General features: G+C 72.4%; 212 protein-coding genes and 3 pseudogenes (1 of these 215 cut by a window edge). 110 read left to right on the forward strand and 105 right to left on the reverse strand.

The features are described from left to right. Positions 1–202: 202 nt before the first annotated feature. From AB0K67_RS00535 to AB0K67_RS00555, 5 genes are all read left to right on the forward strand, one after another. A complete protein-coding gene (locus AB0K67_RS00535) occupies positions 203–1,780 on the forward strand; it encodes an ATP-binding protein (protein ID WP_364050515.1) in 1,578 nt (525 codons plus the stop codon). A gap of 79 nt (positions 1,781–1,859) precedes the next feature. Beyond that, positions 1,860–2,306, forward strand: a complete 447-nt coding sequence (locus AB0K67_RS00540) for a roadblock/LC7 domain-containing protein (protein WP_364050518.1) — start codon at positions 1,860–1,862, stop codon at positions 2,304–2,306. Between the two features lie 161 nt (positions 2,307–2,467). Continuing rightward, the gene (locus tag AB0K67_RS00545) at positions 2,468–2,773 is read left to right on the forward strand and encodes a DUF742 domain-containing protein (RefSeq protein WP_364057364.1); all 306 of its coding nucleotides are present in this window, start codon (positions 2,468–2,470) and stop codon (positions 2,771–2,773) included. Continuing rightward, complete coding sequence (locus AB0K67_RS00550; protein ID WP_364050521.1) at positions 2,754–3,365, forward strand: ATP/GTP-binding protein; 612 nt, start codon at positions 2,754–2,756, stop codon at positions 3,363–3,365. Before AB0K67_RS00545 ends, AB0K67_RS00550 begins: the two co-directional genes overlap by 20 nt. Positions 3,366–3,421: 56 nt before the next feature. Beyond that, complete coding sequence (locus tag AB0K67_RS00555) at positions 3,422–4,756, forward strand: cytochrome P450 (protein WP_364057367.1); 1,335 nt, start codon at positions 3,422–3,424, stop codon at positions 4,754–4,756. Here the strand turns inward: AB0K67_RS00555 and AB0K67_RS00560 are convergent. Continuing rightward, a complete protein-coding gene (locus AB0K67_RS00560) occupies positions 4,740–5,957 on the reverse strand; it encodes a cytochrome P450 (RefSeq protein WP_364050524.1) in 1,218 nt (405 codons plus the stop codon). The two genes, AB0K67_RS00555 and AB0K67_RS00560, sit on opposite strands and share 17 nt — an antisense overlap. 96 nt (positions 5,958–6,053) lie before the next feature. Continuing rightward, positions 6,054–8,528, reverse strand: a complete 2,475-nt coding sequence (locus AB0K67_RS00565; RefSeq protein ID WP_364050527.1) for a tetratricopeptide repeat protein — start codon at positions 8,526–8,528, stop codon at positions 6,054–6,056. A gap of 178 nt (positions 8,529–8,706) precedes the next feature. Between AB0K67_RS00565 and AB0K67_RS00570 the strand changes: the two genes are divergently transcribed. Together AB0K67_RS00570 and AB0K67_RS00575 are read left to right on the forward strand one after the other, a co-directional pair. After that, positions 8,707–9,162: a carboxymuconolactone decarboxylase family protein gene (locus AB0K67_RS00570; RefSeq protein WP_364050530.1), complete on the forward strand. Its 456-nt coding sequence runs from the start codon at positions 8,707–8,709 to the stop codon at positions 9,160–9,162. Positions 9,163–9,227: 65 nt separating this feature from the next. Continuing rightward, on the forward strand, positions 9,228–9,674 hold the full coding sequence (locus AB0K67_RS00575; RefSeq protein ID WP_364050533.1) for a DUF1801 domain-containing protein: 447 nt from the start codon (positions 9,228–9,230) through the stop codon (positions 9,672–9,674). 58 nt (positions 9,675–9,732) lie between these two features. On the opposite strand, the gene AB0K67_RS00580 is transcribed toward AB0K67_RS00575, so the two are convergent. After that, a complete protein-coding gene (locus AB0K67_RS00580; RefSeq protein ID WP_364050536.1) occupies positions 9,733–10,278 on the reverse strand; it encodes a helix-turn-helix domain-containing protein in 546 nt (181 codons plus the stop codon). Positions 10,279–10,369: 91 nt separating this feature from the next. On the opposite strand from AB0K67_RS00580, the gene AB0K67_RS00585 reads away from it, so the two are divergent. Beyond that, a complete protein-coding gene (locus AB0K67_RS00585; RefSeq protein WP_364050539.1) occupies positions 10,370–11,263 on the forward strand; it encodes a TIGR03564 family F420-dependent LLM class oxidoreductase in 894 nt (297 codons plus the stop codon). 138 nt (positions 11,264–11,401) lie between these two features. Here the strand turns inward: AB0K67_RS00585 and AB0K67_RS00590 are convergent, their stop codons facing one another. Further along, positions 11,402–12,064 (reverse strand): glycosyltransferase family 2 protein, encoded by a 663-nt coding sequence (locus tag AB0K67_RS00590; protein WP_364050542.1) that lies wholly within the window; start codon positions 12,062–12,064, stop codon positions 11,402–11,404. After that, positions 12,061–13,041: an NAD-dependent epimerase/dehydratase family protein gene (locus AB0K67_RS00595; protein WP_364050545.1), complete on the reverse strand. Its 981-nt coding sequence runs from the start codon at positions 13,039–13,041 to the stop codon at positions 12,061–12,063. Before AB0K67_RS00595 ends, AB0K67_RS00590 begins: the two co-directional genes overlap by 4 nt. Before the next feature lie 129 nt (positions 13,042–13,170). Here AB0K67_RS00595 and AB0K67_RS00600 point away from each other — a divergent pair, with 129 nt between their 5' ends. The 3 genes from AB0K67_RS00600 to AB0K67_RS00610 are packed head-to-tail and all read left to right on the forward strand — an operon-like array spanning position 13,171 to position 15,709. Further along, entirely contained in the window at positions 13,171–14,466 is a 1,296-nt protein-coding gene (locus AB0K67_RS00600; RefSeq protein ID WP_364050548.1) for a glycosyltransferase 87 family protein, read from the forward strand. Further along, positions 14,463–15,101: a TIGR04282 family arsenosugar biosynthesis glycosyltransferase gene (locus AB0K67_RS00605; protein ID WP_364050551.1), complete on the forward strand. Its 639-nt coding sequence runs from the start codon at positions 14,463–14,465 to the stop codon at positions 15,099–15,101. The genes AB0K67_RS00600 and AB0K67_RS00605 overlap by 4 nt, the downstream gene beginning before the upstream one ends. Next, positions 15,098–15,709, forward strand: a complete 612-nt coding sequence (locus tag AB0K67_RS00610) for a methyltransferase domain-containing protein (RefSeq protein ID WP_364050554.1) — start codon at positions 15,098–15,100, stop codon at positions 15,707–15,709. The genes AB0K67_RS00605 and AB0K67_RS00610 overlap by 4 nt, the downstream gene beginning before the upstream one ends. Here AB0K67_RS00610 and AB0K67_RS00615 read toward each other — a convergent pair whose 3' ends face one another. From AB0K67_RS00615 to AB0K67_RS00625, 3 genes are all read right to left on the reverse strand, one after another. Continuing rightward, the gene (locus AB0K67_RS00615) at positions 15,710–16,603 is read right to left on the reverse strand and encodes a sulfotransferase (RefSeq protein ID WP_364050557.1); all 894 of its coding nucleotides are present in this window, start codon (positions 16,601–16,603) and stop codon (positions 15,710–15,712) included. It lies immediately after the preceding gene. Positions 16,604–16,754: 151 nt separating this feature from the next. After that, positions 16,755–19,157 (reverse strand): FHA domain-containing protein, encoded by a 2,403-nt coding sequence (locus tag AB0K67_RS00620; RefSeq protein WP_364050560.1) that lies wholly within the window; start codon positions 19,155–19,157, stop codon positions 16,755–16,757. A 183-nt stretch (positions 19,158–19,340) separates the two neighbouring features. Beyond that, positions 19,341–19,835, reverse strand: coding sequence for a MarR family transcriptional regulator (locus tag AB0K67_RS00625; protein WP_364050563.1), 495 nt, complete (start codon positions 19,833–19,835; stop codon positions 19,341–19,343). Positions 19,836–20,006: 171 nt separating this feature from the next. On the opposite strand from AB0K67_RS00625, the gene AB0K67_RS00630 reads away from it, so the two are divergent. Further along, on the forward strand, positions 20,007–21,224 hold the full coding sequence (locus AB0K67_RS00630) for a cytochrome P450 (RefSeq protein ID WP_364050566.1): 1,218 nt from the start codon (positions 20,007–20,009) through the stop codon (positions 21,222–21,224). 130 nt (positions 21,225–21,354) lie between these two features. On the opposite strand, the gene AB0K67_RS00635 is transcribed toward AB0K67_RS00630, so the two are convergent. The 3 genes from AB0K67_RS00635 to AB0K67_RS00645 all read right to left on the reverse strand — a co-directional run bounded on the left by AB0K67_RS00635 (position 21,355) and on the right by AB0K67_RS00645 (position 25,215). Further along, positions 21,355–22,617 carry an MFS transporter gene (locus AB0K67_RS00635; protein WP_364050569.1) on the reverse strand — a complete coding sequence of 421 codons (1,263 nt, stop codon included), beginning with the start codon at positions 22,615–22,617 and terminating at the stop codon, positions 21,355–21,357. Beyond that, positions 22,614–23,039 (reverse strand): MarR family transcriptional regulator, encoded by a 426-nt coding sequence (locus tag AB0K67_RS00640; protein WP_364050572.1) that lies wholly within the window; start codon positions 23,037–23,039, stop codon positions 22,614–22,616. The genes AB0K67_RS00635 and AB0K67_RS00640 overlap by 4 nt, the downstream gene beginning before the upstream one ends. A gap of 94 nt (positions 23,040–23,133) precedes the next feature. Next, positions 23,134–25,215 (reverse strand): serine/threonine-protein kinase, encoded by a 2,082-nt coding sequence (locus tag AB0K67_RS00645; RefSeq protein ID WP_364050575.1) that lies wholly within the window; start codon positions 25,213–25,215, stop codon positions 23,134–23,136. Positions 25,216–25,333: 118 nt separating this feature from the next. Here AB0K67_RS00645 and AB0K67_RS00650 point away from each other — a divergent pair, with 118 nt between their 5' ends. Further along, on the forward strand, positions 25,334–26,260 hold the full coding sequence (locus AB0K67_RS00650) for an aminoglycoside phosphotransferase family protein (RefSeq protein ID WP_364050578.1): 927 nt from the start codon (positions 25,334–25,336) through the stop codon (positions 26,258–26,260). Positions 26,261–26,267: 7 nt separating this feature from the next. On the opposite strand, the gene AB0K67_RS00655 is transcribed toward AB0K67_RS00650, so the two are convergent. The 9 genes and pseudogenes from AB0K67_RS00655 to AB0K67_RS00695 form a co-directional block, all read right to left on the reverse strand. Beyond that, complete coding sequence (locus AB0K67_RS00655) at positions 26,268–27,701, reverse strand: RICIN domain-containing protein (RefSeq protein WP_364050581.1); 1,434 nt, start codon at positions 27,699–27,701, stop codon at positions 26,268–26,270. 10 nt (positions 27,702–27,711) lie between these two features. Continuing rightward, positions 27,712–28,461: an AbfB domain-containing protein gene (locus AB0K67_RS00660; protein ID WP_364050584.1), complete on the reverse strand. Its 750-nt coding sequence runs from the start codon at positions 28,459–28,461 to the stop codon at positions 27,712–27,714. A gap of 216 nt (positions 28,462–28,677) precedes the next feature. Then, positions 28,678–30,333, reverse strand: a complete 1,656-nt coding sequence (locus AB0K67_RS00665; protein WP_364050587.1) for a SpoIIE family protein phosphatase — start codon at positions 30,331–30,333, stop codon at positions 28,678–28,680. Continuing rightward, the gene (locus AB0K67_RS00670; protein ID WP_364050590.1) at positions 30,326–31,411 is read right to left on the reverse strand and encodes a hybrid sensor histidine kinase/response regulator; all 1,086 of its coding nucleotides are present in this window, start codon (positions 31,409–31,411) and stop codon (positions 30,326–30,328) included. The genes AB0K67_RS00665 and AB0K67_RS00670 overlap by 8 nt, the downstream gene beginning before the upstream one ends. Before the next feature lie 49 nt (positions 31,412–31,460). After that, positions 31,461–31,760 (reverse strand): annotated as a pseudogene (locus tag AB0K67_RS00675) (ATP-binding protein); the annotation flags it as partial. After that, a complete protein-coding gene (locus AB0K67_RS00680; RefSeq protein ID WP_364050592.1) occupies positions 31,757–32,149 on the reverse strand; it encodes an STAS domain-containing protein in 393 nt (130 codons plus the stop codon). The gene AB0K67_RS00680 and the pseudogene AB0K67_RS00675, both read right to left, overlap by 4 nt. Further along, entirely contained in the window at positions 32,149–33,012 is an 864-nt protein-coding gene (locus tag AB0K67_RS00685) for an STAS domain-containing protein (RefSeq protein ID WP_364050595.1), read from the reverse strand. The genes AB0K67_RS00680 and AB0K67_RS00685 overlap by 1 nt, the downstream gene beginning before the upstream one ends. Positions 33,013–33,138: 126 nt before the next feature. Continuing rightward, entirely contained in the window at positions 33,139–33,495 is a 357-nt protein-coding gene (locus AB0K67_RS00690) for an STAS domain-containing protein (protein WP_364050598.1), read from the reverse strand. A gap of 194 nt (positions 33,496–33,689) precedes the next feature. Beyond that, entirely contained in the window at positions 33,690–34,592 is a 903-nt protein-coding gene (locus AB0K67_RS00695; RefSeq protein ID WP_364050601.1) for a neutral zinc metallopeptidase, read from the reverse strand. 284 nt (positions 34,593–34,876) lie between these two features. Here AB0K67_RS00695 and AB0K67_RS00700 point away from each other — a divergent pair, with 284 nt between their 5' ends. Beyond that, entirely contained in the window at positions 34,877–35,251 is a 375-nt protein-coding gene (locus AB0K67_RS00700) for a hypothetical protein (protein WP_364050604.1), read from the forward strand. 13 nt (positions 35,252–35,264) lie between these two features. Here the strand turns inward: AB0K67_RS00700 and AB0K67_RS00705 are convergent, their stop codons facing one another. The 5 genes from AB0K67_RS00705 to AB0K67_RS00725 all read right to left on the reverse strand — a co-directional run bounded on the left by AB0K67_RS00705 (position 35,265) and on the right by AB0K67_RS00725 (position 40,300). Then, entirely contained in the window at positions 35,265–35,480 is a 216-nt protein-coding gene (locus AB0K67_RS00705; protein WP_364050607.1) for a hypothetical protein, read from the reverse strand. A 95-nt stretch (positions 35,481–35,575) separates the two neighbouring features. Further along, on the reverse strand, positions 35,576–36,136 hold the full coding sequence (locus AB0K67_RS00710; RefSeq protein WP_364050610.1) for a hypothetical protein: 561 nt from the start codon (positions 36,134–36,136) through the stop codon (positions 35,576–35,578). A 180-nt stretch (positions 36,137–36,316) separates the two neighbouring features. After that, positions 36,317–37,849: a PQQ-dependent sugar dehydrogenase gene (locus AB0K67_RS00715; RefSeq protein WP_364050613.1), complete on the reverse strand. Its 1,533-nt coding sequence runs from the start codon at positions 37,847–37,849 to the stop codon at positions 36,317–36,319. A gap of 288 nt (positions 37,850–38,137) precedes the next feature. Continuing rightward, positions 38,138–39,406: an NAD(P)/FAD-dependent oxidoreductase gene (locus AB0K67_RS00720; protein WP_364050616.1), complete on the reverse strand. Its 1,269-nt coding sequence runs from the start codon at positions 39,404–39,406 to the stop codon at positions 38,138–38,140. 456 nt (positions 39,407–39,862) lie between these two features. Beyond that, positions 39,863–40,300, reverse strand: coding sequence for a MerR family transcriptional regulator (locus AB0K67_RS00725; protein WP_364050619.1), 438 nt, complete (start codon positions 40,298–40,300; stop codon positions 39,863–39,865). Between the two features lie 38 nt (positions 40,301–40,338). Between AB0K67_RS00725 and AB0K67_RS00730 the strand changes: the two genes are divergently transcribed. After that, the gene (locus AB0K67_RS00730) at positions 40,339–40,992 is read left to right on the forward strand and encodes a class I SAM-dependent methyltransferase (protein ID WP_364050622.1); all 654 of its coding nucleotides are present in this window, start codon (positions 40,339–40,341) and stop codon (positions 40,990–40,992) included. A 74-nt stretch (positions 40,993–41,066) separates the two neighbouring features. Here the strand turns inward: AB0K67_RS00730 and AB0K67_RS00735 are convergent, their stop codons facing one another. Next, complete coding sequence (locus AB0K67_RS00735) at positions 41,067–41,822, reverse strand: DUF998 domain-containing protein (protein ID WP_364050625.1); 756 nt, start codon at positions 41,820–41,822, stop codon at positions 41,067–41,069. A gap of 171 nt (positions 41,823–41,993) precedes the next feature. On the opposite strand from AB0K67_RS00735, the gene AB0K67_RS00740 reads away from it, so the two are divergent. Beyond that, positions 41,994–42,599, forward strand: a complete 606-nt coding sequence (locus tag AB0K67_RS00740; protein ID WP_364050628.1) for a helix-turn-helix domain-containing protein — start codon at positions 41,994–41,996, stop codon at positions 42,597–42,599. Between the two features lie 334 nt (positions 42,600–42,933). On the opposite strand, the gene AB0K67_RS00745 is transcribed toward AB0K67_RS00740, so the two are convergent. Then, on the reverse strand, positions 42,934–43,968 hold the full coding sequence (locus AB0K67_RS00745) for a helix-turn-helix domain-containing protein (RefSeq protein ID WP_364050631.1): 1,035 nt from the start codon (positions 43,966–43,968) through the stop codon (positions 42,934–42,936). A 97-nt stretch (positions 43,969–44,065) separates the two neighbouring features. Between AB0K67_RS00745 and AB0K67_RS00750 the strand changes: the two genes are divergently transcribed. Then, positions 44,066–44,962 carry an alpha/beta hydrolase gene (locus tag AB0K67_RS00750; protein WP_364050634.1) on the forward strand — a complete coding sequence of 299 codons (897 nt, stop codon included), beginning with the start codon at positions 44,066–44,068 and terminating at the stop codon, positions 44,960–44,962. A gap of 104 nt (positions 44,963–45,066) precedes the next feature. On the opposite strand, the gene AB0K67_RS00755 is transcribed toward AB0K67_RS00750, so the two are convergent. Further along, positions 45,067–46,068: a helix-turn-helix domain-containing protein gene (locus tag AB0K67_RS00755; protein ID WP_364050637.1), complete on the reverse strand. Its 1,002-nt coding sequence runs from the start codon at positions 46,066–46,068 to the stop codon at positions 45,067–45,069. Positions 46,069–46,122: 54 nt separating this feature from the next. Here AB0K67_RS00755 and AB0K67_RS00760 point away from each other — a divergent pair, with 54 nt between their 5' ends. The 10 genes and pseudogenes from AB0K67_RS00760 (at position 46,123) to AB0K67_RS00805 (ending at position 55,134) form a co-directional block, all read left to right on the forward strand. Beyond that, on the forward strand, positions 46,123–46,455 hold the full coding sequence (locus tag AB0K67_RS00760; RefSeq protein ID WP_364050640.1) for a cupin domain-containing protein: 333 nt from the start codon (positions 46,123–46,125) through the stop codon (positions 46,453–46,455). A 25-nt stretch (positions 46,456–46,480) separates the two neighbouring features. Then, positions 46,481–46,627, forward strand: a pseudogene (locus tag AB0K67_RS00765) (hypothetical protein); the annotation flags it as partial. Positions 46,628–46,742: 115 nt separating this feature from the next. Next, positions 46,743–46,922: a hypothetical protein gene (locus tag AB0K67_RS00770; RefSeq protein ID WP_364057573.1), complete on the forward strand. Its 180-nt coding sequence runs from the start codon at positions 46,743–46,745 to the stop codon at positions 46,920–46,922. After that, positions 46,919–47,140, forward strand: a complete 222-nt coding sequence (locus AB0K67_RS00775; protein ID WP_364057576.1) for a hypothetical protein — start codon at positions 46,919–46,921, stop codon at positions 47,138–47,140. Before AB0K67_RS00770 ends, AB0K67_RS00775 begins: the two co-directional genes overlap by 4 nt. A 124-nt stretch (positions 47,141–47,264) precedes the next feature. Then, complete coding sequence (locus AB0K67_RS00780) at positions 47,265–48,593, forward strand: cytosine permease (protein WP_364050643.1); 1,329 nt, start codon at positions 47,265–47,267, stop codon at positions 48,591–48,593. Between the two features lie 93 nt (positions 48,594–48,686). Beyond that, positions 48,687–50,246 (forward strand): hydantoinase/oxoprolinase family protein, encoded by a 1,560-nt coding sequence (locus AB0K67_RS00785; RefSeq protein ID WP_364057370.1) that lies wholly within the window; start codon positions 48,687–48,689, stop codon positions 50,244–50,246. 7 nt (positions 50,247–50,253) lie between these two features. Beyond that, on the forward strand, positions 50,254–51,327 hold the full coding sequence (locus AB0K67_RS00790) for a DUF917 domain-containing protein (RefSeq protein ID WP_364050645.1): 1,074 nt from the start codon (positions 50,254–50,256) through the stop codon (positions 51,325–51,327). After that, positions 51,324–52,439 carry a DUF917 domain-containing protein gene (locus AB0K67_RS00795; RefSeq protein WP_364050647.1) on the forward strand — a complete coding sequence of 372 codons (1,116 nt, stop codon included), beginning with the start codon at positions 51,324–51,326 and terminating at the stop codon, positions 52,437–52,439. Before AB0K67_RS00790 ends, AB0K67_RS00795 begins: the two co-directional genes overlap by 4 nt. 86 nt (positions 52,440–52,525) lie before the next feature. Next, a complete protein-coding gene (locus AB0K67_RS00800) occupies positions 52,526–53,599 on the forward strand; it encodes a DUF917 domain-containing protein (protein ID WP_364050649.1) in 1,074 nt (357 codons plus the stop codon). Then, positions 53,596–55,134 (forward strand): helix-turn-helix domain-containing protein, encoded by a 1,539-nt coding sequence (locus tag AB0K67_RS00805; RefSeq protein ID WP_364050651.1) that lies wholly within the window; start codon positions 53,596–53,598, stop codon positions 55,132–55,134. Before AB0K67_RS00800 ends, AB0K67_RS00805 begins: the two co-directional genes overlap by 4 nt. A 221-nt stretch (positions 55,135–55,355) precedes the next feature. Here AB0K67_RS00805 and AB0K67_RS00810 read toward each other — a convergent pair. The 3 genes and pseudogenes from AB0K67_RS00810 to AB0K67_RS00820 all read right to left on the reverse strand — a co-directional run. Then, positions 55,356–55,613, reverse strand: a pseudogene (locus tag AB0K67_RS00810) (hemerythrin domain-containing protein); the annotation flags it as partial. Between the two features lie 61 nt (positions 55,614–55,674). After that, positions 55,675–55,989 (reverse strand): hypothetical protein, encoded by a 315-nt coding sequence (locus AB0K67_RS00815; RefSeq protein ID WP_364050653.1) that lies wholly within the window; start codon positions 55,987–55,989, stop codon positions 55,675–55,677. A 125-nt stretch (positions 55,990–56,114) separates the two neighbouring features. Beyond that, positions 56,115–56,543 carry a MarR family transcriptional regulator gene (locus AB0K67_RS00820; protein ID WP_364050656.1) on the reverse strand — a complete coding sequence of 143 codons (429 nt, stop codon included), beginning with the start codon at positions 56,541–56,543 and terminating at the stop codon, positions 56,115–56,117. A gap of 169 nt (positions 56,544–56,712) precedes the next feature. Here AB0K67_RS00820 and AB0K67_RS00825 point away from each other — a divergent pair, with 169 nt between their 5' ends. Further along, the gene (locus tag AB0K67_RS00825; RefSeq protein WP_364050659.1) at positions 56,713–57,576 is read left to right on the forward strand and encodes an MBL fold metallo-hydrolase; all 864 of its coding nucleotides are present in this window, start codon (positions 56,713–56,715) and stop codon (positions 57,574–57,576) included. Positions 57,577–57,674: 98 nt separating this feature from the next. Here AB0K67_RS00825 and AB0K67_RS00830 read toward each other — a convergent pair whose 3' ends face one another. Beyond that, the gene (locus tag AB0K67_RS00830) at positions 57,675–58,268 is read right to left on the reverse strand and encodes a TetR family transcriptional regulator (RefSeq protein ID WP_364050662.1); all 594 of its coding nucleotides are present in this window, start codon (positions 58,266–58,268) and stop codon (positions 57,675–57,677) included. A 109-nt stretch (positions 58,269–58,377) separates the two neighbouring features. Between AB0K67_RS00830 and AB0K67_RS00835 the strand changes: the two genes are divergently transcribed. Next, entirely contained in the window at positions 58,378–59,091 is a 714-nt protein-coding gene (locus tag AB0K67_RS00835) for an SDR family NAD(P)-dependent oxidoreductase (RefSeq protein WP_364050665.1), read from the forward strand. Here AB0K67_RS00835 and AB0K67_RS00840 read toward each other — a convergent pair. From AB0K67_RS00840 to AB0K67_RS00855, 4 genes are read right to left on the reverse strand one after another with little or no spacing between them, the layout of a single operon-like run. Beyond that, on the reverse strand, positions 59,060–59,629 hold the full coding sequence (locus AB0K67_RS00840) for a glycoside hydrolase N-terminal domain-containing protein (protein ID WP_364050668.1): 570 nt from the start codon (positions 59,627–59,629) through the stop codon (positions 59,060–59,062). The genes AB0K67_RS00835 and AB0K67_RS00840 overlap by 32 nt on opposite strands. Before the next feature lie 8 nt (positions 59,630–59,637). After that, positions 59,638–61,143 (reverse strand): tripartite tricarboxylate transporter permease, encoded by a 1,506-nt coding sequence (locus AB0K67_RS00845; RefSeq protein ID WP_364050671.1) that lies wholly within the window; start codon positions 61,141–61,143, stop codon positions 59,638–59,640. Between the two features lie 21 nt (positions 61,144–61,164). Further along, a complete protein-coding gene (locus AB0K67_RS00850; RefSeq protein ID WP_364050674.1) occupies positions 61,165–61,623 on the reverse strand; it encodes a tripartite tricarboxylate transporter TctB family protein in 459 nt (152 codons plus the stop codon). 2 nt (positions 61,624–61,625) lie between these two features. Then, positions 61,626–62,654: a tripartite tricarboxylate transporter substrate-binding protein gene (locus AB0K67_RS00855; RefSeq protein WP_364050677.1), complete on the reverse strand. Its 1,029-nt coding sequence runs from the start codon at positions 62,652–62,654 to the stop codon at positions 61,626–61,628. 417 nt (positions 62,655–63,071) lie between these two features. Between AB0K67_RS00855 and AB0K67_RS00860 the strand changes: the two genes are divergently transcribed. After that, the gene (locus AB0K67_RS00860) at positions 63,072–64,334 is read left to right on the forward strand and encodes an MFS transporter (protein ID WP_364050680.1); all 1,263 of its coding nucleotides are present in this window, start codon (positions 63,072–63,074) and stop codon (positions 64,332–64,334) included. A gap of 36 nt (positions 64,335–64,370) precedes the next feature. On the opposite strand, the gene AB0K67_RS00865 is transcribed toward AB0K67_RS00860, so the two are convergent. The 3 genes from AB0K67_RS00865 to AB0K67_RS00875 form a co-directional block, all read right to left on the reverse strand. Beyond that, positions 64,371–65,105 (reverse strand): rRNA methyltransferase, encoded by a 735-nt coding sequence (locus AB0K67_RS00865; protein ID WP_364050683.1) that lies wholly within the window; start codon positions 65,103–65,105, stop codon positions 64,371–64,373. Then, positions 65,102–65,926, reverse strand: coding sequence for a TrmH family RNA methyltransferase (locus AB0K67_RS00870; RefSeq protein ID WP_364050686.1), 825 nt, complete (start codon positions 65,924–65,926; stop codon positions 65,102–65,104). The genes AB0K67_RS00865 and AB0K67_RS00870 overlap by 4 nt, the downstream gene beginning before the upstream one ends. Before the next feature lie 85 nt (positions 65,927–66,011). Then, positions 66,012–66,575, reverse strand: a complete 564-nt coding sequence (locus AB0K67_RS00875) for a helix-turn-helix domain-containing protein (protein WP_364050689.1) — start codon at positions 66,573–66,575, stop codon at positions 66,012–66,014. Positions 66,576–66,694: 119 nt separating this feature from the next. On the opposite strand from AB0K67_RS00875, the gene AB0K67_RS00880 reads away from it, so the two are divergent. Beyond that, entirely contained in the window at positions 66,695–67,588 is an 894-nt protein-coding gene (locus AB0K67_RS00880) for an SDR family oxidoreductase (protein ID WP_364050692.1), read from the forward strand. Positions 67,589–68,351: 763 nt separating this feature from the next. Here AB0K67_RS00880 and AB0K67_RS00885 read toward each other — a convergent pair. Further along, complete coding sequence (locus tag AB0K67_RS00885; protein ID WP_364050695.1) at positions 68,352–70,178, reverse strand: hypothetical protein; 1,827 nt, start codon at positions 70,176–70,178, stop codon at positions 68,352–68,354. Further along, positions 70,163–70,918, reverse strand: a complete 756-nt coding sequence (locus AB0K67_RS00890) for an ABC transporter ATP-binding protein (RefSeq protein ID WP_364050698.1) — start codon at positions 70,916–70,918, stop codon at positions 70,163–70,165. Before AB0K67_RS00890 ends, AB0K67_RS00885 begins: the two co-directional genes overlap by 16 nt. A gap of 428 nt (positions 70,919–71,346) precedes the next feature. Between AB0K67_RS00890 and AB0K67_RS00895 the strand changes: the two genes are divergently transcribed. Then, the gene (locus tag AB0K67_RS00895) at positions 71,347–72,312 is read left to right on the forward strand and encodes a DUF418 domain-containing protein (RefSeq protein ID WP_364050701.1); all 966 of its coding nucleotides are present in this window, start codon (positions 71,347–71,349) and stop codon (positions 72,310–72,312) included. A 71-nt stretch (positions 72,313–72,383) separates the two neighbouring features. Here AB0K67_RS00895 and AB0K67_RS00900 read toward each other — a convergent pair whose 3' ends face one another. Together AB0K67_RS00900 and AB0K67_RS00905 are read right to left on the reverse strand one after the other, a co-directional pair. Further along, complete coding sequence (locus AB0K67_RS00900; RefSeq protein ID WP_364050704.1) at positions 72,384–73,022, reverse strand: restriction endonuclease; 639 nt, start codon at positions 73,020–73,022, stop codon at positions 72,384–72,386. A 67-nt stretch (positions 73,023–73,089) separates the two neighbouring features. Then, positions 73,090–74,112, reverse strand: a complete 1,023-nt coding sequence (locus AB0K67_RS00905) for an LLM class flavin-dependent oxidoreductase (protein ID WP_364050706.1) — start codon at positions 74,110–74,112, stop codon at positions 73,090–73,092. Between the two features lie 100 nt (positions 74,113–74,212). Here AB0K67_RS00905 and AB0K67_RS00910 point away from each other — a divergent pair, with 100 nt between their 5' ends. Both AB0K67_RS00910 and AB0K67_RS00915 read left to right on the forward strand, forming a co-directional pair. Then, a complete protein-coding gene (locus AB0K67_RS00910) occupies positions 74,213–74,788 on the forward strand; it encodes a TetR family transcriptional regulator (protein WP_364050708.1) in 576 nt (191 codons plus the stop codon). A 63-nt stretch (positions 74,789–74,851) separates the two neighbouring features. Beyond that, positions 74,852–75,760, forward strand: coding sequence for an alpha/beta fold hydrolase (locus AB0K67_RS00915; RefSeq protein WP_364050711.1), 909 nt, complete (start codon positions 74,852–74,854; stop codon positions 75,758–75,760). A gap of 25 nt (positions 75,761–75,785) precedes the next feature. Here AB0K67_RS00915 and AB0K67_RS00920 read toward each other — a convergent pair whose 3' ends face one another. Further along, positions 75,786–76,337 (reverse strand): helix-turn-helix domain-containing protein, encoded by a 552-nt coding sequence (locus AB0K67_RS00920; RefSeq protein WP_364050714.1) that lies wholly within the window; start codon positions 76,335–76,337, stop codon positions 75,786–75,788. A gap of 80 nt (positions 76,338–76,417) precedes the next feature. Here AB0K67_RS00920 and AB0K67_RS00925 point away from each other — a divergent pair, with 80 nt between their 5' ends. Both AB0K67_RS00925 and AB0K67_RS00930 read left to right on the forward strand, forming a co-directional pair. Then, positions 76,418–77,056, forward strand: coding sequence for an NAD(P)H-dependent oxidoreductase (locus AB0K67_RS00925; RefSeq protein ID WP_364050717.1), 639 nt, complete (start codon positions 76,418–76,420; stop codon positions 77,054–77,056). Then, positions 77,053–77,367 carry a multidrug efflux SMR transporter gene (locus tag AB0K67_RS00930; protein ID WP_364050720.1) on the forward strand — a complete coding sequence of 105 codons (315 nt, stop codon included), beginning with the start codon at positions 77,053–77,055 and terminating at the stop codon, positions 77,365–77,367. The genes AB0K67_RS00925 and AB0K67_RS00930 overlap by 4 nt, the downstream gene beginning before the upstream one ends. A gap of 98 nt (positions 77,368–77,465) precedes the next feature. Here the strand turns inward: AB0K67_RS00930 and AB0K67_RS00935 are convergent, their stop codons facing one another. Genes AB0K67_RS00935 through AB0K67_RS00955 form a run of 5 tightly spaced genes read right to left on the reverse strand, consistent with a single transcriptional unit; the run spans position 77,466 to position 81,685 of the window. Next, positions 77,466–78,254 (reverse strand): SDR family oxidoreductase, encoded by a 789-nt coding sequence (locus AB0K67_RS00935; protein WP_364050723.1) that lies wholly within the window; start codon positions 78,252–78,254, stop codon positions 77,466–77,468. Continuing rightward, on the reverse strand, positions 78,251–78,856 hold the full coding sequence (locus AB0K67_RS00940; protein ID WP_364050726.1) for a TetR/AcrR family transcriptional regulator: 606 nt from the start codon (positions 78,854–78,856) through the stop codon (positions 78,251–78,253). The genes AB0K67_RS00935 and AB0K67_RS00940 overlap by 4 nt, the downstream gene beginning before the upstream one ends. Positions 78,857–78,912: 56 nt before the next feature. Next, positions 78,913–79,398, reverse strand: a complete 486-nt coding sequence (locus AB0K67_RS00945; protein ID WP_364050729.1) for a hypothetical protein — start codon at positions 79,396–79,398, stop codon at positions 78,913–78,915. Next, positions 79,395–81,023, reverse strand: a complete 1,629-nt coding sequence (locus AB0K67_RS00950) for a HAMP domain-containing sensor histidine kinase (protein WP_364050732.1) — start codon at positions 81,021–81,023, stop codon at positions 79,395–79,397. Before AB0K67_RS00950 ends, AB0K67_RS00945 begins: the two co-directional genes overlap by 4 nt. Beyond that, complete coding sequence (locus AB0K67_RS00955) at positions 81,020–81,685, reverse strand: response regulator transcription factor (RefSeq protein WP_364050735.1); 666 nt, start codon at positions 81,683–81,685, stop codon at positions 81,020–81,022. The genes AB0K67_RS00950 and AB0K67_RS00955 overlap by 4 nt, the downstream gene beginning before the upstream one ends. A 190-nt stretch (positions 81,686–81,875) precedes the next feature. Here AB0K67_RS00955 and vanY-N point away from each other — a divergent pair, with 190 nt between their 5' ends. Together vanY-N and AB0K67_RS00965 are read left to right on the forward strand one after the other, a co-directional pair. Continuing rightward, a complete protein-coding gene (gene vanY-N, locus AB0K67_RS00960; RefSeq protein ID WP_364050738.1) occupies positions 81,876–82,457 on the forward strand; it encodes a D,D-peptidase/D,D-carboxypeptidase VanY-N in 582 nt (193 codons plus the stop codon). Between the two features lie 10 nt (positions 82,458–82,467). Then, positions 82,468–83,211, forward strand: coding sequence for a VOC family protein (locus tag AB0K67_RS00965; protein ID WP_364050741.1), 744 nt, complete (start codon positions 82,468–82,470; stop codon positions 83,209–83,211). 5 nt (positions 83,212–83,216) lie between these two features. Here AB0K67_RS00965 and AB0K67_RS00970 read toward each other — a convergent pair whose 3' ends face one another. From AB0K67_RS00970 to AB0K67_RS00995, 6 genes are all read right to left on the reverse strand, one after another. Then, positions 83,217–84,353 (reverse strand): DUF6596 domain-containing protein, encoded by a 1,137-nt coding sequence (locus AB0K67_RS00970; RefSeq protein WP_364057373.1) that lies wholly within the window; start codon positions 84,351–84,353, stop codon positions 83,217–83,219. 7 nt (positions 84,354–84,360) lie between these two features. Beyond that, positions 84,361–84,768, reverse strand: coding sequence for a YciI family protein (locus AB0K67_RS00975; RefSeq protein WP_364057376.1), 408 nt, complete (start codon positions 84,766–84,768; stop codon positions 84,361–84,363). Positions 84,769–84,873: 105 nt separating this feature from the next. Continuing rightward, positions 84,874–85,365: a hypothetical protein gene (locus tag AB0K67_RS00980; RefSeq protein WP_364050744.1), complete on the reverse strand. Its 492-nt coding sequence runs from the start codon at positions 85,363–85,365 to the stop codon at positions 84,874–84,876. Then, the gene (locus AB0K67_RS00985) at positions 85,362–85,697 is read right to left on the reverse strand and encodes a hypothetical protein (protein WP_364050747.1); all 336 of its coding nucleotides are present in this window, start codon (positions 85,695–85,697) and stop codon (positions 85,362–85,364) included. The genes AB0K67_RS00980 and AB0K67_RS00985 overlap by 4 nt, the downstream gene beginning before the upstream one ends. A 139-nt stretch (positions 85,698–85,836) precedes the next feature. Further along, positions 85,837–86,001 carry a hypothetical protein gene (locus AB0K67_RS00990; protein WP_364050750.1) on the reverse strand — a complete coding sequence of 55 codons (165 nt, stop codon included), beginning with the start codon at positions 85,999–86,001 and terminating at the stop codon, positions 85,837–85,839. Beyond that, positions 85,988–86,410: a hypothetical protein gene (locus AB0K67_RS00995; protein WP_364050753.1), complete on the reverse strand. Its 423-nt coding sequence runs from the start codon at positions 86,408–86,410 to the stop codon at positions 85,988–85,990. Before AB0K67_RS00995 ends, AB0K67_RS00990 begins: the two co-directional genes overlap by 14 nt. Before the next feature lie 36 nt (positions 86,411–86,446). On the opposite strand from AB0K67_RS00995, the gene AB0K67_RS01000 reads away from it, so the two are divergent. Next, positions 86,447–86,650: a hypothetical protein gene (locus tag AB0K67_RS01000; RefSeq protein WP_364050756.1), complete on the forward strand. Its 204-nt coding sequence runs from the start codon at positions 86,447–86,449 to the stop codon at positions 86,648–86,650. Here AB0K67_RS01000 and AB0K67_RS01005 read toward each other — a convergent pair. Next, positions 86,644–87,270: a GNAT family N-acetyltransferase gene (locus tag AB0K67_RS01005; protein WP_364050759.1), complete on the reverse strand. Its 627-nt coding sequence runs from the start codon at positions 87,268–87,270 to the stop codon at positions 86,644–86,646. The two genes, AB0K67_RS01000 and AB0K67_RS01005, sit on opposite strands and share 7 nt — an antisense overlap. A 180-nt stretch (positions 87,271–87,450) precedes the next feature. Between AB0K67_RS01005 and AB0K67_RS01010 the strand changes: the two genes are divergently transcribed. The 3 genes from AB0K67_RS01010 to AB0K67_RS01020 all read left to right on the forward strand — a co-directional run bounded on the left by AB0K67_RS01010 (position 87,451) and on the right by AB0K67_RS01020 (position 91,193). Beyond that, a complete protein-coding gene (locus tag AB0K67_RS01010; RefSeq protein ID WP_364050762.1) occupies positions 87,451–88,374 on the forward strand; it encodes a GntR family transcriptional regulator in 924 nt (307 codons plus the stop codon). A gap of 95 nt (positions 88,375–88,469) precedes the next feature. Next, complete coding sequence (locus tag AB0K67_RS01015; RefSeq protein WP_364050765.1) at positions 88,470–89,999, forward strand: phosphodiester glycosidase family protein; 1,530 nt, start codon at positions 88,470–88,472, stop codon at positions 89,997–89,999. Positions 90,000–90,065: 66 nt separating this feature from the next. After that, positions 90,066–91,193, forward strand: coding sequence for a winged helix DNA-binding domain-containing protein (locus tag AB0K67_RS01020; RefSeq protein WP_364050768.1), 1,128 nt, complete (start codon positions 90,066–90,068; stop codon positions 91,191–91,193). Positions 91,194–91,204: 11 nt separating this feature from the next. Here the strand turns inward: AB0K67_RS01020 and AB0K67_RS01025 are convergent, their stop codons facing one another. From AB0K67_RS01025 to AB0K67_RS01040, 4 genes are read right to left on the reverse strand one after another with little or no spacing between them, the layout of a single operon-like run. Next, entirely contained in the window at positions 91,205–92,443 is a 1,239-nt protein-coding gene (locus AB0K67_RS01025; RefSeq protein ID WP_364057379.1) for an FAD-dependent monooxygenase, read from the reverse strand. Between the two features lie 28 nt (positions 92,444–92,471). Next, positions 92,472–95,084 carry an NACHT domain-containing protein gene (locus AB0K67_RS01030; protein WP_364050771.1) on the reverse strand — a complete coding sequence of 871 codons (2,613 nt, stop codon included), beginning with the start codon at positions 95,082–95,084 and terminating at the stop codon, positions 92,472–92,474. After that, complete coding sequence (locus tag AB0K67_RS01035) at positions 95,081–95,773, reverse strand: hypothetical protein (protein ID WP_364050774.1); 693 nt, start codon at positions 95,771–95,773, stop codon at positions 95,081–95,083. The genes AB0K67_RS01030 and AB0K67_RS01035 overlap by 4 nt, the downstream gene beginning before the upstream one ends. Beyond that, on the reverse strand, positions 95,764–99,294 hold the full coding sequence (locus AB0K67_RS01040; RefSeq protein ID WP_364050777.1) for a WD40 repeat domain-containing protein: 3,531 nt from the start codon (positions 99,292–99,294) through the stop codon (positions 95,764–95,766). Before AB0K67_RS01040 ends, AB0K67_RS01035 begins: the two co-directional genes overlap by 10 nt. 201 nt (positions 99,295–99,495) lie before the next feature. Between AB0K67_RS01040 and AB0K67_RS01045 the strand changes: the two genes are divergently transcribed. After that, entirely contained in the window at positions 99,496–100,809 is a 1,314-nt protein-coding gene (locus tag AB0K67_RS01045; protein ID WP_364050780.1) for an NB-ARC domain-containing protein, read from the forward strand. Positions 100,810–100,859: 50 nt separating this feature from the next. Here the strand turns inward: AB0K67_RS01045 and AB0K67_RS01050 are convergent, their stop codons facing one another. Next, entirely contained in the window at positions 100,860–103,208 is a 2,349-nt protein-coding gene (locus AB0K67_RS01050; protein ID WP_364050783.1) for a glycosyl hydrolase family 65 protein, read from the reverse strand. Then, positions 103,205–103,957 (reverse strand): beta-phosphoglucomutase family hydrolase, encoded by a 753-nt coding sequence (locus AB0K67_RS01055; protein WP_364050786.1) that lies wholly within the window; start codon positions 103,955–103,957, stop codon positions 103,205–103,207. The genes AB0K67_RS01050 and AB0K67_RS01055 overlap by 4 nt, the downstream gene beginning before the upstream one ends. A 429-nt stretch (positions 103,958–104,386) precedes the next feature. Here AB0K67_RS01055 and AB0K67_RS01060 point away from each other — a divergent pair, with 429 nt between their 5' ends. Further along, a complete protein-coding gene (locus AB0K67_RS01060; protein WP_364050789.1) occupies positions 104,387–104,893 on the forward strand; it encodes an AAA family ATPase in 507 nt (168 codons plus the stop codon). On the opposite strand, the gene AB0K67_RS01065 is transcribed toward AB0K67_RS01060, so the two are convergent. Continuing rightward, positions 104,890–105,255, reverse strand: coding sequence for a MerR family transcriptional regulator (locus AB0K67_RS01065; RefSeq protein ID WP_364050792.1), 366 nt, complete (start codon positions 105,253–105,255; stop codon positions 104,890–104,892). The genes AB0K67_RS01060 and AB0K67_RS01065 overlap by 4 nt on opposite strands. A 93-nt stretch (positions 105,256–105,348) precedes the next feature. On the opposite strand from AB0K67_RS01065, the gene AB0K67_RS01070 reads away from it, so the two are divergent. Next, positions 105,349–106,245, forward strand: a complete 897-nt coding sequence (locus tag AB0K67_RS01070) for an NAD(P)-binding domain-containing protein (RefSeq protein WP_364050795.1) — start codon at positions 105,349–105,351, stop codon at positions 106,243–106,245. 238 nt (positions 106,246–106,483) lie between these two features. Then, complete coding sequence (locus AB0K67_RS01075; protein WP_364050798.1) at positions 106,484–107,797, forward strand: MATE family efflux transporter; 1,314 nt, start codon at positions 106,484–106,486, stop codon at positions 107,795–107,797. Between the two features lie 57 nt (positions 107,798–107,854). Here the strand turns inward: AB0K67_RS01075 and AB0K67_RS01080 are convergent, their stop codons facing one another. Further along, on the reverse strand, positions 107,855–108,241 hold the full coding sequence (locus tag AB0K67_RS01080) for a hypothetical protein (RefSeq protein WP_364050801.1): 387 nt from the start codon (positions 108,239–108,241) through the stop codon (positions 107,855–107,857). Between the two features lie 77 nt (positions 108,242–108,318). Here AB0K67_RS01080 and AB0K67_RS01085 point away from each other — a divergent pair, with 77 nt between their 5' ends. Next, complete coding sequence (locus AB0K67_RS01085) at positions 108,319–108,936, forward strand: maleylpyruvate isomerase family mycothiol-dependent enzyme (protein ID WP_364050804.1); 618 nt, start codon at positions 108,319–108,321, stop codon at positions 108,934–108,936. An 18-nt stretch (positions 108,937–108,954) separates the two neighbouring features. Here AB0K67_RS01085 and AB0K67_RS01090 read toward each other — a convergent pair whose 3' ends face one another. After that, positions 108,955–109,401, reverse strand: a complete 447-nt coding sequence (locus AB0K67_RS01090; RefSeq protein WP_364050807.1) for a MarR family winged helix-turn-helix transcriptional regulator — start codon at positions 109,399–109,401, stop codon at positions 108,955–108,957. A 93-nt stretch (positions 109,402–109,494) separates the two neighbouring features. Between AB0K67_RS01090 and AB0K67_RS01095 the strand changes: the two genes are divergently transcribed. Further along, positions 109,495–109,932, forward strand: a complete 438-nt coding sequence (locus AB0K67_RS01095) for a hypothetical protein (protein WP_364050810.1) — start codon at positions 109,495–109,497, stop codon at positions 109,930–109,932. Positions 109,933–109,977: 45 nt separating this feature from the next. After that, positions 109,978–110,751, forward strand: coding sequence for a MerR family transcriptional regulator (locus tag AB0K67_RS01100; protein ID WP_364050813.1), 774 nt, complete (start codon positions 109,978–109,980; stop codon positions 110,749–110,751). 9 nt (positions 110,752–110,760) lie between these two features. Here the strand turns inward: AB0K67_RS01100 and AB0K67_RS01105 are convergent, their stop codons facing one another. Continuing rightward, the gene (locus AB0K67_RS01105) at positions 110,761–111,195 is read right to left on the reverse strand and encodes a MarR family winged helix-turn-helix transcriptional regulator (protein WP_364057382.1); all 435 of its coding nucleotides are present in this window, start codon (positions 111,193–111,195) and stop codon (positions 110,761–110,763) included. A 5-nt stretch (positions 111,196–111,200) separates the two neighbouring features. Next, positions 111,201–111,581 carry a hypothetical protein gene (locus AB0K67_RS01110; RefSeq protein WP_364050816.1) on the reverse strand — a complete coding sequence of 127 codons (381 nt, stop codon included), beginning with the start codon at positions 111,579–111,581 and terminating at the stop codon, positions 111,201–111,203. Between the two features lie 149 nt (positions 111,582–111,730). Here AB0K67_RS01110 and AB0K67_RS01115 point away from each other — a divergent pair, with 149 nt between their 5' ends. The 7 genes from AB0K67_RS01115 (at position 111,731) to AB0K67_RS01145 (ending at position 123,981) form a co-directional block, all read left to right on the forward strand. Continuing rightward, entirely contained in the window at positions 111,731–112,795 is a 1,065-nt protein-coding gene (locus tag AB0K67_RS01115; RefSeq protein WP_364050819.1) for a sugar ABC transporter substrate-binding protein, read from the forward strand. Further along, positions 112,795–114,330: a sugar ABC transporter ATP-binding protein gene (locus tag AB0K67_RS01120; RefSeq protein ID WP_364050822.1), complete on the forward strand. Its 1,536-nt coding sequence runs from the start codon at positions 112,795–112,797 to the stop codon at positions 114,328–114,330. Before AB0K67_RS01115 ends, AB0K67_RS01120 begins: the two co-directional genes overlap by 1 nt. Next, positions 114,327–115,295, forward strand: a complete 969-nt coding sequence (locus tag AB0K67_RS01125; protein ID WP_364050825.1) for an ABC transporter permease — start codon at positions 114,327–114,329, stop codon at positions 115,293–115,295. The genes AB0K67_RS01120 and AB0K67_RS01125 overlap by 4 nt, the downstream gene beginning before the upstream one ends. 58 nt (positions 115,296–115,353) lie before the next feature. Next, a complete protein-coding gene (locus tag AB0K67_RS01130; RefSeq protein WP_364050828.1) occupies positions 115,354–117,396 on the forward strand; it encodes a hydantoinase/oxoprolinase family protein in 2,043 nt (680 codons plus the stop codon). After that, the gene (locus AB0K67_RS01135; protein WP_364050831.1) at positions 117,396–119,123 is read left to right on the forward strand and encodes a hydantoinase B/oxoprolinase family protein; all 1,728 of its coding nucleotides are present in this window, start codon (positions 117,396–117,398) and stop codon (positions 119,121–119,123) included. Before AB0K67_RS01130 ends, AB0K67_RS01135 begins: the two co-directional genes overlap by 1 nt. Before the next feature lie 147 nt (positions 119,124–119,270). Next, positions 119,271–120,515, forward strand: coding sequence for a hypothetical protein (locus tag AB0K67_RS01140; RefSeq protein ID WP_364050834.1), 1,245 nt, complete (start codon positions 119,271–119,273; stop codon positions 120,513–120,515). A 343-nt stretch (positions 120,516–120,858) separates the two neighbouring features. After that, positions 120,859–123,981, forward strand: a complete 3,123-nt coding sequence (locus AB0K67_RS01145; RefSeq protein ID WP_364050837.1) for a Tn3 family transposase — start codon at positions 120,859–120,861, stop codon at positions 123,979–123,981. Between the two features lie 25 nt (positions 123,982–124,006). Here AB0K67_RS01145 and AB0K67_RS01150 read toward each other — a convergent pair whose 3' ends face one another. The 4 genes from AB0K67_RS01150 to AB0K67_RS01165 all read right to left on the reverse strand — a co-directional run bounded on the left by AB0K67_RS01150 (position 124,007) and on the right by AB0K67_RS01165 (position 127,621). Continuing rightward, positions 124,007–125,293, reverse strand: coding sequence for a PP2C family protein-serine/threonine phosphatase (locus AB0K67_RS01150; protein ID WP_364050840.1), 1,287 nt, complete (start codon positions 125,291–125,293; stop codon positions 124,007–124,009). An 87-nt stretch (positions 125,294–125,380) separates the two neighbouring features. After that, positions 125,381–126,412 (reverse strand): acyl-CoA desaturase, encoded by a 1,032-nt coding sequence (locus tag AB0K67_RS01155; RefSeq protein WP_364050843.1) that lies wholly within the window; start codon positions 126,410–126,412, stop codon positions 125,381–125,383. Beyond that, the gene (locus AB0K67_RS01160; protein ID WP_364050846.1) at positions 126,409–126,732 is read right to left on the reverse strand and encodes an STAS domain-containing protein; all 324 of its coding nucleotides are present in this window, start codon (positions 126,730–126,732) and stop codon (positions 126,409–126,411) included. The genes AB0K67_RS01155 and AB0K67_RS01160 overlap by 4 nt, the downstream gene beginning before the upstream one ends. 118 nt (positions 126,733–126,850) lie before the next feature. Next, complete coding sequence (locus AB0K67_RS01165; protein WP_364050849.1) at positions 126,851–127,621, reverse strand: DUF5994 family protein; 771 nt, start codon at positions 127,619–127,621, stop codon at positions 126,851–126,853. Between the two features lie 46 nt (positions 127,622–127,667). Here AB0K67_RS01165 and AB0K67_RS01170 point away from each other — a divergent pair, with 46 nt between their 5' ends. Together AB0K67_RS01170 and AB0K67_RS01175 are read left to right on the forward strand one after the other, a co-directional pair. Beyond that, complete coding sequence (locus AB0K67_RS01170; protein WP_364050852.1) at positions 127,668–128,594, forward strand: tyrosine-type recombinase/integrase; 927 nt, start codon at positions 127,668–127,670, stop codon at positions 128,592–128,594. 170 nt (positions 128,595–128,764) lie between these two features. Then, on the forward strand, positions 128,765–129,025 hold the full coding sequence (locus AB0K67_RS01175) for a hypothetical protein (protein ID WP_364050855.1): 261 nt from the start codon (positions 128,765–128,767) through the stop codon (positions 129,023–129,025). A 294-nt stretch (positions 129,026–129,319) separates the two neighbouring features. Here AB0K67_RS01175 and AB0K67_RS01180 read toward each other — a convergent pair whose 3' ends face one another. After that, on the reverse strand, positions 129,320–130,234 hold the full coding sequence (locus AB0K67_RS01180; RefSeq protein ID WP_364050858.1) for an SDR family oxidoreductase: 915 nt from the start codon (positions 130,232–130,234) through the stop codon (positions 129,320–129,322). 120 nt (positions 130,235–130,354) lie between these two features. Here AB0K67_RS01180 and AB0K67_RS01185 point away from each other — a divergent pair, with 120 nt between their 5' ends. Beyond that, positions 130,355–130,924 (forward strand): TetR family transcriptional regulator, encoded by a 570-nt coding sequence (locus AB0K67_RS01185; RefSeq protein ID WP_364050861.1) that lies wholly within the window; start codon positions 130,355–130,357, stop codon positions 130,922–130,924. A gap of 154 nt (positions 130,925–131,078) precedes the next feature. On the opposite strand, the gene AB0K67_RS01190 is transcribed toward AB0K67_RS01185, so the two are convergent. Beyond that, the gene (locus tag AB0K67_RS01190) at positions 131,079–132,680 is read right to left on the reverse strand and encodes an OmpA family protein (RefSeq protein WP_364050864.1); all 1,602 of its coding nucleotides are present in this window, start codon (positions 132,678–132,680) and stop codon (positions 131,079–131,081) included. A gap of 260 nt (positions 132,681–132,940) precedes the next feature. Here AB0K67_RS01190 and AB0K67_RS01195 point away from each other — a divergent pair, with 260 nt between their 5' ends. Continuing rightward, positions 132,941–133,405, forward strand: coding sequence for a hypothetical protein (locus AB0K67_RS01195; RefSeq protein ID WP_364050867.1), 465 nt, complete (start codon positions 132,941–132,943; stop codon positions 133,403–133,405). A 58-nt stretch (positions 133,406–133,463) separates the two neighbouring features. Here the strand turns inward: AB0K67_RS01195 and AB0K67_RS01200 are convergent, their stop codons facing one another. From AB0K67_RS01200 to AB0K67_RS01210, 3 genes are all read right to left on the reverse strand, one after another. Beyond that, positions 133,464–134,834 (reverse strand): hypothetical protein, encoded by a 1,371-nt coding sequence (locus tag AB0K67_RS01200; protein WP_364050869.1) that lies wholly within the window; start codon positions 134,832–134,834, stop codon positions 133,464–133,466. Positions 134,835–135,052: 218 nt separating this feature from the next. Continuing rightward, complete coding sequence (locus tag AB0K67_RS01205) at positions 135,053–135,928, reverse strand: hypothetical protein (RefSeq protein WP_364050872.1); 876 nt, start codon at positions 135,926–135,928, stop codon at positions 135,053–135,055. Beyond that, the gene (locus AB0K67_RS01210; protein WP_364050875.1) at positions 135,925–136,482 is read right to left on the reverse strand and encodes a sigma-70 family RNA polymerase sigma factor; all 558 of its coding nucleotides are present in this window, start codon (positions 136,480–136,482) and stop codon (positions 135,925–135,927) included. The genes AB0K67_RS01205 and AB0K67_RS01210 overlap by 4 nt, the downstream gene beginning before the upstream one ends. 275 nt (positions 136,483–136,757) lie before the next feature. Here AB0K67_RS01210 and AB0K67_RS01215 point away from each other — a divergent pair, with 275 nt between their 5' ends. After that, complete coding sequence (locus AB0K67_RS01215) at positions 136,758–137,756, forward strand: putative FMN-dependent luciferase-like monooxygenase (protein WP_364050878.1); 999 nt, start codon at positions 136,758–136,760, stop codon at positions 137,754–137,756. A gap of 19 nt (positions 137,757–137,775) precedes the next feature. On the opposite strand, the gene AB0K67_RS01220 is transcribed toward AB0K67_RS01215, so the two are convergent. Further along, positions 137,776–138,402: a lactate utilization protein gene (locus AB0K67_RS01220; RefSeq protein ID WP_364050881.1), complete on the reverse strand. Its 627-nt coding sequence runs from the start codon at positions 138,400–138,402 to the stop codon at positions 137,776–137,778. Positions 138,403–138,555: 153 nt separating this feature from the next. Here AB0K67_RS01220 and AB0K67_RS01225 point away from each other — a divergent pair, with 153 nt between their 5' ends. Further along, on the forward strand, positions 138,556–138,942 hold the full coding sequence (locus AB0K67_RS01225) for a helix-turn-helix domain-containing protein (RefSeq protein ID WP_364050884.1): 387 nt from the start codon (positions 138,556–138,558) through the stop codon (positions 138,940–138,942). A 4-nt stretch (positions 138,943–138,946) separates the two neighbouring features. Here the strand turns inward: AB0K67_RS01225 and AB0K67_RS01230 are convergent, their stop codons facing one another. Continuing rightward, complete coding sequence (locus AB0K67_RS01230) at positions 138,947–140,410, reverse strand: multicopper oxidase family protein (RefSeq protein WP_364050887.1); 1,464 nt, start codon at positions 140,408–140,410, stop codon at positions 138,947–138,949. Between the two features lie 255 nt (positions 140,411–140,665). On the opposite strand from AB0K67_RS01230, the gene AB0K67_RS01235 reads away from it, so the two are divergent. Next, positions 140,666–141,283 carry a class I SAM-dependent methyltransferase gene (locus tag AB0K67_RS01235; RefSeq protein ID WP_364050890.1) on the forward strand — a complete coding sequence of 206 codons (618 nt, stop codon included), beginning with the start codon at positions 140,666–140,668 and terminating at the stop codon, positions 141,281–141,283. A 30-nt stretch (positions 141,284–141,313) separates the two neighbouring features. Here AB0K67_RS01235 and AB0K67_RS01240 read toward each other — a convergent pair whose 3' ends face one another. The 4 genes from AB0K67_RS01240 to AB0K67_RS01255 all read right to left on the reverse strand — a co-directional run bounded on the left by AB0K67_RS01240 (position 141,314) and on the right by AB0K67_RS01255 (position 146,275). Beyond that, entirely contained in the window at positions 141,314–142,240 is a 927-nt protein-coding gene (locus AB0K67_RS01240) for an AfsR/SARP family transcriptional regulator (protein WP_364050893.1), read from the reverse strand. A gap of 250 nt (positions 142,241–142,490) precedes the next feature. Next, positions 142,491–143,429, reverse strand: a complete 939-nt coding sequence (locus AB0K67_RS01245; protein ID WP_364050896.1) for an aromatase/cyclase — start codon at positions 143,427–143,429, stop codon at positions 142,491–142,493. A 69-nt stretch (positions 143,430–143,498) separates the two neighbouring features. Further along, complete coding sequence (locus tag AB0K67_RS01250) at positions 143,499–144,665, reverse strand: MsnO8 family LLM class oxidoreductase (protein WP_364050899.1); 1,167 nt, start codon at positions 144,663–144,665, stop codon at positions 143,499–143,501. Beyond that, entirely contained in the window at positions 144,662–146,275 is a 1,614-nt protein-coding gene (locus tag AB0K67_RS01255; protein ID WP_364050902.1) for an ABC transporter substrate-binding protein, read from the reverse strand. The genes AB0K67_RS01250 and AB0K67_RS01255 overlap by 4 nt, the downstream gene beginning before the upstream one ends. A gap of 277 nt (positions 146,276–146,552) precedes the next feature. Between AB0K67_RS01255 and AB0K67_RS01260 the strand changes: the two genes are divergently transcribed. The 4 genes from AB0K67_RS01260 to AB0K67_RS01275 all read left to right on the forward strand — a co-directional run bounded on the left by AB0K67_RS01260 (position 146,553) and on the right by AB0K67_RS01275 (position 150,267). Continuing rightward, entirely contained in the window at positions 146,553–147,209 is a 657-nt protein-coding gene (locus tag AB0K67_RS01260) for a TetR family transcriptional regulator (RefSeq protein ID WP_364050904.1), read from the forward strand. 121 nt (positions 147,210–147,330) lie between these two features. After that, the gene (locus AB0K67_RS01265; protein ID WP_364050907.1) at positions 147,331–148,245 is read left to right on the forward strand and encodes an NADP-dependent oxidoreductase; all 915 of its coding nucleotides are present in this window, start codon (positions 147,331–147,333) and stop codon (positions 148,243–148,245) included. Between the two features lie 104 nt (positions 148,246–148,349). Next, a complete protein-coding gene (locus AB0K67_RS01270) occupies positions 148,350–149,375 on the forward strand; it encodes a DUF6081 family protein (RefSeq protein ID WP_364050910.1) in 1,026 nt (341 codons plus the stop codon). Positions 149,376–149,385: 10 nt separating this feature from the next. Then, a complete protein-coding gene (locus AB0K67_RS01275; protein WP_364050913.1) occupies positions 149,386–150,267 on the forward strand; it encodes an SRPBCC family protein in 882 nt (293 codons plus the stop codon). Positions 150,268–150,420: 153 nt separating this feature from the next. Here the strand turns inward: AB0K67_RS01275 and AB0K67_RS01280 are convergent, their stop codons facing one another. Genes AB0K67_RS01280 through AB0K67_RS01295 form a run of 4 tightly spaced genes read right to left on the reverse strand, consistent with a single transcriptional unit; the run spans position 150,421 to position 154,653 of the window. Continuing rightward, entirely contained in the window at positions 150,421–151,299 is an 879-nt protein-coding gene (locus AB0K67_RS01280) for a glutathione S-transferase C-terminal domain-containing protein (protein WP_364050915.1), read from the reverse strand. Next, the gene (locus AB0K67_RS01285) at positions 151,296–152,885 is read right to left on the reverse strand and encodes an ABC transporter ATP-binding protein (protein WP_364050918.1); all 1,590 of its coding nucleotides are present in this window, start codon (positions 152,883–152,885) and stop codon (positions 151,296–151,298) included. The genes AB0K67_RS01280 and AB0K67_RS01285 overlap by 4 nt, the downstream gene beginning before the upstream one ends. Further along, positions 152,882–153,697, reverse strand: a complete 816-nt coding sequence (locus AB0K67_RS01290) for an ABC transporter permease (protein WP_364050921.1) — start codon at positions 153,695–153,697, stop codon at positions 152,882–152,884. Before AB0K67_RS01290 ends, AB0K67_RS01285 begins: the two co-directional genes overlap by 4 nt. Then, positions 153,697–154,653: an ABC transporter permease gene (locus tag AB0K67_RS01295; protein WP_364050924.1), complete on the reverse strand. Its 957-nt coding sequence runs from the start codon at positions 154,651–154,653 to the stop codon at positions 153,697–153,699. Before AB0K67_RS01295 ends, AB0K67_RS01290 begins: the two co-directional genes overlap by 1 nt. A gap of 168 nt (positions 154,654–154,821) precedes the next feature. On the opposite strand from AB0K67_RS01295, the gene AB0K67_RS01300 reads away from it, so the two are divergent. Then, entirely contained in the window at positions 154,822–155,580 is a 759-nt protein-coding gene (locus AB0K67_RS01300) for a TylF/MycF family methyltransferase (protein ID WP_364050927.1), read from the forward strand. A 181-nt stretch (positions 155,581–155,761) separates the two neighbouring features. Here AB0K67_RS01300 and AB0K67_RS01305 read toward each other — a convergent pair whose 3' ends face one another. Beyond that, positions 155,762–156,355, reverse strand: a complete 594-nt coding sequence (locus AB0K67_RS01305; protein WP_364050929.1) for an NAD(P)H-dependent oxidoreductase — start codon at positions 156,353–156,355, stop codon at positions 155,762–155,764. Between the two features lie 298 nt (positions 156,356–156,653). Between AB0K67_RS01305 and AB0K67_RS01310 the strand changes: the two genes are divergently transcribed. Together AB0K67_RS01310 and AB0K67_RS01315 are read left to right on the forward strand one after the other, a co-directional pair. Then, positions 156,654–157,505 (forward strand): oxidoreductase, encoded by an 852-nt coding sequence (locus tag AB0K67_RS01310; RefSeq protein ID WP_364050932.1) that lies wholly within the window; start codon positions 156,654–156,656, stop codon positions 157,503–157,505. Between the two features lie 27 nt (positions 157,506–157,532). Then, a complete protein-coding gene (locus AB0K67_RS01315) occupies positions 157,533–158,699 on the forward strand; it encodes a nucleotide disphospho-sugar-binding domain-containing protein (protein WP_364050935.1) in 1,167 nt (388 codons plus the stop codon). A 95-nt stretch (positions 158,700–158,794) separates the two neighbouring features. On the opposite strand, the gene AB0K67_RS01320 is transcribed toward AB0K67_RS01315, so the two are convergent. Beyond that, positions 158,795–159,919 (reverse strand): class I SAM-dependent methyltransferase, encoded by a 1,125-nt coding sequence (locus AB0K67_RS01320; RefSeq protein WP_364050937.1) that lies wholly within the window; start codon positions 159,917–159,919, stop codon positions 158,795–158,797. A 285-nt stretch (positions 159,920–160,204) separates the two neighbouring features. Between AB0K67_RS01320 and AB0K67_RS01325 the strand changes: the two genes are divergently transcribed. The 28 genes from AB0K67_RS01325 (at position 160,205) to AB0K67_RS01460 (ending at position 192,100) form a co-directional block, all read left to right on the forward strand. Continuing rightward, positions 160,205–161,416 (forward strand): acyl-CoA dehydrogenase family protein, encoded by a 1,212-nt coding sequence (locus AB0K67_RS01325; RefSeq protein ID WP_364050939.1) that lies wholly within the window; start codon positions 160,205–160,207, stop codon positions 161,414–161,416. A gap of 37 nt (positions 161,417–161,453) precedes the next feature. Continuing rightward, positions 161,454–162,272 carry a 3-oxoacyl-ACP reductase FabG gene (gene fabG / locus AB0K67_RS01330; protein ID WP_364050941.1) on the forward strand — a complete coding sequence of 273 codons (819 nt, stop codon included), beginning with the start codon at positions 161,454–161,456 and terminating at the stop codon, positions 162,270–162,272. Positions 162,273–162,284: 12 nt separating this feature from the next. Further along, entirely contained in the window at positions 162,285–163,265 is a 981-nt protein-coding gene (locus AB0K67_RS01335; protein ID WP_364050944.1) for an aromatase/cyclase, read from the forward strand. Further along, entirely contained in the window at positions 163,262–163,723 is a 462-nt protein-coding gene (locus tag AB0K67_RS01340) for a nuclear transport factor 2 family protein (protein ID WP_364050947.1), read from the forward strand. The genes AB0K67_RS01335 and AB0K67_RS01340 overlap by 4 nt, the downstream gene beginning before the upstream one ends. Continuing rightward, positions 163,708–164,769, forward strand: coding sequence for an LLM class flavin-dependent oxidoreductase (locus AB0K67_RS01345; RefSeq protein ID WP_364050950.1), 1,062 nt, complete (start codon positions 163,708–163,710; stop codon positions 164,767–164,769). Before AB0K67_RS01340 ends, AB0K67_RS01345 begins: the two co-directional genes overlap by 16 nt. Further along, the gene (locus tag AB0K67_RS01350) at positions 164,762–166,165 is read left to right on the forward strand and encodes an MDR family MFS transporter (protein WP_364050953.1); all 1,404 of its coding nucleotides are present in this window, start codon (positions 164,762–164,764) and stop codon (positions 166,163–166,165) included. The genes AB0K67_RS01345 and AB0K67_RS01350 overlap by 8 nt, the downstream gene beginning before the upstream one ends. Positions 166,166–166,264: 99 nt before the next feature. Continuing rightward, positions 166,265–167,206: a 3-hydroxyacyl-CoA dehydrogenase NAD-binding domain-containing protein gene (locus AB0K67_RS01355; RefSeq protein ID WP_364050956.1), complete on the forward strand. Its 942-nt coding sequence runs from the start codon at positions 166,265–166,267 to the stop codon at positions 167,204–167,206. Continuing rightward, entirely contained in the window at positions 167,203–168,477 is a 1,275-nt protein-coding gene (locus tag AB0K67_RS01360) for a beta-ketoacyl-[acyl-carrier-protein] synthase family protein (RefSeq protein ID WP_364050959.1), read from the forward strand. Before AB0K67_RS01355 ends, AB0K67_RS01360 begins: the two co-directional genes overlap by 4 nt. After that, entirely contained in the window at positions 168,474–169,772 is a 1,299-nt protein-coding gene (locus tag AB0K67_RS01365; protein WP_364050962.1) for a ketosynthase chain-length factor, read from the forward strand. The genes AB0K67_RS01360 and AB0K67_RS01365 overlap by 4 nt, the downstream gene beginning before the upstream one ends. A gap of 36 nt (positions 169,773–169,808) precedes the next feature. Further along, on the forward strand, positions 169,809–170,066 hold the full coding sequence (locus AB0K67_RS01370; RefSeq protein WP_364050965.1) for an acyl carrier protein: 258 nt from the start codon (positions 169,809–169,811) through the stop codon (positions 170,064–170,066). Next, complete coding sequence (accD, locus tag AB0K67_RS01375) at positions 170,063–171,835, forward strand: acetyl-CoA carboxylase, carboxyltransferase subunit beta (RefSeq protein ID WP_364050968.1); 1,773 nt, start codon at positions 170,063–170,065, stop codon at positions 171,833–171,835. The genes AB0K67_RS01370 and accD overlap by 4 nt, the downstream gene beginning before the upstream one ends. A gap of 203 nt (positions 171,836–172,038) precedes the next feature. Further along, positions 172,039–172,524 carry a biotin/lipoyl-containing protein gene (locus AB0K67_RS01380; RefSeq protein ID WP_364050971.1) on the forward strand — a complete coding sequence of 162 codons (486 nt, stop codon included), beginning with the start codon at positions 172,039–172,041 and terminating at the stop codon, positions 172,522–172,524. Next, on the forward strand, positions 172,521–173,888 hold the full coding sequence (locus AB0K67_RS01385) for a biotin carboxylase N-terminal domain-containing protein (protein WP_364050974.1): 1,368 nt from the start codon (positions 172,521–172,523) through the stop codon (positions 173,886–173,888). The genes AB0K67_RS01380 and AB0K67_RS01385 overlap by 4 nt, the downstream gene beginning before the upstream one ends. Next, positions 173,885–174,952: a glucose-1-phosphate thymidylyltransferase gene (locus tag AB0K67_RS01390; protein WP_364050977.1), complete on the forward strand. Its 1,068-nt coding sequence runs from the start codon at positions 173,885–173,887 to the stop codon at positions 174,950–174,952. The genes AB0K67_RS01385 and AB0K67_RS01390 overlap by 4 nt, the downstream gene beginning before the upstream one ends. Before the next feature lie 86 nt (positions 174,953–175,038). Continuing rightward, a complete protein-coding gene (gene rfbD, locus AB0K67_RS01395; protein ID WP_364050980.1) occupies positions 175,039–175,896 on the forward strand; it encodes a dTDP-4-dehydrorhamnose reductase in 858 nt (285 codons plus the stop codon). A gap of 11 nt (positions 175,897–175,907) precedes the next feature. Beyond that, positions 175,908–176,825, forward strand: a complete 918-nt coding sequence (locus tag AB0K67_RS01400; protein WP_364050983.1) for an MBL fold metallo-hydrolase — start codon at positions 175,908–175,910, stop codon at positions 176,823–176,825. Between the two features lie 258 nt (positions 176,826–177,083). Continuing rightward, the gene (locus AB0K67_RS01405; protein WP_364050986.1) at positions 177,084–177,707 is read left to right on the forward strand and encodes a DsbA family oxidoreductase; all 624 of its coding nucleotides are present in this window, start codon (positions 177,084–177,086) and stop codon (positions 177,705–177,707) included. 28 nt (positions 177,708–177,735) lie between these two features. Next, on the forward strand, positions 177,736–178,593 hold the full coding sequence (locus AB0K67_RS01410) for an LLM class flavin-dependent oxidoreductase (RefSeq protein WP_364050989.1): 858 nt from the start codon (positions 177,736–177,738) through the stop codon (positions 178,591–178,593). Between the two features lie 56 nt (positions 178,594–178,649). After that, positions 178,650–179,117, forward strand: coding sequence for a multicopper oxidase domain-containing protein (locus AB0K67_RS01415; protein ID WP_364050992.1), 468 nt, complete (start codon positions 178,650–178,652; stop codon positions 179,115–179,117). Between the two features lie 142 nt (positions 179,118–179,259). Continuing rightward, complete coding sequence (locus AB0K67_RS01420; RefSeq protein ID WP_364050995.1) at positions 179,260–181,329, forward strand: hypothetical protein; 2,070 nt, start codon at positions 179,260–179,262, stop codon at positions 181,327–181,329. Then, complete coding sequence (locus AB0K67_RS01425) at positions 181,322–183,283, forward strand: TOMM precursor leader peptide-binding protein (RefSeq protein ID WP_364050998.1); 1,962 nt, start codon at positions 181,322–181,324, stop codon at positions 183,281–183,283. The genes AB0K67_RS01420 and AB0K67_RS01425 overlap by 8 nt, the downstream gene beginning before the upstream one ends. Positions 183,284–183,315: 32 nt before the next feature. Beyond that, positions 183,316–184,893 (forward strand): SagB family peptide dehydrogenase, encoded by a 1,578-nt coding sequence (locus AB0K67_RS01430; protein ID WP_364051001.1) that lies wholly within the window; start codon positions 183,316–183,318, stop codon positions 184,891–184,893. A 42-nt stretch (positions 184,894–184,935) separates the two neighbouring features. Next, positions 184,936–185,112 (forward strand): thiomuracin/GE37468 family thiazolyl RiPP peptide, encoded by a 177-nt coding sequence (locus AB0K67_RS01435; RefSeq protein ID WP_364051004.1) that lies wholly within the window; start codon positions 184,936–184,938, stop codon positions 185,110–185,112. Positions 185,113–185,351: 239 nt separating this feature from the next. Next, positions 185,352–185,528, forward strand: coding sequence for a hypothetical protein (locus AB0K67_RS01440; RefSeq protein WP_364051007.1), 177 nt, complete (start codon positions 185,352–185,354; stop codon positions 185,526–185,528). A gap of 122 nt (positions 185,529–185,650) precedes the next feature. Beyond that, positions 185,651–188,254, forward strand: a complete 2,604-nt coding sequence (locus AB0K67_RS01445) for a lantibiotic dehydratase (protein WP_364051010.1) — start codon at positions 185,651–185,653, stop codon at positions 188,252–188,254. Next, complete coding sequence (locus AB0K67_RS01450; RefSeq protein ID WP_364051013.1) at positions 188,251–189,339, forward strand: lantibiotic dehydratase C-terminal domain-containing protein; 1,089 nt, start codon at positions 188,251–188,253, stop codon at positions 189,337–189,339. Before AB0K67_RS01445 ends, AB0K67_RS01450 begins: the two co-directional genes overlap by 4 nt. Beyond that, on the forward strand, positions 189,327–190,451 hold the full coding sequence (locus AB0K67_RS01455; protein WP_364051016.1) for a thiopeptide maturation pyridine synthase: 1,125 nt from the start codon (positions 189,327–189,329) through the stop codon (positions 190,449–190,451). The genes AB0K67_RS01450 and AB0K67_RS01455 overlap by 13 nt, the downstream gene beginning before the upstream one ends. A gap of 344 nt (positions 190,452–190,795) precedes the next feature. Further along, a complete protein-coding gene (locus AB0K67_RS01460; protein WP_364051019.1) occupies positions 190,796–192,100 on the forward strand; it encodes an MMPL family transporter in 1,305 nt (434 codons plus the stop codon). Between the two features lie 12 nt (positions 192,101–192,112). On the opposite strand, the gene AB0K67_RS01465 is transcribed toward AB0K67_RS01460, so the two are convergent. Together AB0K67_RS01465 and dnaE are read right to left on the reverse strand one after the other, a co-directional pair. Beyond that, positions 192,113–194,206 carry a prolyl oligopeptidase family serine peptidase gene (locus AB0K67_RS01465; protein WP_364051022.1) on the reverse strand — a complete coding sequence of 698 codons (2,094 nt, stop codon included), beginning with the start codon at positions 194,204–194,206 and terminating at the stop codon, positions 192,113–192,115. A gap of 45 nt (positions 194,207–194,251) precedes the next feature. Next, entirely contained in the window at positions 194,252–197,806 is a 3,555-nt protein-coding gene (gene dnaE / locus AB0K67_RS01470) for a DNA polymerase III subunit alpha (RefSeq protein WP_364051025.1), read from the reverse strand. On the opposite strand from dnaE, the gene AB0K67_RS01475 reads away from it, so the two are divergent. Beyond that, positions 197,789–198,865, forward strand: coding sequence for a LysR family transcriptional regulator (locus AB0K67_RS01475; RefSeq protein WP_364057385.1), 1,077 nt, complete (start codon positions 197,789–197,791; stop codon positions 198,863–198,865). The two genes, dnaE and AB0K67_RS01475, sit on opposite strands and share 18 nt — an antisense overlap. A gap of 483 nt (positions 198,866–199,348) precedes the next feature. Here the strand turns inward: AB0K67_RS01475 and AB0K67_RS01480 are convergent, their stop codons facing one another. Further along, positions 199,349–199,576 carry a hypothetical protein gene (locus AB0K67_RS01480; RefSeq protein WP_364051028.1) on the reverse strand — a complete coding sequence of 76 codons (228 nt, stop codon included), beginning with the start codon at positions 199,574–199,576 and terminating at the stop codon, positions 199,349–199,351. A gap of 724 nt (positions 199,577–200,300) precedes the next feature. On the opposite strand from AB0K67_RS01480, the gene AB0K67_RS01485 reads away from it, so the two are divergent. The 3 genes from AB0K67_RS01485 to AB0K67_RS01495 all read left to right on the forward strand — a co-directional run bounded on the left by AB0K67_RS01485 (position 200,301) and on the right by AB0K67_RS01495 (position 204,221). Continuing rightward, positions 200,301–200,888 carry a uroporphyrinogen decarboxylase family protein gene (locus tag AB0K67_RS01485; protein ID WP_364051031.1) on the forward strand — a complete coding sequence of 196 codons (588 nt, stop codon included), beginning with the start codon at positions 200,301–200,303 and terminating at the stop codon, positions 200,886–200,888. A gap of 1,371 nt (positions 200,889–202,259) precedes the next feature. After that, positions 202,260–202,682 carry a VOC family protein gene (locus tag AB0K67_RS01490; RefSeq protein ID WP_364051034.1) on the forward strand — a complete coding sequence of 141 codons (423 nt, stop codon included), beginning with the start codon at positions 202,260–202,262 and terminating at the stop codon, positions 202,680–202,682. Positions 202,683–202,769: 87 nt separating this feature from the next. After that, positions 202,770–204,221 (forward strand): hypothetical protein, encoded by a 1,452-nt coding sequence (locus AB0K67_RS01495; RefSeq protein ID WP_364051037.1) that lies wholly within the window; start codon positions 202,770–202,772, stop codon positions 204,219–204,221. A 105-nt stretch (positions 204,222–204,326) separates the two neighbouring features. Here the strand turns inward: AB0K67_RS01495 and AB0K67_RS01500 are convergent, their stop codons facing one another. Then, the gene (locus AB0K67_RS01500; RefSeq protein WP_364057388.1) at positions 204,327–204,479 is read right to left on the reverse strand and encodes a LuxR C-terminal-related transcriptional regulator; all 153 of its coding nucleotides are present in this window, start codon (positions 204,477–204,479) and stop codon (positions 204,327–204,329) included. Positions 204,480–204,522: 43 nt separating this feature from the next. Next, positions 204,523–205,083: a hypothetical protein gene (locus tag AB0K67_RS01505; RefSeq protein ID WP_364051040.1), complete on the reverse strand. Its 561-nt coding sequence runs from the start codon at positions 205,081–205,083 to the stop codon at positions 204,523–204,525. Positions 205,084–205,311: 228 nt separating this feature from the next. Here AB0K67_RS01505 and AB0K67_RS01510 point away from each other — a divergent pair, with 228 nt between their 5' ends. The 3 genes from AB0K67_RS01510 (at position 205,312) to AB0K67_RS01520 (ending at position 207,708) form a co-directional block, all read left to right on the forward strand. Then, positions 205,312–205,857, forward strand: coding sequence for a hypothetical protein (locus AB0K67_RS01510; RefSeq protein ID WP_364051042.1), 546 nt, complete (start codon positions 205,312–205,314; stop codon positions 205,855–205,857). A gap of 277 nt (positions 205,858–206,134) precedes the next feature. Then, positions 206,135–207,046, forward strand: a complete 912-nt coding sequence (locus AB0K67_RS01515) for a histidine kinase (RefSeq protein ID WP_364051045.1) — start codon at positions 206,135–206,137, stop codon at positions 207,044–207,046. Beyond that, complete coding sequence (locus AB0K67_RS01520) at positions 207,043–207,708, forward strand: response regulator transcription factor (RefSeq protein ID WP_364051048.1); 666 nt, start codon at positions 207,043–207,045, stop codon at positions 207,706–207,708. The genes AB0K67_RS01515 and AB0K67_RS01520 overlap by 4 nt, the downstream gene beginning before the upstream one ends. Positions 207,709–207,777: 69 nt before the next feature. Here the strand turns inward: AB0K67_RS01520 and AB0K67_RS01525 are convergent, their stop codons facing one another. The 7 genes from AB0K67_RS01525 to AB0K67_RS01555 form a co-directional block, all read right to left on the reverse strand. Continuing rightward, positions 207,778–208,074 carry a hypothetical protein gene (locus AB0K67_RS01525; protein WP_364051051.1) on the reverse strand — a complete coding sequence of 99 codons (297 nt, stop codon included), beginning with the start codon at positions 208,072–208,074 and terminating at the stop codon, positions 207,778–207,780. A gap of 176 nt (positions 208,075–208,250) precedes the next feature. Beyond that, positions 208,251–208,388: a hypothetical protein gene (locus AB0K67_RS01530; protein ID WP_364051054.1), complete on the reverse strand. Its 138-nt coding sequence runs from the start codon at positions 208,386–208,388 to the stop codon at positions 208,251–208,253. A gap of 178 nt (positions 208,389–208,566) precedes the next feature. Beyond that, a complete protein-coding gene (locus AB0K67_RS01535) occupies positions 208,567–210,456 on the reverse strand; it encodes a glycoside hydrolase family 76 protein (protein ID WP_364051057.1) in 1,890 nt (629 codons plus the stop codon). Between the two features lie 12 nt (positions 210,457–210,468). After that, positions 210,469–211,749: an ABC transporter substrate-binding protein gene (locus tag AB0K67_RS01540; protein WP_364051060.1), complete on the reverse strand. Its 1,281-nt coding sequence runs from the start codon at positions 211,747–211,749 to the stop codon at positions 210,469–210,471. A 43-nt stretch (positions 211,750–211,792) separates the two neighbouring features. Continuing rightward, positions 211,793–212,665, reverse strand: coding sequence for a carbohydrate ABC transporter permease (locus AB0K67_RS01545; RefSeq protein ID WP_364051063.1), 873 nt, complete (start codon positions 212,663–212,665; stop codon positions 211,793–211,795). After that, positions 212,662–213,612 carry a sugar ABC transporter permease gene (locus AB0K67_RS01550; protein WP_364051066.1) on the reverse strand — a complete coding sequence of 317 codons (951 nt, stop codon included), beginning with the start codon at positions 213,610–213,612 and terminating at the stop codon, positions 212,662–212,664. The genes AB0K67_RS01545 and AB0K67_RS01550 overlap by 4 nt, the downstream gene beginning before the upstream one ends. Further along, positions 213,609–214,883 carry a glycoside hydrolase family 125 protein gene (locus AB0K67_RS01555; protein WP_364051069.1) on the reverse strand — a complete coding sequence of 425 codons (1,275 nt, stop codon included), beginning with the start codon at positions 214,881–214,883 and terminating at the stop codon, positions 213,609–213,611. The genes AB0K67_RS01550 and AB0K67_RS01555 overlap by 4 nt, the downstream gene beginning before the upstream one ends. 144 nt (positions 214,884–215,027) lie before the next feature. Between AB0K67_RS01555 and AB0K67_RS01560 the strand changes: the two genes are divergently transcribed. Then, a complete protein-coding gene (locus tag AB0K67_RS01560; RefSeq protein ID WP_364051072.1) occupies positions 215,028–216,155 on the forward strand; it encodes a GntR family transcriptional regulator in 1,128 nt (375 codons plus the stop codon). Positions 216,156–216,169: 14 nt separating this feature from the next. Continuing rightward, entirely contained in the window at positions 216,170–217,204 is a 1,035-nt protein-coding gene (locus tag AB0K67_RS01565) for a glycoside hydrolase family 76 protein (RefSeq protein WP_364051075.1), read from the forward strand. On the opposite strand, the gene AB0K67_RS01570 is transcribed toward AB0K67_RS01565, so the two are convergent. Continuing rightward, positions 217,196–217,585: a VOC family protein gene (locus AB0K67_RS01570; RefSeq protein WP_364051078.1), complete on the reverse strand. Its 390-nt coding sequence runs from the start codon at positions 217,583–217,585 to the stop codon at positions 217,196–217,198. The two genes, AB0K67_RS01565 and AB0K67_RS01570, sit on opposite strands and share 9 nt — an antisense overlap. A 219-nt stretch (positions 217,586–217,804) precedes the next feature. Next, positions 217,805–218,572 (reverse strand): helix-turn-helix domain-containing protein, encoded by a 768-nt coding sequence (locus tag AB0K67_RS01575; protein ID WP_364051081.1) that lies wholly within the window; start codon positions 218,570–218,572, stop codon positions 217,805–217,807. 74 nt (positions 218,573–218,646) lie between these two features. On the opposite strand from AB0K67_RS01575, the gene AB0K67_RS01580 reads away from it, so the two are divergent. Beyond that, positions 218,647–219,276: an alpha/beta hydrolase gene (locus AB0K67_RS01580; protein ID WP_364051084.1), complete on the forward strand. Its 630-nt coding sequence runs from the start codon at positions 218,647–218,649 to the stop codon at positions 219,274–219,276. Here AB0K67_RS01580 and AB0K67_RS01585 read toward each other — a convergent pair. Beyond that, a complete protein-coding gene (locus AB0K67_RS01585) occupies positions 219,200–219,670 on the reverse strand; it encodes a hypothetical protein (protein ID WP_364051087.1) in 471 nt (156 codons plus the stop codon). The genes AB0K67_RS01580 and AB0K67_RS01585 overlap by 77 nt on opposite strands. A gap of 62 nt (positions 219,671–219,732) precedes the next feature. On the opposite strand from AB0K67_RS01585, the gene AB0K67_RS01590 reads away from it, so the two are divergent. After that, positions 219,733–220,668, forward strand: coding sequence for a sensor histidine kinase (locus AB0K67_RS01590; protein ID WP_364051090.1), 936 nt, complete (start codon positions 219,733–219,735; stop codon positions 220,666–220,668). 564 nt (positions 220,669–221,232) lie between these two features. After that, positions 221,233–221,925: a response regulator transcription factor gene (locus AB0K67_RS01595; protein WP_364057391.1), complete on the forward strand. Its 693-nt coding sequence runs from the start codon at positions 221,233–221,235 to the stop codon at positions 221,923–221,925. 174 nt (positions 221,926–222,099) lie between these two features. Here AB0K67_RS01595 and AB0K67_RS01600 read toward each other — a convergent pair whose 3' ends face one another. Further along, positions 222,100–222,240, reverse strand: a complete 141-nt coding sequence (locus tag AB0K67_RS01600; RefSeq protein ID WP_364051093.1) for a hypothetical protein — start codon at positions 222,238–222,240, stop codon at positions 222,100–222,102. 407 nt (positions 222,241–222,647) lie between these two features. Then, on the reverse strand, positions 222,648–223,000 hold the final stretch of the coding sequence (locus tag AB0K67_RS01605; protein ID WP_364051096.1) for a glucose 1-dehydrogenase. Its footprint extends 397 nt past the window's final position; the window shows 353 of its 750 coding nt (coding positions 398–750); its start codon lies off the right edge, out of view; it ends in the stop codon at positions 222,648–222,650.

The raw sequence follows: 223,000 nt of genomic DNA on the forward strand, positions 1-223,000 counted from the left end.
CGTCGATAGCGCATTCTCTGGGATTGGCGATGAAGAAATGCCGTTAAGGGGTCCAAGGCATTTGCAGGGATGCTACGGTTTGTACCTGATCCCGTGCGGACAGTACCGCACGGGACACCACGAAACTGCTTGCCGTCTCCCGCATCGGCAGGTTGATGCGCCTGCGGTGCCTGGCCGTCATCACCCCACGAGGACCTGATCGATGTCAGTACACGCCTCCAAACGCCCGCGGTTCCAGACCTCGCCCATGGGGCGCGCCCTGCTGTTCTTTCTGGGTGCCGCGCTCATTTCCAGCGCCGCCTGCGGATGGCTCATCACCCGGATCCCCGCGGAAGGAAAGACGCTGGTCGGGGTGGGCAGCGGCGGCGCGGTCGCGCTGTTCTCGATCGCCGTGGCCGTCGCCGCCTATTGCTCGACGAACGCCCGGGAGGTGCGCGAGCGGCTGCGCCGTACCGACGCCTCCACAAGCTTGCTGCAGGAAGAGCTGAAGCGCCTGACGCACGAGATCCTGCCCGCGCTCGGCCACCGCATCAGGAACGGCGCCACCGTCCCCGGCGTGCTCGCCGAGCTGGGCCAGCCGTCGCACCCGGCCACGCAGGCGCTGGTGCAGTCGCTGGCGCAGACCGTGGAGGGCGAGCGGCAGCGGCGGGCCGCCGCCGTGGCCGCCTGCACCGCCATGGAGACCGAGCTGGGCAGGCTGGCCGACGAGCAGCTGCCCGCCCTGCTCGCCCGGCTCCACGCGGGCAAGGGCGTGGGCGAGCCCACGCTGCCCGACGAGCTGCAGCCCAGCCAGAAGGCCGTGCAACGGCTATGGGAGGAGATCGCCCGCGAGCTGGAGGAGGGCAACCGCCAGGGCGCCGCCGCGATGGCCTCCTGCGCCGAGGCCGCCGCCCGCATCCAGGCGCAGGTGACGAGCCTGCTCGGCAGGCTGCGCGAGCTGGAGGACGAGTACGGCGACAACGAGGCCGTCTTCGCCCACCTGCTGGAGATGGACCACCGCATCTCCCAGATGGGCCGCCTGGCCGACAACATCGCGCTGCTGAGCGGCGGGCGTTCGGGACGCCGCTGGACCAAGCCCATCCCCATGGAGAGCGTGCTGCGCGGCGCGGCCGGTCGCATCGGCGCCTTCCGCCGCGTCCAGCTCCACTCCACCGGCACCGCCGCCGTCGTCGGCTACGCCGCGGAAGGCGTCATCCACGCGCTCGCCGAGCTGATCGACAACGCCGCCAAGTTCTCGCCGCCCGGCACCGCCGTGCACGTTTACGTCGAGGAAGAGGACGCGGGCGTGGTGGTCACCATCGAGGACAGCGGCCTCGGCATGCGCACCCGCGAGCGCCGCCTGGCCGAAAGCCTGATCAGCCGCCCGCTCGACCTGACCACGCTGTCGGGCACCCGGCTCGGCCTGGCCGTGGTGGGCCGCCTGGCCGGCAAGTACGGCCTCACGGTCAGCTTCCGGCCGTCCGCCAGGGGCGGCATCGGCGTGGTCGTCCTGATCCCCCGCCAGCTCGTCGTCTACCCGCCGGTCGAGGACGAGCAGGCGGCACGCCCAGCCGAGCGCGCCGAGGACCCGGCGCCGGTCGCCCGCCACGCGGCCCCGCCGCCCTCCACCGACGGGCCGGACGCATACCTGCCGAAACGGCCGCGCGGAGGCACGCTCGCCGCCGCGCAGCCGCTGCCCGCCCAGCCGCCGGCGCGGGTCCGCGACCCGCAGGCCGCCGCGAACCGGCTGGCCGCCTTCCGCAGGCAGCGCACCTCGACGGCGGACGACGACCTTACGTGACGCGATGACCGACACCTCTTTCCGCAGCCGCGATCACCGATGGGAGGCAAGGGGCACGCCCGCGAGCCCCGTCGCACCTATGAGCTCGAGCAATTCCTTGAGTGCCGCCGAGCGCGACCTCGGCTGGTTCCTCGGCGACCTGCGTGACAACACCCCGGGGATCAGGCACGTGCTGGTGCTGTCGCGCGACGGGCTGGCCATGTCCGGCGCGCCCGGCCTCCACCCCGACCAGGCCGACCAGCTCGCCGCCATCGCCGCCGGCATCCAGAGCCTCGGCCTCGCCGCCTCGGGCGAGTTCGGCGACCGCAGCGGGTTCGGGCAGGCGCTGCTGGAGTTCGGCGGCGGCATGCTGGTCGTGGTGCCGGCCGGTGAGGGCGCGCACCTCGCGGTGGTGGCGAGCGAGGACGCCGACGTCGGCGTCGTCGCGCACAACATGAACGAGGTGGTGGAACAGATCGGGCGGCTGCTCACCGCCCCGCCGCGCGAGCCCGTGCACGAGCCCGTGCATAGGGGCGGGCACCCATGACCGAGCGCCGCGCGCCCGAGCCCGGCGGCCCCGGCCCGTACCAGCGCCGGGGCTCCGAGCACGAGGGTGCGGTGCCCTACCAGCGCCGCCCCCCGGGCCCCGCCGGACGCGCCGAGCGCGGGCGTGCGCTCGACAGGGAGAACCCCGACCGGCTCTACACCATCACCGGCGGCCGCGCGCACGCCGGCTCCGCCGCGTTCGACACGGTCACCCTCATCGTCGCCGAGGCCGACCCCCGGCCGGGGATGCAGTCGGAGCACGTGAAGATCCTGCGCATGGCCCGGCGCCCGGTGGCCGTGGTGGAGATCTCCGCCCGGCTCGGCCTGCCGGTCAGCGTGGTGAAGATCCTGCTGTGCGACCTGCTGGGCAGCGGCCGCATCACCGCCCGCCACCCGGTCGCCACGCGGACCCAAGTCCCCGACATCGCAACCCTGGAGCAGGTGCTCATTGGACTCCGCAACCTTTGACGAGCCGGCCGGCACGTCGCTGCCGGCCACCGCCACCGACGCGTTCAAGATCGTGATCGTCGGCGGGTTCGGCGTGGGCAAGACCACCATGGTCGGCGCCGTCAGCGAGATCAGGCCGCTGAGCACCGAGGAGATCATGACGCAGGCCGCGGCCGGCATCGACGACATCAGCCGGGTGGCCGGCAAGCGCTCCACCACCGTGGCCTTCGACTTCGGCCGCATCACGCTGGACGCCCACCGGGTGCTCTACCTGTTCGGCGCGCCCGGCCAGCAGCGCTTCTGGTTCCTGTGGGACCAGCTGTTCAGCGGCAGCCTCGGCGCGGTCGTGCTGGCCGACACCCGCCGCCTGGAGGACTCCTGGTACTCCATCGATCGTCTGGAGGCCCACCGCGCGCCGTTCGTGGTGGCCGTCAACCGGTTCGGGCCTGGCCCCGGGCTCGACCGCATCCGCGACGCGCTGACGCTGCCCGCCGAGGTGCCGCTGCTCGACTGCGACGCCCGCGACCGGGAATCCTGCAAGAACGTCCTGATCACCCTCGTCCGGCACCTGTTGTGCCTGCATAGCCCATCGTCGAGAAAGAGCACGCCGTGACCGACCTTTCCTCCGCCTCCGAGCGTCACCCGTCCAGCGGACACGGAGCCGACCCCGTGCTCGCCGCCGGCTACCCCGAGCACGCCGACGCCGTGCGGCTGTACGGGCCGGCCATCGCCGAGGACCCCGGCACGCTCTACCAGCAGCTACGCCAGCGGGGCAGCGTCGTGCCCGTGCTGCTCGACGGCGACATGCCCGCCTGGTTCGTGCTGGGCTACCGGGAGGTGCACCACATCACGGCCAACCCGCAGTGGTTCGGCCGCGACTGCCGCCGCTGGAACATCTACGACCGGCTGCCGGCCGACTGGCCGCTCATGCCGTACGTCGGCTGGACCCCCTCGGTCATGTACGCCGAGGGCGGCGAGCACCAGCGCCGGGCCGGCGCCATCGGCGACGCGCTCGACGCCGTCAACCGCATCGACCTGATCGCCACCTGCGAGCAGGTCGCCGACCGGCTCATCGACGCCTTCGCCGGCGACGGCCGCGCCGACCTGATCACCCAGTACGCCTACCAGATCCCCGCCCGCATCGTGGCCCGTCTGTACGGCCTGCCGGAAGGCGACATCCCCGCCCTCGTGCAGGACGTGTTCGACTCGCTCGACGTCGGCGACAACGCCGTCTCCGCGCACCAGCGGCTGCACGCCAGGATGGCGCAGCTCGTCGCCGACAAGCACGCCCGCCCCGGCAACGACGTGCCGTCGGCGCTGCTCGCCCACCCGGCCAGGCTGACCGACGACGAGATCATCATCGACCTGCTGGTGGTGATGGCCGCCGCTCAGGCGCCCACCAGCAACTGGATCGGCAACACCCTGCGCCTGATGCTGGTCGACGACGGCTTCTCGGTCACGCTGCAGGGCGGCCGCAGCAGCGCCGCGCAGGCGCTCAACGAGGTGCTGTGGAAGGACACCCCCACACAGAACTTCATCGGCCGCTGGGCCGTGCAGGACTGCCACCTCGGCGGGCGCCGCATCCGCAAGGGCGACCTGCTGGTGCTGGGCTTCTCCGCGGCCAACAACGACCCGAACGTCCAGCCGGGCACCCACAGCGACTCCAGCACCAACCGGGCGCACATGTCGTTCGGGCACGGCGAGCACGGCTGCCCGTTCCCCGCGCCCGAGCTGGCCGAGATCATCGCGCGGACGGCCGTGGAGGTGCTGCTCGACCGGCTGCCCGACGTGACGCTCGCGGTCGCGCCGAAGGACCTGCGGTGGCGGCCGTCGGTGTGGATGCGCGGCCTGTACGGGCTGCCGGTGGTGTTCACGCCCACCCTGCCGCTCATGCCCGCGGCGGCCGGGCGGGCGCGGCGCATAGAACCGCAGAGAACGCCGGCCGGGCGGCGTGGCGCATCGAAGTCGCCGCCCGGCGGGGAAGCGGTCAGGCCACCGGGGTGAAGCGCACCGGCAGCGAGGCCGGTCCCCGGGTGAAGACGCCCTGTTCGACCACCTCGGCCCCGTCGGCGAGCCGCAGGTCCGGCATGGCGTCGAGGAGCTGGTTGGTCGCCACCTCGACCTCGGTCTTGGCCAGCAGCGCGCCCACGCAGAAGTGCCGGCCCAGCGCGAACGCCAGGTGCGTGGCCGCCGCCGAGAACGCGGTCGACTCCTCCAGCTCCGAGCGGAAGATGTCGAACGTGTCGGGGTCGGCGTAGCGCTCCTCGTCGCGGTTGGCCGCGCCGATCAGGCACGTGACCGTGCTGCCCGCGGGCACCACGCCACCGCTCAGCTTCACGTCCTGGGCCGGCTGCCGCATGATCATGTGCACCGGCGGGGTGTAGCGCAGGGTCTCGGCGAACGCGCGCGCGATCAGGCCGCGGTCGCGGCGTACGGCGTCGAGCTGGTCGGGGTGGCGCAGCAGGTTCGTGAACAGGCTGGCGATCCCCTTGTCGGTGGTCTCCCCGCCGGCGGTCAGCAGCAGGCTGCAGAACGCCTTGATGTCCTCATCGCTCATCCGGGTGCCGTCGATCTCCGCCCGGCACAGCGTGGACAGCAGGTCGTCGCCTAACTCGGCGCGCCGCCGCCGCACAATGGGGATCATGTACGCGGCGAACTCCTCGCGCGTGCGCAGCCCCCGCTCGGTGACCTCGGGGTCCTGGCTGAGGTTGCCGAGGAAGGCGATGATCGAGGTGTACCAGGCGTGGAAGCGGTCGTGGTCGGCCTTGTCGAGGCCGAGCATGTCGACGATGACGTTGATGGGGAAGCGGGTGGCGAACTGCGCCACCAGGTCGGCTTCGCCGTCGTGCCGGAAGCCGTCGATGAGCTCGCGGCTGTTGCGCTCGATGACCGGCATGAAGGTGCGCCGCAGCTCCGCGCCGCGGAACGCGGGCACCACCAGCGCCCGGCGCACGGCGTGCTCGCGCCCGCTCATCTGCAGGAACGTGCGCCCGTGCACGGGCTCCAGCTGCCAGTCGTAGTTGGCGGTGGTGAACACCTCGTCCTTGAAGGCACGCTCGACGTCCTCGTACCGCGAGATGATGTAGCTCTGAGTGCCCTCGTGCCACAGCAGTGGCGCCTCGTTCCGCAGGACGCGGTAGGCGGAGTACGGATCGGCCATGAACTCCGGGGAGAGGATGTCGGGCGTGTTGCCAGGCGCGGTCATGACGCTCCCTCGCTACGCGGTCGTTTTACCGGAAGGCCCGACTTCACCCTAAGTCGCCACATCCGTACGATCCATAGTCCCTGAGCTGGGCGGGAGTCAGGCGCCCAGCTCGAGGTCCTGCCGGATCGCCTGCCCGGCGGCGCGATGCTCGGCCGCGGCGGCCGGGTCGGTGGCCTCAAGCACGGCCGCGATGCCCTCGTGGGCCAGCGCCTCCTTGTGCCGGTGTCCCATCCTGGTGGCCAGGTCGAGCGCCTGGCGGTGCAGCCGCAGCGCCTCGCCGGTCAGCCCGGCCTGGCGGCAGGTCTCGCCGTACGCGTCGAGGAAGTGCACCTTCCACTGCTCCTCGAACAGCTCGTCCAGCAGCGTGAACGCCTGCCGGTGACTGGCCAGCGCCTCCTCGTGGCGGCCCATCCTGCGCAGCGCCACGCCCAGGCAGTTGAGGCACCACGCCTCGTTGTGCCGGTGCCCGTCGCCGCGCGCCAGGTCGAGCGCGCGGCGCAGGTGCGCGGCGGCCTCGTCCGGCTGCTCGTCGGCCAGCGCCATACCGAGCGTGATGAGCGCGGTGAGCCCGGCCGGCCAGGCGGGGTCGTCGTAGTCGATCGCCAGCACCTCGCGGGCCAGCTCGGCGGCCTCCTCCCGCCGGTCGAGCTGGAGCATCGCCCACGCCTCGTACGCGGTGGCGTGGGCGGCGCCCTCCCGGCAGCCGGCCCGCTCGTACAGCTCGCGCGCCTGCCGGAACAGGTCGAGCGGCGCGTCGCCCCTGCCGTCCTCCCAGCTCAGGTAGCCGCGGCGCATCAGCAGGTCGGCCTGGGAGCGCAGGTCGCCGGTCTTCGCCACCAGGGGCGCGGCCGTCTCGTACGCGGCCGCCGCCTCCGCCATCCGGCCCGCGTTGTAGCGGGCGAAGCCCAGGTCGCTGTGCGCCTCGGCGAGCCGCCACGGATCGCCGAGCCGTTCGGCCGCCTCGACCGCCCGCTCGAACAGCGCGTTGAGGTGCGTGGTGCCGCAGCGGCGGGCGAAGTACGTCCGCATGAAACGCGGCAGCTCGCAGGCGTGGACGTCGGCCCCGAGCGCGATCGCCAGCTCGAACGCCCCCATGAGGTTGGCGTACTCGGCGGTGAACCAGGCCAGGGCGGCGTGCTTGCCGGCGAAGCGGGGCAGCGCGGACGGGGCCGGGCCCGCGGTGGGCGGGCGGCTGCCCGACGGGTGCGGCATGGCCGCGTCGGCGGCGGCCGCGGCGTGCACGTAGTAGCCGAGCAGCCGGCGCAGCGCCTGGTCCCGCTCGGCGGGGGAGTCCTGCTCCTCGCAGGCCCGGCGCGCGTGCTGGTGCACCAGGTCGTGCAGCGTGTAGCGGCCGGCGGCGGGCTGCTGGACGAGATGGGCGTCCAGCAGGTCCTCCAGCATCGCCCGCGCGTCGCGCAGCGGCAGGCCGGCCAGGGCGGCGGCCACGTACTCGTCGAAGGACGACCCGGACAGCAGGCCGAGCAGCCGGAACAGGCGGCGCTGGGCCCGGTCGAGCTGGCGTACGGACATCGCGAGCGCGGTGTCGAACTCGCTGCCGCCCTCCGCCAGGCGCTCGGCGAGCACGCCCACGGTCCAGCCCGGCCGGTGCCGCAGCCGGGCCCCGGCCAGCCGCAGCGCGAGCGGCAGGTGCCCGCACATCCGCAGCACCTCGGCCGCCGACTCCGGGTCCTGGGCGAGCCTGCCTTCCCGGCCGTCCGGTTCGCCGCTGGCGCGGGCCAGCAGCGCGGCGCTCTCCTCGGGGCTCAGCACGTCCAGCGAGACCGGTGGCACCTCCTCCAGGCCGATCAGGCGGTTGCGGCTGGTGATCAGCGCGACGGACGGGCCCGCGCCGGGCAGCAGCGGGCGTACCTGCTCGGCGTTCGCGGCGTTGTCGAGCACCACGACGGCCCGCCGCCCGGCCAGCTCGGCCCGCCAGCAGGCGGCCAGCGGCTCGATGCCGCCCTCCTGCGGGATCTTCTCCGACGGCGTGCCGAGCGCGGAGAGCAGCGTGCGCAGCGCGGGGTCGGGGCCGAGCGGCTCGCGGCCTTCGGTGAAGCCGTGCAGGTCGATGTAGAGCTGCGCGTCGGGGTAGTCGGCGGCGAGCCGGTGCGCGGCGTGCACCGCCAGACAGGTCTTGCCGACGCCCGCCATGCCGTCGATGGAGACCACCCGGCTGCTCGCCACGGCATCGAGCACGGCTTCGAGCTCGGCCTGCCGTCCGGTGAAGTCCGGTACGTCGCGCGGCAGGTCGTTGCGCGGCGGGTGGGGGGCGCCGGCGGGCGGCGCGGGCGGCTGCACCTGGCGGGTGGCCTTCGGCGGTGCGGGCAGCGGGCTGTTGGCGCGTTCCCACAGCGGACGGAGCTGGCGCGGGTCGCGCTTGACCTGACGGCACAGCTCGACCACGGCCGGCCAGGGCGCCACCGACCGGCCGGTGAGATAGCGCGACAGCGACGAGGAGCTGAGCCCCGCGTCCCGGGCGAGCGCGCGCACGCTGCGCCCGGACAGCTCCTGGATCAGCCGGAGCCGGGTGGCCAGCTCGTCGCGAGGGTCCGCTGTAGTCCGCTGGTGCACCGTTTCTCCGCCTTTGTGTCCCATTGCGCGGCAAATCTATCGAACCGGATCTCCGCAGGCCAGCGGCGTCGCGGGTGTCCCACGGTGTCCCACGGGCATCGTGCCGGCGCGCCGGGACGGCTGTGATGGAGTCACGCCCGGCCGACGGGGCCGGCGGACACCTGGAGAGGAACCATCGATGCAGGCACGAATGAAGAACCCCGCCTTCGTCCTTCCCGGCGCGACGGACGGCATCCAGCAGCTGTTCAAGGCGGTGCACAGCGGCGGCGTTGACCAGAGCACGCTGGAGCTGGTGCACCTGCGGGCCAGCCAGATCAACGGCTGCAGCTCCTGTGTCGACGCCGGAGTGAAGAGCGCGCGTAAGGCCGGGGTGGACGAGGAGCGGCTGGCCACTGTCGCCGCCTGGCGGGAGGCGCCGTACTTCACCGACGAGGAGCGGGCGGCGCTGGCGCTCGCCGAGGCGGCCACCCGGCTCGCCGACCGTCCCGGCGCGGTGAGCGACGAGATCTGGGACCGCGCCGCCACCTACTTCGACGAGAAGCAGCTCGCCGCGATCATCCTCATGGTCGGCCTCACGAACCTGTTCAACCGCGTCAACGCCACCACTCGCCAGATCGCCGGCGCGTGGGGCTGAAACCCCATACTTTCCCCCACACCTATAGATACGCCGTAGATATGCCGCAGAAAGGACCACATCCCATGGCTGCCAAGAGCACCACGAGCTACGAGGGCTTCACCGAGGAAGAGCGTGCCGCGATGAAGGAGCACGCGCAGGAGCTGAAGAAGGCGGCGCGGCGCGGCGCGAAGAGCGAGGCCGACGGCAAGGCCGACGTGCTCGCCAAGATCGCCGAGTTCCCCGAGGGCGACCGGCGGCTCGCCGAGCGCGTCCACGCCATCGTCAAGGAGAACGCGCCGCACCTGACCCCCAAACTCTGGTACGGCCAGCCCGCCTACGCCAAGGACGGCAAGGTCGTCTGCTTCTTCCAGCCCTCGTCGAAGTTCAAGACCCGGTACTCGACGCTCGGCTTCAACGACGCGGCGAGCCTCGACGACGGCGTCATGTGGCCGACCGCGTACGCGCTGACCGAGCTGGACGCCGAGACCGAGAAGCGCATCGCCGAGATCGTCCGCCGCGCGGCGGGCTGAACGGCCGGTTCCGGAGCGGCGACGGCTCCCGGCACGCCGGGAGCCGCTCTCCGGGCGGTCACGCCCCCCGGCGGGCCGAGGCGCGCAGGCCGTCCAGCACGACCGTGGTGAGCGGGTCGTCGAAGCGGGCCGCGGGGCGGCGGATCACGGCGCTCACCACGTCCAGCACCTGCTCGGGAGAGAGGTCACGGCGCAGCGAGCCCTCCTGCTGCGCCCCCGCGACGATCTCCAGCATCAGCTCGCCGACCTCGTCCCTGAGCTTGACGCAGGCAGGGGGCGGCGGCGCCGGCCCGGCGAGCGAGGTGATCAGCGCCAGCGGCTGCCAGGCGCAGTAGCGCACGACGTCGAGCAGCACGTCCCAGTACGTCCCCCGCCGCTCGTCGAGCCGGGCCCGGATGCGGCCGCGCAGGCCCTCGAGCGTCACCTCCGCCAGCTCCTCCACCATGGCGCGGCGATCGGGGAAGTGGCGGTAGAGGGTGCCGACGCCCACACCGGCCCCTTGGGCGATCTCCTCCATCGAGACGCCGGGCCCGCGCTCGGTGAACAGCTCGAGCGCCGTCATCAGGATGCGCTCGCGGTTGCGCCGCGCATCGGCCCGCATCATGCCTTTCGCTCCTCAACCTGAATATCGCATTCCGGTTAGTGTAGCATCCCAAGCGGAACCGGAATTTCCACTTCATTTTAAGGAGCTCGGCATGAAACTGGGCATCGCCCTGCTGACCGGAGGCTCGGACCTGGACACCCTGCTGGAGCAGGTGCGCGCGGCCCGCGAAGCCGGGTTCGACAGCGCGTTCTTCAACCAGTTCGCCTCGCTCGACGCGATCAGCGTGGCCGCCCTGGCCGGACGGCTGAACCCCGGCATGGAGGTGGGCACCGCCGTCGCCCACACCTACGCCAGGCACCCGTACGCGCTGGCCGAGCAGGCACTCGCCGCGAACGCCATCAGCGGCGGCACCTTCACCCTCGGCCTGGGCCCCAGCCACAAGCACCTCGTGGAGGAGCTGTACGGCGTGCCGTACGAGCGCCCCGCCGTGCACGTACGCGACTACCTCACCGCCCTGCGGCCGCTGCTGCGCGGCGAGCCCGTCGACTACCAGGGCGAGACGCTCTCGGTGAAGGGTCAGCTCACCCCGCCGGGCGCGGTCGCGCCGCCCGTGCTGCTGTCGGCGCTCGGCCCCGTGATGCTGCGCATCGCCGGCGAGCTGGCCGACGGCACGATGACCACCTGGACGGGCGCGCCGTTCATCGCCGACTACATCGCGCCGCGCATCACCGCCGCCGCCGAGGCCGCGGGACGGCCCGCACCCCGCATCGTCACCTCCGTCATGGTGTGCCTCACGTCCGACCCCGACAGGGTGCGCGGCGAGCTCCAGGCGCAGATGGGCTTCGCCGGCGAGTTCGCCGCCTATCGCGCGGTGCTCGACCGGCAGGGCCTGTCCGGCGTGCACGAGCTGCTCGTCGCCGGAGACGAGAGCACCGTCGAGAAGGAGATCGCCAGGTTCGAGGCGGCCGGGGTCACCGACCTGGTGATCAGCCCGCTGGGCAGCGCGGAGGAGCAGGCCCGCACGCTCGCGTACTTCAGCCGCTGACCCCGTCCGCGCGGACGTAGGCTCGCCTCAGGGCAGTACCCGGCGTCCGCCGGCACGGCACCTGGGAGGTGGCCGCCCCGCACACCCCTGAGCCGGCGCGCACCGCCAGGTGACCGGCCGGAGCGCGGGCGGGCAGGCTCAGCCGGCGCGGACCTCGGCCATGACGCGGCGCATGTCGGCGATGGCGTTGAGCGTGCCGCGCAGCGTGCCGGTCACCTTGGAGCGGCCCTTGCGCGGCAGGTAGTCCACCTCCACCTCGCCGATCCGCCAACCGGCCGCCGCCGCGCGCAGCACCATCTCCAGGGGATAGCCGAAGCGGCGGTCGGCCAGGCCGAGCGAGAGCAGCGCCGCACGCCTGGCCGCCCGCATCGGGCCGAGGTCGTGGAGGGGAGCGCCGGTGTGCCGGCGCAGGATGCCAGCCAGCACCGCGTTGCCCAGCCGGGCGTGCACGGGCCAGGCGCCGGCCGCGCCCGGCACCCGCCGCCCGAGCACCAGGTCCGACTCGCCGCCGAGGACCGGCGCGGCGACCCGGTGGAGCTGGCCGGGGTCGAGCGAGGCGTCGGCGTCCATGAAGCACACCACCTCGGCGGACGCGGCGAGCAGCCCGGCGTGGCAGGCCGAGCCGAAGCCGCGTACGGGCTCGCGCACCACCTCGGCGCCCAGCTCGGCGGCGATCTGCGGCGAGCGGTCGGTGGAGCCGTTGTCCACCACGATCGGCCGGTAGCCGCCGGGCATGCGCTCCAGCACCCAGGCCAGCGCGGCCTCCTCGTTCAGGCACGGCAGGATCACATCGACGGTCATGACCTGGCGAACTCCTTCATACCGGCGTCGAACCCGATCTCGGCGCGGAAGCCGAGCTCGGCGGCGGCCCGCGCGGGCGAGGCCACGATGTGGCGCACGTCGCCCAGCCGGTAGCGGCCGGTGACCTGCGGCTGCGGCCCGCCCCGTTCGGCGGCGAGTGCGGAGGCCATCTCGCCCACGGTGTGCGGGCTGCCGGAGGCGATGTTCCAGGCGCGCAGCGTGCCGGCCGGGACTTCGGCGGTCACAGCGGCGAGGTTCGCCCTGGCCACGTCGCGTACGTGGACGAAGTCGCGCCGCTGGCGGCCGTCCTCGAACACCTGCGGCGGCCGTCCCGCCCGCAGCTCCGAGCGGAAGATCGCGGCGACGCCCGCGTACGGGGTGTCGAGCGGCATGTGCGGCCCGTAGACGTTGTGGTACCTGAGCGCCGCCGCGCTGCCGCCGGTCTCCCTGGCCCAGTTGGCGGCCAGGTGCTCCTGGGCGAGCTTGGTGGTGGCGTAGGCGTTGCGCGGGTCGGGCGGCGTGTCCTCCCCGACCTCCGCCCAGGCCAGCGGCTCGCCGCAGTGCGGGCACGGCGGGTCGAACCTGCCGCGCTCCAGGTCCGCCACGGCGCGCGGGCCCGGCCGGACGTCGCCGTGCTCGGCGCAGGCGTAGCGGCCCTCGCCGTAGATCACCATCGAGGACGCCAGCACCAGCCGCCGCACGTCGTGCCTGGCCATGGCGGCGAGCAGCACGGCCGTGCCGTACACGTTGACCGAGGCGTAGTCGGGCAGGTCGGAGACGTCCACGCCGAGCCCGACCTTGGCCGCCTGATGCACCACCACCTCGACGCCGGGCAGCAGCGCGTCCAGGGCGTCCGGGTCGCGCACGTCCACGCCGTCACTGATGTCCAGGCCGACGACGTCGTGCCCGGCGTCCCGCAGGCCGTCCACGACGTGCCGGCCGATGAAACCGGCCGAGCCGGTGACCATGACTCTCACGCCGCCGACGCTAGCCGTCCGCCACCGCCGCGCGACCGCGCGTAAGGGGTTCGTAAGGGTTCTTACGGACCCCGAACAACCCCCGCCGCCGGGCCCCGCGAGCCGTCGCGGGATGCCAGGCTGCGCCCCGTGAGCCGAACCCTCTTCGCATCCGGCGCGGCGCTCGCCGCCCTGGCGGCCGTCCTGGTCGTGACCGTCTCGGGGCCGCCCCGCCTCGGGTGGTACCTGGCCGCGTGGGCGCTGTTCGCCGCCGCCGTGCTCGCGGCGCGGCGGCTGCCGGAGAGCCGGCTCGGCCCGCTGGTCGTCGCGGGCGGGATCGTGCTGGCCGCCACCGGTCTGACCGCGCCGCCGAGCAGCAGCACCGACGCCTACCGCTACGTCTGGGACGGCCAGGTGCAGGCCGCGGGCATCTCCCCGTACGCCTACCCGCCGTCTGATCCGGCGCTGGCCGGGGTGCGCGACCCCTGGCTGTTCCCGCAGGACTGCACCGGGCTGTACCCGCTGCCCGACGGCGGCTGCACGCGCATCAACCGGCCCACCGTGCCGACGATCTACCCGCCGCTCGCACAGGGCTACTTCCTGCTCGTCCACTGGCTGTCGCCGGAGGACGCGGGGCTCAAGCCGCTGCAGGTGGCCGGTTTCCTGCTGGCCGTGGCGGCGCTGCTCGTGCTGTGCCGGGTCGCCGGGCCGCGCAAGGCCGTCTACTGGGCGTGGTGCCCGGCCGTGCCGGTGGAGGCGGTCAACAACGCGCACGTCGACATGCTGGGCGTGCTGCTCGTGGTGCTGGCCTTCACCGTCGTACGGGGGCGCGGCGCGCTGCTCGGCGCCGCCGTCGCGGCCAAGCTCCTGCCCGTCACGGCGCTGCCCGGCGCGCTGGCGGGCGACCTGCGCCCGCGCCGGATCGTGGCCACGCTCGGTCCCGCCGTGGCGGTGGTGGCGCTGTCGTACGTGCCGTACGTGCTGGCCTCCGGCCCCTCCGTGATCGGCTACCTGCCGGGCTACCTCAAGGAGGAGCGCTACGAGGAGGCCGCCGACGGCAACCGCTACGCCGTGCTCCGCCTGCTGCTGCCGGACTCGTGGGCGCCGTACGCGGCGATCGCGCTGCTGGCGCTCGTCGCCGTCCTCGTCCTGCGTCATGGCGACGCCCGCCGGCCCTGGGACGGCGCGCTGGTGGTGAGCGGCGCGTTCCTGCTGCTGCTCACCCCCGGCTACTCCTGGTACGCGCTGCTCGTGGTCGCCCTGGCCGCGATGGCGGGCCGCCCGGAGTGGCTGGGCACGGCGCTGGCCGGCGCCATCGCCTACGTGGACGGCCCGGCCGGGCCCGGCGTCCTCGCCACCGTCTTCTACACCGCGTCCGCGCTGGCCGTGGCCGCCGTGCCGCTCGCCCGGCGGCCGGTCATGGCCGGGATCTCAGCGAAGGAATGAGTACCCTGAACGAGCCGCAGATCGTGATCATCGCCAAGGAGCCGCTGCCGGGGAAGGTGAAGACCCGGCTGACGCCGCCGTTCAGCCAGGAGGAGGCCGCGGCGCTGGCCGAGGCCGCGCTGTGCGACAGCCTGCGCGCCGCGTCCGCGGTGGCCGCCCGGCCGGTCCTGGCGCTCGACGGGCTGCCGGGACGCTGGCTGCCGCCGGACGTCGTGGTGATCCCGCAGCGCGGTGCCGGGCTGGACGAGCGCCTCGCCGCCGCGTTCACCGACGCCCACCGGCTGCGGCCGGGGCCGATCGTGCTCATCGGCATGGACACCCCGCAGGTCACGCCGGAGCTGCTGCGCGAGGCGGCACTGGCGTTAGAGGACGACGACGCGGTGTACGGCCCGGCCGCCGACGGCGGCTTCTGGCTGCTCGGCCTGCGCCGCCCCGACCCGTCGCTGCTGCTCGGCGTGCCCATGTCGCATCCGGAGACCGGCAAGCACCAGCTCGACCGGCTCGACCGCGCCGGGCTCAGCGTGCACTGGCTGCCCGAGCTGATCGACGTCGACACCGCCGCGGACGCCGCCGCCGTGGCCGACGCCGCGCCGGGCTCCGGCTTCGCGGCCAAGCTGCGGGAGCTGGGCCGATGATCGGAGACCTGTACGCCGACGCGCTCGCCGGTGAGACGGCCGAGATCGAGTACGTGGACGGCACCGTCGTGCCGCTGGAGGCCGCCCGCTGGTTCCGGCTCATCGACGGCGACGAGGAGCTGCTGAGCCGCTGCGCCAGCCCCACCCTGGACGTGGGCTCCGGGCCCGGCCGGCTCACCGCCGAGCTGACCAGGCGCGGCATCCGCGCGCTCGGCATCGACATCACACCGCGCGCGGTCGCGCTGACCCGGCGGGCGGGCGGGTTCGCGCTGCTGCGCGACATCTTCGACGAGGTGCCCGGCAGCGGCAGATGGGCGACCGCGCTGCTGGCCGATGGCAACATCGGCATCGGCGGCAACCCCGAGGCGCTGCTGCACCGGATCAGGCAGTTGCTGCGGCCGGGCGGCACGATCCTGGCCGAGGTCGCACCGCCCGGCACCCGCAGCAGGGTGGACCGGCTCAGGCTGCGCCGGGGCGCGCGGGCGGGTGAGTGGTTCGGCTGGGCCACGGTCTCGGCCAACGACGTGCGCCGGATCGCGCTGGCCGCCGGCTTCGCCGGCGCCGAGTGCTGGACGGCGCACGGCCGCTGGCTGGCCCGCGTGTACTGACTACTGGTAGCCCCAGGCGGCGGCGTACTTGGCGAGCTTGGGCGGCAGCGTGACGTCCTCGAACGTGCGGGCGGCCTGGATGCGTCCCGACTTGATGGTGTCGCTGCGGTCGCCCAGGTTCGGCACGAACTGCCCCTGGTAGTGCTTGCCGTAGTCGAGCATGCCCGGCTCCCACTCCACGCCCAGGTACGCGCAGATCTCCCGGGTGACCGCCTCGGGCCGCGCGGTCAGCTCCTCATAGCGCACGCTCAGGCCGCCGATCTCGTTGCGGGCCCGCTCCAGCGGCTTGAAGTACTTCAGCGCGGTCGCCTCCAGCGACTCCCGGGTGGCGGTGTTGTCCTTGCGCTTCTGCAGCGAGGAGACCACGCCCTCCGGGTGGCGCAGCATGAACAAGAACTTCGCCTCCGGCCAGACGTACCGCAGCCGCTCCCAGATGAAGACGTTGCCCGGCGTCTTGTCGACGATGATGTCCTTGCCGCTGCGCAGCAGCTCCAGGTGCAGGATGCGGTCCCACAGGACGTGCTCCAGCTCCACCTTGTCCAGCTCCAGCTCCTGCATGGACGCCTCGGAGAAGCCGGGCGTCAGCGCCACTTCGATGGTGCGCAGGTGCAGCTCGTGCGGGGCGCGGATACGCGAGTGGCTGTTCAGCAGCATGCGCAGCAGCGTCGAGCCGGAACGTATGGGGGCGATGACGAAGACGGGGGAGCGCACCAGCCGCGGCACCGCCGGGACGTTGTAGTCGACGATCTGGGTGCGCTTCGGGGGCCGCCGCGCCTTCAGCCCCTCGGCGAGCCCGGAGTTGCCCTGCTCCGAGCTCGGAAACTGCCGGGGTGGCCGTAGCGCCTCGCGGAGAAGTCGTGCTCGCCGTTTGAACCCTTTGTGTACGACTCCCATGGCGCGACTTTCGATCCTTCCGCCCCCATGGCCCCTGGGCCCGCGCGGACGGCTGTCAGGGGTCACGGCGGCTCGGTGACTTGCTCGGGGGCTGTCACCATATACGGCAAAACTGAGGATTTCCTGCGAAAACCCCCGGTGGGAGCCGTGGTCAGCGGGCGCGCATCACCGCCGGCTCGTGGCGCCGCAGCAGGCGGGCCACCGCGAACGAGCAGACCACGGCGAGCCCGGCCAGCACCCCCACGTCGAGCAGCCACGTGCCGAGGTCCCGCTCCCACAGCGGGTCCGGCGGGTCGTCGGTGAGCGGCATGAGCAGGCCGACGTCGAGCGTGGCCGCCAGCGCGGCCAGCGCCCACCGGGCCGGGACGAGCCAGGCGATCTGCTCCATCACCGCCTTGCCCTCCAGGTGCACCAGCGCCCCGCAGAACACGAGCTGCACCAGCGTGGCCAGCACGAGCAGCGGCATCGTCGTCTCACTGGTCTTGGCCACCGCGGAGATGAGCAGCCCGACCGTCATCGCGGTGAACGACAGCAGCGCGACGGCGATCGCCAGCTCCGCCATCGGGGCGGTGAACACCCCCTCGCCGGGCGTCTCGACGTTCACCATCGCCACCAGCGTCAGCACGACCCCCTGCGCCACGGTGATCAGGCCGAGCACCAGCAGCTTGGAGCACAGGTAGGCGGATCTTGACAGCCCCACCGCGCGTTCGCGCTGGTAGATGACGCGCTCCTTGACCAGCTCGCGCACCGCGTTGGCGGCCCCGGTGAGGCAGCCGCCCACGCACAGGATCAGCAGCAGGTTGACGGCGCTGGGGTTGCTGCCCGGCGGCCCCGTCAGGTCGCCGGTCGGCACGACGCGGGCGAGCAGTCCCATGAGGATCGGCAGGACGAGCGTGATGCCGAGGAACAACCGGTCCGCGACGATGCCCCGGCAGTAGCGGCGCACCAGCGTGCCGAGCTGCCTGTGCCAGCTCTGCTGCTTCGGCGGTGCCGACCGGTGCACGGGCGCGGACGGCGTCGCGGGCTGGATGAGGTCGGCGGTGATGTACTTCTGGTGCAGCGGCGAGCGGGCGTACTCGCCGGCCCAGTCGCGGGTGCGGTCGTCGAAGGCGAGGAACACGTCCGCCCAGTCGTCGAACCCGAGGAACGGCAGCGCCTCCCCGGGCGGGCCGAAGTAGGCGATCTTCCCGCCCGGCGCCATCACCAGGAGCCGGTCGCAGACGTCCAGGTTCGCGACGCTGTGCGTGACCACCGCGACCGTACGCCCGTCGTCGGCCAGGTCCCGCAGCAGGTGCATGACCGACTTGTCCAGTCCCGGGTCCAGCCCGGACGTCGGCTCGTCGAGGAACAGCAGGGACGGCTTGGTCAGCAGCTCCAGGGCCACGCTGACGCGCTTGCGCTGGCCGCCGGACAGCGCCGAGATGCGGGTGTCGGCGCGGTGGTCCAGCCCGAGCTGGATCAGCACCTCGTCCACCCGCCGCTCCCGTTCGCGGGGGCTGGTGTCGTCGGGGAAGCGCAGCTCGGCGGCGTAGAGCAGGGCGCGGCGCACGGTCAGCACGCTGTGCAGGATGTCGTCCTGCGGCACCAGCCCGATGCGCGAGCGCAGCTCGGCGTAGTCGTGGTAGAGGTCGCGGCCGTCGTAGGTGACCACGCCCTGGTCGGCGGGGCGCAGCCCGGTGAGCGCGCGCAGCAGCGTGGACTTGCCCGACCCGCTCGGGCCGACGATCGCCAGCAGGCACTTCTCGCCTACCGGGAACGTCACGTCGTCCAGCAGCACCTTGCCGCCGTCCACGGTGACGGTCAGGCCGTGCGCCTGCAGGCACACCTCGCCGGTGTCGGCGTACTCGGTGAGCGTGCCGCCCGCCAGCCGGAACGTCGAGGTGCCGATGCCGATGAAGTCGTCGGGGGAGATGCGGGCGCGCCGCACCGGACGGCCGTTGACGTACGTGCCGCCGCGGCTGTTCAGGTCCACGATCTCGGCGACGCCCGCGGTGACGCGCAGCTCGGCGTGCCGCCGGGACACCCGCAGGTCGGTGAGCACGATGTCGTTGTCGGGGGCCCGCCCGATGCGGACGACCTGGACGCCGGTGAGGTCCGTGATGGAGACCGGCTCGCGCCACTGACCGGCGCGCGGGAACGGCACCGTCCCCGCCGCCGGGCCCACCGTGGGATCCTCCACGGTCTGCACCGCGGTCCGGGCTCCCGCCTGTACGGCCTGCGCCATCACTCGCGTGCGTCGAGGAACCGGGGGAGGCGGCGGGGTGGCGGCGCGGAAGCGGACCAGCCCGGGTCCCGACGCCTGGCCGAGACCGACGCTGGTGCCCGGGTTCACGACGACGCGCTGGACGCGACGGCCGCTCGCGTACGTGCCGTTACGGCTGCCCGCGTCCTGCAGCAGCCACTGCCCGCCCTCGAACCAGAGCACGGCGTGGTGACGCGAGACCCGGTCGGCGTTGACCACGATGTCCGATCCCGGGTCGCGGCCGAGCCGGTACGACCGCCCGGGATCGAGGACCACCGACCCACCAGGGCCATCGATGACAAGCTGCGTCACGAAACCGCCTTTCTCCCTCGGGACGTGCGGAGACGGGTGCGGGCACCGCCACCGCTCGCCCGGAAACCCATGATCGTAGGCCACCGTTCCGAAAAGAGGCGGTGATCGCGGACGTTTCAAAAATGCTCGTATTGTCGGGGCTCATGCCTGCACCTGCACGACCCCCGCGGCGCCGGGTGACGGTCACGCGGAGGGCGCGGCCTCGTCGGCGGGCTGCTGCGGGCGGGGCCACGGCCGGCCGACGAGGCGTTCGATGTCCTCGTTGAACTGCTGGAAGTCGGCGACGAAGCGCTCAAGCCGCTCGGGCGGCCACCCTTCCAGCACCTTCGTCAGCCCCTCGACGATCCTGGCGCGGTCGGCGGCCAGCCGCCGCCGGCCCTCACGGGTGATGCGGAACTTGCGGGCCAGGCTGCCGTGGGGGTCGAGGGTGCGTTCGACCAGCCCGTCCTTGAGCAGGGCGGCGGTCTGCCGGTTGAAGGTGGACGCGGCCAGCCCGAACGCCTCGACGAAGTCCCCGATCGACATCGGGCCCTGCACTTCGAGCCTGCTGAGCAGCACGTACGCGCTGCGCTCAAGGCGCTCGCCGTCGGGCCCGCCCTGCGGCGTGGTGAGCTCGCGCTGCCGCGTGAGGATCATCAGCTCCCGCTCAAGATGGGCGCTCGCCTGCTCGGCGTCCATGGGCGAACCTCCGCTCGTGCCTTCCGCTCACCTGCACCCTACGGCAATGTGCATGATGCTCAGAGAATGCATGATGCAACTCGTGTGCATGATGCTTTTCGTGTGTATCGTGCACAAAGGAGATGTCCTGGCGAGCGCGCCAGCGCCGCGGCGAACGGTCGAGGAGGCCATATGACGAGCGACGAACAGGTCCTGTCCTACCCGCTGCCCTACGAGACGGCACTGGAGCCGCCCAAGGAGTGGGAGCGGCTGCGCGGCCAGTGCCCGGTGGCCACCATCGAGCTGCCCAGCGGCGACCGCGCCAAGATGCTCACCCGCCACGCGGACATCAAGGCCCTGCTGACCGACCCCCGCTTCGCCCGCCCCACCGCCGCCGACAACGCGGCCAGGGTGGCACCCGAGGGTTCGGGCGGTGCGGCGGCCACCGGCGAGTCCACCATGGTCGTGCCGATGAAGGGCGAGCAGCACCTGCGCTGGCGGCGGCTGGTCGGCAAGTACTTCACCGCCAAGCGCATGGCCGCGCTGCGCCCGTCGATGACCGCCACGGCCGAGCACCTCATCGACGAGATGGTCCGCAAGGGCGCTCCCGCCGACCTGAAGGCCGCCCTGGGCTTCCCGCTGCCGGTGTACGTCATCTGCGACATGCTGGGCGTGCCCGCCGACGACCGGCATCGCTTCTCCCGCTGGTCCGACATGTTCCTCAGCGTCACCCGCTACACGCAGGAGGAGGCGCGGGCGGGACAGGCCGAGTTCGCGGCGTACATGTCCGAGCAGATCGCCGGCAAGCGCGACGGCGACACCGACGACCTCATCGGCATGCTCATCAGGGAGAGCGAGGGCGAGGGGCAGGGCATGTCCGACGCCGAGCTGCTCAGCACCGCGATGGGACTGCTGGTCGCCGGGCACGAGACCACCGCCAACATGATCGGCAAGATGGTCGCGCTGCTGCTGGCCGACCGCAGCCGGTGGGAGCGGCTGGTGGCCGATCCCTCCCTGGTGCGCACGGCGGTGGAGGAGTCGCTGCGCTTCGACGCCAACCACGGCTTCGGCCTGCGCCGCTACCTGACCGAGGAGGCCGAGCTGGGCGGCGAGGTGCTGCCCGCCGGGACGACCGTGCTGTGCGCCATGGCCTCGGGCAACCGCGACGAGTCCGTCTTCGACCGCGCCGGCGAGATGGACCTCGGCCGCAGCCCCAACCCGCACCTGACCTTCGGTGCGGGCCCGCACTCCTGCCTCGGCCAGGCGCTGGCCCGCACCGAGCTGCAGGTGACGCTGGAGACGCTGCTGCGCAGGCTGCCCACCCTGGAGCTGGCCGTGCCGCCGGAGGACCTCAAGCGGGTGGAGGGCCTGCTGGTCGGCGGCCTTCAGGAGGTCCCCGTCCGCTGGTGAGGCGGCCGGGAACGCGACGACCCGCCGGGAGCGGCTCCCGGCGGGTCGTTTCATGCGGACGAGGTCGATGCGGCCTCGGTTCGCCTGCGGTGCCGGCATGCGTGCGGTGCCCGCCGCCGTGCCGATGCCGTCAGCTCACCGTGCCGGTGCTCGCCTCGGTGGCCTCGGTCAGCTCGGCGTCCTCCTCGCCCTCGCGGGCGTGCGCGTCCACCTCGACCTGCTTGCGCTCGGCGCGGACCAGGTCGCGGTGGCCGAAGGCGAGGATCACGATGCCGAGGACGATCGAGCACGCCCCGATCAGGAACGGCACGTGCACGTTGAAGGACTCGGCCAGCTTGCCGGCCGCGAACGGGGCCAGGCCGCCGCCGATGAAGCGGACGAACCCGTACGCCGCCGAGGCCACCGGCCGCTCCACGGGCGCCACCATCATCACGGCCTGCGTGGTGAGCGTGTTGTTGATGCCGATGAAGATGCCGGCCACGATCACCGCGGCGACCAGCACCGCCGGGTTGTCGGTGAAGGCGGCGATGACGAAGATGACGACCGCGAACAGCGCCAGGTTGCCGTAGAGCGTGGGCGCCAGGCCGAACTTGCGCTGCAGCCAGGGCGCGCCGGCCACCGAGAAGATCGCCACCATCAGGCCCCAGCCGGTGAAGACCAGGCCGAGCTCGATGGCGTGCAGCCCCATGGGGAACGGCGCGTAGCCGAGCACGGTGAAGAAGCCCCAGTTGTAGCAGAGCGCGGTCAGGCTCATGACGAGCAGGCCGCGGTGGCGCAGGGCCTTGATCGGGTCGAGCAGCCCGGTCTTGCGCGCCGGTTTGGGCTGTGCGCGGACCAGGGTGATCGTGGCGACGAGCGCGATGGCCATGAGCACGGCGACGCCGTAGAAGGGGCCGCGCCAGCTGATGTGGCCGAGCAGGCCGCCGAGCAGCGGGCCGACGGCGATGCCGACGCCGAGCGCGGCCTCGTACAGGATGATGGCGCCGGAGAAGCCGCCGCTGGCGGCGGCCACGATGACGGCCAGCGAGGTCGCGACGAACAGCGAGTTACCGAGGCCCCAGCCGGCGCGGAAGCCGATGATGCCGCCGATGCTGTCGGAGGATCCGGCCAGCGCGCTGAAGACCACGATCAGCACGAGACCGGCGATGAGAGTCCGCTTGGCGCCGATGCGGCTGGACACCCAGCCGGTGACCAGCATGGCGACGGCCATGATGACCAGGTAGCTCGTGAAGAGCAGCGTCACCTGGCTGGGCGAGGCGTTCAGATCTTCGGAGATGGCGGGCAGGATCGGGTCGACGAGCCCGATGCCCATGAACGAGATGACGCAGGCGAAGGCCACCGCCCAGACGGCCTTCGGCTGCCGGAAGGGATTGCCGGCGCTGCCGCCGCTCATATGTTGCCTCCAAGTGCGCGAGTGACCAACCGGTCGAGTGCGGGCAGTGCGGCGGCGATGGCGGCCTTATCCGCCTCCGGTAGCTCGGCCATCGCATCGGCCAGCCGCTTGGCCAGCGCCTCACGGCGCCTGGCCAGCTCGTCGCGGCCCTGCTGGGTGATCGCGACGAGCACGACGCGGCCGTCCTCGGGGTCGGGACGGCGCTCTGCCAGCTCCTCGCGCTCAAGGCGGGAGACGAGCTGGGTCATCGCCGGCTGCGTGACGCCCTCAAGCTCGGCCAGCTCGGTGAGACGGCGCGGGCCGCCGCGTTCGAGGTGGCCCAGCGTCGACATCGAGGTGAACGACCGATCCCGCGGGAAGTCGAGCAGCCGCATCATCGTCCTGACCCGCATCAGGCCGGTGGCGAGCTCCAGCTCGTTCATCTGTTGAGAGGGGGGATCATCTTGCATAAGACACTTATATCATCTGCTTATGTATGCGAGCGCACGAGGGCCCGTGGGCCCGGTGCCGGGGGGTTCAGGAGGTCACGGGGTCGATCGTGTAGTACGGGCCGAAGTCCACCTTGTCTCCCTTGTCCAGCAGCCGCCGCATCAGCTTGCCGTCGAAGGAGACCACGCGGACCTCATCCCTGCTCGTGTTGTCGTTCTCCCAGCAGTACAGGTGCTGCTCGTCCCACCAGCCGAGCACCTTGTCGCAGTCGGAGGTGAAGCGGTACACCCGCTGACTGGTGGCCGAATCCCAAACGCAGGTCTCGCCGTCCTTGCCGTTCGGACATGCGGTTGTGAACAGCCGGCCCGACGGCGAGAAGATGTCCATCGTGCCCGAGGCCACTGGCCCGACGCCCGGCACGTCGCGGACGTGCTCGCCGGAGGCGTCGAAGAAGCGCAGGCCCCTGCCCTCGCCGTACTCGATGACCACACCCTTGTCCTCGGCGTCCCACGCGAAGTCGCTGCCGCGGATCTCCTCGTCGTTCACCCGGACGATGTTCGCCTTGGCGGTGGCCACGTCGATGATGACGAAGCCGATGGTGTACCACTCCTTGTCGTCGCCGCTCCCGACGCGCTGGCTGGTGTTGAGCAGAACCTTGGAGCCGTCCTTCGTCCAGTGGCGGATCTCGGCGATCAGCGGGTCGCGCACGGTCTTCACGCGGAAGCTCGAACCGTCGCGCCGGTCGGTGATGAGGATGGAGTCGTATCCGTCGGAGGTGTAGTCCTCGGGCCTGGTCGCCAGGTAGCGGCCGTCAGGGGAGAGGGCCGCTTCGAGATCGTCGGAGTACTTTGTGAACTCGCCGTTCAGGGACTGGCGGGCGTACTCGGTATCGCCCACGACGTAACGGGTGAGCGTGATCGGATCGGACGGACTCTCGTGCAGCGTGATGTCACCGCCGGGCAGCTTCCTCCTGGTCGGTGTGGCCGCGGGCGTCGGGGTGGAGGAGTTCGACGGCGTGGGCGAGGTGGCATCCGGTGCGGTGGGGGCCGGTGTGGTGGTGGCCGGAGCGGCCGAGGCCGGTGGCGAGTTGTCGCGTCCCAGGAGGGTCGGCACCGTGATCGCGGCGGTCACGGCGGCCGCGGCGACCAGGGTGCTCGCGATGATCATGACCTTGCGGCGCTGGCGCCCGGACGGGCCGGTGGGCGGCGTGCGGGGCCCGGAGGGCACGGCGGCGATCGGCCCTCCGGCCGGCGCGCCGGCCGCGCCCGGGGGCGGCGGGGCGGTCGGTCCCGCGACCGATCCGGCGGGCGTACCGGCGGCGGGCTCGGCCTGCTTGGTGCCCTCGGCCAGCGGGTTCACGCCCGGCTTGGGCGAGCGCAGGAGCTGGGTGATCACCTCCATGGCGGTGGGCCGGTCCGCCGGGTCCTTGCTGAGGCAGCGGCGCGCCAGGTCGGCCAGCTTGCCTTCGAGCGCCCCGAGCTGCGGGTCCTCGTTCAGCACCCGGCTCATCACGGCGTGCGTGCCGTCGCTGCCGAACGGTGCCCGGCCGCAGGAGGCGAAGACCATCGCGCCGGCCCAGGAGAACATGTCGGCCGCCGGGCCCACGCCCTGTCCCAGAATCTGCTCCGGCGCCATGTACGCGGGCGTGCCGATCTGCGTGCTGCTCGTCATCGTGGCCGGGTCGAGCGTACGGGCGATGCCGAAGTCGATCACCCGCGGGCCGCTGGCGCTCATGATGACGTTGCCCGGCTTGAAGTCGCGGTGCACCACCCCGGCCTCATGGATCGCGGCCAGCGCGGTGGCGGTGCCGATGGCCAGGCGTTCGAGATCGCCGCCCGCGAGCGGGCCGTTCTCGCGTACCACCCGGTCGAGCGAGCGGCCCTCGACGTACTCGCTGACGATGTACGGGCGGCCGTGCTCCTTGCCCGTGCTCAGCACCGCGGCCGTACAGAACGCCGCCACCCGCCGCGCGACCTCCGCCTCCCGCAGGAAGCGCGCGACGCTGTCTTCGTCGTCGGACGGGCGCAGCCATTTGATGGCCACGCGCACGTCCATGGGGGTCTTGGCGAGGTAGACGACGCCCTGCCCCCCTTCGCCCAGCCTTCCGAGAAGCTCGTAGCCGCCCAGCTGCTGAGGGTCACCGGGCAAAAGCGGCGTGAAGTCGGCCATGCGTCATTGTGATACCACGTTCTGGATCTATCACAACCTTACTTTTCGATAACCAGCGCTCGACTTTCGCGGTCAGGCGGGCGTCCTGGCCGGTCGTACGGCATGGAAAGATCAGCATGTGACCGATTCCGCGCAGCCACAGGCACTCGCCCGCCGTTCCGCCGCCGCGCTCGACGCCGCCGTCGCGGCCGGGCGCGAGCTGGGGCTCACCGTGACCGACGCCGAGGTGCTGCACGACTTGTTCTCCGTGGTCGTGCACCTGGCTCCCGCGCCGGTGGTGGCCAGGGTGCCGGTGGTGCTGCCCGCGTACGCGACTCCCGACGTGCTGGCCCGCCGCCAGCAGGCGGAGCTCGACGTGACCCGCTGGCTCGCCGGGCGGGGCGTTCCGGTGATCGCGCCGAGCCCGCTCGTGCCCGCCCGGCCGGTGCGGCGCGACGGGTTCTCGATGACGTTCTGGCAGTACGCCGAGGAGGACCGCGGCAAGGAGCCCGACTACGCCGCCAACGCCGAGAGCGTGCCCGCGCTCCATGCCGCGCTGCGCGACTGCCCGGTGCCGCTGTCGTTCCTGTCGGCCGCCGAGCCCGAGTTCGTCGAGGACAGCCTCGGCCGGCTGGGCGACCGGCCCGATCTCATCGCCCCCGCCGACCTCGACCGGGCCCGCCGCGAGTGGCGGGAGCTCGAACCCCTCGTACGCTCCCGCGCCGCCTTCGAGCAGCGCTTCCCCGGCATCGAGGTGCAGCCGGTGCACGGCGACGCCCCGGCGGCCAACATCTTCCACGGCGTCGCCGGCGACCTCTACTCCGACTTCGAGCTGGTCACGCTCGGCCCCGTCGAGTGGGACCTCGCCGGGCTCGGCCCCGAGCTCGCCGCCGCCTACGACCGCGGGGCCGAGCGCCAGGGCCTGCGGCCGCTCGACGCAGACGTGCTGCGCTTCACCGACGCCATCGGCATGCTGCGCGTCATCGCCTGCCTCGACCTGGTGCCGCAGCTGCCCGTGCTGCACGACTACCTGCAGCCGGCCCTGGAGCGGTGGCGGGCCGGCTGACCGGTCGTCACGACTGCGTGCGGGTCCACTGCTGGTTGGTGCCGCTGCCGCAGGTGTACTGCTGGATGTCGGCGCCGTCGGCCGTCGAGCCGCCGACCACGTCGAGGCACTTGCCGCTGTGGCGGGCCCGGAGCTGGTAGTAGCCGCCGACCTGGGTCCACTGCCACTGCTGGTTGGCGCCGCCCGTGCAGGTGTACTGGATGATGTTCGCGCCGTCGGCCGTCGAGGCGCTCGCCACGTCCAGGCACTTGCCGCTGCCGACGCTGACGATCCGGTGGTAGCCGCCGCCGGCGTCCTGGACGTACCACTTCTGGTTGCCGCCGCCGTTCCACGAATACTGCTTGATCTCGGCGTTGTCCGCCGTGGACGCGCTGACCACGTCCATCACCTTGCCGCTGTGCCGGGCGGTGATCCGGTACGCCGGCCCCGGGCCCGAGCCGGTGATCTCCCCGGTGGCGGCGTCGATCGTCACCTGCGCGTGCCAGCTCAGGCTCATGCTCGTCGCCGACGGGAACGTGATCGGCAGCCACACGTACTGCGAGTCGTTCACCGGCCCGCCCCACGCGCCCGCCCACCGGTCGCCCATATAGAGGTAGCTCGTCGTCGAGCTGCCCTGCACCGGCAGCACGAACGCCGGTTGCGAGCCGAACGTCGTGCCGTCGCCCACGTTCGTCCAGCCCGTCCACGGGCCCGAGACGCTGGGCGCGGTGGCGTACTTGGCCTGGTTGGGACTCCACCCGGTGGCGCCTGAGGTCAGCAGGAAGTACGTCGAGCCGCGCTTGAACATCGCCGGGGCCTCCCGGTGCGCGTCGTTCCAGAAGTTGCCCACCAGCGAGGCGACGTTCAGGTAGTCGGGGGTCAGCCGGTAGATGTGCAGGTCGTAGTTCTCGTCCGCGGCCGAGATCATGTACGCGGTGCCGCCGTCGTCGTACAGCGTGATGTCCCGCGACATGTGCCGGCCCAGCGGACGGAAGCTGCCGTGGTAGGTGTAGTCGCCGTCCACCGTGGCCGACGAGGCGACGGCGGCCCGCGCCTCGCTGTAGTCCCGGCCGTTCTCCTTGTGCATCCACATCACGTACCGGCCGGTGGCGGCGTTGTAGATGACCTTGGGCCGTTCGATGTTGGCGACGTTCAGCTCGGGGTGCGACGAGCTGGTGAGCACGTCGCGCCGGAACTCCCAGTTCACCAGGTCCGTCGAGCGGTAGACGGACACCGCGCGGAACGTGTTGTCGGGGTTGCGGTTCTCGCCGAACCAGTAGTAGTAGCCGCCCGCCTTGAGCACGCCGCCGCCGTGGGCGTGCAGGACGTTCCCGGCGGTGTCGCGGAACTGGGTGCCGTTGGTGATCGTCAGCGGCGCGGCCTGGGCCGGCGCGGACGGGATCGCCAGGGCGGTGGCGATCAGCAGGGCGGCGGCCAGCGCCCGCCGCAGGTTTCGGAGCATGCAGGACCTCCTAGTCCGTGAGCATGAAGGTGGCGTCCTGCCGGTCGGCCAGGGCCGAGCCGGAGCCGAGCGGGTCGATGCGCAGCGCGAACCCGGAGTGCCGCGGGTAGCGGTCGGGGAAGTCGTACGACTTGCTGCGATTCCACCGGGGCGGGCCCCCGAGGGAGATCAGCGCGTCCTTCTCGGCGGTGGTGATCGGGATGATGTTGGCGTGCTTCGAGCTGATGGGCGGCGTGTAGGCCCGCTGCCCGAGCGGCGACCACGGGTTGCCGTCAATGTTCGAGGTGCCGTTGCAGGCCGAGTAGATGACGGCGTACGCGTTGCGCGCCGGCACCTTGAACGCCTCGGGCGCCCACGAGTGCGTCGCCATGGTGTGCAGGCGCGCCCGGCGATGGTTCGTGAAGCTCGTCAGGTTCGCCGAGTCCCACACGTGGATGTACTGGTCGTTCTGATGGAAGACGCGACCCTTGAGGCCGGTGGCGAGCACTAAAAACGTGCCATCCTGCTTGCGCAGAATGTACGGATCGCGCAGGCCCTGCGTGCCGGCGGCCGGGGTGACGACCGGCTCGTTCTGATTGCGCGGCGCCCACTGGAGACCGTCATCGCTGACCGCCAGGTGGAGCGCGTACCTGTCCCCCGACCGGTTGAAGTACCCCATCACGTAGGCGGCGCAGGAGGCGGCCTGGGCGGCGGGCGGCGGGGCGAGCGCGAGACCGAGGAGGACGGCGCATGAGACGGCGATCACGCGGCGCGGTGACACGGGAGACATCCTTCGGCGGGGCTGATCGAGGTTCGTGTGTTAGCGCTAACATCCAGATCCGGCGCGGCATGCGAACCGACGCCGCAAGGGGCTTCGGGTGACGTTCCCGCCGAGTGTTTACGTGAACATCACCCCTGTCAACCGCTCACTGCAACTTTTCAGCAACCGGCGAGGCCGCCCGCAGGGCGATGCGGGCGGCCCTTGGTCCCGAAGGTGTCAGCGGTGGCGGCGGACGATCACGAGGGCGACGTCGTCCTCGCGGGCGCCGAAGGCGGCGATCAGGTGATCGGCGGCCTCGTTCACGTCGTCCCCGATCTTGGAGGCCGCCTGGCGGGCGATCTCCAGGCTGTCGTCGAGGTACTTGTCGCGGTCCTCCACCAGACCGTCGGTGAACATCAGCACCGCGCCCCCCGGCGGCACGGTGACGTGGTCGATGCGGTAGATCTCGTCGGCCACGCCCAGCAGGAGGTTGCCGAAGCGGTCGTGGTAGCGGGCCGTGCGCACGCCCCCGCCGCCGATGTCCGAACCCGCGCCGTCCGAGCCCCCGCCGCCGGCCGGCTGGCCGTCGTCGTCCAGCAGCAAGGGCGGGATGTGGCCGGCGTTGGCGATCTGGGCTGCGCCGGTGGCCGGGTCGAGGAGCATCAGGCAGACGGTCGCCGTCATCCGCCGGTGGTAGCGGCGGAGCACGTCGTTGAGCAGCGCCAGCGACTGATCCAGCTCGATCTTGCCGATGAGCGAGGCCCGCAGCGAGTGGCGCAGTTCGGCCATCACGGTGGCGGCGAGCAGCGAGTGCCCCTGGACGTCGCCGACCGCGAACAGCACCTTGCCGTCAAGCTCCAGCACCTCGTAGAAGTCACCGCCCACCTCGACGTTGTCCACGGCGGGCTGATACCGCCAGGCGATGTCGAGTCCGGGCACCTGCGGGACGCGGGAGGGCAGCAGGCTGCGCTGCAGCGTCAGCGCGATGGCGTGCTCCTCGGCGTACGCGCGCAGCGCCTCCACGGCCAGCGCGACCGCCTGGCCGAGCTGGCGCAGCATGCTCTCCTCGTCCTCGTCGAGCGGCGGATCGGGCTCGACGCCGAGCAGGATGGGCGGCCGGTCGCGTTTGGTGCGGGACATGACGGCCGTGATGTCGCGCCGCGCGGGGGTGTCGGACGCGACCGCCGACCAGTAGGCGTGCGGTATGGTCAGCAGCTCCGTGCCGGGCTGCTGGCCGAGCGCCTGCCTGCCGAGGGTTTCCAGGGCGGAGGGCGGCGCGGTCCTGAGCGCGGCGGCGCCGTCCGGCGGCCCGGCGGTGAACCTGCGGGTACGCCCGTCCGGCGCGAGCGCCACCACCCCGGCGTGCCGGTTGAGGATCCGGCTGGTGCCGGAGACGGCGGTGGACAGCAGCTCGTCGAAGGTCTGGGCGGCGTTCATGGCCAGCGTGAGGTCGGTGAGCGCGCGCAGCCGCCCGGCCAGCCGCTCGGCGCGCTGCCGCGCCCGGTGGTAGCGCAGGGCCGCCTTGACGGTGGCCACGAATTCGTCGGGCTCGATGGGCTCGGCGAGGTAGCCGTCGGCGCCCCGGTGCAGCCCGATGGCACGGTCGGCGGCGGTGATGGCGGCGCCGGAGATCTGGATGACGGGGATGGACGCGGTCGCCGGGTCGCTCTTGATGCGTTCGCACACCTCGTATCCGGAGATGTCGGGCAGCCGTACGTCGAGCACGACCAGGTCGAGGCGCAGCTCGCCGATGCGCTGCAACGCCTCCAGCCCACCGGACGCCTCCACGACCGCGTACCCGGCACGGCGCAGCCAGCTCGACAGGATGTACAGCTTGGCGGGGGTGTCGTCGACGACGAGGATCGTCGCCTCCCACGGCGGGACGTCAGGCATCGTCGCCTCCCAGCACCTGCCGGATCGCGCCCAGCAGCATGTCGCGGCGCAGCCCCTGCTTGGCGAGCACCGCGTCGGCGCCGGAGGGGTGGCGGCCGGCCAGCGCCATCGTGATCACGATCACCGGGACGTCGCGCAGCCGCTCGTCACCGGCCATGCGCTGCAGCACGGCCGCGCCGTCGAGGCCCGGCATCAGCAGGTCGAGCAGGGCGAGGTCGGGCGGTGCCGCGGCCATCGCGGCCAGCGCCGCCGTCCCGTCGTGGGCCTCGTCGATGTGCGCGGCGAACCCGGTCAGCATGCGCCGCAGCCCCGCGCGGAAGTTCTCATCGTCGTCGGCGATCAGCACGCGCCCCACCACGGGGACGTCGTCCGGCTCGTACGGCAGCCGCAGCACCGCCGTGGTGCCCGCACCCGCCTGGCTGGTGAGGGTGAGCGTGCCGCCCATCGCCTCGGCCAGCCGCCGCGCGTACGGCAGGCCGAGCCCGGTGCCTTTGACCCGGGTCTGCTCGGGCCCCGGCACCTGGTAGAACTCCTCGAAGACCCGCTCCAGATGCTCGGCGGGGATGCCGATGCCGGTGTCGGTCACGGTGAAGACCGCCTCGCTGGCCGCCGCGTCGTGGGTGACCTCAAGCAGCACCTCGCCCTCCTGGGTGAACTTCAGGCTGTTGGCCAGCAGGTTGCGCAGGATCCTGGTGAGCATCGCCTCATCGGCGAGCATGGCGAACGGCGGTGGCGGCACGCGTACCGCCAGCGTGACCCGTGCGCTGCCCTTGGCCGGCCACATCGTCATGCGCAGCCGCTCGGCCAGGGCGACGAGATCGACCATGGCGGCCTGCGGGTCGAGGCGGCCCGACTCGGCCTTGCCGATGTCGAGCAGCTCGCTGACCAGGGCGAGCAGCGTCTCCGCCGAGGAGCCGATCAGCTCGATCTGCCGGGCCTGCTCGGCGGCGAGCGGGTCGCCGCCGGGGCCGGTGAGCAGCCGTACGAGGCCGATGATGGAATTGAGCGGGGTGCGCAGCTCGTGGCTGACCGTGGCCCAGAACCGGTTCTTGGCGTCGCTGGCCTGCCGGAGCTGCATCGACTTCTCGTCCAGCTCGGCGTAGAGCGCGACGACGCCGCGGTTGGTCTAGCCCGCCGCCGGTGCTCCAGCCGTCGGTGAGCGCCTGGTCCACGTCGGGGATGCCGGGGCCCTCGTCGGTGAACGACAGCCGCAGGCCGTCGCGCAGGCCGTTGCTGACCACCTCGATGCGCACGTGCCCGCCGCCCGCGTACGTGAGCGCGTTGCGGGCGAGCTCGCTGGCCGCGGTCACCAGCTTGGTCTGGTCCACCAGCGACAGCCCCACCTGCTGGGCGCTGGTGCGGACCTGCTGGCGCACGATGACCACGTCGCTGTTGCCCGCGATGGCGAGCTCGATGGCGGTCGTCACCCGGGCACCGCTGCGGCACTGGTCGCAGGGCCGGTCAGGCTGCTCTCCTTGAGCATCGCGACGCCCTTTTCCAGGTTGAGCGCGGTACGCACGCCGCCGAGCGAGAGCCCCAGCTCGACGAGCGTGATGGCGACCGCGGGGCGCATCCCGACGACGATGGTCTCGGCGTCCAGCATCCGGGAGATGGAGGCGATGGTCGCGAGCATGCGGCCGATGAAGGAATCGACGATCTCCACGGCGGTGATGTCGATGATCACGCCGCGGGCCCGGTTCTGCACGATCGCGTCCGCCAGGTCCTCCTGCAGCATCAGGACGCTCTGGTCCTGCAGGTCGATCTGGATGGAGACGATCAGCAGGTCTTCGAGCTTGAGCACGGGGACACGATCCATCAGGCCCGCTCCAGCCCCACGACGACCTGCTTGTCGGCGCCTTGCTTGAGCTGCACGCCGCTGCGCCGCAGCGTGTACGCGAGCGCGTCGGCCAGCGTCGCCTTGGTGACGATGTCGCCGAACTCGATGCCGAGGGTGACGATGGTGTGGGCGATCTGCGGGCGGATGCCGGAGATGACGCACTCCGCGCCCATGAGCCGGGCGGCGACGACGGCCTTGAGCAAGTGCTGCGCGACCTGGGTGTCGACGGCGGGCACGCCGGTGATGTCGATGACGGCGTGCTCGGAGCCGGTGTCGACCAGCCCCTGCAGCAGCTTCTCCATGACGACCTGCGTACGGGCGGAGTCGAGGGTGCCGACCAGCGGCACGGCGAGGATGCCGTCCCACAGCTTGACCACCGGGGTGGACAGCTCCAGCAGCTGCTCGGCCTGATCGGAGATGATCCTCTCGCGGGCGTTGACGAACGTCTCGAACGTGAACAGCCCGAGGTCGTCGATGAGCCGCGACAGCCAGATGTAGCCGCGCAGCGCGGTGAAGTCCTCCTCGGTCTCCAGCGGCTCGTATGCGGCCTCCTTGAGCCCGAAGACGACGGAGGCGGTCTCAGAGGGCGTGAAGCCCTCCCTGGCCTGCGCTCTGGACAGGTCGGCGAGCAGGCCGCGCAGGTCGCTGGTGTCGCCGTCCCCGGCGAGCGAGTCGAGCAGCGCCTGGTAGATGTCGCGCAGCCGGCCGGCGAGCACGCCGCGGTCGGCCCGTCCGCCGACGGTGGTCACCGCGAGGTCGGTCCAGCGTTTGAGAATCGTCCGCTCCTGCTCGCGCAGGAGTTCGGCCATGCGGAGCCGGCCGGTGTCGGCGGAAGTGGTCAAGGTGTACTCCCCAAGGTGGGTGGATGAAGGTGGGGCGTGCGGTGAGCGGGGGCGGTCGGGGGTCATCGGGTTTTCCGCGGTGCACGTACGTGGTGCCGCGTGGAGGCCGTGGTGCCGCGTGGAGGCTCAGTCCAGGGCGGTGACGGCGTCCTCGACGGTGTCGTGGACGGAGAGCAGCCGGTCCAGGCTCATGATCTTGAAGGCGTGTGCGATGTCGGGTGCCAGCCCGGCCAGCGCCGCCTGCGCGCCCGCCTCCCTGGCTCGCTGGTGGGCGGCGACGAGGATCGAGACGCCGGTGGAGTCGCAGAACGCCAGCGCCGACAGATCGACCACCAGCGCGTCGCCGGGCGCGAGCGCCAGGTCGTCGACGGCCGCCTGCAGCCGGGGCGAGGTGTGGTGGTCGAGGTCGCCGGAGACGGTGAGGACGTGGAGGTGAGCCGAACGCGGCTGGTGGGTGACGGTGAGACCGGGCTCGTGCTGCACCAATGCTCCTGGAGGGCGGCGGGGGACGGATGATCCGGACCCGAGTCTCGCGACCCGGCCTGGAGCGATCTGCCCATTCTACGCACGGCCATACATGCCGCGGCCGTTCAAGTAGCACGGACGCAGAAGGGCCGGACCCGAGGAGGTCCGGCCCTTTCATGCTCTCGACGAGCCGCGGCGTTCTCGTGGCCTGCTCAGAGGGTGGCCCTGGCGGAGGCCTTCCAGGTGTTGCAGGCGGCGGGGGAGCCGCTGTTGTAGCCACGGGTCATCCAGGCCGCCTGGGTGGGGCCGCGGCCGTGGTCGTTCTGCGGCCAGCCCTTGGCGCCGTTCTTCCTGAACCAGTCCACGGTGTAGTTCCACTCGCGCGAGCCGAAGTTCGGCTGGCCGCGCAGCGTGGACATGAAGACCGCGGAGAAGCACTCGGCCTGCAGCTCGGAGCGGCGGGACAGCGCGAGCTTCTGGGACTTGCTCGCACGGGCGGCGGCCGGCCAGTAGTAGCTCCAGATCCTGGAGATCTGCTGCACGTGGTGCCCGTACTCGTGGGCGATCAGCCGCGTGATGCCCAGCGGGAACGGCTGGCGGAGCTGCTGCTTGCTGATCCACATGTACATGGTGCGGTCAGCGGAGCAGTACACGGCCTCGGCGCCGGTGGTCCAGCGGCCGCAGGGCGTGTTCACCTTCCTGGTGACGATGCGCAGCCGCGGCTTGGAGAAGGGCATGCGCACCTTGCGGAACTGGGCGGCCCACGCCTTGTTCAGGCAGTTGGTCACGCGCGTCAGGAACCGCTTGTAGGCGGCGGTGCTGCCGCGGGGCAGGGACCCGGGCCGGCAGTTCACGTTGACGAAGCGCCCGGAGCGGTAGATCCGGTTGGCGGTCGCCAGCGACTTGTTGGCGAGCGCGGCGCTGCTCTGGGCGGCGCTGCTCTGGCCACCGGCCGGGGCCGGGACGGCCTGCGCGGGCGTCGGCGCCTGGGGCGCGGGGGCGGCGGAGGCCGAGGCGGATCCGGCCGTGACGAACACTTGCGAAGCCGTGGCCACGGTGAAGGCCAGGCCTGCGGCCGCGATGGCCGCGCGTTTGGAATGAGGAAGCTTGTTCATATGTGCCTAAAGACTAGGTCAAGTTTGGGCAGGTTGGGGCGGGATTGACAAAATTGGCACAAACGGATCGCCGAAACGCGTGTGACGGCTGAGGTTCGATCTTGGCCTGGAGCGCGCGCTCGCGTGGCCCCTGACGTGCTCGAAAGGCGCGGGCTTTACGCAAGGCGATAAACCCTCTTTGCGGGGGTGGCGGCGGCGAGGGGGCGGGCTCCGGCCCGTCCCTTCGCCGTGCCCGCCGTTTCACCGCCCCCTTACCGGGCAGTCGGCGGCGGGAGGTGACCGCCATGCGGAAATACGGCGACAAGGGCGATGACGGGCGCGTGCCCGGAGGCGCCCCACATCTGATCGGCGGCGGGCACCCCGGGACGCCCATGCAGGACGACGGGCCGACGTACGGGGTGGGCGCGGGCGGGCGTCCGCTGTGGAGCGAGCGCGACCGCGACGCCGAGCGCATCCGCGCGCTGCTGCGCAGGGCCGGCTGCGGCGGCTTCATCATCTCATCGGGCGAGGCGGGCCTGTTCCTGGTGACGTGCGTGGACCCGTACCCGGTGGCGGTGGGCAGGATCGGCACCGCCGTACGGGTGCTGACCAGAGCGGGCATGGCCGTCGCGCCGCGCGGGGCGGACACGCGGACGCTGCAGGTGCGGGTGACGACCTGACCCGGAGGAGGGATCAGGCTCCGGAGGAGTCGCGCCAGCGGCGCAGGATGGCCTCGTCGTCGCGGTCGCCGTGCCAGGAGGTCTTCTCGTCGATCGCGTGCGGCAGCCACTCCTGATAGTCGGGCGCCTCGGGGGTGATGTCGCGGGTGCCGTCGACGTGGGTGCCGTCGGGCAGCACGGTGGCCGCGGGGACGCGCAGGACGCCGCCGGCCAGCAGGATCGCGGTCATTGCGTCATCCCCTCCGTCCGCTGCGGCGCGTGTCGATCATCACGGTCTCGTACCCCAGCATAGCCGCCGGACTCCTCGCCGCCTCGGGCCGTCGCTCAGCCGATCCCGTACCGGCTGGCGAACCAGGTGTAGGCAAGCCGGGCGGTGTGCTCGTCGTCGAAGAGCTGGATCAGCCGCCGCGCCCGCCGTACCAGCACGCAGGCGAACGCCTCGGCGTACAGCTCGGTCACCGTCTCACGGTACGGCGGCGCCAGCCACCGCGCGCTCCTGGCGTGCAGCCCCATCCAGAACGGGCTCTGCGACGGCATGCCGTCCATGTCGTCGAGCGCGTGCCCCAGCTCGTGCGCCGCCACGCCCGCCGACGGCGACGGCACGCTGCCGACCCCGATGGCGCGCCTGGCCGGGTCGTAGACGCCGGCGCTGCGGTCCCACCAGCCCTGCTGGACCGGCAGCGAGGTGCCGCGTAAGTGCTCGAACCCCGGTAAGTCCGGCACCGACCCCGGCCCCACGATGATGCCGCCGTGCAGGTGATCGGCCAGCCGGTCGCCCAGGACGCGCGGCACCGCCGACAGCGTCATGATCGCCAGCAGCGTCTCGGCGGGCGGGAACGCGCCGGGATCCCAGGCCCGGCGGACGCGATCCTCGAGCGCGCCCACATGGAGCCAACCCGGCCGTCCCCTGCTCTGGCTGGCCACTCACGTCCCTGGTCATCGCTCTTGCACCGGCGCAGGGCGGACCGGCGGGGGAGCGACCCCGCCGGCACACCCGGCATGTGATCAAGAACCTTAGCCGCACGCGGCTCGCGCCGCATCTCCGGCGTCCTGGAACCCCGCCGCTCAGCGGGTGACGGAGCAGGCGTCGCGGTTGAGCGAGATCCGGGCGGGCAGCGAGGTGTCACCCGTGTGGCTGACGAGGTAACCCATGGTGACGCTCTCGCCCGGCTCGATGAGGGCGTTGTGACCGGCGTTCGCCGCGGTCACCATGTCGCCTCCCTGGGTGAGGTCGGTGTTCCAGTCGGAGACGATCGTCTGGCCCTGCGGGAGCGGGAAGCGCAGTGTCCAGCCGTCGATCGGCGTGTCGCCGGTGTTGGTGATCGTGAGGTCCACGGACATGCCGGTGCCCCACGCCCGCTTGGTGTACTCGACGTGGCAGGTCGGCTTCGCGCGCTCGAACGAGACGCGGTGCAGGCCGCCGGGCAGGTCGTTGACCACGTACAGCTCGCCCTCCGGCGTCGCGCCGAACGCGGTCACCTGCGTGGGCGTCTGGCCGATCTCGGCCTGGTCGTAGCCGCCCGAGCCGTCCTCGCGCAGCGCCCACACCGTGGACGAGCAGTAGTCGGTGGCGATATAGGTGCCGCCCACCAGGTCGGCGTACTGCCGGCCGCGGTACACCTGGCCGCCGATGACCGCGCAGCCGCCGGTGTACGGCGAGTACGTGAAGATCGGCTTGGTGTACGTGACGTCGTCGCGGCACTGCGTCTCGTCGAACACCTCCAGGCCCTCGTAGCAGGACCAGCCCAGGTTCGCCCCGGCCTGCGCGCCCGGCTTGATGTGGTTGATCTCCTCCCAGCGGCCCTGGCCGACGTCGGCGATCCACAGCGAGCCGTCCGCCCGGTCCACCGAGAAGCGCCACGGGTTGCGGCCGCCGTACATCCAGATCTCGCCGCGCGCGCCCGGCACGCCGGTGAACGGGTTGTCCTCCGGCACGCAGTAGGGCAGGTCGCCGCAGGTCCGGCTGACGTCGATGCGCAGGATCTTGCCGAGCAGCGTGTCCAGGCGCTGGCCGCTGTCGAACGGGTCGCCCGAGCCGCCGCCGTCGCCGATGCTCATGTAGAGCATGCCGTCGGTGCCGAACGTGATGTTGCCGCCGTTGTGATTGGTGTTCTCGGCGTGCTCCTGGGCCAGGAGGGGGTCGAGGGTGGCGTCGTCCATGTCGTACCTGGCGAGGGTGACCGCGCCGTCCGGCAGCGCCGTGTAGGCCAGGTACAGCTCGTGGCTGTCGGCGAAGTCGGGGGAGAGCGCGATGCCGAGCAGCCCGCGCTCGTTGCCCGACTCGTCAACCGATGAGGTGATGTCGATGATCGGGGTGGCGTCGAGGCCGGTGTCGGGATGGTAGACGCGTACGGTGCCGCGCTTCTCGGTGATGAACAGCCGGCCGGTGCCGTCGTCCGGCGCGACCAGGGCGGTGGGACGGTATAAGCCGAAGGCGACCTGCTCGGTGACGGTGTTGATCTCCTCGAGCGGCACCGTGGCGGCGGCGGCCGAGGCCGGGCGCTCCGGGGCCGAGGAGGCGGCGGTCGCCGGCGGGGCGCCGGCGGCGGTGAGGGACAGGGCGAGCAGCGCGGATGCCGCCCAGCGTTTTCCTGACATGCGGGCTCCTGAGGCGGTGCTGTCGTGGGGAGCCGGTGGTTCCCCCGGGACCGGGCGCGTGCGGGGCCCGCGACGTCGCCGCACGGCGCGCGATCATGGCGGCAGCCTGGCGGGTCGCGCGCTCCGACGTGCCCTGACGGACCGTACAAGGTCATCGGGTGCCGTTACCAGGGTCGCGATCAAGCGGAACGGGCCCGCGCGGGCTCTGCCCGCTGACCAGCCGCGATGCGGATCGGCTCGGCGCAGGCCGATGAAACTTACATCGCGGCGGGGGAGCGGTCATGCGGCTCAGGCACGTGCGGCCGGACGGCGGGACCGCGTACGTGCGGGCAGGTCGGCCAGGACCGCGTCCGCCGCTCGCCGTCCGGACACCAGGGCGCCCTGGAGTGAACCGGTGTCGCGGTGGTCGCCGCACACGTACAGGCCGTCGCGCAGGCGTACCGGCTTGCGCAGCGGATAGGGCGGCGGCATCGCGGGCAGCGCCGCCGGGATCCGGTACGTGGCCACGTGCTCCCAGCCGTCCGTACTGCCGTAGATCTCGGCGAGCCGCCGCCGCACGGCAGGCTCGTCGGCGTCCAGGCCCAGCACGGAGGTGGACACGAGAGCGCGCCCGTCCATCGAGTACTCCGGGGCCGCGTCGGTGACGACCAGGGTGTCGGTGATGATGCCGGTGGCGTCCACGATCTGGGTCGGCTCGCCCATGGGGGAGCGGGGAGCGGCGTGGTAGAACGTCGTCACCGACCGCATCGGCGGCACCTCGATCTCGTCGAGCAGCCGCCCTGCCGCCTGCGGGTCCGCGGCCACGACCACGGCGGAGCCGCTGATCGTGGTGCCGCCCGCGAGCCGTACCCCGCTGTCCGACACCTCGACGACCTGCGCTCCGAGCGTGATCGTGCCGGGTGGCAGCCGGTCGGCGAGCCGGCGCGGGATCTCGCCCATGCCGAGTGCGGGCAGGCCGATGGTGCCGCGCGCGAACGACCGCCACAACAGGTGGAAGACCCGGCTGGACGTCTCAAGCTCGCGTTCGAGCAGCACGCCCGCGAGGAAGGGGCGCATCAGGCAGCCGATCATCTTCGGCGACATGCCCCAGGCGCGCAGCTCCTCGTCGGTACGCCGCTCGCGCGCGTCGCGCAGCACCTTGCCGGGCATGGCCAGGTCGCGGGCGGTGACGGCGGACAGCACGGCCTTGTCCTTGAGCGTGCCCACTCCCGCCATCAGCGCGCTGAACGCGTGCATGGGGTGCCGCCACGGCAGCATGACCCTGGCGCTCGCCCTGTGACCTCGCACGATCACGCCGGAGGAGAACGCCCGCAGGTCCAGCGCTTTGATGTCGAGCACGCGGCGGGCCTCGGGGTAGGAGCTGATGAACACCTGGTAGCCGCGGTCCAGGCGGAAGCCGTCCTTGACGTCCGTACGCACCCGTCCGCCGACTCCGTCGGACGCCTCCAGCACCCGTACCGGTACGCCCGCCTCGTGCAGGTGTACGGCGCAGGCGAGCCCGGCCATCCCGGCGCCGACGACGATGGCGGGCTCGGTCGTTCCCCGTTCGCTGTCCATGCGCAGGCATCTGCCCGGCGAGGACCCGTACTAACGAATCTACAATGTAAAGGCGTCGGGTTGTTTATGCACCCCCTGACCACCGGACAAGAACACTGCACCGAAGGGTAGGGGCTTCCGACCTGCACGATCCTTTCCGCTCCGGCGGACGGGCGGCTCTCAGGGGAGGGGCTCGGCACCAGGCGGTGGCCGGCCCGTGGGAGCGGCCGGTGGGAGTGGCCGGCGCGAAGCGGTGCGGCGCCGAGCCGAGCGGTGCGAGCGAGCCGACCGGTGCGAGCGAGCCGACCGGTGCGAGCGAGCCGACCGGTGCGGGCAGGTCGACCGGTGCGGCCGGAGTCAGCTGGAGCCGGCCGGAGGAGGCTGGAGCCGGCCGGAGCAGGCTGAAGGAGGCGGGAGCCGGCAGGAGGCGGCTGGAGCGAGGCGGCCGGAGCGAGGCGGTGAGCCGGGGGCCGGTGGTCAGGCGGAGTGGGCGCGCTCGTGGGCCTCTTCGAGTGAGGCGCCTTCGAGGAGGGCCGCGATGCCGCTGGTGAAGCGGGGGCAGCCGGTGATGTCGTCGTGGGAGCAGGCCAGGCCGTGGGCGATGGCGGTGCGGGCGGCCTGGGCCTGGGCGATGCGGTGGTCGAGCTCGGCGAGCTTGCGCTGGTAGAGCTCGCGCCAGCCGGTGCCGTCGGAGGTGCGGGCGGCGAGGAAGGTGGCGATCTCGCGGAGCGTGAAACCGACGCCGCGCAGCAGCAGGACGAGGCCGACCAGCTCGACGGTGGACGGCGGGTAGCGGCGCCGGCCGGAGACGCGGGTGGGGGCGGGGAGCACGCCGAGGTCTTCCCAGTAGCGCAGCGCTGAGGTGGCGACGCCGGTGCGGCGCGCCAGCTCGCCGATCGTCAGGTGCTCGGCCATTTGACTTCAAGCGTACGTGAAGTCGTTGACTGCGGCTCATGAGGATGACGAAGGGTTCTCTGCAGGATCGGGTGGTCGCGGCGCTGGTGAGTCAGGCGCATCGGCCGCGTGGGGCGTTCGGGTGGCTGGAAGGGGCGCTGTTCGCGTACCGGCCGTCCAACAGGAAGCGGAACCGGTGGGCGGTGTCGCTGCTGGAGGTGCGGCCGGCGGATCGGGTGCTGGAGGTCGGGTTCGGGCCGGGGGTGGCGATCGCGGAGTTGGCGCGGCGTGCGGTTCGGGGGCGGGTGTTCGGGGTGGATCACTCGGCGACGATGGTGCGGATGGCGGCGTGGCGGAACGCGGCGGCGGTGCGTGCGGGGCGGGTCCGTCTCGTGGCGGCGTCAGTGGAGCGGTTGCCGGATTTCGGGGGTCCGCTGGATGTGATCCTCGCGGTGAACAGCGTGGGGTTCTGGCCTGAGCCGGTGGATCGGTTGCGTGAGCTGCGTGGGTTGTTGCGGCCTGGCGGGCGGATCGCGCTGGTGAGCCAGCCGCGCTGTCCGGGCGCGAGCCGGGAGACGACCGTGCGTGCGGCGAGGGAGCTGCGGGACCTGCGGGAGCGGGCGGGATTCGCGGGGTTCCGGGTCGAGACGCTTGAGCTGGATCCGCCGGTGGCGTGCGTGCTGGCGGTCAATCCTGGCTCGTCGGTGTCGTAAGCGGGTGTTGTGGATCGCCTGTGTGATCTTGTGGTGTCGTGATCGTGCTGGTCGCGGGTGGTGAGCGACGCAGCTCAGCCGGTCGCTGAGTGGCGGCTGTACCCATGCCAGAGGGCGGCTCCCGCGCAGATGAGGCCGAGCAGGAACGGATGGACGGCGCCGCGTTCGATGAGGCCGACGAGGATGTTGGCCCCGGAGATGAGGTCGGCGAAGTAGGCCACCATCGAGACCAGGCCGATCGCGCCGGCGGTGACCAGCGTCCGCCCGAGTTTCGGGGAGAGCCCGACGCGTTGGTGCATGCTCCCGAGCGCGATGGCCAGGACGTTGCCGCCGACGAAGCCTGCCAGGGCGCCCAAGGCGTGGAAGTCGCCGGTGCCGTCGTTCATCGCCTCGCCGGATCCGGGGAACAGGCCGAGCAGGACGCCGCCGGTGGCCAGCAGCGTCGCGGGGGCAAGCGCTGCCCAGCGGTGCCGGCCGCGTAGACCGCGCAGCACGGCCGCGCCGGCCAGAATCGTGATCCCGAACAGGAAGAAGCCGGTGTTCATCACCCATGCCAGCGGTGAGTACATGTACTGCCCGAACAGTGTCGAGGGCCCGTGGACTCCGAGGTTGCTGATGAAGTGGTAGGTGTAGCTGTAGGGCGGGTCGGTCCATGCCGCGGCGGCGATGAACTCGGCGAGTAAGAAGATCGTCGGCCCCGCGATGAGCAAGGCTCCCGCGGTTCGGTGCTCCCGAGGCCGGTGCGCGTCGGGGGTGAGCACTTCAAGTTTTGTGCCGTTCGCGGGGTCGTTTCGTGCGAGGTTCGAGAACGGGTTGATGTCGCCGGCCATGGTCATGGTCCTTTCGGTGCCGGCGCTGTGCGCCGGGGTCGGGGCGGGTTCGTGCCGAGTCGACGCAGCAGGGGGATCCGAGCCATCCGATAACTTCACTCGCACACTTACTACACCGAGACTACTTTTACTGTCAATGTAGTTGTAGTTCGGCACTAGTAGGATCTGGTCATGGTTGACGGAACGGCCATGGGACGGCGGGAACGCAAGAAGGCGGCGACGCGGGCGGCGATCCTGGACGCGGCAACGGCGCTGTTTCTCGAGCGCGGCTTCGACGGGGTCAGCGTTCGCGAGATCGCCGACAAGGCGGACGTCTCACCCAAGACGGTCTTCACGCATTTCCCGCAGAAGGAGGCGCTTGTCTTCAGCGACGAGGACGAACGGCATGAGCGCCTCGTGGCCGCGGTCAGCGGCCGGCCGCCGGGGACGACGATCTCCGACGCGCTGAAGGCGCACTACCTCTCCGAGATCGCCGCGATGAGGTCCGGGCCCCAACGCCAGATCCTCACCCTCATGGAAGAGACACCGGCCCTGATCGATTACGCGGAGAAGATGTGGTTCCGCCATGAGGGCGCCCTCGCTGCCGCGATCGCCAAGGAGCTCGGGCTCGCGGAGCCGAACGACGAGATCCGGTTCTATGTCCGTTTCGCCCTGCAGATCCAGCTCAGCGCCATCAACGCGGCAGATCCGGAAGCAACCATCGATGCGGGGTTCCGGCTTCTCGATGAAGGCTGGGCACGCTACCACGAGGCCAGAGGCCAGAGCGCATCCGGGTGAAGGTTCGCGAGCGGTGGCCTCGCCGAGGCGGACGGAGGCCACCGGTCACGGGGGCTTTGCCGGGGCCCGCAACACTGAGTGCATCCGTTGCCGACCAGACCCCTGATCGCGTCCACGACGTCGCGTCGGTCGTGCGTCCCGGGCCGGCTCGGCACCCGATGGACCTGCTCATCTTCGGGCCGGGTGGCCGCGTGCGGAGCGGCCGTCGCAGACAACCGGCGGCTGGTGCGGGCCGGCTCGGTGCGCAGCCGCCAGCGTTCGCCGGCGATCCGGTCATCAGGCGAGGTCGGGTGCGCTCAACCCGCTCCAGCGGAAGGCCCGCCCCGTGCGAGCGTCAGGTGTGGAGGAGGCGCCAGGCGTTGAGTGCGAGGCGGGCGCGGGTGAGTCCGGCGGGCTGGGTGAGGTCGACGCCGAGGGTCTTGCCGAGCTGGTCGATGCGGCGGGCGACGCTGCTGTGGTGGAGGTGGAGGAGGTCGGCGGCGCGGCGGAGTGAGCCGGTGGTGCAGTAGGCGTCGAGGGTTTCGAGGTCGTCGGGGGTTTCGGCGAGTGCGGCGATGGCGGTGACGTCGGCGTTGTCGCGGATGGCGTCTTCCGGTACGTCGGCGAGGAGTGCGACGACGCCGAGGTCGTCGTAGCGGACGATGGGCTGGCGTGGGGTGGTGAAGCGGAGTGCGGTGCGGGCTTCGCGCCAGGCGCGGCCGGGGCCGGGGGCGGTGCTGAGTCCGGCGCGTACGCCCGGCGGGAAGCGGGCGGGGTCGAGGGTGGTGGCGAGGATGGCGCCGACGCCGGCCAGGGGTGCGGCTTTGACCGGGCGTGCGGGGCAGATGGAGGTGCCGACCTGGTCGAGGGGGAGTGGTGAGTGTACGGCGGCGACATGGAGGCGCAGGTCGGGGGGAAAGCCGAGCAGGCGCAGGGCGCGGGCTCTGGCGGCTTCGTCGCTGTCGGCGCTGATGGCGAGTTCGACGAGGGCGGGGTCGGCCATGGTGGTGCGGGCGGGGCCGTAACGTTCGACGACGGCCGCGGCGGCGATGGCGAGGCGGTCGAGGAGGAGGTCGTCGAGGGCGCGTGGGGTGTCGGGGCGTTCGAGCCAGACGGTGCCGATCTCTTCGTCGTCGAGAAGGATGGGGCTGCTGGTGGACGGCGGGTGGAGCGTGCCGTTCGCGGGGTGGCCGTCGGGGGCGTAGCGGATGGGCTGGCCGGTGCCGTGGAGCCGGATGCCGGCGACGCATTCAGCGAGGCTGGCCGAGGCGCGGGCGAGGGCGGGCAGGTCGACACGGCGGCGCATCAGCGTGTCGTAGAACATGACGACGCGGATGGCGCCGCCTGCTTGGGAATCGAGTTGCGACAGTCGTACGGCGAGTGCCTCCACGCTTGACAGCGTATGCGCGCCGATCGGTGCGTGTGGCGGGATGGATGTGCGACGGTTGGCGGATGATCGGGTGGGGCCGGGTGGCGAGGATGGGGGCATGGATCCCGAACTCGAACCATTTCTCGCGTTGTTCCCCCGTGCGGATCTGAGTGATCCGATCGCGCAGCGGGAGAACTTCGCCAAGCTGGCCACCTCGGTGCCCGCGCCGGATCTGGCGGGCGTGGAGGTGGAGGATCGTACGGTGCCGGCGGATCCGGACGTGCCGGTGCGTGTCTACCGTCCGCGTGATGCGCAGGGCGCGATCGTGTGGCTGCACGGCGGCGGATTCGTCATGGGTGATCTGGAGACGGAGCACCCGTGGGCGGGCCGGCTGGTGCAGGCGTCGGGCGCGGTGGTGATCTCGGTGGGGTACCGGCTGGCGCCGGAGCATCGGTATCCGGCGGCGCTTGAGGATGTGTGGGCGGTGCTGCGGTGGGCTCACGAGCAGGCGTCGGAGCTGGGGTTCGATCCGCAGCGGCTGGCGGTGGGCGGTCACAGCGCGGGTGCGGGTCTGGCGGCGGCGGTGTCGCTGCGGGCGCGTGACGAGCAGGGGCCGCCGATCCGGTTCCAGCTGCTGAACCAGCCGGGGCTGGACGATCGGCAGCAGACGTGGTCGGCGGTGAACTTCACCGACACGCCGTGGATGACCCGGGACAAGGTGACGCAGATCTGGGGTCACTACCTGGGCGGGCGGCCGGCCACTCCGTATGCGGCGCCGAGCCGTGCCGATGACCTGTCGGGTCTGCCGGCTGCGTACATCGCGACGGCGGAGTTCGACCCGAACAGGGACGAGGCGATCGAGTACGGTCTGCGGATGCTGCAGGCGGGGGTGCCGGTGGAGCTGCATCAGTGGGCGGGGACGTTCCACGGTTCGCAGGCGCTGTTGTCGGCGGAGGTGTCGCAGCGGCAGATCGCCGAGATCGGCGCGGTGCTGCGGCGGGCGCTGGCTCCCTGACGGAGGGCTGGGCGGGCGCGCCCTCGAAGGGCCGGTCCGGGGCTTGCGGTGGCACGCCTTGGAGTCCTTGTCGTGGGTTGCCGGGGGCGCGTCCGCGCGGGTCCTCAGGAAGGAGCCGGTCCGTTGCGGGCCGGCTCCTTCGTTTTCCGGCCGCGGAAGGCGCGGCGGTAGGCGCCGGGTGTGGTGCCGAGTGCGGTGCGGAAGCGGCGGCGGAGGTTGGTGGCGGAGGACAGGCCGGTGCGGCGGGCGATGGCGTCGAGCGGCAGGTCGGTGGTCTCCAGGAGGTCTTGGGCGGCGGCGATGCGCTGGGCGAGGAGCCATTGTCCTGGGGTGGTGCCGAGCTGGTCGAGGAAGCGGCGGGTGAGGGTGCGTGAGGAGACGCCGGCGTGGGCGGCCATGGTCTCGACGGTGACGGATTCGGCGAGGCGGTCGGCGGTCCAGTCGAGGAGCGGGGCGAGGGTGCCGTCGATCTGGGCGGGGCGGGGTGGTGCGGTGTATTGGAGCTGGCCGCCTTCGCGGTGGGGCGGCATGACCATGGCGCGGGCGATGTGGGCGGCGTAGCGTGCGCCCTGGTCGCGGCGTACGAGGTGGATGCACAGGTCGATGCCGGCTCCTGCGCCTGCGCTGGTGGCGAGGTCGCCGTGGTCGACGTAGAGGACGTCGGGGTCGACGCGGACTTTGGGGAAGCGGGTGGCGAGTTCGCCGGTGAGTGCCCAGTGGGTGGTGGCTTCGCGGCCGTCGAGGAGGCCGGCGTGGGCGAGGGCGAAGGCGCCGGAGCAGATGCTGACGAGGCGGGCGCCGCGTTCGTGGGCGCGGCGGAGGGCGTCGGTGACGGCGGGGGAGGGCGGGTCGGCGGGTGGCAGCCAGCCGGGGATGATCACCGTGTCGGCGTGATCGAGTGCGTCGAGTCCGTCGGTGACGAGGATGTCGTAGCCGGCGCGGGTGGGGATGGGGCCGGGGTGTTCGGTGCAGACGCCGAAGGTGTAGGCGGGTGGGAGTTCGGGGCGGTGGATGCCGAAGATGTGGGCGGCGCAGGCGAGTTCGAAGGTGGACTGTCCGGGGCGGACGAGTGCGGTGACGCGCTGCATGTCGGAAAAGTAGCGCATGATGTCTTTTCTGACACTCGGCCGGGGTGGGTGCGGGCTGTCAGGGTGGTGTGCATGACGACGCAGCAGAACATGTCAGGGTACGTGTGGTCTTCCGTTGCGGACGCCCCGGTGCGTGAGGTGTTTCCCGGTATCCGGTTGCGCCCGTTGTGGCGGGGTGAGGGCGGGGCCGGTGCGTACGTGCTGGAGATGGATCCCGGATCCTGCTGGGAGGGGATCGACGTGCACGATCCTGGGCCGGAGGAGGTCTTTGTGGTCTCCGGGGTGTTCAACGACGGCGAGCGCGACTATCCGGCGGGGACGTTCATCCATGCGCCGGCGGGGTCGTCGCATGTGCCGCAGTCGGCGACGGGGTGCACGTTGTTCCTGTTCTATCCGGAGGGCTGAGCCGTCTTGGGGCCGGCGCTGGTCGATGCCTGCGCGTACGGGCCACGCCGCGTTCTCGCCCGAGCTGATCGTCCGCGCGAGCGGCACGTCGGTGTTCACCGAGAGCGGCCGCGAGCTGCTCGACTTCATCTCCGGGCGGATGAGCGCGATCCTCGGCCACTGCCACCCCGAGATCGTCGCCACCGTGGGCGAGCAGATCGTCCTGCTGGACCACCTGCACAGCGGGATGCTCAGCCCACCGGTGGTGGAGCCGGCGGGCCAAGCTCGTCACCGGCCGCCACGAGATCGTGTCGTTCGGGCGTTCCTGGCACGGCATGACGCAGGCCGCCGCGAACGCCACCTGCAGCGCCGGCCGCAAGGGCTACGGGCCCGCCGCGCCGGGCAACCTCGCGCTGCCGGTGCCCGACCGGTTCATTCCGGCGATCACCGACGCCTCGGGCGAGCTGGACTGGCGCCGCCAGTGGTGACCGGCGCCGAGATCGAGCGGCGCGCCCACGAGCGGGGGTTCCTCTTCCCCACCACGCACGTCAGCGACCCGCTGGCGGCCGCCGTCGGCACCACCGTGCTGCGGGTGGTGGAGCGCGACCGGCTGGAGGAGCGGGCCCGGCGGCTGGGCCGGCCGCTGCGCGGCCATCCTGGACGAGGCGCTCACCGGAGCCGCGCGTACGCTGTGAGCCGGGCGTAACCGGCGACCGTGCACAGTGCACAGTCGCGGCCTTCCGGCTGTGGAGTGTCCACACTGACACGGTGGCCGCCGCTTTCTACCGTAAGCGTCCAACCACTGGTTTCGCTCGGTAAGGGAGGTCGGCATGGCCTCGGCCGTCGGTGTCGACGATTACGCGCTGTCCAGGGTGCCCAGCGGCGCCCGCTACTCCTGGTGGTCGGTGGCCGTGCAGCGGTTCGGCCAGATCTCGGCGCTCAGCCAGTTCCTGCTGGGCGCCACGCTCGGGTTCGGGATGGGGTTCTGGCAGGCGTTCCTTGCGCTGACGCTGGGCGCGGTCATCCTCGAGGTGGTCGCGGTGTTCGTGGGCGTGATCGGCGTGCGCGAGGGGTTGTCGACGTCGATGCTGGCCCGCTGGACGGGGTTCGGCAGGGCCGGGTCAGCGGTGATCGGCCTGGCGATCGGGATCAGCCTCATCGGCTGGTTCGGCATCCAGTCGGCGGTCTCGGCGCAGGGCCTGGCGAGCCTGGTGGGCGTGCTGCCCGAGTGGGGGTGGTCGCTGGTGTTCGGGCTGGTGGTGACCGCGATCGTGCTGTGGGGGTTCGGGTCGATGGCCTGGACCGCGTACGTGACGGTGCCGGCGTTCCTCATCCTGGTCGGCTGGTCGATCATCAGCGAGCTGTCGCGGCACGACGTGGGCGCGCTGGTGGCCTCGGCGCCGCCGGGGCCGCAGCTGAGCCTGCTGGAGGGCACCACGCTGGTGGCGGGCGGTTTCATCGTCGGGGCGATCGTCACCCCGGACATGACCCGGTTCAACCGGGGCGTGGCCGACGTGGTCAAGCAGACGCTGGTGGGCGTCACGCTCGGCGAGTACGTGATCGGCATGGCGGGTGTGCTGCTGGCGCACGCGGTGGGCAGCAGCGAGATCACCACCATCGTCACCTCGTCGGTGGGCTGGGTCGGCATCCTGGTCATCGTCGCCGGCACCATCAAGATCAACGATTGGAACCTGTACTCCTCCGGGCTTGGCCTAGTGAACTTCGTCGGCACCGTGCTGGGCAAGAAGGTGCACCGGGGCGCGGCGACCGCCGTCATCGGCCTGCTGGGCAGCGTGCTGGCCGCGGCCGGCATCCTCGACCGGTTCGTGGACTTCCTGACGCTGCTCGGCGTGGTCTTCCCGCCGATCGCGGGGATCATGGTGGCCGAGTACTTCGTGGTGCGGCGCTGGCGGGGCGATCTGGAGGAGGCCAAGGCGCGCGGCACGGTGCCCGAGCAGGCGCCCGACTGGGTGCCGGCGACGCTGGCGATCTGGCTGGTCTCGGCGCTGGTGGGGCGGTTCGTGGAGGTCGGGCTCGGCAGCATCAACTCGCTGGTGCTCGCGTTCGTGCTGTACGTCGTGGCCGGGAAGCTGGGCTGGGTGCGGGGAGTGGGGGCGCACCGCACGGCCGACGCGGTGCCCCAGCCGGCGAACGCCTGACAGGCGGGCGGCCCGGAATCAAGCCCCCGAGATCAAGCCCGTAATCAAGCCCGTAATCAAGCAAAGACACCTGATAGGGGAGTGGGGGAACTCGTGCGCATCGGCATCGACGTGGGCGGTACCAACACCGACGCCGTCCTGCTGGACGGCAGGCAGGTGCTGGCCGCCGTCAAGACCGGCACCACCGCCGACGTCACCTCCGGCATCGTCAGCGCCCTGCGGGGGCTGCAGGAGCAGCGGGCGTTCGACCCGGCGGACGTGCAAGCCGTGATGATCGGCACCACGCACTTCATCAACGCGCTGGTCGAGGCCCGCCGCCTGGCGCCCACCGCGGCGCTGCGGCTCAGCCTGCCGGCGGGGGCGTCGCTGCCGCCGATGGTGGACTGGCCGCAGCGGCTCATCGACGCCGTCTCCGGGCGTAGTTACCTGGTGCACGGCGGGCACGAGTTCGACGGCCGGCACATCGCCGAGCTGGACGAGGCCGAGGTGCGCAAGGCCGCCGACGACATGGGCCAGGCCGGGGTGCGCAGCGTCGCGATCACGTCGGTGTTCTCGCCGGTCAACGCCGAGTTCGAGGCGCGCGCGGCGGAGATCATCGCTGAGCGGCTGCCGGGCGTGGCGATCTCGCTGTCGCACGAGATCGGCCGGGTGGGGCTGCTGGAGCGGGAGAACGCCACCATCATCAACGCCGCGCTGCGCGAGCTGGCCGCGCACATCGTGGACGGCCTGGCCGCCTCGATCACCGGCGAGGGCATCACCGCGCCGCTCTACCTCAGCCAGAACGACGGCACGCTCATGGACGTCGATTTCGCCCGCCGCTATCCGGTGGCGACGTTCGCCTCGGGGCCGACGAACTCGATGCGCGGCGCGGCCGTGCTGTCGGGGCTCGACACCTGCGCGGTGGTCGACGTGGGTGGCACCACCAGCGATGTGGGGGTGCTGCGGCACGGCTTCCCGCGTGAGGCCACCACCGACGTGACCGTGGCGGGTATCAGGACGAACTTCCGCATGCCGGACGTGCTGTCGATCGGCATCGGCGGCGGCAGCCTGGTCCGCCACGACGGGCCGGTCACGGTCGGCCCCGACAGCGTCGGCTACGAGCTGACCTCGCGGGCGCTGGTGTTCGGCGGTGACACGCTGACCGCCACCGACATCGCGGTGGCCGCGGGCCGCGCCGAGATCGGCGATGTGGCCCGGGTGGCCCATCTGGACAGGGAGCTGGCCGAGGCCGCGCTGCGGCGCATCGCCTCGGATGTGGCCGACGCGGTGGAGCGCATGCGCACCTCCGCCGAGCCGCTGCCGGTGGTCGCGGTCGGCGGCGGCTCGATGCTGCTGCCCGATGAGCTGGCCGGCTCCGGCGAGGTGCACCGGCCGGAGCACTACGCGGTCGCCAACGCCATCGGCGCGGCCATCGCGCAGATCGGCGGCGAGGTGGACCGCGTCTACGCCGTGGAGCCCGGCCGCCGCGACGCGGTGGTGGACGCCGCCAAGCAGGAGGCGGTGGACCGGGCGGTCGCGGCCGGGGCCTCGCCGTCCAGCGTGCGGATCGTGGACTTCGACGAGGTGCCGATCCCGTACCTGCCGGGCAACGCCACCCGCATCAGAGCCAAGGCCGTCGGCGAGCTGCAGCTGACCGACGCGAAGGGACGGTGAGGCGGCGATGACGCGCACGATCACCACCGCCGACCTCGACGACCTCGCCGCCGGCGCCGCCGTGCTCGGCACCGGGGGCGGCGGCGACCCGCACATCGGCCGGCTGCTGGCCTCCGCGGCCGTGGTCGCGCACGGCCCGGTCGAGCTGTGCCCCCTGGAGGAGCTGCCGGACGACGCGGCGGTGCTGCACGTGGCGATGATGGGCGCCCCGACCGTGATGGTGGAGAAGCTGCCCTCGGCCGAGCAGGTATCCATGGCCGTCGAGGCGCTGTCGGGCTACCTCGGCCAAAGGGTGACCCACATCGCCTGCGCCGAGGCCGGCGGCGTCAACTCGCTCATTCCCGTGGTGGCCGCCGCGCAGCTCGGCCTGCCGCTGGTGGACGCCGACGGCATGGGCCGCGCCTTCCCCGAGCTGCAGATGGTGCTGCCCACCCTGTACGGCGCCCGCGCCACCCCCATGTCGATCGCCGACGAGAAGGGCAACAAGGTCGTTTTGGACGCGGTGGACAACCACTGGGCCGAGCGCCTGGCCCGGTCGGCCACCGTCGACATGGGCTGCTCGACGATGATCGCCCTGTACGCGATGACCGGCGCGCAGGCGCGCGAGTCGCTGGTGCCGGGCACGCTGAGCCTGTGCGCCGAGCTGGGCGCGCTGGCGCGCAAGGCCCGCGCCGAGCACGCCGACCCGGTCGAGGCGGTCACGCGGCGGCTGGGCGGAAGGCGGCTGTTCACCGGCAAGGTGACCGACGTCGAGCGGCGCACCACCACCGGGTTCGCGCGCGGCACCGCCCGGCTGGCGGGCATGGACGGCGACGCGGGCCGCGAACTGGTGCTGCGCTTCCAGAACGAGTATCTGGTGGCCGAGCTGGACGGCGAGGTGCGCGGCACCGTACCGGACCTGATCTGCACGCTCGACCGGGAGAGCGGCGAGGCGATCACCACCGAGGCGCTGCGCTTCGGCCAGCGGGTCAGCGTGATCCTCGCGCCGTGCGATCCGCGCTGGCACAGCGCGGAAGGGCTGGCTTTGGCCGGGCCGCGCTACTTCGGCTACGACGTCGACCCGGTGGGGGTGGGCCGATGAGCCGGCTGCTGACCGAGGACGACCTGCCCGACCTGGCGCGCGGCGCGGCGGTGCTGGGCACGGGCGGCGGCGGGGATCCGTACGTGGGGCGCTTGCTGGTGCGGCAGGCGATCCGCGAGCACGGCCCCATCACCGTGCTGGATCCCGGCGAGCTGGACGACGACACGCTCGTCATCCCCACCGCGCAGATGGGCGCGCCGACCGTCGTGCACGAGAAGCTGCCGCGCGGCACCGAGCCGGTCGCCGCGCTGCGCGCCCTGGAACGCCATCTCGGCCGCACGGCCGGCGCCACCATGCCGATCGAGTGCGGCGGTATCAACTCGATGATCCCGCTGGTGGTGGCGGCGGTGACCGGGCTGCCCGTGGTGGACGCCGACGGCATGGGCCGGGCCTTCCCCGAGCTGCAGATGGAGACCTTCGGCGTGTACGGCGTGCCGGGCTCGCCGATGGCGGTGGCGGGGGAGCGGGGCGAGACCACGATCATCGACACCGGTTCCGACAACCGGCGCATGGAGTGGCTGGCGCGCGGGGTGACCGTCAGGTTGGGCGGCGTGGCGCACATCGCCGAGTACGCGATGACCGGGGCCGAGGTCAAGCGGACCGCGGTGCCGCGCACGCTCTCGCTGGCCCTGTCCATCGGCCGCGCGATCAGGCGGGCGCGTGAGGTGGGCGCGGACCCGGTGGCCGCGCTGGCCGAGGCGCTGCGCGGCACCCTGTACGGGCATCTGCGGGTGCTGTTCCGCGGCAAGGTGTCGGACGTGGAGCGGCGCACCGAGGCGGGCTTCGCGCGCGGCCGGGCGAAGGCGGTGTCGTTCGACGGGCGGCATGAGCTGGAGCTGACGTTCCAGAACGAGCACCTGGTGGCGGTGGTGGACGGCGAGGTCCGGTGCGTGGTGCCGGACCTGGTGTGCGTGCTGGAGTCGGAGCTGGCCGAGCCGATCACCACGGAGAACCTGCGCTACGGGCAGCGCGTGACGGTCGTCGGCATCTCCACGCCGGAGCTGATGCGCACGCCGGAGGCGCTGGCGGTGTTCGGGCCGGCCGCGTTCGGGCTGCCGCACCCGTTCACCCCGGTGGAGGAGCGCAACCCGGCGCCGGCCGCCGTCGGCTGATCGCGGCCGGCACGGCGGGCTCCGCGGCGGCCGTGGCCGCCTGGGCGGTGGCGCGGCGGGCGGGGCCGGTGCGGCAAGCTGGGAAGATGCGCATCGAGCTGCCGGACGTGCCGGCGCTGGAGCGGGGCGTGGCCGTGCTCGGCTCCGGCGGCGGCGGGGACACCCGCATCGCCGGGCTGCTGCTGCGCCGGCGCCTGGCCGCGGGTGCGAACGTCGTCGTGCACGCCCTCGATGAGGTGCCGCCGCAGGCGTACGTCGTGCCGGTGGGCGTCGTCGGCGCGACGCCGGTGTTCAATGAGAAGCTGCCGGGCGGGCAGGAGTTCGCCGCCGCCGTGGCCGCCATCGAACGCTGGACCGGCACCCGCGCGGCCGCCGTCGCCTCCTTGGAGATCGGCGGGCTGAACGGCCTGCTGCCGCTGGCCTGGGACCTGGGCCTGCCGGTGGTGGACGCCGACCTGACCGGGCGCGGCGTGCCCAGGCTCGACCAGCTCTCGCTGAACGCCTGCGGCCGGCCGGTCACCCCGGCCGCGCTGGCCGAGCCGGGCGGGCAGGTGCTGGTACAGGCCACCGGCTTCCCCGCCGATCTGGAGCGCACGGTGCGGGCGTTCCTGCCGAGCGCGGGCGGCTGGGCGGCGCTGGCACTGGCCCCGCTGCCGGTGCACGAACTGGCCTGCTGCAGCGTCGCGGGGTCGGTGTCGGCGGCGCTGCGGCTGGGCCGCCGGATGCTGGAGCTCGGCGAGTCGCCCGGCCCCGGCCCGCTGGCGGAGGCGACCGGCGGGCGGGTGCTCGCGCTCGGGCGGGTGATCGAGGTGGCCCGCAGGCCAGGGCCTCGCCGGCACGGCAGGGCGGGGTTCTCGCGCGGCGGCGTCACGGTGGCCGACCACGCCACGGGCGCGCTGCTGCGGCTGGAGATGGAGAACGAGTACCTGCTCGCGCTGCGCGACGGCCGCCTGGTCGCCTCGACACCCGATGTGCTGGCGGTGCTCGACCGGCGCACGGTGACGCCGATCTCCGGCGACGCGGTGCGGGCGGGCATGGAGGTGATCGTGCTGCAGGTGCCGATCGCGGCGTTCTGGACGGATCCGGGGCGGATCGAGCTGGTCGCGCCGCGGGCGTACGGGATCGACTGCGACCCCGTGCTGCTGGGAGGCGGGCGATGACCACCGTGCGCAGGCTGCTGGCGCTGCCGGAGTGGAGCGGCGCGGTGCGCGTGCTCGCCGGGGCGGCCGGGCTGGACGAGCCGGTGTCGGCCGTGCGGCCGCTCTCCGACCCCGCCGCCTACCCGCCCGGCTCCGGCGGGGCTGGGGAGGTGGTCATGGTGACCGGGCCGGTCGAGGCGGGGGACTGGCGGCTGGACGCGCTGCTGCGCCGCGTGGTGGACGCCGGCGGCGCGGCGGTGCTGCTGGCCGCGCGGGAGGTGGCGTACGGGACGCTGCGGCTGGCCGACCGGCTCAGGCTGCCGCTGCTGGGTGCGTCGGCCGACGTGCTGGATCTGCTGGTGGCGGCGCGGCTCTTCCTGGCCGAGCCGGAGACCGACCGGGCCAGGCTGGTGCTGGCCGCCCACCGGGCCTTCGACGAGCGCACGCTCGCGCCCGAGGACGTCGTCGCCCGCCTGGGGGAGCTGCTGGAGGCGCCCGCGGCGCTGCTGGACGAGCGCGGGCAGCCGCTGGCGGGGGAGGTGCGCGAGCCCGGCGCGGTGCGGGTGCGGGAGGTGGTGCGGCAGCGCGTTCCGCTGGACGACGGGGTGCTGCTGGCGCATCCGGCGCTGCTGCCGGGAGCGCCGGGGCCGTCGTTCTGGCTGGTGGTGGAGCTGCGGGGGACGGCGGCGGGGCGGGCCGACGCGGTGCCGGTGGCGTTGTCGGTGGCGGCCACGGCGGTGCAGCGCTGGCTGCTCAGCCACCGGCTTGAGCTGGAACGGGACGCGCGCTCGCGTACGGCGCTGCTCGGCGACCTGCTCAGGCTGGACGGCGAGCCGTCGGCGCAGCTGCGCAGGCGGGCCGCCGATGCGGGCTGGCAGCTGACCGGCTGGCACGTGGGCCTGCGCATCGGCGCGCCGCCCGCGCTCGACACCGTCGCCTGGACGGCGCAGGTCGTGCGGGTGCTGCGCAGCGAGGGCGTGGACGCGGTGGTCGTGGAGCACGGCGACGGCTGGACGGGGTGGACGACGTTCGCGCAGGAGCCCACCGCCGCCCGGGTGCGGGCGCTGGCCGACACCCTGCGTACGGCGAACCGGGCGCTGCACGGCTCGGTCGGCGCGCACATGGGGGTGGGCCGCCCGCATCCGGGCACCAGCGGCCTGATCAGCACGGTGGCCGAGGCCGCCGACGCCGCCCGGCTGGCCGCCACCCGGCCGGAGGCGGGCTTCTTTCTGCAGGTGGACCAGCTCGGGATGGCGCAGCTGCTGCTGGAGTGGGCGCGTACCGACACCTTCGAACCCGCCGCCCGCGCGCTGCTCGCGCCCTTGCAGGACCAGCCGGGCGACCTCATCCGCACGCTGTCGGCCTACCTGGACGCCGAGTCGTCGATCGCGGAGACGGCGGCGGTGCTGGGGGTGCATCGCAACACGGTGGCCGCGCGCATCCAGCGGGTGGAGCGGCTGCTGGGCGTCGACCTGCGCCACCGTGACGAGCGCCTGGCGTTGCACCTGGCCTGCCGCACGGTCAGCCGGCCGCAGGAGGGCTTCCAGGGGTCGTGAGCCCGGCCTGTCAGGCGTCGCCGAACATGCACCGGGCGTCGCTCTCCGGGGCGTCGAAGGCGTGCAGCGCCCGGGTGAGCGAGCCTTCCTCGAAGCCGAAGTGGGCCTTCATCGTGGCCTTGACCTCGTTGATCTGCTGGAAGAGCCGCCGCGGTGAGGTGCGCGGACCGTCGAGCGCGTGCTGGAAGCCGGGCCAGCAGGCGCGCGAGGACCTCGTGCTCGCGGCGCAGGCGGGCGATCGCGGGCGCCAGCTCGGGTGCCTGCCGGAGCAGGGCGGGGAAGAAGTGGTCGTCCTCGCTGCGGTGGTGGCTGCCCAGCGCGGAGCAGAACGTGTAGCAGAAGATCCGCAGCTCGGGCTTGAGCGCCTGGGCGCGCTCACCGCGGCGGATGGCCTTACGGGCGTCCTTCAGGGCCTTCTCCAGGCGGTGGTGGACGTCTTGGAGCTCGCGATGCCAGGCGAAGAGGCGCGTGCGCAGCATGGTCCGGCCCTTTCAGGACGGTCGGGTGGGGGAGTGGCTCACGTGTGGTCCTTTCGCTGGGTCATCGCCGGTGGCGCGCGGCTTCGGTAGCTGCTCCAGCAGGCTCTCGTGCCAGGCGATCCGCCTTCAGCCGCGCCGTGGTGTGGTCGAACGTCATCGGCTCCAGCCCGCGCAGGTACGGCTCGGCCTGCGTGCGCTGGTGCCGCCAGGCCGTCAGCCGGGCCTTGAGCGCGTCCAGCCGGTCGCCGATCACGGCGCGGAGGTCCTCGTCGGCGAGGTCGTCGGCGTAGTGGAGGGCGAGGTCCACCGGGTCGGGCCGCAGCCGGACCTCGCGCAGCGTCCGGTCGCGCAGCGCGATGAACTCCGGACTGGTCAAACGCGAGCAGTTGCCACTTATTGATCTACAACGTAAAGGCGCCGGGTTCTGAGGCTCTACTCTTCGCCCTTTTTCGAAGCGGGCTTCGCCCGCACGCCCCGACGGACAACCGAGGCCGGGCGGGCCTATCGGCGGGTGATGGCCTGTTCGAGCAGGTGGTGGAGGGTGCGTTGCTGCTCGGGGGTGAGGGCGGCCAGAGGTGAGTCCTCGACGAGGAGCTGGAGGAGGCGCTCGCGCAGGGCGTTGCCTTCGGGGGTCAGGACGAGGTGTTTGGCGCGGCGGTCGGTGGGGTGGGGGCGGCGTTCGATGAGGCCCTGCTTTTCCAGCTTGTCGACGATGAAGGTGGCGTTGGAGGGCTCGCAGCTCATGCGTTCCGCCAGCTCTCGCATGGTCATGGGGCCGGTCATCTCCCGGAGGGCGGTGGCCTGGGCGGCGGTGAGGCCCAGGGTGGTGGCGCGCCGGCGTACGTGGTCGGCGATCTGCTGGGCCAGGCCGTTGACCAGGCCGCAGAGCTCGCGTTCGGCGGTGGCTTGCGGTTCTGGGGAGATGGTCATGGCGTTCATGCTAGCAACGTGCTTCAAGACAGCATTTTTCTAGCTTCACTGTTTCAAGTCAGGATATTTCAAGCTTGACTGATTCACGCTGGATGCTTACGGTGGCGCTGGTCGCCGCGTTGGGGCGCGGTGCGTGGATCTGCGGCCTTGTCGAGGAAGGGTGTGTGGCATGGCGATCGGTGCGGTTGGTCTGGGTGAGCGGTTGCGGCGGCCGGGTGAGGCCCGGTCGTTGTGGCTGGGTGAGACGCGGGTGTCGTTCGTTCCTGATGGGGTGATTCAGGGGGTGCCGCGTGCGTGGCTGCCGGACTCGACGGAGGAGTTCTGGGCCGCTCATCCCGAGTATGTGGACGGTTCGGGGTATCTGGTGGCGAGCATCGGCGGTCTGCTGGTGGAGAGCGGTGGCCGGGCGTTGCTGATCGATGCGGGGTGGGGGCCGGTGTCGTTGCCGGCCGTGCCGGGGCGGCCGAATGGTGCCGTGCGTGGTGGTGCGTTGCTGGACGGTTTGCGGGCGCTGGGGCGTGGGCCGGAGGAGATCGAGGCGGTGGCGTTCACGCACCTGCATGTTGATCATTTCGGCTGGGCCTGGGGTCAGGGTGGTGTGGGGCCGGTGTTCGCGCGGGCGGAGTATCTGGTGGCGGAGCCGGAGTGGGCGGGGTCTGATCTGTCCGCGCAGGGGGTGCTTGAGGGGGTGCGGGTGCGGACGGTGGCCGATGGGGAGGAGGTTTTCCCGGGTGTGCGGGTGCGGGTCACCGGTGGTCACACGGCCGGGCATGCGGAGTATGTCATCAGCGGTGGTGGGAGGCGGCTGATCGCGTTCGGGGATGCCATGCATTCGCCGGTGCAGGCCGATCATCCTGAGTGGTCTTGCGTGTACGACCATGATCGGGTGCGGTCGGCTGAGCATCGTCGCCGGCTGATCGCCGAGCTTGAGCGGCCGGACACGATCGGCTTCGGGGTGCATTTCGCCGATGTGGTCTTCGGTCGGGTCGTCCGGGACGGTGCGGGTTCTGTGTGGCGGCCGTTGGACGCGTGATCGGGTGAGGGGGTCCGGTGATCGCAGCGTGATCGTCGGGTTTCTCGTCGGTGGCGTGGGCGCGGTGTACGGGAGGCTAAGGCGCGGTTGGCCGGCCGTCAGGGGCGGGTGGCGAGGCGGCGGGCGGCGTGGACGACGGCGGCGCGGCGGCGGGCGGCTTCGTCTGTGTCGCCGTCGTGGTGGCCGGTGAGCATGCGGGCGATCTGGGGTGCGGCCGACCAGTAGCTGGACAGGGAGATGATGAGGAACATCAGGTGGGCGGGGTCGAGGGTGTCGTCGATATGGCCGGCCTGCTGGGCGGCGGCGATGGTGGCGGCTTTGGCCTTGTAGAGGTCGGTGCGGGTGAGTTCGTCGGGGACGGCGTCCTTGCCGGTGAGTCCTTCCCAGAGGACGAGGCGGGCGAGGTCGGGGTGGGTGCGCTGGTAGTCGAAGGCGCGGCCGGCGAAGTCGCCGATGTCGTCGGGGCCGGTGATGTGGAGGGGGACGGCGGCGGCGAGGGCGTCGACTTCGGTGCGGATGACGGTGGAGAAGAGGGCGGTTTTGTCGCCGTAGTAGTTGTAGACGCGTTCGCGGTTGACTTTGGCGCGTTTGGCGATGCGGTCGATGGTGGTGCCGTCGGGGCCGTGGGCGGCGAATTCGGTGAGTGCCGCTTGGTAGATGCGCTTTTTGGTGCCTTCGACGTCCCATGCCATGGCGGTCATCATATTCCAACACGCGTGTTGCATTTGGTGGCGGGGCGGGGTTATGGTCGGCCTGTCGCCAACACGAGTGTTGGAATTTCATCCTCTCAGGGGCAGGACCATGACCGTGAAGACCGTACTGATCACCGGCGCCACCAGCGGCGTCGGCGCCGAGGCCGCGCGGCTGCTGCTGGAGCGCGGCCACCAGGTGGCCGTCACCGGCCGCAACGAGGCGCGGCTGAAGGCGTTCGTGGAGGAGGCCGGGCATCCGGACCGGCTGCTCGGTGTGATCGCCGACGCCGCCGATTGGCAGGACACCCAGCGGGCGGTGGCGCAGACCGTGGAGCGGTTCGGGGCGCTGCATGCGGCGGTGGCCAACGCCGGGTTCACCTCCCGCGACCATGTGCAGACCGCGGGCACGACGCTGGCCGACGGCGATCCTGAGCTGTGGCCGTCGATGGTGCTGACCAACGTGCTCGGCCCGGCGCTGCTGGCCAGGGCGACGCTCGCGCATCTGGAGGCGACCGGCGGGCGGCTGGTGTTCGTCGGCAGCGTGGTCGGGGTGAAGAACAGCCCCGGCAACCTGTACTCGGCGACGAAGTGGGCGGTGACCGGGCTGGCGGAGAACCTGCGCATGCTCGCCACCGGCCGCGGGGTCGGTGTGACGCTGGTCAATCCGGGCGTCATCGACACGCCGTTCTGGTGGGACGCGGGCGCGCCGCCGGTGTCGCTGCAGCCGGGTGCGATCGCCGAGGCGATCTGCTACGCGCTCGACCAGCCGGCCGGGGTGGACCTCAACACGATCACGATCCGGCCGATCGGCCAGCAGAACTGACGAGGCTCGCCCCAGGCGTCTTCGGCGTCAGAAGACGAGGTCGCGCCTGGTTTTCACCTCCTCGGCGGTCAGGGCGCGGGCGATGATGGCGGGCCGGTCCAGGCCGCCGGTCGGGCGCTGATCGCCGTTCTGGTCGGCGCCGAAGCGCAGCGGCCGGGTGGCGCGGCCGGCGATGCCGTCGGGCCCGGTGCGGCCGGTGGCGTGGCGGCCGCCTCGTTGCGCAGTGTGTAGCTGTGGCCGGTGCGGGCGGCGGCGTCGACGGCCGCGGTGACGCGGTCGTGGGGTCGTCGCGGCGGTAGGTGGGGTAGGTGTCGGCGTAGTCGGTGCCGGCCGACAGCAGCAGGACGGCGCTGTCGGCGCCCTCGACGCGGACGCTCTGGCCTTCGCCGGTACGCCGGCCGCCTTGGGTGATGACCTGGAGCTGGGCTTCGAAGCGCAGGCCGTTGTCGGCCAGGCGGCCGCGGATGGTGAGCCTGCCGTTGTGCGCGGTGACGGTCTTGTCGTCGCGGGGCGAGGTGTGGCGGAGGGTGAAGGACACATCGGGGGTCAGTCGTCGTCGGTGAAGACGGCCTCGCGGCGGCGGCGGATCGCCGGCAGCACGGCCACCACCAGCGCCAGCACGGCCAGCGCCAGCAGCACGGCCGAGATGGGGCGGGTCACGAACACCGACGCGTCGCCGCGCGAGATGATCATCGCGCGGCGCAGGTTCTCCTCCAGCAGGGGGCCGAGCACGAAGCCGAGCAGCAGCGGTGCCGGCTCGCAGCCGCACGTGATGAGGATGTAGCCGAGCAGCCCGAACGCCACGATCGCGTAGACGTCGAAGGCGTTGAAGCTGAGCGAGTAGGTGCCGATCGCGGCGAACAGCACGATCATCGGGAACAGCACCTGGTAGGGGATGCGCAGCATGCGCACCCACATGCCGATGAGCGGCAGGTTGAGCAGCACCAGCAGCACGTTGCCGATCCACATCGAGGCGATCAGCCCCCAGAACAGGGCCGGTTCCTCGACGATGACGTTGGGGCCTGGGGTGATGCCGTGCACGATGAACGCCCCGACCATGAGGGCCATCACCGGGTGGGCGGGCAGGCCGAGCGTGAGCAGCGGGATGAAGGAGGTCTGGGCGGCGGCGTTGTTGGCCGACTCCGGTCCGGCGACGCCTTCGATGGCGCCGTGGCCGAACTGCTGCGGCCGGCGGGAGATGCGCTTCTCGACGGCGTAGGAGGTGAAGGAGGCCAGGACGTGGCCGCCGCCGGGCAGCACGCCGAGCGCGGCGCCCAGGCCGGTGCCGCGCAGGATGGGGCCGGCGATGCGGCGCCAGTCGTCGCGGGTGGGCCACAGGTGGCGCACCCGGGAGACGACCGCGGTGCGGGTGTGGCCGGCCTCCAGGTTGCGCAGGATCTCGGCGACGCCGAACATGCCGACGGCGACCGAGACGAAGTCGATTCCCCCGTACAGCTCGCGCTGTCCGAAGACGAAGCGGGGGGTGCCGGTGTAGATGTCCTGGCCGATGGTGCCGAGCAGGACGCCGAGCGCGATCATGGCGAGGGCTTTGAGCGCGGTGCCGCGGGCGAGCGCGATGGAGACGATGAGGCCGAGCAGCACCAGGGAGAAGTACTCGGCGGGCCCGAACTGCAGCGCCACGCGGGCCAGGGGCGGTGCGGCGAGGGCGAGGACGACGGTGGCGATGGTGCCGGCGATGAACGAGCCGATGGCGGCGGTGGCCAGGGCGGGTCCGGCGCGGCCTTGGCGGGCCATCTCGTGGCCGTCGAGGGCGGTGACGGCGGCGGAGGATTCGCCGGGCAGGTTGATGAGGATGGCGGTGGTCGAGCCGCCGTATTGGGCGCCGTAGTAGATGCCGGCCAGCATGATGAGGGCGGTGACCGGTTCGAAGGTGAAGGTGATGGGCAGCAGCATCGCGACCGTCGCGGTCGGTCCGATGCCGGGCAGCACGCCGACGGCGGTGCCGAGCAGCACGCCGACGAAGCAGTACAGGACGTTCTGGATGAGCAGGGCGGTGGAGAAGCCCAGGGCGAGGTTGTCGAGAAGGTCCATACCTCAAGATCCGGTCGCGTGTCAGGCTCCGAGCCACGGGCCCAGGAGGGGGATGCGCAGCTGGAGTCCGACGACGAAGATGAGGGTGGCGGCCGCGGTGAGGCCGGCGGTGACGGCCAGGGCCGTGATGAGCCGTACGCGGGCGGCGAGCGTGGTGAGCAGGGCGGTCACCGCCGAGGCCGGGACGAACCCGAGGCCCCGTACGGTGAAGCCGAAGAACACCAGGGCGGCGGTGATGACGGCGGCGGCGCGCCACGGGATGCGGCCGAAGGTGATCGCCTCGCCCGCGATGAGGCCCTTGACGACGATGGCCAGGCCGAGTGCGGCGACGATGGCGCCGACCAGCAGCGGGAAGGCGCCGGGCCCCAGCCGCAGCGGGGTGCCCAGGTCGTAGCCGAGCGCGCCGGCGGCGAACGCGGCGCCGATGACGATGAAGATGGCGCCGGCCAGGACGTCCGGCCAGGAGCGGCGTGCCCGCATGTTCAGGAGGCCTTCACGCCGGCGTCGGCGATGACCTTGCCCCAGGTGCCGAGCTGTTCTTGCAGCTTGGTCTTGTGGGCCTCGGGGGTGGCCTGGTCGGCGGGGACGGGGGCGGTGCCGAGTTTGGCCATCTGGTCGATGACCTTCTGGTCGGCCAGGGCCGTCTTCAGCGCCTCCGACAGTTTGGTCACCACGTCGGGCGGGGTGCCTTTGGGGACGTAGAGGCCGTGCCAGACGCTGACCTGCAGTTGCGGGAGCCCGGCTTCGCTGGTGGTGGGCACGTCGGGGAGGCTTGTGACGCGTTCGGGGGTGGTGACGGCGTAGACCTTGACCTCTTTGGCGGCGATCTGGCCGCTGGTGTTGGTGGTCTGGTCGCACATGAAGTCGACCTGGCCGCCGACGAGGTCGGTCAGGGCGGGTCCGGTGCCTTCGTAGGGGACCTCCTGGAGTTTGACGCCGGTGGCGGTCTGGAACAGCAGGCCGCACAGGTGGGAGGCGGCGCCGATGCCGGCGTTGGCGAGGGTGACCTTGTCGGCGTTGGCCTTGACGTAGGAGACGAGGTCCTGCAGCGTGGCGGGGCCGAAGTCCTTGCGCGCCACGATCGTCATGGGCACCTCGGTGACCAGGCCGACGGTCTCGAAGCTCTCCAGCGGCTGGTAGCCGAGGTCCTTGTACAGGGCGGGGGCGGTGGACATGCCGATGTGGTGCATGAGCACGGTGTAGCCGTCGGGCTGGGCGCGGGCGACCTCGCCTGCGCCGACGGTGCCGCCGGCGCCTTCGACGTTCTGCACGACGATCTTGCCGCCGAGTGTCGCGGCCATCGGGTCTGCGATCATGCGGGTGACGGTGTCGGTGGGGCCGCCCGCGCTGAACGGTACGACGAAGGTGATGGTGCGGTCGGGGTAGCCGCCGCCGGTGCCGGCTGTGGTGCCGCCGGTGCCGCCGGTGCCGGAGCAGGCGGCCACCAGCGCCGTCGCGCCGATGACGGCGATCATGCGGGCGGCGGCCCGGTACCTGCTGGTCAGTGTCATATCGCGACCTCCTCGTCAGCGCGTGCCCGTGGGGCGTGCGTGCGCGGCCTCGATCCGTTGGTGCGAAGACGCGTTCAGGGGGTGGTGAGGAATGGTGTCGTGAATGCGGCCGGTTGGGGAAAGAATCGCAAGATTAACGGGGCAACACAAGCGTTGATTTGGTGCGGGCCGCGGAGGTGCGGTCAGGGCCGGACGGCGTCATCATCCCCGGCGCCGCCGGGGCGGGCAAGACAGAGCGGGAAACGATACGGAAACGACGTCCGGCGTGCCGCAGGCGTCTTTTCGCCGACCGGTCCGGCGTTTCGGCTGTTTCCCGTGCGGGGGATGTGCGGCTGCTTTTCCGGGCCGCCCGGCGTGTCCCGTGCGCGGGAAAATGCGTTGCTGCCGGTCAGGGGCCCGACGTAGGCTGCTGCGCTCGTGGTCTCGGTGATGGAACGCGTGCTGCCCGCCCGGCTGGGGACGGGTTTCCGGTGGTTGCTGGCCTCGAGCTGGCTGACGAACCTCGGCGACGGGCTGGCTGCGGCGGCGGGGCCGCTGCTGATCGCCACCCTGACCCGCGACCCGTTGCTGATCTCGCTGTCGGCCCTGGTGGGCTGGGCGCCGCCGCTGATGTTCGGCCTGTATGCGGGCGTGCTGTCCGACCGGCACAACCGGCGCACGATCGTGCTGGTGGCCAACGCCGCCCGCGCGGTGGTGCTGGCGGCGCTGACGGTGATGCTGCTGACCGGCACGCTGACGGTGGCCATGGCGCTGGTGGCGCTGACGCTGCGGTCGGTGGCGGAGGTGTTCGCCGACAACGCCACCTCCACGCTGACGCCCATGCTGGTCGGCCGTGAGGATCTGATGGTGGCCAACGCCCGCCTGGGCACCGGGTTCATCACGCTCAACCAGCTCGCCGGGCCGCCGGTGGGAGCGGCGCTGATCGGGCTCGGCCTCCTGTGGCCGTTCGCGGCGCAGTTGCTGCTGGTGCTGGCGGGGATGGTGCTGGTGTCGCGGATCGCGCTGCCGCCGCACGGCCGCCGCGCCGCGCAGGCCGCCTCCGCCGGGCGGGGCGGCTCCGCCGGACGAGGCGGCTCCGGGGCGGTGCACGAGCTGCTGGACGCCTTCCGCTGGACGATCAGGCACGCGGCCGTCCGCACGCTGGTCCTCACCATCTTGATCTTCAACTTCACGTTCGGCGCCGCCTGGTCGGTGCTCGTGCTCTACACCCAGGAGCAGCTCGGCCTGGGCGCCGTCGGGTTCGGCCTGGTCACCACCATCCAAGGCGTCGGCGGCCTGGTCGGCACCGGCCTGTACGGGGCGATCACCCGGAAGGTGAGCCTGGGGGTGCTGATGCGGATCGGGCTCATCATCGAGACGTTCACCCACCTGGGGCTGGCGCTGACGCACTCGCCATGGGTGGCCGGCGGTATCTTCCTGGTCTTCGGCGCGCACGCCTTCATCTGGGGCACCACGTCGGTGACGGTGCGGCAGCGGGCGGTCCCGCACGAGCTGCAGGGCCGGGTCGGCAGCGTCAACACCATCTGCGTCTACGCCGGGCTGGTGGTCGGCTCGGTCATCGGCGGGCTGCTGGCCACGCATTGGGGGGTGGCGGCGCCGTTCTGGTTCGCCTTCGCCGGGTCGGCGGCGTTCGTGGTGCTGCTGTGGCGGCAGCTGCTGCACATCGCCCACGACGAGTGAGCACGACGCACGACGACTGACCTCGTGCGGGCCGCGTCAGGCGGGGATGCGGAACAGCGCGACCGCGCGGGTGCCGATCTTGAAGGAGGCGTCGGGGCGGCGGTCGCCGTCCACGACGACCTTGCGGCCGCGTACGGTGACCGCCAGCACGCCGCCCTGCGGCAGCACCGCCGTCACCGCCTCGACCATGCCGGTGACGCCTTCGGCGGCCGAGGGGCCGTGCCAGTGGGCCTGCTCGCCGTAGGGGACGTCGGTGATCGCGATGTCCGGTATGCGGCCGGCGACGGCCTGCCGGAGCTGGGCGGGGTCGAACACATCGGCCTGGCGTGCGGCGTGGGGGAGGTCGCCGCCGGCCGCCTGCAGCGCGTCCGCCAGGCGGCCGGCGGCCTGGGCGGCCTTGGTGTAGGCGGGTTTTCCGAAGCGTCCGGCGCGCTCGCGCAGGTCGGCGGCGCGGGCGTTGAGTCCGGCCCGGCTGAGCAGGGCGAGGTTGCGCCCGGCCAGGGCGACCGCCTCGGGGTCGAGGTCGGTGGCCAGCACCGAGGCGATGCGGGAGCGGTGCAGCAGCGCCGTCACGGTCAGCAGGTAGCCGCTGCCGCAGCACGGATCCCACAGCGCGGCCGGCTCGTCTCCGCCGCGCAGGGCCAGGGCGCGCTGGAAGATCTCGCTGGCCAGCCGGACGGGAAAGGCGGGGAACCCGGGCGCGGAGTGCAGCACCGAGCCGCTGGCCAGGTCCTGGTGGTCGCGGGGCTCGACGGCGTGGCGGTAGGTCATGCGGGGCCGCTCGTGGCCGCGCGGCGCTGGCGGGCGGCCTCGTACAGGGTGACGGTGGCCGCGCTGGCGGCGTTGAGCGAGCTGGCCGAGCCGGCCATGGGGATGCGGGCCATGACGTCGCAGGACTGCCGCCATGCGGCGCTCATGCCGGTGGTCTCGTTGCCGATGACCAGCAGGGTCGGGCCGGTCAGGTCGAGCTCGGAGATGTCGCGGTCGCCTTTTTCGTCGGTGCCGACGACCGTCAGCGGCACCCCCTGGGCGCGCAGGCCGTCCACCCAGGCGAGGACCTCGCGGTGTGAGGGGCAGCGCACCACCGGCAACGCCAGCAGCGAGCCGGTCGAGGCGCGCACCGAGCGGGGGTCGTAGGGGTCGGCGGCGTGGCCGGTGACGATGAGGCCGGTGCCGCCGAAGGCGTCCAGCGAGCGGGCCATGGTGCCGATGTTGCCGGGCATGTTGGGCCGGTCGAACACCGCGCCCAGAAACCGCGGCCCTGCCTGGATGCGGGACAGGTCGTCCTCGGGCAGCTCGGCGACCGCGACCAGCTCGGGCACGTCCTCGTCTTTCTCGCCGAGCTGCCGCAGCAGGTCGGGGGCGAGGGCCACGGGCTCGGCCCCGGAGACCTCCAGCATCTGCCGGGCCCAGCTCGACAGCGTGCGCTCGGCGTCGTAGAGCATGGCCCGGATGGGGTGGCCGAACTCCACTGCGAGGCTGATCGGGCGTACGCCCTGGACGATGAACTCCTTGGCGCGCTGCCGCTTGGTGCGGTTGCCCAGCAGGGCCTGCCACTGCTGGAAGCGGGCGTTGGCCCGCGTGATGCGCATGTGCGCCGTTGCCGGTCGCCCCCGATGAATCACGCCGTACAGGATAGGAGGGGATCGGCCGGTGACCACAATCGAATAACGGGCCTCACCGCAGGAGGGCGCGCAGCTCGTCGAGCACGTCCTTGATGATGACGGTGAGCGGGCGCTGCTCGCCGTCGGCGATCCAGCGCAGGAACGCGACCTCGAACGCGGCGATGCCCGAGCGCGCGGCCAGCGTGGCCGTGGGCGCGGCGACGCCGCGTGCGGCCATGGCCTCGGCGATCGTGGCGGCCAGTATCGACAGCTTGTGCTGCTCGCGTTCCTGCAGGGCGGGGTTGCGGTCGATGACCTGCTGGCGGGTACGTGACCAGGGGCGGCGCTCGTCGGAGAAGGCCGAGGTGATCGCCTGCAGGGCGGAGGTGAGCACCTCCATCGGCGTGGCCTGCTCGGGCGCGGCGTTCACGCCCTGGAGGGCGGCCTTGACCAGGTGGTCCTGGCCGCGGAAGAGGACCTCGCGCTTGTCCTTGAAGTGGCGGAAGAAGGTGCGCTCGGTCAGCCCGACCGCTTGGGCGATCTCCGCGGCGGTCGTCTCCTCGTAGCCGCGGGTGGCGAACAGCTCTAGGGCCGCCTGCTGCAGCCGATCGGGGGCTCCGGGTTCCCAACGCACCATGGCCTCGAGTCTAGTGATGACAGCAACTGACATGCGAGCTACGCTATGTCAGCGACTGACGTCAGTTGCTGTCATCACTTGGAATCCGCCCCGGAAGGGGCGCGTGAGGAGATCCCGCCATGCACGTGTTCGTCACCGGAGCCTCCGGATGGATCGGCTCCGCCGTCGTCGACGACCTGCTCGCCGCCGGCCACAAGGTCACCGGCCTGGCCCGCTCCGACGCCTCCGCCGCCAAACTGGAGGCCAAGGGCGCCGCCGTCCACCGCGGCGACCTCGACGACCTGGCCGGCATCCGCGCCGCCGCCTCGACGGCCGAGGCCGTCATCCACCTGGCCAACAAGCACAACTGGGACGACCTGGCCGGCACCAACGCCGCCGAACGCGCCGCCGTCCAGGCCATCGGCGACGCCCTCGCCGGCAGCGACCGGCCGTTCCTGCTCGCCTCCGGCATCGCCGGTTTCGGCGAGGCGATCGTCACCGAGGCCGCCCCCTCGCCCTTCCACGGCCCCGACGCCCCGCGCGGCGGCAGCGAGAACCTCGCCCTGTCGTACGCCGAGCGCGGCGTGCGCGCCGTCGCCCTGCGCTTCCCGCCCACCGTGCACGGCACCGACGACCACGGCTTCATCTCCGTCATCGCCGGGATCGCCCGCGACAAGGGCGCCTCCGGCTACCCCGGCGACGGCGCCAACCGCTGGTCGGCCGTGCACATCTCCGACGCCGCCCGCCTGGTCACCCTCGCCCTCGACAAGGCGCCCGCGGGCAGCCGCGTGCACGCCGTCGCCGAGCAGGGCGTGCCGACCCGCGAGATCGCCGAGGCCATCGGCCGGGTGTTCGGCCTGCCCACCGCCTCGATCGACCCCGCCGAGGTGGCCGGCCACTTCGGCTGGATCGGGCACTTCTTCTCCTCCGACTGCCACGCGAGCAGCACGGTCACCCAGGAGCTGCTCGGCTGGAAGCCCACCGGGCCCACCCTCATCGCCGACATCGAAGCCGGCGCCTACGGTCGCCGCTGACCCTCTTCGCGAGGGGTCAGGTGCGGCGGCGGAACACGACGCAGGCCCTCGCGTCAGGCCGGGCGGCGGAGCACCACGTACGCCGCCCCGACCGGCGCCGCCGGCACCAGGCACGCGGGCGCCCAGCGTCGCCGCCCCGGCACCGGGCACGCTGCGCGGACGAGAGGCCGGACGCCCCGACCTGGGGTGCGGCGACGAGGTCGCGGAGGTGGCCCTGTCCGTTACCACGGAGGTGGCCCCGTCCAGAATCGGGGTGGCGTGTCTCAGCCCGGTCTGGCCCACTGCGACGGCCGAAACGCCGAGTCGGCTCGCCCGTGCCGCCGGCTGCCCGGCGCTCACCAGCGGCACCGGCAGCGGCATCGCGACGCGGGTGTGCCGGGTGGCCGCACCCAGCGCCACCCCGGCCGCCTGCGCCGCACCGACCGGCCGAACGGCACCGCGCCGCGGCTCTCGTAGTACGGCCACGCCATCACCGCACCCCCCAACCTGCGATGGCAGCCAAGCCACCACCCCGGCCCGCACGGCCGCCGCCGTCACCGAACCCCGACCCCCGGTGGCAGCCAGGCCACCGCTCTGGGCCGGCACGGTCACCGCCGGCGCTGTGCCTCCCGCTCGCTCGGCTTCTGGTCGCCGGCCATCTCGCCCTCCCATCACCCCGCGCAGTCGGGCGAGGCGCCGGAACGGTCGGGGACAGGCCGGAACGGTTCACGCCCCTTCCTTGACCAGCCATGCCGGGAGCGGGTTGGGATCCGTGCCGGCCGGATCATGAGCCGTCCGGTGCTCCCTGGCGGGCGGCGGCTTCCGAGGGGGCGTCCGGGGCGCTCTCGCGGGCGGCAGCGTCCGAGGCGGCGTCCGGGGCGTCCTGGCGGGTCGCGGCCGGTCTGACGGCCCAGAGGCCCGCGCCGTACATGGCCAGGCCGAGCAGCATGAAGCCGCCGGCCACCGGATAGCGCAGCCCCTCCGGCATGTACGTGGCCAGGAACCAGGTGTGGCGCAGCATGTCGTTGGCCACGAAGACGGCGGCCACGATGCCCTGCGGCACCAGCGGGATCGCGCCGAAGCCGAAGCAGTACCAGGCGACGGTCTTGCGGCGCCGCGACAGCCGGTCGAAGCGGGAGGTCACGGTCGTCTCCGGCTTGCGGCCGGTCCGCATGACGTCCAGCAGCTCCGGCCCGCGCGAGCGCAGCCGCCGCTCGGCCAGCAGGCCGAACCACCACCAGCACGCGGCCCCGCTCACCACGCCGGCCGCGACGCCGGCCCAGCCCCACAAGAGCGCCGTCAGCGCTGCGGGCGCGCCGGTGAGGATGACCAGGACGAGCATCAGGTAGGCGAGCCCGGTCAGGCCGCCGTCGTCCTCGCTGGTGCGCAGCGGGTTGCCGGCGCGGCGGTGCGGATCGGTGCCGGGCACCAGCAGGTGCACCGACACCCACGGCACCAGCCCGGCCGCGCCGCCCAGCAGCGCGGCCGTCAACGCCAGCACCAGCGGCCACGGCCCGCCCGTCACGGCCGTGCACGCCACGGCGAGGACGATCGCCACCGGCGCGTGCGCCGCCAGCCAGGCGAGCTGGCGGCCGCGCACGTCGCTCGTGCCGGGCATCATCAACGTCAGCCACAGCGCGGTGCCGTCGAAACCGTAGACGTTGGCGCTCATCGCCGCCGCCATCACGATGAAGATCGGGCCCGTGTACGGCAGCATGCCGTTCCAGCCGAGCAGCAGCGGGCTGGTGGTGAAGCAGGCGGCATACGCCAGGGCGAAGGTGAGCTGATGGTTGCGTACGAGGTCGCGTGACCAGGTGCGCAGCTCTTTGGCGACGATCGCGCCGTTGGCGGTGGCGGCGGTCATCGGCCGCCTGGCCCGGCCGGAGCGGCGGGTGGTGCCGGAGCGTTCGCCGAGCAGCGCCGCCCACACCGCCAGCAGGAGCACCACCAGGGCGGCCAGCGCCGCCAGCGCCCACCACCGGCCCTGCACGGCCAGCAGTCCCCAGCCGGAGGGCAGGTAGTACACCACGGCGGGCACGCCGGTCTGCTCGAAGGCCACCAGGAACACCCAGATCTGCGCGAGCCCGGCCAGGAGCGCGCCGTTCAGCAGGCCGGAGGCGACCGCACCGGGCCGGGTGCGTACGGCCAGGCCGACCAGCGCCACCGCCACCTTCGACAGCAGCACGAACACGGCCAGCTGCAGCACCATCGCCGGCACCGCCACCAGCGCGGCCGCCGCGCCCTGCCGCGCCCCCGCCACCACGAGCCCGCCCAGCGCGACCAGGCTGGCCAGCGGCGCCAGACCCACGAAGGCGGCCACCAGCAGGCCGCCCGCCAGGCGGCGCGGCGGCAGGCCGAGCAGCGCGAAGTACTCCGGGCGCAGTGTCTCGTCGCCGCCGCCCATGAAGATCGGGCCGAGGACCCAGCCCAGCAGCCACACCGCGTACGCGGCGGCCAGCAGGTCGAGGTCGGTGAAGGCCAGATAGAGCGTGGCCGCCGCGCACAGCAGGCCGAGCGTCGCGCCCGTGCCGGCCGTCTGCGCCCGCCTGCCGTGCAGGGCGTGCCGCAGCAGCGCGATCTTCATCCGGGCCATGGTCAGCTCGACAGCCACGACAACTCCTTGATGCCGTCGTCCGGGTCGCCGACGAGCTCGACGAAGGCGTCCTCCAGCGAGCGGGCGCCGCGTACCTCCTGCAGCGTGCCGGCCGCCGCCACGCGCCCCTTGTCGATCACGGCGACGCGGTCGCACAGCTGCTCGACCAGCGCCATCACGTGGCTGGACAGCACGATCGAGCCGCCGCCGGCCACGAAGCCGCGCAGGATCGTCTTGATCGTGGCGGCCGAGACCGGGTCGACGGCCTCGAACGGCTCATCCAGCGCCAGCAGGCGGGGCGCGTGCAGCAGCGCGGTGGCCAGCCCGATCTTCTTGCGCATGCCGGTCGAGTACTCGATGACGAGCGTCTTGTCGGCGCCGTCCAGCTCCAGCACGCCCAGCAGGTCGTCGGTCCTTTGCGCCACCACGTCCTTGTCCAGCCCGCGCAGCAGGCCGAGATAGGTGAGCACTTCCCGTCCGGTGAGCCGTTCGGGCATGGCCAGCCCGTCGGGCAGCACCCCGACCAGCGTCTTGGCGCGTTCGGGCGCGGACCAGACGTCCTGGCCGAAGATGCGCGCGGTGCCCGCGTCGGGGCGCAGCAGGCCGACCGCCATGGACAGGGTGGTGGTCTTGCCCGCGCCGTTCTGGCCGACGAGCCCGAAGAACGAGCCCGGCGGGACGGTGAGGTGGATGCCGTCGACGGCGAGGGTGTCGCCGAAGCGCTTGGTCAGCTCGTCGATCTCGAGAGCCGGCGTCATAAGGAAATCTCCGGGGGCGAGGGGAACGCGACCCGCTTCAGGCCACGTGCTGGACTCGGCCATCGACGCCCGCCGGCGGCCCGGGGAATCGCAAGCGCACGTGATGCCCGCGCGTCCTTCTCTCTTCGCGAACGCGCAGTCACCCGATGGCACCAACAGGATCTTATGCGGTCGAACCCGGCGAACTCGATGACGTTCCGGCCGCCAACCCTCCCCGGCGACCCGTTTCCGGAGCGGATGAAAGCGGCGGCAGGGATCGGACCATACCCACTGACAACCGACCCACCTCGACGTCGCACCATGAATGAGCCCGTGCAGGCTCGTCGGTGCGCGGGCCTGTCCCTTCGGACATTCGGCCGAAGGGACGGGCCGGGATCCGCCATTGGGCCGATGCGCACGGCCGGCCGCCGGCCGCAGGATCAGGCTCCATGTCCCCTTCTGAACGGCCCCGCATCGCGGCGCTCGACGTCGTGCGCGGTTTCGCGTTGTGCGGCGTGTTGCTGGCCAACGTGCAGCCGATCGCCGCCGCCGGCGCCCCGCCCGTCGCACCGCCGCAGGACGGCATCTCCTGGCACGGCCTGCTCGTCGACCAGCGTTTCTACCCGATCTTCTCGGTGCTGTTCGGCATCGGGTTCGCGCTGCTGTTGCGCTCGGCGGGGGAGCGGGCCGCCCGGCCCCGGCTCGTGCTGCTGCGCCGGCTGCTGGCGCTGCTGGCGATCGGCCTGGCCCACCACTTCCTGCTGTGGCAGGGTGACATCCTCGCCGTCTACGCCGTGGCCGGGCTCGTGGTGCTGCTGCCGTCCACCTGGCTGCCCGCCAAAGCGGTGGCCTGGCTGGCGGCGGCGTTCCTGCTCGCGGCGCTCGCCCTGGGCGGCGGGCCGTTCGCGGTCGTGCCCGGCCTGTTCCTGCTCGGCGCGGCGCTCACCCGGTACGGCGTCATCGACCGCATCGAGGACTCCGCCCGCCTCCCCGCGCTGATCGGCCTGACCTGTGCCGCGCTGGCGGTGCCCGTGGGCGCGCTGCAGGCCCAGCAGGTGCAGCCCGGTCTGACCATGCCGCTGGGCGGGCTGCTGATCGCGGGCGCGTACATCTGCCTGCTGCTCATCCTGCTCCGGACCCCGCTGCGGCCGGTGTTGCAGGCCGTCTTCGCGCCGTTGGGGCGGATGGCGCTGACCAACTACCTGACCGCCACCGTCCTCGTGCTGGCCGTCGCGCCCGTGATGGACGGGCCGCCGCACGCCTGGCCCACCGTCGCGGTGCTCGCGATCACGGGCGGCATCCTGCTCGTGCAGTGGTGCTGGTCGGTGCTGTGGCTGCGCCGCTTCCGCCAGGGGCCGCTGGAGTGGGTGTGGCGCTGGGCCACGTGGGCCCGCCGCCCCGCGCTCGCCGCGTGAGCAGAGCACGCGCCTGCGGGTTCGGCCATCGTCGCTTGGACGTCTCCGGCGCGCTCACCGCGCGCCCCGGCCTATCCGGCCTTGCCGGCCAACGGCGGCGGGCGGCGCGTGAGGCGGCCGCCGGGCAGCAGCGGGGCTTCGCCCAGGAGCCAGTCGGCGAGGTGGTCGCGTTCGACGACGATGAGCGGATCCCGCGCGCCCTGAGCCTCCTGGCGGGCCTGCCGGGTGAGCCGGCTGGAGGTGATCAGCACGCCGGTGTGACCGGCGAAGGAGTTGGCCAGCGCTCCCAGGAACTCGCGCACCTCGGCCGCGCCCACCGGACGGCTGTAGCGCTTGCACTGGACGGCCAGGCGGCCCGGCCCGGGAGCGACGGCGACGATGTCGACCCCGCCGTCGCCGGCGCCGCCGCGCTCGCGGACCTGCCGGAACCCGTCGGCCCGCATCCGCTCGGCCACCAGATGCTCGAACGCGCTGCCCGAGAGGCGATCGATGCGCTCCAGCTCGGCGTTGGCGGCCAGGAAACGCCGCCGTCCCGCCTCGATCACGCGTCGCCGCAGCAGCAGCGCTGCGGCCAGCAGCAGCACGAGCAGGCCGCCTGCCGCAGCCGCCCAGCCGGGATGCTCGGCGGCGAACCACACGGCCGCGACGCCGATCGCGCCCGCCGCCACGATCGGCGTCTGCCGCCTGCTCCGCTTGGATCCCCTCGCCATGGCGCCTCCTCACGGTGTCCAAGGCGATGGTGCACGGCGGGACCGACAAAAACGGCCGTTCGAGCGGTCAGCGCCAGCCGAGCTCCGGGGCGACGTACTTCAGGACCGAGGAGATCAGGTGGGCGTTGTAGTCCACGCCGAGCTGGCTGGGCACCGTCAGCAGGAGCGTGTCGGCGGCGGCGATAGCCTCGTCGGCGGCCAGCTCCTTGACCAGCACCTCGGGCTCGGCGGCGTACGTGCGGCCGAAGATGGCCCTGGTGGTGGCGTCGATGAAGCCGATCTGGTCGGTGCTGGTGCGCTCGTGACCGAAGTAGGCGCGGTCGGTGTCGTTGACGATCGGCATGATCGAGCGGCTCACCGACACGCGGGGCTCGCCCTCGTGCCCGGCCTCCTTCCACGCCTCGCGGTAGGCGGCGATCTGCTCGGCCTGCTGCACGTGGAACGGCTTGCCGTTCTCGTCGTCCTTGAGCGTGGAGCTCATCAGGTGCATGCCGAGCCCGGCGGCCCAGCGTGCGGTGGCGTTGGAGCTGGAGCCCCACCAGATGCGCTTGCGCAGGCCGTCCGAGTGCGGCTCGATGCGCAGCAGGCCCGGCGGGTTGGGGAACATCGGGCGCGGGTTCGGCTCGGCGAAGCCCTCGCCCTCCAGCACCTTGAGGAAGACCTCGGCGTGCCGGCGCGCCATGTCGGCGTCGCTCTCGCCTTCGGCGGGCGCGTAGCCGAAGTAGCGCCAGCCGTCGATGACCTGCTCGGGTGAGCCGCGGCTGATGCCGAGCTGTAGCCGGCCGCCTGCGATGAGGTCGGCCGCGCCGGCGTCCTCGGCCATGTAGAGGGGGTTCTCGTAGCGCATGTCGATGACGCCCGTGCCGATCTCGATGCGGCTGGTCCGCGCTCCGACGGCGGCCAGCAGCGGGAACGGGCTGGCGAGCTGGCGGGCGAAGTGGTGCACCCGGAAGTAGGCGCCGTCGGCACCGAGCTCCTCGGCGGCCACCGCCAGCTCGATGGACTGCAGCAGGGTGTCGGACGCGCTGCGCGCCTTCGAATAGGGCGACGACGACCAATGCCCGAAGCTCAGGAAACCGATCTTTTTCATGCAGGCTTCAACCTTCCTCCAGTCAAGAACATTCCAGCACGCCAGAGGCTCAGGATCGCGATTTTTGAACGTTCGATCCAGATAGGGTACGGTCAGTGCCATGGCAAGGACCAGGGGGTTCGACACCGAGGCGGTCGTGGCCCGCGCGATGGAGCTGTTCTGGGCGCGCGGATACGAGGCCACCTCCATCCGTGACCTCACCCGCCACCTCGGGCTCGGGCAGGGCTCGCTGTACGCCGCGTTCGGCGACAAGGACGGCCTCTACCGGGCCGCGCTGGAGCACTACCGCACCACGTACGCGACCGCCGCCCTGCGCACCCTCGAACGCGAGGGCGACGCCCGCGCGGCCATCCGCGCGCTGCTGCTGGAGCGGGTCCGCATCGCCGCCGAGGGCGGCCGCGGCTGTCTGCTGATCAACGCCGCGACCGAGCGCCTGCCGCAGGACCGGCCGACCCGGCGCATCGTGCGCGACGTGCTGGACGCCAACCAGGAGGCGCTGGCCGGCCTGCTGCGGGCGGCGGCCGAGCGCGGCGAGCTGTCGCCGCGGCACGATCCCGAGACGCTCGCGGCCTTCCTGGTGACGTTCCTCAACGGGCTGCTCGTCTCCGCCAAGGTGACGCCGGACGTCCGCGCCCTGGAGCCGCTCGTGGAGGTCGCCGTGGCCGCCATCGAGTGAGCTTTTCCTGCCCGCAATCTGTATCGAACGATCCAGTTACTTATCGGAAGGCTGATCCACGCGATGATGATCGACCACCGCGGCGCCCCCGTACGCACCGGCCGCGCCGCCGCCAACGGAACGAGCCTGCACTACCGCACCGCCGGGTCGGGGCCCGCCGTGGTGCTGCTGCACGGCGTGCCCAAGACCGGCTACCACTGGCGCCACCTGGTGCCGAAGCTGACGCCCCGCTACACCGTCGTCGTGCCGGACCTGCGCGGGCTCGGCGACTCCGCCCGCCCCGCCGGCGGCTACGACTCCGCCACCATGGCCGACGACGTCGCCGCCCTCATGGCCCGCCTCGGCCACGACGCCTACGCCGTGATCGGCGAGGACTGGGGAGCGGTGATCGGCTACCAGCTCGCCGCCCGCCACCGCGACCGCGTCACCTCCCTGGTCTTCGCCGAAGCGCTCTTTCCCGGCTACGGCTTCGAAGACCACGCCGCGCTCACCCCGGAGAACGTCGCAGGCGGCCTGCACCTGTGGCACCTCGGCTTCTACTTCCAGCCCGACGTGCCCGAGATGCTCATCGCCGGGCACGAGCGCGAGCTCATCACGTACATGATCAAGAACGAGCGCAGCCGCCCTGACAGCGCCACCCCCGACGCCATCGAGGAGTACGTGCGCTGCTACTCCATGCCCGGCGGCATCCGCGCGATGCTGTCGATCTATCGGGCCATGCTCGTCGACGCCGAGCAGAACCGGCAGGCGGCGCGGCGCAGACTCGGCATCCCCGTGCTGGCGCTCGGCGGCTCCGCCTTCATCGGCGAGCGCAACGAGACCCAGATGCGGATGTTCGCCGACGACGTCACCGGCCACGTCTTCGACGCCGGGCACGACCTGGCCGAGGAGGTCCCCGACGAGATGGCCGAGGTCGTGCTGCCGTTCCTGGCCGCACACGCCGCCGCGCGGCCGCGCGCAGGAAGCCGCTGAGGGGCCGTGCGGGTGGTGAGCGGTGTCACCGCTGCAGGATCGCCGCGAGCCTGCCCAGCGCCTGCGTGATCTGCCGCGGGCTGAGGCCGAGCACCGTGCGCTGGTGGTCGTACACCTCGGGGGCGAGCGGTGCGAGCAGGATCTCGACCAGGGCGTCGGGGTCCGGGACGGCGGCGGCGACCAGGAGGGAGCGCACGTGCGCGCGCCAGAAGCCGTACGCGCCGGTCTCGAAACGCGAGCGGCCCAGCTCCGAGCCGAGCACCAGGTGGGAGTGGCCCTCCAGCAGATCGACCATGGCGGCGTAGAAGGCGGCCAGCCGGTCGGCGGGCGGCGCCCCCGGCCCCAGGGGCGGCTCGCCGCGCAGCAGACGTTCCTGCAGGTCCCGCTCGTGCTCGTCGAGCAGCGCGACGGCGATCGACGCCCGGTCGGGGTAGCGGCGGTAGAGGGTGCCCCGGCCCACGCCGGCTCTCTTGGCGATGTCGTCCATCGTCACCTCGTGCGGCGGCCGCTCGGCGAACAGCTGCGCGGCCGCCTCGAGGATCCGTGCCCGGTTGCGCGCGGCGTCGGCTCTCTCCATGCCACCGATTGTATGTGGACGCGGTGTCCGCTTATAGTCAAGTGGACACCGTGTCCGCATAGCTGTGGTGAGGAGAGACCATGCTGCTGCACCTGGACGCCAGCGCCCGCCGCACGTCGTTCTCGCGCAGGCTGTCCCGCCTGTACGCCGAGACCTGGCGCACGGCGCACCCCCAGGCCGGGTACGCCTACCGCGACCTGGCCGCGAACCCCGTACCGCACATCGGCGAGGCGTGGACCGAGATCTGCGACCACATCCTCGAGCACGAGATCACCGACATCGCGCGCTACCGCGAGGCCGTGCGCACCCCGGCGCAGCGCGCGGCGTGGGCCATCGTGGAGCCGCTGCTGCAGGAGGTGGTCGCGGCCGAGGTGATCCTGATCGGCACGCCGATGTACAACTACTCGATCCCGTCGTCGCTCAAGGCCTGGCTCGACCAGATCACCTTCCCCAAGATGTCCCTGCGCGGGCGCTCGTTCGTGGTGACCAGCGCGCGCGGCGGCGCCTACGGGCCGGGCACGCCGCGCGAGCCCTACGACCACCAGGAGCGCTACCTGCGCGACTTCTTCAAGGGCCACTTCGGCGTGGACGACGTCACCTTCATCCACGCCGAGCTGGCCAACGCCCGCCTCGACCCCGGGCTCGCCCACCTGCGCGAGCAGCACGAGCGGTCGCTGTCGGCGGCGGTGGAGGCCGTGGCCAAGGAGGCGGCCCGATGAGCTGGCTGACCCTGCTGCTGGCCGGGCTCGTCGAGGTGGCCTGGTCGCAGAGCATCAAACCGACGCACAACTTCACCCGGCCGCTGCCCACGCTGATCTGCCTGGCCCTGATGGCCGCCGCCGTCTGGCTGCTGTCGCAGGCCATGAACACGCTGCCGGTCGGCACCGCCTACGCGGTCTTCACCGGCATCGGCGCCATCGGCGCGATCACGCTGGGCATCGTGCTCAACGACGACCCCGTCTCGGTGGGCAGGATCGCCGCGCTCGGCCTCATCGTCGGCGGCATCGTGCTGGCCAGGGTCACCACCTGACACCCGGCCGTGGCCTCGGGACGGCTCCGGCGCCGGGGAGGTCTGCGGCGAGACGGCGAAGGCCGCGCCCTTGTCGGCCGGGGATGTGGGGGAGCGTGTCAGCGCCAGTGCGCGTCGCCGATCAGCGTGGCCTCCGCGCCTCCGTCGGCGAAGATCACCTGCCCGGTGACGAAGCGGTTGCCCGCCCCGGCCAGCCAGCAGATCAGCTCGGCCACCCACTCCGGCCGTCCGGGGAAGCCGCCGAACGGCTGCGGCGAGACCGACTCCACCGCGCGGCGCACCTCGTCGTCCTCGATGATGTACGCGGCGGCGGGCGTGTCCACGACGCCGGGCGCGACCGCGTTGAGCGCGATGCCGGACCCCGCCCACTCCGGCGTCGGCGCGGCCCTGCGCACCCAGCGGTTCAGCGCCCGCTTGGCCAGGCCGTAACCGCCGGTGGCGCCGCCGATGCCCGGCTCGGCGCGCATGAGGGCGAGCGCGGCTTCCTCGTCGCCGTCCAGGCACGCCTTGATGACCCGTGCGTCGGCGGGTTCCAGCGAGGAGGTCGACGATACGGCCACGGCGCGGGGCGCGCCGCTGCGCGCCAGCAGCGGGCGCAGCCCTTCGAGGGTGGCGACCGCGCCGAAGAAGTTCGTCTCCAGCATCCCCGTCTTGCCGCCGCCCGCCACGGCGAGCACCGCGTCGATGGGGCCGTGCCCGGCCACCTGCTCGACCAGCGACCGCCGCCCCTCAGGGGTGGACAGGTCTGCCTGGACGTCGGCGCCGGCGAGGTCGCAGCCGATGACCGTGCCGCCGCGCTCGCGGAGCATGGCCGCGGTCGCCGCGCCGATACCCGAGGCCGAGCCGGTCACCACGTAGGTGCGCCCGGCGTGGTCGGTGCTGCTCATCGCTCGTCCCTTCCCGTTCGCCGCGGTACGTCGCGGGTGCTGCGGTCGAAGTGCTCCACCAGCTCCTCGGCGCAGAGCTCGGGATCGACGCCGGCCGCGATGAGCGGGGCCACGGCGTCGATCGAGGCCCGCAGCGCCGCCGCCATGATCCGCTCGTCGAACGGGCGGAAGTCGCCGGCGCGCTGCCCCTCGTCGAGCAGGCGGGCCAGCCGCTCGCGCGAGTCGATGTCGTAGCGCTCGTAGTCGCGCAGTCCGCCGTTGATGAGGATCTGCCGCAGCGCCGCCACCTCGCGCGGGTGCTCGGCGATGAACCGCACGTTCGCCCGGATGACGGCCGCGAGCAGCTCGCGCGGGCCGGTCACACCGCTGAGCGCGGCCTGCATGTACTGCTCGCTGTCGGCGACGATCTGCTCGGCCACGGCCGCGAACAGCTCGTCCTTGCCGGAGAAGTGGTAGGTGATCAGCCGCTTGCTGCTGAGCCCGGCCTCGGTGCGGATGGCCTCGAACGTCGTGGCCTGGTAGCCGCGCTCGGCCAGCAGGGCGATGGCGGTGCGGGTGATCTGCTCCCTGCGGGCTGCCGTCGCCGCCTCGCGCGTGGTCACGGTGCATCCCCTTCGTTATCCATGTGGATAAACATTATCCGTACGGATAATGTTCGTCAAACGGGCGGGCAGTCCCCGGGATCCACGCGCGGCTCGGCGCCGGCGACCGTGATGTCCTGGGCGGCGCCCGGCAGCATGGCCGCCACCGTGCACACGATCTGCCCGACGGCCCGCTCCGGCAGCTCGCCGGGCGGGCCCGACGGGATGATCACCAGGCGGCCGCCCTGCTCGGAGGCCACCGTGAACGGTTCCGCCTCGCGCGGCACGTCCGAGGTGTAGCCCTGCTGCCGTTCCTGCGCCGTCGGCCCGGCCGCCAGCAGCGCCAGCGCGTCCGCCGGGTACAACCGGCCGCGCGGGCGCGGCACCGGATGCAGCCTGCCGTCCTTGATCAAGTAGATGGCGGTCGCCCTGGCCGAGGCGACGGGGCCGCTCGGCGGCGGGCCGACCGGGATCACGTCGCTCGGCCGCACCCCGCAGCCCGCCACCACGACCAGCGCCAGCCCCACACCCACCAGAGCCCGCCAGGCCCGCCCCGTGCTCATGAGGAGCCCCCGTCCGCGTCGCGGGGCGCGGGGGAGGCGTCCCGGCGCGGGGCGCCCGGCTGGGACGGGGTGCTTCCATCCTGAGGGGTGCTTGCATCCTGAGCGGAAAGCGCGGGCGCGGCGGCCGTGTCCGGGGCGCCCGGCGGTGGCGCGCTGTTCTGGTCCTGGGTGCGGGGGAGGCGGAGGGTGAAGACGGCGCCGCCGTCCGGCGCGTTGGCGACGGTCAGGTCGCCCCCGTGCAGGCGGGCGTTCTCCCGGGCGATGGCCAGGCCGAGACCGCTGCCCTCGGACCTCGCCCGGGCCGCGCTTGCCTTGTAGAAGCGGTCGAACACGTGCGGCAGCACCTCCTCATCCAGGCCGGGACCGTGGTCGCGGACGTCGACGGTGATCGAGTCGCCGTCGGCGGACAGGCGTACCGACACCGGAGGCTCGCCGTGCCGCAGGGCGTTGCCGACCAGGTTGGCGAGGACGACGTCCACCCGGCGCGGATCCAGCCGCGCGCTCACCCCGGCGGGCAGCTCGGTCTCCACCGCCTCCGACCAGCCCCGCGTCCGCAGCGTCGCGCGGACCAGCTCGGCCACGTCCACGTCGTTCACAGCGAGCGCCGCCACACCGGAGTCGAACCGGCTGATCTCGATGAGGTCGTTGACGAGCTGGGTCAGGTTGAGCGTCTCCTGGCTGACCAGCCGCGCCGCCCGTCCGGCGGGCTCGGGCAGGTCGGCCGCCTCCTCGTCCAGCACGTCGGCGACCGCCGCCAGCGCGGCGAGCGGGGTGCGCAGCTCGTGGGAGACGTCGGCCACGAACCGGCGTGCGTCGGCCTCCATCGCACGCAGCTGCGCGACGTGCCGTTCCAGCTCGGCGGCGGTGTCGTTGAACGTCCGGGCCACGTCGGCCAGCTCGTCGGAGCCGCGTACCTCGATCCTGGTGTGCAGCCGGCCCTCGCCCAGCAGCCGCGCCGCCCGCCCCAGCTCGCGCACCGGACGCAGGACCCCACGGGTGGCCGCCAGGCCGAGGAGCACCGCGAACACCAGCGCCGCGCCTCCGTACAGCCAGGCCCACAGTGCGAGCTCGTCGATGCTGCGCTGCTCGGGCAGCAGGCTGTGCACGGTGTAGACCTCGATGCCGGAGTTGCGGGTCGTGCCGTCCGGCTCGGCGATCATCAGCGGCGCGCCGATGATGAGGACGGGCAGGTCCTGCCAGGTCACGCGCTGCCAGGCCATGGTGCCGCCGGCGACGGTCTCGCGCAGCCTCGGGGGGATGGCGGCCCTGTCCAGGTCCGGCGTGAGCGGGGGACGGCCGGGCCGCCACTGTCCCGGCGGGCGGGCGGGACGGCCCGGCGCGCGCCGCCCGCGGAAGAACGCGACCGCCGTGGAGTTGGTGTCGTTCAGGCCGGCGGCGATCCTTTCGAGCTCGTCCTGGCCCGGCGTGTCGGTGCGCAGCGGATACAGCGCCGCCAGCCGCTCGCGCATCGCCTCCACCGCGGCGTCCTGGGCCCGCTGCAGGATCTCGTTGCGCGCCTTGCCGTAGGAGACGCCGGCCACCGCCGCCGCCGTGACCACGCACAGCAGCACGAACGCCGACAGCAGCCTGCCGCGCAACCCCAGGGACGCCGCCGGAGGCTTCACACCGGCCCGAACCGGTAGCCGAACCCGCGGACCGTCTGCACGTAGACGGGCGATGCCGAGTCGTCCTCGATCTTGGCGCGCAGCCGCTGCACGCACGCGTCCACCAGCCGCGAGTCGCCGAAGTAGCCGTGCTCCCACACCGACTCCAGCAGCTGCTGGCGGGTGTGCACCCGGCCGGGCGTGCCGGACAGCTCCAGCAGCATGCGCAGCTCGGTCGGGGCGAGACTGACCGGCTCGCCCCGCTTGGTGACCACCAGGCTCGCCCGGTCGATGGTCAGATCGCGGTAGTGCTCCAGCTCCGCCTGTTCGCGGCCGACGCGCCGCAGCACCGCCCGCATGCGGGCCTCCAGCACCCGGGGCTGCACCGGCTTGACCACGTAGTCGTCAGCGCCCGCCTCCAGCCCGGCCACCACGTCGAAGTCGTCGCCGCGCGCGGTCAGCATGATGATCGGCACGTCGCCGGCGGCGCGGATGCGGCGGCACACCTCGAAACCGTCGATGCCGGGCAGCATCAAGTCGAGCACGACGACGTCGGGCGGGTCCGCGCGCAGCTGCTCGAGCCCCTGCTCGCCGGACTCCACCGCGCGCACGCGGTGGCCGTGGCGGCTCAGGGCCAGCTCCAGGCCCTCGCGCACGGCGGGATCATCCTCGATCAACAACACTCGCGATACGCCGCCGAGTTTCACTGGCTCGCTCCGTCACATCACACCTGCCGGTCAACCGCTCCACTATCGGCCGGCCGTGTCCGCATGCGGTGCCCGCAATGTCATGGTCGTGTCACGATCGAGCCGTCGACGAACCATGACATACGGCGCACAGCGCGCGCACATTCGCCGCCCATGGTAAGTCGCCATGGACGAACCACACACCATTCCACCCAGGCTGCGCGACCGGGTGTACGCCCTGGTCACGATGGTGCTGGCGGTGCTGCTGCTGCCGGTGGCCTTCGCCCGCCGTCCCGGCCGGGCCCGGGAGCTGGCCTGTACCTGGGCCCTGGGGCTGCGCTTTCCCGCCGAGGACCTGACGGGGCTCACCGACGGTGCCAGGGCGGCGTTCACGGCGGCGCGCACCGAGGCGCTGTGGCGGCACGGCCGGCTCATCGGCCTGACGTCCGGATACCGTGACCCGGCCACGCAGCAGCGGTTATTCGACGAGGAGGTACGCCGCTGCGGCTCCCCGGCCGTCGCGCGCATGCTGGTGCTGCCGCCGGAGGAGTCACGCCACGTCCAGGGCGTCGCCCTCGACATCCGCCCGCGCGAGGGCGCACGCTGGCTGGAGGAGCACGGCGCCCGCTACGACCTCTACCGCATCTACGACAACGAGTGGTGGCACTTCGAGTACCGCCCGGAGGCCGGCGGCGTCCCGCCGCGCCGCCTGCCGCACTCGGGCGTGCCCCAGGCCACGGCCGACGATCACCCAGGGGCGTCCCGATAGGGTGAGCGGCATGCCGTTGCAACTCCCTCAGGTGAACCTCAAGGCGCGCGACGAGGTCGCGCTCGGCCGCTTCTGGGCCGGCGCGCTCGGCTGGGAGATGGACAGCGAGGCCCCCGGGGTGACGAACCTCACGCCGGCGGGCTTCCCCTGGCCGGACCCCTCCGCCGTCTGCATCGACCTCGTCCGGGTCCCCGACCCCGAGACGGTGCGCTACCGCGTCCACCTCGATCTGGCCACCACCTCCGCCGAGCACCAGGCCGAGCTGGTCGCCCGCCTGACGGAGCTCGGCGCGACCCCCGCCGACATCGGGCAGGGCGACGTGCCGTGGACGGTGATGGCCGACCCGGAAGGCAACGTCTTCTGCGTCCTGGAGCCGCGCGAGATCTACCGCGACACCGGGCCGATCGCCGCCGTGGTCGTCGACTGCGCCGACCCCGGGGCCATGGCCGGCTTCTGGGGCGAGGCGCTCGACTGGACCGTGCACGAGGTGACCGGCGACCACGCCAGGCTGCGCTCGTCCCAGGGCGTCGGGCCGTACCTGGAGTTGATCCGGGTCTCCGGCGAGCCGGAGGTGTGGCACCGCTTCCACCTCGACGTGCTGCCCGACCCGGCCGACGACAAGCCGGCGCAGGTGGCCCGGCTGCAGGAGCTCGGCGCGCGCTTCGCCGACGTGGGGCAGGGCGAGGTGTCGTGGACGGTGATGGCCGACATCGAGGGCAACGAGTTCTGCGTGCTCGGCCGCTCCACCTCCTGAGGAGATCATGAGGAGCGGAGCCTGGCCGCCTGCCGGATGAGGTGGTCGCGCTCGGGCAGGCTCGGCGCCGACCGGGCGGCCTCGGCGTACAGCCGGGCCGCCGTCTCCCGGTCGCCGTCACGTTCGTGCAGGTACGCCGCGACGGCGGCGTACCTGGGCAGGGCGGGGTCCAGCTCCGCCAAAGCGGCCAGACCGGCGCGCGGCCCGTCGGCCTCCCCGACCGCGACGGCCCGGTTGAGCCGGGCCACCGGGCTGCCGGTGAGGCGGACCAGCTCGTCGTACCACTCGACGATCTGCACCCAGTCGGTCTCCTCGGCCGTCTGCGCGTCGGCGTGCAGCGCGGCGATGGCCGCCTGCGCCTGGTACTCGCCCAGCCGGTCTCGGGCCAGCGCCGCCTGCAGCACCTTCACGCCCTCGGCGATCATGCGGGTGTCCCACAGGCTGCGGTCCTGCTCGGCGAGGGGGATGAGCCGGCCGTCGGGGCCGGTCCTGGCCGCGCGCCGCGCGTGGTGCAGCAGCATGAGCGCGAGCAGGCCCGCCACCTCCTCGTGGTCGATCATCGCGGCGAGCTGCCGGGTGAGCCTGATCGCCTCCTCGGCGAGGTCCACGTCGCCGGAGTAGCCCTCGTTGAAGACCAGGTAGAGCACGCGCAGCACGGTGGCGACGTCGCCCGGCCGGTCGAAGCGGACGTTCGCGACGGTCCGCTTGGCCCTGCTGATGCGCTGCGCCATCGTCGCCTCCGGCACCATGTACGCCTGCGCGATCTGCCGCGTGGTCAGCCCGCCGACCGCGCGCAGCGTGAGCGCCACGGCCGAGGACGGCGACAGCGACGGATGCGCGCACAGGAAGTACAGCCACAGCGTGTCGTCCACCGCCGTGCCGGGGCCGGGCGGCGGCTCGGCCCCGGCACGCGCCTCGCGGTCGCGGCGCGCGGTGTCGGCGCGGGCGGCGTCGAGGAACTTGCGCCAGGCCACGGTGACCAGCCAGCCCTGCGGGTCGCGCGGCGGGCCGTCCCGCCAGCCGCGCACGGCCTCGACCAGCGCCTCCTGTACGGCGTCCTCGGCCGCCGCGAAATCCGCTCCGCGACGGACGAGGACGCCGATCACGACGGGGGTGAGGCTGCGCAGCAGGGCCTCGTCCACCATGCGGCTACTCCGTGATGGTCTCGGGCTCGTGGAGGAACGGCCGCACCTCCAGCCATTCGTGGATCGGCTCGCCGCCCGCGCCCGGCGCCGCCGACAGCTCGGCGGCCAGCTCCAGCGCCCGCTCCTGGCTGTCGACGTCGATCACCATCCAGCCGGCGATCAGGTCCTTGGTCTCGGGGAACGGGCCGTCGGTGACCGGCGGCCGGCCCTCGCCGCCGTATCGGACCCACATGCCCTCCGGAGCGAGCGCCTGGGCGTCGACGAACTCGCCGGTGTCCTCCAGCCGCTTGGCGAAGTCGCGCATGTACTGGATGTGCGCCGAGACCTCCTCCGGCGTCCACTGGTCCATCGGCACGTCGTTGACCGGCGCGGGCGCGCCCCGGTAGTGCTTGAGCAGCAGGTACTTGGCCATCGCGTTCTCCTTCGTACGGTCGGTCGTCATCGCGGTGTTCATGCCGGGGACGGAGCCGCCGCCGCGTTCTCGACATCTTCGCCGCGACTTTTTTGAAGGGCGCGATCAGGCCCTGGATCGCAGCCGCCGCCACCACGGCGGCCCGGAGACGCGGGCGGCCGTCCCGTGCGGCGGCTCGCCCGTGCGCGCGTACGCGAAGAACGCCGCGAGATCGTGCGCGGGGCCCTGGCCGATGCGCTTGGCGACCTTGTTGTGCGGGTAGCCGCGCAGCCCGTCGGGGCTCTCCACCGCGGCGGCCCGCTGATCGGTGCAGTACACCCACGACCAGCCGCAGTTCCTGACGATCATCTCGCCCAGGTACGCGCCCGCACCCATGATCACCTCGTGCGCGTCCTCGGGAGCCGGCTTGGTGGCCACGAACGCGGCGCAGTAGTTGTCGAGGTGATGCAGGAACGCCGGGTCCCAGTCGAGCGCGAACCCCTCGGCCCGCGCCCGCTCCACGAAGCCGTCGGCCAGGACGCGCATGTGCTCGGCGGTCTCGGCATCGCTGGGCGGCTCGCGCCGCGGCCCCCTGCCCAGCAGCCGGCCCAGCGTCATGGCAGCTCCTCGCGCAGGAGGGCGCGGGCGAACGGCTCCCCGGCGGCCCGCGCGTACGCCTGGCGCTCGCGTACCTCGGCGAGCGTGCGCGGCCGGTAGCCGGGACCGTCGCCGCACCCCATGGGGAACCGGATCCCGGCGTGCAGCAGCACCGACAGCACCCGCCAGCCCTCGACGTCGCGCCGGGCCGGCGCCGCAAAGGCGGATCCGACGTGGATCAGCGGCCCGGCGCACCCCGGGCACACCCGGTCACCCTCGCCCCTGGCGAGGTGGGGCTGCTTGTACGAGGCGCGGCACGGCAAGCAGACGAACGACGTCTTCCCATGACCCATGCGCCTACCTTAGGCCCTTGATCGACTCAGGTCGCGGTCATGCGGGGTGGGTCTCGGGCAGGACGGCGTCCACGGCGTGACGAACGGCGCGCGGCCGGGCCCGGCCCCGCGTAGCCGCTACGTGTCCGTGGCACAGACGTCACACGTACGGCGCCTCAGTGCTGACGCGCGCCGCATCACCGGTGGCCAGGCGGGTGAGGAGCTTCAGGGCGGCCGCGTCGGGGGAGCCCGGGGCGGCGGTGAAGACCGCCAGGCGCCGGCCGTCGTCCTGGGGCAGCTCCATCAGCTCGTCATTCAGCGTCATCGACGCCCACCAGCGGGTGACGGAAGGCGCGCGTGGGCGGGATGCAGGCGGGTACGTGGTGAGCCGCCCACAGCGCGGCGAACTCCGCGCTGTTCAAGGTCAGCTCGCCGATCAGCTCGGCCAAGTCCGGATCGTCGGGGTAGCGGGCGGCGATCAGGCGCAGGTCGGCCACGGTGTCGCGGGCCTTGCCCCGCCAGTCGGCGTACAGCTCGCGGGTGTGCGGGTCGAGGAAGACCAGGCGTGCGATGTTGGGGCGCTGCCAGGGCTGCTCGGGCGCCTCGTACGGCAGATGCCCGGCCAGCAGCGCGTGCGCCGTGCGGTTCCAGGCCAGCACGTCGGTGCACCGGCCGATCACGAGCGCGGGCACGTCGCCGAACGCCTCGATCATCAGCCGGAGGACCGGCCGCACACGTTCGGGACGCGGCCGCCGGCGGCGCTTCGGCCGGTGCGGGCCGCCGCTCGACGAGGAGGCGCGATCGGCACCGCGGGGCTGGCGGCCGTCGCGACCGCGCGTACCGAGGCGCTGGCGGCGGCGACGCCCGTGCTCGCCACGCTGGGCGGGCTCCACGCGGCGATGCTCGTGGCGGGCGTGGTCTGCCTGGCCGGGGCCGTTCTGGCGGTCGTGCTGCTCGGCCGGTCGTCTCAGTGACGCTCGTCGACGGCCCGCCTTTCGGCCTGTACGAGCCGCAGGGAGATGTAGTAGTTGATCCCGGTCTTTCGGGTGTGGCGCACTTTGGTGCGCTGGAACTCGCGGAAGCCGAGCTTGTCGTACAGGCGCAGGGCCGCGGTGTTGACGTCGGAGATCTCCGCCAGGACGTACTCGTCGTACTGGGGGAGGGCGAGCAGGTGGGTCAGCAACGCCGTCGCGACGCCCCGGCCCCGGTACCGGATGGCGGTGGCCACGAACTCCAGGGAGGCCATCCCGTCCTTGGCGTAGGGGAGAGGTTTGGCGAACTCGCGGCGGAAACCGATGTCGGCGATGGTGCCCTTGTAGAACCCCAGGTGCCTGCGCAGCTCGCGCCTGTCGTGCTGGAACGACGGCCGCCTGCCGTCCGTACAGGCGGTGATCCCGGCGGGACGCCCGTCGACCAGGGCCACGTAGAACACGTCGAGGACCAGCGCGTGCTCCAAGGCGTCGGCGAGCTTGGCGGGGTCGTCGGAGAAGTAGGAGAAGTCGGGGCCGAACCCGTCGACGAAGACCTCGGCGATGGCTCGGCGATGGCTCTCGCCCAGCTCGGCGGCGCGTACCACTTCGATGGCGTCGGGCAATGCTCACCTCGGAGGAGTCGTTGTACGGTGTACGAACGGAGACGGTAGCCCGCCCCGCGAGGCGGCGCCTGCCATGAGCGGCGGTGTGCTAGGCCAGCTCATCAGCCCTCCACCAGGGGCGATCCCGTCACTGTGGCCAGTGCGCCGCTGCCCTAGTACAGGAAGAGGACGCGATCGGTCATGCGGAGAAGCCTCCCGCCCTATCAGCGGATCGTGCGGGAGATCGAGCGGCGCATCGACACGGGCGCGCTGCGGCCCGGCGACCGCGTCCCCTCCATCAGGCAGGCCGCCGCGCAGTGGGGCGTGGCCACCGCGACCGCCGCCAAGGCGCTCGACACGCTGCGCAGGCGCGGCCGGGTGGTGGCCGTCCCACGCGTCGGCACCGTCGTCGCGGAACCCGCGTCAGCCCCGAGGCCCCGGCCGCGCCGGGAGCGCCGCCCGGTCGCCTCCGGCCCGGACGACGAGCGGCGGCGGGTCGTGCGGGCCGCGATCGCGCTCGCGGACGAGCAGGGCTTCGAGGCGGTGTCCATGCGCGGCGTCGCGGCCAGGCTCGGCATGCCCACCATGTCCCTGTACGGCCTCGTGGACGGCAAGGAGGAACTGGCCGCGCTCATGGCCGACACCGCCTTCGGCGAACTGGACCTGCCCCAGGAGCCGCCGCCGAGCTGGCGGGCGCACCTGGAGCTCGCGGCGCGCCTGCAATGGGGCCTCTACCTGCGCCATCCCTGGCTGCCCCGGGTCATGTCGCTCACCCACCCGCAGCCCCTGCCCAACATGCTCAGGTTCGGCACCTGGGGCATGAACGCCATACTCGGGCTCGGCCTCGATCCCGAGACGGCCCGGATCGTGTGGTGGGCGGTGGCCAACCACGCCAGGGGGACCGCCACCAACCTGGAGGCGCAGCGCGACGCCGAGCAGCACACGGGCCTGTCGCCCGACCAGTGGTACACCGCCCACCTGCCGTCCCTGCACGCCGCGCTCTCGACGCCCGCGGCGCCCATCGACGACACCCTCGGATTCGACCTGACGGTGTTCTTCGAGGCCGGGCTGCGGTTGCTGCTGGACGGTGCCGCCGTGCTGATCGGACGGCGGCACCGCGCGTAGCGAGCACTTGGCGAAGCCCGCCGTTCACGTGATCTTCAGCGCCGGAAACAGGTATGAATCCCGCAACGTAACCCTTTTCCGGTGGAGTGACACGAATGAACGGCAAAGCCCTCCTCTCCCTCGTGGTGGCCGCGGCGCTCCTGGCGCCGACCGGCCCCGCGCAGGCATCTCCCGCTGAACCCGTCACGGTGGCTCCCGGCGTCACGCTGACGCAGCTCAGCCTCGGCGCGAAGGACTCGGACGACGTCTGGACCGTCCACGTGTACCTGCCGGCCACCATTGACGGCCCGCTCGACCGGGCCGCCACGGCGCTGGGCCCCAGGGAGATCGCCGACCGGGTCCACGCGGCCCTGGTCGAGAAGGGATTCGAACCCCGCATCGAGCAGGTCGTCATGCCCGCCTTCGCCGACCACCCCGGCGGCCCGCTGGGCTGGATCGTCCGCATCGGCCGGTACGCCACCGCCGACGAGGCCGCCGCCGAACTCGCCGAGGTCAAGGCGGCCGGTTTCGCCGGCGGCACCCGCTACACGGCGCAGGACGGCACCGACACCGGGGCGCCGCAGAAGGTCCACGTGCTCCGCGTGGACTTCCGCGACTTCCACGGCACGGTCGAGACCGGCTTCGGGCCCACGCTGAACGGGATGGAGACCCTCACCGACCTGGTCTCCTCGACCGGCGCGGTGGCGGGCATCAACGCCCAGTGGTTCCTCAACGGCTCACCCACCGGCCTGTACGTCAAGAACGGCAAGCTCATCGGCTCGGCCACCCAGGGCCGCGGCGGCATCAAGCTCACCAAGGGCGGGCGGCACGTGGAGGTCGACTCCTACACCGCCCACGTGACGCTCCGCGCCGGCCGCGCCACGGCCGAGATCGACGGCGTCAACCGGATGCCCGGCGAGGTCTGGAACTGCGGCGGCGTCGGCGGCGACCAGCCCACCGAGAAGCCGCAGCACGACTTCAAGTGCACCGACGACAGCGAGCTCGTCCGCTTCACCCCGGAGTGGGGGACGCCGCCGGCCGGTGAGGGCGCGGAGGCCGTACTGGACGCCCACGGCAAGGTCCTCGCGGTGAACGCGACGCGCGGCGCCGCCGTCCCGCCCGGCGGCTCCACCATCCAGGCCATCGGCGACAGCGCCGGCTGGCTGCTTGCGAACGTCAAGCCGGGCCGGCGGGTGACCGTCACCGAACGGGTCGAGGACGGCCGCGGCCACCAGGTACCGCTCACCAAGGACACCACGATCCTCCAGGTCGGCCCCACGCTCGTCCGCGACGGCCGGATCTCGGTCAACGCGGCCGCCGACGGCATCATCCGCGACGGCAGCGACCAGACGTTCACCTACAACTGGACCGTACGCGCCAACCCGCGCTCGATGATCGGCGTCGACCGCCAGGGCCGCCTGCTGCTCGTCGTCGTGGACGGCCGCCAGGACGGCTACAGCGAGGGCCTCGGCATCGCGCAGACGGCCGCGCTGATGAAGCGGCTGGGCGCGGTGCAGGCGCTCAACCTCGACGGGGGCGGATCCAGCGTCATGGCCACCGCCCGATCGGGCATCATCAACCGCCCGTCCGACGCCACCGGCCAGCGAGCCCTGGGCAACGTGTTCCTCATCCATAAGGGACGGTGATCGCGGCGGCCATCCGGGAGGGTGATCGGGGGCGTTTCTGTCGGTCCCGCTCGGAAGAATGGCCGCATGCTCTCCCCGCGTGCACTCAACCGCTCCACCCTCGCCCGCCAGTTCCTGCTGGGGCGGGAGGCCGTCGATGCCGGCGAGGCGGTTCGCCGGGTGGTGGGGTTGCAGGCACAGCATGCGGCCTCGCCGTACCTGGCCTTATGGAACCGCGTCGCCGGCTTCGACCCGGCCGATCTGGACGCGGCGTTCACCGAGCGCAAGATCGTCAAGGCCACGCTCATGCGGATCACGCTGCACGCCGTGCACGCCGACGATCACCCCTGCTTCCACGAGGCGATGCAGCCCACGCTGCGCGGCTCCCGGCTCGGTGACCGGCGCTTCACCGGCAGCGGCCTCACCGCGGCCGACGCCGACGCGCTGGTCGGCGACCTGCTGGCCTTCGCCGACCGGCCGCGTTCGACCGGCGAGCTTCGTGCGTGGATCGAGCAGCGGCTCGGCGTTCCGCCTCAGGGCGTGTGGTGGGCTTTGAAGAGCTTCGCGCCGCTGGTGCACGCGCCCACGGGCCCGCCGTGGTCGTTCGGCCTCCGCCCGGCCTACGTCGCCTCCGGCCTGCCGCCCACGCTCGGAGCGGACGCCGACCAGGCCCTGCAGACGCTCGTTCTGCGGTATCTAGCGGGGTACGGCCCCGCGTCGGCGCTCGACGTCGCCCAGTTCGCGCTGGTGACGAGGAAACGCGCCCGCGCCGCGCTGGACGCGGTCGCCGACCGGCTCGAGCGGCTGACCGGCCCGGGCGGCTCGGAGCTGTTCGACCTGCCCGGCGCGCCCCGCCCGGCCGAAGACACGCCCGCGCCTGCGCGGCTGCTGCCGATGTGGGACAACGTCCTGCTCGCCTACGCCGACCGCAGCCGGGTCGTCCCGCCCGAATACCGCGGGTTCGTCACCCGGCGCAACGGCGACGTCCTGCCGGCACTGCTGGTGGACGGCTACGTCGCCGGAGTCTGGCGACCGGTCGGCGGCGGGATCGAGGCCACCGCCTTCCACCGGCTGCCCGACGAGGCGTGGGCCGAGCTGGCCGCCGAGGCGGAGGCGCTGACGGCGCTCCTGGCCGGCCGCGACCCGGCCGTCTACCGCCGCTACGACCACTGGTGGTCGGACATGCCGGGCGCGCAGGTCCGGATGCTCCCGTAGAGGGGCGGCCATCAGCGGTGTCCGTGAGGGGCGGGCGTTTCGGGCGCGGTGGCGGCGGCGTTCGCCGGAAGCGGGTAGTCGTCCACGGCGATCGAGTCGTGCAGGCGGGCCGTTTTGCTGGCGAGGCGGGTCAGGGCGCGGCTGGGACCCGCAGGCAGGGCGGAGATCAAGCGGGCGCCCCGGGCCAGGCCCCACACCCCGAGGCGCGAGGCCGGGACGAGCGTGCGCGCGGCGCCCAGCGCGACGTCGCGGCTGCGGCGCACGTACTCGGCCATCGCGCGCTCGTACGCGGGAAAGGCGCGCTCGTGGTCACCGCCCGCCCTGGCGAGCTCCCCCGCGAGCACGTACGCGCCGACGACGGCCAGGCTGGTGCTGCCGCCGACGGCCGGGCCGGGGCAGTAGCCGGCGTCGCCGACGAGCGTCACCCGTCCGCGCGACCAGGTGTCCATGCGGAGCTGCGTGATCGAGTCGAAGTAGAACGCGGGAGCGCCGCCGAGCCCGGCCAGCCAGCCGTCCACCTCGGGGTGCATGCCCTGGAACGCCTTGCGCAGCAGCTCCTTCTGCCGGGGCACGTCACGGTGGTCGTAGTCGAGCCGCCCGCTGCGGAACAGGAACAGCACCCGGGCCTCGTCGAGGTGCCGCGCGCCGTACACGCCGGCGGTCCTGCCCACGCCGACGTGGATGCGCAGCTCGCCGTCGAGGTCGCGGCGGCCGGGCAGGGACAGCACCGCGAAGTACGCGCCGGCGAAAGCGCTCAAGGAGGACGTGTCGCCGAAGATGAGGCGGCGCACGCCGGAATGCAGCCCGTCCGCGCCCACGACGAGGCCGAAGCGGCGCGGCCCGCCGCGCTCGAAGCGCACCTCGCCGTCCGGCGAGATCGCGGTGATCGCGTCGCCGAAGACGTACTCGACGCCGTCGCGCGTCGCCTCGTGGTAGATCGCGGTCAGGTCGTCGCGCATGATCTCGACGTGCCGCGCGGACGTGGCGCGGAAGATCTTGCCGAGGTCGGCCCGTACGGCGCGCCGTGAGCCCTCGGGGTGGACGCTCATCCGGCTCGTGCCGGTGGCCCGCTCCGCAATGTGCGGCAGTACGCCCATCTTCTCCGAGATGTCCACCGCGGGCCGGAAGAGATCGACGGCGTGGCCGCCGGTCCTGCGCAGCTTCGGGGCGCGCTCGACGACGGTCACCGCGAAGCCGTTCCTGACCAGCCAGTACGCCGGCACCGGCCCGGCCACTCCGGCTCCGGAGATTACGGGCCGAGGCCGGCGGTCTTCGCGGTCAAGAGCCGCTGTCGGCGGAGGTCAGGAAGTCCTGGAGCTCGCGGTGCCGGAACTGGTACGTGGCGCCGCTGACGCGCAGCAGCCGCGCCTCGCACGCCCAGTCGAGGAAGCTCCACAAGCGCAGCGGCAGCAGCCCGCGCGCCGCCGCGACGATGAGGCCGATCACGGTACGGGTCCAGGCGAGCGCGCCGAAGCTGAGCCCGAAGGCGACGCCGCCGACGACCGCGCACGCCAGCGACACGGCGAGGCTCTGGCTCATCACGAACACCAGGAAGGCCGCGACCCCGCCGGTGAGCCCGAAGGCCATCCCGATGGTGGGGTTGCGGTGCAGCGCCTCGCGCGGGTGCGCCAGCTCGGCGTCCATGCTCCACCCACCCGTAGTGATCGTGAAGACGACTCCGAGCGCGAACGCCAGCACGAACGCCCCGGCCACGCCCACGACCAGCGCCGCGGGTCCGGCGTGGGCAAGCCGGAGCGGGGCCAGTCCGGTGAGCGCGCCGCACAGCCCGAAGCCCATCAGCGTGACCGGCTCGGCACGGATCGCCTCGGCGACCGTCATGCGCCCGGCGCCCACCCGCCCGGCGGCGGTCAGCCCGATGACCGACCCCAGCGCCAGCCCGCCCGTGCCGCCCGCGACGACCGCGAAGAGCGGGCCGAAGACGTCGCCGCCGGTCAGCAGCAGCCCGGCCAGCCCGCCCAGCACACCGACCGGCAGCCCCGCCAGCCCGCCGAGCACCGCCCCCGTCACCCGCCTGCGGCGCGGCACGTTGGCCCGGCCGCCCGCGGCCGACGGCCACGGCGACAGCGACAGGCCGCTCACGATCACCACCCAGGACGCCATGATCGCCAGCGTCAAAGCCTGCTCTCCGCCCCCGGCCGCGCCAAGATCCGGCGCGCCGAGCGCCGAACCCGTCCAGAACGCGACCATCGCCACGATCGCGAGCGCCACCGCGCACAGGCCGTGCAACGCCCGTACCAGGAACCGCCCGCCGATCGGCCACAGCAGGTGGGGCACGATGTCGATGGCCGTCAGCCCGGGCGGCGGCCGGTCCGACCTCGCGCTGACGGCGGCCTGCCAGCGCAGGTGGGCAGCCAGCCGTTCAAGCCAGGCCCGCACCTGATCCGGCCGGTACGCGGCGCCGTGCGCGTCCCGGGGCGTCAGCCGGGTCGCCGCCGGGACGTACGCGTCGAGCAGCCGCCCGGCGATCGCGTCCGCCCCCTTGCGGTGGTCGGCGTGCGGATCGACGCGCAGCAGCTCGTCCGGGTCGGCGCCGGACTCCACGGCGGTGACGGTCAGCAGCAACCGCCACGGCGTGGCCAGCGCCAGGTGAACGGCTCGGCCGGCGGGTCCGGTGAGCGCCGCCTGAACGGCGTCGCGGTCGCCCGCGCAGGGGTGGCCGTCCGGCCAGCGGGCCTTCAGGTAGGCGGCGATCTGCTCCACGGTCAGGTCGTGGAGCCGGATCAAGGTGGCGTCGTCGAGCCAGACACCGGCCGCGCGCAGCTCGGCGTGGCGGTCGGCGCGGCAGGTGACGACCACCGCTCCGGCGCGGCGGCCGGACAGGTCGCTGTAGCGGTTGAGCTCGGCGAGCAGGCTCATCGCCCGGCGCGGGGGCCCGGCGGGCGGGCCGGGGTCCAGCTCGTCCAGGCCGTCCACCACCGGCAGCACCTTGCGGTCGTGTACGAGCCGGTGCGCGTCGTCGCCCGCCAGGCCGAAGTCTTGGACGAGCTGCTCGGCCAGCCAGCTCTCGAACGGCCTGCCCAGGGTCCAGCGGGCGGCGTTCAGGCGTACCGGGACCATGCGCGGGGGCTGACCGGTGGCCAGGGGGGACTCCAGGAGCTGCAGCACCAGCTCGATGGCGAGGACCGTCTTGCCCGCGCCCGATTCGCCCACCACCAGCAGCCGATGGGGATGGAGATCGGTGAAGAACCGGCCGATCGTGTGCAGGTCGTCAGGGCCGGGAGCGGCGGCCTCGGTGTGGCCGGGGCTGAACGAGACCGGTGCGATGTCATAGCCGCCGAGCAACCCCTTGCGGGCCCGGTCCTCCTCGCGCAGCACCCGCCGTACCAGCAGCTCGACCGCCGCATCCCGCCCCTGCACCGCCCCCGCCCATGGCGCGGCGGGCACGGCCGGCGGGGGAGGGACGGCCACACCGCCCCCGGACCGTCCCGCAGCAGCCGGACACGCCTCGCCCGGAGCCGCTGGGTCCGCGGCGGACGGAGACGGCGCCGCGGCATCGGTACCGGCCGCAGGCGGTGAGTGCGGGGGAGCGGCACCTTGGATGAGGGCGGCGCGGGCGAGGCGCCACCGTTCCAGCTCCTCGGCGATCAGCTCCTCGGGATGATCGCAGGACCGCAGGCAGGCCGTGACGAACGCCCGTACGAACTCCCACCGCGGCAACCGATCCCGCTGCCGCAGCACGTGCGAGGTGGTGCTCTTGGGCAGCGCGTCCACCAGGGCGCCGTCGGCGGCGGGGATACGGCCGCCGAGCGCGCGCAGCCGGCTCAACGAGGGCTCACCCGCCCACTGCCGGAGAAGTACCAGCGCGGCGACGAACTCGGCCGCGGAGCCGGCCTGGGACGGGTCGGGCGGAAGTGGACGGTCCGCGCTCACCGTTCCTCCGTCCTGACCAGCGCCCACGTGAACGCCGCCCGCCCGCGTCGCGGCCACCGCCCGGGGACGCACACCCCCTCCAGCGTCTGGACGTGCCGCGACTCCATGAGGAAGTTGCGCGCCTCGTCGGCCTCCACCAGCTCCCGGCCCACCGCGATGGGCACGAACCCGTGCCGGGGAATGTAGACCCAGCGTCCACGATCCCAGTCGTAGGGGTCGAACCAGCGGTGCCGCACCGTCCCCGACATCCGCACCTGCGGCCCTTCCCTGGTCAGCACGAACGACCCCTGCGACCGCAGCAGGCTCATCCTGCTGACGTAGAACAGCTCGGTGCCGATGAAGGCGTTGATGCGGGCGTCCCAGTAGTCGTGCAGCCAGTCGGAGGCGTGGTCGTCCAGGGTCGCGGCCCGGCGCAGGAGCTGGCGTTCGAAGCGGCGCTGGTTCCTGCGCTCGGCCTTCTTGATCACCTTGAACGAGCGCAGCCAGCGCAGCGACATCGTCCTCGACTCGCCCGCGCCGTCCATGAAGTGCTGCAGGAAGTCGGAGGCGATGGGATGGAAGTCCCGTCCGCCCTCGATGATCGAGCGGAACAGCTCCACCAGTTCGGGCACCGGCTTGCCCGTCCGCCGCCGCAGCCCTCGCAGGAACATCCCGGCCCTTCCCCTGGTGAGATCGAGCGTCACGTACACGTCGGGCGGAACTCCTCCTCCGGGAGGAGGGTCTCCCATTCGGCGCGGGTGAGTGCCCGGCCCGCGTTGGCGCAGGCGGCGGCCACGAGGTCGGCGGGCATCCCGGTGTGCCACAGCCGCGCGGTGCCGTCGGTGGCGACCGAGGCCACCTTCGCGCCGTCGGCGGCGTAATCGAGCGCGATCACGCCGCCCGTGTGGCCGGTCATCGGGTGGCCGATGGGCCGGTACGTGCGCAGATCCCACAGCAGCACGTCACCGTTCCGCAGGCCGGTGGCCAGCACCTCGCCGTCGCGGCTGAACGCGAGCGCGTTGGGCGCGGCGTCCTCGGGGATCAATGCGACGCCTTTGACGCGGCGGTGCCGCACGTCCCACAGCCGCACGGCGTCGTCGGAGGCCGTGAACGCGAGCGTCCCGCCGTCGGGGCTGATGGCCAGGCCGTTGACCAGCCCTCCGGCCGCGGCGGGCGGGCTGCCTTCGATGGGGCGGCGGGTGGCGACGTCGAAGAGCCGTACCCGCGAGTCGAGGCCCGCGCTCGCCAGCGTCCTGCCGTCGGGGCTGATGGCCATGCCGGTGATGACGTCGGTGTGACCGGGTACGCGGATGCGCGGCCCGATCTCGCGGCGGCTCGCGACGTCCCAGAGCGCGATGGCCTGCTCGTGCTGGACGGCGGCGAACCTGCCGTCGGGGCTCAGCTCGGCCACCCCGCCGAACGCGGGGTCATGGGCGAGCACGCGGCGGCCGGCGACGTCCCAGACGCGCAGGCCGTCCGTGGCGGAGGTGAGGAGCGTGCGCCCGTCCGGCGTGAACGCGATCTTGTTGACGGTGCCCTCGGCGCCGGGCGCGAGCAGCGGGGGGCCGATGGGGCGCTGGGTGGCGGCGTCGTGCAGCCGTACAGCGGGGTCGTCGCCGGGGCCGCCGGTGGCCAGGATGCGGCCGTCGGGGCTGAGCGCGACCGCGCCGCCCGCGGGCGTCGGCGTGCCGATCTGCAGGTGGACCTGCGGGTCGGCGAGGCGTACCAGGCCGTCGTCGCCGGCCGCGGCGAGCAGCCTGCCGTCCGCGCTGAACGCCACCCGCCGTACGCTCATCGCGTTGTCCTGCAGCGCGGTCAGCTGCCGGCGGCCGGCCGTGTCCCACAGGACGGTACGGCCCGAGGCGCCGCCGGTGGCGATGCGGGTGCCGTCGGGGCTGAAGGCGATCGAAGAGAAGCCGGCCGTGCGGTCCTTCAGCACACCCGTGCGGCGGCCGGAGGTCACGTCCCAGAGCATCGCGCCGTCGCCACCCGCCGTGGCGAGCGTCTTGCCGTCCGGGCTGAACGCGATGTCGTCGAGGGGATGCCGTTGCGTGGCGAACGGCTCGCCCAGCGGGCGCCCGGTGGCGGGGTCCCACAGCCGTACGGACCGGCCCCGCGCGACGGCCAGGGTCTTGCCGTCCCGGGCGAACGCCACCCGGCGCACGGTGTTCCGCAGCTCCGGCCCGTGATCGGGGTGTCCCATGGCGGGGCCGCGCGGACGGTGGGTGGCGGCGTCCCATTGGCGTACGACCCCGGTGAAGTCGCCGGTCACGACCGCGGTGCCGTCGGGGCTGTAGGCGAGCGCCGAGACGACCCTTTCGTGCTTCAGCTCGGGGCCCAGCTCGCGGCGGGTGGCCGCGTCGTAGAAGCGGACGGTGCCCTGGCACGCGGTGGCCAGCGTGCGGCCGTCGGGGCTGAGCGCCACCTGGACGCCCGAGCACTCGTACGTCGCGCGGGTGATCGGCGCGCCGAGCTGCCTGCGGGTGGCGGTGTCCCACAGCCGCGCGGTGCCGTCCTCGCCGCCGGTCGCCACGGTGGAGCCGTCGGCGCTGAACGCCAGGGACCTCACGCCTCTGGTGTGCCCGGCGAGCCGGCCCCGCCCCGTGCCGGTGGCCGCCGACAGCAGGCGGTTGCGCGCCTCGTCGGTGGGTGCGATGGTCCAGGCGGCCACGGCGAGCATCGACGACAGCGCGGCATCGCCGGTGACCTCGCTCTGGGCGGCGAGCTGGCGGGAGATCGCCACCCTGCGCTGCCTGCCGGCCTCGCCGGCGGCGTTCACGGCGGTGGCGGCGGCGATGAGGGCGAGCACCGACAGCGTCGCCAGGCCGGTGACGGCGAGCCTGCGGCGGCGGCTCGCCCGCCGCTCTTGCCTGGTGGAGGCGGCGATGAAGCTCTCCACGACGGGCCCTGGAGGCGGGAAGCCGTCGGGGTCGCGCTCCCAGCGGGGCCGGCTGTCCTGCACGGCGAGCAGCCGCGCGCCGCGATAGAGGAACGCGGGATCGCGGTGGTTGCCGGCCCATTGGGCGGCCGCCTCCAGAAGCCGGTCGTAGACGGCCTGGGCGGCGAGGTCGGGTTCGAGCCACTGCCGCAGGGCGGGCCAGGCGGTCAGCAGCGCGTCGTGGGAGATCTCGGCGGTGTCCTCGTGCAGGGTGAGCAGCCGCCGGTCGGCGAACGCCGACAGCAGCGCCTCGACCTGCGCGCGCCGCTGCGGGGTGCGGGCGGAGGCGGCGGCGTGGATGTCGGCCAGCCGCGCACTGCGCCGGGCCACCTGACCGCCCGCGGTGATCAGGGTCAGGCGGCGGAAGATGCGCAGCGCGGCCTTGCGGTCCTCCGGGGGCAGCCGGGCGAGCACCTCGTCGGCCGTGCGACGTACGGAGTCGCGGACCCGGCCGGACTCTTCGTAGCCGCGCAGGGTGAGCGTGCCGTTCGTGCGCCGTTCCCAGGTGTTGCGCAGCGCCTGCGAGAGCAGGGGCAGCGCGCCCGCGACGGGATGCTCGCCGGTGCCGGCGCGCAGCTCGGCGAGCATGGTCTCCACCAGCCCCGGCTCGATGCGCAGTCCTGCGGCCGCGGCCGGGCCGGTGATGGCCAGGCGCAGGTCCGCCTCCGCCATCGGCTCCACGATGACCTGGCCGTCCTGGATGGCCTCGGCGAAGCGCGGGTAGGCGGCGCAGCGATCCCAGTGGTCGGCGCGTACGCCGATGACCACGCCCGCGCCCTGCGGGCCCTGCGTGAGCGCGTGCAGGGTGGCGACGTACGCCTGCCGCTCGCGCTCGTCGGTCACCAGCGTGAACAGCTCCTCGAACTGGTCGGCTACCAGCAGCAGGCGCCCTGCCACCTCCGGCAGCAGGCCGCGCGGGCCGGCGCGCAGGCGCCCGGCCAGCGCCTCTGCGTCACCGCCGAACTCCTTGGCCCACGCCTCGGCGAGCGCGCGGAACGGCGTCGCGGTGGGCGTGGTGAGCAGGCACCGCCACTCCCGCTGCCCGGCGTGCGGCAGCTCGCCCTTGGCCACCGCGGGAAGCAGACCGGCACGTAACAGCGACGACTTTCCGACGCCCGAAGCGCCGGAGACGAGCAGGATCGCGCCGCGGCCGTCCACGCGGCGTCCGAGACGGTGGAGAAGATCGTGTACGGCGCGCGTGCGGCCGTAGAACAGCTCGGCGCTGCCCGCCTCGAACGGGGCGAGTCCCTGGTAGGGGCAGATCTCGCTGGGATGACCGCCCCGCTCGCTCATGGCGGTCATTCTGACAAAGGGGGCCACCGGCATCAAACGAGTTGCGTCCTAGTGCTTCCAATATCGTCCGATGTCGTCCCATCCATGGTCTGAACGGCGCGAACGCGGTTCTGATGGACGTGCTGCCAGTTGATCGAGAGGCCCGGCGGCTGCGCCGGAGCCCTCCATGGGGGATCGCGGGAGACGAACTTGCATTCGGGTTTGCCTTCGGGACGCTGCGCTCTGCCCGACGCCGCGCGGGGAACCGGCGCCGCGCACGCGGTGGGCACGCTGCTACGGGGATGGCGCAAGCGGGCGCTGCTGACGCAGGAGCAGCTCGCCGAGAAGGCGGGGCTCAACGTCAGGACCGTACGAAGGCTGGAGAACGGCGGGCTGTGGCAGCCGCGCAGCAGGTCCGTCCTGCTGCTCGCGCAGGCACTTGAGCTGGGCGGCGAGGAACGCGAGCAGCTCGCCGCCGCCGCGCGCGGCCTGCCGGTCGCCGGGACCGGCGAGGTGGCCGCGCGCCCGATCGTGCCCCGGCAACTGCCCGCGGGGCTCGCGGCACTGGCCGGTCGCGAGCGCGAGCTGGCCGTCGTCGAGGACGCGCACCGCGCGCGGACGGCGCTGGTCGTCGCCATCGACGGCATGGCGGGGACCGGCAAGACGGCGCTCGCCGTGCACGCCGCGCACCGGCTCGCACCCGGCTTTCCCGACGGCCAGCTCTACGTGGACCTGCACGGTCATGGCGCGGCCCCGGTCGAGCCGGGCGAGGCCCTGGCCCGCATGGTGCGCGCGCTCGGCGTGCCCGCCGAGGAGATTCCCGACCACGACGAGGACCGCGCCGCGCTCTACCGCAGCGTGCTGTCCGAGCGCAGGGTGCTGATCGTGCTGGACGACGCCGCAGGAGCGGAGCAGGTCAAGCCGCTGCTGCCCGCCGGTCCCGGCTGCCGGGTGATCGTCACCGGCCGGGGGCGGCTGAGCGGGCTCGGGGACACGCGCGCCGTGTCGCTGGACGTGCTGCCCGCCCCGGCGGCGGTCGCGCTGTTCGCCGAGGTTGCCGGGCATGAACGGGCGGCGGGCGCGTCCCCCGGCGAGCTGGAGGAGGTCGCGGCCAGGTGCGGGTGGCTGCCGCTGGCCGTGCGCATCGCCGCCGAGCGGCTGCGGGCGCGGCCTACATGGAGCGTGCGCGACCTGCTCAAGCGGCTCGCCGGTGATCGGCTGGCCGAGCTGGCGGCGGGAGGGCACGACGTGGCCGCCGCCCTGGACCGCTCCTACGACCGGCTCCCCGCCGAGCTGCGGCGGGCGTACCGGCTGCTGGGGGCGCGCGCCGGCGACGGCGCCGACGACGGCGCCGACGACAGTGCAAACCTCGACTCGCGCACGGCCGCCGCGCTGCTGGGGACGAGCGCGCCGCACGCGGAGCGGCTGCTCGAACGGCTGCTGGACGCGCACCTGCTGCGGGAGTCCGCGCCCGGCCGCTACCGCTTCCACGACCTGGTACGGGACCACGCCTCGCGTTCGAGCCGGGTGGCCTAGCGCTCAGAGAAGGCGGCGGGGGCGGGGCTCGCGGCCGGGCGGCGTGGCGCTCAGGAGCGGGGGCGGGGCTCGCGGCCGGGCGGCTGGCGTACCTCCTGATCCGGCTCATGGCGCGGCGGGTTGGGCCGGGTGACCTCCTCGGCGCCCAGCTCGACCTCCTCGCCGTGGTGCAGCAGCGTGAGCGGCGGGCCTTCCAGCAGCCGGTACGTCGTCGCCTCCCGCGTCGCGCTGACCGACAGCCGGCTGCCGCGATAGCGCAGCCGGAAGCCGAGCCGGGTGATCCGGGAGGGCAGGCACGGCGAGAAGCGCAGCCGCCCGCCGCCCGCGCGCATCCCGCCGAACCCCGACACCAGCGCGATCCACGCCCCCGCGAGCGAGGCCATGTGCACGCCGTCCACCGTGTTCTTCTCCAGGTCGTCGAGGTCCATCAGGGCGGCCTCGCCGAGGTAGCGGTAGGCCAGCTCCAGATGGCCGACCTCGGCGGCGATGACCGCCTGCGTGCAGGCCGACAGGGACGAGTCGCGCACGGTCAGCGCCTCGTAGTAGGCGAAGTTCCTGGCCTTCTGCTCGGGCGTGAACGCGTCGGGGCGCAGGTGCATGGCGAGCACGACGTCCGCCTGCTTGACCACCTGCCGGCGGTAGAGGTCGAAGTAGGGGAAGTGCAGCAGCAGCGGGTACTTGTCGGGTCCGGTCGCGTCGAAGTCCCACGGCGCGTGCCGGGTGAAGTCGTCGCTCTGCTGGTGCACGCCGAGCCGCTCGTCGTAGGGGACGGTCATCGCCTCCGCGCCCGCGCGCCAGCGGCGGATCTCCTCCTGGGTGACTCCGAGCTCGGCCGCCCGCTCCGGGTGACGCTCGGCCGCGGCGGCGGCCTCGCGGAGGTTCTGCTGGGTCAGCAGGTTCGTGTAGAGGTTGTTGTCGGCGACCGCGGTGTACTCGTCCGGACCGGTCACGCCGTCGATGCGATAGTGCCCGGTCGTGTCGTGGTGGCCGAGCGAGCACCACAGCCGGGCGGTCTCGACCAGCAGCGGCAGGCCGGTGTCCCGGTCGAACTCCTCGTCCTGACGGGCGTCCACGTACTGGGTGACCGCGTGCGCGATGTCGGCGTTGACGTGGAAGGCGGCGGTCCCGGCCGGCCAGTAGCCGGAGCACTCCTCGCCGTGGATGGTCCGCCAGGGGAAGGCGGCGCCGCGCAGTCCGAGCTGCCGTGCCCGCTCCCTGGCCAGGGGCAGCGTGGCGTACCGCCAGCACAGCGCGTCCGCGACGGCGCGGGGATAGGTGTAGGTGAGCACCGGCATGACGAAGATCTCGGTGTCCCAGAACGTGTGGCCGTCGTACCCGGAGCCGGTCAGGCCCTTGGCCGGGATCGGCCGCTTCTCCAGCCGCGCCGATGACTGCAGCAGGTGGAACATGCCGAACCGGACCGCCTGCTGCACCTCGTCGTCGCCCTCCACCTCCACGTCCGCGCCGTCCCAGAAGGCGTCGAGGAAACGCCGCTGGTCGGCGCAGAGCCCGTCCCAGCCGGTCAGCCGGGCCGCCGCCAAAGCCGCGGCCACCTGGTCGTGCAGGGCGGGCCGCGAGCGGCGGCGCGACCAGCCGTACGAGAAGAGCTTCACCACCCGCAGCGTCTGGCCGGGCGACAGGCGCGTGGCCACGGTCATCCGGCTGACGTCGTCGCCGCCCCGCCCCTCGGCCAGCGTCTCGTCCGGACCGTCGATCTCGTGCCACATGCCTGCCGCCAGGCGCAGGCCGCTGTCGCGGGTGCGGTGCACCATGATCGCCAGGCCGTCGTCGCTGGTGACGTTCTCCTCACCGATCAGCGGGGAGCGCAGCGGCGCGGCGGCTCGCGGGTCGCCGGAGGCCGGCGTGCCCATCTCGTTGGCGACCAGCTCCGACTGGACGACGACGCGGATCGGGCGGCCGACGGCCTGCACCTCGTACCGGATGGCGGCGACCGCGCGATGGGTGAACGACACCAGCCGCGTCGATCGGATGCGCACCGGCGTGCCGGTCGGTGAGCTCCAGTGCACGTTGCGGGTGAGCGTGCCCGCCCGCAGGTCGAGCACCCGCTCGTGCTCGTGGAGCGTGCCGTAGCGCAGGTCGAACGGCTCGTCCTCGACCAGCAGCCGGATCACCTTGCCGTTGGTGACGTTGACGACCGTCTGGCCGGACTCCGGGTAGCCGTAGCCGGCCTCCGCGTACGGCAGCGGGCGCAGCTCGTAGAACCCGTTGAGGTACGTGCCCGGCTCGGCGTGCGGCTCGCCCTCGTCGAGGTTGCCGCGCAGCCCGATGTGCCCGTTGGACAGGGCGAACACCGACTCGGTCTGGGCCAGCACGCCCAGGTCCAGCCGCCGCTCCCGCAGGGCCCACGGCTCGATCGTGAACGCCGGATGCCGGATCATCGCGCGTCCTCGTGCGTCAGCAGCTCTCGCAGGTCGCCTACGACGACGTCGGCGCCGTTGGCGCGCAGCGCGTCCGCTTGGCCGGCGCGGTCGACGCCGACCACGAACCCGAACCCTCCCGCGCGGCCCGCCGCCACCCCCGCCAGCGCGTCCTCGAACACCGCGGACTCGGCCGCCTTGAGCCCCAGCGCCTCGGCCGCCGCCACGTACATGTCGGGCGCCGGCTTGCCCGCCAGCCGCCGCTCTTTCGCCACGACGCCGTCGATCCTCGCCATGAACCTGTCGGCGATCCCGGCCGCCGCCAGCACCTGCGCGGTGTTGGCGCTCGACGACACCACCGCCGTGCGCAGCCCGGCCCGCCTGACCTCGTCCACGTACCGGACCGAGCCGGGGAAGACCTGCACGCCGTCCCGCTCGATGACGGCCTGGACGAGCTCGTTCTTGCGGTTGCTCAGCCCCTGCACGGTCATCGCGCCCGGCGGGTCGCCGGGCGTGCCCTCGGGCAGGTCGATGCCGCGCGACCGCAGGAAGCTCCGCGCCCCGTCCGCGCGTTTCTTGCCGTCCACGTAGCGGTCGTAGTCGGCGACCTTGTCGAACGGCACGAACGGCGTGCCCGTCTTGGCGGCCCACGCGCGGAGGAACTCGTCGAACATCGATTTCCACGCGGCGGCGTGGACGGTGGCCGTGCGCGTCAGCACGCCGTCCATGTCGAACAGGCAACCGCGAATTCCCTCAGGCAACCCCAGCATGCGCTCCTCCGGCCCCGGCATCTACCCGCCCGACCTGCGAATATCCCGCCCGAGGGCTGCTGAGGCCGGGAGGGTTTGCCGCATCGTTTTTCCGATGCCGGCCTACCAGCACGTGGTGGCCACGTCGCCCAACGCCTACGGCATCGGCCTCGGCGACGAGGCGTTGCGCTCTCGGGCGTCCTGCGCACGGGTGTACGGATGCGCGGTGACCTGGAAGGCACCGTCTGATGGCGCCGGCCGGGACCGACGCCCACGCCATCACCGTCCACCTCGACCGGCTCCTGGCCGAACCGGAGTGCGGCAGGCCGAGAGCGCGCCGGTCATCAGGGTCGGCAAGCGGGTGGCCGCCGTCCGGCCGTCAGTGACCTTTCCGGCCGGGGCGCGGTTGCGGGAGGATTTTCAGGGTGACGTTCAGGCCGGAGGTGCCCCATGGATGGCGAGCCCAGGATGATCCTGCTGTGCGGGTTGCCCGGCTCGGGCAAGACGACGCTGGCCAAGCGGCTGGCGCGCGAGATCCCCGCCGTGCGGCTGTCCCCGGACGAGTGGCTGGCGGACCTCGGCATCGACCTGTTCGACGAGCCCACGCGGGCCCGGCTGGAGCGGCGGTTCACCGTCCACACCCAGGATCTGCTGCGGCTCGGACAGAGTGTGGTGCTGGAGTCCGGGTTCTGGACGCGGGCCGAGCGCGACGAGATGCTGGCGGTCGGGCGCGCCCTCGGCGTTCGCACCGAGTTGCGTTACCTCACCGCGCCGTTCGAGGAGCTGTGGCGGCGCGTCGATGCCCGGAACCGGGAGCGAGTGCCGGGGACGGCGCCGATCAGCCGCGAGGCGATGGAGAGGTACGCCAAGATCTTCCAGGCTCCCGGCGATGACGAGCTCGCGCTCTTCGACGACCCACCCCGCGAGACGGCGCGTCGTGGTGATACGGCCTGCTAACGGCTCGCGAGTGCCTTTCCTGCGGTGATGATGCCGGTCAGCGCCGACCGTACGTCGTGCAGCTCGGCGATCTGCGTGTCGATGCGCTGTAGCTCGCGTTCGAACTCGGCGATGAGGTCCTCACAGCCGGGCGCCAGGAACTCGCCGTCGGCCACCATGCAGGGCAGGATCTCGCGGACCATGTCGCTGTTGAGCCCCGCCGCGAGCAGGATCCGGATGCGGCGCACGGTCTCGACGTGCTCTTCGGTGTAGACGCGGTAGCCGGCGGACGTACGTTCGGGGACCAGCAGCCCCTTCTCCTCGTAGTAGCGCAGCGCACGGGCGCTCACCCCCGTACGCCGGGCCAGAGCACTGATCCGCACCTGCCGCCGCCTCCCAGCTTGACCTTCACGCCAACGTGAACGTTTAGCGTAACGGCGAACTTCGGCGTCAACGAATGACGGGGGATCACCACCATGACTCAGCAGCTTTCGCATGCCCCGGTGTCCGTGCTCGGCATGGGGCCGATGGGACGGGCGATCGCCGGGGCGTTCCTCGCCGCCGGCCACCCGACCACGGTGTGGAACAGAACGGCGGGCAAGGCGGGCGAGCTCGTCGCCCGCGGCGCGGTACTCGCCGACGGCCCGCTGGCCGCGCTCGACGCCGCCGAACTGGCCATCGTCTGCGTCATCGACGCGAACGCCGTGGAGGCCATCCTCGACCAGGCGCGGGCCGAGTCCGGCGGGCCGCTGCCCGCGACCACGCTGGTGAACCTCACCTCGGACGGGCCAGGACGCGCGCGCGAGCTGGCCGCCAAGGCGAACGACCTGGGCGTACGCTATCTCGACGGCTCGATCATGACTCCCGCGGCGGCCATCGGCACGGAGGCGACGCGCGTCCTCTACAGCGGCCCCGCCGGCCTCTTCGAGCGCCACCGGCCCACGCTGGCGGCGCTGGGCGGCGCGGCCGTGCACCTCGGGGACGACCCCGGCAGGGCGGCGAGCTTCGACGTCGCTCTGCTGAACCTGTTCTGGACCTCGATCGCCGGGCTGATGCACTCGTTCGCGCTCGCGGCCCGGCAGAACGTGCCGGCCACCGCGCTCGCGCCGCACGCCCAGCAGATGGCGGGCCTGGTCGCCGAGCTGCTGCCCGGACTCGCCGCCGACATCGACGCGGGACGCTTCTCCGGGGCGGACTCGGCCTCCCTGACCTCGGTGGCCGCGAGCCTCGACCACATCGTCCACGTCCTGGAGGAGACCGGGATCTCCGCGACGCTCACCCGCACCGCCAAGGGCACCGTGGACGCCGCCATCTCGGCCGGACACGGCGGCGACGCCCCGGTCCGCCTCGCCGAGTTCCTGAGCAGGACCTGACGACCGGAGGAGCAGCGCGGTCGCCGGCTTGACCGTCGCGACCGCGAGCGACCCGGTCGGTGGGGGTGCGGCCGAACGGGGACGTCACCGGCTCATTGCGCGCCGGCCATCGACGCGGCCCGGCGCGCATGGACATTCCACGAGGAATCTCGTTATCGTCCGCGGGTCCGTCCCCGCCCGAGCCGCCGCGTCCCCGGAGGTCCGCATGGTCTCCTCGCCCGCCCACGAGAGACGGCAGGTGCGGCGAAGGATCTCCGGCCTCGCCGGTCCCCTGTTCGTGGCCGGGTCGCTGAACTTCGCCGCCCAGCTCGGCGTCATCGCCGTTCTCGGGCGCATGGGGGGAGAGGCGATCTACGTACGCTCCCTGTACCAGCCGGTCAGCCTCATCGTCCTCGCCCTGAGCGTGGGCTTCGCGGTCAGCAACCAGGTCGCCGCCGCGATCAGCAAAGGGGCCGGACGTCCCCAGGACGTCATGGCGAACGCGGCCGGCCTGGCCCGAGTGTGGCTCGGCCTCGGCGCGGCCCTGTGCCTCGTCCTCGCGGTCGCCGCGCCCGCCCTGCCCGGTCTGCTTGACGTGGACGCCGGGTTGCGGGACACGTTCGTCTCCTTCCTGCGCTGGACCAGCGCCGCGGGTCTGCTGATCGCCGGGGAGGAGCTGTGCGCGTCCAGCCTGCGCGGCTACGGGTACGTACGGCAGGCCACCGTCCTGGTCGCCTGCACGGCGGGCGTGCGGGTCGGCCTCGTGGCCGGGCTCGGGCTCGGCACCGGCATCGGGATCGCGGCGGTGCCCGTCGCCGAGGCGGCGGCCGCTGTGACCGGCCTGGCCATGGGCTGTGCGCTGCTGCGCCGCACCGAGCTGTGGCATCCGGCGGCCGTACGCGTCTGGCGGCGCGAGGTGCTCGCCGACCTGCGCCGGATCGGCGTGCCCATCGCGCTGTCCTTCCTCGTGATCTCCGCGTACAACCTCGCGGCCATCGGCGTACTCGGAGACTACGGGGAGAACGCCGTTGCCGGGTTCACGGTCGTCGCGACCATCCAGAACGTCGTGCTGCTGCCGGGCATGGCCCTGGGCACGGCCACGGCGATCATCATCAACCAGCAGCGCGGCGCGGGCGAACGGCGGCGGCTGGGTACCTCGATGCGCGGCGGCATCGAGGCCACCGTCGTGACGTACGTGGCGATCGCGGCCCTGGTGTGGTCGCTGCACGACCCGCTGGCCCGGCTGATCGGCGGTGACGCGGGGGTGGCCGTGGAGGCGGGCGCCTACCTGGGGGCCGTGGCGCTCACGTACGCCGTCCAAGGGCCCGTGCTCGCCGCGCTGACCATCATGGAGGAGACCGGCGGCGGCTTCCTGGCCATCGCGCTCAACGCGATCTACTTCGGCCTGATCGTCGCGACCGGCGCGGCGGCGGCACGCGCCACGGGCAGCGCGGACGGCTTCTACGCCGCGGTGGCGTGGTGCAACCTGATCGGCGTGACGGTGCCGCTCGTGGCCGTACGCCACGTACGGCGGCTGGCGGTGTACGGCGTGAACCGCGCTGGTTCACCATGACCACGACAGCGGAGCGGAGCGCCGGCGCGGCGCAGCGCATCTCAGCGTGCGGCGCGTTCACCTGGAGCTCGGCGGCTGAGCGGGGCCGAGGACGGCGGGGGTGACCAGGGCGCGGGCGGCGGCGGCGAAGTAGTCGGCGGAGGCGTTCTCGGCGAGGCCGAGGATGACGCCCTGGCTCAGGCCGACCAGCAGCGCGCGCAGGGCGGTGGCCAGCCGGTGCGCCTGGGCCGGGGTGAGGGCGTGCCCGTCGTGGGACCTGCCGGACAGCAGCGCGGTCAGGCGTTCCTCGTGCGCCCGTACGGAGGCGGCGAGCTTGGACCGTAGCCCGGGGTCGCGCAGCGCCAGGTCCTGGAGGCTGATCTCGAACGACAGCCGGCGCAGCGCGTCGGGGTCGTCGCACGTGCGGCGGTAGTGGCGGGCGAAGACCTCCACCGTCTCGGCCACGCCCATCTCGGGGGAGACCGCCTGCTCGATGCCGTCGTAGTGCGGGGCGAGGTAGCCTATGAGGAAGAAGCGACCACGTGGACATCACCACCGCCATCGCCGCCGAACGTACTGAGCTGGCGGAACTCCTGGACGACCTCTCGCCGGCCCAGTGGGACGCGCCGACCCTGTGCACCGGCTGGCGGGTACGGGAGGTCGCGGCGCACATGTCGATGGGCTTCAGGTACTCGCTGCCGAAGATGGCCTGGGAGCTGGTCAAGGCAGGAGGCGGCGTCAACAGGATGGCCGACCGCCGCGCCCGCCTCGACGCCGCCGCCATGTCCACGGCGGAGCTGGCCGGCGCGATCCGCGACAACGCCCGCCACCCCTGGAGGCCGCCGGTCGGCGGGATCGCGGCGGCGCTGGGGCATGACGTGGTGCACGGCCTGGACATCTCCGTCGCGCTCGGGCTCGGCCGCCGCGTTCCCGAGGAGCGCGTGCGCGTCCTGTTGGAGCAGGTCAGGCCCTTCACGCTGCGCTTCTTCGGCGCGAAGCTCGACGGGGTGCGGCTGTGCGCCGACGACCTCGACTGGTCGTACGGTGACGGCGTCCCGCTGATCGGCTCGGCGCAGGACCTGCTGCTGCTCACGTACGGCAGGAAGCTGCCGCCCGGCCACCTGCGGGGGGAGGCGAGCGATCGCTACGTCGCCGCCTGAGGCGGGCGTACGCGATGGTCAGGCGTGGTGCTCGACCAGACGGGTGAGGAGGTCGGTCAGGGTCCGCCGGTCGGCGGGGGAGAGCGGGGCGAGGTATGCGTCCTGGGCGGCGGCGAGCAGCCGGTCGAGGTCGGCGAGGCGCTTCCGGCCCGCCGGGGTGATGGTGATGATGTTGCGGCGGCGGTCGTCCGGGTCGGGTGCGCGTTCGAGCAGGCCCTGGGCGGCGAGGTCGTTGACGGCGGCCACCACGTCGCTGCGGTCGATGCCGGTGCGGCGGCCGAGCGCGGCCTGGCTGGCCGGGCCGTACTCCTCCACGGTGGCGAGCAGGGCGTAGTGGTAGCGGCGCGCGCCCGCCTGGGCGAGCGCCTGGTCCACGATCCGGTTGGCGATCAGTGCCGCGCCGTTGGTCAGCCTGCTCGGCAGCGTACGCAGCCGCTCGGGCGGCGGCCCTTCGGGGGTGTTCACGGGCCGAATCTAGCAAAAACGTTGGCGCCACCCACGAATGGCGCTATCGTTGGTTAGGCCAACATTGGCTCAACCAACGAAAAGGATGCCCGTATGACCACCGACCACACCTTCAGCACCCGAGTCGTCGGACAGACCGAGAAGGCGCTCAACGCCCTCCTCGACCGGCTGCTGGCCGGGACCGGCATCACCGAACCCCAGTGGGTGACGCTCACCCTCGCGGCGACCAGCGGCGAGCCCCTCTCAGGTGACGCCCTCGCCGAGCAGGCGGCCCACTCGCTGAAGGTCGACCACGCCACGGCGCACCGCCGCATCGCCGAGCTGGCCGGCCACGGCCTGCTGCGCATCGGCCAGGACGGCACCGTCGAGGTCACCGAGCGCGGCCAGGCCCAGTGGGGTGAGGTCCGCGCCGCCATCACCCGCATCACCGGCGAGCTGTGGGGCGACCTGCCGGAGGAAGACCTGGCCACCGCCGGCCGCGTGCTCGCCACCGTCCTGTCCCGCGCGAACGCGCTGCTCGCCGCCGCTTGAGCGGGGGTTTGACCCGCACGCCGCGTCAGGCGGCACAGTGTGCGCATGACCGCACGCGAGTACACCGTCGGCGTCATCGCCGACCTGACCGGCGTCTCCGTACGCACGCTGCACCACTACGACGAGATCGGCCTGCTGACGCCGAGCGAGCGCAGCCCGGCGGGCTACCGGCTCTACTCCGACGACGACCTGCGCAGGTTGCAGCGCATCCTGTTCTACCGGGAGCTGGACTTCGGCCTCGACGCGATCGCCGCCATCCTGGCCGACCCGGCCCGCGACGACGCCGACCGGCTGCGGGAGCAGCGCGCGCTGCTCGGCGAACGCATCCAGCGGCAGCAGGCCATGGTCGCCGCCATCGACAGGGAGCTCGGCGCGCGCAGGCTCGGCCTCACCCTCACCCCCCAGGAGCGGCTGGAGATCATCGGCAGCACCCGTCTGGAGGACAACGCGGCACGGGCGGAAGAGCTGTTCGGCGGCTCCGAGCAGTGGCGGCAGCGCCGGGAGCGCTCATCGGCGTACTCGGCCGCCGACTGGGCCGAGATCCGCGAGGAGCAGGCGGGCATCCACCGGCGGCTGCTGGAGGCGATGAACGCCGGCCTGCCCGCCGACGACCCCGCCGTCATGGACCTGGCCGAAGAGCACCGGCTGCACCTGCACCGGCGCTTCCACGACTGCGACCACGACGTCCACCGCGAGCTGGCCAGGGCCTACCTCGCCAACCAGCGGATCGGCCGCAACTACGACGACATGGCGCCGGGGCTGTCCCGGTACATCCACGACGCCATCATGGCCAACGCCGACCGCGCCCGGCGGGGCTGACAGAAGCGCTCAGGCGTCCAGCGCGTACGAGCGGTCGATCAGCTCCTCCATCGCCCGCTGGAAGTCGCGGCGGCGCTGCTCGCTCCAGCCCTCCGTCAGCCGTTCGAAGACCTGCTCCTGCCATTCGTGGGCCTGGTCGAGCAGGGTGTGACCGAGGGGCGTGAGCGCGGCCTCGCGCCGGCGGCCGTCCGCCTCAGACGCGCGCAGCGTGAGGTACCCGGCCGCCACCGCGCTCTTGACCAGCCGGGACGCGCCGCTCTGGTCGATGCCGATCTCGTGCGCCACCGCGTTGACCGTCGCCTCGGCCCCGCGCCGGGCCAGCGCGTGGACGGCCTCGGTGACGAGGACGAGCCGGCCGTGTTCGGACACCTTGCCGCCGCCGGTCAGGGCGGGCCTGCGCGACCAGTGCCGGACGAACGCGAACAGCACCTGCCCCGGCCCCATGGCGCTCACTCGGTGGCCGCCATCTCGCGGCAGATGTACGCCAGCTCCAGCGCCTGCCGCAGATCCGGCAGCCGGAGAGCGGCCGTCACCTTGCCCCCGGCCACCCGGAAGACCGTCGCCACGCGTACCGGCTCCTGGCTCTGCGGCCAGGTGGCGTCCTGCTCCACGACCATGAGGCGCTCGCCGACCGGATGCCACGAGCGCGGCCGCAGCCTGATCCCGGAGCGCTCCACCCACTGCGCGAACTGCTCGGGCGTGATCGGTCCCGCGCCCTTCGGCCCCAGGACGACGACCGGATCGCCGACCGCCCGCGCCGAGCGCTCCAGGTCGCCGTCGTTCACGCTCGCGTGCCACTCGTTGATGGCCGCCTCCAGTGCCGACTTCATACCGAAATTCTATGCAAAACGCATATATCTCGGGAAGCGGCGGCGTCTATCGAATGACATTGCACCGTTGACCCACGAGTTGCAGTGTGACATGGTACTGATTCAAGACAGGTCGCTACCTGCGGAAACATACGCACCATGAAATAGAGGTGCCTGTGAAACCACTGTCCAACCCCCAACGCAGACTGGTGATCGCGGCCTCCGCGCTTGTCAGCCTGACCCTCGCGGGCTGCAACTCCGACGTCTCCCAGGTCTACTCCTCCGCAAGTGCCGCCCCCAGCGGCAAATCGGGCCAGGTGCGCATCGCCCTGCTCGCCTCCTCCAGCCAGAACGGCTTCAACAAGGCCGTGTACGACGGCGCCGTGGCCAAGGCCAAAGAGTACGGCGACGTCGAGGTGACGATCTTCGACGGCAAGTTCGACAGCCAGACCCAGTTCAACCAGGTGCAGAACGTCGCAAGCCAGGGCACCTACGACGGCATCGTGCTGGTGCCCAACGACAACGTCGGCATCGCGGCCGCCATCCCGGCGGCGGCCCAGGCCAAGATCCCCGTGGTGACCACGCTCTTCCCCGTCGGCCCGAACCTGACGGAGTTGAAGCCGCAGGTCGAGGGCATCGTCTCCACTGTGGCGGCCAACACGGAGGAGAACTCCAAGAAACTCGCGGAAGGCGTCGTCGAGTACTGCGAGGACAAGGACCCGTGCCGGGTCGCGATCCTCATCGGCCAGCTTCAGTTCCCGTTCGACAACCTGCGCAACAAGGCGTACCGGTCGGTGCTCGACGGGCATCCCAACATCAAGGTCGTCGCCACCGGCCAGGGCAACTACGACCGCGACACCTCGCTGAAGGCCATGCAGAACATCCTGCAGGCCAACCCCAAGCTCGACGTGCTGCTGTCCAACGCCGACCAGCAGACCATCGGCGCCCAGGTCGCGCTGGAGAGCGCCGGATACGACCTGAGCAAGATGTACGTGACGGGCGGCGGCGGCAACCAGGAGGCCATCAAGCAGGTACGCGCCGGCACATGGGCCGCCGACCAGGTGGACTTCCCCAACAGCATGGGCAGGGCCGCGCTGGAGCAGGTGGTCAACGCGGTGCGCGGCAAGCCGGTCACCCCGGTGATCGACGCCAACACGCTGGGCCCCGTACCGGTGATCGTCACCAAGGAGATCCTGGACGAGCACCCCGACTTCGCCGGCGAGTGGGCCGATTGATGGGCGGACCGGCACCGGCGGTGGCCGCCACCGTACGCGAGCTGTCCGTCCGCTTCGGCTCCACGCAGGCGCTCGACTCGGTGTCGCTGTCCCTCTTCGAGGGCGAGGTGCACGGCCTGGTCGGCGAGAACGGCGCGGGCAAGTCCACGCTCGGCAAGGTCATCGGCGGGCTCTACCAGCCGGACTCGGGCGAGCTCGAGGTGTTCGGCCGGGCGGTGCAGCGCTGGGACACCAGGCGGGCGCAGGACGCCGGCGTCGTGATCATCGCGCAGGAGCTGTGCCTGGTCCCGGCGCTGACCGTGGCGGAGAACGTGTTCCTCGGCCGGGAGCACCGCACGTTCGGCGTCCTGCACCGGGACCTGGACGCCCGCTACCGGGAGCTGGAGAAGCTCTGCGGTTTCGGGCTGCCCGCCGACGCGCCGGTCCAGAGCCTGCCGATCGCCGACCAGCAGAAGGTCGAGATCATGCGGGCCCTGGCCCGGGACGCGCGGATCATCGTCATGGACGAGCCCACGTCGTCGCTCACCGCCGACGAGAGCGAGCGGCTGCACGAGATCATGCGCTGGCTGCGCGAGCGCGGCACCACCGTCGTCTACGTCACCCACTTCCTCGACGACGTGCTCGCCAACTGCGACCGCGTCACGGTCATGCGGGACGGCCGGGTGATCAGGACGGCGCCCGCCGCGCAGGAGACCAAGGCCGGCCTGGTCGAGGCCATGCTCGGCGAGCCCGCCGACATGCTGCTGCCCGAACGCCCGCCCGCGCCGCCCCCCGACACGCCGCCGGTGGCCGAGATGCGCGACGTGCACGCGGGCGCGGTCAGCGGCGTGTCGCTGCGGGTGCGCCCCGGCGAGATCGTCGGGCTGGCCGGGCTGGTCGGCAGCGGCCGTACGGAGATCGCCCGCGCGCTGTTCGGCTGCGACCGCATCGGCTCCGGTGAGGTGCTGTTCCGCGGGGAGCCGGTCACGGACGCCTCGCCGCGCGCGTCGATCGCCCGCGGCATGGCCATGATCCCCGAGGACCGCCGCGCCCAGGGCCTGGTGCTGCTCCGCCCGGTCCTGGAGAACGTGACGCTGCCGCACCTGCGCCGCTTCACCCGCGCGGGCGTGCTGTCGCGCGGCGCCGAGCGGGCGGCGGTGCGCGAGCTGATCGAGCGTCTCGGCGTACGCCCGGCCGCGCTCGACGGCGACATCGCGGTCTACTCCGGCGGCAATCAGCAGAAGGTGCTGTTCGCCAAGTGGCTGCTCGGCCGCCCCGAGCTGCTGATACTCGACGAGCCCACCAGAGGCGTGGACGTCGGCGCCAAGTCCCGCATCTACCAGCTCATCGTGGAGATCGCCGCGGCCGGCACCGGCATCCTGCTCATCTCCTCCGAGCTGGAGGAGGTCGCCGGGCTCAGCCACCGGGTCCACCTCGTACGCGGCGGCTCGATCGTCGGCGAGGTCCCCGGCCCCGGCACGTCCGTCGACGAGATCCTGCAGCGCCTCTTCGAGGTGGACGAGCCCGCAGAAACTTCCAGGGAGGGAAGGCCATGACCGCCACCGCACCGGCGCGCGCGGGAACCACCGGCGTCAACGTGCCGGCCCTGGTGCGCCACTACGCCGTCCTGATCATGCTCGTGGCGCTCTTCGTGGTGCTGAGCGTGTCGACGTCGTCGTTCCTCACCCTCACGAACCTGCTGAACATCCTCAACCAGAACGCCCCGCTGGCGATCATCGCGGTGGCCGGGACGCTGGTCGTCATCTGCGGCGGCTTCGACCTGTCCACCGGGGCGATCTTCAGCGTCGCCAACGTGGTGGCCGCCTGGGTCGCGGTGCACCTGGGCAGCCCGGTGCTCGGCCTGCTCGCCGCGCCGCTCGCCGGGGCCGCGCTCGGCCTGGTGAACGGGGTGGCGATCACCCGGCTGCGCATCCACTCGTTCCTGGCGACGCTGGCCTCCAGCCTCGTGTACGGGGGGCTGGCCGTGCTGATCACCGGCGGTTTCCTCATCAGCGTCCCGGCCGCCGGGTTCACCGCGCTCGGGCGGGGCGGCATCGGCCCGGTCTACTACGCGATCATCATCCTCGCGGTCTTCGCCCTGCTGTCGGGGTTCCTGCTGAACCGCACCGCGTTCGGCAGGTACGTGCTGTCCGTCGGCGGCAACGCCGAGGCCGCCGAGCTGTCCGGCATCCGGGTGAACCGGATCAGGCTGTACACGTTCCTCTACAGCGGCCTGGCCGCCGGCATCGCGGCCGCCATCGGGGTGTCGCGGATCGGCACCGGGCAGCCGCAGGCGGGCGACGGCCTGCAACTGCTGGCGATCGCGGCGGTCATCCTCGGCGGCACCAGCATCTACGGCGGCGTCGGCGCGATCTGGCGCTCGGTCTGCGGCGTGTACCTGCTGGCGCTGATCGACAACGGCTTCGACATCCTCAACGCCAACCCGTTCTTCAAGGACCTGACGACCGGCGTGGTCATCCTGGCCGCCGTCGCGCTGAGCGTGGCGAGCAGACGACGATGACCGGCCCGCCGACCCCATCGCTCGCGGCCACGCACGAACTACCCAGAAAGGCGGAACGATGAGCAGGCTTGCGATCGACGTCGGTGGCACGTTCACCGACGTGGTGGAGCTGAACCCGGAGACGGGCGCGCTCAGCTTCGGCAAGGTCCCCACCACGCCGGACGCGCCGGCGCGCGGTGTCATGAACGCCTTCGCGCTGGCCGAGTCCGGCACGCCGGCCATCACGATGTTCACGCACGGCACCACGCTCGGCCTCAACGCGCTGCTCACCAGGACGGGAGCGCGCACCGCGGTCATCGCGACGAAGGGCTTCCGTGACGTCTACCTGCTCGGGCGTACCGACCGCAGGACCAACTACGACATCACCTACCGCAAGCCGCCCGCGCTGCTGGAGCGCTACGACACCTTCGAGGTGCGCGAGCGGTGCCTGTTCGACGGGAGCGTGCACACGCCGTTCGACGAGGAGGACGCCCGCCGGGTGGCCACCGTCATCGCCGAGCGCGGCTATGGCTCCGTCGCGGTGGCGTTCCTGCACTCGTACGCCAACCCCGAGCACGAGCTGCGCATGCGGGAGGTGCTCGCCGAGGTCGCGCCCGGCGTCGCGGTCACGCTGTCGCACGAGCTGTCCAGGGAGTACCGCGAGTACGAGCGGACCAGCACCGCCGTGCTGGACGCCTACGTCAAGCCGATCGTCCACCGCTACCTGCGCGAGCTGGAGGGCGAGCTGGCGGGCGACGGCTTCCGGGGCCGGTTCCTCATGACCCGCTCCGGCGGCGGCGCGATGACCGCGCAGGCGGCCCGCGAGCAGCCGGTCAGCCTCATCCTGTCCGGCCCCGCCGGCGGCGTCATCGGCGCGGCGGCGCTGTCGCGGCTGCTGGACCAGCCCAACCTCATCACCATCGACATGGGCGGCACCAGCCTCGACGCCTCGCTCATCCTCGACCACGAGCCGGTCCTCTACCAGGGCGCGGAGTTCGAGGGACTGCCCATCAACACGCCGTCGCTCTACATCCACACCATCGGCGCGGGCGGCGGCTCCATCGCCTGGCTGGACGAGGCCGACGCGCTGCAGGTCGGCCCGCAGAGCGCGGGCGCGGCGCCGGGCCCCGCCTCGTACGGCAAGGGCGGCACCGCCCCCACCTTCACCGACGCCGCGCTGGTGCTCGGCCACCTCGGCGCCGACAGCCCGCTCGGCGGCACGCTCACCCTCGACCGCGACCTGGCCGACAAGGCGCTGCAGCCCATCGCCGCCCGGCTCGGCCTGTCCACCGAGGCGCTGGCGCGCGGCATCGTGCAGATCTCCACCATGAAGATCATGGGCGCGGTCCGCGCGATCACCGTGGAGCTGGGGCGCGACCCGAAGGACTTCGCGCTGCTGTCGTTCGGCGGGGGAGGGGGCCTGGTGGCCATCGAGGTGGCCAGGGAGCTGGGCATCTCGACCGTGATCGTGCCGCCGGGCCAGGGCGCGTTCTCCGCGTTCGGCATGCTGCTCGCGGACGTGCAGCACGACTACGCCCGCACCCTCGTCACCCCGCTGGCCTCCCTCGACGCGCCCGCCGCCGACGCCGTCTACCGGGAGATGGAGGCGGCGGCGGCCGAGCAGCTCGAAGCGGAGGGCTTCGGCCCCGACCGGCGCGTGCTGATGCGTACGCTCGACGTCCGCTACCAGGGGCAGGAGCACTCGGTCACGGTCTCCTGTCCCGACGACCCCGAGACGTTCGGCGCGGCCGTCGCGTCCGCCTTCGCCGAGCTGCACGAGCGGCAGTACGGCCACACGATGGACGACCCCGTCGAGGTCACCACGCTGCGGCTGCGCGCCACCGGCACCGTCGACAAACCCGAGCTGCCCACCATGCCCGAACGCGCATCGGGCGAGCCGCGACCGGCCGGCACCCGCCGGGTCTACCTGTCGGAGGACGAGCCGGCCGCCGAATACCGCGTCTACATCCGCGAGGACCTGCTGGCGGGCGACCTCATCACCGGGCCCGCGGTGATCACCGAGCACACGGCCACGTCCGTCATCCACGCCGGCGACAGTCTGCGCGTCGGCCGCTACGGCGAGCTGGTCATTTCCGTGAACGACAGGACCGGGAGGCAGTAGTGAGCACCACCACCACGACGGACTCCATCACCACGGAGATCATCCGGCACGGCCTGCTCGCCGCCGCCGACGAGATGGCACGCAACCTGTGCCGCACCGCGTACAACACGGTCGTCTACGAGATCCACGACTACGGCATCGGCATCCACGACGCCCACGGCGACGTGGTGGCCGACGCGCCCGGCATCGCGGTGTTCACCCGGGGCAACGACCACGGCATCAAGCGGGCGATCGAGTTCCTGGGCCGCGACGCGCTGGAGCCCGGCGACGTGTTCATCCTGAACTATCCGTACTGGGCCTCCGCGCACACCCTCGACCCGCTGGTCTTCGCGCCCATCCACCACGACGGCGAGCTGATCGGGTTCGCCTCCTGCCGGATCCACGTGCTCGACCTGAAGCAGAAGGACCCCGGCTACGTCCTGGACTCCACCGACATGTACCAGGAGGGCCTGTTCTTCCCCTGCTCCCGGCTCTACCGGCGCGGGGTGCAGAACGACGACGTGTTCAACATCATCCGCTTCAACAGCCGGATGCCCGAGCGGACCATCGGCGACATCCAGGCGCAGGTGTCGGCGTGCGTGACCGGCGTGCGCAGGACCCAGCAGATCGCCGCCAAGTACGGCGCGGGGGTGCTGACCGCCGCCATGGACGCCATCAACGACCACGGCGAACGGCTGGCCAGGCTGGCCCTGGCCAAGCTGCCCAAGGGCACCTGGACGGCGCACGACTTCGTGGACAGCGACGGCATCGACACCGACCGCCTGATCAAGCTGAACGTCACCGTCACCATCAGCGACGACGAGATGGTCATCGACTGGACCGGCAGCGAGCGCGACGTCAAAGGCCCGATCAACCTGCCGCTCGGCCAGACGGAGGCGTTCTGCAGCCTCATCTTCAAGGCGCTCACCACGCCGGACACCCCCGTCGTCGCCGGCAACTTCCGCCCGCTGCGGGTGGTCACCGAGCCCGGCTCGGTGATGCACGCGGTGCCGCCCATGCCGACGTTCACGCTGTGGACCGGGCTGCTCGGCGGCGAGGTCGTGCTCAAGGCGCTGGCCCAGGGCATGCCGGACCGCGTGCCCGCCTGCTCGGGCGGCGACGTGTGCTCGATGATGGGACTCGGCGTCAACCCGCGCACCGGCGAGGCGTGGCTGGAGGCGACCAACGAGGCCGTCGGCTTCGGCGGCCACGCGGGCGGCGACGGCGAGGACGGCATCATGCACCTGTCGGAGCCCGGCTGCCGCAACAACCCGGTGGAGGTGCTGGAGACCAAGTCACCGATGTTCATCGAGTGGTACGGCTACCGCCCCGACAGCGGCGGCCCAGGCCGGCACCGGGGCGGCGTCGGCGTCGGCCGCACCTACCGTTTCACCGCGCCCTCCACCGGCATCTGCCTGGTCTACAAGACCAAGACCCGGCCGTGGGCCATCGGCGGCGGCAGGCCAGGCGAGAGCAACCACGTCATACTCAACCCGGGCACCGACCGCGAGGTGGTGCAGGGCGGCAGCTACAACCGGCTGGAGGCGGGCGAGGTGCTCGTCAACAACACCGGCGGCGGAGGCGGCTACGGCGACCCGTTCGAACGCGAGCCCGCGCGGGTGGCGGCGGACGTCCGCAACGGGTTCGTCAGCGTGGAGGCGGCGGCCCGCGACTACGGCGTCTCGGTGGACCCGGTCACGTTCGAGGTGGACGAGGAGGCCACCGCCCGGCTGCGCGCCTCCCGCTGAATGTGCCTCGGGCACACCAGGGGCGCGGCGAAAGTGTGGCGGGCGGCGCTGGAACGGCCGCTCGGATCCGGTGACGATAACGGGCGATCTCCGGGGTCGCCGGCACGCCGCCGTGGCGGTCGCCGGATCCCTGTGACAGGAGGCCCGATGCGTTATCTGTGGACGGTCGCGGTGCTGCTCGCCGCGCTGCTGGTGCCGGCCACCGCCCATGCCGCGACCCCGTCGTACCTCACCTTGGAGGCCACGTACACCGGCGTCGCCAACGGCTGGGCCAAGGTCGAGCGGTACCTCGACACCACCCCCGGCTTCACCCAGGAGGACTACCCGCCGGACGGCCGCGGCGACCAGGACGGTCAGCGCCTGACCTTCTTCGGCGGCGTCAAGCGGCCCTTCTCCGGCCGGTTCCTGCTCTACTACGCGCCCGGCTGGAACACCAACCCCAAGACCACCCCGGTCCTGCTGGTGCACGGCGCCAACGACAACCCCGACCGGGCCTGGGCGAACCCCGGCGAATCCGGCGGGTTCGGCTGCGGCGCGCTCACCTGCCCGCGTACGGGGCTGATGCAGCACCTGGTCGACGCCGGTCACCGGGTGTTCGCGATCGGGTTCGCCCACAAGGAGGGCGACAACCTCATGCAGGCCCAGCAGGTCGGCGACGCGATCGCGATCATCAAGGACCGGCTCGGCGTCTCGTCCGTGGACCTGGTGGGGTGGAGCAAGGGCATGATGTCGACCCGCATGTACGTCTCGTCGGTCAAGCCGAGCTGGGGCCGCTCGTACGCGGGCGACGTGCGCAAGCTCATCACGATCGGCGGGCCGAACGCCGGCTACGACTACCCGTTCGCGCACGGCTGGGCGCACGACCTGTCGATCTGGCCCGAATGCGGCGGCCGGATCAACTCGCCGTCGCCGCACACCCACATGACCTGCTACGGCGTCTACGCCTACCATCCGGAGTTCTCGTTCGTGCCGACCGGCGGGCACGACGCCTACCCGGGGCAGCGGCAGATGCTGGCCCGCTTCGACGGCACGTACGGGATCGACCAGACCCAGCAGGACTGGTACACCACCTACTACGGCGGCCAGGGCTTCTACACGGCCGGTCCCGGCATCCAGGCCGCGATCGACGCCGGGTCGCTGATCTCGCGGATCCGGCAGGCCGGGGTGCCGTCGTCGGTGAAGACGTATCTGCTGGCCGGCGGATCGCCGACCGTCGTGGGCATCTACAACGAGAACCGCGGGCCCAGCGACGGCGTGGTGTTCGTCAGCAGCGCGCTGTCCACGACGGGCATCGGCACCGTGTCAGGCACCGCGCTCATCGCCACCGCCAACCACCTCACGCTCGGCTGGCACTCCCAGGTCAAGTCGCAGGTGGCGAGCTGGCTCGCCTGACACCGTTGCGGGGTGGCGGTCCTCGTTGTTGGAGGGGGCCGCCTCCCCAGGCCCTGGGAGGTGGCGGCACCGTCTCGTTGCCGACGTCGTACACCGTGATCGTGGCGGGGTCGTCTCCGGGCTCCCCGGCCACGGGCGTGCTCAGGCCGTAGGGGGGCCAGACCAAGTACGAGAGAAAGGGGCAGTGAGGCGCTGAGCCGCGGCCCAGAGGGCAGATGCGTCGGATGATGTGACCCTCCGGATGGGCTTGGTTGCGGTTTGGTGAACGAGATCTCTGGTGGGGGTCATCATCGCTACGGTTTCGGCGTCTGGACGCCGGGATCGAGGCGAGGGACGGCCTGGGATGACGTGGATCGAGCGGACCGCCTATCCGCAGTTCAAGCGGCTGACGTCGGCGCGAGTGCTGCATGTGTTCTTCACGCCGTCGTCGGAAGAGGTGGCCTGGGCCGAACAGCGCACCGGCAGCTTGGAGTCGCGCTTCGCGCTGGTGCTGGCGTTGAAGTGCTTTCAGAAGATGGCGCGTTTCCCGGCCCCGGACGAGATCCCTGAGGTGGTGATCGACCACGTCCGGCGCTGTCTGGAGCTGCCTGAGGACGTCTGGCCGGACCATGGCGCCTCCCGTAGCGCGAAGGCGCATCGCAAGCTGGTGCGCCAGCGTCAGGGAGTGAAGTACGACGCGGGCCGGGCCCGGGCGATCGCCGCAGCGGCGATCCGGAAGGCGGCCCAGGCCAAGAACAACCCGACGGACCTGATCAACGTGGCGATCGAGGAGTTGCTCCGGCTCCGGCTGGAACTGCTCGGGTACACGACGCTGGAGGACCTGGCCACGAGCATCCGCGCCGAGGTGAACTCCGCCATCTTCGCCACGATCCTGCAGCGGATGGGCGAGGCCGGCCGGGCCCGGATGGAGGGGCTGCTTGTCGTCGGGCCGGACGGCAAATCGACGTTCAAATGGCTCAAGAAGCCCGCCCAGCGGGCCACCTGGTCGCGGTTCCGCGAGCAGGTGAGATGGCTGGATCAGGTGGACGCGCTCGGCGACACCGACGCCTGGCTGGAGGGCATCGCGCCGTCGAAGATCGCTGACTTCGCCGGTGAGGCCGACGCCCAGGACGCCGACACCTTGTCGCGCTACGAGGCGGTCAAGCAGGTGGCGTTGCTGGCGTGCCTGACGCACACCGCCCGGATGCGGGCCCGCGACGACCTGGCCGAAATGCTGTGCAAGCGGATGGCCGCCCACGTCAAACGGGCCAAGACGGAGCTGGAGGAGATCCGCGCCCGCCAGCGCGCGACCAGCGAGCGGCTCATCGGCACCTACCGTCAGGTACTGGAACGTCTCGACCCCGGCAGTGAGACCTCGGCCGCCGGACACGAGGCGGTGGCGCGGGCCGTCGAGGCGGTGACCTCGTTCGCCGGTAACGCCGGGCAGGTCCAGGCGCTCGGCGAGCTGCTGTCGGCGCTCGTGGTCCAGGCCCACAGTGTGCAGGCGGTGCGGGCGGCGGTGGAGCAGGCGGGCGGGTTCGCCGCGCAGCTGGCCGACATCGAGGAGGTGGCCGCCTTCCACGGTGACGCGCACGAGCTGCTGGTGTACCGGTTCTTCAAGAAGGACCGGCCGGCGCTGTTCGAGCTGGCGGGCAAGCTGCGGCTGAAGGCCACCTCCAGCGACGATTCGGTGCTGGCCGCGCTGGCGCACGCCCGCGAGCATTCACCCAAGCGGCGCGACTTCATCCCGCTGCCGCCGGCGGTGGAGGAGGATGAGCCGGAGTCGGGCATCGCGTTCGCCTCGGGCAACTGGCGGCGCGCGGTGACCGAGCGCAGGCGACCCGGCATGGTGGCGCGGCGGCATTTTGAGGCGATGGTGTTCTGCTACCTGGCGGAGGAACTGCGCACCGGGGACGTGGCCGTGCTCGGCTCGAACGAGTACGCCGACTGGGGCGCCCACCTGCTGTCCTGGGAAGAATGCCAGCCACGGCTGGCGGCGTTCTGCGAGAAGGTCGGGCTGCCCGACACCTCTGCCGGCTTCGTTGCCCATCTCAAGGACGCTCACTTGAGCGCGGCCGCGCATCTGGACGCCGGCTACCTGGACAACGCCGACCTGGTCATCGACGAGGGCGGGGTGCCCACCCTCAAGCGTCGCCGGGGTAAGGGCAGCGATGCGGAGGCCGAGCGGCTGGCGGCCGAGATCGAGCGGCGCATGCCCGAACGGTCGCTGCTGTCGATCGTCGCGCGTACTGCCCACTGGCTGAGCTGGTATCGCCACTTCGGGCCGGCCTCCGGCTCCGACCCCAAGATCAAGGACAAGCTGGGGCGGTACTCGCTGGCGGTGTTCACCGGCGGCATCAACATCGGCCCGTATGAGGCGGCCAAGCACATCGCCAGCGTCACGGCCCGCGAGCTGTCCATGGTCCGCAACCGGCACATCACCCTGAAGAAGCTGAACGCCGCGATCGCCGATGTGGTCAACGCCTTCGCCGAGCTGGACCTGGTCAAGGCCTGGGGAGACGGCAGCACGGTGGCCGCCGACGGCACCCAGGTGGACACCTACATCGATAATCTCCTGGCCGAGACCAGCATCCGGTACGGAGGATTCGGCGGCATCGCCTACCACTACATCTCTGACACCTACGTGGCGCTGTTCTCCCGGTTCATCCCGTGCGGGGTGTGGGAGGCGGTGCACCTGATCGAAGGGCTGCTGGCCAACGCCTCCGACGTCCAGCCCTCCACCGTGCACGCCGACACCCAGGGCCAGAACTTCCCGGTCTTCGCCCTGGCCACGTTGTTCGGGTTCGACCTGATGCCGCGCATCCGCAACTTCAAGGACCTGATCTTCTTCCGCGCCTCGGAGAAGATCGCCTACCGGCACATCGACCAGCTGTTCGGCGAGGGCGGCCGCAACGTGATCGACTGGAAGCTGATCGACAAGCACTGGGTCGACCTGATGCAGGTGGCGATCTCCATCAGCGAGGGCCGCCTGTCCTCGGCCACGCTGATGCGGCGGCTGCGGTCCAACTCCCGCAAGAACCGTATCTACAAGGCGTTCCGTGAGGTGGGCCGCAGCGTGCGCACGGTCGCCCTGCTGCGGTATCTGGCCGATCCGGCGCTGCGGGCGCGCATCACCGCGGCGACCAACAAGGTCGAGTCCTACAACGGGTTCTCCAAGTGGCTCGGCTTCGGCGGGGTCCTGGCCGACAACGACCCCGAAGAGCAGGAGAAACTGATCAAGTTCAACACCCTGCTGGCCAACCTGGTCGTCTTCCACAACGCCCTGGACATCTCCGACATCGTGCGGCAGCTGGTCGCCGAGGGCTGGGAGATCACCGCCGACCAGCTCGGCCAGATCGCCCCGTACCTGCGGGCCCACATCAGCCGCTTCGGCGCGTACGCCACCGACGAGCTCCGTCATCGGCCGGATCCGTTCGACCCCCTGCTCAAAGAGGTCGACTTCACCGACGTCGAGCTGGCCGCCTGATTTTCGGCGTGCCGATGGCTTTTGCTCATTGTGTTGCCTCGTGCGGCGCGGTCAGCCTGGAGCCTTCCAGGGTGAGCGGCTGTTGCCGCTGGGTGCGCCATTCGGCCGTCAGTACGGTGGCGTCGTCCTGCAGCCGGCCCGGCTGGTGCTCCAGGATGGCCTGGATCAGGCGGCGCAGGGTTTCCGGGGCCGGCATGCCGTCGGCCTCGCGGCGGATGATGAAGTCGATGAAGCGCTCCAGCCCGAACAGCTCCCCGTCCGGGCTCTGGGCCTCGATGATGCCGTCGGTGTAGAACAGCAGCCGGTCCCCGGGTTCGAGCTGGTAGTGCAGCAGGCCGGTGGACAGGTCCAGGCCGAGACCCATCGGTGGGTCGGGCACGCTGGTCAAGGTGGCGACCTGCTGGCCGCCTCGGATCACCAACGGCGGATGGTGACCTCGATTGACCCAGGCCAGCCAGCCGGTCCGCAGATCGAGATCGGCCAGGACGCCGGTGGCGAAGCGGCCGGTGACCTGCTCGGCGATCGCCGCGTCGATGGCCTCGCTCGTCGCGGGCAGGTTCGTGCCCTGGCGGCGGCTGGTGCGAGCGGACCCGATGGCGATGGTGGCGGTGAGCCCGGCCGCGGTGTCGTGCCCCATCGCGTCGAAGATCGACACGTGCAGGGTGTCGCCGTCGATCGCGTAGTCGTAGGCATCTCCGCCCGCCTCGTAGGCCGGCTCCAGCGCGGCGCTGACCACCACCCTGTCGTCGGCGAAGGCCCCAGGCGGCAGCAGGTTCCACAACACCTCGGCCGACAGCGTCATCGGCCGGGCGCGGACCAGGCGGGCGTAGGAATCGCTGTAGGGGCGCTTGCTGATCAGCAGCAGCGAGACGAGCGAGGCCAGCCGGCCGGCCAGCAACGCCGCGGCCTCAGATCCCCGCTGCACGCTCACTCCCAGGACGCCGACCCGTTCGGTGCCGCTCAGCAACGGCACCCATAGCCGCTGCGGCCCCTCGCCGGCCGGCGAGGCAGGGACGCTCTCGGGAGCGGCGGGATCCAGCACGTGCCGGGCCTCGACGATCTCCACGTCGCGGAAGGCGCGCCCGGCCATGGTGGCGTCGATCCGGATCGCCTCGAGCCGTTCTCCGTACACGTCGCGCTGCCCGGCCAAGGGCACCAGCAGCTGCTGCTGCAGGTCAGCTACGTAGATCATCGTCTGAGAGAAGCCGGCCAGCCGTCCGTACGCGGCGACCAGGCCCGGCAGATCCTCCATCGCCGACAGCTGAGTGGCGTCCAGCAGGCCGCCCAGCATCCGCTCACCATCGCCCGTCACCTTGACGCCTTCCCCCTGGAGCCCCTCCCCTCACATTAGATCGTCTCCTCCATGCGGAACGAGCTTCTTTCAAGCGTGCTGACCAGGCTAACGTCTCCCGGGCGTGCTGGGGCGGGTGCTGGTGCGCAGTGTGTGTTTGCTGGCCACCATGCGTGGGTGGCCGAGGCCGTCGGCGGGCTGCCAGTGCACGTTGGTGGCCCAGTTCAGGCGTTCGAACAGGCGGATGAGCGCGGCGGAGGGGTCGATCTGGCGGGGGCCGCGCCCGTGCCGGGCGCAGCCGGGCTGGCTGTGGTGGCCGTTGTGCCAGCTTTCGCCGAAGGAGAGCAGGGCCAGCGGCCACAGGTCGGTGGAGCGGTCGTGGCGGCGGGTGGTGTGCGGCCGGTCACCGATCATGTGGCACAGGGAGTTGACGCTCCAGGTGACGTGCTGCAGCAGGGCGATGCGGACCAGGCCGGCCCAGATGGACGCGGTCAGGGCGCCGTACAGGCTGCCGCTGATGGCCCAGCCCGCCGCGAACGGCAGCAGCAGGGAGATGGCGCACCAGGCGGGGAAGGCGCGCGAGATGCGCAGCATGGCCGGATCGTTGCGCAGCAGGTCGGGGGCATACCGTGTGGCCGAGGTGGGTTCGGCGGAGAACAGCCAGCCTAGGTGGGCGTGGGCCAGGCCGCGCAGTTGCCCGCCGAGGCCGGTGCCGTAGCGGTAGGGGGAATGCGGGTCGCCCGGTTGGTCGGTGAAGGCGTGGTGGCGGCGGTGGACGGCCACCCAGTCGATGAGGTTGCCCTGAAAGCTCATCGACCCGGCCACGGCCAGGACGACGCGCAGCCACGGGCGGGCGGTGAAGGAACGATGGGTCAGCAACCGGTGGAAGCCGACCGTCACCCCCAGCCCGGTCACCACGTAGAAGACGGCGGCCAGCAGCAGGTCGGTGAGGGTGATTCCGTTTCCCCACGCCAGCCAGATGCCGGCGCCCAGCGCGAGGAACGGCGCGATGACGATCGCCGCGGTCAGCGTCACCGCGACGATGCCGGCCCGCGCGGGCGCAGCGGGGCGAGGGAACGGCGCATGGCCGTCATAGCCCGCCTCGGCGGCGGTGCGGGTGGCGGCCGGCATGCCGGTCATGCCATGACCGGGAGGCGGCGGTCCAGCCCGGTGATGCGTAGCAGCCGGGCCACGCGCGGGGGAACGCCGGTCAGGGCCAGCGTGATGCCTCGTGTCCGGGCCCGGCCTTGCACGCCGACGAGCACGCCCAGCCCGCCTGCCCCGCAGAAGGTGACCTGGGACAGATCCACGATGAGCAGGTCGGTGCTGTGGTCGAGGGCGTTGATCAGCCTCTGGCGCAGGCGGGCTGTGGTGAAGAGGTCGATGTCCCCTGATAGATGCACGAGGGTCGGCGCCGAGGCGCTGGCCGCGGCGAGCGGGGCGGTGTCGATGACGGTCATGGAATGTCTCCTCACGGGAGAAGCTGAAAGGTGATGAGATGCCTGCCGGCCGGAGCCGGCCCGCCGCCAGTTCGGGCGGTGCCTGGACCGCTCGATCCGGCCGGCAGGCGGCACGGGGTCATTCCGGCGTTGCCGGCCGTCCGATGGATGGCTGCGCTGCCTGCCCGATGACCGACCCGCCCTCGTCCTCCCAGCGGGCCGAGCCGTCGGCCGTGGCACGCGGAGCGGGGCTGGCGGGCAGATGCGCGAGGGTGAGGATGGCGTCGATGCTCATGCCGGCGATGTCCTGGGCGGTGAGCTTGAGCGTGGCCCCGGCGGCTCCGGCGGCGGTACCCGAAGGGATGATCAGCAGGACGACTGGCTCGCCGGCGGCGAAGCTGAGAGTGATCACGCGCGGGTCGGTGTGGCGGAACCAGCCGATGCGGACCTGACGCCCACGCGCGGGGATGCGGCGCGGGATGTTCTGCCACGCATCATGATGCAGGCCGATGCGGAGCGTGACCCGATCCAGCAGCCGGTCCACGGCGGCGATGAGGCCGGGCAGTTCGGCGGCCGCGTCACGGGAGCAGGGCCACCAGGCCCCGTCCACCACAGCCAGCCGGTTCGGCACCGGGTTGAGGCTGAGCCGTAGCGCGGAATCGGCCCGGGGGATCGCGGGCGAGGCGGGGCTGAGTGGTGCGGGTTGAGAAAGAAGCGTCGGCGTCATGGTCGCCTGACCTGTCCAGGCCCCCGAAGAGGCCGGTGGTGGTTCGCCGGGGGCGACGCCGACCTGAATGCCAACGCTCGAAAAGACCTCGGTACCTTCAGTGTACGGCATGACTTCCGGAATTCCCCAATTCCGGAAGTAGACTGAGCGGGTGACTTCCGGAAACACATCCTCAGGGATCACGCAACCGGCCGGAGCAGCTTCCGGAAACACGGGCCGGTCGCGGGCCGTGCCCCTCTCCGGCCCCCACGCCGCCGTCCTGGCCGACTACACCGCCGCGCTCGCGCACGCCCCGCTGGCCGATTCCACCAAGACCAAGTACGCCTCCCGGCTGCGCGGCTATCTGGCCTGGCTGGCTGACCAAGCCGACGCCGGCGCCCTGGACGGCGACCCGCTCACCGACCCCATCGCCGCCACCGGCGCCGTACGCGACTTCCGCCGGCATCTGAAGAACGGCCGCCGCGCCCCCAACACCATCGACACCTACCTGTCGGCCATCGACGACTTCTACGCCCGCCGCGGCCTCGGCAAGCCCCAGGCCCGCCGCGAACGCGACACCCGCCGCACCGCCCCCCGCGCCCTGGACACCCGGCGCACCCGCCGCTACGTCCGCCACGTCCAGCTCACCGCATCTGCGCGCGACAAGGCCGTCGCCCTGCTGCCCTACTACGCCGGCCTGCGCATCTCCGAGGTCGTCGGCCTCGACCTGGCCGACGTGCGCCTGTCAGCCCGCAAGGGCGAACTACGCATCCGCGGCAAGGGCCGCGACGGCGGCAAGATCCGTCTGCTGCCCGTCCATGCGGATCTGCGCCAGGCCCTGATCGACTGGCTGCAGGCCCGCGCCGATTGGAAGGGGGCCGGCACCCACGCCGCGGTGTTCCTCAACCACCGCGGCGGCCGCCTCAGCGACCGCGCCGCCCGCGACATCATCACCGGCCTCGGCGACGCCGTCGGACTGGGTGACGACCCCACCGAACCCTTCAGCCCGCACGTCCTGCGCCACACCTTCGCCACCCAGCTCATCCGCGACGGCAAAGACCCCATCCTGGTCGCCGAACTCCTCGGCCACGGCTCCCTGGACACCACCCGCCGCTACGCCCTGCCCACCGAAGCCGACAAGGAAGCCGCCTTGGACGCCCTCATCACCGACCACTGACCAGGGCAACAAACCGGTTCGGAGCGGGTGCCGCGATTGTCACTCCCGTATCCCAGCCCGGCTGGAGGGCACCGCGTCCGCGCCACGGTAGGCGAATGCGGAGGGCAACTGCCTACACCGTTCGACCCTGGGCAGGGGCCCCTTGCGGATTCTGGCGAAAGGAGCCGGCCGTGTCTGAGAATGTCGCACTGATCATTCGATTCCACCTGATGAGCGGCGAAGACGTCTCCGTGATCAGCGGGGACTTCGACGGAGAGCCGGAGGCGGTGGCGGCGATCGCTCGTGCTGTGGACGAGCGGCGCAGCCTGGTGTTGATGCGAGCAAGATATGATCGCGAAGCCGACGTGAACGGCATAGTCATCAACCTCGCCAACGTGGTGTCGGCGCGTGTGTCGAAGACAGACAGCGCCGAGGCGGGCCAGTACCTGTAGCAGCGGGGCCTCCCGGTCAAACCGCGTACGCCGAAATCGAACGGGCAACGTCACAGGTCATAGGCGTCACTGCCCCTTTCTCTCGTACTTGGTCTGCCCCCCCGTAGGCGAGCATCGGTGCTTCGTCCATGGCAGGTCCGACGCGGACGGGCGTGAGGGCCGGGGCCGGCGCGATGACTTCCAGCATGCCTCCCCGGCAGGCGGGTCGTGGGCGCGGCGGGTCAGCGCCTGGGCACGGGGGTCGCCGCCGGGCGGGCCGAGGAGGCGGCAGTCGTCCTGACGCCCGGAGAACCGCTAGGCCGCCGGGCCTGCGGCCAGGTAGTCGCCGTGCTCGATGTCGTCGAGCAGCGTGGGGTGCTCGGGCGACCAGCCGAGGAGTTCGCGCGTGTACGCGCTTGAGGCGGGCCCGTCGAAGGCGTACACCCGGGCCAGGAACGGGTTGGCGTAGTGCGTGGCGGCCTCCTCCGGGGTCAGTGAGACCGTGGGCACGCCGAGGCGGCGGCCGATGAGCTCGGCGATGCTCTTGAAGACGACGGCGCTCTCGCCCACGCCGTGCAGCACGCTGCCCGCCGGGGCCTTCTCCAGCGCCAGGCGGAACAGGACGGCCGCGTCCTGCCGGTGCACGGCGGGCCACCGGTTGGAGCCGTCCCCCACGTACGCCGAGACGCCCTTCTCGCGCGCGGTGGCGATCAGCATGGGGATGAAGCCGTGGTCCTGCGGGCCGTGGACGGTCGGGGCCAGGCGCACCACCATGGCGCGCACTCCGCGACCGGCGAAGGCCAGGGCGGCGTCCTCGCTGGGGACGCGGTAGGCGGCCAGGCCGTTCCTGTCGGGCTCGTCCTTCTCGGTGCTCTCGCGGCCCTCGGGCATGACCGCCGTGCCCGAGGTGATGACGAACGGCTTGCCCGTGCCCTCGAGCGGCCGGCCGAGCGCCTCGATCGCGGCGAGGTCGGCGCGCTTCATGCGGTCGGGGTCGGCGAAGTCGATGACGTACGCCATGTGCAGCACGCCGTCGGCGGCCTCCGCGCCCCTGCGCAGGCTGTCGAGGTCCTCCATGGAGCCGCGCAGCGGAGTGGCGCCCAGCGACTCCAGCTTGGCGGCGGCGGCGTCCGAGCGCGCGAGGCCGGTGACCGTGTGACCGGCCCTGATGAGCTCGGCGACGACGGTGGGGCCGGTCTGGCCGGTACCGCCGGTGACGAAGACATGCATGGAACTCTCCCACTTAAAGTCAGTGACTGGCGTAAAGAAATGCCAGTCACTGACCTTAAGTAGTGTCAGTCACTGGCGTCAAGAAGCGCCAGTGACTGACATTCAGCTATTCTGCGGACCGTGCCACGAAGCGGAGCAGAAGCGCGCCGCCGCCTGCAGCAGGCGGCTCTGGAGCTGTACCGGGAGCGCGGGTTCGACCAGACCACCACGGCCGAGATCGCCGCGCGGGCAGGCGTCAACGAGCGCACGTTCTTCCGGCACTTCCCCGACAAGCGCGAGGTGCTCTTCAGCGGGGAGGCCGAGCTGCGCGCGGCGCTTGAGCAGGCGGTGGCCGAGGCGCCCGACGGCCTGCCCGTGCTCGACCTGCTGCTCCACGCGTTCCGCGAGGTCAAGCACCTCCCCGAGAGCAACCGGCCGTTCGCGGAGCCGCGCCTTGAGGTCATCGCGGCGACGCCCGCGCTGCGCGAGCGGGAGCTGGCCAAGGCCGCGGCCATCACCGAGGCGGTGGCGCAGGCGCTGCGCAAGCGCGGCGTGGCCGAACGGCAGGCCATGCTGGCCGCCCAGGCCGGGTGGGCCGCCTTCCACGAGGCGATCGCGGCCTGGATCGCCGACTCGTCGCAGAGCCTGGACGATCACCTTCTCCAGGCGTTCGACGACCTGCGCGCCCTGACCGGCCACTCCGGCCGGTGAATCACAGCACCACGCGCAGATGACCGCAACCGTCGTGCCGCCGCGGAGGCTTCTTCTCAGCGGCGACCTGCTGGCCGCCGTACTGCGCTGATCAGTTCTCGGGTGTGGCGCGGCGGAGTGCGGCCTCGCGGGAGCGGAGAAGTCGCCGTGAGGGTCACTCGATCGGTACGTCGGGCACGGAGCCGAGGCCCTCGACCTCCAGCGTGATCGACGTGACCGAGTCGGCGGGCGCGGGGTAGTAGACGTAGCTCCTGTTGACCTCGCCCTTGTCGAGACCCGCGACGAAGTTCTCCACGAACTCCTTGTCCATCTTCAGCGGCAGGTACCGCGCCTTGGTGGCCGGGTCGACGAGGGTGAACCTGGCGTAGTCGGCGTTCATGGAGAACGGGTTCGAGCCGTTGGAGAACGGCGCGGGGACCGCGACGTACTGCCGGTCGCCCTCCGAGACGACGTCGAAGGTCGCCAGCAGGTAGGCGCCGTCGCGGCGGAACGGATGCACATCGATGCGCAGCACGTCCTGGTGGAGCCGCCGCCGGAGTGACCCCACGACCGGCTGGGGGTCGGCAAGGAAGGGGGCCGGTTCCCTGACGGACCCGCGCACCTTGCCCGCCGGCGGGCTCGACGTGCCGGCCGTGCCCGGGCTCTCCTGCTTGAGCTGGTACGAGATCTCGACGCGGCGGTTGCGGGCCCGGCCCTCGGGGTTGTCGCTGCCGTCCGGCTTGGTGTTCTCGGCGATCGGCTCGCTCTCGCCCTTGCCGGTGGCCTCGTACCGGTACTCGCCGCCCAGCTTGCCGGCGAGATAGCGGCGCACCGCCTCGGCCCGCCGCACCGACAGCTTCTGGTTGTAGGCGTCCTCGCCCTTGCTGTCGGTGTGCCCCTCGATGACGATCGGCGGCTTGGCCGGGTCGGCGCGTTCGCGGGTCTCCTCGACCACCTCGTCGAGCACGGCGGTGGCCTTGGGCGACAGATCGGCCTTGTCGAAGGAGAACAGCACGTCCGTGCGGAGCCCGATCGTCTCTTCGGTGCCTTCTCGCTGCGTCGTCTTCTGCGGGGTCTCGATCAGCTCGTTCACGTCCGAGACCGCCGACCAGATCTCGCCCGACGGCGGCACCACCTGCCACTGGACCGTCGCGCCGGGCGAGGGCGACGCTTCCGGCTCGCGCTCGCGCGCGACGGGCGGCTCGGCGCCGTCGGTGACCGGGATGCCGGTGAACGGCGCGAACGCCAGGTCGGGCACGACCGAGACCTGCCGGACCTCGGCGGGCAGCGGCGGGAAGTACACCTCGACGGGGTAGCGGACGCCCGGCTGGAAGTACTCGGGCAGGCGGTTCAGATCCTTCAGGCTGTGGCGGGTGCCGAACGCCCGGCTCGTGCCGTTGTCCTCCCGCAGCGTGAAGTACACCTTCTTGCCGACCGGGTCGAACAGCCGGAACCTGCCGAACGTCACCGTCTGTAAGGGGAGCCCGTCGTATCCGAAGTCGCCGGAGGAGATCTTGTCCTCCAGGTTGGTGATCTCCATCTTGAGCGCGGTCAGGTCGCGGTGCCGTTCCACCGCCTTCACCTCGATGCGGAACTTGTCCGCGCCGTGGAATCCGACCAGCCCTTCCCGTACGTACGGCCCGCCCGATGCGCTGGGAGACGGCGAGGCCGGGGGAGAGGAGGCGCCGGCCCGGGGCGGAGCGGGCGTCGGAGGAGGGCTGCTCGGGGTTCTGGGGTCGGCACCGCAGCCGCACAGCGACAGGACCGCGAGGACCACGGCCGTCTTCCTGAGGACATGCATCGGCATCAAATCCCACAAGTCGGTCAGGTGTGATCGCTGGCATAGCTTAGGGATCACAAGCGACGCCGGTGACCCGTTCGTGCGGTATCCAGAGCCGGGTGGCTACGCCGGCCATGACAGGTGAGCGGGCTGTCACCCCCACGGCTACATCACAGAGAGTGAGCGCATGATCACTTGGAGTACGCATAGGCGGCGTGCGGCAAACGCCGCCCCTTCCTAGGAAAGGAAGCACCCGCATGGCCCGTACCCTCACCCGACGCTCGCGTTACGCGGCGCTGGCCGGGGCGATCCTCGGCTCGACGCTGCTGACCGTGCCCACCGCCCCACCGGCGAACGCCGTCACGGTCACGGTCCGAGTCGCCTACATCAAGGACGACCCCTTCGGGGTCAACCAGTACGACGTCCGGTTCAACGGGACCGTCCGCTCCGACGGCCCCAACGCGTACATCATCGAGGGCGAGCTCGACGCCTACTGTCACCATGGCACCCTCACCGGCCAGTCCGTGCGGCTCGACTACGGCGCCACCCGCCGTAGCTGGCAGGACGTCAGGTACTGGTGCACTGACACGCCGGTCCCCATCCGTGTGCGCGGTTCCCGCGACTACGGCGACACCATCGACATCAAGGTCGGCGCCACCAGCGGCAGCTTCAACACCTACCAATTCGGCGAGACCCAGCGGTTCAACGTCGGAGTCGACTGATTCCGCAGCTCCAGGAGGCGGGCCGCGCCCGGACGACCACGTGCCGGGGGCGGCCCCGCTAATTCCGTGACGGGTCCCGCTGGAAGGCGAGGGCGGCGGCCAGGCAGGCGACGGGGACGACGGGCAGCACGTAACGGTGGTCGAAGTCGAGGACCGCGACCGGGCCGACCAGCAGCGCCAGCGCCACGGCCTGCGGCAGCAGCGCCACGCGCGGCCGGCGGATCGCGGCCACCGTTCCGAGCAGCAGGATCGCGGCCAGGAACGGGCCGCGCAGGTAGGCGACGTACTGGTAGGCGATGAGGAAGTCCGCGTACGGCGAGACCGACGACAGGCCCCGGATGTCCGGGTCGTACTCGCGTTTCACCTTGTCGATCAGCGGCTGCGCGGGCAGCTCCCAGTGTCCCTTCCCGAAGCCGAACGCGGGCGTGGTGCGTTCGGGATGCGGGATAGGGGTCCAGGAGAAGGCGATGGCGGTGTCGCGGGCCACGTCTCGCAGGTAGTCGAGCGGCTGGGCCAGGATCGCCCGTACGGCGAACTCGCGGGCCAGGTCGTTGTGCGTGAACCGGTCGCCGGGCAGCAGGTTGAGCGACGCCTGCGGGGCCCAGACGTACTCCGATGCCGCGTCCAGCTCCGTGCCGTTCGGGCACAGGCGGGCCAGGTGGGGCGGCGGCTGGATGCGGGCGCAGTCGGCGAAGGTCATGGTCCGCGCCCACAGGGCGACGCCGTCCGCGCCGCTGATGGCGAAACGGCCGTGGTGCTGGGCGTACCAGGCGGCGTACCCGGTCAGAGGCAGCGCACCCGCCAGCGCCAGCGCGCCCAGCGGCCGCCACCCCACCCGCCGCACGGCCAGCACCAGCACGACGAGCAGCAGCAGGGGCAGCGCGATCGTCCTGGTCAATGCCGCCGCGGCGAACAGCAGGCCCGCGCACGCGGCCGCCCGTACCGAGACCTCCGGCGACCACATCAGGACGGCCAGGGCGGCCACGATGAGGAAGATGAACTGCGTGTCGGACAGGATCCCGGTCTCCAGCCGCAGGAACGAGGCGTCGAACAGCAGCGGCACCGTCGCGGCCGCCGCCGCCCAGCCGGGCACCGACCTGCGCCGCAGCACCGCGTAGAGCAGCAGCCCGGTGGCCAGGCCCATCGCGTGCTGGACGGCGACGATCAGCTCCACGCTGTGGAACGGCAGCAGCGCCCGCAGCAGCAGCGAGTAGCCGATCGGGTGGAAGGACGCCGACGGCGCAGGATGCACCGCCATGTCGAGGTAGGTGAAGGAGTCGTACCAGTAGAGGGTGGCGGGGCGGTAGCCGAGCATCGTCACCACCCGCAGCGCGGCGGCCAGGGCCAGCAGTACGGCGAAGAGGCGGTGGTCCGCGAGGGCGGCGGAGCGGCGCTGCGAGGGCAGCGCGACGCGAGTGTCTACGAGCACGGTGGATCCGATCGTGTACGGGCATGGCGAACCGCACCCATGGCGGTCGCCTGGATGGCATGCGGGGATCAGGTGGCAGGCAAGGCGGCGGCCGGCCTCCGGCGTGCGGTGCCGCCTGCCGGCTTCGTCAGCGGACGTTCAGCGTCCGGCGCGCGCCGGATCCGCCGGTGGGCGGCGCACGCCGGGTGAGGCCGGGCCTGCGTGCTGCGGGCGGAGCGTCAGCAGCCTTTCTGGGGCCGGCGTACGCCGGGCTCGCCGGGCCCGTTGTAGTCGCTGGGCTTGCCGGGCTTGTCGGCGACGAGCAGGAGGGCCTGGTGGTCGGCGCTCATCACGCCGTCGAGCACGTACCAGCCGTCGGGGGGCGTGAAGCCGCGGGGCCTGCCGTACGCGGTGTACGACGGGGTGACGCCGCGCTCGCGCAGCATGGCCGCGACCTCGGCGACGGTCCGGTTGACGTAGTCCACGCAGTGCAGCGGCTCGCCGGGCATGGCGATGCCGGGCGGCATGCCGTATCGCTCGCCGGGTGCGGCCCGGCGGCCGAGGATGACACCGGCCTTCTTGGTGTAGCCGACCGGCACCTTCAGGCCGATGGGGCAGCCGCCGAAGCGCTCGCAGGGCCCTGGACGGTCGATGGCGCGGATCGGGCCCTGCGCGGGCACCGTCTCGCCCGCCCGCAACCGGTCCACGTCGTTCAGCACGAAGATCTGCCCGGTCATGCTCGCGGAGGTCGGCACCAGCTTGAGCGTGATGTTGATGCCCCTGGCGCGCAGCTCCCGCTCGTACACCTCGGGCTCGGCCATCAGGTCCTTGACCGTGATCACGTAGTGGCCGTCCACGACCTTGATGTCCAGCGCGGCGGACGCGGGGGCCTGCGCGACGCCGAACGACATCAGCACGGTCAGCGCGGCCAGCGCCGGCACCGCCGCCCACCTGCGGATCCGAGAGGTGAGACGGCCTCTGCGGCTCTCGGCGACGGGGATGGAGGTGACCTCCTCCAGCAGCTCCCTGGAGATCGGCGTCATACCGGGACCGGGATCGGGCGCGATGCCGGCGACGAGACGATCGATCTCGTGCATCACAGTGTCCCTTGTCATGGCGTCCCCTTTGTCATCGCGACGGCGCGCAGGCCGATGCGGGTGATGTCGACGTTCTCCGCGAGCAACTGCTTGGCCAGCCGTTTTCGAGCCCGGTGCAACCGCAGGCGGGCGTTGGCGCGGGAGCAGCCGAGCACGGTGGCGATCTCGTCGGAGCCGAGCCGTTCCCAGCCGGCCAGCGCGAGGATCTCGCGGTCGCCGGGGCTCAGCCGGGCGAACGCCTCCTTCACGCCACGCAGGTGATCGCCGGGCTCGGCGTGCTCCGCCGCCCATAGGGCGAGCTCCTGGCCGAGCCGTTCGACCAGCTCGCTGCGGCGCGACTCGGCGCGGCGGCCGTTGGCCAGCACGCGGCGGGCCACGCCGAACAGCCACAGGCGGGCGTCCCGCCCTTCGGGTATGTCGTCCAGGCGGCGCCAGGCGGTGGCGAACGTCTCCGCGACGGCGTCGGCGGCGTCCTCGTGGGATGCGGTACGCCGCCGTACGTAGGCCAGGATGTCGGCGTAGTTGGCGACGTAGATCACCTCGAAGCGCTGCTTACGGTCCTGGTGCGTCACGTCGCCTGCTTCCCTCCGATGGGTCCGACATCCCATACCTGTCCGGACCCGCCGGATCGTTTCACCTCATCTCCGGCCGTTCGGGGACAGTAAGTCCTACATTCCCTACTAGATGTATGGGTTATAGTGCATGATCGAGAAAGGCGACCCGATCGAAAACCGCAGCTCGTCGCGGTCCCCCATGAAGCAAAGGACGCGTCGTTGATAACCGGAAGCACCCAGCCTGGGCATGACAACACCCGTGAGCTGTCGGCCGCGTTCCAGGAGCGGATGCCATGAGACTCGGATTCTTCACCCGGCTGCTGGACGACGTACCGCCCGGCGAGCGCTACCGGCTGGCCGCCGAGCAGATCAGACATGCCGAGGCGTACGGCTTCGACACCGCGTGGGTGGCGCAGCACCACTTCGACGGCGAGGAGGGCGGGCTGCCCGCGCCGCTGGTGTTCCTGGCCCACGTCGCGGCCACGACCAGCCGCATCAGGCTCGGCACCGGGATCATCACGCTGCCGCTCGAACATCCGCTGCGGGTGGCCGAGGACACCGCCGTGCTCGACCTGCTATGCGGCGGGCGGCTGGAGGTGGGCGTCGGCGGAGGCGGCACGCCGTCGGCATTCGTGCCGTTCGGACGTGACCCCGCCGACCGCGCGGCCCTGTACGCCGAGCACCTGTGGGTGCTGCGGCGCGCCTGGGCGGGGGAGCGGCTCGGCGGCGGCAACCGGCTCTACCCGCCCGCGTCCCGGCTGCTCGACGCCGTGTGGGAGGCCACATTCTCGGTCTCCGGAGGCGCACGCGCGGGCCGGGCTGGGCATGGGCTGATGCTCTCCCGTACCCAGCCCAGGCCCGCGGAGGACCCGCAGGCCACCCTCGCCGACCTGCAGCTCCCGATCATCGCGGCCTACCGCGAAGCCCTCCCGCCGGGGGCCGAGCCGCGCATCATGGCTTCGCGGACCGCGTTCGTCGCCGACAGCCGGGCCGAGGCGCTGCGCTACGCCGAGCTGGGCCTGGGCCGCCGCAGGCTGCCGTACGAGCTGCCGCAGCGCGATCTCCACAGCAAGATCGCGGCCTTCGACGTGCACCTCGGCACGCCGCAGGACGTCATCGAGAGCCTGCGCGCCGACCCCACGCTCGAGCAGGTGACCGACGTGGCCTTCCAGGTGCACTCGGTGGACCCGCCGCACCCGCTCATCCTGCGCTCCATCGAGCTGCTGGCGACCGAGGTCGCGCCCGCGCTCGGCTGGCAGCCCTCGGCGGAGGCCGGCGCGAGGCGGGCGTGACCCGTCGTTCAGTAGCCGTTCAGAAGCCGATCTCCTCGCGTACGAGCACGACCGTGGCGCGCTCCGGCAGGGCCTCGCGCTCGATGATGAGGATCTTGCCGATGAACGACGACTGCCCGATCTCCTGCAGCCGCTGGTGCTCGCGCGGCAGGCTGTACGTGCGCACCCGCCGCAGCCCGGTCTCCAGGTCAGGCACCACCTTCTGCGCGCCCACCACCCAAATGACCTTGCGCGCCCCGGACGCGTACGGCGCGAGCTGGCTGCCGCTGGCCGAGGCGACGACCAGGTGGCCCTCCTCCGTCACCGCGTGCACGCTGCCCACGACGTACTCGGCGGTCGCGCCGAGGCGGAGCACCGCCTGCACGTCGTTCTCCGGCAGCTCGGCGCCGGCGCGGACGGAGGCGTACGTGCCGGACTCGTCGAGGTCGGCGGCGATGCCGGACAGCCGGAGCGTCTCGCTGGAGGTGGTGAAGACGCTCTGGTCGCCGGGGACCAGCTCGCCGACGAGCTTGCGGGCGTCGGCGACGCTGTCCACGACGTGCACGACGAAGCCGTTCTCGCGCAGCGCCGCGGCCGCGCGGTCCAGCCGCCCGTCCAGAACGGGGGCGGCGAAGGTCTGGTCGGGCACGAGAGTTTCCACGGACATGATGAATCCCCTGAATATTGCGACGGTTTCGACTGGTAACCGGCACCATTCTGAGTAACGCTTAATTCCTACCGGAAGTAGGCACTTTTATCTGCCTCGGTGAAACGGAGGGAACCCTTGCACGTCGACAGCCCAGCGGCCCGCGTGAATTCCGTGCTGAAAGCGCGCGACGAGCTGACCTGCCAGGTCCGCGACGTCCTCAACAGGGTGGGGGACAAATGGACCCTGTCGGTCGTCAACGAGCTGGGCGCCGGGCCGCGCCGCTTCAACGAGGTGCGGCGCGCGGTGCCCGGCATCAGCCAGCGCATGCTGACCAGGACCCTGCGCGTGCTCGAACGCGACGGGCTGGTGGTCCGCAGCATCTACGCCGAGGTGCCGCCCAGGGTCGAGTACGAGCTGACGCCGCTCGGCCGCACGCTGCTCGAACGCGTCTCCGGGCTGATCGACTGGGCCGTGGAGCACCACGAGGACGTCGAGAGCGCGCGCGGCCGCTACGACGCCCGGCACCCGGGCGACGCATCCCGAGATTTCGCGGAATGAGGGGTCAGACGACCTCGAACACCGCCATCATCCCCATGCTGGAGTGGTCGAGCTGGTGGCAGTGGAAGACGTAGCGGCCCCGGTGGTCGGCGAACGTGGCCTTCACCCGTACGGTCTCGCCCGGCGCCAGCGCCACCGTGTCCTTCGGTCCGCGTTCCTGCGGCCCCGCCGGCACGCCGTCCCGGTCGAGCACCTGGAACTGCACGAGGTGCACGTGGAGGTTGTGCGGCACCCCGATGGGGTCCGCCGAGTTGTGGATGCGCCAGATCTCGGTGCTGCCCTCGTTGATCGTGAAGTCGACGCGCTCGGGGTCGAAGAGCTTGCCGTTGATGGTGAACCAGCCGAGGTCGACGTCGTAGGCGAGCGTCACATCGCGCTCGATCGTGGCCTCCGGCAGCGGGTCCTGGGGCCGGAGCTCGGAGGGGACGCGGCTGTCGTCGCGCTCGCGCTCGCCCACGTCGAAGCGGAGCACGGGCTGTCCGCTGAGCACGTCGTCGAGTACCAGCTTGGTGCCCTCCGGATAGCGGGAGAAGTCGATGACGACGTCGGCGCGCTCGGCCGCGCTCAGCGTGATCGTGTCCGTGGGCGCGGGGGCGGGCAGCAGGCCGCCGTCGCTCGCCACCTGCACCAGCTCCTCCCCGCCGGCGAGCCGGAGCTGGAAGACCCGCATGTTGCTGGCGTTGAGCAGGCGTAGGCGGTAGCGGCGGCCGGCGACCGGCAGGTACGGGGCCGGGCGGCCGTTGGCGAGCAGCGTGGTGCGGTTGCCCGAGTCGTCCATGATGAAGACCAGGCCGCCGTCCTCGGCGAAGCGGGCGTCGGTCAGCATGATCGGGATGTCGTAGGAGCCCCTGGGCAGCTTGAGCGCGCGCTCGCCGGGGTCTTCGAGCAGGTAGAAGCCGTGCAGGCCGCGGTAGACGTGCTCGGCCTCCATGTGGTGCGCGTGGTCGTGGTACCACAGCGTCGCGGCGGCCTGCTGATTGGCGTACTCGTAGGTGCGGGTGGTGCCCGGCGCGATGAGGTCGGTGGGGAAGCCGTCGTGGGCGGCGGGCACGTGCGCGCCGTGCAGGTGCACCGATGTGCCCGTCTCCAGGGCGTTGGTGTGGTGCACGATCACCCGCCGGCCGGTGGTGGCGCGGATCGTGGGCCCGACGAACGAGCCGCCGTAGGTGAGCACGGGGGTCCGCAGGCCGGGCAGCAGTTCGGCGACCGCCGGCCGGGTGGTCAGCCGGTAGACGTCGGCGTCGGCCAGCACGGCGGACGGCTTGAGCACGGGAGGCAGCGGCAGGCGCACCGTGAAGGGCTCGGGGGCGGCCGCCGCCCGCCCGCGGAACACGGCGGCGGCGTGATGGTGGTGACCGGCGGGCCGCGCGAACGCCTGGACGCCGGTGTCCTGCGCGGCGAGTGCGGGAATCACGGCGGCGCCGCCCGCGAGGGCGCCCAGTTTGAACAGGTCACGTCGTTTCACCATGGTCGGGGCTCCCCGTGCTGCTGCGGCCGATCGAACCGCGGGAACGCGGCGAGATCGGAGGTCGGCTGAGAGATCGCTGGTGCGATGTCGTGGGAAGGCTGGCCTTCCGCGCTCGCGCGGGCCTAGAACGCGGCTCGAACCGGCCGCTCCCGCCGCCGCTCACAACGCGGTCCATGGGGTCTTGAGGGCGGCTCTACCGGACGGCGGGAGGCTGGGAGCCGGATCGCAGGGCGCCGCGAGGAAAGGCGGGGTGACATGGGGGAAAAGGACCCTTTCGAGGAGGCGTACCGTGCCGCCAGGACACGGCGGAAGGCGCCGCCGTGGGACGTGGGCCACCCCCAGGAGGTCGTGGTCGGCCTGGAGCGCGCCGGGCTGATCGAAGGGCCCGTGCTGGACGCGGGCTGCGGCACGGGCGAGCACACGCTGCTGCTGGCCGCGCTCGGCTACGACGTGCTGGGGATCGACAGCTCTCCCGCGGCGATCGCCGAGGCGCGCGACAAGGCCAAGGAGCGCGGGATCGCGGCCGCGTTCGAGTGCGCGGACGCGCTGCTCGTCGGCGCGCGCGGGGAGTCGTACGCCACCGTGATCGACACGGGGCTGTTCCACGTGTTCGACGCCGAGACCCGGGCACGCTACGCGGCGGCCCTGCACCGGGCCTGCCGCCCGGGGGCGCGCGTGCACGTCCTGTCGCTCTCCGACACCCCGGCCGATGGCTTTCCGCCGGGCGCGGGGGAGGCCGACCACCGCCGGGCGTTCGGCGCGGGCTGGCAGGTGGAGGCGTTCGAGGCCGCACCGTTCACCTGCCTCGATCCCGCCGACCCGCGGCGGGAGGTGGACGTGCCGGGCTGGCTGGCCCGGATCCGCCGCGTCTGACCGGCCTGATCGGTCTGATGGGCGGGCGCATCAGCCGCGCCGCCGCCGGTGCTGCGTCCTGCGGCGGCGGGACGGCTTGCCGCGGGTGCGCTCACCGTCGGCGGGTTCCCCGCTGACCGGGGCCGGCCGCTTGGCCCGCTCCGGCGCCCCCGCGTGCGCGGGCATCCGGAAGAACGACGGGGTGCGGTGCAGGATGGGGTCGTCGGCCAGGATGGCGCGGTGCAGCCGCTGGAGCTTGACCGACGGCTCCAGCCCCAGCTCGTTGATCAGGCTGCCGCGCAGCGTGCGGAAGGCGGCCAGCGCCTCGTCGCGCCGCCCGCAGTGATGCAGGCAGATCATGTACTGCGCCTGCAGCGTCTCGTGCAGCTGGTGCTCCATGCACAGCGCGCGCAGCTCGCCGAGCATCTCGCTGTGCCGGTTGAGCCGGAGATTCGCCTCGATGCGCTTTTCGATGGTGCCGAAGCGGGCCTCCTCCATCCGGACGATCTCGCGGTGCAGCAGCGGCCCCGGCGGCACGTCCACCAGGGCAGAGCCCTGCCACAGCCGCAGCGCCTCGTCGAACAGCCGCACAGCCTCGGCCCCGTCGTTGGCGTCGAGCGCCTCGCGTCCGCGCGCGTCGAGCGCCTCGTAGCGGTGCAGGTCGATGGAGTCGGGCGGCAGGCGCAGCAGGTAGCCGCCGGCGGTCGTGACGAGCCGTTCCTTCGCGACGACGGAGGCGGGGACTTTCATGGCGGCGGCCATGCTTTTCCGCAATTGCATGATGTACGTCTGCAGCGTCGTCACCGCGCTGCGCGGCGGATTGTCGTCCCAGAGCTCTTCCATGATGGCGGCGTTGGGCACGACGCGGTTGGAGTTGAGCGCCAGTAACGACAGGATCTGCCGCGGCTTGTGGGCGCTGGGGGTGATGTCGACCCCGTCGTGATCGACATTCAGTGCGCCTAGCACCCTGACGTGCATGACGACCTCCCGGTCTGTGGGTGTCCGCCTCGGGTTCTCGATGGCGGGCCGTTCAGAACTTTCCCTACCAAATTTGCAGGTTTATAGCGGGATACTAAGTGTTTCGCAGTGAATTGTCACGTTTCCCGGCGGAGGGGATCCGCCTTTCGCCGGGAAATGGAGCCGATTTCCGGCAACGCCGAACAGCGCTATCGGCGTTTCACCGATAGCGCTGAGAAAATCGCCGCGGAATGGCATCCGCGGCGATCTTTCAGGTCGTCTTTTCCACGTGGGCCTTGGCCCGCTGCAGAATCAGTCGTGCGTTCCCTCCCAACGCCCGCTCGATCCACGCCCTGGCCTCCGCCAGGCTCACCTGCGGGCCGAGCACGTCGGCGATGCCCTCCTCTCGGATCACGATGGTCTGGCGCGCGGTCACCTCGACGCCGTCCTCGCGCTCCTCGATGGACCACTCACCCGTGTGGCCGCTCGCCAGCGGCGGGATCACGAGCTGCTTGTAGACGACCTTCCTGCCGGGGACGCCGATCCTGACCTGGCGGGTGGTGTGCGGGTGGCCGTCCTTGTCGGGCGACTCCAGCTCCAGGATGTGCGCCTCCTCGCCGGCCGGCCGGACCTCCGAGCGGGCGATGTGCTCGAAGTGCTCGTGCCACCTGCCGCCGTCGTACAGGAAGTCGTAGACCGCCTGCGCAGGGCCGGCCACGTGGACGATGTCGCGCAGTTCGAGCAGCACGTCGGACGCGCGAGGCTCCAGATCCGCCGCGGCGAGCAGCGCGGCCAGCTCCGCCGTGCTGTTGTCGTCCAGGACCTCGTCGATCCAGGCCACGGCGTCCTCGCTGACCGGCCGGTAGTCGTGCAGCAGCCGCACCAGCGACCGCTCGGGGCCGTCCGGCTCGACGATCCAGCCGCCGCCCATGTCGGCGACGGGATGCTGGGCCACCTCCTGCCGGTAGAAGACGCTCAGCGACTCGGGGGCGAGGGTCCGCAGCGCCACCCACTGGCGCACGTCCTCGCCGCCGTGCAGCCAGATCCTGGCCCGTTCGCGCTCCGCCGTCCGCTCCAGATACTCCACGTGAACGATCGGCGGGAAGATGCGCGGCCACACCGTCAGGTCCGCGAGCAGCCCGTAGACGGTCTTCGCCGGAGCGTGCGCGGTGCCCCGGTGCTCCACCTCGTGCTTGTCGGGTTGCGCCAATGCTCTTTCCTTCCTGCGGGTGTCTGTGGCCGCCATCGTGGTACCGGGCGCTGGGGCCGCTGCCGAACCTCACTCGACCGCCGATCGAGCCCGCTGCCCGCCCCACGCCTCGGCCAGCAGCTCATACGAGCGCACCCGGTCGGCGTGCCGCGCGGTGATCGTGGTGATGAGCAGCTCGTCGGCGCCCGTGACCGCCGCCAGGCGGCGCAGCTTCGAGGTGACCGTGGCGGGCGAGCCGGCGATATGCGTGCTGATGCGATCGGCCACGTACGTGCGCTCCTCATCCGTCCACTCGTGCGCCTCCGCCTCGGCCTCGCTGGGGAAGGGCCCCGTGGCGAGGCCCCGCCGCATGTTCAGCACCCACAGCGCGGTCGGGGCCGCGAGCCGGGCGGCGCTCTCGTCGTCCTCGGCCACGATCACGTCGGCCGACACCATCACGTACGGCTCCGCCAGCCGCTCCGACGGCCGGAACGCCGCCCGGTAGGCCGCCACCGACTCCAGCACGGTCGCCCCGCCCAGGTGGTAGTTGGCCGCGTACGGCAGGCCGTGCTCTCCGGCCGCCGCCGCGCTGGCGCCCGCGCTCGACCCCAGCACCCACACCTGCAGGTCGGCGTTCTCCGCGGGCAGCGCGCGCAGCGATATCCCCTGGTCGGTGCGGTAGTCGCCGCGCAGGAAGCGCAGCACGTCGCGCACCTGACCCGAGTAGTCGTCGTCGGCGCCGTCCACCTGGCCGAGCAGCCTGGCCTTGATGCGGAACAGCTCGGTGTCGAAGGAGATCGCGGTCCTGGCGGGGATGACGACGCCGTCCACCACCGCGCCCCGGCCGATCGGCGCGACCCCGCCCGCCGGCGCCTTGGCCGACTCGGCCGCGACCTCGGCGAACCGTTTGGAGCCCGATCGTCCCAGACCCAGGTCCACCCGGCCGGGGTGGAGCTGGGCGATGGTGCCGAACTGCTCGGCCAGCAGGAGCGGCGTGGAGTTGGCGATCAGCGCCGCGCCCGAGCCGACCCGCAGGCGCTCGGTGGCCGAGACCACCAGCGCGATGAGCACGGCCGGAGCGGCGGCGGCCACGCTGGGGCTGAGGTGGTGCTCGGCGATCCAGTAGCGGGAGTAGCCGAGCCGTTCGGCGTGGCGGGCCAGGTCGAGCGTGTTGTGCAGGGCGTCGGCCGCCGTGCCGCCCGAGGTGATGGGCGACAGGTCCAGGACCGACAGCGGGATCGCGTTCGCGCCGCTCATGAGGCCAGCCAGGCGTCGTGCAGGCGCAGCCGTACGGACGGATCCAGCGTCAGCCCGCGCACCGCCTTCGACACCCCCACGACCTGCGCCAGCTCGAACACCGGGATGGCGTAGCCGCGGTCGAGCACGGTCTTCTGGATCTCCTTCACCACCTCGTTCCTGCCGGCCTGATCCAGTGTGGAGATCTGCCGGTCGAGCCGCTTGTCCAGGTCGGTGGCGGGAAGGTAGGCGGCGGCGGAGAACTTCGTGGAGAAGACCGTGCGCAGGATGTCGGGGTCGGCCCTGGTGCTGTTGCCCCAGCGGAAGTCGATCTGCTTCTTCTCCTGTGCCTCGCCGAACCCGGCCGCGTCCACCGGGCGGAGCTGCAGCTCCACGCCGATCTTGCGGAGCTGCTGGGCGATCAGCTCGAGGATCGTGGTGTTGGGGTTGAAGCCGGTGGTGAAGTAGACGTTCAGGCTGAGCCTGCGGCCGTCCTTCACCCTGATGCCGTCGGGTCCCGGCTGCCAGCCGGCCTTCTCCAGCAGCGCCGTGGCCCCCTCGGGGTCGTAGGCGAGGTCGGCCCCGAAGTCGGCGTAGCCCGGGGTGGAGCTGGTCAGGATGCTGGTCGCCGGGCGGTAGGTGGAGGTCAGCACCACGTCGACCACCTGCTTGCGGTCGATGCCCTTGCTGACCGCCTTGCGCACCGCCTCGTCGCCGAGCAGCGGCCGGAACGTGTTGGGGTAGAGGGCGTAGGGCAGGCCCGGGTTGTAGCGGCTGAGCACCTCGAAGCGGCCCTGCCGGAACTGCCGCTCGGTCACCGGCTGCACGTCGGTGATCGCGTGCACCTGGCCCGAGGTGAGCACCCCTGTACGCACGCCCTGCTCGGGCACGATGCGGAACTCCACCGCGTCCAGGTACGCCTCGCCCTGGTGGGCGGCCAGCGACGAGGGCCAGGCGTACCCGGCCCGCCGCTTCACCGTGACGCTGTGGTTGGTCTGCAGCCTGTCCAGCACGAACGCGCCGGAGCCGATCGGCGCGCGGCACCGGTCGGCCGGCGGCTTGGCGAGCGAGGCGGGGGAGCTGAGCCCCAGCGAGGTGGTCGCGGTGGCCTGGAGGAACTGGGCGTTGGGGGCGTCGAACTCGACCTTGGCGGTGTGCTCGTCCACCACGGTCGTGCCCTTGTAGCCGGACAGGTACGTGGAGGCGAACAGCGACTTCGCGCCCAGCCTGACGATCTCGTCGAGGTTGGCCTTGACCGCGGCCGCGTTCACCGGCGCGCCGTCGCTGAACGTCACGCCCTCGCGCAGGTGGAAGGTGAACGTGGTGGCCTCGGGATCGACCTCCCAGGAGGTGGCCAGCCACGGCTTGATCTCGCCCGTACGCGGGTCCTGGTCGGTGAGGGTGTCGAAGAGCTGGCGCATGACGTTGACGGCCGAGGAGAAGTTGGCCTGCGGCGGATCCAGGCAGACCGGATCCTCGGAGACGGCGATCTTGAGTGTTCCGCCGGGGCGGGGGGTGGTGGCGGCGCTGCCCGCTCCCTCGGCGGAGCCGCCACAACCGGCGGCGGCGAGGGTGAGGGCGAAGGCGAGGGCCGCGGACAGGCCGCGGCCGGCCGGTGACACGACTGTCACTGGGGTGAGCTCCTGTCGAGAACGTGGAACGTACGTGCTCACGGCACGCTTGAGCGGCGCGGGGACGTCGCCCGCGGTGATCAGGGACGAAAGACGAAAAGAGGCGAAAAAAGGGGAGCCTGGTCAGCGACAGGCTTGGCCGGCGATCCGGCAGTAATCCACGTGGCGGCGCGAGACGAGACGCAACGGGAAAGGCATGACGACCTCTCTTCCGCAGAGCGGCGATACCGATCACCGTACCGGAGTGGAGTGCTCCGTTCTATGCTAGTCTCGGGATGTGAGAGGGAACACCGCTGGAAAAGGGCCGCGCCGGTCCGACGCCAGCCGCAACGACCAGCGCATCCTCGCCGCCGCCCGCGCCGTGTTCGTCGAGATGGGGCCGGAGGCTCCGGTCTCGGTCATCGCCGAACGGGCCGGCGTCGGCATGGGCACGCTGTATCGCCGCTATCCGAGCAAGGAAGACCTCATGCGCGCCCTGTCGCTGGCGCACATGGAGCAGACCTGGGAGGAGGCCGAGCGGGGCCTCGCCGCCGAGGACGCCTGGGAGGGGTTCGAGGGCTTCGTCACCGCCTGCGTCGAGGCGGGCGTCGACGGCTCGCCCAGGCTGGCCGGCACGTTCGAGATCACCGAGGACGTGCTGGCCGCGAGCAAGCGGGCCCGCGAGGCCATCCAGACGCTCGTGGACCGCGCGCAGGCGGCCGGGGTCCTCCGTCCCGACGTCAACGCCGACGACATCATCACCCTGCTGCACGCGCTGCGCGAGCGGCGCGCGGAGAAGGGCGAGACGGCGGCGGCGCTGAGCCGCCGCTTCCTCGGCATCGTGCTCGACGGCCTGCGCCCGGAAGGGGCCCATCGGCTGGGCGCGCCGGCCACCGACTGGCAGGAGATCGAGGAGGCGATGAAGGGCCGTTCCAAGGAGTCCGGCTCAGGCTGAGGCGCTCCCTCTCATATCGCGCACGACCGGGCCGCGCAGCGCCGCGCCGCCCGCTGTCCCGCATCCCCGCACCGCCCGGGCGCACCGGGCGGTCCGCGGCATGTCCTCAAGGAGGTCTCAGGTGCCTGTTGCCATCGCGTTCTCCGAGTACGGTCCCCCTTCGGTGCTCCACCCCATCGACATCGACGAGCCAGAGCCCGGCGAGGGGGAGGTCCGGGTCAGGGTCCGGGCCGCGGGCGCGACGCCGTTCGACGCCAAGCTCCGCGCCGGGGAGTTCCGCGACTTCTTCCCCGCGTCGTTCCCGCAGCGGCTCGGCAACGAGTTCGCCGGGGTGATCGACGCGGTCGGCGAGGGCGTGACCGGCTTCGCCGTGGGTGACGAGGTGCTCGGCTGGACGCTGGCGGCCGCGTACGCGGAGGTGATCGTCGTCCCCGCCGTCCAGCTCGCCGCCAAGCCGGCGGACCTGCCGTGGGAAGTCGCCGGCGCGCTGTCGGTCGTGGGGCAGGGCGCGTACGGCTTCGTGGACGAGCTGGGCGTGAAGAAGGGGGAGACGTTCCTCATCCACGCGGCGGCGGGCGGGGTCGGCACGGTCGCCGCCCAGCTCGCGGTGGCGCGCGGCGCGACGGTGATCGGCACGGCGAGCGAGGGCAACCACGACTATCTCCGCTCGCTGGGCGTCACCCCCGTCACCTACGGTCCCGGCCTGGCCGACCGGATCCGCGCGGCCGCGCCCGGCGGCGTGGACGCGGCGCTCGACGCGATCGGCGGCGAGGCGACCGAGATCTCGGTCGAGCTGGTCTCCGACCGCCGGCGGGTCGGCACGCTGGTGGACGCGGAGGCGGCCATCGCGAAACACGGCATCAAGCAGCTCACCGGGGCCCGCTCCGCCGAGGTGCTCGCCCACCTGGCCGGGCTGGCCGCACGCAAGGAACTGATCCTGCCGACGACGCCGTTCCCGCTGGCGGACGCCGTACGCGCGCACGAGCGGGTCGATCACGGCCACGGGCGCGGCAAGGTCGTGCTGACCGTGGGCTGACCTCCCCGGGTGCGGTCGAGCCGCGCTCGACGCGGACTCGACCGGCTCCACATTCAATCTCCGCTGCAAGGCCGATCTTCGGCTGCTCAGAACAGGAGATTGCATTGAGGAGTCTGCACCGCGCGATCGGGAGCGTGCTCGCCTCGGCGGCTCTGGTCGCGGCCATCGCCGCTCCGGCCTCGGCGACGGACACGGGCCGCGTCGAGCGCCTCTTCCACGACGACTTCCGCGCCGGATTCGACACGGTGGACACCTGGGTGGTGGACCGCGACGGCGTCCCCACCACCTCCGACGCCGGCCTGAACGTCCGCTCGTCGGGCACCGACCCCGTCACCGGCGAGCCCGCCTTCGTCTTCACCACGCCGCAGGAGGACGACGGCGGGCTCGGCGCGAGCGACGAGGTCAAGTGGGGCGCCACGGTCAACCACACCTCGTCCAACGGCATCCGCGGCTTCGACGTGCCGGACGGGTCGGTCTTCCGCTGCGAGGTGGAGCTGGCGGTGCGCACGTACGGCACCGCCGCGCACCCCTTCGGCGACCTGGCCGGCCCTCCGGACCACGACCTGCGGCTGGCCTCGGCGACCGTGCAGGCCGCCGACCCGGAGACCGGCTCGGTGTTCACGTACTTCGTCACCAACCGGCTCATCTACGCCGCCTACGCCCGGCAGCCCAAGCCCGGCCAGGACCACGCCTCGTTCTTCTACGCCATCCCCGTCGTGCCGCGGGTGCCGTCGCAGAGCAACAGCCTGGCCCTGGAGTACGACAAGGACGCGGGCGTGGTGCACTGGGTGGTGGACGGGCGGCGGGTGCTGCGGCTCGACCGCATCGGCGAGCTTGCCTTCGACCGCACGTACCTGCTCACCGACCACGGCGGCACGCCACGGCTCGCTCACCCGCGCCAGCTCTACTGCGGCTTCAGCACCGTCACCTTCCTCGACGGCGCCGGCCGCGACGGGCGGGGGCTGGTACGCCTGTCGAGCCTGCCCGACACCTACTACGCGCCCCGCGTGGGCGCGCCGACGCCCGCCGAGTTCTACGACGACGAGAGCCTGGAGAGCAACCGGCTGTGGGGCCAGGGCATCGAGATCCAGGTCGATCACGTGACCGTCACGCTGCGGCACGGCTCCTGAGGAGGCCGCCATGACCGACCCGTCCCACGTGTCCAGCGCGGCGGTCGGAGCGCCGGCCGAGACCGTGCTGCGGCTGCTGACCGCTGTGTCCGCCTGGCCGCGCGTCTTTCCCTCCGTCGTGCACGCTGAGCCGCTCGACGGCGGCGGACAGGCCCGCGTGTGGTGGCTGCGCGGCGACGAGATCGCCCTGACCACCGTCCGGTACTGCGGCGACGGCGCCTCCGTGACGTTCCGCGCGGACGGCGACCCCGTGCCGCCCTTCACCGGTACCTGGACGGTGGAGCCGCGCGGCGAGGGCGAGAGCAGGCTGAGCGCCGACATCGGGCCCGCGGTCCTGCTCGAGCCGGTCAGGATCGCGGCGGAGGAGGAGATCGGGCGGCCGGAGGTGCTGCTGGAGTTCGCCGACACCGTCGAGATCGCGGGAGCCGCCGCCGACGTCTACGACTTCCTGCACACGGTGGAGGGCTGGCCGGAGGTCGTCCCGCACGTCGCGGCCGCCTCCGCCACGCCCGCAGGACCGCACGGGCGGTTCATCGAGATCGACAACGCCGGTCCCGATGGCCCGAAGCGCACCACCGAGGCGGTCCGGGTCGGCTTCCCGCACCGCGCGATCGTGGACAAGCACCTGCTGCTGCCGCCGCTGGCCACGCTGCACGTGCTGCGCTGGACGATCGAGGAGGTCGACGGATCCGTGTCGGTGACCGCGGCCCACACGGTCGTGATCCGGCCGGAAGGCGTCGCGGCCGTCCTCGGCGAGGGGACGACCGTGGCCGGCGCACGGGAGTGGATCCGCACGGCGCTGGGCGGCAACAGCGTCGTGGTCGCCGAGCGCGCCCGCGCCTACGCCGAGCAGCGCGCGTCTGGCTCAGGAGCCGCCCGCCGCACCGCCTGAGCCGGGGCGTCCATACGGGCGTCCGGCCGCTCAGCGGTCCATAGGGGCGTCCGGCCGCTCAGCGGGCCGGACGGCGAAAGCCGCTCCGGCCGCCCGCTGCACCGGACGGCCCGGGTCGCCGGACGGCTGCGGACGACCGGCGACCCGATGCGGCTACGGCCGCGCGTCCGCCAGCCATTCGGGGACGACGAGCGTGGTCTCGCGGAAGGCCGGCAGCGCGAACAGGTCCTGCACGTAGCGGTGCAGCCGCTCCCACGACGGCAGCGGCCGTCCCGTGATGCTGGACAGCGCGTTCCCGCCCTGGTCGAAGCGGACCAGCGTGGTGTAGAAGCGCAGGTCCGCCTCGGTGATGGCGTCGCCGAGCAGGTAGCGGTGCGTCGCCAGCCGCGCGTCGAACTGGTCGAGCGCCGCGATCACCTGCGGGCGCACGTCCTCGTGACGCTTGGCCGTGGCGGACAGGGCCAGCGAGATCTCCTCGTAGATGAGCGTGTTGACGGCGTCGATGCGCCCGGCGAGCTCCTGCGGGTAGAGCTGCACGTCGCTAGTGGCGTACGCGCCGAACTGCGTGCCGATGTCCCGCAGGATGTTGAAGTACTGGTTGCTCAGGATGCGGCCCTCGTGCCGGTCCCACAGCACCGGCACCGAGATGTGGCCGGAGTAGCCGGGCCTGCTCGCCTCGTACGCCTGGCTGAGCAGGGTGAAGCCGTTGACCTCGTCGGGGCCCCGGCGCTCGCGGAAGGCCCAGCCGCGCCCGTCGCGGTCGTCGTCCACGACCGAGACGCCGATCACGTTCTCCAGGCCGAGCAGCAGCCGGGCGATCCTGGCGAGCTGCGCGACCGGGCACGACAGCGCCACATAGAGGTGGTATCTGCCGGGCTCGGCGGGGTGCGCGGCGTCGCCGATGCGGCCGTCGAAGTCGTACGCGGGGGGCACGCTGCGGTCGGTCATGCCGCGGAACGGGTCGTACCTGCCGTACCTGTCGAGATCGACGGGGCCGGCGTAGGCCGGGGCCCCGGTCGTACGGGCTGTCATGCGGGCTCCTCTATGGTCGGTTCAGCGGGGACGGCGTCGAGCAGCGCCCTGGTGTAGGGGTGGCGCGGCTCGCCGAGGACGTCGGCGGCGGGCCCGTGCTCGACGATCCGCCCGGCCCGCATCACCGCCACCCGGTCGGCCACCTGCCGCACCACCGCCAGGTCGTGGGAGATGAACAGGTAGCTGAGGCCGAGCTCGGCCTGCAGCCCGGCGAGCAGGTCGAGCACCTGGGCCTGCACGGTCACGTCCAGCGCGGAGACCGGCTCGTCGCAGACGACCAGCTCGGCGCCGAGCGCGAGCGCGCGGGCGATGGCCACCCGCTGGCGCTGGCCGCCGGACAGCTCGGCGGGCCGCCGCCGCGCGATCGAGGCGGGCAGCGCGACCCGGTCGAGCAGCTCGGCGACGCGGGCCCGGCGCGCGGCGCGGTCGCCCACGCCGAAGGCGCGCAGCGGCTCCGCGACGCTGTCGCCGACGCTGCGCCGGGGGTCGAGCGAGGAGTACGGGTCCTGGAAGACCGGCTGCACCCTGCGGCGGAACCGGCGCAGCGCGGCCCGCCCGCCGGCGGCCACGTCCTGCCCGTCGAACACGACCCGGCCGCGCGTCGGCGGCAGCAGGCACAGCGCCATGAGCGCCAGCGTGGACTTGCCCGAGCCGGACTCGCCGACCAGCGCCAGCGTCTCGCCGCGCCCCACGCTCAGCGTCACGTCGTCCACGGCCGTCACGTCGCCGAACGTCTTGGTGACGCCTTCCATCGACAGCAGCGGCTCGCCGGAGGCGGGAACGGCCGGCCTGGACGGCGCTGCGGCGAGGCTGGGGGCGTTCGCGACCAGGCGGCGTGTGTACGGATGGTCCGGCGCGCGCAGGATCACGGCCGCGGAACCGCTCTCCACCGACCGACCCTCGTGCAGCACGAACACGCGGTCGGCCCGCTCGGCGGCCAGCGCCAGATCGTGGGTGATGAGCAGCACGGCCGTGCCGGAGCGCCGGGTGAGCGCGGTGAGATGGTCGAGGATCTGCCGCTGCACGGTGACGTCGAGCGCGCTGGTCGGCTCGTCGGCGATGAGCAGCCGGGGCCCGGCGGCCAGCGCGATCGCGATGAGCACGCGCTGGCGCATGCCGCCGGACAGCTCGTGCGGGTAGCGGCGGGCGCACGCCTCGGGATCGGGCAGCCCGACCTCGCCGAGCAGCTCGACGGCACGCTCCCGCGCCTCGCGGCGCTCGGCCATGCCGTGGACCAGCAGCGTCTCGGCGACCTGCGCGCCCACCCGCATGACGGGGTTGAGCGAGACCATCGGGTCCTGCGGCACCAGGCCGATCTCCCTGCCGCGGATGCGCCGCATCCGGCGGCGGCCCGCACGGACCAGGTCCTCGCCCGCGAACAGCACACTGCCCCCGGTGATCGCCGCGCCCGCGGGCAGCAGCCCGAGCACGGCGTGCGCCGTGGTGCTCTTGCCCGAGCCCGACTCGCCCACGACCGCGACGATCTCGCCCTCGCCGACCGTGAGATCCACGCCCCGCACCGCCGGGCCGCCACGGTAGGAGACTCGCAGGCCGCTGACCCGCAGCAGCTCCCCGCCGCCGCTCACCTCGGCACCGCCGCGGCGCCCTCGGGACGGGTGTGGCTGAGGCCCGTCGCGGCCAGCACGGTGAGCACCACCATGAGCCCCGGAAACGTGGTCAGCCACCAGCAGGTGCCGACGAAGTCACGGCCGGCGGCGGCCAGCGCTCCCCATTCGGCGTTGGGCGGCGGCGCGCCGAAGCCGAGGAAGCCCAGCCCGGAGGTGGCCAGCAGGGAGCCGCCGATCGCCAGCACCGCGTACGACAGCACCGGCGGCGCGGAGTTGGGCACGACGTGGCGCAGCAGCACCATCGGGGTGCGCACCCCGGCGGCGATCGCCGCCTTGACGTAGAGCCGGGTGCGCACGCGCAGCACCTCGGCCCGCATGAGCCGGGCGAACGTGGGCACCGTGGCCAGCGCCACCGCGATGGCGATGTTGGTGGTGCCGCTGCCCAGCACGGCGATGGTGACGAGGATCATCAGCATCGTGGGGATGGCCATGAGCACGTCCACCGCCCGCATGACCAGCCCGTCGAGCAGCCCGCCCGCGTACCCCGCGATCAGGCCGAGCAGCATGCCGGCGGCCAGCGCCAGCGCCGTGGCGAGCAGGCTCACCTCCAGCGACGGGCGGGCGCCCCAGACGACCTCGCTGAACAGGTCGCGGCCGAGCTGGTCGGTGCCGAAGGGGTGGGCGGCGCTGGGCGGCAGCAGGGCCCGCGCGGGGTCGCCCTCGTGCGGCCCGTACGGCGCCACGGCGGAGGGGAACAGCGCGCAGACCGCGATGGCGGCGGCCGCCGCCGCGGACAGCAGCGCCGCGGGCCGGCGCAGGAACGTCGGCATCAGGTGGTCCTCCCGGCCGGGCGGCCCGCGGTGACGCGCGGGTCGAGCCATGAGTAGAGCAGGTCGATGAGCAGGTTGAGCAGGATGTACGCGGCGCCCACGAAGACGACCATGGCCTGGACGACCGTCATGTCCCGGTGGGCGATGGCCGTCACCAGCAGCCGGCCGAGCCCGGCCCGCCCGAACACGATCTCCGCGACCGTCGCGCCGCCGATCAGGCCGCCGGTCAGCATGCCGACCACGGTGATCGCGGGCAGCGCGGCGTTGCGCAGGGCGTGGCGCAGGTTCACCCGTACCGGGCTCGCGCCCTTGGCCAGGGCGGTGGTCACGTACGGCTCGGCGAGCGTGTGGCGCAGGCTGCCGCGCAGCACCTGCGCGATCATCCCGGCGCTCGGGACGGCCAGCGTGAGCGCGGGCAGTACCAGGCTGCCGAAGCCCTCGTTGCCGGTGGCGGGAAAGAGCGGCAGCCGGAACGAGAAGCCCTCGATGAGCAGGATGCCCAGCCAGTAGCTCGGCATCGAGACGCCCAGCACGGCCAGCCCCGCGAGCGCGCCGCTGAGGAGACGTATGCGGGTCAGCGTGCCGGCCACGGCGACGGCCACGCCGATGAGCAGCGACAGCGGGAGCGCGAGCGCCAGCAGGGCGAGGCTGTCGGGCGCCGCCTCGCCGATGGCCGCCACCGCGGGCTGGCCGGAGGCGATGCTCCTGCCGAAGTCGCCGGTGAGCGCGTTGCCGATGAAGGTCAGGTACTGCTCCGCGATCGACCGGTCGAGCCCGAGCTCGTGCCGGAGTGCGGCCTCCTGCTCGGGGGTCGCCTGCAGGCCGCCGAGGTTCCCGTTGAGCATCAGCTCCACCGGGTCGCCGGGCAGCAGGTGCACGAGGGCGAAGGACAGCGTCACCGCGACCAGCAGGACCAGGACCAGGGAGAGCAGGCGCCGGAGAAGGTACCGGCTCACGGGCGCGGCGTGCGGGGCGAAACGATCATGATCGTCACGGTAGGCGCCGCCGCTAGAGCCCCGCTCGAGCGCGGGTGGAGCGTACCGGCTCCAACCGTATTCGAGGCCCTGCGGTGACGATCCTCGCGTTCCGCCATCCGGCCGCCGGCTCTGCCACGAGGAGATCACATGCCCGACGGGACGCAGCTCTACCTGGACCTGCTCAAGAAGATCCTGACCAACACCATCTACCAGGACCCCACCTTCCCCGACCCCGCCGCGGAGCACGGCATCTCGGGCTACCGGGACGACATCCGGGAGATCGGGCTCGACTGGCCCACCGTTGCCCACACCATGGTGGGCCGCAAGCGCCTGGACAACGTGCACTGGGCGGTGGAGACGGTGCTCAAGGACGGGGTGCCGGGCGACTTCATCGAGACCGGCGTGTGGCGCGGCGGCGTGTGCATCCTGATCCGCGCGATCCTGCAGGCGTACGGGGTGACCGACCGTACGGTGTGGCTGGCCGACTCGTTCGAGGGCATGCCGGTGACGGGAGACGACGGTCACGAGGCCGACCGGACGCTGGCGGTGCACCGCTACAACCACGTGCTGGCGGTGTCGCTGGAGACGGTGAAGGAGAACTTCGCGCGGTACGGGCTGCTCGACGACCAGGTGAGATTCCTGAAGGGCTGGTTCAAGGACACGCTGCCCGCCGCGCCGCCCGGGCCGCTCGCGGTCATCCGGCTCGACGGCGACCTGTACGAGTCGACCACCGACGCGCTGGTGAACCTTTATCCGCGGCTGTCGGTGGGCGGCTTCGCCATCATCGACGACTACGCCATCAAGGCGTGCCGGGAGGCGGTGTACGACTACCGGGAGACGTTCGGCATTAAGGATGAGATCGTGCCGATCGACACGTTCGGCGTCTACTGGCGGCGTACGAGCTGAGCCGGGTGGCGGGCCGCCAGGCTCAGGCCGTACGCCGGGCGGCCCGCCGCCCGGCGAAGGCCGGCTCTCCAGGGGTGGCGGCGGGCCGCCCGGCGAGTGCTGATGCTGCGGACGTGGGGCGGCTCGGCGGAGGCTGGTTTCCAAGACGCGTGAGAGCGGGCGCTCCCGGTGACCGCCCGGCTCAGCAGACGTAGGGGCGGGCCGCCCGCGCCGACCGCAGCGCCTCGCCCCACCAGCCGAGCTGGTCGAGCAGGAGCTTGGCGGCGGCGGAGACGCTCTCGGCGTCGCGCGGCCTGCCGGCCTCGTCGAACTGCGCGTACGCCATGTGGAAGCTGACCGTCTCGCGGATCGTGGTGGCGTGCAGCTCGGCGAAGACGAGCCGGAGCTGCTCGACGGCGCGCAGGCCGCCCGCGTAGCCGCCGTAGGAGACGAAGCCCACGGGCTTGGCCCGCCACTCGGGGCCGACGGAGTCGATGGCGAGCTTGAGCGAGGCGGGATAGCCGTGGTTGTACTCCGGGGTGACGACGACGAAGGCGTCGGCGGCGCCGATGCGGGCGGCGAAGTCGCGTACCTGCCTGTCGGGGTACTCGCCGGTGCTGACCGGGTGTTTCTGCTGGACGATCGGCAGGGGCACCTCGGCCAGGTCGATGATGTCGAGCTCGAAGCCGCCGTGATCGCGGACCCGCTCGACGACCCAGTTGCCGACGATGGAGCCGAAGCGGCCCTCGCGGGTGCTGCCGATGATCACGGCCAGGTTCAGAGGAGCGCCGGACAATGAGAGATCCCTTCTGCGCTGCGGAATGAGGGCATCGTAACACCGAAACGGAGCGGTGCGCTCCGTTCAGAGCGCAGCGCTCCACTTTGCCTGGTTAGTCGGCTTGGTGCAGCGCTCCGCTTGGCGCGGTTGGTCGGCTTTACGTTGGTCGGCTTTACGTAGCGCTCCGCCGAGTCCGGGCCACCGGCCGCGTGCAGCGATCGTTCAGCGCGGTCCGCCGAGCCGGGCGCGGCGATCCGCCCCGCGCGGTCCAGCGGCCGTGTAGCCGGAATCGAGCGAGGCCGCCCAAGGTGGCGGCATGACCGACACCACTGCACGGCCGCGCCGCTGGTTCGTCACCGGCGCCTCGCGCGGCCTCGGCCGGGCGATCGCCGAGGCCGCGCTGGCCGCGGGCGACATCGTGATCGCCACCGCGCGCAAGCCGGACGCGCTGCACGACCTCGTCGCCGCCCACGGCGAGTGCGCCATCGCCCTGCGGCTCGACGTGACCGACCGGCAGGCCGTCTTCGCCGCCATCGACCGGGCGGTGGAACTGGCCGGCGGCATCGACGTCCTGGTCAACAACGCCGGCCACGGGCTGGCCGGGGCCGTGGAAGAGGTCTCCGAGACGCAGGCCCGCGAGGAGCTTGAAGTCAACTTCTTCGGCGCGCTGTGGTGCGTGCAGGCGGTCCTGCCGGTGCTGCGCCGCCAGGGGAGCGGCCACATCGTCCAGATGTCGAGCATCGCGGGCGTGACCACGTACCCGAATCTCGGCCTGTACTGCGCGAGCAAGTGGGCGCTCGAAGGGCTGAGCGAGACGCTGGCCAGGGAGGTGGCCGGGTTCGGGGTGCGAGTGACGATCGTGGAGCCGGGCGAGTTCCGTACGGAGTGGAGCGCGGGCAGCATGGTCAGGGCCACGCCGCTGGCCGCCTACGACGACGTGCTGGCCAAGCGGCGGCACGGGCTTTCTGGCGCGTACGCGCACCTGCAACCCGGAGATCCCGCCCGGCTCGGCCAGGCGCTGCTGGAGGTGCTGGACGCCGATCCGCCGCCGCTGCGCCTGCTGCTCGGGCGCGGCGCGGCCGAGCTGGCCCCGCGCGTGCTGCGCGAGCGGATCGCCGGATGGGAGCCGTGGCGCGAGCTGGCGGAGAGGGCGGACTTCGATGCGTGAGCCGGGGATCTGCGAGGAGGCCTGGGCATGAAGGTCATGATCGTCGTCCTGCCGGCGCTCGGGCACCTCTTCCCGGTGGTGCCGCTGGCCTGGGCGTTGCGCGCGGCCGGTCACGAGGTGCTGGTGGCCACCTCCGACGGCGCGGTGAACGCCGCGATCCGGGCCGGGCTGCCGGTCGTGGACGCCGCTCCCGGCGTGGACATCGCCGCCACCGTCTTCGGGCAGGGCCAGGGCACCAAAGAGGAACGCGCCCGCACCTTGCGCGAGCGCGGCAAGAAGATCGCCGAAGCCGGTGCCACCACCCCAGACCTGGTCTTCGAACGGTTCGCCCGGGTCTGCGCGCTGATGGCGGGCGAGACGCTGAAGGCGGCCCGGGACTGGCGTCCCGACCTGGTCGTGTACTCCAGGCTGCAGGGCGCGGGGCTGCTCGTCGCCGCCGCGCTCGGCATCCCGGCCGTCGAGCACGGCTTCAACTTCGTCGCCGAGCCCGGCTTCGCCGGACGCTACCTGCCGCACCTCGCCGAGACGTTCGACCGCAACGGCGTGCCCAGGCGCGAGCCGTACGTTCAGCCGCTGCATGTCGCGCCGCCGGAGCTGATGATCGGCGGCGGTGAGGGCTGGCCTGTCCGGTACGTCCCGTACAACGCGGGCGGTGAGCTGCCGCCCTGGCTCTTCGAGCCCGCCCGGCGGCCCCGGGTGCTGGTCACGTTGGGCACCGTGGTGCCGAAGATGGCCGGGCTCGACGGGCTGGCCCCGCTGCTGGCCGCCGCCGAGGAGACGGACGCCGAGTTCGTGCTGGCCCTGGGCGGCCAGGCGGAGCCGGGCGCGCTCGGGCCGCTGCCCGCCAACGTACGCGAGGCGGCCTGGCTGCCTCTGCACGCGGCGCTCGCCCGCTGCGCCGCCATCGTGCACCACGGCGGGTCCGGCACCACGCTGACCGCGCTGGCCGCCGGAGTACCGCAGCTCGTGCTGCCCCATGGCGCGGACCAGTACATCAACGCGGGCGTCGTCAGCGGCGGCGGGTTCGGGCTGAGCCGCGAGCCCGAAGCAGCCGGCCAGAAGGAGCTCGCCGAGCTGCTCGACGACGGCCCCATCCGCGCCGCCGCACGGGCGGTCGCGCGGCGGCTGCGCGACCTGCCACCGCCCGCCGCCCTGGTGCCCAGGCTGGAGGGCCTGGCCGCGGCAGGCGGCTGAAGCCCCCGCTCAAGAGCCTGATCACGGCGGCCCTATGAGCGGCCGCGTAGGGCTCAGGGCCTGAGCCTGGTGACCGGCGGGCCGTTGGGCCCCCGCTACCGGGGCTTGCGGGCGGGGCCCGGCTCGTCGTTGAAGCCCTTCTCGATGAACGCGATGTTGTGGTACACGTGCACGCCCGTCACGTGGGCGTCGGTGTAGGAGGGCGCTTTGCCGTACTCCTTGTGGTGCAGGCCGTCGAGCAGCGCCCCGATCAGGCCCATCGTCGTGCCGGGGCCCGAGGGGCCACCGCCGTAGGAGGGCCAGTAGGAGGTCTGCAGGTCCTCGATGACGTACCAGCCGCCCGGCCGCACGTGCGGGAAGAGCGCCGCGAACGAGGCGAGCACGTGCGCGTTGACGTGGCTGCCGTCGTCGATGACGATGTCCAGCCCGCCGAGCCCGGCGCCCAGGCGGTCGAGGAAGGCGCCGTCGCTCTGGTCGCCTTTGATCGTGCGGATCCGGGGCTCGTCCAGCCGTTTCTCGTGCACGTCGAGCCCGTGGATCAGGCCGCGGCGGAAGTACCGCTGCCACATGCGCAGCGAGCCGCCGCCCGCGCGCGGGTCGTCGTAACCGCCGATGCCGATCTCCAGCAGCCGCACCGGGGCGTCGCGCAGCGGCGCGAAGTGGCGCTCGTAGTGCTGGGTGTACCAGTGCACACCGCCCCATTTGTCCGAGCCGAAGGCCACCGCCAGGTCGTCGAGCGGCGGGGGCGCGGTGCGCAGCTCGCGCAGCAGCGCGTGCCCGGCCCGGATGCCGCGCCGCCTGCGGGCGAGCAGCGGCGCAACCTCGGCCGGGTCGGGGTCGTCGGGCCAGCGGGCCGACAGGTCGTGGCGCAGGTGCAGGCCGGCGCCGCGGGGGCCGTACAGCGCCCGCGCGAAGTCCGCGATCGGGTACGCGATCCACACGTCGGCCCCCTCGTCCGCCTCAGCCCCCGTGCCGAGCAGCGTCGCGCCCTCGGGCCCGAAGCCGATGTCGACGACGATGGAGGTCTCTGCGGGGACGGTCAGCTCCAGCCGGACCACCGCCTGTTCAGGGGCCGGGCCGCAGCGGCTGAGCAGCTCGGCCACCAGCGCGTCCGCCACCTTCTCCGGGCCGGTCTCGGCGATCACGCGGTCGTAGCCGCCGTTCAGATCGCCCGCCTCGACCAGCGGCGCCACCACACCCCACGGTTCCACATCCGTCATGCGACGTGCCCTTTCTCGTCCGTTTTACCGGCCGAGCGTGGCTGGTGCGTGCGGAGCCGGCGTCCATGCGCGCTGGAGCGGGGCTGGAGGCGGCGCGGATGGGGGGAGCGGTCCGTTCCACCGATCGGACGTGGCTGGTGCGTGCGGAGCCGGCGTCCATGCGCGCTGGAGGCGGCGCGAGCGCCGGAGCGCAGTCCGTCCGCGTTCGAGCGCCGGTAGAGGGGCGCCGGTGACAGTGGGGCGACGGCGCCCCGGCGGGCGCGCGGCGAGACGGAGGTGACCGGAATGGACGTCCAGACACCGGCGGGCGGCGCCGCCGTGGCCGAGGGGGTGGCCGCCGGCGCGCCGGGGGTGCGGGAGCTGGCGCTCGTCGCCGGGCGGCACGCCGTACGGGCCGACGCCACCGGCAGGCCGGACCCGGAGACGGTGGGCGGCATCGTGACCGCCGGCTTCGCCAGGCACTTCGTCCCCGAGCGCTACGGCGGGGCGGCGGGCGGGTTCGCCGCGCTGCTCGGCGCGGTCGCGGCCGTGGGTGAGCGGTGCGCGTCCGCCGCATGGAACGCCTCACTGGCGGCCGGGTCGGCACGGCTCGGCGCGTACCTGCCCGAGCGCGGCCAGGCGGAGCTGTGGGCCAGAGGGCCGGACGCGCTGGTGGCGGCCGGGCTCGTGCCCTCCGGCCGGGCGGTGAGTGACGGCGACGGCTGGCGGCTGTCCGGCGAGTGGGCGTATGCCAGCGGCGCGGAGTTCTCCGACTGGGTGCTGCTCGCCGCCCCCTCGGGCCCGCGTGACGCAGCCGGAGGCGACCGGCCAGGGGTGCGCTTCTTCGCGCTGCCGCGCGCCGCCTTCACGGTGCGGCACACGTGGCGGGCGCTCGGCATGCGGGCCACCGCCAGCGACACCGTGGTGGTGAGCGACGCGTACGTCCCCGAGCACCGGTCGGTCCCATGGGAGCGGATCCACCGGGGCACTCCTGAGCCTCCGGCGGCGCGGTGCCATGCGGTGCCGTTGCGGCTGGTCAGCGGCCTGCTGTTCGGGGCGCCCGCGCTCGGTGCCGCGACGGCCGCCGTACGGGAGTGGAGCGAGCGCCTGCGCGGCGACGCGTCGGCCGGCGAGAGCGCCCGGCTGGCGCTGGCATCGGCCGCGGCGGAGGTGGAGACGGCCGGGCTGCTGCTGGCCAGGGCCGCCGAGACCGCCGATCGCGAAGCGCCGGACGGCGAAGGCGACATCGCGAGGGACGAGGCGCGCAACGCGCGGGACTGCGCCTACGCCGTCGAGCTGCTGCGCCAGGCCACCGACCGGCTGTTCCGCGCCGCGGGCACCCGCGTGCAGGCGGCCGGAGACCCGCTCCAGCGCGCGTGGCGGGACGTCTCCTGCGTGGCGAGCCACGTGGCACTGCGCTTCGAGCCTGCCGCCCTGCGCTATGCCGCCCACCTGCTCACCGGCGGGTTCGAGCGCGAGTCGAGCGGGGCGGCAGCCCGGCTCCAGACCCGGGTGTGACCGTCGGGGTCGGACAGCGCGAGAGCGAGGAGACGGCATGACCGAACAGCACAGCACCGGGGAGGCGGGTGCCGCGGTCGCACGGCGCAAGCTGGCGCTGGTGACCGGCGGCACCAGCGGCATCGGCCTGGCCGTGACCAGGTCGCTGGCCGCCGCCGGGCATCAGGTCTTCATCTGCGCCCGCAGGGCCGACCAGCTCGCCCTGGTGGTGAAGGGGCTGCGCGAGGAGGGGCTGGCGGTGGACGGCGTCCCGGCCGACGTGCGCGAGCTGGGCGACGTGCGGAACTTCGTCGAGACGGCGGTGAGCCGGTACGGTCCCGTGGACATCCTGGTCAACAACGCCGGGCGCAACGGCGGCGGTGTGACCGCCGAGATCACCGACGAGCTCTGGTTCGACGTCATCGACACCAACCTCAACAGCGTCTTCCTGGTCACGCGCGAGGTGCTGACCAGCGGCGGCATGGCGGCGCGCAAGCAAGGCCGGATCATCAACATCGCCTCGACGGGCGGCAAGCAGGGCGTCGTGCTCGGCGCGCCGTACTCGGCCTCCAAACACGGCGTGATCGGCCTGACCAAGGCGCTCGGCCTGGAGCTGGCCAAGTCCGGCATCACCGTGAACGCGGTCTGCCCCGGCTATGTCGAGACCCCGATGGCCGAGCGCGTCAGGAACGGCTACGCCGAGGTCTGGGGCACCACGCCCGACGAGGTGCTCACCAGGTTCAACGCGAAGATCCCGCTGGGGCGCTACTCCACCCCCGAGGAGGTGGCCGGCCTGGTCGGCTACCTCGTCACCGACACGGCGGCGTCGATCACCGCGCAGGCGCTGAACGTGTGCGGCGGCCTGGGCAACTACTGAGAGGAGAGTGAGATGGCCGAGCCGCGCATCCACCGGACCGAGCACCGCATCACGGTGCGGGCCCCGGCGGAGCAGGTCTACGAGCTGATCGCGGACGTGACCGCCTGGCCGCGCGTGTTCCCGCCCACCGTGCACGTCGAGCGGCTGGAATCGGCCGATGAGGACGGCGGCACCGAGCGGATCACGATCTGGGCGACCGCCAACGACACGGTGAGGTCGTGGACGTCCCGCCGCGAGCTGGACCGGGCCGCGCTGCGCATCGCGTTCCGCCAGGAGGTCTCGCAGCCCCCAGTGGCCGAGATGGGCGGACTGTGGGAGATCGAGTCGCTGCCCGGCGGCGAGACGCTCGTCCGGCTGCACCACGACTACCGGGCGGTCGGCGGCGATCCGGACGGCGCGGAGTGGATCGCGCGGGCGGTGGACCGCAACAGCGAGGCGGAGCTGGCCGCGCTCAAGCGGGTCGCCGAGCGGGAGGCCGCGCAGGAGCGGCTGCTGCTGGTCTTCGCCGACAGCGTCGAGGTCGCCGGGTCGGCCGCAGACGTCTTCGACTTCGTCGACCAGGCACAGCACTGGGCCGAGCGGCTGCCGCACGTGGCCCGCGTCTCGCTGCGCGAGGTGCAGCCGAACGTGCAGGTGCTCGGCATGGACACGCGGACGGCCAAGGGCGACGTGCACACCACCGAGTCCGTACGGGTGACCTTCCCCCACCGCTCCATCGTCTACAAGCAGCAGGTGCTGCCCGCGCTGCTGTCGGTGCACAACGGCCGGTGGACCTTCGAAGAGCGCGACGGCCGTACCGTCGCGACGAGCGAGCACACGGTGGTCATCAAGGAGGAGGCCATCCCCGCCGTGCTCGGCGAGGACGCCGACGTGGAGACCGCCCGCGCCTGGGTGCGGCGGGCGCTCAGCGGCAACAGCCTGGCCACGCTGGAGCACGCCAAACGGTACGCCGAGAGCCGCACCGCACCGGCGGCGTCGGGAGCGGCGTCGTGACGACCTCGCTGTCCCCGGGCGTCCTGTACGCCGAGATCCAGGCGTTCTACGCCCGCCAGACCCGCCTGCTCGACCGCGGCAGGACCGGCGAGTGGGCGGCCACCTTCACCGAGGACGGCGTCTTCGAGGAGGTCACCAAGGGCCTGCGGCTGGAGGGCAGGGAGGCGATCGCCGCCTCCGCCCGCAAGCGCGCCGAGGCCACCGCCGCCGAGGGAGTCCAGCGCCGGCACTGGTTCGGCATGCTGGAGATCGCCGATGAGCCCGGCGGCAGGCTCGGCGCCACGTACTACGCGCTGGTGATGTCCACCCCGGCGGGCGGCGGGCTGTCGGTCTACCTCAGCGCCGAGGCGCACGACGTACTGGTCCCGCACGCCGGTGGCTGGCTGGTCCGCCACCGCAGCATCCGTCACGACGCGGCCGGGCCGCTGGAGAGCGAGGCGCCGTGGAGTTCGGCATAGTCTTCTTCCCCACCGTCGGCCCCGACGACCGGCCGGCGCCGCAGTACTTCGACGAGTGCCTGCACCTCGCGGCGCTGGCGGAGGAGCTGGGCTTCGCGCACGTCAAAACCGTCGAGCACTACTTCTTCCCCTACGGCGGCTACAGCCCCGACCCGGTGACGTTCCTGGCCGCCGTGGCCGCGCGTACCAGCAGGATCCGGCTCGGCACCAGCGCGGCCATCCCGGCCTTCACGCATCCGGTCAAGCTCGCCGGCAAGCTCGCCATGCTGGACAACATCTCCCACGGGCGGCTGGACGTCGCGTTCGGGCGGGCGTTCCTGCCGGACGAGTTCGCCGCCTTCGGCATCCCCCTGGACGAGAGCAGGGACAGGTTCACCGAAGGGGTGACGGCCTGCGTCCGGCTGTGGAGCGAGGAGAACGTCACGTTCGACGGGCGCTTCCACCGGTTCGGGCCGGTCACCCTGCTGCCGAAGGTGGTGCAAAGGCCGCACCCGCCGGTCTTCGTCACCAGCGCCCGCAGCCCCGAGTCGGTCGAGCGGGCCGGGACTGACGGCTACCACCTGCAGACGGTGCCGAACGTGATGTCGCGCGAGGTGCTCCAGGAACGCCTGGCGATCTACCGCAACGCCTGGGCGGCCGCCGGACACCCCGAGGGCGCGGCCCGCATCCACTTCAGCTACCCCACGGTGGTGGCGGACGACGGCGAGGAGGCCGCCAGGAAGGGACGCTACGACGAGGAACGCAACACCGCGGCCATCGCCGCAGCCGTCCGCGCCTGGAGCGGCACCACCAGCGCCGCCTACCCGGGCTACGAGAAGCTGGCCGACCTCACCACGCGCGCCACGTTCGACGACCGGCTCAAGGACGACAAGGTCCTGGCAGGCGACCCCGACCAGGTCAGGGCGCAGCTCGAACGCATCGCCGGCTGGTACGGCGACGACGTGACGATCAGCCTGGGCATCCACTCGGGGCACCTCGACGTCGGGGACGCGGAGCGCACGCTGCGCCTGCTGGCCGACCGGGTGCTGCCCAAGCTGCATGCCTGAGGAGGCGGCGCGGCAGGCCGGCCCGTCCCGCGTGGACGGCCGGCTGCTGCGCGTCGGCCTGATACTCCAGCTCGGCGCGCTCGCGCCGCTGCTGGACACCACGATCGTCAGCGTCGCGATCCCGGACCTCGGCCGGGCCTTCGGCGCGCCGGTCTCCGCCATCCAGCTGGTCAGCACCGGCTATCTGCTGGCCTTCGCCATGGTGGTGCCGCTGGTCGGCTGGGCGATCGAGCGTTACGGCGGTCGGGCCGTCTGGACGGCCTCGCTGCTGGCCTTCCTGGCCGGGTCGCTGCTGTGCGGGGTGGCGTGGTCGCTGCCGGTCCTGGTGGCGGCCCGGGTCGTGCAGGGTGCGGCGGGCGGCATGGTCTTCCCGGTCATGCAGACCGTGCTCGCGCAGGTCGCGGGGGAGCGGCGGCTCGGGCGCGCCATGGCGATCCTCGCGGTGCCCGGCCAGTTCGCGCCCATCGCGGGGCCGACGCTCGGCGGCGTGCTCGTGGCCACGCTCGGCTGGCGGTGGATCTTCCTCGTCAACCTGCCGATCTGCCTGATCGCGCTGGTGGCCGGGCATCGCGGGCTGCCGCGCGGCACGCGCGACGCCGGGCGGCGGCTGGACGTGACGGGCCTGGTGCTGCTCGCGCCCGCGATGGCGCTGCTCGTCTACGGCCTGACCCGGGTCGGCGAGGTGCCCGGCGGCCCCGACGCGCAGGCCGTCGCATGCGCGGGAGCGGGGATCGCGCTGCTGCTCGCCTTCTCCGCCCGCGCGCTGCGCCGGCCCGCGTCGCTGGTGAACGTCCGCCTGTTACGGGCCCGCTCGCTGGCCTCGGCGTCGGCCGTGGTGTTCTGCACCCAGGCCGCGCTGCTCGGCACGATGTTCGTGCTGCCGCTGTTCTACGAGCGGCTGCACGGCGCGGACGCGCTGCGGGCCGGGCTGCTGCTCGCGCCCCAGGGGATCGGCGCGATGCTGGCGATGCCGCTGGTCGGCCTGCTGGTGGACCGGATAGGCCCCCGGCCTCTCGTGCTGGCCGGGATCGTGCTGGCGATCGCGGGCACGCTGCCGTTCGCGCTGGCGGGCCCGGCGACCGGTCAGGCGGCGCTGGCGCTGGCTCTCGGGGTGCGCGGGCTCGGCCTGGGCGCGGCGGTGATCCCCGTCGTCTCGGCGGCCTACTACGGGGTCGCCGAGCGCGACTATCCGGGCGCCACCACCGTGTTCAACATCGTTCAGCGGCTGGGCGGCTCGTTCGGCACGGCCGTGCTCGCGGTCGTGCTGCAGTGGCGGCTGACCGGTCCCGGCGGGGTCGCCGGCGCGTACGCGGTGACGTTCTGGTGGGCCATCGGCTTCACCGTGCTCACGCTGGTGCCCGCGCTGTTCATGGTGGGCCGCCACCGTACTGAGTGATCTGTCCTAGTTCGTCCTGGACTTGAGTGCACCACGAGGCACGCCGGTGATGCTGACCCGGTGTACGGCAACGGAAACGATCGGGGATGGTGACGGCCAATGGCCGCTGAGGCGACAATCATCGGCGCGGGAACCATAGGGCTCGGATGGACCGCCCTGTTCCTCGCCCGCGGGCTCCGGGTGCGCGTCAACAGCCGCCGGGCCGACGCCGGGCGCATCGTACGCGAAGGCATCGAGCTGTTCGCGCCCACGATCCCGGGCGGCGGCGCCGACCCGGACGAGCTGGTCACCCGGCTGCGCATCGAGCCCGACCTGGACCGCGCGCTCGACGGCACGGACGTCGTCCAGGAGAACGCGCCGGAGAACCTGGAGCTGAAGAAGGAACTGTTCGGCAAGATCGCCGCGGCGGCTCCGCCGGACGCGCTGCTGCTCAGCTCCACCTCGACCTTCCTGCCCGAGGACATCGGCGCCGACCTGCCCGACCCGCGCAGGGTCGTGGTGGGCCACCCGTTCAACCCGGCGCACCTCATCCCGCTCGTCGAGGTCGTCACCGCCGAGGGCGCCGACTCCCGGCTCGCCGAGCGGGCCGCGGCCTTCTATCGCGACCTGGGCAAGACGCCCATCGTGCTCGGCCGCGGCATCAACGGGTTCGTCGCCAACCGGCTGCAGTCGGCGCTGCTGCGCGAGAGCATCCACCTCGTACGCTCAGGCGTCGTCACGGTCGAGCAGCTCGACGCGATCGTGGTCGCCTCCATCGGGCTGCGCTGGGCCACCATCGGCCCCTTCCACTCCTTCCACCTCGGCGGCGGGCCCGGCGGGCTGCGCCACTGGCTCAGCCACCTGGGCGCCGGGCTGGAGAAGGGCTGGGCCGGGCTCGGCAACCCCACGATGGACGAGCAGACCGTACGCACCCTCATCGACCAGGCCGACCAGGCGTTCGCCGGCCGCACGTACGAAGAGCTCGCCGCCGAGCGGGACGCCAGGCACACGGCGGTGCTGCGCGCGCTCGCCGAGCTGGACGAGGAGGCTCCCGCCCGATGAGCCGCACCGCAGTGATCACCGGCATCGGCGTCGTCGCGCCCGGTGGCGTCGGGGTGAAGCCCTTCTGGGAGCTGCTGGTCTCCGGCCAGACGGCCACCCGCACGATCACGCACTTCGACGCCTCGCCCTTTCGGTCCACCGTCGCCGCCGAATGCGACTTCGACGGCGCCGCCGAGGGGCTGACCCCGCAGGAGCTGCGCAGGATGGACCGGGCCACCCAGTTCGCGGTGGTCTCGGCCCGCCAGGCGCTCGCCGACAGCGGGCTCGCGCCGCAGGAGCTCGACCCGTACCGGACCGGCGTCGCCATCGGCAGCGCCGTGGGCTGCACCACCAGCCTGGAACGTGAGTACGTGGTCGTCAGCGACGGCGGCCGCGAATGGCACGTCGACCCCGGCTACGCGGTGCCGCACCTGTACGACTACTACGTGCCCAGCTCCATCGCGGCCGAGGTCGCCTGGGCTGTGGAGGCGCAGGGCCCGTGCACCGTCGTCTCCACCGGCTGCACATCGGGCCTCGACGCGGTCGGCCACGCCGTACGGCTGATCGAGGAGGGCTCGGCCGACACCATGATCGCCGGCGCGTCGGACGCCCCGATCTCGCCCATCACCCTGGCCTGCTTCGACGCCATCAGGGCCACCACACCGCGCAACGACGAGCCCGCCACGGCCTCGCGGCCCTTCGACAACACCCGCAACGGGTTCGTGCTCGGCGAGGGCTCGGCGGTGTTCGTGCTGGAGGAGCGCGAGCGGGCGCTGGCCAGAGGCGCCCACGTCTACGCCGCCGTCGAGGGGTTCGCCTCCCGCTGCAACGCCTTCCACATGACCGGGCTGCGTCCCGACGGCAAGGAGATGGCGGCGGCGATCGGCGCCGCGCTCGACGAGGCCCGCCTCACGCCCGACGAGGTCGGCTACGTCAACGCCCACGGCTCCAGCACCCGCCAGAACGACAGGCACGAGACCGCCGCCTTCAAGCGCGCGCTCGGAGACGCCGCCTACCGGACGCCGGTCAGCTCGATCAAGTCGATGATCGGCCACTCGCTCGGCGCGATCGGCTCGCTGGAGATCGCCGCCTGCGCGCTCGCCATCGAGCACGGCGTCATCCCGCCCACCGCCAACCTCCACGTACCCGACCCCGAGTGCGACCTCGACTACGTCCCCCTGGTCGCCAGGGACGCCGCCGGGCTCGACACCGTCCTCACCGTGGGCAGCGGCTTCGGCGGCTTCCAGAGCGCGATGGTGCTCACGGGGCCGCGGCGGGCGGGCCGCCGATGACCGCGACGGGCACGTTCGAGACGGGTGTCAACGCGGCGGAGGTGCACGGGGCGCGGCGGGACGAGGCAGCGGCTTCCGGGACGACCGTGATCACCGGGATCGGCGTCGTCGCGCCGAACGGGCTGGGTGTCGCCGACTACTGGGCCGCGACCCTGGAGGGCAGGTCGGGCATCGGGCGCATCACCCGCTTCGACCCCGCCCGCTACCCCGTGCGCCTGGCCGGTGAGATCTCCGGCTTCGTCCCCGCCGACCACCTGCCCGGCCGGCTCATCCCGCAGACCGACCACATGACCAGGCTCGCGCTCGTGGCCGCCGACGAGGCGCTGCGCGACGCCGGGCTCCGCCAGGACGCCCAGCCCGAGTACGGCGTCGGCGTGGTGACCGCGGCGGGCGCGGGCGGCTTCGAGTTCGGCCACCGGGAGCTGGAGAAGCTGTGGCGCGACGGCCCCGAGCACGTCAGCGCCTACCAGTCGTTCGCCTGGTTCTACGCCGTGAACACCGGCCAGATCTCGATCAGGCACGGCTTCCGCGGACCGAGCGGGGTGCTCGTGTCCGACCAGGCGGGCGGCCTGGACGCCATCGCCCAGGCGCGCAGGCACGTACGCGGCGGGCTGCCCGCGGTCGTGACGGGCGCGGTGGACGGCTCGCTGTGCCCGTGGGGCTGGGTCGCCCAGGTGAGCACGGGGCAGCTCAGCCGCGCCACCGACCCGGCGAGCGCCTATCGGCCGTTCGACGCGGACGCCTCGGGGTTCGTGCCCGGCGAGGGCGGCGCGATCCTCATCGCCGAGGACGCCGCAGCGGCCGCCGCCCGTGGCGCCCGCGTCCACGGGCGCGTCCTCGGCTACGCGGCCACCTTCGACCGGCGGCCCCGCCCCGGCGCGCCCACAAGCCCGTTCGGCCTGCGCAGGGCCATCGAGCTCGCGCTGGCGGACGCCGGCCGCGCGCCCGGCGACATCGACGTGATCTTCGCGGACGGCGCCGGCGTCCCGGACCTCGACAGGGCCGAGGCGCAGGCGCTGGCCGCCGTCTTCGGGCCGCGCTCGGTGCCCGTCTGCGTACCCAAGACCATGACCGGCCGGCTCTGCGCCGGCGCCGGGCCGCTCGACGTGGCGGCCGCGCTGCTGTCGATCAGGGACGGACTCGTCCCGCCCGCCGTACACGTACGGCCGGACCCCGGCCACCGGCTCGACCTGGTCACGGGCGAGCCGCGCCCGCTGCGCGTGCGCAACGCCCTGGTCGTCGCCAGAGGCGCGCGCGGCTTCAACAGCGCGATCGTGGTGGGCGCGCCGGCCTGAGCAGCGCTCAATTCCGGAACTTCAGGAGGGATCTTCATGAAACCGCTCACGCTGGCCGACCTGGCCGCGATCCTGCGCGAGGTCGCGGGCGAGGACGAGACCACGCCACTGGAAGGCGACTTCGCCGACGTCCCGTTCAGCGACCTCGGCTACGACTCCATCGCCGTGCTGGAGATGGCCGCCCGGCTGAGCAGGGACTACGGCGTGCACCTGTCCGACGACGACGTTCTCGGCCCCGCCACGCCCCGGCAGGTGCTGGAGCTGGCGGGCTCCGAGACCGAGCCGGCGCCGTGACCGCGACCACGCTCCGCCCCGTCACGAACGCCTCCTGGTGGCGCTGCGACGGCTGCGGCTACCTCCTTTACGCCAAGCGGCTGGCCCGCTCCCACGGCGTGTGCCCCGAGTGCGGGCATCACCGGCGCATGCCCGCGATCGAGCGGCTTGAGCTGCTGCTCGATCCGGGCACGGCCGAGCCGCTCGACGTCCCGTACCCGGCCGACGACCCGCTCGGCTTCACCGACACCCGGCCGTACCGGGAGCGGCTGGCCGAGGCGCGGGCCCGTAGCGGGCTCGCCGAGGCGGCGATCGCGGCGCGCGGCCTCATCGGCGGCGTGCCCGCGATGGTCGTCGCGATGGAGTTCGGCTTTCTCGGCGGCAGCCTGGGCGCCGCCGTCGGCGAGCTGATCACGGTGGCCGCCGAGACCGCGCTGGCCGAGCGCAGGGCGCTGGTCATCGTGGCCGCGTCCGGCGGCGCTCGCATGCAGGAGGGCGCGATCGCGCTGATGCAGATGGCCAAGACCAGCCAGGCGCTGCTGGCGCTGGACGAGGCCGGGCTGCCGACCGTCTCGGTGATCACCGATCCGACGTACGGCGGGGTGGCGGCCTCCTTCGCCACGCTCTGCGACGTCATCGTGGCCGAGCCCGGGGCGCGGATGGGGTTCGCCGGGCCGCGGGTGATCGAGCGGACGATCGGCGAGAAGCTGCCGCCCGGCTTCCAGACGGCCGAGTTCCTGCTGCGGCACGGGCAGATCGACGCCATCACGTCCAGGAACGAGCTGCGCCCCACGCTGCGCCGCCTGCTCCGCGCGCTCGCCCCCGCGCAACCACCCCGGCCACCGGCTCCCGGACACCCGCGCCCGTCGCCGTCCCGTCCGCCGGCTTCCGGCTGCCCGCGCCCGTCGCCGGTCCGGCCGTATCCCTCCGGCCCCGCCGCCGTCGAGCGACCCGGCGCTGTGGTGACGGAGCCGTCGCGGCTGCCCGCCGCCGACCCGTACGAGATCGTCCGGTCGGCCAGAAGCCTCGACCGGCCCACCGCGCTCGACTACGTGCACCGGCTCGTGGACGACTTCGAGGAGCTGCACGGCGACCGGCTGGGCGGCGACTGCCCCGCCACGGTCGGCGGCGTGGGCACCCTCGACGGTCAGCCCCTCGTGGTGATCGGCCAGCAGAAGGGGCACGACGCCGCCGAGCTGCGGGAGCGCAACTTCGGCATGCCCGTACCGGCCGGGTACCGCAAGGCGGCCAGGCTCATGCGGCTCGCCGCCAAGCTGGGCATCCCCGTCCTGACGCTGGTGGACACGGGCGGGGCGTACCCCGGGGTGTCGGCGGAACGCGAGGGCCAGGCCGTCGCGATCGCCGAGAATCTGCGGCTCATGGCCGGGCTGCCGGTGCCGATCGTGTCCGTGGTGATCTCCGAGGGCGGCAGTGGCGGGGCGCTCGGGCTGGCCGTCGCCGATCGCGTCCTGATGCTGAGCAACGCCGTCTACTCCGTGATCAGCCCTGAGGGGTGCGCCGCGATCCTGTGGCGCGACGGTACGGCGGCGCCGCGCGCGGCCCGCGCCCTGGGGCTGGACGCGCGGGAGCTGCTGGCCCGGGGCGTGGTGGACGCGGTCCTGCCCGAGCCGGACGGCGGCGCCCAGGCCGACATCGACGGGACCGCGCGCCTGCTCGGCGAGGTCGTCGGCGCGACCCTGGCCGAGCTGCGCGCGTTGCCGGCCGAGGAGCTGACGGCCCGCAGGAAAGCCCGCTTCCGGCGGATCGGATCGCAGGCGGTGACGGGGTGAGGCAGGAACGCGGCACGCTCGGCACTCCGCCGGTCACCGACCACCGCAACGGCCTCCCTCAGCCCGCAGCACCTCTGGAGCCGATACAACGGTCAGGTTTGCCGAGCCCGGCAGAGCGGCCAAATCCGCCGAGCCCGGCAGAGCGGCCAGGCCGGCCTGAGCCGCCAGCGGCAGTGGAGCGGCCGGGACCGGAGACGCCGGAGATGCGCGAGTTGCTGGGCGCGGCGCAGGCGGGCGTACTGGACCTGCTGAATGGGCTGTCCCGGCAGCCGCGCACGCTCCGGCTGGCGGTGGGGCCGGTGACCATCGAGCTCGACTGGTCCGAGGGCCAGGCCCCGGCCGCGCCGCCACCGGCCGCCGCGTTGCCGACGGCGCCCGCGCAGGCCGGCCACGCGTCACAGGTGGAGCCGGCCGGACAGTCCACGCCGCCGGAGGAGGAGACGGTGACACTGGCGGCGCCGTCCGTGGGCGTCTTCTACCGCGCTCCCGAGCCGGGCGCGCCGCCGTTCGTGGCCGAGGGCGACACCGTCGTACCGGGCCAGAAGGTCGGCCTGATCGAGGCCATGAAGCTCATGATCCCCGTCGAAGCCGACAGGAAGGGCCGCATCGCGGCCTGTCTCCAGCCGGACGGCATGGCCGTCGAGTACGGTCAGCCGCTGTTCGCGGTCGTCCCGGACGAGGGCGGGTGAGCGGCGTGTTCGGCACCGTGCTCATCGCCAACCGGGGCGAGATCGCGCTGCGCATCGCGCGCGCCTGCCGGGAGCTGGGCGTCAAGGTGGCGGTGGTGTACTCGACCGAGGACGCCGGCACGGAGGTGGTCCGCTACGCCGACCGGGCGGTCTGCATCGGCCCGGGCGCGGCCAAGCACAGCTACCTGAACATCCCCGCGGTGCTGGAGGCCGCCCGCATGGTGGGCGCGGACGCGGTGCACCCCGGCTATGGCTTCCTGTCGGAGAACGCCGACTTCGCCGAGCTGTGCGCCGCCGAGGGACTGACGTTCATCGGCCCGCCGCCCCACGTCATCGAGGCGCTGGGCGACAAGTCGTCCTGCCGCTCGCTGATGGCGGGGGCCGGGCTGCCGATGCTGCCGGGCACGCTGGAGTCCGTCGAGACCTCGGCCGAGGCGCAGGAGGCCGCCGAGGCGATCGGCTGGCCCCTGGTCGTGAAGGCGGTCGCGGGCGGCGGCGGGCGTGGCATCGGGGTGAGCCGCACCCCGGACGACCTGCCGTCCGTCTACCGCGAGACCAGGCGGCACGCGAGCGCCCTGTTCGGCGACGGCCGCGTCTACCTGGAGCGCTATCTCAGCCCAGCCAGGCACGTCGAGATCCAGGTGCTGGCCGACGCGTACGGCAACGTCGTGCACCTGGGCGAACGGGACTGCTCGGTGCAGCGACGCCACCAGAAGCTCGTGGAGGAGACGCCCGCGCCCGCGCTGAGCCGGGACCTGCTCGACGACATGGCCGCGCACGCCGTACAGGGTGCCAAGGCCGCGGGGTACGTCGGCGCGGGCACGTTCGAGTTCCTCGTGGACGCGGCGGGCGGCTTCGCGTTCATGGAGGTGAACTGCCGGATCCAGGTCGAGCACCCGGTCACCGAGCTGGTCACGGGCATCGACCTGGTGCAGGAGCAGATCAGGATCGCGGCGGGCCATCCGCTGCGGCTGCGTCAGGAGGACGTGGTGCCGCGCGGGGTGGCCATCGAGTGCCGGGTCAACGCCGAGGACGCGGCCCGCGACTTCGCTCCGACGCCGGGCCGTCTGGAGGAGTTCGCGGTGCCGGCGGGTCCGTTCGTCAGGGTGGACACGCACGCGTGCGCGGGCGGCTCGGTCTCGGCGTTCTACGACTCCCTGCTGGCGAAGGTGTCGGTGTGGGCGCCGGACCGGGGCGCGGCGCTGGCCAGGATGCGGCGGGCGCTGGGCGAGGTGCGGATCGCGGGCCCCGGCGTGCGTACCACGACCGCCTTCCTGGAGTCGGTCCTGGCCAGCCCCGGCTTCCGCGCCGGACGCTACGACACCGGCCTGGTCGAACGCCTGCGGCAGGAGGACCCACGATGAAGGCCCTCGTGCTGGCGGGCGGGTCGGGCACCCGGTTGCGGCCGATCACGCACACCTCGGCCAAGCAGCTCGTCCCGGTGGCGAACAAGCCGGTGCTGTTCTACGGCCTGGAGGCCATCGCGGAGGCGGGGATCACGGAGCTGGGGCTGGTGGTGGGCGACGCGCACGCGGCGATCGAGGCGGCGGTGGGCGACGGTTCCGCGTTCGGGCTGCAGGTCACCTACCTGCGGCAGGAGGCGCCGCTGGGGCTGGCGCACGCGGTGCTGATCGCCCGCGACTACCTGGGGGACGACGACTTCGTCATGTACCTGGGCGACAACTTCATCGTGGGCGGCATCACCGGCCTGGTGGAGCGGTTCACCGCCGAGCGGCCCGCAGCGCAGATCCTGCTGACCCGGGTGGGCGATCCCCGCCAGTTCGGGGTGGCCGAGCTGGACGCCGACGGCCGGGTGATCGGGCTTGAGGAGAAGCCGGAGCACCCGAAGAGCGATCTGGCGCTGGCCGGGGTGTACCTGTTCAGCCCGGCGGTGCACGCGGCGGTGGCCGAGTGCAAGCCGTCGTGGCGCGGCGAGCTGGAGATCACCGACGCCATCGGGCACCTGATCGAGTCGGGTCAGCGGGTGGAGTCCACGATGATCACCGGCTACTGGAAGGACACCGGCAACGTGACCGACATGCTGGAGGTCAACCGATTGGTGCTGGAGTCCGCCGAGCCCCGGGTCGAAGGGCTCGTGGACGTGGCCAGCGAGCTGATCGGCCGGGTGGTGATCGAGCCGGGCGCGGTGGTCGAGCGTTCGCGGGTGGTGGGCCCGGCGATCATCGGCGGCGGCGCCCGCATCCGGGACAGCTACGTGGGCCCGTACACCTCGATCGGCGCGTCCTGCACGGTCACCGGCAGCGAGATCGAGTACTCGATCGTGCTGCCCCGCGCCTCCATCGCCGGGGTGGGCCGCATCGAGTCGTCGCTGATCGGCCACGACGTCGAGGTCACCCCGGCGCCCCACACGCCCAGGGCCCACCGTCTCGTGCTGGGCGATCACAGCAGGGCGCGGATCAGCTCATGACCAGCTATCTCGGCACCGGCGGCGCAGAGTCTGCTGCGCGACCGCCCGGTGCCGCTGTACGGCGACGGCCGCGACCGGCGGCCCGCGTGAGCTGGCTCATCACCGGAGCGGGCGGGCTGCTGGCCACCGGCCTGCTCGACCGGCTGGCCTCGACCGGCGAGCCCGTGCACGCGCTGGGCCGCGCCGCGCTCGACGTGCGCGACCGCCGCGCGGTCCGCGACGCCCTCGCGGACCACCGCCCCGAGATCGTCGTCAACTGCGCGGGATGGACGGCGGTGGACGACGCCGAGGAGCACGAAGCCGAGGCGCTGGCGGTCAACGGCACGGCGGTGCGCTGGCTCGCGGAGGCGTGCGACCTGGTCGGCGCGCGGCTGCTGCAGATCTCCACCGACTACGTCTTCGACGGCGCCGGCGCCGGCCCGTACCCGGAGGACGCCCGGCCCGCGCCCGTGAACGCCTACGGCCGCACCAAGCTCGCCGGAGAGCGAGCGGCGCTGCGGCACGGCCACTACGTGGTGCGCACCGCCTGGCTGTACGGGGCGGGCGGCCGCGACTTCGTGCACGCGATGATCCGCGCGGCGCGCGAGCGGCCGTACCTCGACGTCGTGGACGACCAGCGCGGGCAGCCCACCTGGAACGCCGACCTGGCCGACTACCTCGTCCGGCTGGCCCGCTCCGGCCTGCCGCCCGGCGTCTACCACGGCACCAGCGCGGGCGCCACGACCTGGTACGGCTTCGCCAGGGAGATCTTCACGCTGCTGGGCGAGGACCCGGACCGGGTCCGCCCGGTGCCCAGCTCCGCCCTGTCGCGCCCGGCAAGGCGGCCGGCCAGCAGCGTGCTCGCGCACACCCGATGGGAGCCGATCCGGCACTGGCGGGCGGCCCTGCGCGCCGCCTGGCCCGCCATCACCCGCCTGCGCCGTCAGGAGGTGCGCTCACGTTGAGGAGGTACGGCATGCGGCAGGGCATCGGCGAGCCCGAGACGTACGAAGTGGCCGACGGCGTGTACGCCTACGTCCAGCCCGACGGCGGCTGGTGCCTGAACAACGCCGGGCTGATCGTCGGCGAGACCGGGACGCTGCTCGTCGACACGGCGGCGACCGAGGCGCGCGCCCGCCGGCTGAAGGACAGCGTGAGCCGCATCGCGGGCGGCCCGCCGCGCGTGGTGGTCAACACCCACCACCACAGCGACCACACGTTCGGCAACTTCGTCTTCGCGCAGGACTCGCTCGTCCTCGCCCACGAACGCTGCCCGGAGGAGATGGCCGCCTCCGGCTTCGGGCTGTGCGGGCTGTTCCCCGGCGTCGAGTGGGGCGACCTCGCCCTCGCCCTGCCCGAGGCCACATACCAGGACCGGCTGACCCTGCACCTGGGCGGGCTGCGGGCGGAGCTCATCCACCCGCCGGTGCCCGCCCACACCACGAACGACACCGTGGTGTGGGTGCCGGAGCGTCGCGTGCTGTTCACCGGCGACGTGGTGATGTCGGGGGTGACGCCGTTCTGCCTGATGGGCTCGATCGACGGATCGCTGCGCGCGCTGGAGTGGCTGCGCACGCTCGACGCCGCCGTCATCGTGGCCGGTCACGGTCAGGTGGCCGGGCCTGAGGTGCTGGACGAGGCGGAGGCGTATCTGCGGTGGGTGCGCGAGGTGGCGGCGGAGGGCGTACGCGCCGGCCTGCCGCCGCTGTCGGCCGCCAAGGAGTCCGGGTACGGGCGCTTCGGCGCGCTGCGCGACCCGGAACGGCTGACGGCCAACCTGCACCGCGCCTACGCCGAACACCTCGGCGCCGCCCCCGGTGCCCCGCTGGACGTGCTGGAGATCTTCGAGGAGATGGTCGCCTTCAACGGCGGCCCTCTCACCTGCCACGCCTGACCTGGGCGGGCCGGTGAAGACGGTCAGTGCGGGCCGCGCTTGCCCGGGGTCCAGAACGGCTTGACCTGATCGACGTGCCCGGCCAGGTGCGCTCACGGACGAGGAAGTCGCGCACGAGCCGGCAGGTCTCCGCGACGAGCGCCCTCGCAGGCGCGCCGGCGGTTGACCTCAAGTGCGGTTGAGATTGCACGATGGCGAGCCGAAGCGGGGGCCGTCGGGCGGCCGTACCCGCTGGGTGAAGCGACCACGAGGACCTTGATGAAGCTTGAGCTGTACGCCGACGTGCTGTGCCCCTGGTGCTATATCGGCAAGAGACGCCTGGCGTCCGCCCTGGCCGGCCACCCTGACCGCGACGGCATCGAGGTCGTCTGGCGTGCCTACGAGCTGTCGCCCGACGAGGGCCGCACGCCCGGACCGACCGCAGCGGAGGCCATGACCGGCTGGTGGGGTGAGCAGGCGCCCGCCCGCATCGCGCGAATCCGGTCGCTGGGCGCGGCGGAGGGGCTGGAGCTGAACCTGCATCTGGCCCGCCCGGTGAACACCTTCGATGCGCACCGCCTGGTCAAGCTGGCCGCCGGGCGCGGCCGAGCCGATCGGATGATGGAGCTGCTGCTGCACGCGTACCACACCGAAGGGCAGAACGTCGCCGACCCGCAGGTCCTGCAGCGCCTGGGCGAAGAGGCCGGGCTGGACGCGGGGGAGGTGCGGGTGGTCCTGGACGGCGACGCCTACGCCGACGACGTACGCGCCGACCGCCGCCGCGCGGCCGTGCACGGCGTCACCAGCGTGCCCAGCCTCGTGATCGACGACCGCCCGCCCTTCCCCGGCGTGCAGCCCGTCGCCGGCCTGCGACGGCTCCTGCATCGTCCCGATCAAGCCTGACTGACGTACGGAAAGGAATCTCACCGCGATGGACATCGGTATCGGGTTGCCCGGCCATGCCCCGTGGACCGAGGGCACGGCCCTGGTGGAGTGGGCGCGCCGCGCCGAGGCGCGCGGCTTCTCCACGCTCAGCGTCAGCGACCGACTGGCCTGGACGACGCCCGAACCCCTGATCACGCTCGCCGCCGCGGCCGGTGCCACCTCGCGCATCCGGCTCCTGACCAGCGTCCTGCTCGCGCCCCTGCGCGCCAACCACGCCCTGTTCGCCAAGGCCGTCACCACGCTGGACCAGCTCGCCGGCCCCGGCCGCCTGCACCTGGGCCTCGCTCCCGGCCTCCGCGAAGACGACTTCCAGATCAGTGAGGTCGACTACGGCACCAGAGGCCGCCGGCTCGACCGGCTTCTGGACCGGCTCGCCTCTGTCATGTCGGGAAACGACCTCGTCGGCCCCCGACCGGCCACGCCCGGCGGTCCCGCCCTGCTCTTCGGCGGCACGTCGAGGGCGACCCTGCGCCGCATCGCCTCCCGTGGCACGGGCTGGATCGCGGGCGACGCGACCGTGCAGGACGTGCGGGACTTCGCGCCCCAGCTCCGTCAGGCGTGGAAGGAGGCCGGGCGGACCGGCTCGCCCCGCATAATCGCATCGGTGATGTACGCGCTCGGCCCGAACGCCGAGGCGGCGGTCGCGGACGCCATCGGCCCGTACTACGCCTTCGCCGGCGACGAGTACGCCCAGTACGGCATCTCCCTCGCCTACACCAGGCCGGAACAGATCACCGACGCGATCGCCGCCTTCGAGGAGGTCGGCTGCGACGAGCTGATCTTCATGGGCAACGACCCCGACCCCGCCCAGGTGGACCTCCTGGCCGGCGCCGTCGGCCTCTGACCGTGCCAGGCCGGACCCGCCGCACGCGGATCCGGCCTGGCGTGCGGGAACCGTACGTGGCCGGCGTCCTGGGCGACGTGATCCTGGTCAACGGCGCCCCGTGGCCGGTGCACGAGGCCGACGCGGCCCGGTACCGGCTGCCCTGCTCAACGCCTCGAACGCGCGCCATTACCGGCTCGAAGCCGTCGCCGATGACGAGTGCCGGCTCGGCCTCGTCCAGATCGGCGCGGACCAGGGCCTGCTCGCACCGGCCTCGGGATGTGGAGGTGTGGCGGCTGGTGGCCGACGTGCACCATTCCGTGCACCTGCACCTGGTCGGCTTCCGGGTGCTCTCGGGCGGCGGCCGGCCGCCGCTGCCGCACGACGCGGGCCTGAAGGACATGGTCTCCCTGCGTCCGGGTGAGGCGGGGGAGATCATCACCCGTTTCGCGGGGTACCGGGGGCGCTATCTCCTCCACCGCCACAACGCCGAGCACGAGGACGTGAATGGCCGATTTCGGGGTCTGTCTGACCATTTGCGGTAAGTGACATTCCGTAATCGAATTTGGGAATGAGCGATTATAACCGGCACTGGATGCACTTAAAAGGGGTGATTTGGGGTTTACATAAAGGATTTCGATTCGTAATATCCATCGCATGGGAGCGCTCCCAAAAGCCGATTCGGCGATGAGACCGCAGCTTAAGGACGACGTACGGTTCGTCGAATGCCCCGACGGCGCCTACGTCCACAGCGACTACGGTGCGTGCACCCTGCGCGGGCGGCAGGCGTACGCATGGCTCACCCGGCTGGCCCCCGCGTTGACCGGCCGCCACACCCTCGCCGAGCTCACCGCCGACCTCCCCGGCGACCGGAAGGCCATGGTCGAGCGGCTGGTGGGGCAGCTCGCCGAGCAGCGGTTCGTGGTGGACGCCCGGCAGGCCCGGCCCCACGGGCTGACCGAGGCGGAGCTGCGGGCGTACGCGGAGGAGATCGCCTTCATCGGCTACGCGCTCGACTCGCCGGAGGAGCGCTTCGAACGGGTCCGCAACGCCCGGCTGGTGCTGACCGGCGCGGGGCCGCTGCTGGAGGCGCTGGCCGGGGCGTGCGTCGGTTCGGGGTGGCGGCACGTCACGGTGATCAGCCCCGACCCCGAGCGGGTTCGCCGGGTCGCGGACGCCGCACGCCGTGACAGCGCCCAAGAGTTCCGTACGCTCCCCTTCTCCCGCGACTTGCCGACGAACGCCGACGTCGTGCTCCAGGTGAGCGAGGACCCCGGCGAGCTGGTGACGACGGCCCGCGCCTGCGAGGCGGCCGGAATCGTGCTCGGACAGGTGCTCGTCGGCCCGGCGGAGGTCTGGATCAGCCAGGTGGGGCGGCCTTCGGAGACGGCGGCCGAGTCGGGCTGGCTCCGGCTCGCCGGGCTGCCCGCCGCGACCCCGGCACCGCCCGGAGAGGACCTGATGATCGGGCCGGTGCCCACGGTGGTCGCCGCGATCCTCGCCCTCGCCTGCTTCAGCCGCGTGACCGGGCTCGACCAGGGTCCGGAACGCGAGCTTGTACGCGTGGACCTGCGCTCGCTCGACACGCTTACGCACCGGTTCCTGGCCCACCCGCGCGCCGCCACCGCCGCCCCTCGGCCTCAGGTCCTTGGGTCTGTCGAAGAGCTGACGGAGGCGCTGGCACCCCTGAAGGCAGCCGCGCCCGCCCACGCCGCCACACGCGCCCAGGAAAGCCCGCCCGCCCAGCAAGGCTCGTTCGCTCACGACGCGGTGCCCGCCCGGGATGTGGCCTCTGCCGATGCCGGGAGTGCCGTCGCGGAGAAGGCGGTGGCGGCCGTCGAGGCGGACGAGCTGCTCGCCCTCATATCCGAGCTGGTCGACCCCCGGCTGGGTGTGCTCGGCCTGCTCGACGAGCAGGCGCTGGCGCAGTCGCCGCTGGCGGTGTGCCGGGCGGTCGTGTCCGATCCGTTCGGAGTGCAGCCCGGCTGGGCGCCGGCGCGGCAGGCGTTCGGCTGGGGCCCCGATCAGCGGACGGCCCGGCTGCGCTGCCTGCTCGCCGCCCTCGCCACGTACGGCGTACCCGCCCGGAACGAACAGGGCGTGGAGCTGCCGGACGGCCGGCCGCGCACCGTGCGGGCCGCCGACCTCGGTCTTCCGAGCCGGCCGAGCGGAACCGCCGCCGGCCTCGGCGCCCCCACGGACCCGCACCCCGCCCCGAGCACCCAGCACCCACGGGTCGGAACCGGTGCCGGGCTGAGCTGGACGGAGGCGCTGGCCGCCGGCCTGCGGTCCCACTGCGAGCGGCTTCTGCGCGACCACCTCTCAAACGACTCCCCGTCCTCGCCGATCGATCCCCCGCAGGGCCCGGAGGCCGCGGCGTTACTGCGGCAGCTCACGCTCGCAGGGGAGACCCCGGACATCCACGACAGCACCGCCGTCCTCGGCGTACCCGCCGTGACCCTGACGGTCCCCGGCCAGGAGGCGCTCGTGTCCGCCGCCCCCACGCTCACCGACGCGATCCGCGACGGCCTGGAACGGCTGCTGCTCCGCTGGCAGTCCAGGGCTCCCGGGCAGCACGCGTACGGGCGGCTCCACCCTCTCTGGCCACCGGGCGGCGACCCGGCGCGGGCCGTCCAGACGATGGCCGGAGCGCTGCGCCGCCTGGGCAAGGTGCCGGTGGCGGTGCCGCTCCACGGCGACCCCGAGGTGTCCAGGCGGCTGCCGTTCGTCGCCCGAATCGTCCTGCTCGATGACTGAGGCCGCCATCGCCACGGTCCCGTCCGCCGCGGACCCCGACCTGGTGACCGTCCTGGGCGAGGGACGCCTGCACGCGGCGATCAGGCAGGCCCTCGCGACCGAACCGTCCGGCGGGGCGATCGTGGTGGCGAGCGACGCCGACGACGTGCGGCCGTACCCGGCGGTGGCCAGGCGGGCGGCGGAGCGGGGCGTGCCGTGGCTGCCGGTACGCGTCGAGGCCGGCTGGGCGCTGATAGGCCCGTCCGTACGTCCAGGACGGCCCGGCTGCCCGACCTGCGTGGCGCGCCGGCGCGCGGGCAACCGGCCGGACGCCCTGGCCCGCGACGCCCTGCGCGCGAAGTGGGCCGCCGACCTCGACTCCCGGCCGACGACGCTGCTCACCCCGCTGGTGTCGCGCACGATCGCCGCGCTGGTCGCCGACGAGGTGCGCAGGCTGCGGCACGACCCCGGTGCGGCGCGCACGGCAGGAGCCTTGCTGAAGGTGCGCCTGCCGACCGGCGCGGTGCGCCGCCATGCGTTCCTGCCCGACCCGCTGTGCCCCGACTGCGGCACGCGCACGGACGACGGCCCGCACGCAGGACGGTACGTCCCGCGCCCCGCCCCCAAGCCGGACCCGAACACGTTCCGGGTCGGCGACATCACCGGCAGAGGAGACGAGCTGGAACGGCTCTTCGTGGACGCGGAGACCGGCATCGTGCAGGCGGTCGTGGCCCAGGAGCGCGGCGGCGGCCCGATGGCGGTGGCCAGGCTCAGCCCGTCCCGCACCGAACACGAGAGCCACCACGGCTACGGCCGCAGCGACGACTTCGCCTCCGCGCGGGCCACCGCCATCGCCGAGGCGCTTGAGCGCATCGCCGGCATCCATCCGCGCGGCAGGCGCACCACCGTGCGCGCCGCGTACGCCGACATCGCCGGCCACGCGCTCGACCCGCGTACGCTCGGCCTCTACCCGGACGGCTGGTACGACCAGCCCGGCTTCCTGTTCACCCGCTTCGACCCGGAACGCCCAACGACCTGGGTGTGGGCGTACTCGTTCGGCCGGGACGCGCCCGTGCTGGTGCCCGAGAGCTACGCCTTCTTCGGCCCGCGCCCGCGCGACGACCTCGGCTTCGCCTACGAGTGCTCCAACGGCTGCGCCCTCGGCGGCCACCCGGCGGAGGCCGTCCTGTACGGGCTGCTCGAGGTGGCCGAGCGCGACGCGGCCCTGGCCACCTGGTACGCCCGCATGCCCATCCCGCGCGTCGACCTCGGATCGGCGGCCGACCGCCGGATCCCGATGCTCGCCCAGCGGGTACGGGACCGGCTCGGCTACGACGTGCACGCGTTCGCCGCGCTGATGGAGCAGCGGGTGCCGGTGTTCTGGGTGATGGCCGTGGACGCGGTAGGCGGGCCCGATCGCCCCTACGCGCTGTGCGGCTCCGCCTCGCACCTCGACCCGGAACGCGCGCTGCGCCGGGCGCTCGAGGACCTGAGCCCCATGCTGGCCAGCCACCTCGAACGCTACGACCCCGCGACGTCGGCGCGGCTGGTCGCCGACTCCGAGCAGGTGCGGCTGCTGGAGGATCATCCGCTCACCTACGCACACCCGGACGCGTTCGGCAGGCTCGCGTTCCTGCCGCTTGACGGGCCCGCGCTCTCGCTGCGGGAGGTGGCGGAACGCGCCGCCTGGCCCCGGCACGACGACCTCTGCGCGGATGTGGCCGAACTGGCCGGACGCTACCTGGCGACCGGCCTCGACGTGATCGCCGTGGACATCACCTCGCCCGAGGCGCGGGCGGCCGGCATGTACGCGGCGAAGGTCATCGTGCCGGGGACGGTCTCCATGACGTTCGGGCACCGCTACCGGCGCGTCCACGACCTGCCACGGCTGCTGGCCCTGCCCCGGCTGCTCGGCCACCGGGACCGCGACCTGCGTCCGGAAGAGCTGAACCCGTACCCGCACCCGTTCCCATGACCGGCCATGACAGGAAGGGAGGCAGAGCAGGCGTGCACACGACCACGGCAGCCGGGGCGGCCACGAGCCGGTACCTGGACGCCATGCGGAACCGAGGCCCGCTCTCCATCGACTGGGCCTCCGCCCCGACCCGGCACAAGCGCTACCCGGGCGCGGAACGCGTGCGGCTTCCCTGGACCGCCGCGCCCTCACCGTCCGGCCTCGGCATGCTTGGCGAGCTGCTGCGGAACCTGCTCGGCGTGACTCGGATCGTCTGGTCTCATTACCTCGGTGACGGCGGTGAGCTGCTGGGGCGGCCTCCGATGCTGCTCACGGGACGTCCCGCGCCGTCGGGCGGGGGGCTCTACCCGATCGAGGCGTACGTGGCCGCGCGCCAGCCGCACCTGCCCGCCGCCCTGTACCACTACGACCCGGTGCACCACGTGCTGGAACGCGTCCGGGGCGGCGACCACGTCCCGGCGCTGACCGGTCTCCTCGGCGGCACACCGTCCGACGTGGTGATCGTGCTGTCGGCGGTGTTCTGGCGGTCGATGTTCAAGTACGGCGACTTCGCCTACCGGCTGATCTGCCAGGAGACCGGCGTGCTCATCGCGCAGGCCCTGGCCGTGGGGGAGCGGCTGGGGGTGACCGGCGGGGCGCACCTGCGGTTCCCGGACGACGAGGTGAATCGCCTGCTCGGCCTGGACGACACCCGCGAAGCGACCATGGCCGCCCTCACGCTGTCCCTCCCAGAAGCGTCCCTCTCGGAAGCGTCCCTCCCGGACCCCGAGCCGCCGACGCCCGAGCAGCTCATCGCGCAACCGGCGGCGAGCGAGAACAGGCCCCTTCCCCGGGCCATGCCCTCCGGCTGCCTGGCCGCGACGCTGCACCGGGCCTGCACGCTCGTACCCCAGCGGGCCGCCTCCCCGGACCGGCCGCAGCCGCCGACGAGAACAACCCGCACCCTCCCGGCCCCCGAGCCCGCACCCCTGCCCCACCTGACGGCGGGCATCGCACGCCGCGCCTCGCCGATCGCCGGTTACCGCCCGGTCCCGATACCAGGCGGCGCGCTCGGCGCGGTGCTTGCAGCGGCCGGCGCCGGCTACCCATCCGACCTGCCAGGCACGGACGAAGGCCCGGCGGCAACGGCCCTGTACGTCCTGTCCCTGCGGGTGGACGGCCTGCCACGAGCCGCCTACTGGTACGACCCGGCGAACCACACCCTGCACGTACCGACCGCAGAAGCCCCGATCGACGCCGTGACCACCGGCCGTCTGCTGCCCAACACGCGGGTGGCGCTGCGCGGGGCCGCCGCCGTGCTGATCCCCGCGGGCGACCCGCTGGCGGGCGCGCCCCCGTTCGGCGACCGCTGGTACCGCATGCAGCAGATGGAGGCGGGCCTGATCGCCCAGCGGGCCGCGCTGGCCGCCACCGCGCTGGGCCTGGCCGCCCGCATCCACTCCGACGGCGCGAACGAGACCACCGACGCGGTGCTCGGCCTGGCAGGCAGCCCGCTGAGGAGCCTGTCCTTCCTGGTCATGGGCACCCCACCGACCGGCGGGCCCCTGGTGACCCGCCCGATTCCCGGCCCCGTCGACGAGGAGGTGATGCCCGCACCGACGACAGCGTGACCCGTTCAGACGTACCTGAAAGATCACAAACAGGAGATGCACATGTCCGAGAACCTCAAACTCGACCTGCGCGGCCTGGAGGTCGACTCGATCGACGTCGTGTCGGCCGACTCCATCGTGACGGAGGGTCACGGCACCATCGAGACCGGTGCCTCGTCCGCGACGGGTTACTGCTCGTCGTACCTGACGGCGACGAGCTGCTGGGCTCCCGAGCTGTAGCAGCGGGCCCGTCACTCCGGTGAGCCGAGACCCGGCCACCGTGACGACGAGCAAGGCCGAGGGCGCCAGTGCCGTGGGCGCCCCCGGCCCCTGACGAACCGGGCGCCTCACCGACCGGCGGGCCCTGGTGACCCGCCCGATAACCGGCCTCGCCGACGAGGAGGTGATGCCCGCACCGACGACAGCGTGACCACGTACTGAATGCACATCCTTTGCAAGATCACAGACTGGAGATGCACATGTCCGACAACCTCAAACTCGACCTGCGCGGCCTGGAGGTCGACTCGATCGACGTCGTGTCGGCCGACTCCATCGTGGCGGAGGGGCACGGCACCGTCGAGACCGGTGCCTCGTCCTCCCCGGGTTACTGCTCGTCGTACCTGACGGCCATGAGCTGCTGGGCTCCCGAGTTCTGAGATAGCGGCGTCGGCCGACCGGTGCCGCCCGAAGCGGCCACCGGGACGATGAGCGAGGCCGAGGGCGCCAGTGCCGTGGGCGCCCTCGGCCCCTGACGAACCTGTTCGAGGAGCGCGTTTCATTGACCCAGATAGCGCACGCCGTCCCCGTCGCGGGGGACGGCGATCCTGCAAGGCTCGCTGAGCCCGATTATGCACTGTCGCCGGTCGTCGCCGTCCGTGTCGCCGGGCTGCCGGCGGCGGGGCTCGACCGGATGCGGTGCACCCGTACGTGGCGGCTGGTGGACGAGCTGACGGACGTCACCGCCCGGCTGCGGCGGGAGGGCGCTGAGCTGTCCGATCCGCTGCACGAGGTGATCGGCGGCACGGCTGCGGGCCCGCTGCGTGCCGCGCTGGTGGCGCTGCGCCGCGCGGTGTTCGCGGGGCGGCGCCCGAGCGGGCGGGCCGCGTCCGCCGAGGTGCTGGCCGCGCTGCCCGCGGGCCTGGCCGCCAGGGTCGGCGCGTGGACGGCCCTGCGCCGGCGCGCCGACGAGCTGCGCGCCGCGCTCCCGGACCTCATCACTGAGGAGACGCGCGAGAAGACGGCGGTGCTGCGCGAGGCGGTGTCGGACGCCGGGTTCCGTCACAGCCTCGCCCAGGGCAGCGCCGTACTCGCGGAACGACTCGAAGCCTGGCTCGCCGGGCCCGCCGACCGGCCGCCACAGCGGCAGGAGCTGCTGCGGCTGGCCCGCTACCTGGCGAGGGCGAGCGTCAAGACGAGCCCGTATGCGACCTTCACGCTCAGCGGGCTGGGCCGGTGGGAAACGGACGGGCCGGCCGTGGCCACGGACGGCGAGCCGTCCTGGCTGCTCATGGCCGAGCTCGACCGGGCGGTCCTGCGCCCGCTGTGGGCGGTGCTGACCCGGAATCGGCGGGTACGCCGGCGGGCCAGGCTCCGAGTCAACCCGTCCGCCGCCGACGACGGCGAGCGCATCTGGTTCCTCAGCCCGGGGCACGGCGAGCCGCTGTCGTCGGTGCCCGCGACCCCGCAGGTGCGGCAGGCGCTCCAGTGGGTGCGCGAGCGGTCCGACGCCACCCTCGCCGCCGCCCCCGGCATCGAGCCGCTGGCCGAGGCGGGGCTGCTGGAGTACGTGCCGCCGTACGACGAGCAAGGCTCAGACCCGGTGGGGGAGCTGGCGTCGTGGCTGGCGGCCGACGATCCCGCACCGTACACGCTGGCCGTGACCCGCGTCGCCGAAGCCCTGCGCGCAGCTCGTCCGTCCGACGAGAGGACCGCCGAGACCGTACGGGCCGCGCTCCGCGAGGTGCTGCCACCGGGGCCGTCCCTGCCCGACAAGAACCTGCTCTGGCACAGCGCCGTCATCCCCGGCGTCGCCGGGCGGCTGAACGCCACCGCCTGGCGCGGCGTCTGCGACGATCTCAACGCGCTGCGCGGGCTGCTCGGCCTGTTCGACCCCGACCTGCCGGTCAAGATCGCCGCCGCCGCGTACTTCGCGGACCGGTACGGCACCACGAGCCGCCTGCACGCCATGGCCCTCTACCGCGACATCCACAGCGGCGCGCCGGGCGCGGGCGGCGAGCTGCTGCGCAGCATGCTGCGCGACCCGGTCGCGGGCACGCGCGCCCTGCCGGACGCCGCTCCGCCGCCCGGCCTGACCCGCCTCACCGAGCTGCGGCGCGGCTTCTGGGAGCGCCTCGGCGCGGGCCCCACGACTCAGGAGACGAGCGGCGTCCCGGTGGTGGATCTCACCGCCGCCCGCCTGGCCGACCTGGCGGAGACCTGGCCGGGCTTCGTCCGCCCGCCCGGCTCCATCTGCTGCTATCTGCAGGCGGTGCCCGACTCCGGTGGCGTGCGCGCCGTCGTCAACTCGATCTCCGCCGGGTACGGGCGCGGTCTGTCCCGTCTGCACCGGCTGGTCACGCTGGCCGGCGGCGAGCCGCCACCCGTCGCGGACCTGCGGGCCGCGCAGGGCGACGTCATGGTGGCCGAGTGCCGTGGCCTCGTCGGCGGCGGGCTCAACGTCCGGCCCGCCACGGCCGACCTCGCGCTCGACCACCCGTTCACCGCCCCGGACGCGCACCTCCCGGCGGTCACCCCGGCCGAGCTCACCGTCGCCTATGACCGGGAACACGACCGGCTGGCACTGATCGACGGTGCGGGACGCCCGGTCAGGCCCGTGCACCTGGGCATGACCGCCCAGTACTGGCTGCCGCCGTGGCTACAGTTCCTGATCCGGGTGTTCGGTGAGCCGTCCACGGCGATGGTGCCCGGCTGGGTGTTCCGCACCGGGAGCGAGCCGCCGGACGAGGGCACGGTGGAGCGCTGGCCCCGCATGGACGTCGGGCGCGTGACGGTCGCGCGGGCCGCCTGGCGGATGCGGGCCGGGGCGTTCCCGGTGCCGGCCAAGGGGGAGAGCGAGGCCGCCTACCTGCCCCGGCTGGCCGGATGGCTGGCCGAGCACGGGATGCCGCGCCGCTTCTTCGCCCGGGTCGTCGATCTGGGTCAAGGCCTGCTGGCGGGGCTGCTCAGCAAGGATCGCAAGCCCATGTACGTGGACGTCACCGACCTGCTGCTGCTGACCGGCTTCATCCGCACGCTGCGCGATCCCGGCGCGCTGCTGGTGCTCGAAGAGGCCCTGCCCGACCCGTCCCAGGCGCCCCGCTACGGTGACGAGGCCCGCGTCACCGAGTACGTCGTCCAGCTCTCCGCCAGGCCGGCGTCATGACCACGGTCCATCCGCACCCGAGCGGCCCCGGCAAGCGCGTCGAGAACCGGTGGGTGAGCGCGCACCTGTTCCACTTCGGCGACCTCGACCCGCTGATCACCGGCGTGGTCGATCCGGTGACGCGGGAGCTGGTGGCCGGCGGCACGATCCGCCGCGCGTTCTTCCTGCGGTATTGGGAGGGAGGCCAGCACGTACGGCTGCGCCTGGAAGTGCCCGACCCCGCGCGGCACCAGCGCGTCCGCGACCTGGTACGCGAGCGGGCGGCGGCGTACTTCGCCGGCCATCCGTCGCCCGAGGTGGACCCGGCCGCCTACCGGGCCTTCGCCGCCGCCATGGCCAAGGGCGAGCGCCGTAGCGACTATGACGACCGGCTCCACCCGCCGGGCACGGTGGCGTTCATCGACTACCAGCCCGAGTACGAGGCGTACGGCGACGCCGCCTGCGTGGCCGCCGCGGAACGGCACTTCGCCGTGTCGAGCAGCCTCGCCCTCGACGTGCTGCGCGCCGGCACCGACATGGGCCGCCGTACGGCGATCGGGCTGGCCGCGCTGACCATGGCGATCGCCGCCTGCGAGCCCGACCTGCCGTCCGCCGCCCACCGCCTCGCCACGGCCGCCCGCAGCCAGTCGGCTTCCTCGGATGAGGACCCGATCACCCCGGCCGCTTCCTCTCACGAGCACCCGGCCGCTACGGCCGGTCGCGCCACGCCGTCGGCGGAGGCCATGGAGGAGGACTGGCGGCGGCGCGAAAAGGCGTTGGTGGCCCAGACCCGCAAGCTGTGGCACGACCCGGAGTCCGCAGGCGGCCTGCTGGCGGCATGGGCCTCGTCGGTGCGCGCCCTGCGCGACGAGCTCGACGTGCTGCACGCGGAGGGCCGCTGCACCCCCATCGACTCGGGCTCGCCGCACGCGGCACTCGCCGTGGCCGCGCCGCCGGACCGGCGCACGGTCGCGCTGATCCTGATGCGCTGCGTGCACCTGTTCCACAACCGGCTGGGGCTGCGTGCCGGAGCCGAGCAGCACACGACGTTCCTGGCGGGCCGCGCCGTCGCCGCCCTCGCCGACTCCCGGAGGTGGTCACCCTGACCAGCACGCCCGCTTGGCACTGCGTCCACGTCTACTACCACGCGCCCGACAAGGACGGCCTGCTGCTGGACGCCGTGCGCCCGCTGCTCGACGGCCTGCGCGGTGACATCGAGGCGGCGTACGTGCTGCGTCACTGGCGGCAGGGCCCGCACCTGCGGATCAACGTCAAGGCGACGCCCGCCGTCTGGGAGCGGGTGGTGCGCCCGCGCGTGGACGAGGTCATCGGTGCGTACCTGCGCGAACACCCCTCCACGGCCGCGCTCGACCCGGCCGGGAGCCTGCCCAGGCACCGCCTGCTCGCCATGCGCGAGCAGGAGCGCGGCCCGCTCACGCCCTGGCCGCCGGACAACTCCATCCGCGAGGCGCCGTACGACTCCCGCCGCCACGTCCTCAACACCGACGAGGAGGCGGAGCTGCTGGCCGCGTTCTACGTGGACGCCGACCCGCTGCTGTTCGACATGCTGGAGCACGTACGCGCGGGGCACGACGGCAAGACCGGGCTGGCGCTCAGCCTCATGCTGACGATCGCGCACACCTCGCAGCGCATCGACCGCAGCTACCTGTCGTTCCGGATGCATGCCGAGGGCTACCTCACGTGGGCGGCCGACCCCGGCGCCGCCCGCGCGTCCTTCGACCGCGCGTACCAGGAGCGGCGCGAGGCGCTGACGCGGCGCGTCCGCGACGTCGTCGCCTGCCTCGACGACCCCGGCGCGCCGCCGGTGCCGTTCGTGCGGGAGTGGGCGGCGCTGCTCGATCGCTACCGGCCGGTGATCGCGGAGATGCTGGAGGACGGGCGCCTGGTCCAGCCGGTGCTGGAGCCGGGGCAGGCGTTCACGGCCCGGCCCGGCGAGCCGCCCGCACCTCAGCGTGAGCCTAGCGAGCTGCAGCGCCTCGTCTTCGACAGCCCGGCCTACCACGCGGCGATCTTCGCCAGCCCGGCGTTCCGGCGGTATCGGGTGCTGCTCAACTACACGTACCTGCACCTGACCCGGCTCGGGCTCACCCCGCTCGACCGCTTCAGAACCTGCCACTTGCTGGCCAACGCGGTGGAGGACGTCTACGGCCTGTCGGGCCTGGACGTGATGCGCCGCTTCACCTCGGCCGCGACGTAAGCCGGGCGGAAACACCGCTGTCCGGCCGGGACGATGCCCGGCCGGACAGCGGATGTCGCCGGCGAGGTTCGAGGCGCCCGGGTCGGAGTCCGACCGGGCGGCGGCCGAGCCGGCCGCACGCTTCGGCACCGGCGGCCCCGACATGATCTTCTTGGTGACGGCCGGGACCGGCACCGTCGACGACGACGACGTGGCCGCCGACAGCCGCGCGCTGGCCGAGCGGGTGGCGCGCCACGAGGGCGTGGCCGGGGTGGAGTCCTGCTGGAGCAGGGGACGCCCCGCCACCATGGATCCCGCTCTCGCACACCACGATCTCCACCTTCGCCCTCAACCTGACCCTGGCCATGGGGCTCGGGCCGGGCATCGACTACAGCCTCTTCATGATCGCCCGCTTCCGCGAGGAGACGCGCGCGGGCGCGGCGGTGGCCGGGGCGGTCGAGCACGCCGGGCGCGCCGTCCTGTTCAGCGGGCTGACCGTCGCGGCCTCGCTGGCCGTGCTCTTCGCGCTGCCGTTCGACTTCCTGCGCTCGTTCGCGTACGCGGGCATCGCCGTGGTCGCGGGCGGCGTCGTCACGGCGGTGATCGTGCTGCCCGCCGTGCTCGCCGTCGCGGGCGGCGCGATGACGGTGCTGCTCCTCCTGCTCGCCGCGCCCTTCCTCGACCTGCGGTTCGGCGTCGCCGACGACCGGATCCCGCCGGTCGATGCCGCGCCCCGGCAGACCCAGGAGATCATCAGGCAGTCCTTCACCGCCGAGGAGACCGACGCCGTGCAGATCGTCTCGGCGGGGCCCGTCAACGGGGACGTCGCGCCGTACGCGGCCGCCCTCTCCCGGGTGCCCGGCGTCACCCAGGTCGACTCCGCCGCCGGGATCTTCACCGGCGGGCAGCGGACCGGCGACGGCGACCCGGCTCGGTTCCGCGGTGAGGGCACCTGGGTGTCCGTGGTGCCGTCCGCCGAGGCGCTCGCGGGAGACCCGGTCGAGCTGGTCGATGCGGTACGCGCGGTACCGGCGCCGTTCGGAACTCTCGTCGGCGGCTATCCGGCGGAGCTGGCCGACTACCGCGCCTCCGTGATCGACCGGCTGCCGCTGGTGGTGGCCCTGATGCTCGGCGTCACGCTGATCGTGCTGTTCGCCATGACCCGCAGCGCCCTGCTGCCCGTCAAGGCGACGCTGCTGACCGTGCTGAGCCTCGGCGTCATGTTCGGCACCCTGGTCTGGATCTTCCAGCAGGGCAACCTGTCCGGTCTGCTGGGGCTCACGCCGACCGGATCGCTCGACCCGAGCATCCCCATCCTCATGCTCTGCATCGCGTACGGGCTCTCCATGGACTACGAGGTGTTCCTGCTCTCGCGGATCAAAGAGGAGCACGACAGGACCGGCGACACCGAGCGGGCGGTGGTGTCCGGTCTGCGGGACGGCGCCCCGCTGATCACCGCGGCGGGCGGCATCCTCGCGCTGTCGTTCGCCGCCTACGGGACCGCGTCGGTGTCGTTCGTGCAGATGCTCGGTGTCGGCATGGCGGTGGTGGTGCTGGTGGACGCCACGCTGATCAGGGCGGTGCTGGTACCGAGCCTGATGCGGCTGGCCGGTCCGCTCAACTGGTGGCCCCGCGGCAGGACCCGCCCGGCGACGGCACCGCCGCAGTAGACGGCGGCCTTCTCATCGCTCGCAGGCGTGCGACACGAACGCCAGCACATCCGCGAGCAGGGCATGTTCCTGTTCGCGGGTCGCGCCGAAGCCGTGACCGCCGTGCTCCTCCACGCGCAGCAGCACCGGCAGCCCGGAGGACGTGGCCGCCTGGAGGCGGGCGGTCAGTTTCGCCGGCTGCCACGGAGGCACCCGCGGGTCGCGCCGCCCGGTGGTCAGCAGCACCGCAGGATAGGGCACGCCGTCCCGGACCCGGAGGTAGGCGTCGGCGATCAGCAGGCCGCGCAGTCCCTCCTCGGTGGCGACGCTGCCGTACTCCGGCACGTTGATCGGGCCGTTCTCGCTGAACTCGATCCGCGTGGCGTTGACCGCCGGCACCTGCAGCACCATGGCGGCCCACAGCTCCGGTCTGCGCACCAGCGCGCCGCCGGTGGGGATGCCGCCGGCGCTGACCCCCTCGCCCGCCAGCCTGCCCGGCCGGGTGTAGCCGAGCGCGACGAGATGCTCGGCGCAGTCGATGAAGTCGGTGATGGTGGTCTCCTTGCGCGGGCCGCGCCCGGCCTCGTGCCACTCCCGGCCGTACGCGCCGCCGCCGCGCAGGTGCGCCATGGCGAAGACACCGCCGCGCTCGTACCAGGCGAGCATCTCGGGACGGAACCACGGCAGGTCGGGGACGCCGTGCGAGCCGTAACCGGTGAGCAGGGCCGGGTTGCCGCCGTTCAGCTCCAGGTCCTTGCGGTGGATGACGGTGAGCGGGATCGGCGTGCCGTCTCTGGCGGGCACGTGCAGGACGCGGGCCTGCACGTCGCCGAAGTCGACCGGTGACCGGGGCGCGAGGCCGGTGTCCTCCAGGGCTTCTCCGTCGTAGCGGTAGAGCCGGGGCGCGTCCGTCCAGCCGGCGATCAGCAGCAGGGCCTCGGGCCGTTCCGGGTGGACGGTCCACTCCCAGACGGCGCCCTCCATCGGCAGCGGGAGGTCGGCGGGCTCCCCGCCGGACAGGGGCGCGTGGCGTACCCGATGAACACCGCCGTCGAGATCGCGCACCAGCAGCCGGTCGCCGACGACCCGCACCGCCTCCACCACCCGCTCACCCGCGGGCACCACCACGCGGACGCGATCCGGCGCGGCGAACGGAACGGCCAGCACGCGGGAGCGCGGCGCGTCCCGCTGGGAGACCAGGTAGAGGGTGTCCGGTCCGATGGCGAAGGCGGTCACGCCGTCCGCCACGTCCGCGACCTTCCGCCACGGGCAGGTGGCGGGGTCGCTGAGCCCGGCTCGTGGCGCGACGTACAGCGAGCAGTCGCTCAGCTGCTCGTCGGTCCAGGGGCCGAGCGCGCTGTGGGAGACGACCGCCAGCATCCACTCCCCGTGCGGCGGCACCACCAGGAAGGGCCGGTCCTGCGGGGTCAGCTCGACGTGGGGGTTGAGCCCGCGCGCCAGCACCACCGTGTCCCGCGCCGGATCGGTGCCCAGCCGGTGCAGGAACGAACGGCTGTCCAGGCGGCGCTCCTCCGGCGGGGCGCCCGCTGGTGCGGGCATGAAGCGGTGGTAGACGAACGACCGGCCGTCCTCCAGCCAGCTCAGGAACGCGAAGCGGGTCGTGGGCGGGATCGCCTCCAGGACGGCTCCGGTGCCGGCGTCGATGACCTGGATCGTGCTCTCCTCCGAGCCGGACGGGGAGACGGCGCAGGCGATGAGGCGGCCGTCGGGCGAGGGCACGAACCAGTCGATGGCGTGGTGCGACGCGCCGGGCAGGGTGTCCGGGTCGAACAGCACCCTGGTGGTTCCGCCGGGCTCGCGCACCGTCAGCACCGCCACGCGGGCGTCCGGTTCGCGTACCAGAGACAAGACGCTGTCGCCCACCGGTGTGAAGCTCGAACACTGCGCAAGCGCGCCACCGAGCTCGCGTATCCGGCCCAGCAGCTCCTCCCGGCCCGGAAGGGCGTCCAGCCGCTCGCGGGCATGTTCGGCCTGGCCGTCGAGCCAGTGATGGAACTCCTCGCCGTCCGCCTCCATCCACCGGTAGGGATCGTCGATCGTGACGCCGTGGTGGACGTCGCGCACCACATCGACGCGGGCGATCGGGGGGCTGCTGATGCCGCTCATCGCATGATCTTAGGCCGCGACGCCGTCAGCCGCCGGATCCGCGCGTCACCCGCCGCCGAGCACCCCGGCGCCGAGCAGGGCCTTGAGGTCGCTGTAGAGCGCGGGCCCCGGGGTGACCTGGTAGGGCACGAGGTCCAGCAGGACGCTCCTGGCGCCCCGGCGGTGCAGGCACACGTGGACGGGCGTCCGGCCGGGATGCGTGGTGAGGATCTGCTTCAGCTCCCGTACGACCCGCGGGTTCAGCTGTGCCTCCTGGAGCGAGAGCACGACCGGCGGATGGCCGCCCGCCTGGGAGACGTCCAGGACCGCGATCTCCTCGCCGTACACGCTCATGACGTCGTCGCGGACGTTGATCCGCCCCCGCACGGAGATGACGCGGTCCTCGGCCAGCAGCTCGCCGTACAGCGCGTACGTCTTGGGGAAGATGAGGCACTCGACGGAGGCGTCGTGGTCCTCCAGAGTGACGATCGCCCACGGGCTGCCCTGCTTGGTGACCTTGCGCTGCAGGCCGGAGACGATGCCGCTGATCCGGGTCGTGCCGTCCTGGCGTCCCGAGGCGAGCAGGTCGGCGATGGTGGTGTCGCGGTTGGCGGACAGGACGCTCTCCGCGCCGTCGAGCGGGTGGGCGGAGACGTAGAGGCCGAGCATCTCGCGTTCGTAGGCGAGCAGGGTGGCCTTGTCCCACTCGCCGTCCCGCTCGCCTTGGGGGATCGCGACCGAGAACGCGCTGCTCTGTCCCGGCTCGCCGAACAGCGAGTCCTGGCCGTGCGCCTCGTTCCTCTTGACCTCGATGACCGCGTCCACCGCGGCTTCGTGCACGGCGACCAGGGCCTTCCTGTGGTGGCCGAGGCTGTCGAACGCGCCGGCCTTGGCCAGCGACTCGATGACGCGCTTGTTGCAGACCACCGCGGGGACCTTGGCGAGGAAGTCGTTGAAGTCGGTGTAGGCGCCGCGCGCCTCGCGGGTGGCGACGATCGCCTCGACGACGCCCGCTCCGATGTTCCGCACCGCGCCCAGGCCGAAGCGGATCTCGGACCCGACGGGGGTGAAGTCCAGCCGGCTCGCGTTCACGTCGGGAGGCAGCACCTTGATGCCCAGGCGCCGGCAGTCCGACAGGTAGACGGCCATCTTGTCCTTGTCGTCGCCGACCGAGGTGAGCAGCGCGGCCAGGTATTCGGCCGGGTAGTTGGCCTTGAGGTACGCCGTCCAGTAGGAGACCAGGCCGTAACCGGCGGTGTGCGACTTGTTGAAGCCGTACCCGCTGAACGGGACGAGGACGTCCCAGACCGCCTTGACGGCCTCTTCGGAGAAGCCGCGCTCACGCATGCCCGCCGAGAAACGGTCCCATTCGGCGTCCAGGACCTCTTTCTTCTTCTTGCCCATGGCCCTGCGCAGCATGTCGGCGGCCCCGAGCGAATAGCCGGCGAGCCGCTGCACGATCGCCATCACCTGCTCCTGGAAGACCACCAGGTGATAGGTGTCGCCGAGTATGGGCTCAAGGGCCTCCTCCAGCTCGGGGTGGATCGGCTCGACCGGCTGCCTGCCGGTCTTGCGCAGCGCGTAGTTGGTGTGGGCGTTCATCTCCATCGGGCCGGGCCTGTAGAGCGCGTTCACAGCGGCGATGTCGGTGAACGTGGTCGGGCGCATCAGCTTCAGCAGCACCCGCATGCCGGCGCTGTCGAGCTGGAACACGCCGAGCGTGTCGCCGCGCGCCAGCATCTCGTACGTCGTCGCGTCGTCGAGCGGGACGTCCAGGATGTCGATGTCGACGCCCCTGTTGGCGCGGACGTTCGCGATGGCGTCGCCGATGACGGTGAGGTTGCGCAGACCCAGAAAGTCCATCTTCAGCAGGCCCATGTCCTCGGCCTGAGTGAAGGGGAACCCGGTGATGACCGGGCCGTCCGCCTTCGGCTTGACCAGGGGGATCACGTCGATGAGCGGCTCGCGGGAGAGGATCACGCCGGCGGCGTGGATACCCGTGCCGCGGGTAAGCCCCTCGATGCCCGTGGCGGTGTCGATCACTTTCTTGACGTCGGGGTCCTGCTCGTACATCTGACGCAGCTCGGCCGCCTCGCCGTAGCGGGGATGGCCGGTGTCGTGGATGGCGGCGAGCGGGATCTCCTTGCCGCCGTCCGCCGCGGGAAAGGCCTTCGTGATGCGGTCGCCCAGCGCGTACGGCAGGCCCAGCACCCGGCAGGAGTCCTTGATGGCGGCCTTGGCCTTGATGGTGCCGAACGTGACGATCTGGCAGACCCGGTCATCGCCGTACTTGCGGGTGACGTACTCGATGACCTCGTCCCTGCGGCGGTCGTCGAAGTCGAGGTCCACGTCCGGCATGGAGATGCGCTCGGGGTTGAGGAAGCGTTCGAAGATCAGCTTGTGCTCGATCGGGTCGAGCTGCGTGATGCCCGTGCAGTACGCGACCATCGACCCCGTGGCCGAGCCGCGGCCGGGGCCCAGGCCGATGCCGTGCTCGCGGGCGTACCTGCAGATGTCGGCCACCACCAGGAAGTAGCCGGGGAAGCCCATCGCGTCGATGACCGACAGCTCGTAGTCGATGCGGTCCAGCACCTCCTGCGACGGCCGGCCACCGTAGCGGCGGCGCGCCCCCTCCAGGGTCTCCTTGCGCAGCCAGCTCGACTCGGTCTCCCCTTCCGGCACGGGGAAGCGCGGCGTCAGGTCCCGATGCGCGAACACCTCCCCGTAGTCGCCGATCCGCTCGGCCACCAGCAGCGTGTTGTCGCAGGCGCCCGGCACCTCCGCGTCCCACAGGGCGCGCATCTCCTCGGCGGGCTTGACGTAGTAGCCGGTCCCGCCGAACCGGAAGCGGTCGGTGTCGGCGAGCCGCTTGCCGGTGCCGACGCACAGCAGCACGTCATGGGCCTGGGCCTGGCTCTCGGTGACGTAGTGGGAGTCGTTGGTGGCCAGCGGCGGCAGATCGAGCTCCTTGCCGAGCCTGAGCAGGTCGTCGCGGACCCGGCGCTCGATGGCCAGGCCGTGGTCCATCAGCTCAAGGAAGTAGTTGTCCCGGCCGAAGATGTCGCGGTAGCGGGCGGCGGCCTCCACTGCCTGGTCGTACTGGCCGAGCCTGAGCCGGGTCTGCACCTCGCCGGACGGGCAGCCGGTCGTGGCGATGATGCCCTGGCCGTGCTCGGCGAGCAGTTCATCATCCATGCGCGGATATTTCTGGACATGGCCTTCGAGCCAGGCCCGGGACTGCAGCCGGAAAAGATTGCGCAGGCCCTGCGCGTCGGCCGCCCACATCGTCATGTGCGTGTACAGGCCGCGCCCTGAGACGTCACCGCCCTCGCCGGTGTCGTCGTCCGAGCGGCGCAGCGAGAGGTCGTCGCTGAAGTACACCGGCTTGCGGTGGTGTCTGGAGGCGGGGGCGACGTACGCCTCGATGCCGATGATCGGCTTGACCCCCGTCTTGCGCGCCGTCTGGAAGAACTCGTACGCCCCGTGCACGTTGCCGTGGTCGCTCATCGCCACGGCGGGCATCCCCAGCCGTGCCACCTCCTCCATCAGCATCCCGACCTTGGCCGCGCCGTCGAGCATGCTGTACTCGGTGTGCACGTGGAGGTGCACGAACGAATCCACGAACGACCACACCCTTTCGTTGTAGGCTCGGCCCGCGAACCCGAGCATTCGACCCGAGGGCAGGCGTGGTTGTCCAACAATCGACACACCGATAACCCACAACCAGAAGTTGTCCAACGAGCGCCGCTGGATCTCGACCTGGGCGCGGTCAGGGCCTTCGTGGCCCTTACCGAGGACCGGTACTTCAGCGAGGCCGCGACCCGGCTGGGCATCAGCCAGCAGGCCATCTCCAAACGCATCGCGAAGCTGGAGTCCGATCTCGGCGTCCGGCTGTTCTTCCGCACCCGCAGCGGGGCCGAGCTCACCGGGGACGGCAGGGCGTTCCTGCAGCACGCGCGCTCCCTCGTCGGCCTCGCCGATCAGGCGGTCGACCTGCTGCGTTCCCGGTCGCGCGCGCTCCGGGTCGACGTTCTGGACACCCGGCTACGTACCGTGGACCTGCTCCAGGCCTTCCACCGGACGGCCGAGGACATCGACATTGAGATCCTCACCTCGAACGGGCTCAGATCGGCGCAGACCGCACTCACCCGCGGAACCGCCGACGCCTTCTTCTGCCGCGTCACCGGCGAGCTGAACGAGGAGCTCCGCCACATCCCCGCCGACCTGGGCCCGGTGCACCTCCTTGTCGGCCGCGACCACCCCCTCGCCGGCCTTGCGCAGGTCGAGATGGAACGCCTGTCCGGATCGACCGTCTGGATGCCCGGCAACACCCCCGGCAGCGAATGGGCCGACTACTACGACCATCTGGGCAGCACGTTCGACATCCGCATCGACACCTCGGGCCCCGACTTCGGCTGGGACCATTTCGTGGAGCGGATCGCCGCCGGCGAGCACATCGGGTTCGGCGGCGAAGGGCTGCGGCTGCCATGGCATCCCCACATCGTGCAGATCCCGCTCGTCGAACCCTCGCCCGTCTATCCGTGCTCGCTGCTGCACCACCGGCAGAACCACCACCCGGTGCTGGACCGGCTCATCCGCTTCGTCGAGAGCCGATTCCGCCCCTTCGACCCGGCCCGCCAATGGCTCCCGGCCCCCGACCGCCCCGCCTTCGCCGCCTGAGGGCAGCCTTCGGGGGCCGGGGGCAGCCATCGCCACAAGAGGGCCGGCGTGGTCAGGCGGTTTCGGTCGCTGGGGCCGCTGGGCCGGATGCCACGCAGCCGCCTGAACGCCACGCGGAGCGCGAAGGCGTTGGCATAGCCGACCGTCCTCGCGATCGTCTCCTCCGTAGATCGGTTTCGCGCAGCAGGTCGGCGGCCAGGGCGATGCTCCGGCTCGCGAGACAGGCCATCGGCGGTTCGCCAGGTAGACGACCGGAGGCCCGCCGACCAGCGCGGTGAACCGCCGGGCCGCGATCGGGACGGTCTCCCACGCGGTACCGAACAGCATCGCGCAGGACGAGTCGAACAAGCCCCGCAGCCGCCCGGTCGTGGCGGAACGTCTCCGCCTGCGCACGACCTTCTCCGCCCGTGAACAGCAGGATCGCGCTTGATCGCATGGAGGAGACCGGCCCGGCGGCCGGTCCCGCCGTCTCCTCGTCCGGGGTCATGCCTCCCGGGCGGTGCGCTGCACACGGCGCCGTCTGGCGACGTACGGTGACACGAACAAGAACAGGCCAGTGAACATCTGCAAGACGAGTGGGAGCAGCGGCAGGTAGAACACCCACTCGGGAGGCTCCTCCTGGAGCACGGCGACGAGAGCGACCAGGACGGTCACCGTGAAGAAAATGGACAGCCAGCGGTGAGTCTGCCGAACCCACTTGTCCCCGGTCATTGAGACCTCCTCTGAGAGACGGGCGACCCCGGCCAGGGCGACCTGCCGGGTGGGACGTTCAGCCGCTTGCGGACATCGCTGACCGCAGGGCAGCGGCAATGGATGCAGCGCGCAGATCCTCCGCCACGGCCCGGCTCACCCAGACGTCTTTGTGGTGGGTCAGCCGATGCTCGGTGTCGTCGCGATGAGCCGTATACGGGGACATTGCCCGGCCCTCATCGGTCGTTACGCAGCCGAGCGCATCACCACGGTGATCATGACGATGGCCGGCGGGCGGCCGCCACCTACGCGTTGCGCTCCACGACAGATCACGCTAGGTGCGGCCCAGGACCAGGCGCTTCTCGATTCCTGACCGATTGGGTCGCTCCTGTTGAGGCCACATCACAGGGCATTACCAGCCGGGTTCAGCGATCCGGCACCGACACCTGCCGAGAGATCACTTCGTACGGCATCGCAACCGCGACTTGCGATGCCGTTCAATCCAGTACCTGACGAATCTCGCACCGACCTGGCCAACGTCAGCGTCTCCCCGCACGCCTTCCATGGGCGGTTCGCCGCTCACTACGACGGCCGAATCGCCGACTTGAAGGGCCTTACACCCCTGCCAGTCGGCGCCGCGAGATCAGAGCGGCCGGCCACTACGGGTGAAGCAGACGTCTGAAAGAGCCTGCGCCTTCGGCCTTCAGCTCCACCTCGGGCGAGCCGACCGCGACACTCACTGGCTTTGTCACCGGCTAGAAGCGCTCCCGTACGACTATCAGCGCCTACTTGTCCGAACTCGCCGAACCATCGCCGATCAGCAGCAACCAGGCCACTGTCGTACGGCAAGCGGTGCGCGATCCTACGACGCCGCACCGTCGGCGGCCGATCCGCCTGGCCGCGGCACCGGCTCCCGGCAGACGACCGCAGGTGCGGCGCGAGAGCCGGCGCCGAGCTGTCGCTTCGCCGTCCATGCAGGCGACGTGCGAGGAGAGGGAACTCGGCGCCTCGTCTGACACCCCCACCGCTGACGTACTGCACGGCCGCATGCGTCGAAGGCGACACCCGTCCACTGCACCATGCCCACGCCATCAAGCTCGCCCATGAGGTTCACGCCGGTGGTCCCCATCGTAGGCGCCCCGGCAGGGCGGTGCAGGGCAACCTCGACCCCGCCGTCCTCCTCGCGCTATGGGAGGCCGTCGAGCGCAAGGTCCGTGAGGTGTTGCGGCGCGGCGAGGCCGCCGACGGCCCTCCTGCCGCCGAGGTTGACTGGCAATGGCCGCTCGGTGGTCGTTTCGGGGCACCCTGGTGTCGCGCCGGTGCCGTCCCCTGAGGTCGCGAACGCGATACCGGCCGCCCCTCAGTCGGACGACCGCCTGATCCGTCGGATGACCGCCCCATCTGGTGCGCCGCCAGAATCATGCCGTCCCGCTCGCAGGTGTCAGCCCTGCCCTGGCATGGACGCCCCTCGGACACGCCGATCTCGGTGGGCGGGACCGCCTCTGACTCCACCCGCCGTCACCTCAGCGTAGGGGTGTCAGACAAGGGGTCGATTTCCCGTTCCTCGGCGCGACCGAGCGAAGTGTGCCTGCCCACTGCCACGGCGTCCTGGCGACAGGAGAGTGCCCGGTACGTCGCTGCTTGAAGGGCGAGGCACGGCTCAGCGCTGGCTGTGGGGCGCGGCTCGGCGCCGGCTGTCGGGCCGTACGTACGGCACCCCTGTCGCTTGGGACGCGCGGCAAGGGGCGTGCTCGGTCACGCCTTGGGGCTTGTGACGTTCGGCAAAGAGGTTCTCGCTGACAGCTACTTGCGGGAATTCTGCCTTCTCACAAGTAGCTTCACAGCTCCGATCGCGCAACGGATCTGATTTTCTGAATTTGAATTTCTAGAAAATAGAAAATGGTAAGCTGTCCGCGTGACTCTGGAGATGGGCTCCGTGACTGTGTGTGCTCGGCTGGAGGGGCCAGCGGTCCGCGCCGCGCGCCTCCCGTCGGCAGCGCACATCACCGTCACCTCAGCGGTGGCGGTGCCAGATGAGGGGCCGAAATCCCCGTTCCTCGGTGCGACCGAGCGAAGTGTGGCTGCCCACTGCCACGTGCCCTGGCGGCAGGAGTGGCCGGTACGTCGACTGCGTGGAGGGCGAGGCTGCGGCTCAGCGCTGGCGGCGAGGCGGCGGCTCGGCGCCGGCTCTCGCGCCGCACCTACGGTCGTCTGCCGGGAGCCGGCGCTGCGGCCGGGTGGATCGGCGCGGTCCGGACGCCGTCTCAGGCACGCTCGCGCGTGGTGGTCAGTGCAGCGTCCCGCGCGCCGTCCCGCGCGCTGGCTCCCTGCCGCGTGCCGGCGTCCCGCGCGCGGTCTCGCGCACCGTTCCGCGCGCTGGCTCCGTGTCGCGTGCCGGCTTCGTCCCGCGCGCGGTCTCGCACACCGTTCCGCGTGCTGCCTCCCTGCCGTGCGCTGGCTTCATGCCGCGTGTTGGCTCCATGCCTTCCCTCGGCGCGGACGCCGTCGGAAGCAGGAGGCCGTGGACCGTGCGGTTGCGGCCGGGGTCTCGCCGTACGGCGTACGAGCGTGCAAGCCACTACCTGCACCGCCCCACGGCGCACAGTTCCGGTCGCTCTGCCGGCGGTGCTGCGGGCAAGCCGGCCTTTCCCGGCCCTTCCATGGCAGTACGCATTCGGGTTCGACACCAGTGGAGGGTGAGGCTATGACGGGTGGACCGACGCGTTTCGGTGGGCGGGAGGATGTCGCCCTGGTGATGGTCCTGGACTGCGCCGACCTCGATCGGTCCGCGGCGTTCTGGTGCGGGGTCCTCGGCTACACCACCGAGCCGAGCTCGAGCGAGCGCTATCGGGCGCTGCAACCGCCTGACGGGAACGGCATTGAGCTGCTTCTGCAGCGGGTTCCGGAGCCGAAGACGACCAAGAACCGGCTGCATCTGGATCTGCGCGTACCTGACCTGGAGGCGGAAGTCGCCAGACTGGTGGCCCTGGGGGCGCGGCGCGTCACCGACGATCCCATCGAGGAGGACGGCTGGACCTGGTACGTGCTCGCCGACCCCGACGGCAACGAGTTCTGCGTGTTGCAGCAGCCGGAGAAGCCCGCGGATGGTGATCATGGCGACTGCTAGCGCTCCGATCGAGGGGTCTCCTAGTGGCGCCTCTGCCGTCGTCCCGTTCCCCGAAGAACTGCCAGTTGAAGTGAGAGAGCGAGACCAGTGACCTTCCCCGACACCAACGGCGAACCGCTGATCCGTGAGGCCGCCGCCCGGCAGGCCAAGAAAGACGTCCTGGTGACGCCGTGCAAGCACTGTGGGTCGCCGATCGAGCAGCGGCGGGGGAGAGGGCGGCCGAAGTCGTACTGCCCGGAGAAGGACTGCCAGGCGGCGGCCAAGCGGGAACGCGAGCTGCGGCGCGCCACCCCTGGGCTTGAGGGGGCGCTGGCCAGGGCCGAGCAGCTGTACGAGCGCATGGAGGCCGGGCTGGCGGCGGCGATCGAGCCGCTGGCGAAGGCCCTGGCCGAGGAGCTGAGCCCGGCCGGGGTCGAGGCCAAGATCAGCGCCGTGCAGGCCGAGGCGCACACGCGGGTGGCGATCGCGCGTACGGAGCGGGAGCAGGCGTTCGAGCAGGTACGCCTGGCACGCGAGGCGGCCGAGCACGCCCGGCGGCAGACGGCGGAGATGCGCAAGCGGCTCGAGGAGGCCGAGAACGAGCGGGAGACCGCGCTGGGCGATGCCGAGCGGGCACGCGAACAGGCGCTGGCGGCCCTGCGGGAGGCGGCAAGCACCGAACGCCAGGCGCTCCAGGCGGCCGAGGAGGCCAAGCGGCGGGCCGAGCTGGCCGAACGGCGCGCCAAGGAGGCGCTACGGGAAGCGGAGCTGAACGCGCTGGCCCGGGACCAGGCCGTTCAAGAGCTGGCGGAACGGGTCGAGCTGGCCAACCGGAAGATCGCCGAAGCGCAGGCCCAGGCCGCCGAGGCCCAGGAACGCGCCAGGGCCGAGGTCGCCGCAGCGGAGGAGCGGGCGCAGGCCGAGATCGAGCGGATCCGGGAGGAAGCGCAGGCGGAGATCCTGCTGGCGCGGCAGGAGGCCGAAACGCAGGTCGCGCAGGCGCAGGAAGCGGCCGACGCCCAGGTCAAGCGGGCCAAGGAGGAGGCACAGGCGCAGGTCGTACGGGCCAAGGAGGACGCCGCACTGGCTCGTGAGGAGCGCGACCGGGCGCGGGAGGAGGCGGCGGCGGCCGTACGGGAGCGCGAGCGTGCCGAGCGTGCGGCCGCCGGCGCGAAGGCCCGGGAGGAGGTGGCGGCTCAGGAACGCGAGCGTGCCGTCGAACGGGCCGTCACCGCCGAGCGCACCGCCGCCGAGGCCGAGCGGGACCGGGCGGTGGCGCTGAAGGACGCCGCGCGGGCCACGGCCGAGTCCGAACGCCTGGCCGAGCGGCTCGCCGCGTTGGAGGAGGAGAGCGCGGCGGAGCTGGCACGCGAGCGCAAGGCGACCGCGCGCGAGCGGTCCCGCGCCGACGCGGCGGCCAAGGAACGCGACCAGGCGCAGGCGGAGCTGCGGTTGGAGCGGGTGCGGCTTGAGGATCTGCGGGCCGAGCTTGAGGCGGTGCGGAGCGAGGCGGCGCAACTGCGGGAACGCGCGGTGGCAGCGGAGCTGCGATCCTCATAGCGAAGTCGTGGTCGTCGATTGGGCTCCCGTGTTCATGGCGGGGCCGTGCCCGTCAGAGTAGGGCCATGCACGGCGTCATGGCCGCCGCCCAACGCGCTGCGTAGCTCACGACGCGCTGCTCGACCTGCCCGGCATGATCAGCCCCGACTCGTACGCCTGGATCACCAGGTGGACCCGGGTCTCGGCGTCGGGCTTGGTGAGCAGCCTGCTGATGTGCGTCTTGACGGTCGCGGCGCCGATGTGCAGGCGCTGCGCGATGTCGGCGACGGCCGGGGCGGGGCGGCTTCACATAGCGGCCCGTCTAGCCCAGGAGGCTGATCAGGACGGAGGTGGTCGTGACGGCGGCGGCCAGGGGATACGTCCACCACCTGGGCGCCGGTCCCTGCGACAGGACCTTGACGCCGAGCGGGACGAGGGCGACGCACAGTCCGGCTGCGGCGACGATCGATGTCACGCCGGTGCCCTTGAGCACCCCGAGCGGCATCGCCGCCATCAGTGCCAAGCCCGCCGACTGCGCTGGCCCGAGCACGCCCGCGCGCCACGCGCCGGCCGCGAGCACGATCCAGCCGGCCATCGTGGCCAGGTTGATCGTCTGGAAGATGTGGAACGAGCCGTACTGCGCGGTGATCGCCTGCCGCGCCGCGCTCAAGCCCTGGACGTGCACCAACTGGAAGGCCAGGTGGACGATGCCGGCGTGGAAGGTGCGGGCGAACAGGCCGGCCAGGGTGAGGGCCAGGCCCCATTGGGCGAGGCGCGGGTGCGTGGAGGCGATCCTCAATACGCCGCTCATCACCAGCAACGGCCCCAGGACCAGCCCGGCGCCTTCGATCCATCGGCCGGGGAAACTCTCGTTCGTCGTCACGGCAACGATCCAAGCGCCGCAGGCCGGAGCGCACACTGGTGGACGGGCGAGTGCCGGGGGTAGTCCTGGCACCACCGCCTTCCGGCTCGCCATCACGTACTCCGTCCGGTGTAGTGCTACGGCGAACGGAGCACCGCGAAGTGACGATCAACGGACGATGTGCTCCTGGTGCCGCCGGGCCTAGCGTCTCCCACCGAGATGATCGAAGCCCGACAGAGGGGAACCGTGATGAGCAAGAGTGTGCTGGCCGCGATCGCCGGGCTCGGCCTGACGGCCGGGCTGCTCGCCGCAGCGAGCACGCCGGCCGGCGCCCAAACAGCGCAGGCGGGCAAGACAGCGCAGGCGGGTCATGCAGCCCAAGCAGCGCAGGCGGGCAAGACAGCGCAGGCGGGCAAGACAGCCCAGGCAACCCAGGCGGGCCAGGCAGCGCAGGCGAGCCAAGTAGCCCAGACCGGCCAGGCGAGTACGGTGAGCGAGGCGGCCGCGCCGAAGGGCGCCAGGGCGGTGGTGCAGGTCAGCCCCAACCCCACCACCAAGCGCGGCCAGGAGGTGACGATCACCGGGCACTGCGGCGGCGGCAAGGGGCTCAAGGCCGTGCTCGCCGGGCTGGACAGGAAGAACCCGGTGCTGCGGAACATCCGCATCGTCAAGGACGACCCGAAGGGGTTCGTGGCCAAGGCGGCCCTCGACCCCAGGATCGGTAACGGCGTGGGCCCGGTGTTCGTCGATTGCGGCGGCGAGGCCGGTGTGACACTGCTGGTCACGCACGTCTGAACCAGCCGAGAGTGAGCCTTCGCATGCCAGAGTCGCCGCCGCGGCGCGAACCCGCGCTCGTCCGGCACCTCGCCCGGATCACCGATACGACGCTCGCCGTCCTCACCCTGGTCTTCTTCGTGGCCGTGGCCCTCGCCACCGGGGTGCACAACCCGTGGGACGGCGCGATTCAGCTCGGCGCGTTCCTCGGCGCGCTGCTCCTGGTACGTCGCCGGTGGCCGATGACCGTGCTGCTGTTGTCGGTCGCGGGAATCTTCGTCTATCACCTGACCGGGCATTGGCCTCCGGCCGGCTGGATCTGGCCGGCTGGATCTGGCCGGCGGCGGTCGCGTACTTCACCGCCGCCACCACCCCACACGTGCGCTGGATGGCCGCCATCGGCGTGGCCCAGCTGGTGTACTCCGGGTTCGACGCGCGCTGGCTCATCGAGCGCAACCTGCCCCGCTACCTCATCCACGTCATCGGGGAGGGGGTGCTGCTGGCGATCCTCGTCGCGGCGGGCGTCACCTACGCGGCCGCGCTGCGCTGGCGTGAGCGGCTGCGTGAGACCGACCGCCGCGCGCACGCCGCCGAGGAACGGCTGCGCGTCTCGCACGAGGTGCACGACGTCATCGCCCACACGCTGGCGGTCGTGGGCGTGCAGCTCAACGTGGCCGCCGACGCCCTTGACGAGGAGGACCCGGCGGCGGCCGCCGAAGCGCTGGGGGTGGCCAAGGACGTCAGGAACCGGGCGATGGCCGACCTCCGCTCCCTCATCACGGTCTTGCGCGACGGCCCGGAGGGCACCGCGCCGCAGGCGGACCTGTCCTCCCTGGACGCGCTGATCGAAGACGCGCGGGCGGGCGGGCTGAAGGTGACGCTCGACGAGGACGGTGACCGCGCCGCCGTCCCCGCCGTGACCGCCATCGCCGTGCACCGTGTCGTGCAGGAGTCCCTCGCCAACACGCTCAAGCACGCGCAGGCGAGCGAGGCCAGGGTGACGATCGGGTACGGGCCGCGTTCGATCACCGTCGAGATCGCCGACAACGGCCGCGGTGTCCCGGACGGCGCCGAGGTCGTCGAGGGCCACGGCCTGGCCGGCATGCGGGAGCGGGTGAGCGCACTCGGGGGCACGCTCACGGCGGGACCCGCACCCGGCGGCGGCTTCGCCGTACGGGCCGGCATCCCTGTGGCAGGCTCGACGGCATGACGATCAAGGTGCTTCTCGCCGACGACCAGGCACTCGTCCGGGCCGGCTTCCGCAGCCTGCTGGCCCGCTCCCGGGACATCACGGTCGTCGGCGAGGCGCAGGACGGCGACGAGACCGTACGGCTGGCCGCCGGCGCCCGCCCCGACGTGATCCTCATGGACATCCGCATGCCGGGCACCGACGGCATCACCGCCACCCGCCGCATCGTCACGGACCCGGAGACCAAGGGGTGCCGGGTCATCATCCTCACCACGTTCGACACCGACGAGCACATCTTCGCCGCCCTGCGCGCGGGCGCCAGCGGCTTCCTCACCAAAGAGGTCGAACCCGCCGAGCTGCGCAGGGCGGTCGCCGCCGTCGCCGGGGGAGACGCGCTCCTGTCGCCGGGCGTGACGCGGCGCGTCATCGAGCAGTTCGCCCACCGGCCCGGCCACATGCCCGGCCCGGATCAGCGGCTGGCCGCGCTCACCTCACGGGAGCTGGAGGCGGTACGGCTGGTGGCGCTCGGCCTGTCCAACAACGAGATCGCCGAACGGCTCGTCATCAGCCCGCTCACGGCCAAGACCCACATCACGAGGGCCATCGCCAAGCTGGGCGTGCGTGACAGGGTGCAGCTCGTCATCCTGGCCTATGAGAGCGGTCTGGTACGCCCCGGCGCCTGATCGGCCCGGTCCGCGTCTTTGAAACGCGGGCGTTTCGAAGACGCGGACCGGATCAGGGGCGCAGGCTGCTCACTTCCGCTCGGTCCACCGCTCGTAGGTGTCGTCGCCTGGGAGCACCCAGGTCGCTACGTTCGGCCGCTTGATCTTTTTGAGCGTCTTCACCGCGCCCGTCTGGTGTGACACCTGGTAGATCGCCACCCCGCTCGCGGTCTTGGAGCACACGATCAGCCGCTTCGACCGGTCGACGTCGACGTCGTCGATGTACTGCCCGCGCGGCAGCTTCACGCTCACCGTGGCGCCCGCCCGTCCGGTACGCAGGTTCAGCAGGCGCAGCTTCCGGTACTTGCCGGCCGTGCCGACCAGCACGGCCGAGGTCGTGTAGTCGCCCGCCAGCGCCTCCGGCGCGAGCTTCGTCTTCAGCCGCAGCCGGGAGCGCAGCGCACGGTCGAAGACGACGGCCTGTCCCTCCCCCTGGACCAGCAGCCGCTTGCCGTCGGGGCTGAACGCGCCCAGACCCCGGGCGTCCGTCTTCTCCGGCGGCCTCAGGGACTTGCGCGGAAGATGTGCCGGCCGTCGGCGCTGATCAGGAACGGGGCGCGGGCCCCCGCGTTGACCGCGTCCTTGGGCGCTACGGTCAGCGCCTCGGGCACCTTCACCACCTTGCCGCTGGTGAGCACCACTTCCCAGGTCGTCGTTCGCTGGGCGTAGGCGATCGTGGCCGGCGCCTGGGCGGCCGCGGGCTGAGCGGCCGCGATCAGGCCGCGCGTTCCGGATCCCCGGCGTCGCGGCGAGCGCCTGGTACGCCGCCGCGCGGACCTGCGCGGGCGCGCGCAGGTCCGCTCCTCCTGTCGCCGATGGTCAGGAAGTGCCGGTGTAGCGGAGGGTCATCGCGTCGAGGTTGAGCCGGTTCGTGCTGCCCGTGGCGGAGCTGAACGCGACCGCGACGGTGTTGGCGCCCTTGCGGAGCGGCACGTCCGGCACGGTGACCGTCTTCCACTCGGTCCAGGATCCGCTGGCGGGGAAGCGCTGGGCCCCGGCGGCCTCGGCGCCGTTGACGACGATCCTGCGTACGGCGTCGCCCGCGGCGGCGGCATAGCGGAAGGTGAAGTCGTACCTGCCGGCCCTGCTCACGTTGGGACGCAGCGTCACCGACTGGCCGCCCGCGTTCCAGCCGGCGACGTACCCGGTGCCGGTGTAGCCGGCGTGGGCGGACTCGGTGCCGACGCCGCGCAGGGTGCCCGACTCGGCCTGGTGCTGGGCGGAGACGTCGAGCCTGTCGAGGTTGAGGAAGTTCGAGCCCATCTCCAGCCGGATCGTGTTGTGCCCCTTGGCGAGGGTGACGCCGTCGAGCACGACCGTGTTCCAGGTGCCCCAGCCGCCGGTGGAGGGGAACGGCTGGGCGGCGGCCACCTCGGTGCCGTTGACGAGGACGCGGCGGGTGGCGTCGCCCGCTCCGGCGGCGTAGCGCAGGCGCAGCTCGTGCGCCCCGGCAGAGGGCACGTTGACGTGGAAGGTGAGCGTCTGGTCCGGGTTGTTCCAGCCGGCGAGGTAGCCGCGCCCGCTGAAGCCGGACTGGCTGCTTTCGGCTCCGATGCCCGACGGGCGGGCGTTCTCGGCCTCGTAGACGCCGTTCTCCGGCTGGAGCCCGGCGTTGCCGTCCGGCTGGACGATCTGCAGCATGCTGACGGGGGCCGCCGCGGTCAGGCTCTGCAGGTACGTGCCGGGCGCGGGCGCCGACCAGTCGGGGCCCACCAGGTTGTCGGTGGCGCGGCGGTGGCTCCACGCCTGGGTGGCGTTGCGCTGCAGGAACGGCAGGTACTGGCGCTGGCCGTGCTCCTTGACGAGCGTGTTGAGCGCGCGGACCAGCCGCGCCTTGAAGCCGCCGCCGTCATCGACGCCCTCGTGCAGCAGCGTGCCGCCGTTGGTGAGGTAGGTGGTGGCCCAGTCGGCCGCCGCGCGGGCGTCGTCCAGGTAGGAGTCCGCTCCGGTGACCTTGCGGAGCGCGGCGGCGGCGCTGATGTAGGTGCCGAAGTTGTAGGTGAAGTCCCACTTCACGAGGGTGCCGGCGTCCTGGAGGTGGTCGTAGACGTGGCCGTCCTCCTGGAGGTTCTCCTTGATCCAGGCGAACAGGCCGCGCGCCCGTTCCAGGTAGCTCGCCTCGCCGGTGGCGGTGTAGAGCTTGGTGGCGGTGAGCACGGCGGGGGCGTTGGTGGCGACGTTCTTCTGGTCGCGTACGCTCCTGCGCCACCAGATGCCGCCGCCGTACGTCGAGTCGTGGAAGGCCCAGATCCGCTCGAACAGCTCACGCGACCTGTCCAGGTACGCGGTGTCCCCGGTGATCTCGTACGCCCGCGCGCAGGCCAGCGCCCACCAGCCCAGGTCGTCGTTGAAGTCGTTCTCGAACGTCGGATAGGCGGCGACGAACCCGGCGTAGACGTCGTCGATCATCGTGCGGTACGTGGAGCCGCGGGTGCGTTCGTAGGCGTCCATGACCAGCTCCCAGAGCTGGGCCTCCCACCAGAAGTCGGTGTAGAGGCCGCCTTCTGGGCCGTGTGCGTGCTCGGGATGGATCTTTCTGTCGCTGTTGGTGTAGAAGTACTTCTTCTGCGGGTCCCAGAAGGTCGAGATGAAGGCCGACATGGCCGCGTCGGCGTCACCAGGAACGGTGGCGGCGGCCGGGGCCGGCTGGAGCGGCTGGAGGAGGGCTGCCGATAACACGACGCAGGCAGCCGCGAGGCGTGATCTCACCGGCGCATCCTTTTAGTTGAGGTTGTTGTCCTTGAGCACCCGGTCGCCCTGCTGCTGCGCCTGGGCGAGGGCCTGCTGTGCGCTGACCTTGCCCTCCAGGAAGAGCTGGAGGTTGGGGATGAGCGCCTCTTCCTCCATCGGCGGGTAGCCGGCGCAGGTGGGGCGGATCTTGGCGAACTCCAGCGTCTCCAGGATCGGCTTCCAGAACGGGTCGCCGGAGAAGAACGGATCCTGCGCGGCCTCGACGTTGCCGGGGATGTTCAGACTGGTCTTGGCCCACAGCATGGCGTTGTCCTTCTCGGCCGCCCACCACTTGATGAACTCCCAGGCGGCGTCCTGCTGCTTGGAGGCGCGCGGGATCACCAGGCCGAAGCCGCCCATGAGGCTGGCCTTGTCGCCCTGCGGCCCGGCGGGCGGCGGCACGATGCCGAAGTCGAGGTCCTTGCCGTACTTCTTGTACGTGGTGATGTTCCAGGGCCCGGTGAGGATCATGGAGACCTTGCCGGTGGCGAAGGCGTCGGTGCCCTCGCCGAGGCCCTTTTCGAAGCCGCTCTGGTAGACGCCGGCCTTGGCCATCCGGTCCCACAGGCCGAGCACCTGCCGGCCCTGCGGGCCGTTGAACGCGGTGCGCGAGCAGTCGTCGGTGACCATCTGGCCGCCGGCTTGGCGCAGGTACATGCTGAACAGGCCGGTGTCGTCCATGGACAGCCCGGCGCGGACGAGCTTGCCGCCCTCGCGCTTGGTCAGCTTCACCGCGGCCTTCTCCAGCTCGTCCCAGGTGCGCGGGGGCTCCAGGCCCGCCTCCTTCAGGTGGGCCTTGTTGTAGAACAGGGCGCGGGCGTCCACGGTGAGCGGCAGGCCGTACAGCTTGCCGTCGTGGGTCAGCTCGCGCATGGCCTCGCCGTAGAAGCGCTCCTTGGGGATGCCGTCCTTCTTCAGCAGGTCGTCGAGGGGGAGCAGGACGTTCTTGGGCGCGTAGCTGGCGGTGCGCCAGCGGTCCCAGAACATGATGTCGGGGGCCTGGCCGGAGGTGGAGGCGGTCAGGAACTTGGTGAGGATGTCCTCCTGGACGACGTACTCGACCTGGATCTTCGGGTGGGACTTGTTGAAGGCCTCGGTCATCGTCTTGAACTGCTGCTCGCCCTCGCCGGACCAGTCGCCCCAGAATTTGAGCCGAACCACCCCGTCGGACGACGAGGAGGAGGTGCCGGATGAGGAGGCGCAGCCGGTGGTGATCACCGTTGCGACGGCGAGTGCGGCGGCCGCCAGCCGCCTGGTCAGGGTCGCGTGCATCGGCGGCTCATTCCTTTCGTGGAGATCTTCGTGAAAGACCTGGTCATTGGAGGCCGGAGCCGGTGAAGGCGAGGCCCCGGGTGAGGTAGCGCTGCGCGAAGGCGAACAGCAGCAGGGTGGGCGCCATGGCGACGATCGATCCGGCCATGAGCGGCCCGTAGTCGGTCTGGCGGTTGAAGGAGAAGGCGGCCAGGCTCATCTGGATGGTGCTCATGTCGGGGTCGTTGAGCACGATGAGCGGCCAGAGGAAGCCGTTCCAGCCCGCGACGAACGTGAACACCGCGAGCGTGGCCAGCGCGGGCCGGCACAGCGGCAGGTAGATCTTCCAGAAGATGCGGAACTCGGGGCAGCCGTCCACGCGGGCGGCCTCGCCGAGGTCCTTGGGCAGGGAGAGGAAGAACTGCCGCATCATGAACACCGCGAACGCGCCGACCGCACCGGGCAGGATGACCGCCCAGTACGTGTTCAGCAGCCCGATGCCGCCCTGCCCGGTGATGTCGTTGCCGCCCGCGAGCGGCATGCTGCGCACGATGAGGAACGACGGCACCAGCGTCACCACGGTCGGCACCATCATCGAGGCGAGCAGCAGCCGGAACAGCACCTTGCTGCCGCGGAACGGCAGCCGCGCGAAGGCGTACCCGGCCATCGCGCCGAGCAGCAGGTTCGTGATGACGCCCGCCACGGCGAGCAGCATCGAGTTCGCGAAGTGGCGGGCGAACGGCACCATGGTGAACGCCGTCCAGTAGTGCTCGAAGGTGATCGAGCTGGGCAGCCACTTGATCGGCAACGAGATGATCTCGTTGTCGGGCTTGAGCGACGTGCTGAGCGACCACAGGAACGGCAGCAGCATGAACAGCCCGACGACCGTGAGCACGATGTAGAACAGCGCGATCCTGATCCGCCTGGCCATGGTCATGTCTCGTCACTCCGGTTGATCCGCATGTTGATCACGGTGACCGCCACGATGATGAGGAAGAGCGTGAACGCCTGCGCCGAGGCGTAGCCCATCTGCAGCCGGTTGAACGCGGTCTCGTAGATCTGGTAGACGGGCGTGAGCGTGGAGTTGCCGGGCCCGCCCTTGGTCATCACGTACGCCTGGTCGAAGAGCTGGAAGGCGCCGATCAGCGACAGGGTCGTGACGAACAGCGTGGTCAGCCGGAGCTGCGGCCAGGTGACGTGGGCGAACGTCGCCCAGCGGCCGGCCCCGTCCAGCGCGGCGGCCTCGTACAGGTGCTTGGGGATGTTCTGCAGGCCGGCGAGGTAGATCAGCATGTTGGAGCCGACGCCCTGCCAGAGCGTGACGATCACGATCGAGAGCATGGCCGTGCTGCTGTCGCCCACCCACGCGGGGCCGGGGATGCCGAAGAAGCCGAGGATCTCGTTGACCGGCCCGTAGTGGCTGTTGAGCATCCAGGTCCACACGGTCGCGGCGGCCACCGGCGAGGTCACCACCGGGATGTAGTAGACGGTGCGGAAGATGCCCATCGCCGGGAGCCTGCTGTTGAGCGCCACCGCCAGCAGCAGCGAGGCGGCGATCATCAGCGGGACGAACATCGCGCAGTAGAGCAGGATGTTCTTCAGCGTAGTGAAGAAGGTGACGTCCTCCAGCAGCCTGGCGTAGTTCTCCAGGCCGACCCACGACGGCGGGCTGAAGACGTCGTAGCTGGTGAAGCTCAGGCCGAGCGCGCCGATCACCGGCAGCACGGTGAAGACGACGAACAGCACCATCGGCGGCGTGGCGAACAGCACCCCGGCCCGCGCCTGGTGCCTGGCCAGCAGGGAACGCCGGGGCCTGGCACGGTGCCGCCGGCCGCCGGGTGATGCCCGGCCGGCCGCCGGCCGGCCGGCGAGCGTCTGTGTCATGTCAGCGCCACCTCCATGGCGAACTGCGCGTACAGGCTGTTGGCCCAGCCGAACCAGGGGCGGGTGAACACGCCGGGGTCGTCGGGGTCGAAGCTCTCGTGGATGTAGCCGGTGCCGGCCGTGGTGGCGGCGAGCGTGGTCAGCAGCTCGGCGCGCTCCTCCTGGTCGGTGCTGGTGAGGCCCTGCATGGCCAGCGACATCGGCCAGACCTGGCCGGGCTTGGTGTGCGGGCTGCCGATGCCGCGCGCGTGCCTGCCCTCGCTGTAGTACGGGTTGCCGGGGCTGAGCACGAGGGCCCTGGTGTTGCGGTACGTCGGGTCCGTGGCCGGGCGGTAGCCGAGGTAGGGGATGGACAGCAGGCTCGGGATGTTCGCGTCGTCCATCAGCAGGTGATTGCCGAGGCCGTCGGTCTCGTACGCGTAGACGGGGCCGTGGCGGGGATGGTCGACGATCGCGTACCGCTTGATGCCCTCCTCGATCTCGTCGCGCAGCGCGGCGGCGTCGTCGGCCAGGGCGGCGTCGGCGTAGACGTCGCGGGCGAAGGCGGCGACGTGGCCGAGCACGACGACCGCGAACATGTTGGCCGGGACCAGGAAGCCGTAGGTGCAGGCGTCGTCGCTGGGCCGGAACGCCGAGCGGACCATGCCGGTGTAGCCGCACTCGGGGCCGCGCCCGCCGTTGACGAGGGTGTCGGTGGGCTGCTGGGGGTGCGGGCGTTCGAAGCGGTAGTGCGAGGACTCGGGGTGCTGCTCGGTGCGCATGGTCGCGACGGCGACGGTGAGCATGCGGTGCACGTCCTCGTCGAACACCTCGGCGTCGCCCGTGGCCGTGTGGTAGAGCTGCAGCAGCCGCAGCGGGTGGCACAGCGAGTCCAGCTCCCACTTGCGCTCCCAGACCCAGGGGGTGAGCTCGGTGCGGTCGTCCTGGTGGCCCTGGCCGTCGGGGGTCTCGTTGAAGGCGTTGGCGTACGGGTCGAGCGCGACGTAGCGGGCCTGGCGGCGGATCACCCCGCGGACCATGGCCCGCAGGTCGTCGTCTTCCGCGGCGTAACGCACGTACGGCTCGATCTGGGAGGCCGAGTCGCGGAGCCACATGGCCGGGATGTCGCCGGTCAGCACGAACGTCGTCCCGTCGGGCAGCCGCTTGACCGTGGTCTCCAGCGTGTTGAGAAAGCACTGCCGGAACATGGCGGCGGCCTCGGGGAAGCGGGGCGCGAGGCGCGTTCGTACGTCTTCGGCCACGCCGAGCAGCACTGGGGGGACAGGGTTCACGCGTTTCCCTTCGTGAGGTGCGCGAGATGTCACTTGAGGGAAACGTAGGAACTAAGTTGGCATAAGTCAATATGGTACATTATGCCGATCTATGAGATGATATATACCAAGACAAGGTGACATACCAACCTATGAAGGGGAAGAGTGGCTGCGAGAGGCCCGCTTCTGTACGAGCGGATCATCGAATACCTCCTGGACGAGCTCCGGAGGGGAGCGCTGAACCCCGGCGACCGCGTCCCCTCGGAGATGGAGCTGGCCGAGCGCTTCGAGGTCAGCCGGATCACCTCGAAGAAGGCGCTGGAGGTGCTGCGGCAGGCCGGAGTGGTGCAGCGGATCCGCGGCAAGGGTTCGTTCGTGGCCGCCGAACTGCCCGACCTCGACGCCCTGGAGCTCTCACCGTCCAGCACTGCGGCCGGCGAGGGCGAGCGGGTGCCCGGCACGATCGCGATGATCTATCCGGACGCGTCCGAGGCGTACGGGCTTGAGCTGCTCTGCGCCGTGGAGGAGCGCTGCGCCGAGCGCGGCATCAACCTGGTGATCAAGCGGACCCGCGGCAGCCAGGAAGAGGAGGAGAAGGCCATCGAGTCGATGGTCGACGCCGGGCTGGCCGAAGGGCTGATCGTGTTCCCCGTACACGGCGAGTACTACAACGCCGGCCTGCTGCGGACCATCCTCGACGGCTTCCCGCTGGTGCTCGTCGATCGCTATCTCGCCGGCATCCAGGTGTGCGCCGTGCACACCGACAACGTCGCCGCCGCCCGTGCCCTCACCGAGCGCGTGCTCGACCAGGGGCACCGGCAGGTCGCGTTCGTCTCGCCGCCGCCGGAGAACACCTCCAGCATCGAGGAGCGCCTTGAGGGCTTTCGCGCCGCCTTCGCCGGGCGCGGCCTGTCGCTCGACAACGCCCGCCAGCTCACCGGCCTGTCCAGCACGCTGCCGGGCGCGTTCACCCCGGAGAACGTGCTCGCCGACGTCAAGCGCATCCACGACTTCCAGGCCCGCGAACCCGAGGTGACCGCGTTCGTGGTGTGCGAGTACAACCTGGCGCGGGTGATGAGCCGGGCCATCGCGGAGACCGAGCCGCGGCCGCTCATCGCCTGCTTCGACTCGCCGCTGGACCCCGTCGCCGGGCCGCCGTTTCTCCACATACGCCAGAACCAGCGGGAGATGGGCCGGCAGGCGGTGGACCTGCTGCTCGCCCAGATGCGCGGTGAGACGGTGCCGCCGCGCTCCATCGTCCCGTTCTCGATCGTCGAGCCAGAGATCAGCTGAACCACGGAGGACCCTTGCCCGACATCTGGAGCGACCGCGCCGAACTGGCGCAGCGCAGCCTCGATCACTACTTCGCCGCCCCCGGCGACCAGCTCTTCCACAACTGGTATCCGCTGGAGCCCGGCGACGACGACGTCTTCAACTACTGGTGGCTCGCGCACGCCATGGACGTGCGGATCGACGCCCACCGGCGGACCTCCGACCCGGCCAGGCTCGACCAGGCCGCCGAGATCCTGGCCGGCATCCGGCGGCGCAACGGCGGCGCGCTGTTCAACGACTACTTCGACGACATGCTCTGGCTCGCGCTCGCCACCCTGCGCCTGGCCGAGGCCACCGGCTCCGGCGACCTGCGCCGCCACGCCATCGTGCTCTGGCAGCACGTGCTCGACCACGGCTGGAACGACCACGAGGGCGGCGGCATCGCCTGGCGGGTGCAGCAGCCGTACTACAAGAACACCCCGGCCAACGCGCCGTTCGTCATCCTGTCGGCCCGGCTCCACCGCGTCACCGGCGAGGACCGCTACCTGGAGTGGGGCGTGCGGGTCATGGACTGGCTGGAGGGCGCGCTGGTGCGGCCGGACGGGTTCGTGGAGGACGGCGTCAACCGGCAGCAGGACCACGCCATCGACGTGGACTGGCGCTTCACGTACAACCAGGGCCTGTACGTCGGCGCCTGTGTCGAGCTGGCCCAGGCGCTGGGCCGGGACGACTACCTTGAGCGCGCCGCCCGTACCGCGACGACGGCGATCGCCGAGCTGAGCTCCGACGGCGTCTTCGCTCACGAGGGCGACGGCGGCGACGAGGGGCTCTTCAAGGGCGTCTACTACCGCTACGCCCACCGCCTGGTCGAGGTGCGCGACGTGCCCGAGGTGCGAGACTTCCTGGTGAGCAGCACCGAGCGGCTGTGGAAGAACTGCCTGAGCGACGGCCTGCTGCTGGCCGGCCAGGACTGGAACCGCCCGCCGGGGCCGAAGGTCTCGCTGTCGGCGCAGCTCAGCGCGGTGATGGCGACCGAGGTGTGCGCCGCGCTCGCCTCCGGTTCAGCGTAGTGGTCCCGTGATGATCCACAGGTGGCCGAACGGGTCACGGGTCCGGCCTGAGCGCTTGCCGGACGGCCGGTTCTCGATCGGGACGGTCACCTCGGCGCCGTGGGCGACCATGCGCTCGCCCACGGCGTCCGGATCGTCCGCTTCCATCTCGATGAGCACCGCCGAACCGCCGAGGTCGTCCGGCGACCGCCAGCCCCACGCTTCGACGCTCGGCGATACCCGGAAGGTCGCCTCGCCGACGCGGTGCTCGATGACGCTGGGCCGGCCGTCGTCGGCTCCGACCGGGGGAGCGCTGAACACCCGCTCTGCGCCGAGGGCTGCCTGATAGAACGCCGAGGCGCGGTCGGGGTCGGGCACGATGAGGCGTGGGGAAAGGTTCATGCGCCTCATCGTGCTGGCGACGCCCAGCGGGGTCTTGAAGAATTGGGAACGCCTCTGGCCGGGTACCGGACACCGCCCGTCAGCACACGCCGCCGCGCCGGAGACGACCACCACCCGTCACCACATGTCGCCACGTCGGAGACGACCGGCGCCCGTGACGGCTCGCGGCCCCGATGGAGGCGGCCGCCGGCCGTACCGGCACGTCGGCCCCGGCCCCGCCTACGCGGACGGCCCTTCGGTGCGTAGCCACTCGACCGGCGTACACCCGGTCATGGCGCGCCACTCCCGCGTGAAGTGGGCCTGGTCCGCGAACCCCGCCGTCGCCGCCACCTCCGCCAAGCTGACCGCGCCGGATCGGGCGGCGGCCACGAGCCTGCCGCGCGCGGCCTCGAACCGCACCAGCCGCTGGTACTCCTTCGGCGTCACGCCGAGCGCGGCCCGTACCGTGGCACTGAGGTACCGCCGCGAACAGCCCAGCAGCCCGGCCGTCTCCCGCACCCGGTCGGTCCCTGACAACGCCGCCAGCACGACCCGCAGATCCCGGTCACCGGCGCGTGCCTCGTGCCTTGCCCACCCAGCGAGCAGAGCGTCCTCGACGAGGGCGCGGCGCTCCGGCCAGGACCTGCGGCCCGCCAGTCGCTCAGGCAGGTCCGCCAGCGCCGGTGCCACATCGGCGAGCTCGACGACGCGACCGCTCAGCTCGGCCGCGGGAACGCCCAGCAGCGCCGCCGCCCCCAGCGGGCTGAGCGTCACCCACACGCCCCGCCCATAGCCCTCCTGCCGCAGCTCGGCCGCGTCCAGGTGCAGCCCGGCGACGGCGGCGTGAAACCGTCCCGGCGGGCCGGTCCGCCCGAGCCAGGCGATCTCCACCGGGTCGGCCTCCGGGATCGTGATCGAGATCGTGGACGACGGCAGCCCGCGATGCACGCGCCGGCCCAGCTCGTACGCGCTGAGCGTCCCCACGTACGGCACCGCTTGACGAGTCATCCCCCCACAGTAAGGGCCCTCCCGAGCGACCTGCATCCGCCGGGGTGATCCGCCGTCGGTGGGAGGATGAGGCCATGTACGTCCGTGAGACCGGCGACGCGCACGCCCCACCCCTCCTGTTACTGCACGGCGGAGGCGTGGCGGGCTGGATGTGGCGCCCGGTGCTCGACCGGCTCGGCACGAGTCACCGCGCGATCATCCCCGACCTCCCCGGCCACGGGCGCAGCGCGGCGGAAGCGTACCGATCGCATGAGGAGACCGCGCGGGCCCTGGCGCAGATCCTGGAGGAACGCGCACCGAACGGCGCGACCGTCGCGGGGTTCTCACTGGGGGCACAGCTCACGATCCTCCTGGCCGCAACCCGTCCTGGCCTCGTCGCCAGGGCCGTCGTGGTGAGCACACAGGCGAAGCCGCTCCGCTTCCCCGGTGCGACGCTGGGGCTTCTCGCCGCGACCGCACCGCTGGCCAGGCAGGAGTGGTTCACAAGGCTCCAGGCCAGGCAACTGCTCATTCCGGACGAGCTGCTGGCCGACTACGTTCGCGACAGCGTACGTACGAGCCGGGAGACCCTGCTCGCGGCATCCCCCTGCAGCGCCCTGACCTGTTCGCCGAGGTCCTGGCCGAGCGTCACCCTTTCGGCCCGTAGGCCGTCACCAGGACGTACACCGCGGCGAGAACAGCGATCCAGACCAGGGCGCGCCTAGTCGGCGGGGGACCGTCGCGCAGCAGCGAGACGCCCAGAGGGATGAACGCGACGCACAGTCCGCCCACGGCGAGGAAGGACTGCGGGACCTGGGTGCCTTTGAGCGGGCCGAGCGCGAGCATCGACATCAGGCCGAGCGCGACCGATCGCCCCAGCCCGAGAGCGCCGGAACGGTAAGCGCCGGCGGCCAGCACGACCCACCCGAAGAACGCCGGCCCCGACAGCGCCCTGAACGGATGCCAGCGCGTGTCGCCCCAGGCGGTGTAGTAGGCGCCGATGCCGTCGAGCATCGTCTGCAGGCCGAGGCTGTCGGTCAGGTGGAATGCCAGGTGGTCGGTGCCGTACTGGAAGGTCCGGGTGAACAGCCCGACGATCACCAGGCAGCCGCCCCACATCCCCCACAGCGGAGCCGTGGCGGCGACCGTGACCGGCGCGGTGGCGGCAGGCGCTTATCTGGGTGACGTACGTGCCGACCGCGCTCACGCTGTACCTCGTGGCCACCACCACCTCGCTCGCCTGGTCGATGGCGAGCCTGGCAGCATGCGCCGCCGGGGCGGTCGCCGCAGTCCTGATCTTCTACGAGCGCGTATTCCCCGGCCTGGACCCGGCGGCAGGGCCGAGCGAGCTGCCGCCGGCCTGGCCCATCGAGATCGGGGCGATCTCCGTGGTCCTGGTCGTGGCGTGGGCCGTCGGAGCGGCCGTGCGCTGGAAACGCGCCACGACCGCCGCCCTCGTCCGCCACCTCTCCGAGGCGGTCGTGGCGGACGAGCGCCGACGCATCGCCCGCGAGCTGCACGACGTCATCGGCCACAGCATGAGCCTGATCGCCGTCAAGGCCACCGTGGCCAACCACGTCGCCGACGCCAGACCGCAGGAGGCGCGTGCCGCGCTGGCCGTCATCGAGGAGACCAGCCGGAGCACGCTCACCGAGATCCACCGCGTGATCGGCCTCCTGCGCTCAGACGGCGACCCGCAGCAGGCCCACCTGCCCGTCCCCTGCATGGCCGACCTGCCCAAGCTGGCCGCAGACGCCCGATCCGCCGGAGTCGACGTCCACCTCACCGTCAACGGGGAAACCGAGCCGCCACCCGGAGTCGCGATGTCGATCTACCGCATCGTGCAACAAGCGCTGACCAACGTCGTCACCCACGCGGCACCCACCCGCTGCACGGTCACCGTGGACATCGACGGCCGCGAAGCCGCGATCGAGGTATTGGACGACGGCCCCACCCACGGCCGCCAGCCCCGCGCAGGCCCCGGCGGCCACGGCCTGATCGGCATGCGCGAACGGGTGAAGCTGTACGGCGGCACGTTCAGCGCAGGCCCCCGCCCCGAGGGCGGCTTCCGCGTGGCAGCCCGCCTGCCCTACAACGCGAACGGCGCAGGAACATGACCGGCGACACCACTGCACGCCAGGTCATGAGGGGCGACACCACTGGACGGCAGGCCACGTGGGGCGACGCCGCTGGTGGCGTGACCGTAACCGGCAGCGTCGCAGCGCGCGAGGACGCTGCGCGTGCAATCGTGATCAGTAACATCACTGCACACGACCCCGTGACCGGCGACGCTGCTCGGCGTTGGCTCGTGACCGGCGACGCCGCTGGGCGCGAGTTCGTGACAGGCGACGCTGCTAGGCGCGGTACCGTCACCGGCGATGTCGGTGCATGTGACGCCGTGACCGGGAGCCGTCAGTGTGCCTACACGGGCCCTCGACACGCGACACCGTAGGACGTGAGCCCGTGATCGAAGACGCCACTGGGAGCGGGGCAATGCGATGACCTGGGATAGCAACACGCACGGGCTCTCCACCCGCGATGTCTTTGCGGGTGCACCCGCGATGGGGAACTCGGGTGCAGAAGAGCCCGCGGCCAGGCACGCCCCAGCGCGAGCGCCCGGTGACAGCGCTCGGCGCGAACCCGCCACCACCGGTGACGCTGATGCGCAGACCACTGGTGACATCAGTGGGCGCGAGCAGTCCCCGCCGATCCGGGTCCTGCTCGCGGAGGATCAGGTGCTGGTGCGGGACAGCCTCAAGGTGCTCATCGACACCACACCCGGCCTGGTCACCGTGGGCGAGGCGGGCACCGGTGCCGAGGCCGTGACCCTGGCCCGGCGGCTGCGCCCCGACGTCGTCCTGATGGACATCCGCATGCCCGACATGGACGGCATCGAAGCGACCAGGCGCATCTGCTCCCAGCCCGGCGGCACCGGCGCCCGCGTGCTCATCCTCACCACTTTCGACCTGGACGAATACGTGTACGGCGCACTGCGAGCGGGGGCGAGCGGGTTCCTCGTCAAGAACGCCACGGCGGCGGAGCTCCTGGCCGCCATCCGGGTCATCGCCGCCGGTGAGGCGCTGCTCGCCCCCTCGGTGACTCGGCGGCTCATCGCCGAGTTCCTGCACGGATCTCGCGCCGCCCCGGCCGTACGCGACCTGAGTGACATCACCCAGCGCGAGCGCGAGGTGCTGACCCTCATCGGCCGCGGGCTGTCCAACACCGAGATCGCCGATCACCTGCATCTCACCGTCGGCACGGTGAAGACGCACGTCGGCCGCCTCCTGGCCAAGCCGCACGCCCGGGACCGGGCTCAGCTCGTCATCGCGGCCTACGAGGGCGGTCTCGTCACCATCCCGGACAGCCGCCGCTGACCCGAGGACCCTCCGGGCGACTGACCGAGGGCGGCCTTGGTCAGTCGCCCGGCGGCCCCGCCCGCCCAGGCACGACGCGGTTGGCGGATCGGTTCCGTGTTCTGGGTGCCGTAAGCCGACATGCCAGGCCGCGACGTGCAGGGAACGTCCGCCGCTTGGCAGGGATGAGTCCATTCACCAGGTCAGCAGCTTCGGACGTCCGGCCGGAACCGTCAGCCGGTCCTGCGGCATCCGTACGCCCAGCGGGACCAAGGCCACGCAGAGCAGGCCGGTGACCAGCACGTCGGGGACGGAGATGCCCTTCAGCAGCCCCATCCACGTGGCTCCTGCCGGCGACAACATCACGGCGCGGGCGGTGCCGAGAACGCCCGAGCGCCAGGCGGCGACGGCCAGGAGGAGCGGGCCCGCGTACTGGCCGACCGAGGCCCGGACTGGTACTCGCCACGGTCCATAGGAGATATCGACGTGCTCCTTCCTGATCGCGTTCGGCGCCTGATTCCGCCCGCGAGGACCTCGGTGACCTCGGTGAGCTCGGTGAGTTGGAAGGCGGTCTGGTCGGGGCCGGCGACGTTCAGGCGGGCGAAAAGCCCGGCGACCAGCAGGAAGCTGACCAGTAGGAAGCTGATGCGCCGGTCTTTGGCCCCGCGGGTGCACAGGTCCCGGCTGGGGCAGTCCTTGCTGTCACGCCTCGACCAGTTCGGCCGGGCCGTACGTACCGGCTGCTAGATCTGGACTTCGCCGCCGTCCACGACCAGGTTCGCGCCCAGGATGAAGCTTGCCTGGTCGGAGGCGAGGAAGGCGACCACGTTGGCGATCTCCTCGGGACGCCCGACGCGGCCGATCGGGATGCCCGTCGCGAAGCTCTCCTTCGTCACAGGCGAGTTGTCGCCGGCGACCACGTTGTCCAGGCCGGGGGTGTCGATGGTGCCGGGGGAGATCGCGTTCACCCGGATGTTGCGGCCTGCCAGCTCGCCGGCCCAGGTGCGGGCGAAGGAGCGGATGGCCGCCTTCGACGCCGCGTACACGCCGAACGCGGGCACGCCGTCGCCGGCCCGCACCGAGGAGTTGAGTATCA

It is taken from the genome of Nonomuraea sp. NPDC052634 (assembly GCF_040678535.1).
Taxonomy (GTDB): domain Bacteria; phylum Actinomycetota; class Actinomycetes; order Streptosporangiales; family Streptosporangiaceae; genus Nonomuraea; species Nonomuraea fastidiosa.

Excerpts from the sequence above, each read along its gene's own strand:
- AB0K67_RS00535 (WP_364050515.1), top strand. The coding sequence starts at position 203 with ATGTCAGTACACGCCTCCAAACGCCCGCGGTTCCAGACCTCGCCCATG.
- AB0K67_RS00540 (WP_364050518.1), top strand. The coding sequence starts at position 1,860 with ATGAGCTCGAGCAATTCCTTGAGTGCCGCCGAGCGCGACCTCGGCTGG.
- AB0K67_RS00560 (WP_364050524.1), bottom strand. The coding sequence starts at position 5,957 with ATGACCGCGCCTGGCAACACGCCCGACATCCTCTCCCCGGAGTTCATG.
- AB0K67_RS00570 (WP_364050530.1), top strand. The coding sequence starts at position 8,707 with ATGCAGGCACGAATGAAGAACCCCGCCTTCGTCCTTCCCGGCGCGACG.
- AB0K67_RS00575 (WP_364050533.1), top strand. The coding sequence starts at position 9,228 with ATGGCTGCCAAGAGCACCACGAGCTACGAGGGCTTCACCGAGGAAGAG.
- AB0K67_RS00580 (WP_364050536.1), bottom strand. The coding sequence starts at position 10,278 with ATGATGCGGGCCGATGCGCGGCGCAACCGCGAGCGCATCCTGATGACG.
- AB0K67_RS00585 (WP_364050539.1), top strand. The coding sequence starts at position 10,370 with ATGAAACTGGGCATCGCCCTGCTGACCGGAGGCTCGGACCTGGACACC.
- AB0K67_RS00590 (WP_364050542.1), bottom strand. The coding sequence starts at position 12,064 with ATGACCGTCGATGTGATCCTGCCGTGCCTGAACGAGGAGGCCGCGCTG.
- AB0K67_RS00605 (WP_364050551.1), top strand. The coding sequence starts at position 14,463 with ATGAGTACCCTGAACGAGCCGCAGATCGTGATCATCGCCAAGGAGCCG.
- AB0K67_RS00610 (WP_364050554.1), top strand. The coding sequence starts at position 15,098 with ATGATCGGAGACCTGTACGCCGACGCGCTCGCCGGTGAGACGGCCGAG.
- AB0K67_RS00615 (WP_364050557.1), bottom strand. The coding sequence starts at position 16,603 with ATGGGAGTCGTACACAAAGGGTTCAAACGGCGAGCACGACTTCTCCGC.
- AB0K67_RS00625 (WP_364050563.1), bottom strand. The coding sequence starts at position 19,835 with ATGGACGCCGAGCAGGCGAGCGCCCATCTTGAGCGGGAGCTGATGATC.
- AB0K67_RS00630 (WP_364050566.1), top strand. The coding sequence starts at position 20,007 with ATGACGAGCGACGAACAGGTCCTGTCCTACCCGCTGCCCTACGAGACG.
- AB0K67_RS00635 (WP_364050569.1), bottom strand. The coding sequence starts at position 22,617 with ATGAGCGGCGGCAGCGCCGGCAATCCCTTCCGGCAGCCGAAGGCCGTC.
- AB0K67_RS00640 (WP_364050572.1), bottom strand. The coding sequence starts at position 23,039 with ATGAACGAGCTGGAGCTCGCCACCGGCCTGATGCGGGTCAGGACGATG.
- AB0K67_RS00645 (WP_364050575.1), bottom strand. The coding sequence starts at position 25,215 with ATGGCCGACTTCACGCCGCTTTTGCCCGGTGACCCTCAGCAGCTGGGC.
- AB0K67_RS00655 (WP_364050581.1), bottom strand. The coding sequence starts at position 27,701 with ATGCTCCGAAACCTGCGGCGGGCGCTGGCCGCCGCCCTGCTGATCGCC.
- AB0K67_RS00665 (WP_364050587.1), bottom strand. The coding sequence starts at position 30,333 with ATGCCTGACGTCCCGCCGTGGGAGGCGACGATCCTCGTCGTCGACGAC.
- AB0K67_RS00670 (WP_364050590.1), bottom strand. The coding sequence starts at position 31,411 with ATGCAGCTCCGGCAGGCCAGCGACGCCAAGAACCGGTTCTGGGCCACG.
- AB0K67_RS00680 (WP_364050592.1), bottom strand. The coding sequence starts at position 32,149 with ATGGATCGTGTCCCCGTGCTCAAGCTCGAAGACCTGCTGATCGTCTCC.
- AB0K67_RS00695 (WP_364050601.1), bottom strand. The coding sequence starts at position 34,592 with ATGAACAAGCTTCCTCATTCCAAACGCGCGGCCATCGCGGCCGCAGGC.
- AB0K67_RS00700 (WP_364050604.1), top strand. The coding sequence starts at position 34,877 with ATGCGGAAATACGGCGACAAGGGCGATGACGGGCGCGTGCCCGGAGGC.
- AB0K67_RS00705 (WP_364050607.1), bottom strand. The coding sequence starts at position 35,480 with ATGACCGCGATCCTGCTGGCCGGCGGCGTCCTGCGCGTCCCCGCGGCC.
- AB0K67_RS00715 (WP_364050613.1), bottom strand. The coding sequence starts at position 37,849 with ATGTCAGGAAAACGCTGGGCGGCATCCGCGCTGCTCGCCCTGTCCCTC.
- AB0K67_RS00720 (WP_364050616.1), bottom strand. The coding sequence starts at position 39,406 with ATGGACAGCGAACGGGGAACGACCGAGCCCGCCATCGTCGTCGGCGCC.
- AB0K67_RS00725 (WP_364050619.1), bottom strand. The coding sequence starts at position 40,300 with ATGGCCGAGCACCTGACGATCGGCGAGCTGGCGCGCCGCACCGGCGTC.
- AB0K67_RS00730 (WP_364050622.1), top strand. The coding sequence starts at position 40,339 with ATGAGGATGACGAAGGGTTCTCTGCAGGATCGGGTGGTCGCGGCGCTG.
- AB0K67_RS00735 (WP_364050625.1), bottom strand. The coding sequence starts at position 41,822 with ATGGCCGGCGACATCAACCCGTTCTCGAACCTCGCACGAAACGACCCC.
- AB0K67_RS00740 (WP_364050628.1), top strand. The coding sequence starts at position 41,994 with ATGGTTGACGGAACGGCCATGGGACGGCGGGAACGCAAGAAGGCGGCG.
- AB0K67_RS00750 (WP_364050634.1), top strand. The coding sequence starts at position 44,066 with ATGGATCCCGAACTCGAACCATTTCTCGCGTTGTTCCCCCGTGCGGAT.
- AB0K67_RS00755 (WP_364050637.1), bottom strand. The coding sequence starts at position 46,068 with ATGCGCTACTTTTCCGACATGCAGCGCGTCACCGCACTCGTCCGCCCC.
- AB0K67_RS00760 (WP_364050640.1), top strand. The coding sequence starts at position 46,123 with ATGACGACGCAGCAGAACATGTCAGGGTACGTGTGGTCTTCCGTTGCG.
- AB0K67_RS00780 (WP_364050643.1), top strand. The coding sequence starts at position 47,265 with ATGGCCTCGGCCGTCGGTGTCGACGATTACGCGCTGTCCAGGGTGCCC.
- AB0K67_RS00790 (WP_364050645.1), top strand. The coding sequence starts at position 50,254 with ATGACGCGCACGATCACCACCGCCGACCTCGACGACCTCGCCGCCGGC.
- AB0K67_RS00795 (WP_364050647.1), top strand. The coding sequence starts at position 51,324 with ATGAGCCGGCTGCTGACCGAGGACGACCTGCCCGACCTGGCGCGCGGC.
- AB0K67_RS00800 (WP_364050649.1), top strand. The coding sequence starts at position 52,526 with ATGCGCATCGAGCTGCCGGACGTGCCGGCGCTGGAGCGGGGCGTGGCC.
- AB0K67_RS00805 (WP_364050651.1), top strand. The coding sequence starts at position 53,596 with ATGACCACCGTGCGCAGGCTGCTGGCGCTGCCGGAGTGGAGCGGCGCG.
- AB0K67_RS00820 (WP_364050656.1), bottom strand. The coding sequence starts at position 56,543 with ATGACCATCTCCCCAGAACCGCAAGCCACCGCCGAACGCGAGCTCTGC.
- AB0K67_RS00825 (WP_364050659.1), top strand. The coding sequence starts at position 56,713 with ATGGCGATCGGTGCGGTTGGTCTGGGTGAGCGGTTGCGGCGGCCGGGT.
- AB0K67_RS00830 (WP_364050662.1), bottom strand. The coding sequence starts at position 58,268 with ATGGCATGGGACGTCGAAGGCACCAAAAAGCGCATCTACCAAGCGGCA.
- AB0K67_RS00835 (WP_364050665.1), top strand. The coding sequence starts at position 58,378 with ATGACCGTGAAGACCGTACTGATCACCGGCGCCACCAGCGGCGTCGGC.
- AB0K67_RS00845 (WP_364050671.1), bottom strand. The coding sequence starts at position 61,143 with ATGGACCTTCTCGACAACCTCGCCCTGGGCTTCTCCACCGCCCTGCTC.
- AB0K67_RS00850 (WP_364050674.1), bottom strand. The coding sequence starts at position 61,623 with ATGCGGGCACGCCGCTCCTGGCCGGACGTCCTGGCCGGCGCCATCTTC.
- AB0K67_RS00855 (WP_364050677.1), bottom strand. The coding sequence starts at position 62,654 with ATGACACTGACCAGCAGGTACCGGGCCGCCGCCCGCATGATCGCCGTC.
- AB0K67_RS00865 (WP_364050683.1), bottom strand. The coding sequence starts at position 65,105 with ATGACCTACCGCCACGCCGTCGAGCCCCGCGACCACCAGGACCTGGCC.
- AB0K67_RS00870 (WP_364050686.1), bottom strand. The coding sequence starts at position 65,926 with ATGCGCATCACGCGGGCCAACGCCCGCTTCCAGCAGTGGCAGGCCCTG.
- AB0K67_RS00875 (WP_364050689.1), bottom strand. The coding sequence starts at position 66,575 with ATGGTGCGTTGGGAACCCGGAGCCCCCGATCGGCTGCAGCAGGCGGCC.
- AB0K67_RS00880 (WP_364050692.1), top strand. The coding sequence starts at position 66,695 with ATGCACGTGTTCGTCACCGGAGCCTCCGGATGGATCGGCTCCGCCGTC.
- AB0K67_RS00890 (WP_364050698.1), bottom strand. The coding sequence starts at position 70,918 with ATGACGCCGGCTCTCGAGATCGACGAGCTGACCAAGCGCTTCGGCGAC.
- AB0K67_RS00895 (WP_364050701.1), top strand. The coding sequence starts at position 71,347 with ATGTCCCCTTCTGAACGGCCCCGCATCGCGGCGCTCGACGTCGTGCGC.
- AB0K67_RS00900 (WP_364050704.1), bottom strand. The coding sequence starts at position 73,022 with ATGGCGAGGGGATCCAAGCGGAGCAGGCGGCAGACGCCGATCGTGGCG.
- AB0K67_RS00905 (WP_364050706.1), bottom strand. The coding sequence starts at position 74,112 with ATGAAAAAGATCGGTTTCCTGAGCTTCGGGCATTGGTCGTCGTCGCCC.
- AB0K67_RS00910 (WP_364050708.1), top strand. The coding sequence starts at position 74,213 with ATGGCAAGGACCAGGGGGTTCGACACCGAGGCGGTCGTGGCCCGCGCG.
- AB0K67_RS00915 (WP_364050711.1), top strand. The coding sequence starts at position 74,852 with ATGATGATCGACCACCGCGGCGCCCCCGTACGCACCGGCCGCGCCGCC.
- AB0K67_RS00920 (WP_364050714.1), bottom strand. The coding sequence starts at position 76,337 with ATGGAGAGAGCCGACGCCGCGCGCAACCGGGCACGGATCCTCGAGGCG.
- AB0K67_RS00925 (WP_364050717.1), top strand. The coding sequence starts at position 76,418 with ATGCTGCTGCACCTGGACGCCAGCGCCCGCCGCACGTCGTTCTCGCGC.
- AB0K67_RS00930 (WP_364050720.1), top strand. The coding sequence starts at position 77,053 with ATGAGCTGGCTGACCCTGCTGCTGGCCGGGCTCGTCGAGGTGGCCTGG.
- AB0K67_RS00935 (WP_364050723.1), bottom strand. The coding sequence starts at position 78,254 with ATGAGCAGCACCGACCACGCCGGGCGCACCTACGTGGTGACCGGCTCG.
- AB0K67_RS00945 (WP_364050729.1), bottom strand. The coding sequence starts at position 79,398 with ATGAGCACGGGGCGGGCCTGGCGGGCTCTGGTGGGTGTGGGGCTGGCG.
- vanY-N (WP_364050738.1), top strand. The coding sequence starts at position 81,876 with ATGGACGAACCACACACCATTCCACCCAGGCTGCGCGACCGGGTGTAC.
- AB0K67_RS00965 (WP_364050741.1), top strand. The coding sequence starts at position 82,468 with ATGCCGTTGCAACTCCCTCAGGTGAACCTCAAGGCGCGCGACGAGGTC.
- AB0K67_RS00975 (WP_364057376.1), bottom strand. The coding sequence starts at position 84,768 with ATGGCCAAGTACCTGCTGCTCAAGCACTACCGGGGCGCGCCCGCGCCG.
- AB0K67_RS00980 (WP_364050744.1), bottom strand. The coding sequence starts at position 85,365 with ATGACGCTGGGCCGGCTGCTGGGCAGGGGGCCGCGGCGCGAGCCGCCC.
- AB0K67_RS00985 (WP_364050747.1), bottom strand. The coding sequence starts at position 85,697 with ATGGGTCATGGGAAGACGTCGTTCGTCTGCTTGCCGTGCCGCGCCTCG.
- AB0K67_RS00990 (WP_364050750.1), bottom strand. The coding sequence starts at position 86,001 with ATGACGCTGAATGACGAGCTGATGGAGCTGCCCCAGGACGACGGCCGG.
- AB0K67_RS01010 (WP_364050762.1), top strand. The coding sequence starts at position 87,451 with ATGCGGAGAAGCCTCCCGCCCTATCAGCGGATCGTGCGGGAGATCGAG.
- AB0K67_RS01015 (WP_364050765.1), top strand. The coding sequence starts at position 88,470 with ATGAACGGCAAAGCCCTCCTCTCCCTCGTGGTGGCCGCGGCGCTCCTG.
- AB0K67_RS01020 (WP_364050768.1), top strand. The coding sequence starts at position 90,066 with ATGCTCTCCCCGCGTGCACTCAACCGCTCCACCCTCGCCCGCCAGTTC.
- AB0K67_RS01040 (WP_364050777.1), bottom strand. The coding sequence starts at position 99,294 with ATGAGCGAGCGGGGCGGTCATCCCAGCGAGATCTGCCCCTACCAGGGA.
- AB0K67_RS01050 (WP_364050783.1), bottom strand. The coding sequence starts at position 103,208 with ATGATCCGGCATCCGGCGTTCACGATCGAGCCGTGGGCCCTGCGGGAG.
- AB0K67_RS01055 (WP_364050786.1), bottom strand. The coding sequence starts at position 103,957 with ATGCTGGGGTTGCCTGAGGGAATTCGCGGTTGCCTGTTCGACATGGAC.
- AB0K67_RS01060 (WP_364050789.1), top strand. The coding sequence starts at position 104,387 with ATGGATGGCGAGCCCAGGATGATCCTGCTGTGCGGGTTGCCCGGCTCG.
- AB0K67_RS01070 (WP_364050795.1), top strand. The coding sequence starts at position 105,349 with ATGACTCAGCAGCTTTCGCATGCCCCGGTGTCCGTGCTCGGCATGGGG.
- AB0K67_RS01095 (WP_364050810.1), top strand. The coding sequence starts at position 109,495 with ATGACCACCGACCACACCTTCAGCACCCGAGTCGTCGGACAGACCGAG.
- AB0K67_RS01100 (WP_364050813.1), top strand. The coding sequence starts at position 109,978 with ATGACCGCACGCGAGTACACCGTCGGCGTCATCGCCGACCTGACCGGC.
- AB0K67_RS01105 (WP_364057382.1), bottom strand. The coding sequence starts at position 111,195 with ATGGGGCCGGGGCAGGTGCTGTTCGCGTTCGTCCGGCACTGGTCGCGC.
- AB0K67_RS01110 (WP_364050816.1), bottom strand. The coding sequence starts at position 111,581 with ATGAAGTCGGCACTGGAGGCGGCCATCAACGAGTGGCACGCGAGCGTG.
- AB0K67_RS01120 (WP_364050822.1), top strand. The coding sequence starts at position 112,795 with ATGGGCGGACCGGCACCGGCGGTGGCCGCCACCGTACGCGAGCTGTCC.
- AB0K67_RS01125 (WP_364050825.1), top strand. The coding sequence starts at position 114,327 with ATGACCGCCACCGCACCGGCGCGCGCGGGAACCACCGGCGTCAACGTG.
- AB0K67_RS01130 (WP_364050828.1), top strand. The coding sequence starts at position 115,354 with ATGAGCAGGCTTGCGATCGACGTCGGTGGCACGTTCACCGACGTGGTG.
- AB0K67_RS01140 (WP_364050834.1), top strand. The coding sequence starts at position 119,271 with ATGCGTTATCTGTGGACGGTCGCGGTGCTGCTCGCCGCGCTGCTGGTG.
- AB0K67_RS01145 (WP_364050837.1), top strand. The coding sequence starts at position 120,859 with ATGACGTGGATCGAGCGGACCGCCTATCCGCAGTTCAAGCGGCTGACG.
- AB0K67_RS01155 (WP_364050843.1), bottom strand. The coding sequence starts at position 126,412 with ATGACCGGCATGCCGGCCGCCACCCGCACCGCCGCCGAGGCGGGCTAT.
- AB0K67_RS01160 (WP_364050846.1), bottom strand. The coding sequence starts at position 126,732 with ATGACCGTCATCGACACCGCCCCGCTCGCCGCGGCCAGCGCCTCGGCG.
- AB0K67_RS01180 (WP_364050858.1), bottom strand. The coding sequence starts at position 130,234 with ATGCATGTCTTCGTCACCGGCGGTACCGGCCAGACCGGCCCCACCGTC.
- AB0K67_RS01195 (WP_364050867.1), top strand. The coding sequence starts at position 132,941 with ATGGCCCGTACCCTCACCCGACGCTCGCGTTACGCGGCGCTGGCCGGG.
- AB0K67_RS01205 (WP_364050872.1), bottom strand. The coding sequence starts at position 135,928 with ATGACAAGGGACACTGTGATGCACGAGATCGATCGTCTCGTCGCCGGC.
- AB0K67_RS01215 (WP_364050878.1), top strand. The coding sequence starts at position 136,758 with ATGAGACTCGGATTCTTCACCCGGCTGCTGGACGACGTACCGCCCGGC.
- AB0K67_RS01220 (WP_364050881.1), bottom strand. The coding sequence starts at position 138,402 with ATGTCCGTGGAAACTCTCGTGCCCGACCAGACCTTCGCCGCCCCCGTT.
- AB0K67_RS01230 (WP_364050887.1), bottom strand. The coding sequence starts at position 140,410 with ATGGTGAAACGACGTGACCTGTTCAAACTGGGCGCCCTCGCGGGCGGC.
- AB0K67_RS01235 (WP_364050890.1), top strand. The coding sequence starts at position 140,666 with ATGGGGGAAAAGGACCCTTTCGAGGAGGCGTACCGTGCCGCCAGGACA.
- AB0K67_RS01240 (WP_364050893.1), bottom strand. The coding sequence starts at position 142,240 with ATGCACGTCAGGGTGCTAGGCGCACTGAATGTCGATCACGACGGGGTC.
- AB0K67_RS01250 (WP_364050899.1), bottom strand. The coding sequence starts at position 144,665 with ATGAGCGGCGCGAACGCGATCCCGCTGTCGGTCCTGGACCTGTCGCCC.
- AB0K67_RS01275 (WP_364050913.1), top strand. The coding sequence starts at position 149,386 with ATGACCGACCCGTCCCACGTGTCCAGCGCGGCGGTCGGAGCGCCGGCC.
- AB0K67_RS01280 (WP_364050915.1), bottom strand. The coding sequence starts at position 151,299 with ATGACAGCCCGTACGACCGGGGCCCCGGCCTACGCCGGCCCCGTCGAT.
- AB0K67_RS01290 (WP_364050921.1), bottom strand. The coding sequence starts at position 153,697 with ATGCCGACGTTCCTGCGCCGGCCCGCGGCGCTGCTGTCCGCGGCGGCG.
- AB0K67_RS01300 (WP_364050927.1), top strand. The coding sequence starts at position 154,822 with ATGCCCGACGGGACGCAGCTCTACCTGGACCTGCTCAAGAAGATCCTG.
- AB0K67_RS01310 (WP_364050932.1), top strand. The coding sequence starts at position 156,654 with ATGACCGACACCACTGCACGGCCGCGCCGCTGGTTCGTCACCGGCGCC.
- AB0K67_RS01315 (WP_364050935.1), top strand. The coding sequence starts at position 157,533 with ATGAAGGTCATGATCGTCGTCCTGCCGGCGCTCGGGCACCTCTTCCCG.
- AB0K67_RS01320 (WP_364050937.1), bottom strand. The coding sequence starts at position 159,919 with ATGACGGATGTGGAACCGTGGGGTGTGGTGGCGCCGCTGGTCGAGGCG.
- AB0K67_RS01325 (WP_364050939.1), top strand. The coding sequence starts at position 160,205 with ATGGACGTCCAGACACCGGCGGGCGGCGCCGCCGTGGCCGAGGGGGTG.
- fabG (WP_364050941.1), top strand. The coding sequence starts at position 161,454 with ATGACCGAACAGCACAGCACCGGGGAGGCGGGTGCCGCGGTCGCACGG.
- AB0K67_RS01335 (WP_364050944.1), top strand. The coding sequence starts at position 162,285 with ATGGCCGAGCCGCGCATCCACCGGACCGAGCACCGCATCACGGTGCGG.
- AB0K67_RS01350 (WP_364050953.1), top strand. The coding sequence starts at position 164,762 with ATGCCTGAGGAGGCGGCGCGGCAGGCCGGCCCGTCCCGCGTGGACGGC.
- AB0K67_RS01355 (WP_364050956.1), top strand. The coding sequence starts at position 166,265 with ATGGCCGCTGAGGCGACAATCATCGGCGCGGGAACCATAGGGCTCGGA.
- AB0K67_RS01360 (WP_364050959.1), top strand. The coding sequence starts at position 167,203 with ATGAGCCGCACCGCAGTGATCACCGGCATCGGCGTCGTCGCGCCCGGT.
- AB0K67_RS01365 (WP_364050962.1), top strand. The coding sequence starts at position 168,474 with ATGACCGCGACGGGCACGTTCGAGACGGGTGTCAACGCGGCGGAGGTG.
- AB0K67_RS01370 (WP_364050965.1), top strand. The coding sequence starts at position 169,809 with ATGAAACCGCTCACGCTGGCCGACCTGGCCGCGATCCTGCGCGAGGTC.
- AB0K67_RS01380 (WP_364050971.1), top strand. The coding sequence starts at position 172,039 with ATGCGCGAGTTGCTGGGCGCGGCGCAGGCGGGCGTACTGGACCTGCTG.
- AB0K67_RS01390 (WP_364050977.1), top strand. The coding sequence starts at position 173,885 with ATGAAGGCCCTCGTGCTGGCGGGCGGGTCGGGCACCCGGTTGCGGCCG.
- AB0K67_RS01400 (WP_364050983.1), top strand. The coding sequence starts at position 175,908 with ATGCGGCAGGGCATCGGCGAGCCCGAGACGTACGAAGTGGCCGACGGC.
- AB0K67_RS01405 (WP_364050986.1), top strand. The coding sequence starts at position 177,084 with ATGAAGCTTGAGCTGTACGCCGACGTGCTGTGCCCCTGGTGCTATATC.
- AB0K67_RS01410 (WP_364050989.1), top strand. The coding sequence starts at position 177,736 with ATGGACATCGGTATCGGGTTGCCCGGCCATGCCCCGTGGACCGAGGGC.
- AB0K67_RS01420 (WP_364050995.1), top strand. The coding sequence starts at position 179,260 with ATGAGACCGCAGCTTAAGGACGACGTACGGTTCGTCGAATGCCCCGAC.
- AB0K67_RS01425 (WP_364050998.1), top strand. The coding sequence starts at position 181,322 with ATGACTGAGGCCGCCATCGCCACGGTCCCGTCCGCCGCGGACCCCGAC.
- AB0K67_RS01435 (WP_364051004.1), top strand. The coding sequence starts at position 184,936 with ATGTCCGAGAACCTCAAACTCGACCTGCGCGGCCTGGAGGTCGACTCG.
- AB0K67_RS01440 (WP_364051007.1), top strand. The coding sequence starts at position 185,352 with ATGTCCGACAACCTCAAACTCGACCTGCGCGGCCTGGAGGTCGACTCG.
- AB0K67_RS01450 (WP_364051013.1), top strand. The coding sequence starts at position 188,251 with ATGACCACGGTCCATCCGCACCCGAGCGGCCCCGGCAAGCGCGTCGAG.
- AB0K67_RS01460 (WP_364051019.1), top strand. The coding sequence starts at position 190,796 with ATGGGGCTCGGGCCGGGCATCGACTACAGCCTCTTCATGATCGCCCGC.
- AB0K67_RS01465 (WP_364051022.1), bottom strand. The coding sequence starts at position 194,206 with ATGAGCGGCATCAGCAGCCCCCCGATCGCCCGCGTCGATGTGGTGCGC.
- AB0K67_RS01480 (WP_364051028.1), bottom strand. The coding sequence starts at position 199,576 with ATGACCGGGGACAAGTGGGTTCGGCAGACTCACCGCTGGCTGTCCATT.
- AB0K67_RS01490 (WP_364051034.1), top strand. The coding sequence starts at position 202,260 with ATGACGGGTGGACCGACGCGTTTCGGTGGGCGGGAGGATGTCGCCCTG.
- AB0K67_RS01510 (WP_364051042.1), top strand. The coding sequence starts at position 205,312 with ATGAGCAAGAGTGTGCTGGCCGCGATCGCCGGGCTCGGCCTGACGGCC.
- AB0K67_RS01520 (WP_364051048.1), top strand. The coding sequence starts at position 207,043 with ATGACGATCAAGGTGCTTCTCGCCGACGACCAGGCACTCGTCCGGGCC.
- AB0K67_RS01540 (WP_364051060.1), bottom strand. The coding sequence starts at position 211,749 with ATGCACGCGACCCTGACCAGGCGGCTGGCGGCCGCCGCACTCGCCGTC.
- AB0K67_RS01545 (WP_364051063.1), bottom strand. The coding sequence starts at position 212,665 with ATGACCATGGCCAGGCGGATCAGGATCGCGCTGTTCTACATCGTGCTC.
- AB0K67_RS01550 (WP_364051066.1), bottom strand. The coding sequence starts at position 213,612 with ATGACACAGACGCTCGCCGGCCGGCCGGCGGCCGGCCGGGCATCACCC.
- AB0K67_RS01570 (WP_364051078.1), bottom strand. The coding sequence starts at position 217,585 with ATGAACCTTTCCCCACGCCTCATCGTGCCCGACCCCGACCGCGCCTCG.
- AB0K67_RS01575 (WP_364051081.1), bottom strand. The coding sequence starts at position 218,572 with ATGACTCGTCAAGCGGTGCCGTACGTGGGGACGCTCAGCGCGTACGAG.
- AB0K67_RS01580 (WP_364051084.1), top strand. The coding sequence starts at position 218,647 with ATGTACGTCCGTGAGACCGGCGACGCGCACGCCCCACCCCTCCTGTTA.
- AB0K67_RS01585 (WP_364051087.1), bottom strand. The coding sequence starts at position 219,670 with ATGTGGGGCGGCTGCCTGGTGATCGTCGGGCTGTTCACCCGGACCTTC.
- AB0K67_RS01600 (WP_364051093.1), bottom strand. The coding sequence starts at position 222,240 with ATGGGGCTGCTGAAGGGCATCTCCGTCCCCGACGTGCTGGTCACCGGC.